Raw genomic sequence first — 230,686 nt, forward strand, 5'->3', positions numbered from 1 at the left:
AGGTCCAACACTTATCGCATTCTCTACTGAACACCCAGGTGCAGCAGCACGTTTGTTCAAAGATTTTGCAAAAGCAAATGATAAGTTTGAAATTAAAGGTGCAGCCTTTGAAGGTAAGATCCAAGATGTTGAATTCTTAGCAACATTACCGACTTACGAAGAAGCAATTGCACGTTTAATGGGTACAATGAAAGAAGCTGCGGCAGGCAAACTTGTTCGCACTCTTGCAGCATTACGCGACAAATTACAAGAAGCAGCTTAATCAAAGCGTTTCTTACCAGGTTTAACTTATTTACTTTAGGAATTGATTGTTATGTCATTAACTAACGAACAAATTATTGAAGCGATTGCTTCTAAATCAGTAACTGAAATCGTAGAATTAATCTCTGCGATGGAAGAAAAATTCGGTGTTTCAGCAGCAGCGGCTGCAGTAGCAGTAGCGGCTGGCGGTGATGCGGGTGCAGCAGAAGAGAAAACTGAATTCGATGTAGTTCTTGCAGCAGCAGGTGCTAACAAAGTAGCAGTTATCAAAGCAGTACGTGGTGCAACTGGCTTAGGCTTAAAAGAAGCTAAAGACTTAGTTGAATCTGCTCCAGCAACCTTAAAAGAAGGTGTAGCTAAAGCTGAAGCTGAAGCACTTAAGAAAGAATTAGAAGAAGCTGGTGCACAAGTAGAAATCAAATAATTTTGATTTTTCTGCGACCAATTCTGGTTCTAAAAACCCCGATAGCGATATCGGGGTTTTTTGTATGTTAAAAATAGTTTTAGAATTATATTGTATTTAATGAAATTAGATGATTTACTATAGATGATATTAGATAAGGGATAGCCCTAGATAATAATCTAAATTACTCTTAACTCATTGTTGCAAAATAGAAATTTGGGGCAATAACTTTCTCTGCTTTTGCGATAAAATAAGGTCGCAGAATTAGGCGATATGTACAGTAAATTTGTTACAGAATATGCAATTACTTCGGGCTCAAAAAATAAATTTTTCTGCATTGATTGCTTAATAAAGAAAACCCATTTTATGACTGACATAGCAACAAGACTATATAGGTAATGATAGAGGGGAAAGTATAATCATCAACATGATATTGGAATACTTTCAAGTGCGGTACTTTTCTCTTGACTTTTTATTTCTCACAGATCTTTGGTTAAATATTCATTCTATGCTAGGCTTATCACGATTTTTATTAATCGTTATAAGGGAAATAATTTACTATGACATCATTACTCATTTCTGCGTTTATCTATCTATTTGCCGCAGTGGTGGCAGTGCCAATTTCCAAGCGATTAGGATTAGGCTCGGTGCTAGGTTATTTGTTGGCAGGGGTGGCGATTGGGCCGATTTTAGGCTTAGTCGGGCAGGAAGCAGAACGCGTGCAACACGTTGCTGAATTTGGCGTAGTGATGATGTTATTTTTAATCGGTTTAGAACTTGATCCTAAAATGCTATGGGCATTGCGCACCAAATTGCTCGGCTTGGGTGGCTTGCAGGTTATTCTATCTATTGGCGCAATAGCTGGAATCGCTCATCTTTTTGATTTTAGTTGGCAAATGAGTATTGCCATTGGCTGTGTGTTGGCGGTGTCGTCCACCGCGATTGTATTGCAAACCTTAGGGGAAAAGCATTTACTTAATAGTCCAGGCGGGCAAAGCAGCTTTTCCGTGCTTTTATTCCAAGATATTGCAATTATTCCGATTTTAGCTTTCTTGCCAATGCTTGCTTCGCCTGAATTGATCGATAGTTTGCATAGTGCAGAGCAACATTCAGGCAATTTATTAGATGGCGTGAATAATTATGTAAAAACACTGATAACTTTTAGCGTTATCGGCTCAATTATTTTTGGAGGCTATTTTCTTGCCCGTCCTATTTTTCGCTATATTGCTGCGTCAAGAATGCGTGAAATTTTCACTGCATTTGCTTTAGCACTGGTGATTGGGATTGCTGCAATGATGTCGGCGATCGGTCTTTCGCCTGCTTTAGGCACATTCTTAGCGGGGGTGGTATTGGCAAATAGCGAATATCGCCACGAGCTAGAAAGTAATCTTGAGCCTTTCAAAGGCTTATTGCTTGGTTTGTTTTTCATCACCGTAGGTGCAGATATTAATTTTAGCTTATTATTCAATGACTTTACGCTGATTTTAGGCATTACGCTATTATTTATTCTCATCAAAGCCATTCTTTTATGGGGATTGGGGTTACTCTTCCGTTTGGATCGCCTTAATCGAAATTTATTCGCCTTAAGCCTTGCTCCTGCGGGGGAGTTTGGCTTTGTGTTACTTTCTTTCAGCCAACAAAACGGTATTTTACCGAGAGAAATCACCGACAAATTATTGCTTGCCGTAGCGATTTCAATGTTGCTCACGCCTTTCTTGTTTATTGCTTATGATAAACTGATTGTACCGCGTGCAAGCCACCAACAACAGCACGAAAACGACACGATTAAAGATCAAAATGACGTACTCATTATCGGTCACGGACGTTACGGGCAAATTATCAGTGGAATGTTAATGAGTTGCGGCTACAAGCCGACAGTTATTGACTATGATGCTACTTTGGTGGAGGGGCTATCACGTTTTGGTTTAAAAACCTATTTTGGTGATGGCTCACGCTCTGACTTGTTGGAAACTGCAGGTATTGCGAAAGCAAAATTATTGGTCATTGCGCTTGATGACAAAGAACAGGCCATACAGATTGCACATTTTGCCCATCATTTTTACCCGAATTTACCGATTATTACCCGCGCTTATGATCGCTTGCATGTTTATGATTTGTACCGTGCTGGTGCAAGAAATATTGTACGAGAAACCTTCGACTCCGCTATTCGCAGTGGTCGTTTAGCCCTAGAGCAGCTTGGAATGGACAAAGAAAAAGCCAAGCACATTGCAGAATTTTATTATCACCGCGATCGCCACGGCTTAGCCGAAATGGCAAGCCTTTACGATCCTGAAATTTCCGTATTTAGCAACGAACGAATGATCGCTCGCGCCAAAGAACTTGAGCAAGAAACCAAGTCGATGATGCTAATCTTGCTTGCTGGCGGTGAAGTGGATTGGAAACCCGGGGAAGAGAATCGAGCGGGGGAGTAACTAAGTGCGGTGCGTTTTCTCATACTTTTACAAGACTTAAGGATAAACAATGGATTTTACAATTGAACCAATGCAATTAAGTCATTACGAATCAGTTTATCAACTGTGGCAAAGTATTGATGGAATGGATCTCAATCCTCTTGATGATAATCCTGATGCAATAGGTGAATTTCTACGTTTTAACCCTGATTTGAATTATGTAGCAGTACATAATAAACAAGTCGTCGGTGTGATTATGTGTGGTTTTGACGGGCGGCGTGCGACAATCTACCATACTGCAGTAGCACAAAATCAGCAAGGTAAAGGAATTGGAAAAGCGTTAGTTCAACATTTAGAACAAGCCCTTGCTAAGAAAAAAATTACAAAAGGGCGTTTGTTAGCTTTTAGCCATAATCAACAAGCCACTCAATTCTGGCAACAACAAGGCTGGGTGCTACAAACGCATTTAAATTATTTTTCTAAAAATTTACTTTGATTGAGTCGTAGCTTCAACCGCCACCACTTCCCCATTATCAAAAAACAGCTTGAACGGGAAAGTTTTGTCTTGTTGGATTGGCTGGGTGAGATCGAAAACCATAATGTGTAAACCACCGCGTTTTAGGCTGATGCTTTGCTTGGCGGGGATTTCAATGCCATTGAGTGCGTGCATTTTGCCGTTGTGTATTCCGTGTAATTCTAGGCGCGCGGGCTGTTGGCTTTCGGCAAAAAGCAGATTAACAGTTTCATTGCCAGTGTTTTGCAGCTGCATAAAGATCGCGCTTGGTTGCCCTGCTTTTTCTGTAGGGAAGATGGTGGCTTGGCTCGCGATAATCTCCGCTTGGGCAATGAGTGGGAAAAGTGCGGTGCAAATTAAGCCGATTTTTTTCATCGTGTTCATTGGATTCTCCTTTTTATTAAAATAGATTGAAATAAAACCGCCAGATTGCAAGGTCTGTGGCTTGTTTAGAATAACTAAACTTTACCATATTCACCTTGTTCTCACAAAAAATAGCCTCCAGCTCAAATACAAAATAAATTATCAACAGACCCTAGCAAGAATTTGTCATTTTGCTTTCATTTCTTGTTTGCCTTTTAAAGCAAGGCGAAAAATGCTATATTGCTCCAGTTTTTGAGAGATTCTCGCCCACATAACAATTTTCATACAACATTCATAGCAAAATGGCAGATTATTACGACATCACCCTTGCTCTTGCTGGTGTATGCCAAGCGGCAACGCTAGTAAAACAATTCGCTCATCATGGCAATGCCGATAGTTCGGCCTTCAACGCCAGCCTACAAAGCTTATTACAAACTTCGCCTGAAAATACTTTGGCGGTTTATGGCGGTGAGGCGGCAAACTTGAAAGTAGGCTTGCAAACCTTGATGGAACAGCTAAATGGCAGAGATGCGGAGTTAACTCGCTACTGGGTGAGCTTGCTGGCGTTGGAAGGCAAGCTGAGTAAATCGCCAAAAGCAAAGACTGAATTGGCGCAACGCATCGCCTATTTGCCTTCACAGCTGAATTTTTATGATTTGCTTGATGAGCAGATGATAAGCAATCTCGCTAGTATTTATGTAGACGTCATAAGCCCGTTAGGTAGCCGTATCCAGGTACTTGGGGCGCCAGATTATTTGCAGCAACAAGGCATTCAACACCGTATTCGCGCAAGTCTATTAGCAGGTATTCGCTCGGCGGTGCTATGGCGTCAAGTGGGCGGCAAAAAATATCAATTTCTTTTTTCCCGTGGCAAAATCGCCACAACGGCACAACAAATTTACTCAACCCTTTAGGAGTTCTTTCTTATGGAATTAAACGCACTTACCGCGATTTCCCCGATTGATGGTCGTTATCAAGACAAAACAACGGCTTTGCGTGCTATTTTTAGCGAATTCGGCTTGCTCAAATTCCGTGTTACGGTAGAAGTTCGTTGGCTACAAAAATTGGCGGCAACTGCACAAATTCAAGAAGTTCCTTCTTTATCACAAAAAGCAAACGATTACCTTGATGAGATTGTGGCGAATTTCAGTTTAGCGGATGCGCAGCGTATCAAAGAAATTGAAAAAACCACTAACCACGATGTGAAAGCGGTGGAATACTTTTTGAAAGAAAAAACCACCGCACTTGAAGAATTAGCTGCGGTGAGCGAGTTTATCCATTTTGCCTGTACCTCTGAAGATATTAACAACCTTTCTCACGCCTTAATGTTGAAAACGGCGCGTGAAGAAGTGATTTTGCCTGAATGGCAAAAATTAATTACTGAAATTGAGCGACTAGCACAAGAATACAAAGCGATCCCGTTACTTTCTCGCACCCACGGTCAACCTGCTTCTCCTTCCACCGTTGGGAAAGAAATGGCGAATGTGGTGTACCGCTTAAAACGTCAGTTTAAACAACTGCAAGAGATTGAAATTCTTGGCAAAATGAACGGCGCAGTAGGGAACTATAATGCCCATTTATCCGCTTATCCTGATGTAGATTGGCATAGATTCAGCGAAGAATTTGTCACTTGTTTAGGTATTAAGTGGAATCCTTACACCACCCAAATTGAACCGCACGATTACATTGCCGAATTGTTTGATAACATTGCGCGTTTCAACACCATTATTATCGATTTTGATCGCGATTTATGGGGCTATATTGCATTAAATCACTTCAAACAACGCACCATTGCTGGGGAAATTGGCTCATCAACAATGCCACACAAAGTGAATCCGATTGATTTTGAAAACTCAGAAGGCAATTTGGGCATTGCGAACGCAGTAATGGGGCATTTAGGGGCAAAATTGCCAATTTCTCGCTGGCAGCGTGATTTAACGGATTCTACCGTGTTGCGTAATCTGGGCGTGGGCTTGGGGTATTGTTTAATTGCTTATGCGGCCACACGAAAAGGCATTAGCAAACTTGAAGTGAACGAGCAGCACTTGCGTGATGAACTCAACCAAAACTGGGAAGTACTGGCTGAGCCAATTCAAACTGTAATGCGCCGTTATGGCATTGAAAAACCTTACGAAAAATTGAAAGAATTAACACGTGGTAAACGTGTTGATGAGCAAGCAATGCGTGATTTTATTGAAAAGTTAGCCATTCCAGCACACGAAAAGCAACGCTTACAACAACTTACCCCAGCCACTTATATTGGCGCTGCGGTGGCGTTAGTGGAAAAACTTTAATTGGGTTTCCCCCAAAGGTGGGGTAATGATTATTACACTACCTTTGGCGTTTAGCAATAATGACATTAATTAGATATTTAAGTTTATTTTATCATCAATAAAGCATTGATTCATTTCGAAAGCAGGTTTAGCATCTTTGTGTTTGCTAATCGTTTTTGAAGGAATACCTGCCACAGTAGTATATTCTGGGACCGGTTGTAATACGACTGAATTTGCTCCTATCTTGGCGTAGCGTCCTATTTCAATATTACCGAGAATCTTGGCTCCAGCACCAATCATTACACCTTCCCGTACTTTGGGGTGGCGATCTCCCGATTCTTTACCTGTTCCGCCTAGTGTAACGCCTTGTAAAATGGAGACATCATTTTCTACTATAGAGGTTTCACCAATGACAATTCCTGTGGCGTGATCGAACATAATTCCACATCCGATTCTTGCCGCAGGGTGTATGTCCACATCAAATGCAACAGAGATCTCGTTTTGTAGATAGATAGCGAGAGCTTGACGGTTTTTCCTCCATAGATAATGCGTAATACGGTAACTTTGTAACGCTTGGAAACCTTTTAAATAGAGTAATGGAGTAGTCCATAATTCGACAGCAGGATCTCGTTGTCGTACTGCTCGAATATCACAAGCCGCACTACTAATAATATCTGGTTCAGCTTGGTAGGCTTCCTCGATAATTTCTCTTAATGCAATAGCAGGCATAATAGGATTGGCCAATTTATTGGCGAGAATATAACTCAAAGCATTGCCGAGATTTTGATGTTTTAGGATAGTAGAATGAAAAAAACTGGCGAGCATGGGTTCACACTCTGTCAGTTCCTTTGCTTCTTGGCGTAATAAATTCCAAACTTCAGCAGCCATTTTATTCTCCTTTACGTGCTCGGCCAAGTAGACTTAATGCTACATCTTGAGCATTTTTACCACAGAATAATACTTGATAGATCTGTTCGGTGATGGGCATTTCAATACCTTGTTGCTGTGCGAGTAGATAAGCTTCTTTAGTATTATAAAAACCTTCTACTACTTGGCCTATTTCAGTTAGCGCTTGATCTGTCGTTTTACCTTGACCTAGCATAACGCCAAAACGACGATTACGAGATTGATTATCGGTGCAGGTTAGCACTAAATCACCTAATCCTGACATCCCCATAAAAGTGTTTGGGTTTGCCCCTAATGACTCGCCTAATCGACTAATTTCGGCTAACCCACGAGTGATTAACGCCGTGCGAGCATTTGCTCCAAAGCCCATCCCATCTGACATTCCAGCACCAATCGCAATAACGTTTTTCAGTGCCCCACCAATTTGGACGCCTATCATATCGTGATTAATGTAAACACGAAAGTGCTTACTACAATGAATACGAGCTTGAAATTCCTCAGCAAAGTCTTGATCGTGTGAAGCAAGGGCAATTGCGGTAGGCAAACCTGCAGCTAATTCTTTGGCAAAAGTAGGGCCTGAAAGCACGGCAAGAGGATATTGCGAGCCAAATTTCTCTTCTACAACCTGTTGTAGCAATCGTCCTGTATCGCGCTCTAATCCTTTTGTTGCCCATACGATCCTGTGATGAGGGTGTAAGTGCGGTTGAATTTTGTCAAGTACGTCACCAAAAACATGACTAGGTACAACGATTAATAAATCGCGTGATTTTTTCACCGCACTAGCTAAATTACCTTCAATTTCAAGCGTGCTAGGGAAAGGTATATTCGGTAAAAAGGCTTGGTTGTTGCGTTCTTCATCTAGACGTTGCATATGTTTTAGATCGTGCCCCCAAAGATAGGTGGGAGAATTGTTACGAGAAAAACTAATTGCCAATGCTGTACCGTAAGATCCTGCGCCGATGACGGTAATAGGTGAATTTGAGATGCTGTCGTACATTAATAAGGCTCCCCATCATCAATATAAAGATGAATAATACTCTAGTGTTTTGCACCTTGAGTTTAACTTAGTTAGATTTGACTGGGAATAACTGTTAATTAAAGAAAGTGGGCATTTTGCCCACTTCATTATTGATTAATTAACCTTTTCAGGTGGTTCACTTTGTGCTTGTTCCGTTTGTTGACGCTCTAAATATTCCATAAAGAGCGCATCAAAGTTTACAGGAGAAAGATTTAATGGTGGGAATGTGCCACGGTTTACAAGGCTTGCAATTAATTCTCGCGCATAAGGGAAAAGCATATTTGGGCATTGTGAGGTTAAGCAATGGGCAAGTTGAACGCCTTCAAGACCACTCACAGTAAATACGCCTGCTTGTTTTACTTCACAAATAAATGCGACATCTCCGCTTTCTTCAAGGGTGGTTTCGGTGGAAATGTTTAAACAAATTTCATAAAGATCTTCACCTAATTCAACCACTTCTGTGTTTAAGTCAAAAGAAAGCTGAGGTTTCCACTCTTGTTGGAAAATATGTGGAAGATTTGGTGCCTCAAAAGACACATCTTTAATATAGATGCGCTGAATTTGTAATACGGCTTCTGTTGCTTGTGCTTCTGTTGCAACTTCTTGATTTTGCTCAGTCATTTTCTATTCCTCTGTGAGTTATTTATCTTTTTTCACTAATGGTAAATTCGCTGAACGCCAACCAGCGATACCTTCTTTTAATATGTACACGTTGTTAAATCCTTGTTTAACTAATAGATCTGCAGATGCTCCTGCAGTCATACCTGTTGCACAAACCAATACCAGAGGTGTTTCTTTATGATGCTCAATTTTACCGATATTTTGGTTTTTAATCTCACTCGGTAATAAATGGACGCTGTGGATAATATGTCCACGATCAAATTCGTCAAGGGTTCGCACATCAATTACGACAGCATCTTGATTATTAATTAGGCTAACTAATTGTGAGTTATCAATAGTTTTTACTTTTGATGTGATGGCTTTGAAATAGGTGTAAATTACCATAACAAATACTGCGATCCAAGCAATAACCATTAATGTATGATGTTTGACAAACTCGGTTGCCATAGGAATAAATTCTTGCATTTTACTCTCTGTTTTTAATTTAAAGGGCCAAATCTAAATTGGAAGCTAAGTATAACCGCACTTTATTCATCTTTCAAAGAAAGTCTGCTAAATTTCTAGTTTGTAATGATGGTATTTATTTTAAATCAATCAATAGATAAAAACAGTTATATCTTATATAGCGATTATTCTAGTTTATTGCTATTATTATTTCCCTATTCAATAAGAGGTTATTTTCTTTTTTTATCATCTATTTTCTTTTTTAAAGAGAAATATAGGTGAGACATACTTTTATAAGAGGTTAGATTATGTTTTTTATCCAATTTGCCATTGTTTTAGTGTGCATTTTGATTGGTGCCCGTATTGGTGGTATCGGTTTAGGGGTAATGGGGGGCGTAGGGCTTGCCATTCTCTCTTTCGGTTTTGGTTTACAACCAGCAGGTTTGCCAATTGATGTAATGTTTATGATTATGGCGGTAGTTTCTGCCGCTGCAGCAATGCAAGCTGCAGGTGGACTAGATTATATGATCAAAATTGCTACCAACATTTTGCGTAAACACCCCAAATATATCACCTTTATTGCACCAGCGGTAACGTGGACATTTACCGTATTAGCAGGCACAGGTCACGTTGCTTACTCTGTATTGCCTGTCATTGCTGAAGTAAGTCGCCACAATGGTGTGCGTCCTGAGCGCCCACTTTCAATGGCAGTAATTGCTTCACAATTTGCAATTGTTGCCAGCCCAATTGCGGCGGCAGTAGTTGCTGTGGTGGCTTTCTTAGAGCCTCAAGGTATTCATCTCGGCGATGTGTTAATGGTAACAATACCATCAACCATCTTAGGCTTAGCTTTTGCTTGTGTATTTGTCAATAAAATGGGTAAAGAATTAAAAGATGACCCAAATTATCAACGCTTATTACAAGATCCAGACTATGTAAAAGAAAATCATACAGACGTAACTCCAGACAATATTCAATTAAAACCAACTGCGAAATTGTCTGTAGGATTATTCCTGTTTGGTGCCTTACTTGTGGTGTTAATGGGGGCGTTCCCAAGCTTACGCCCAGCCTTTGATGGTAAAGCCATGGGAATGGCACACACTATTGAAATCGTAATGCTTACGGTGGGGGCATTAATCATCTTAACTTGTAAGCCAAACGGCAACGCCATTACACAGGGATCAGTATTTCACGCGGGTATGCGTGCGGTAATCGCAATTTTCGGTATTGCATGGTTAGGCGATACCTTAATGCAAGCTCATATAGCTGAAGTAAAGGAAAGTGTAAAAGTTCTTGTCGAAACAGCACCTTGGACGTTTGCAATCGCATTATTTTTACTGTCTGTTTTAGTAAATAGCCAAGGGGCGACCGTTGCAACTTTATTCCCTCTCGGTATTGCATTGGGCATTCCCGCTCCAGTGTTAATCGGGGTATTTGTGGCCGTAAATGGTTACTTCTTCATTCCAAACTACGGTCCAATCATTGCTTCCATTGATTTTGATACTACCGGCACAACACGCATTGGTAAATTTATCTTTAACCACAGCTTTATGTTGCCAGGCTTATTGAGTATGGCGTTCAGCCTTGCCTTTGGCTTATTATTCGCCAATATTCTGCTGTAATTTTTACCGCACTTTATCTCTCAACTGGGGGCATTGCTCCCAGTTTTTTTATGCCTGCATTCTTATATAAAAAGTTAGCTATGGCATTCCTAGCCAAACTTCCGCATAATATTGCTACCGGATAGAACAAAAGGAAAATAACAATGACTATTTCAAAACAACAAATTCTTGATGCTTACCATTTCCGCCACGCGTGCAAACAATATGATCCCAGCAAGAAAATCAGTGATGAAGATTTTCGTTTTATCCTTGAAACCGCCCGTCTTTCACCGAGCTCATTCGGTTTTGAGCCGTGGAAATTCTTAGTCATTGAAAATCAGCATATTAAAGAATTAATTCGTGATAACGCTTGGGGTGCGAAAGATAAGATTATGGATTGTAGCCATTTTGTAGTGATTTTGGTTCGCCAACCACAAACCCTTTTAGCTGATGGCGAATACGTTCCGCATATTATGCGTGATGTGCATCATATCCCTGAAGATGCACTCAAACTGCGTCAAGGTTTCTACCGCAACTTCACCGAAAAAGATTTTGCCCTAACTGAAAACCCTGTGGCGTTTTACAACTGGGCGTGCCGCCAAAGTTATATCGCATTGGGCAATATGCTCACCAGCGCTGCAATGATCGGCATTGACAGCACACCGATTGAAGGCTTCCCACTGGAAAAAATGAATGATTTATTGGTGGCAGAAGGCTTATACAACTCAGACGAATACAAACTCAGCGTAATGGCAGCCTTTGGCTACCGCCTAAACGAACCAAGAGAAAAAACACGTCAAGCCTTTGATAACGTGGTGGAATGGGTGAAGTAAAAATCCCCAAAAATCGCACCGCACTTTAGGTTTCGCAAAGACAAAGTGCAGTGTAAATTTCTCAACTTTTATTTTCTAAAAAATCTCGGAACAATTATGTTAATTTCATTTATCCTTATCGCACTATGCGCCGGTGTTGCCCTTGCCACGCAAGCCGCCATTAACAGCCAACTTGCCGGTTCATTAATGGGGCAACCTGTTGTTGCCGCCTTAATTTCCTTCGCAACAGGAACATTACTGCTCTTTTTCATCTGCTGGTGGAAAGCCGATCTTTTCACGGCTTTGCAACAAGTGCCAAAACAACCGTTATGGAAACTGATTGGTGGGCCTCTTGGTGCATTAGTGGTATTTACTACTATCTTTCTTGCACCGAAAATGGGCGTAACTAATATGCTATTTTTTATTATTGTAGGGCAACTTATCGCCGCTGCAATCATTGACCATTTTGGTTTAATCGGAATGGCTATTCGTCCAATTCAAATCTGGCAACTCATTGGCTTTGTATTTATGGGATTAGGTTTAGTACTGTTTTTCTTTGGTAAGAGATTATTTGGTTAGATTTTAATGCCTTTTTTATGTTAGAAAGAGTAGCTGAACCTTGCTTAAGCTTCTATTTATAGCGGACCTAAGTCCGCTCTAGCGTTATAGCAGAAATATTACAAAATCATCTTCACCAATTTATCCGCGTTAATGCGGGCGAATTTTTTCAGGAGCTTTTGTACAGATTCTGGGTATTGTGAGAGTTCGTCCAGTTCCGTGTAGTGTTTTAGCAGGGTGGTGTGTTGGCGGATACGGCCTAACTCTTGTTGCACTTGCGGTTGCAGTTGTTGGATTGGGTCTTGAATGAGCAAGCCATTTTCTGCATCTAAACGCCAAGCGCGTGGGTTGAGATTGTTGCCTGTTAATAAAATATGGCTATCATCCACCCACACGCCTTTTAGGTGATAGCTGTTATCGCCGTCTTTCCAAGTGCGAATGACAAGCTGACCTTGATTAATTTGGGGTTCAAATTTTTGGCTGAAACGGCGTAAATTACTTTCATATAAATAAGGTAGTGCACCTACCATTTTGAAAGGTTGTGAAGGGGGTATGTAAAAATCGTTGGCGGTTTTGTCGCCCACGATAATTTCAATATGCTTGCCTTTTTGTAATAAACGGCGGATTTTTTGTTGTAATGGACGTGGAAAATTAAAATATGGTGTACAGATCACCAATTTTTCTTGCACGATCTGGAAAAGATCTTCAATTGTACGATTAAGCAGGTTTGCACCACCGCCTAAGCCAAAAAGTGGGGTGATTTTTAAGCGAGAATTTTCTTCGTTCCCAAACTTATATTGCCCATCCGCAGCCAAGCCTTTACGGAAAGCGCGAATATGCTGACGAATTTCTTTTGTTTTTGGGCGATTAGAACTATCTAACGGTAGCACCGCTTGATTGCTCAGTAAATACTGCTGCAGGAAATTCACCATTGAATCCGCAAGGGCTGAATGAGTGATTTTGTGATAACGATCGTAACGGTATTTTTCATTTTGTTGCAAATACACATTATTAATGCTCGCCCCACTGTATAACAAGGTATCATCAAAAATAAAGCCTTTAATATGCAACACGCCAAATACTTCGCGCGTATTTACTGGCACACCGAAAAACAAATGGGCGTGTTCACTATATTGATGAATAGCACGTTGTTCGCAGTACCAATCGGCGTTGGTAGCAGATTTTTCTGCGCCAAGCAAATTACGTTGTGCGCGATGCCAATCGACAAAAATTTTCACCTCAAGCTCAGGATTACGTTTTTTGGCGGCAAAAACTTCATTTAAAATTTCTAGCCCCGCTTCATCATTTTGCCAATAAAGTGCGGTGATATAAATGCGTGTTTTTGCTTCACGAATCAGCTGGATAATTTGTTGCTTAAATTCCGCAGGGTGATGAAGAAAATCAATTTGCGATGGTTGTAGTGCCAAACTCGGTAAAGCTTGCAAATTTTCTTCAGCCCTTTTCGTTTTATTTATCAACATCATTTTTTACTCTAATTTTGATAATCCATTTTTTGAGCCTTGTAGTTTACAATATTTACTTCTTAGCTTGGTAGAAAAAAGATATTTTTTCGCTATAATGCATTCAATTTCTTACAAAGTGCGGTGAAAATTCGCCCACTTTTCCCATTTTTATCACAATTTGGCAATATAAAATGAACGCAAAAAAACCGACTTTCCAGCAAGCAGATTCCACCAAACGTTTCAATGAGCGCTATTCTGGCGAAAAACAAGATAAAAAAGCACCGCACTTTTCCCCTCACTCTTCGCGTGGCAAAAAGGACGACAAACGCACTTTCTCGCGTGAAAGAACGCCTACAAAATCCGCTGAAAAAGTGCAACAACGCACAGAATTAATGATGGGAAATGCGCGTGGTACAGCGAATGTGAAAGTGGTGATAAAAAGCACTGGTGTGAAAGAAAAACAGAAAAAAACAGGGCCACTTTCCCCACGTGCGCCAGAAAAAATTAAGAAAAATCGCGCAGAAGAAATGAAAGTGTATGGCGAAAATACTTGCCTTGCGTTATTTACAGAGCGCCCAGAAAGCATTGTTCGCGTGTGGACAACCGTGGAAATGGCGCACCGTGTGGGCGAGTTATTTAGCTATTTAGCGGCGAATAAAAAAGTCTATCACGTTGTCGATAGCAAAGAGCTTGCACTTGTGAGCGGCACAGAACATCATAACGGCATTTGTATGTTGGTGAAAAAGCCACGTCATTTTACGTTGAACGGTTATTTGGATATTCCGCGTGAAAAAGATGCGTTGATCTTACTTGATAATGTGCATAACGCCCATAATATTGGCGGGATCGTGCGAACTTGTGCAGTTTATGGCGTGAAAGGTTTAGTGTTAAGTGAAGCAGATTTGCTAAATTCTGCCGCAGCAATGCGTGTGGCAGAAGGCGGCGTGGAATATGTGCATACTTTGCTTGCCGACAGCAGTGAGTGGGCGTTAGAAAAATTGCGTGAGAAAGGCTATCAAATCATACATTTAAGCCAAAGCAAGCAAGCCAAGCCTTTCGCTCAGCTGAAATTAAGTGATAAAGTGGTCCTTGTTTTAAGCGAAAGTGCGGGTGAAAATTTGGCAAAAAATCACGATGAAGTAGTGAATTTGTCCCTTGCCAATCCGCTGAAAGCGGGCTTGAATGTTGCGGTGGCAGCGGGCGTGCTATTGGCAAAATGGGTGGAGAAAACCCTTTAAATCGTTATAACTGATCAGAATGATGAATTAACACAAAGCGTTCCCACAATTGAGCTTCGCTTTCTTGATGCTCGGGATCGGGCTTAATGCAGTTGGTGATCGGGCAAACTTTTTGGCAAGTTGGGGTATCGTAATGCCCCACACATTCTGTGCAAAGATTGGGGTCAATCACATAAATGTCATCACCCACGGAAATGGCATCATTCGGGCATTCTGGCAAGCACATATCGCAATTTGTGCATTTATCTGTAATTAAAAGTGCCATAATTTCCCCATAAAATGATTGAAAGGGCGAGATTATAAAGAATCGGCAAGGAAAATTAAATAGGCAAAGCAAAATGAACAAGAATAACACGAAAGGACTTTCTTTTTTAGGCACATTAATCATTGCAGGTATTGCATTGATTTGGAATTATTTTCAACCTGCCGAAAAAACGCATAAACCAGAACCTACAGCGCAATCTCAACAAAATCAAGCAAAAACGCCAACGCAACAAAATACACAAGCACCACTTGGTGAGAATTATGATTACATAATGCGCGATGATGCTATTGGGCAAAATAAAAACGCACCGGTGGATTATTATATGCTGGCATTGTCTTGGTCGCCGGGATTTTGCCAAGCGCAAAAAGAACGTTACAACGGAAACTTGCCGCAATCTTTAATGAGCCAATGTGGCACGCAGCAATATGGCTGGGTGATCCACGGCTTATGGCCACAAAATGCCAATGCCCGTTCGGTCAGTGATCATCCTCGCTTTTGCCAAGGTGATTTGCCGATGGTCGATCCTGCGGTAATTAAGCCTTATCTCGCAGAGAGTCCGAGTGCGAATTTATTGCAAGGAGAATGGGAAAAGCACGGTGCTTGCGCTTTCAAAAGTGCCAGCGCTTATTTTGAAAAACAGCAAAATTTATACCGCACTTTTAATTTGCCTGATCGCAATTTGCCGCGTAAAGCATTGTTTACTTGGTTGAAAAAACATAACCCACAACTGAAAGGTGCGTATTTGGGCGCAAGCCATAATGAATTATTTATTTGCTATGATTTGCAGTGGCAAGTGATGGATTGTCCGCACTAGAGGAATTTGGCTCGATTTAGCGTGTTGAAAGATCTATTATTTTTGAGAATGAAAAAAATCCCGCGGATAATTTGATCTAAACCAGTTACAATCTAGCTTGAACTAGGTATAATGCAAGCAGTTCTATTTATTTTTAAACTATATAAAGAGGGTAAATTATGTCAGTAATTAAAATGACCGACCTAGATTTAGCAGGTAAACGTGTATTTATTCGTGCAGACCTGAATGTACCTGTAAAAGATGGTAAAGTAACGTCTGATGCACGTATTCAAGCAACCATTCCAACCTTAAAACTTGCCCTTGAAAAAGGTGCGAAAGTGATGGTTACCTCTCACTTAGGTCGTCCAACAGAAGGCGAATTTAAACCTGAAGATTCCCTCCAGCCGGTGGTCAATTATTTAAAAGACGCAGGTTTTAACGTGCGTTTAGCGCAGGATTATTTAGATGGCGTAGAAGTCAATGATGGTGAAATCGTTGTGCTTGAAAACGTACGTATCAACAAAGGCGAAAAGAAAAACGATCCAGAATTAGGTAAAAAATACGCCGCACTTTGCGATGTCTTTGTGATGGATGCGTTTGGTACCGCACACCGTGCGCAAGCGTCAACCCATGGCGTGGCAGAATTTGCCCCAATCGCTTGTGCAGGCCCATTATTAGCAGCGGAATTAGATGCCTTAGGCAAAGCATTAAAAGAGCCACAACGTCCAATGTTAGCTATTGTAGGTGGTTCAAAAGTATCAACCAAATTAACTGTGTTAGATTCTCTTTCTAAAGTAGCAGATCAACTGATCGTCGGTGGCGGTATTGCCAACACCTTTATCGCTGCAGAAGGCAAAGATGTGGGTAAATCTTTATACGAAGCAGATTTAATCCCTGAAGCGCAACGCTTAGCGAAAGCAACACAAATCCCAGTGCCAACAGATGTGCGTGTAGGCTTAGAATTCTCTGAAACCGCGCCGGCGGTTGAAAAATCTGTTGATGATATTAAAGCGGATGAGTCTATTTTTGATATTGGTGAAAAATCAGCGGAAGAATTAGCGAAAATCATTAGAAGTGCAAAAACCATTCTTTGGAATGGGCCAGTGGGCGTGTTTGAATTCCCTAACTTCCGTAATGGTACAAAAGTAGTGGCAGATGCCATTGTGGAAGCAACACAAAACGGTGCGTTCTCTATAGCGGGAGGTGGTGATACCCTTGCAGCGATCGATTTATTCGGTATCAAAGATAAAATCTCTTACATTTCAACCGGTGGCGGTGCATTCTTAGAATTCGTAGAAGGCAAAGTGTTACCAGCCGTTGAAATTTTAGAAAAACGTGCGAAAAACTAATTAAATGATGTTGGGCGTGGTTAACTAGTGCGCCCTTTTTATACGGAAAACCTCTTAACATAACAATAGGAAACAGAAAAATGGCAAAATTATTAGACATTGTGAAACCAGGTGTTGTGACTGGTGATGATGTTCAAAAAATCTTTAACTATGCAAAAGAGCACAACTTCGCTCTTCCTGCAGTAAACTGTGTGGGTACAGATTCCGTCAATGCTGTATTAGAAACCGCAGCACGTGTTAAAGCACCAGTAATTATTCAATTCTCTAACGGTGGTGCACAATTCTATGCTGGAAAGGGGATTAAACCGACAACTGGTGCTCGTCCTGATGTATTAGGTGCTGTAGCAGGTGCAAAACATGTACATGAATTAGCTGAAGAATATGGTGTACCAGTTATCCTGCATACTGATCATGCTGCAAAAAAATTGTTACCTTGGATTGACGGTTTATTAGATGCTGGTGAAAAACACTTTGCACAGACGGGTAAACCGCTTTTTTCATCTCATATGATCGATCTCTCTGAAGAGCCAATGGAAGAAAATATGGCTATCTGTCGTGAATACCTTGCGCGTATGAGCAAAATGGGAATGACCCTTGAAATTGAAATCGGTATCACAGGTGGTGAAGAAGACGGCGTAGATAACTCTGATGTTGATGAATCTCGTTTATATACCCAACCTGAAGACGTGCTTTACGTTTACGATCAATTAAACCCAGTAAGTCCACGTTTCACCATTGCTGCGGCATTTGGTAACGTGCACGGTGTTTACAAACCAGGTAACGTGAAATTAAAACCTTCAATTTTAGGTGCTTCGCAAGAATTTGTTTCTAAAGAGCGCGGTCTTCCACCAAAATCATTAGATTTCGTTTTCCACGGCGGTTCAGGTTCATCAACTGAAGAAATCCGTGAAGCAATCAGCTACGGCGCAGTGAAAATGAACATTGATACAGATACACAATGGGCAGCTTGGGAAGGTATCTTAAACTTCTATAAAGCCAACGAAGCTTATCTTCAAGGTCAGCTTGGTAACCCAGAGGGTGAAGACGCACCAAACAAAAAATACTACGATCCACGTGTTTGGTTACGCAAATCTGAAGAATCAATGTCTAAACGCTTAGAAAAATCTTTCCAAGATTTAAACTGCGTTGATGTGTTATAAGAAAATATTATGAGAATACTAACCGCACTTTACAGAATTATAAGTGCGGTTATTTTTTTATGTATTCTAGTGATAAGGCTAGTTATTTTTGGCTACATAAGGCAATAAAGTACAGTTGTTTATTTGGATCATTGAAAACCTTGAACATTTTTTTAAATGTTGGGCGGTTTTCTGCTTTTAACGCATTGCGGATAATTTTCGCTGTACCTAATATGCCTTCGTCATAAATCATTCCCGTTGGCGAGAGCAACGTCATATCCCCTGAATAGGTTTCTACGTTGCGGAATCCAGCATCTAAGAAAACGGATTTCCAACCCTGTTTGCTTAATGGTGTAACGGTAACGTTAATGGCATCGCGTAGCTGTTGGATTACTTCTTCCGCATTGTCTGTGGTGAGCATTACATCGTGAGTGAGCAAAAAACCGTTGGGTTTGAGAACGCGATAATATTCGCGAACTGCTTTGATTTTCGCTTCAACAGGCAACATCGTGAGCATTGCTTCATTAATCACAATATCAAAGCTATTATCGGCAAACGGCAATTTCATTGCATTGGCACGTTGAACGTGAATTTTATCTTGTAGCCCTTTTTCAGCGATATTTTTTCTTGCTTTCTCTAAGGCATTTTCATCAAGATCCACGCCTTCGATATGACAGCCGAATTTGCTGGCTAGATCAATGGCGGTTGTGCCCATATTACACGCCACTTCTAACACTTTTTTATTGGCGTTGAAATCGCCGTTAGCAATCAGCCATTCTGTAGCTTTACGACCACCAGGGCGTAAGCGAGTTTTGCCTAATCGAGCAAGAAAATTATGTCCCATTTCTTCTTTTTTCATTCTGACTCCTTATTTCAATACTTGACTCAATATATCAGCTTTTATGATGAAATAAAATTGCCTTTTATGGCTCTACGGATCGATGTGTCCGCCCGTGTCGATAGCCCAATCGGACGCACGCATAGGAACGCGCCTACATTTGCAAACGTTGAGTGAAAAGTGCGGTGCAAAAATGGTGAATGTTACGCCTGTTCAATTTTTTCTTTGTAATGGCGGCGACATACGGAAACGTAGTGATTATTGCCGCCAATTTGAATTTGTGCGCCGTCTTTGACAACTTTGCCTTGATCATTTAAACGCAGTACGAAATTAGCTTTGCGACCACAATGGCAGATAGTTTTTAATTCTTCCAGCTGATCGGCCCAAGCCAGTAAGTATCGGCTGCCTTCAAATAATTCTGCTTGAAAATCCGTGCGCAGGCCATAACACAGTACAGGAATGTGTAATTTATCCACCACATCACTGAGCTGATAAACTTGCTTTTTGGTGAGAAATTGTGCTTCGTCCACCAAAATACAATGTAGTTTTTCTTGTTCAAGATGCAGCACTATTTCGGCAAAAAGATCCGTTTCTTTATGGAATAATTTCGCTTGCTGGCTAATGCCAATGCGCGAAGTCACTTTGCCCACGCCAAAGCGATCATCAATCGCTGCGGTGTAAACCAGCGTATTCATTTGCCGTTCGCGGTAGTTGTAATCCGACTGCAGCAGAGTGGTAGATTTCCCTGCATTCATCGTAGAATAGTAAAAATAAAGTTTAGCCATAGTAATTAGCCATAGTAAAGTGCGGTTATTTTGTTAGCCATTTCCAAATCAAGTAAAACACAAACCCAGTTAGCGGGGGCAATGTGGCGAGCATTAAAATGCCAACGGTTGTGCCTTGCCCTACCCATTGCCCTGCAAGAGTAAGGTAATCCATCACCTGTACGGTAGGGAGTTTGATCAAGGCGAAGGCGATAAGGAGAAGCATAAGAACGCAGCCGATCCCAGCTGCACGCATTGCGTTAGATTGTTGATTTTGCATAAATGATCCTTGTTCTATTTCACTCAGCTTGTTTAATTTCGCCTAGCTTATTTTATTTCGTTTAGTTCAGTCATTGCCCAGCGTGGTTTCACTTCAATTTCTAAGGGAGAGTGTTCACCGTGTTTCAGACGTAAAAAGCCTGTGTAGGCAATCATTGCACCGTTGTCGGTACAAAATTGCGGTTGTGGATAAAACACTTCGCCATTTAGTTGTGCCATTAATTCGCTCAAGGCTTGGCGCAACTGTTGATTAGCACTTACACCGCCTGCGATCACTAAGCGTTTAAAGCCCGTTTCTTTCAAAGCACGACGACATTTAATCACTAAGGTTTCCACTACTGCTTGTTGGAAAGCATAAGCAATATCCGCTTTGGTTTGTTCAGTAAGCGAGCCTTCTTGTTTAATTGCTTGATTGATGGTGTTTGCCGCGAAGGTTTTTAAACCGGAAAAACTGAAATCTAACCCAGGGCGATCAGTCATTGGACGCGGAAAGCTAAAGCGATTTGGCGTGCCTTTTTCCGCTAAGCGTGCTAAGGCTGCGCCGCCAGGGTAGTCTAAACCGAGCAATTTTGCGGTTTTATCGAAAGCTTCGCCTGCTGCATCATCAATGCTTTCACCTAGCACTTCATATTGCCCTACGCGATCTACGCGTACAAGCTGAGTATGCCCACCTGAAACAAGTAAGGCGACAAAAGGAAAGTGCGGTGCATTTTGTTCTAACATTGGCGCGAGCAAATGTCCTTCCATATGGTGAACACCAATAGCGGGTACATTCCACGCATAGGCAAGGGAACGCGCAATGGTTGAGCCTACCAATAATGCGCCCACTAAGCCCGGCCCGCAAGTATAGGCAATGCCGTCAATGTCTTGCGCTGATAAATTGGCTTCTTGCAATGCCGCTTGGATAAGGGGCGCAGTTTTACGAATGTGATCGCGCGAAGCTAATTCTGGCACAACACCACCATAATCGGCGTGTAACGCAATTTGGGTGTAAAGTTGGTTGGCGATAAGCCCATTATTTTCATCATAAATCGCCACACCAGTTTCATCACAAGATGTTTCAATGCCTAAAATTCGCATTTTTTCTCTCTTTTTTATATGGGAAAAACTCGGGTGATTTTACCCTGTTTATTGTATTTTCACCAGTTGGCGATGATTTTTCCTTTTAGAGAGAGGTACAATTTCAACAAAAATTGGATCTTTTCTTTGCTTTTGCTATTAATTTGAATTAAAATTGCGACCCTTATTAATTTAAATAAGCCGTTTATCAAAACGAAACGGTCTAAATTTTGCAAAATATTAATCCATATTGAGGTGATGGCTTATGCCGGTAATTAAAGTTCGTGAAAATGAATCATTTGACGTAGCATTACGTCGTTTCAAACGCGCTTGTGAAAAAGCGGGAATCTTAGCGGAAGTTCGTAGCCGTGAATTTTACGAAAAACCAACAACAATTCGTAAACGTGAAAACGCAACTCGTGCTAAACGCCACGCAAAACGTGTTGCTCGTGAAAATGCACGTAACGTACGTTTATACTAATTAAAAATTTTTTAATTAAACTCGAGTTAAGCAGGCCGTGAAACCTTTTGGAATCACGGTTTTGTTGTTTTTACCTGCGTCATTTCTTATTATCTTAGGTATGTCTTTCAAAATCTGCATTGATTGAAATGAGGGGAAATTATTGTGGCAGGTCATATTCCACGTTCATTTATTGATGATATTCTCGCCAAAACAGATATTATCGAATTGATTAATTCACGGGTGAAGCTGAAAAAGGCTGGGCGCGAATATCAGGCTTGTTGTCCTTTTCATCACGAGAAAACACCTTCCTTTACTGTCAGTCCGAAAAAACAGTTTTACCATTGCTTTGGCTGCCATGCGCACGGTAATGCTATCAGCTTTTTAATGGAATATGAAAAACTGGAATTTATCGAGGCTGTGGAAGAACTGGCGAATCATTTGGGCTTAGAAATTCCTTACGAAAAATCACCGCACTTTGAGAGTAAGGGCAAGCAGCAAGCCAATTATCGTACCAAGAAAGATCTTTACCAGCTAATGCAAGAGATTGCGGCGTTTTATCATCAGCAGCTTTCGCACAATATTCCTGCACAATCCTATGTGCAAAAACGTGGTTTATCCACTGATGTGATTGAACGTTTTCAAATCGGCTTTTCGCCGAATCAGTTTAATGGCGTGTTAAATCAGTTTGGTCGCAGTCAAGAAGAGCGGCAAAAATTGTTTGATGTGGGAATGTTATCGCGTAATGAAAAGCAAGATGTTTACGATCGTTTTCGCAATCGTCTTATGTTTCCTATTCGTGATCGCCGTGGGCGAACCATTGCTTTTGGTGGACGGGTGCTGGGTGATGAAAAACCGAAATATCTGAATTCACCAGAAAGTATGACCTACCACAAAGGTAATGAGCTTTATGGTTTGTTTGAAGCATTACAAGTAAATGACAGTCCTGAAATGTTACTCGTGGTGGAAGGCTATATGGACGTTGTGGCGCTGGCTCAATTTGGCGTGGATTATGCTGTGGCGTCATTGGGTACAGCCACAACACCGGAGCAAATTCAGCTTGCGTTTCGTTCCACTGAACAACTGATTTGTTGTTACGATGCGGACCGTGCAGGGCGTGATGCAGCGTGGCGTGCGTTGGAAAATGCACTGCCTTTTTTAGAAGATGGGCGACAAATTAAGTTTATTTTTCTGCCAGATGGGGAAGACCCCGATACCTTTATTCGCCAATATGGCAAAGAAGGATTTGAGGACTATATTCGTCAGGCACAGCCATTAAGCGATTTTCTGTTTTCTACCCTAAGTTCGCAGGTGGATTTTTCGAGTAAAGAAGGCAAAGGAAAACTAGCCGCTCTTGCTGTGCCATTGATTAACCGCATTCCGGGCCAATTGCTGCGTTTATCATTGCGTCAGCTTTTAGCACAAAAATTGGGCATTTTTAATGAATCACAGATAGAGCATTTAATCCCTGCACAAAAAGAAAATAGTTCATCATTGCCTAAACAAAATGTGGTGAAACGTACGCCAATGCGGGTATTGATTGCATTGTTGTTACAAAATCCCGAATTGATCCAAATTGTGCCAGAAAATTTAAGCGTTTTATCAGTCCTGAAGGAAGCTGGGCTAGATTTATTTGAAAAAATCACCGCACTTTGTCGTGAGCGTGTGGGCATTACCACCGCACAAATTTTGGAACATTATCGTGATACGGAACATTTTCGCCCCCTTGAAATTCTTGCCGTGTGGGATCATTTAGTCGATGAGGATAAAATCGAAGAAACATTTCGTGAAACCTTACGTTATTTTTATTTGCAGCTGATGGATAAAAATATCGAAACGCTGATTGCAAAAGAGCGCACAGAAGGTCTAAATGAGCAAGAAAGGCAGGTGCTTGCTCAATTATTATTGAAAAAACAGCAAAATAAATAGTTAATCCAACATAAGGGTGATAAAATTGAAGTCATTTTATCTCCCACAATTACACATCGAGGCGGATATATAATATGGATATGGAGCAAAATCCACAATCTCAATTAGAATTGCTAATCGCACAAGGTAAAGAGCAAGGTTATCTCACCTATGCTGAAGTGAATGACCATTTGCCAGAATCTGTGGATGAGGAGCAAATCGACAACATTATTCAAATGATTAATGATATGGGTATCCAAGTGCTAGATGTAGCACCGGATGCTGATGATTTGATGCTGAATGAAAATATCACCGATGAAGATGCGGTAGAAGAAGCTACACAAGTGTTATCTAGCGTAGAGGCTGAATTAGGACGAACCACTGATCCCGTGCGGATGTATATGCGCGAGATGGGTAGTGTAGAGCTTTTAACGCGTGAAGGCGAAATTGACATTGCTAAACGTATTGAAGAAGGTATTAATGAAGTTCAAACAGCAGTGGCAGCTTATCCTGAAGCATTAAATGACTTATTAGCAAAGTATGCCCTTGTGGAAGCTGGAGGGATGCGTTTAGCCGATTTGATTACTGGTTTTGTAGATCCTAATGAAGTCGTCGAAGCGACGACGGAAGAAGATGATGAAGTACATCTTGTAGATGATGAAGACGAAGAAGCGGTTAAATCAGAGATTATCGTAGAAGAGGATGAAGATGAAGAAGATGACGATAGTAGTTCTTCTGATGATAGTGATTCTGATAACAGCATCGATCCGGAAATGGCTCGTGAAAGGTTTGCAGCATTAAAAGCACAGCATAAGAAAACGTTAGATACAATTGCGAAGCATGGACGTCATAAAAAAGTCGCACGTGATCAAATTCAAATTTTAGCAGAAGTGTTTACTCAATTCCGCCTAGTGCCGAAACAATTCGATGAGATTGTCCTGTCTATGCGTAATATGATGAAGCGTGTGCGTCATCAAGAACGTCGAATTCAAAAAATGGCTGTAGATAATGCAAAAATGCCAAAAGGCACTTTTCAGAAAGAATTTATCGGGCATGAGACTAAAGATGTATGGTTGCAAAAGGCACTAAATGCAGGTAAATCTTGGTCAGAAAGATTAGCGCAATATGAAGAGCAAATTCGTCAATCGATTGATAATCTTGTCGTTATTGAGCAAGATACGGGACTGACAATTAGTCAAATTAGAGATATTTGCGATGCGGTTTCACAAGGTGAATTAAAAGCTCGTCGTGCGAAAAAAGAAATGGTTGAAGCGAACTTACGTTTGGTCATCTCTATTGCGAAAAAATATACCAACCGTGGTTTACAATTCTTGGATCTTATTCAAGAAGGCAACATTGGCTTGATGAAAGCGGTAGATAAATTTGAATATCGCCGTGGTTATAAATTTTCTACTTATGCCACTTGGTGGATTCGCCAGGCTATTACGCGCTCCATTGCCGATCAAGCCAGAACCATTCGTATCCCTGTTCATATGATTGAAACGATCAATAAATTGAACCGCATTTCCCGTCAAATGTTGCAAGAAATGGGGCGTGAGGCGTCACCAGAAGAATTAGCAGAAAGAATGGGAATGCCGGAAGATAAAATCCGCAAAGTGCTAAAAATTGCTAAAGAGCCAATCTCGATGGAAACGCCTATTGGTGATGATGATGACTCTCATTTAGGGGATTTTATTGAAGATAGCACGTTAGAGTTGCCATTGGACTCCGCCACTGCACAAAGCCTTAAAGCTGCTACACACGAAGTGCTAGAAGGCTTAACGCCAAGAGAGGCAAAAGTGCTAAGAATGCGTTTTGGCATTGATATGAACACGGACCATACGCTTGAAGAAGTTGGGAAGCAATTTGATGTAACACGTGAGCGTATTCGTCAAATTGAAGCCAAAGCCTTGCGAAAGTTACGCCATCCAAGTCGTTCAGAGACTTTGCGTAGTTTTTTGGATGAATAAGTATCTGTTTAAACTTAAAATAAAAGGGTTGCACAATAAGCAACCCTTTTTATTGAGTGTAAATATTCTATTTTTAAAACAAGTTTAAATTTTTGATTCCTTCTACAATAATTTCAACGCCGAGTGACATCAAAATTAACCCCATAATACGGGTGATAACGTTTGAGCCTGTTTTACCTAATTTCTTAATCAGCGGTTCAGAGTAGCGTAGTAGGATATAACAGCATAGCCCAAAGAGAGCAATGGTCAGAGATGTATAAACATAGTCCATTAGTGTGTTTTGATTTGAACCAAACACGATGGTTGCACTGATTGAGCCAGGACCGGCCATAATCGGCATTGCTAGTGGCACAACGGCGATGTTGTTGTAATCGTCAAAGTTTTCTGCTTTTTCTTCTTTATTGATTTTATGATCACCGATTTTACCGTTAATCATTGTGAGAGCAATCATTGCCACCAAGATCCCTCCCGCAATGCGGAAAGAGTTAATGGAAATGTGAAAGGCTTCTAAAATCATATTGCCAAAGAAGAAACTGACCAACAAAATCACAGTTACAGAAAAGCAAGTAATCAGTCCTGTGCGATTTTGTTGAGTGGGTGTTTGGTCAGTCGTCATTGAATAAAAAATCGGAATAACCCCAATCGGGTTTACCAAGGCAATAAGACTGACAAAAAATTGAATATAAATTGCGAGATCCATAAATAGAATGAAATAGTGGAAATAGGATCGTTATTATAGGATTGATTGAGCAAATCAACAAGGAAAGTGCGGGGGTTTTTGGTTAAGAAAATGCTCAAGCTGAAACCAAAATAACGCCCCTGAATAGTAGGGGCGATCACAGAAAGGAAGAAGCGGATTACCAGCCTTTAACTACACCGTCTTTGAAGTATTTTACTGCTTCTTGATACACTTCATCAGTTTGGTAAGCTTTCACGAAGTTTTTCACGGCATCGCTATCTTTGTTGTCTTCACGTGCAACAATAATGTTTACATAAGGGGAATCTTTATCTTCCACAAATACGCCGTGTTCTTCAGTATTTAAGCCCACTTGACTAGCATAAGTATTGTTCACAACAGCTAGATCCACATCATCTAACGCACGTGCCGCCACTGAAGTATCTACTTCTTTAATTTGCAGATGTTTCGGATTTTCTACGATATCCAAAGATGTTGCGAATAGGTTAGTGTTATCTTTTAATTTAATTAATCCTTGTTTTTCTAATAAAATTAATGCACGCGCAAGGTTACTTGGATCATTTGGTACAGCGATGATCGCACCATCTTTTAACTCGCTAATGTTTTTAATTTTTTTCGAATAACCGGCTAATGGATAAACAAAAGTGTTACCCACAATGACAAGATTTTTATAGCCGTGCTCTTGTGAATCTTTATCAAGATAAGGTTTGTGTTGCATTGCGTTAAGATCTAAATCGCCGTTGCTTACTGCTGGATTTGGTAATGAGTATTCATTAAACTCAACGAATTCTACATCTAAACCATATTTTTCTTTGGCTACTTTCGCTGCAATTTCAGCTACCTGATGTTCAGGGCCTGACATTACGCCAACTTTAATTTTTTGTGTAGTAGGTTGTGCAGCAGCGGTTTCTGTTTTCTTGTCATCTTTACAAGCAGTTAGCGCTAAAACTGATGAAAGTGCTGCGACAGTGAATAATTTTTTGAAGTTCATTTTTACTTTCCTTTTTAGTGAGTTAAGTTGATATTGAGATTAACGATGATCGAAATGATTCGCTAATTTATTACCGTATTTTTCGCATAACATTACGATAAGTACGATGATAATAGTAGACACCCAAAGTACATAAGGCATATTGCGGTGCAATCCAAAAGAAATTGCGGTGTTACCTAAACCACCACCGCCCACAGCACCGGCCATTGCGGAATAACCAATAAGTGTAACTAAGGTGAGCGTCATTGCTTTAATTAGAATTGGCAAGGCTTCAGGTAAATAAAAGCGTGTTACCAACTGCCAAACGTTTGTTCCCATTGCTTTGGCGGTTTCCGTTAAACCAGTTGGAATATCGCCTAAGGCATTGACTGTTAAACGTGCATAAAATGGTAATGCCGCAACACTTAATGGAATAATCGCCGCGGTTGTGCCTAAGGTTGTACCAACTAAGAAACGCGTGATAGGCATTAAATCGAATAATAAAATAATGAATGGAATAGAACGTCCTACGTTAATAATCACTTCTAAAGTGCGGTTCAATTTTTTGTTATTTAGGGTTTGTCCTTCTTTGGTTAAGAAGGTAATAATGCCCAGTGGTAAGCCAAATAGCACGGCAAAAAATGTTGCCACAAGGCTCATATAAACCGTTTCAAATGAGCTATTAGCGATAAGCTGCCAAACTTGTGGAGTAAGCTGGCGTGAAAACTCTGCACTAAATTCAGTCCACATAACCTAATACCTCCACACGAACATTATTTTCCATTAGATAAACCTTAGCTTGCGTAATTGCATCTTCATTACCCGCTACTTCAGCAATAGTAAAACCAAATTTCACGCCACCAGCATAATCGATTTGCGAGGTTAAAATACTTAAATCTACCCCAAAACGTTTAGAGGCTTGAGAAAGCAGCGGGGCATCTACAGAGCGTCCGGTAAATTCAAATTTAATAATAGGCCAAGCGTTTGGATGTTTTGGTGTTGGTGATAATTTTTGCAAATATTCGTCGGGTAAATTAATATGAAAAGTTGAACTAATAAATTGCTGTGCCAATTCCGTTTTAGGATTAGAAAAAATCTCACTCACAGATCCCTGCTCAACTAATTGTCCTTTATCAATGACAGCAACTTGATCACAAATACGTTTTACCACGTCCATTTCGTGCGTAATTAATAAAATAGTAATACCTAAAGTGCGGTTGATTTCTTTTAATAATTTTAAAATCGCTTGCGTAGTGGCGGGATCTAAGGCACTGGTTGCTTCATCACAGAGTAATACTTTCGGATCACTCGCCAGAGCACGGGCAATTGCAACACGTTGTTTTTGTCCACCTGAAAGATTAGCCGGATAGACATCGCGCTTTTCATTTAAGCCAACTAAGGAAAGTAGCGCCTCCACCTTTTGTTTGATGTTGGCTGTGCTTTCACCGGTTAATTCTAATGGCAAAGCAATATTGCCATAGACAGTGCGAGAACTGAGCAAATTGAAATGTTGGAAAATCATACCAATATTACGGCGCTCTTGAATGAGCTGGCTGTCGGATAAATGGGTTAATTCTTTACCATCTACAATTACTGAGCCACTGGTTGGGCGCTCCAACAAGTTTACACAACGGATAAGCGTGCTTTTCCCAGCGCCAGATGCGCCAATCACGCCACAAATTTGCCCTTTAGGAACCTGAAGATTGACATTATCAAGTGCGGTAATTTTTTTATCCGCAATGTCAAAAATTTTACTAAGGTTTTCTAGCTTAATCATATAAGCCCTTTCAAAATGCTTAAATTTAAGTTTTTCCGTATTTTAGACGTCTAGATTGCTATGTCAATATTTATTCATAACATTTTTAGAATGTTAAGCTATTAGTTAGAACAAAATTAAGTCATAATGGCACAAATAAGGATAGAGATAAATAAGGATCAGAATGTGAATAAAGCGATTTTTCTAGATCGAGATGGTACGATCAACATTGATCACGGCTATGTACATCAAATTGATGATTTCCAATTTATCGAGGGTAGCATTGAAGCATTACAGCAATTAAAAGTAATGGGCTATTTATTGGTGCTGGTAACTAATCAGTCAGGTATTGCGCGCGGTTATTTTTCTGAGCAACAATTCCTACAACTCACAGAATGGATGGATTGGTCGCTGGCTGATCGCGGTGTGGATTTTGATGGCATCTATTATTGTCCGCATCACCCAGACGGTAAAGGCGAATATAAAGAAGATTGCGATTGTCGTAAGCCAAAGTCAGGAATGTTATTACAAGCAATTAAAGAATTGAATATTGATCCCGCGCAGTCTTTTATAGTGGGAGATAAAAAAGAAGATATGCAAGCTGGTAAAAGGGCTGGCGTAAAAACCTGTGTCTTGGTGCGAACAGGAAAAACAGTAACCGAAGAAAGTGAGAAATCCGCAGACATTGTGATAAATAGCGTGGCAGACTTGCCAGGACTAATAAAGAAACTTAAGAAATAATAAAGTGCGGTGAAAATTTTGCTAATTTTCCACCGCGCTTAGCCTAATAAATCATCGGTGTGATTTTAAAATAATCAGTTGCAATGATTTTTCGCATTATTTGCAATTTTTTTGCAAAAAAAGGCTTGCAAAGATTTCGTAGATGTCTATAATACGCGGCAGACAACGACGCGACGTTGTAAAAGTAGACTGATACAAATCGCGTCGTTGTTTTTTGCTCTTTAACAATCAATCAGACAATCTGTGTGGGCACTTGTTGATACTGTGTAAATTAAAAGATTTATAAACGATAAGTGCTTAACTGAAATTCATAGTGATTTAATGTAATTGAATCATATAGCTTAGTTAGTGTACGAATTGAGAAGATTAAACTGAAGAGTTTGATCATGGCTCAGATTGAACGCTGGCGGCAGGCTTAACACATGCAAGTCGAACGGTAACGGGTTGAAAGCTTGCTTTCGATGCTGACGAGTGGCGGACGGGTGAGTAATGCTTGGGAATCTGGCTTATGGAGGGGGATAACCATTGGAAACGATGGCTAATACCGCATAGAATCGGAAGATTAAAGGGTGGGACTTTTAGCCACCTGCCATGAGATGAGCCCAAGTGGGATTAGGTAGTTGGTGAGGTAAAGGCTTACCAAGCCGTCGATCTCTAGCTGGTCTGAGAGGATGGCCAGCCACACTGGGACTGAGACACGGCCCAGACTCCTACGGGAGGCAGCAGTGGGGAATATTGCGCAATGGGGGAAACCCTGACGCAGCCATGCCGCGTGAATGAAGAAGGCCTTCGGGTTGTAAAGTTCTTTCGGTGGTGAGGAAGGTTGGTGTGTTAATAGCACGCTGATTTGACGTTAGCCACAGAAGAAGCACCGGCTAACTCCGTGCCAGCAGCCGCGGTAATACGGAGGGTGCGAGCGTTAATCGGAATAACTGGGCGTAAAGGGCACGCAGGCGGTGACTTAAGTGAGATGTGAAAGGCCTGGGCTTAACCTAGGAATTGCATTTCAGACTGGGTCGCTAGAGTACTTTAGGGAGGGGTAGAATTCCACGTGTAGCGGTGAAATGCGTAGAGATGTGGAGGAATACCGAAGGCGAAGGCAGCCCCTTGGGAATGTACTGACGCTCATGTGCGAAAGCGTGGGGAGCAAACAGGATTAGATACCCTGGTAGTCCACGCTGTAAACGCTGTCGATTTGGGGATTGGGCTTTAAGCTTGGTGCCCGTAGCTAACGTGATAAATCGACCGCCTGGGGAGTACGGCCGCAAGGTTAAAACTCAAATGAATTGACGGGGGCCCGCACAAGCGGTGGAGCATGTGGTTTAATTCGATGCAACGCGAAGAACCTTACCTACTCTTGACATCCATAGAAGAGCTCAGAGATGAGTTTGTGCCTTCGGGAGCTATGAGACAGGTGCTGCATGGCTGTCGTCAGCTCGTGTTGTGAAATGTTGGGTTAAGTCCCGCAACGAGCGCAACCCTTATCCTTTGTTGCCAGCACTTCGGGTGGGAACTCAAAGGAGACTGCCAGTGATAAACTGGAGGAAGGTGGGGATGACGTCAAGTCATCATGGCCCTTACGAGTAGGGCTACACACGTGCTACAATGGTGCATACAGAGGGAAGCGAGCCTGCGAGGGTAAGCGAATCTCAGAAAGTGCATCTAAGTCCGGATTGGAGTCTGCAACTCGACTCCATGAAGTCGGAATCGCTAGTAATCGCGAATCAGAATGTCGCGGTGAATACGTTCCCGGGCCTTGTACACACCGCCCGTCACACCATGGGAGTGGGTTGTACCAGAAGTAGATAGCTTAACCGCGAGGGGGGCGTTTACCACGGTATGATTCATGACTGGGGTGAAGTCGTAACAAGGTAACCGTAGGGGAACCTGCGGTTGGATCACCTCCTTAACGAAACAGGGAAGATGAGTGCTCACACAGATTGTGATGATTGATGTTAGACAGAATAGCGAAACTGAATGTTGCGTAGAGATTACCTTTACATGTAGTCCCCTTCGTCTAGAGGCCTAGGACATCGCCCTTTCACGGCGGTAACAGGGGTTCGAATCCCCTAGGGGACGCCATTTAAAGCTAATTTTTTAGCGATTTGCTCTTTAACAATGTAAAAACAAGCTGAAAACTGAAGAGACTTTCAAGCTGATGAGATGATGGGATGAGAAGACCATATCTTATTAAGTTGAAAAAGTCTGAGTAGAAGAAGACTTACTTGAACAAAAGCAAGTAAGCGTTCTCAACGAGAATGGATATAGCTTCGGGGAGAGAATCCTTGAGGTTGTATAGTTAAGTGAGAAAGCGTACAGGGCGGATGCCTTGGCAATCAGAGGCGAAGAAGGACGTGCTAATCTGCGAAAAGCGTGGGTGAGTTGATAAGAAGCGTTTAACCCACGATGTCCGAATGGGGAAACCCGATAGGTGAAGAACCTATCATTGTTTACTGAATAAAATAGGTAAACAAGGCGAACCGGGAGAACTGAAACATCTAAGTACCCCGAGGAAAAGAAATCAACCGAGATTCTGTGAGTAGCGGCGAGCGAAAGCGGAGTAGCCAGTAAGTGATAGTCATTGATTTAGGAGAATGAGCTGGGAAGCTCAATCATAGAGGGTGATAATCCCGTATCTAAAAAATTGGTGATGGTACTAAGCTTACGACAAGTAGGGCGGGACACGAGGAATCCTGTTTGAAGATGGGGGGACCATCCTCCAAGGCTAAATACTCCTGATTGACCGATAGTGAACTAGTACTGTGAAGGAAAGGCGAAAAGAACCCCGGTGAGGGGAGTGAAATAGAACCTGAAACCCTGTACGTACAAGCAGTGGGAGCCTGAAAGGGTGACTGCGTACCTTTTGTATAATGGGTCAGCGACTTATATTTTGTAGCGAGGTTAACTGAATAAGGGAGCCGAAGGGAAACCGAGTCTTAACTGGGCGAAGAGTTGCAAGGTATAGACCCGAAACCCGGTGATCTAGCCATGGGCAGGTTGAAGGTTGGGTAACACTAACTGGAGGACCGAACCGACTAATGTTGAAAAATTAGCGGATGACTTGTGGCTGGGGGTGAAAGGCCAATCAAACCGGGAGATAGCTGGTTCTCCCCGAAATCTATTTAGGTAGAGCCTTGTGTGAATACCTTTGGGGGTAGAGCACTGTTTCGGCTAGGGGCCCATCCCGGGTTACCAAACCGATGCAAACTCCGAATACCAAAGAGTAATGCACAGGAGACACACGGCGGGTGCTAACGTCCGTCGTGGAGAGGGAAACAACCCAGACCGCCAGCTAAGGTCCCAAAATCTATATTAAGTGGGAAACGAAGTGGGAAGGCTTAGACAGCTAGGATGTTGGCTTAGAAGCAGCCACCATTTAAAGAAAGCGTAATAGCTCACTAGTCGAGTCGGCCTGCGCGGAAGATGTAACGGGGCTAAAATATAGTACCGAAGCTGCGGCATCAGTAGTAATACTGTTGGGTAGGGGAGCGTTGTGTAAGCGGAAGAAGGTGGTTCGAGAGGATTGCTGGACGTATCACAAGTGCGAATGCTGACATAAGTAACGATAAAACGGGTGAAAAACCCGTTCGCCGGAAGACCAAGGGTTCCTGTCCAACGTTAATCGGGGCAGGGTGAGTCGGCCCCTAAGGCGAGGCTGAAAAGCGTAGTCGATGGGAAACGGGTTAATATTCCCGTACTTGGATAAACTGCGATGTGGGGACGGAGTAGGTTAGGTTAGCGTACTGTTGGAGATGTACGTTTAAGTTGGTAGGTGGGTGAATTAGGCAAATCCGGTTCACTATAAACACTGAGAGATGATGACGAGGCACTAAGGTGCTGAAGTAATTGATACCACACTTCCAGGAAAAGCCACTAAGCTTCAGGTTTATCTAAACCGTACTGAAAACCGACACAGGTGGTCAGGTAGAGAATACTCAGGCGCTTGAGAGAACTCGGGTGAAGGAACTAGGCAAAATAGCACCGTAACTTCGGGAGAAGGTGCGCTGGCGTAGTGTGAAGTTCTATACGGATGGAGCATGAACCAGTCGAAGATACCAGCTGGCTGCAACTGTTTATTAAAAACACAGCACTCTGCAAACACGAAAGTGGACGTATAGGGTGTGATGCCTGCCCGGTGCTGGAAGGTTAATTGATGGTGTAATCGAAAGAGAAGCTCCTGATCGAAGCCCCAGTAAACGGCGGCCGTAACTATAACGGTCCTAAGGTAGCGAAATTCCTTGTCGGGTAAGTTCCGACCTGCACGAATGGCATAATGATGGCCAGGCTGTCTCCACCCGAGACTCAGTGAAATTGAAATCGCCGTGAAGATGCGGTGTACCCGCGGCTAGACGGAAAGACCCCGTGAACCTTTACTATAGCTTGACACTGAACCTTGAATTTTGATGTGTAGGATAGGTGGGAGACTATGAAGCGGTAACGCCAGTTATCGTGGAGTCGTTGTTGAAATACCACCCTTTAACGTTTGATGTTCTAACGAAGCGCCTGAAACGGGTGTTCGGACAGTGTCTGGTGGGTAGTTTGACTGGGGCGGTCTCCTCCCAAAGAGTAACGGAGGAGCACGAAGGTTTGCTAATGACGGTCGGACATCGTCAGGTTAGTGCAATGGTATAAGCAAGCTTAACTGCGAGACAGACAAGTCGAGCAGGTGCGAAAGCAGGTCATAGTGATCCGGTGGTTCTGAATGGAAGGGCCATCGCTCAACGGATAAAAGGTACTCCGGGGATAACAGGCTGATACCGCCCAAGAGTTCATATCGACGGCGGTGTTTGGCACCTCGATGTCGGCTCATCACATCCTGGGGCTGAAGTAGGTCCCAAGGGTATGGCTGTTCGCCATTTAAAGTGGTACGCGAGCTGGGTTTAGAACGTCGTGAGACAGTTCGGTCCCTATCTGCCGTGGGCGTTGGAGAATTGAGAGGGGCTGCTCCTAGTACGAGAGGACCGGAGTGGACGCATCACTGGTGTACCAGTTGTCTCGCCAGAGGCACTGCTGGGTAGCTAAATGCGGAAGAGATAAGTGCTGAAAGCATCTAAGCACGAAACTTGCCTCAAGATGAGTTCTCCCAGTCTATAAGGCTGTAAGGGTTGTTTGAGACTAAGACGTAGATAGGCTGGGTGTGTAAGCGGTGTGAGCCGTTGAGCTAACCGGTACTAATTGCCCGAGAGGCTTAACTATACAACGCTCAAGGGTTTTGGCTTGTTTTTGATTGAGAAGGAAGAGTAAGAATACTTAGTGAGATAACGAAATAATAGAAGTTATGAACTAAGAGAAAGGACTTAAAGAATAGAAAGAATTATCTTGGCGGCGTTAGTGCAGTGGACCCACCTAAATCCATGCCGAACTTAGAAGTGAAACGCTGTAACGCCGATGGTAGTGTGGGATATTCCCATGTGAGAGTAGGGCACCGCCAGGTATTGAATGAAGAAGAACGCCATTGAGGGAACTCAGTGGCGTTTTTTTTATGTGGTTAAAAAGAAATTGATGTAAGTGAATTTAGTCATTTTGGTATCAATCACAGCACACATTTTGCTGAAAATCATCATCACATTAACGGAATTGAGAATTTTTGGAGTCAAGTAAAACGCCATTTACGCAAGTTTAAGGGGATTCCAAAAGCGCATTTTGAGTTTTATTTAAAGGAATGCAAATGGCATTTTAATTGCAGTGACATAAAAATTCAGATTTCCTACTTAAAACAATTGGCTAAAGGGAATTTGGTTTAGTTATAGACCATTTTTTGAAATATGAACCTAAAAATGCACTTTTTGCTCAAGTTCAAGCATATCAAAAATATGGCAAGAAAAATGGTGTTCAACGCTATACATGTACGCATTGCCATAAGACCTTTTCTCTCACTAAACGATTAAATTCTACTCAACTTTGGTATGAATATACCACCAAGAAACAGACTTATCAGCAACTGGCCTAAGCACACCAATGTTCTATTAGAAGCGTCCAAAGGCACATATTGGTAAAGTGCCAAAATCTAGATTAAGACCAGCATCAAATCAGTACTTAAATTTACTTATTGATACCACTTTTTGGTGGTCGAGATCTTGGTGTAATGGTCTTCTTAGATTCATTATCATGACAGGTTGTTTATCACCAAATTGTACGACAGAAAAAGACAGTTATTACAAAGTTGCAATGAGCAAATTGAGAGAAAAGGGCTATATAATTCAATCAATTACTTGTAACGGCATAGGAGATTTATTAAAGGATTTATTCAATCCCCCCACTCAAATGTATCAATTTCATATGGTCGCAATCGTGATGAAAAAGTTGAGGAAAACGCATTAATCGGAGGCTGGAAAAGCGCTAAAAGTATTAGTAAAAAAGTGATTACAACCGTTTTTATCAGCTATTACATTACTGGTATTTAGTACATAAAACCTTCTTGTAAGAACGTTCAGATACCCCGACAGAGAAAGGCTATTATCCCTATAAACATCGTTATGTTCGAAGTGCTTATACAAGTCTAAAACATTATCAAAATTATCTTTTCATCTATGAAAAACAGGAGGCTTTGTGTATTGAAAAATAACAATCGTCTAGAAGGATTATTTAAAGAATTCAAGCAAAAACTTGCTATTCATAACGGCTTAACAAGAGCTCATAACATTATGTTTATAAAGAGTTTTTAAACAAAAAGAGTGGATAAAACCAACGCTTTTGTCTACTATGCCAAATTTCTTAATAGTGTTTGTTGTTTGTTCAGAGATTATCACAGCTATGATGTGTTAGATGTGAATGAATTTAAACATTTTAGAATTGATCATTATACCTATTTAGCAAGGCTAAACACCATTTATCGATGTTTAACTGTATTCCAAAAGTACATTTGGAATTGTACTTTTGGGAATACGAATGGGGTTTTAATGACAGTAACTTAAAATCTAAAATTTTTTAAAACAATCGATTAAGGGATGTTTAGCCTAGTTACCTAGGATAGTCCCTAAATTATTCTTTAGTTAGACAAGGTTGAATTCGATTTATTATTTCTTTTACTAAACGTGCTGGCGCAGCGATAACATTACCTGATGTTAAATAACTATGTCCACCTTCAAGATCGGTTACTAAACACCCAGCTTCGCGGGCGATAAGATCACCTGCTGCAATATCCCAAGCCTTCACGCCCATTTCAAAATAGCCATCAACACGGTTAGCTGCCACATAACACATATCTAATGCTGCTGAACCTGTACGGCGGAAATCGGCCACTTTACTTTCATTGACAAGATTGGCCATCATAGCAAATTGCGTTGGCATTGCAGACATTTTTTTGAATGGGAAACCAGTGGCTAAGATTGTGCCTTGTAATTCACGTCTGGTATTTTCAGCACGCAGGCGAAGTTCGTTGATTTTGGCGCCTTGTCCACGCACAGCAGTGAAAAGCTCATTACGGATAGGATCATAAACGACACCTACTTCGGTTCTGTTTTTCACACGAACAGCGATAGAAACAGAAAAATGCGGTAATCCTTTGATGAAATTTGTCGTGCCATCTAGTGGATCAATCACCCATTGCACATCGCTTTCTTTACCTTCCAACGCACCACTTTCTTCGGTAATAATGGTATGGTCAGGATAGGCTTTTTGGATTACATCAATAATAGCTGCTTCAGAGGCTTTATCAATATTGGTAACAAAATCATTGGCGCTTTTTGCCACCGTTTGAATGTCATCACGGCGTTCATAACCTTTAGCAATAATATTGCCTGCTTTTCGTGCCGCACGAATAGCGATATTTAACATTGGATTCATATTTCCACCAGATTTTAAAGAACATCATTCAAGAGCGGGAATTATAGTGATTTTTTAAGCAAAAAGCGAGAAAAACCCTGTTGGACATGAAAAATTTTCCTATTTCTGACCGCACTTTGTGGGTATTGTGCTAGAATAACCACAATTTATAGTCAGATAATGCAGGATCAAAATGTTAGAAAATATTCGCATTGTACTAGTAGAAACTTCTCATAGCGGTAATATTGGATCAGCGGCACGTGCAATGAAAACAATGGGATTAAGCCAGCTTTATCTCGTTGCGCCAAAGCAAGGTGTTGATGATCAAGCCATTGCGTTAGCAGCAGGTGCTGATGAGGTGGTGAAGAATGCGGTTATCGTGCCAACCTTTGATCAAGCAGTGGCAGATTGTGAGTTCGTTATTGGTACAAGCGCACGCCTGCGCCATTTACAAAGTACCTTGCTTGAACCCCGTGCTTGTGCGGAAAAAACCATAGCCTTTGCTAAACAGCATAACGTCGCCATCGTGTTTGGACGAGAGCGCATTGGGCTAACCAATGAAGAATTGCTGAAATGTCGTTATCATTTAACTATTCCTGCCAATCCAGATTATTCTTCGCTAAATTTAGCGATGGCAGTGCAATTGATATGCTATGAGTTGCGAATGGTATGGCTAGAAGAAAATCAAAAAGATATGGATTTATCTCTTTCATCAATAGAAAACACCTATCCAACAGCACAGGAATTGGAATTCTTTTTTGCCCATACAGAACGTCTTTATCAACAGCTAGGTTTTATTCAAAATCAAGGTGTTATGCAAAAATTAAGACGTCTATATTTGCGCGCTGAAGTGGAAAAAAATGAATTAAATATTCTACGCGGAATGTTAAGTGCGGTGGAAAAAAAGTTAGAATCTTAATGGGGAATAGTTGACTAATTTAGAAGGTTATGTAAGATAACCGCCTAATTGCAAGAAGGAAGTAGAAGATGAAATTAACGTCAAAAGGTCGTTATGCTGTAACTGCGATTTTAGATATTGCATTAAATACTGAAAATGGCCCCGTTAGCTTGGCTGATATTTCAGAAAGGCAGCATATTTCCCTTTCTTATTTAGAACAATTATTCGCAAAATTACGCCGCCACGGTTTAGTGAAAAGTGTGCGTGGTCCTGGTGGTGGTTATCAGCTTGGCCAGCCGAGCAATAAAATTTCGATTGGTATGATCATTGCGGCGGTGAATGAAAATATCACCGTAACCCGTTGTTTAGGACAAGGGGATTGCAAAGGGGGGCAGCAATGTTTAACCCATTCTTTATGGGATGAACTCAGCCAGCGCATTGAAAATTTTTTAAATGAAATTACCTTGGCTGAATTGGTGGAAAAATATTATCAGGAAAAGCCGAAACACCGTCATCATAAAGATTTTGACAACTTGGTCGTGTTAAATGAAAGCGCTTAGTCTTTCGTAGTAAAAAATAAAGCGCGGTGTGAATATGCAGATTTTTAGGAGTGTAGAATGAAATTACCTATTTATTTAGATTATGCGGCAACTTGTCCTGTGGACGAGCGTGTTGCCCAAAAAATGATGGCGTTTCTAACCATTGAAGGTACGTTTGGGAATCCTGCGTCACGTTCTCATAAATTTGGTTGGCAAGCAGAAGAGGCCGTGGATGTAGCACGTAATCACATTGCGGATTTAATCGGTGCGGATAGTCGTGAAATCGTGTTTACTTCAGGTGCAACAGAAGCAGACAACCTTGCAATTAAAGGCGCTGCGCATTTTTATCAAAGCAAAGGCAAGCACATTATCACTTGCAAAACAGAACACAAAGCGGTGCTAGATACTTGTCGTCAATTAGAGCGTGAGGGCTTTGAAGTCACCTACTTAACACCAAAATCAGACGGTTTAATTGACTTAGACGAATTAAAAAATGCGATGCGTGATGACACCATTTTAGTATCCATTATGCACGTTAATAACGAAATTGGTGTAATCCAAGATATTAAAACTATTGGTGATCTTTGCCGTGAGCGCAAAATTATTTTCCACACCGATGCAACGCAAAGCGTCGGTAAATTGCCGATTAATTTAGCGGAATTAAATGTGGACTTACTGTCTATGTCAAGCCATAAACTTTACGGGCCAAAAGGGATTGGTGCGTTATATGTACGCCGTAAACCGCGTGTTCGTTTAGAAGCGATTATTCACGGTGGCGGCCATGAACGTGGTATGCGTTCAGGTACATTGCCTGTTCATCAAATCGTGGGGATGGGGGAAGCCTATCGCATTTGTAAAGAAGAAATGGCGACCGAAATGCCACGCTTAAAAGCATTGCGTGATCGTTTGTACAATGGCTTAAAAGACATTGAAGAAACTTATCTGAATGGTTCAATGGAACACCGTGTGGATAATAACCTAAATATCAGTTTCAACTATGTGGAAGGTGAAAGCTTAATGATGGCGTTGCGTGATATTGCGGTTTCATCAGGCTCAGCTTGTACTTCAGCCAGCCTTGAGCCATCTTATGTATTGCGTGCGTTGGGGCTAAACGATGAGCTGGCACATAGCTCAATCCGTTTTACTGTGGGACGTTATACCACCGAAGAAGAAATTGACTATACCATCAATCTGGTGAAAGGTGCGGTAGAAAAATTAAGAGAATTATCCCCATTATGGGATATGTTCAAAGAAGGCATTGATCTTAACTCAATTGAGTGGACTCACCATTAATTTACTAAAAGGAACAGAAAAATGGCATATAGCGACAAAGTAATCGATCATTATGAGAACCCGCGTAATGTAGGTTCATTCGATAAAAAAGATCCTAGCGTGGGAAGCGGAATGGTGGGGGCACCTGCTTGTGGTGATGTAATGCAGTTACAAATTAAAGTGAATGATGACGGCATTATTGAAGATGCGAAATTCAAAACTTACGGCTGTGGTTCTGCCATTGCATCAAGCTCACTTATTACTGAATGGGTGAAAGGTAAATCTCTTGATGAAGCACAAGCTATCAAAAATAGCCAAATTGCGGAAGAATTAGAACTTCCACCAGTAAAAGTGCATTGCTCAATTTTGGCAGAAGATGCCATTAAAGCAGCTATTGCAGATTACAAAGCAAAACGCGACGAATAATTTAAGCAAATAAAAGTGCGGTGAAATTTAACTGCACTTTTCATTATTTTGTGGAGAACCTTATGAGCGTAACATTAACCGAAAGTGCAGCAAATCGCGTCAAAACCTTCCTTGCTAATCGTGGCAAAGGCATTGGGTTACGCTTAGGTATTAAAACCTCAGGCTGTTCAGGCTTGGCTTATGTGCTTGAATTTGTGGATACCTTAAACGACGATGATCAAGTCTTTGAAGATCACGGAGTGAAAGTGATCGTGGATACCAAAAGTTTGGTGTATCTCAACGGCACACAACTTGATTTTGTCAAAGAAGGCTTAAACGAAGGGTTCAAATTCACTAATCCTAACGTGAAAGATGAATGTGGCTGCGGTGAAAGTTTTAACGTTTAATAGGAACAGCAATGACCAATCCTTTTGCATTGTTTGATTTGCCGCTGGCATTTTCACTTGATCTTGATCTCTTGAATACCCGTTATTTGGCATTGCAAAAATCCCTACATCCAGATAATTTTGCACATCGTTCAACGCAAGAACAGCGTTTAGCAATGCAAAAATCGGCAGAAGTGAATGATGCCTTGCAAATATTAAAAGATCCTATTTCCCGTGCCGATAGCATTATCGCCTTGCATTTAGGTAGCCAAAATGTGGAAGAAAAAACCAGCCAAGATATGGCATTTTTAATGCAACAAATGCAATGGCGCGAAGCGCTTGAAGACATTGAACAGCAGAAAGACAGCGATGTACTAATGCAGTTTTCAGATCAAATTAGCGTACAACGGCAGGAAATTTTAAGTCAATTAAACAGCGCACTTTCCACACAAGATTGGGTAACTGCACAAATGCTGACGGATCGTTTACGTTTTATCAAAAAACTGTTACTTGAAGTTGAACGCATTGAAGACAACTTAATGGATTTTTAAAGAGAATAACAATGGCTTTATTACAAATTGCGGAACCGGGGCAAAACAGTGCACCGCACCAACATAAATTAGCGGTGGGTATTGATCTTGGTACAACCAATTCCCTTGTTGCGAGCGTGCGCAGTGGAATGGCAGAAATTTTATTGGACGAAAAAGAGCGCGTATTAACGCCTTCAATTGTTAATTTTTCAGCCAACCAGCCCGTGCTTGTGGGGGATGAGGCTGGGGAATTAGCCAGTCTTGATCCGCAAAATACCATTATTTCTGTTAAGCGTTTAATCGGGCGTTCATTGGCGGACGTGCAGAATCGCTACCCGAATTTGCCTTATCGTTTTCAGCAAAGTGAAAATGGTTTGCCTTTATTTGAAACCGCGCAAGGCGTGCGTAGCCCTATTGAAGTTTCAAGCGAAATTCTGAAAAAATTGACCGCACTTGCAGAAAAACGTCTAGGCGGGGAATTACAAGGGGCGGTGATTACTGTGCCAGCTTATTTTGATGACGCACAACGCCAAAGCACCAAAGATGCAGCGAAATTGGCAGGGTTAAACGTATTACGTTTACTCAACGAACCTACGGCTGCGGCGATTGCTTATGGCTTAGATAGCGGACAAGAAGGCGTCATTGCGGTTTATGATTTGGGTGGCGGCACCTTTGATATTTCCATTTTGCGTTTATCCAAAGGCGTGTTTGAAGTGCTGGCTACGGGCGGTGATACGGCATTGGGCGGTGATGATTTCGATCATCTCATCGCCGATTGGATCGTGGAACAATCTGGCATTGCACCGAAAAATGATCAACAAACCCGTGAACTTTGGAATTTAGCGAAGCAGGTGAAAACTCATTTGTCTGATGTGCAAAGCAGCCACATTGAATATCAAAATTGGCAAGGTGAACTTAGCCGCGAAAGTTTTAATCAGCTCATTGAGCCTTTGGTGAAACGCTCATTAATGGCGTGTCGCCGTGCATTAAAAGATGCAGGCATTAGCCCGCAAGATGTACGAGAAGTGGTGATGGTGGGCGGTTCAACTCGTGTGCCATTTGTGCGTGAAAAAGTAGGTGAATTTTTCCAACGTGAACCATTAACGTCTATCGATCCTGATAAAGTTGTGGCGCTTGGGGCGGCTATTCAAGCGGATATTTTAGTGGGTAACAAGCCAGATAGCGAAATGCTGCTACTGGACGTGATCCCGCTTTCCTTAGGAATTGAAACAATGGGTGGCTTAGTGGAAAAAATCATTCCACGCAACACTACCATTCCTGTGGCTAGAGCGCAAGAGTTCACTACCTTTAAAGACGGTCAAACCGCAATGAGCGTGCATATTGTACAAGGTGAGCGTGAAATGGTAGCAGATTGCCGATCCCTTGCACGTTTTACCTTGCGTGGTATCCCGCCAATGGCGGCAGGGGCGGCACATATTCGCGTTACTTACCAAGTGGACGCAGACGGTCTTCTGAGCGTAACCGCAATGGAAAAATCCACTGGTGTGCAATCTTCTATTCAAGTGAAGCCTTCTTACGGGCTAACCGATGAAGAAATTGCCACAATGCTGAAAGCCTCAATGGAAAACGCCAAAGAGGACATTCAAGCACGCTTACTTGCTGAACAACGTGTCGAAGCAACACGGGTGATTGAAAGCGTGCATTCTGCTTTGCAACAAGACGAAAGTTTGCTTAATGATGAAGAATTAAGAGCGGTGAAAAATGCGTTAATTTCACTGCAGACATTAGTACAACAACAAGATAGCCTTGCCATTAAACAAGGAATTAAAGCCTTGGATCGTGCCACGCAAGAATTTGCCGCACGCCGTATGGATAAATCAATCAGGACGGCACTTTCAGGGCACTCTATTGATGACGTTGAGAATTTTAAGGAATAGTGATTATGGCTAAAGTGATTTTTTTACCTCATGAAACTTTTTGTCCAGAAGGAATGGTGGTAGATGCCACCGAAGGAGATAATTTATTAGATGTTGCCTTAGAGGCAGGCATTGAAATTGAGCATGCTTGTGATAAATCCTGTGCTTGTACAACCTGCCATGTAATTATTCGCGAAGGCTTTGATAGCTTAAATGAAAGTAGTGAAGCGGAAGACGATATGCTCGATAAGGCTTGGGGCTTAGAAGTCGATAGCCGTTTAAGCTGCCAATGTCAAATTGGTAATGAAGATCTTGTAGTAGAAATTCCAAAATATAGCTTAAACCATGCAAGAGAAGAACATTAATCATAGCTTAAAGCAAAAAACTAACTTAAGGCGGAGTAAAATCCGCCTATCTATTTTATGGCAAAATACGCAGTAGCTTGTTTAAGATCAAATCGATATAACTCATAAAGATTTAGTTTTTGCCTTTTTAATAATGAGCTTAGATAATAGTCAGCATTGTCCTGACCTTGAATAGAAGGAAAAATATGAAAATCCAACAAACCATTAAGCAAAATCATCTCGGTCTGTTATTCCAACAAGGCTCATTTGGGATTGAAAAAGAAAGTCAGCGTGTACACGCAGATGCGGCTATCGTTACCACTGAACACCCTAAGGTTTTTGGCAATCGCTCATATCATCCTTATATTCAGACAGATTTTGCCGAGAGTCAAATAGAACTTATTACCCCTCCACAAAAAACATTGGAAGATAGCTTACGCTGGCTTTCTACTATTCATGAAGTGGTGTTGCGTTCTTTGCCAGAAAATGAATATTTGTTTCCTTTGAGTATGCCGGCAGGTTTACCACCTGAAGAGCAAATTAAAGTGGCGCAGTTAGATAATGCTGAAGATGTAGCTTACCGCGAACATTTAGTGAAATCTTATGGCAAAAATAAGCAGATGGTAAGTGGCATTCACTATAACTTCCAGCTTGATCCTGAATTGGTGCAGACGCTTTTCAAAGCACAGTCAGAATATCAAAGTGCGGTGCAATTTCAGAATGATTTATATCTCAAAATGGCGAAGAATTTCCTTCGTTATCAATGGGTTTTACTTTATTTGCTGGCTGCAACGCCAACAGTGCAAGACAATTATTTCAAACAAGGTAACCCATTAAAAGCAGGGCAATATGTGCGTAGTCTGCGCTCAAGCCAATATGGTTATGTGAATGACCCTGAAATTAAAGTGTCTTTTGATAGTATTGAAAGCTATGTGGAAAGCCTTGAGCATTGGGTAAAAACAGGCAAGCTTATCGCAGAAAAAGAATTTTATTCTAACGTGCGTTTGCGTGGTGCAAAAAAAGCTCGCGAATTACTCAAGAGTGGTATCCAATATTTAGAATTTAGATTGTTCGATCTTAACCCATTTGAACAATATGGCATTTCCCTTGCTGATGCGAAATTTATCCATTATTTCGTCTTATTAATGATTTGGCTTGATGAAACCGTGGATCAAAATGGCGTGGAATTAGGCAAAGCAAGACTGGCTGAAGTGGCATTAGAAAATCCTCTCTCACCAACGCGATATACAGCAGAAGGCGAACAATTATTAAACCAATTATTAGCAATGTTGCAAGATATTCACGCACCGCAAGAAATCAGTGAAATTGTGCAACAAAAATTACAACAGTTTGCTGATCCTACTTTAACCCTTGGTGGACGTTTAGTTCAAGCTATTGAAAAGGCTGGAGATTATCAACGTCTAGGAGCAACCCTTGCACAGCAATACAAAGCCAATGCCTTTGCGCGTTTTTATGCATTGGAAGCCTTCGATAAGATGGAATTATCCACTCAAGCGTTATTGTTTGATTTGATCCAAAAAGGCATTAAAACAGAAATTTTGGACGAGCAGGATCAGTTCCTATGCTTGCAAGTGGGCGATCATATTGAATATGTGAAAAACGGCAATATGACCTCAAAAGACAGCTACATTTCACCATTAATTATGGAAAACAAAGTGGTAACCAAAAAAGTGTTGCATAAAGCAGGCTTTAACGTGCCACAAAGTTTGGAATTTACCTCCGCCGAACAAGCCATTGCGAATTACGGCTTATTTGAAGGGCGCGCCGTGGTGATTAAGCCAAAATCCACCAATTACGGCTTAGGCATCACCATTTTCCAACAGGGTGTTAGCAACCGCGAAGATTTTGCGAAAGCCATTGAAATTGCCTTCCGTGAAGATAAAGAAGTGATGGTGGAAGATTATCTAAGCGGCACGGAATATCGTTTCTTCGTGCTAGGTGATGAAACCCTTGCCGTGTTATTACGCGTGCCAGCCAATGTGGTGGGCGATGGCAAACACAGCGTGGCAGAATTGGTCGCGGCGAAAAACGATCACCCATTGCGTGGCGATGGCAGTCGTACACCATTGAAAAAAATTGCCCTTGGCGATATTGAAAAACTGCAACTCAAAGAGCAAGGCTTAACGGTGGATAGCATTCCTGAAGCAGGACGCATTGTGCAGTTACGCGCAAATTCCAATATCAGCACAGGCGGTGATAGCATTGATATGACCGATGAAATGCACCCGAGCTATAAAGCGCTCGCCGTTGGCATCACCAAGGCAATGGGCGCTGCAGTTTGTGGCGTGGATCTCATTATTCCTGATCTCCACAAGCCCGCTGAGCCAAGTTTACAATCTTGGGGCGTAATCGAAGCCAATTTTAATCCAATGATGATGATGCATATTTTCCCTTACTCAGGAAAATCCCGCCGTCTTACTTTGGACGTGATAAAAATGTTGTTCCCAGAATTATCGTTATAAAAAATGCTCTATTTGAAAGCCCAAGCAAAAGCGTTGGGCTTATTTTTGTTTCTTTTATGAGCGTATTATTTTGTGATTTTTGTAAACTCTGCAAAAAACGTTGGGAAGGTTTTTGCGGTGCATTTTGGATCAAGAATGGTAACAGGTGTGTTGGAAAGCGCTACAAGGGCGAAACACATTGCCATTCGGTGATCGTTGTAAGTTTCTATTTCAGCAAGTTGGAATTTAGCGAGCTCCAAAGGCTGAATACGAATGTAATCTTCGCCTTCTTCCACTTCTGCACCGATTTTGCGTAGCTCGGAGGCCATTGCACTAAGTCGGTCAGTTTCTTTTACACGCCAGTTATAAATGTTACGGATCACTGTTTCTCCATCGGCAAAAAGCGCAGTTGTGGCAATTGTCATCGCAGCATCGGGAATATGGTTCATATCCATATCAATGCCTTTGAGATTGCCTTTTTCCGCTTGAATGAAATCTTCTCCCCACGTGATTTTTGCGCCCATTTTTTCTAGCACATCGGCAAATAAACGATCCCCTTGAATGGAATTTTTACCAATGCCGGTGACTTTCACTTTTCCTTTAATTGCACCTGCTGCAAGGAAATAAGAGGCGGAAGACGCATCGCCCTCCACTAAATAGTGTTTTGGTGAGATGTAACTCTGGTTGCCTTGTACAAAGAACGTGCGGTAGGCATCGTTACGCACGTTGACGCCAAAATCTTTCATCATTGCAAGGGTGATGTCAATATAAGGCTTGGAAACCAGATCTCCGATAATTTCAATTTCCATATCCCCCTCCGCAAGCGGTGCAGCCATTAAAAGTGCGGTCAAAAATTGCGAAGAAATTGAGCCCTCAATTTGCACTTTTCCGCCTTTTAACCCGCTATTTTGAATGGCGATAGGCGGATAGCCTTCATTTTCTAAATAGCTAATATTTGCGCCAACTTGACGTAATGCGTCCACCAAATGTTTAATCGGACGCTCTTTCATTCTTGGTTCACCCGTCAGTACCACTTCCGCAGGTTGCTCGCCTTTTAAGCATAATGCGGCACTCAAAGGACGCATTGCCGTGCCGGCATTGCCTAAATAAAGGGATAAGCCGCTTTGCCATTGGAATGCGCCACCAACGCCTTCGATTTCGCAGACCGATTTATCTTCGGACAGCTGATATTTCACCCCAAGGGCTTGTAGGGCGTTGAGCATATGACGAATATCATCGCTATCGAGCAAATTTCGCACCTGCGTTGTGCCTTTGGCAAGCGCGGCTAATAACAAGGCACGATTGGATAAACTTTTTGAACCAGGGAGATTTATTTCTCCTTCCACAAATGAAATAGGTTGTAGCGTTAATTTTTCCATATTCCCTTTAGCCCTTATTTAATACATTCAAAAGTGCGGTGAAAAATTTATCATTTTCTTCTGGCAGACCAATACTCACGCGCAAATGATTCGGCATTCCATAACCTGCGATTGGACGCACAATCACGCCCTCTCGCAATAATTGTTCATAAATAGGCTGCGCTGAGCGTTTAAAATTAATGGTGATGAAATTGCCTTTGGACGGAATATATTCCAACTGATGTTGCTGGCAAAATTGTTCATAGCGTTGCATTTCAGTGCGGTTGTTTTCAGCCACTTTTTCTACGAAAGCATCATCTTTCAGCACCGCCGCCGCCGCGGAAAGTGCGAGTACGTTACAGTTAAACGGTTGACGCACACGGTTTAATAAATCTGCAATTTCAGGGTTAGACACCGCATAGCCAATGCGTAATCCCGCTAATCCGTAAGCTTTTGAAAGGGAGCGAGAAATAATGAGATTTGGATATTTTTTCGCAAGGGCAAAAGAGTCAATGCGTTCTTCGGGGCGAGTAAATTCTGTATAGGCCTCATCAAGCACCACAATGATATGGGCTGGCACTTGTGCTAAAAATTGTTCAATTTCTTGTTGGGAAAGGAAATTTCCCGTTGGATTATTTGGGTTCGCAATAAAAATGAGCTTAGTTTTGTCATTGATCGCTTGCAAAAAGCCGTTTAAATCGTGTCCCCAGTTCTTGGCGGGAATTTCTCTTGCCACCGCATTAATGGCTTTGGTTACCAATGGATAAACAATGAACGCATATTGCGAATAAATAATTTCATCTTTTTCACTGGCGAAAGTGTGGGCGAATAATTCCAACAAATCGTTTGAGCCATTGCCAAGGGTGATTTGTTCAGACTTCACGCCAAATTTTTCGGCGATTACCGCTTTTAATTCAAAACCATTGGCGTCAGGATAGCGCGTCAAATGGGGTAACTGCGCTTGAATTGCATCAATCGCACTTTGTGGAAAGCCGAAAGGGTTTTCGTTAGAGGCTAATTTCACAATATTTTGCACGCCAAGTTCACGTTCTAATTCTTCAATGGGTTTGCCTGCTTGATAAGGGGAGAGGGATTTCACCCCTTCATTTGCAACATCAATAAATTGCATTTTTATTCCTTGTTTTTACTTGTTGATAAAAAATAAAATTAACGATTTTCGGCGGCAAATTTTTCCATAAACGAAATTAAGGCTTTCACCCCTTCAATTGACATTGCGTTATAAATGGAGGCGCGCATTCCGCCAATGACTTTATGGCCTTTTAAGGCTTGCAAGCCCGCCTCTGCGGCTTCGCTCACAAATTTCATATTAAGTTCATCATTACCTGTGCTAAAGGTCACATTCATTAAAGAGCGGTTGTTTTTTGCCACAGAATTATGATAGAAGTCGCTTTGATCTAAATAATCATAAAGTAATTTGGCTTTTTCTTGATTACGTTTTTCTACCGCCTTTACACCACCACGTTCCAACAAATGTTTGAACACCAAAGAGCACAAATACCACGCAAACGTTGGGGGGGTGTTGATCATCGAATCACTATTGGCTTGCACTTCATAATTCCAAATAGAAGGCGTGGCTTTGCGCGCTTTGCCGATTAAATCTTCACGCACGATCACAATGGTGATCCCAGCAGGCCCAAGATTTTTCTGTGCACCCGCATAAATAATGCCAAACTGGTTAATATCCACTTCGCGCGAAAGAATATTGGAAGACATATCTGCCACTAATACCGCATTGCCCACCTTTGGCACATCAAAAATTTCCACACCACTAATGGTTTCATTCGGGCAATAATGCACATAGTCATATTGATCGGCAATATCGCTGAAATCAAGGCGATTGACTTCTAATTCTGCGCCTTCTGATAAAATATTGATCTCATCAACCTCGCAGAATAAACGGGCTTCTTTGGCTGCTGTCGCCGACCAATGCCCACTGGTTAAATATAACGCCTTGCCTTTCTCGCCAATTAAATTCATCGGCACAGCAGCAAATTGTCCGCGCGCCCCACCTTGTAAAAAGAGAATTTTGTAATTATCAGGAATATGATAAAGCGTGCGAAAATCTTTTTCTGCTTGGATAATCAGTTCCATAAACAGCTTGCCGCGGTGGCTCACTTCCATAACTGAAGTGTGCTGACCTTGCCAGTTTAATAATTCCGCTTGCGCTTGTTCTAACACTTCGCGCGGCATCATCGCAGGGCCTGCGCTAAAATTAAATACCTGTGTCATTTTTCGTTCCTAATTATGATGGTTGTGTAAAAAGAATTTGTTAGTTTTATCACCTCAAGGGAGTCGGATCAACCGCTTTTATTTAATTCAGAAAAATTTTTGATTTTCCCCACAAAAAATGGCGGAATACTTTGACGAAAAAAGCAAAAAAGACTACATTAACCTAGACAACAGGATTCACTCGCTTGAATTTATTTTAATCTAACCAGAGAGTTTAAATTTATGGAAACTGTGAATAAACAATCTTTCCAAGATGTCTTGGAGTATGTGCGTATGTATCGTTTAAAAAATAAACTATTGCGTGATATTGATGACAATAACCGCAAAATCCGTGATAACCAAAAACGTGTACTTTTATTAGAAAATTTAAACCAATATATTCGCGATGATATGAGCGTGGAAGATATTCGTGTTATTATCGAAAATATGCGTGATGACTATGACAGTCGTGTGGACGAATACCGTATCCGTAACGCTGAACTCGCCACCCAACGTCGTGAAATCAGTGCAAAAATGAAAGAGCAGAAAAAAGCCCACGCTGAACAACGTGCGAAAAAATAACCTGCCCTGAACAAATCACATTAGACAAAAAAAAGTGGGCACTAATGCCCACTTTGTGTGACGATTTTTATAAAAATTGGTTAATTTTACCCGCACTTTACACGTTCAACCAAAACGTAACCGGTCCATCATTAGTTAAGCTCACTTGCATATCGGCTGCAAATTTGCCGGTGGCGGTGGTAATGCGTTGTTGACTTTTTTGTACGAAGTAGTCGTAAAGTTGTTCGGCTTTTTGTGGTGCTGCACCATTTGAGAAGCTGGGACGTAGGCCTTTTTGAGTGTCAGCGGCAAGGGTGAATTGGGAAACCACGAGTAATTCACCATTCACTTGTTGTACGTTTAAATTCATTTTACCTTGTTCATCGCTGAATACTCGGTAGTTCAGCACTTTTTCTAGTAAACGATCTGCTTTGCTTTCATTATCTTCTTTTTGCACGCCAAGCAACACTAACAAACCTTGTTGAATTTGCCCCGTGATGTCGCCATTGACTTCCACTTTGGCTTGGCTAACTCGTTGAATTAATGCGATCATTATTGTTCCTCAATTTGTTGTAGCTCAATTTCACCATTTTTTAATAAACGCATATCACCGAGCACTGCAGCCAGTTGCGCACCGAGCAAAATAGCAATCCAGCTGAGCTGAATCCACAGTAGCATAATTGGCAGGGTTGCCATTGCGCCATAAATAAGTTGATAAGAAGGGAAATTGGTGATGTACCAAGCAAAAGCTTGTTTGCCTAAAGTAAAGAAAACGGCCGCGACTAACGCGCCAGCAGCAGAATGTTTAAGCCTGACCGATTTATTGGGTACAAGATTATAAATTAGAGTGAAAATAAACCAAGTCAGTATAAATGGGATAAAACTAAGTAATTTCAAACCAAAAGGTAAGCTTAAATCAGATTGTAGTAAATCAGTAGCAAGTTTGGTCACATAGGTGCTAACTCCAATACTTGTGGCAATGATTATTGGCCCTAGTGTTAAGATTAGCCAATAAATAGCGAAAGAAAATACGGTTGGACGAACACTACTATCTTGCCAAATTCCATTAAGAGTGCGATCAATAGAATTGATTAACAGGAGTGCTACTACAATTAAACTGATAATACCCACAGCACTCATTTGTTTAGAGTTTGAGACAAATTGATCAATATATGCGCCAACGGTATCACTTGCAGAGGGGGCAAAGTTGGTAAAAATAAACTGTTTGAGCTGATCTGTGACTTCATTAAATACAGGAAACGCTGAGAAAATTGAAAAAATAACCATAATCAATGGAACGAGTGCTAGCATCGTACTGTAAGTAAGATAACCTGCTGCCTGATTAAGCTTATTTTGATTAAATCGCAACCAAAAAACTTTGAAAAAAAGGTTTAATTTTTGCCATAAAACTGACATAGCATTACTCCACAACAATGTTTAAATTTTTTCCCTGAGCCACAGATACAAGGTTGCTTCATCGTAGGTAATGGAACCGTCGGATCAGCAAAGTACCAGTGTTTTCCTACTTTTACGAATAAGGATTTTTCGTGATGAATTTGCTCCCTATCGGCGTTGGCAAATTTGGCGTTAAATTCCACCGCACTATGGATTTTATCTAATGTAGGACTGTGCTTTACCACTTCTAAACCAAGCCACTGGGTTTGTGCCGCCCATTGTTTTAAAGCCTGATAGTCCAGCAGAGCTTGTTGGCTTGGTACGGTTGTTTCTACAATATAATCAATATGTTGCAACACAAAAGCAGAATAACGCGAACGCATTAGTTGTTCAGCCGTTTCTGCTATTTTGCTTTGTTGATGTAATGGTTGACAACAATCTTGATAGATTTTACCTGATTGGCAAGGACAAAGTGAGGTGCATTTTTCGTTCATTTCCAACAATTATCTTTCAATTTGCTTGTTAAATTAGCATAAGGATATCACATCAACTCAGTGATTTCATTTGCTAATGTTACAGTGAAAGTACGGATTACACAGAATTTGTGATAGTTTTTGACCGCGCTTTATTTTTTTCTTATTATGCAACTGTATTTTGATTGATTTTAGAGGCTTATATGCAATATTCATTAGCTCAGACAGAACAAGGCGCTGTTTTAGGTATTACTGCCAAAATGGCAAACCGCCACGGTTTAATTGCAGGGGCAACAGGAACAGGTAAAACGGTTACCTTACGCAAAATGGCGGAGGCGTTCAGCGATGATGGTGTCCCCGTGTTTTTGGTGGACGTGAAAGGGGATTTGTCAGGCTTGGTAAAAGCCGGTGAATTCCAAGGCAAGGTGGCAGAGCGCATCGAACAATTTCATCTAGGTGGTGAAAGCTATTTGCAAGGTTATCCTGTTTCTTTCTGGGACGTGTTCGGGGAAACGGGTATTCCATTACGCACCACCATTTCTGAAATGGGGCCATTGTTACTTTCTCGTTTATTAAATCTCAATGCCACGCAAGAAGGTTTGCTCAATTTGGTATTTCGCGTGGCGGACGATAAAGGTTTATTGCTTATCGATCTGAAAGATTTGCGTGCAATGCTCAAATATGTGGCAGAAAATGCCAAAACGTTCCAATTGGAATATGGCAATGTGTCCGCCGCTAGTGTGGGGGCAATTCAGCGTGCGTTACTTGCCTTAGAAAACGAAGGGGCTAGCAAATTGTTTGGCGAACCCGCTTTAAACCTTGATGATTGGCTACAAACCCGTGATGGACGTGGCGTAATCAACGTATTAAATTCAGAAAAATTAATTAATTCCCCAAAAATGTATAGTGCATTTTTGCTATGGTTAATGGCGGAATTATTTGAACAATTGCCTGAAGTGGGCGATCCGGATAAACCAAAATTTGTGATGTTTTTTGATGAAGCTCACTTATTATTTGACGGCGCGCCAGCTGCGTTGGTGGATAAAGTGGAACAAGTGGTTCGTTTGATTCGTTCTAAAGGCGTTGGGATTTATTTTGTTACGCAAAATCCATTAGATTTGCCAGATACTGTGCTAGGTCAGTTGGGGAATCGTGTGCAACACGCCCTACGAGCGTTTACACCGCGTGATCAAAAAGCGGTGAAATCTGCTGCAGAAACTTTCCGCACCAATCCAACGGTAAATGTGGTAGAAACTATTTCAACCTTGGGCGTGGGGCAGGCTTTGGTGTCTTTTCTTGATGAAAAAGGAATGCCAACACCAGTGGAAATTGCTTATATTTGTCCACCGAAAAGTCAACTTAAACCAATTTCTGTTGAACAGCGTAATCAATGGGTGAAAGATGATGATCTTTATCCTTATTACAATAATTATGTGGACAATATTTCTGCCTTTGAAATGTTGCAAGAACAGGCAGATTTGGCTGCCGTCGCCCAAAAGCAAGCGGCACAAGCCCAAGAGGAAGAAGAAAACGGCTTTATGGGAAGTCTCAGCCGAATGTTGTTTGGTAAGAAAAAACGTGGCGAACAGCTTAGCGTTACAGAGCAAGTAGTGAGTGGTGTTGCTAAATCAGTGGGACGCAATATTCGCAACCAAATCACTAAGCAAATTATGCGTGGGATTTTAGGGGCGTTGAAGAAATAAAAATTAAAACCGATAAAATACAAGAGCTTAGCTTTTCGCTAAGCTCTTTTTTTTATCATTTTCCACAATAATAGATTTACCGCACGTAATAGAACTAGTAAAAAACACAATAAATACAAGGGGATATCCCCTAACTTGGAATAAGGTGTGTTGCCGATTGTTGGTGCAATACGTGTGGTTAAAGTTGTTTCCACAAACTGTGGTGCTTGGGCAATGATTTTACCTTTGGCATCAATAAAGGCTGTGATTCCTGTGTTAGTGGCGCGAATTTCAGGTTTGCCTAATTCTAATGCACGCATTCTTGCCATTTGCAAATGCTGCCAAGGGCCGATGCTGTTGCCAAACCACGCATCATTGGAAAGGGTCAGTAAGAAATCCGTTTCTGTGCGCAGATTTTTCTGCACTTGCGCACCAAAAATAATTTCATAACAAATTGCAGGGGTGAATTTGCGCTGTTTGGCTAAAAATGGTTTTTGAATTTCTTCCCCTGATTGAAATGCTGACATCGGTAAATTAAACACCGAACCTAGGGGACGTAGTAAACTTTCCAACGGTACATATTCACCAAATGGCACGAGATGATGTTTGTTATAGCGGTTGCTGGTTTGCTCACGATAAGGTAAATTAGGATCGCCTAAATTAATGATGGAATTAAATAATTTTCCCTTTTCCCAATCTTGATAAATTGTGCCAATCATCACTTCTGTCCCTGTTTCCTGTGCCATTTGCTGCAAAGAAGAGAAAAATGGCTGAATGCGATTTTCTAAGGTCGGTAATGCTGCTTCCGGTAAAATAATAAGATCAGTTTTACCTAAATGTTGGGCAATAAGACGGCTGTAAATTTCTAAAGTGGCGTTAAGATAGGTAGGATCCCATTTTAAATTTTGTTCAATATTGCCTTGCACAAGGGTGATAGTTAAGGCTTTTTCTGGCTTTTCTTGCGTATAATTGGCGGACGATGACCAGATCGCCAAACCGCTTACAATTAAACACAACGCCGATTGTGAAGTGATCACCAACCATTTCTTATCTTTTTGTAATAGGTGAGAAATCAGCGAAAAAAGCACCGCACTTACCCACATTACAAAGAAAGTTAGTCCTTGCACACCAAAGATTGGTGCTAACCCTGAAAATGGACTGTCGATTTGTGTGTAGCCAAATTGCAACCATGGAAATCCCGTAAATAACCAACCGCGTAAAAATTCGGTGAATGTCCAAAGTACGGGATACATCGCAAGATTATTAATCTTAAAGCGTTGTATTAAATAGGCAAATAGCGTTGGGAATAGGGCGAGATAAGCCGCTAGTAGTAACACTAAAATATAGCTGAGCCACAGGGGGGAACCACCAAATTGGTGAATACTAACATGTAGCCAATTTACTCCAAAAGTAAAAAAGCCTAAGCCCCACAAAAATGCGCCGCAAAGTGCGGTGCTTTTTTTCCCTGTTTTTGCGACCCATAATAATCCCAATAGGGAAACATAGGCCGCGCCCCAAAAGTCAAAAGGAGAAAAGGCAAGCACACCTAATCCCCCTGACAATAAAGCAATAAGATAAATTAATGGTGATTTCATTGCGTGTTATCGTTATTTTCTTCGAGAGTTTCCATTTCTTCCAAACATTCATCAGGCACCGTAACGCGCAACTGAATAATGCGGCGACTGTCTGCGGAAGTGACTTTGAAGTGCAGGTTTTCAAGGGTGATTTCTTCCCCCCGTTTCGGCAAATGACCAAAGGCTTGCATTACTACACCGCCCACGGTATCCACTTCTTCATCGGTAAAATCTGTATGGAATTGTTGGTTAAAATCTTCAATATCCGTTAATGCACGCACGGCATAAGTATGACGAGAAAGCTGACGAATATCCGCCACATCTTCTTCATCAAATTCATCTTCAATATCACCAACGATTTGTTCCAAAATATCTTCAATGGTGACTAAGCCCGACACTGCACCAAACTCGTCTACCACAATCGCCATATGAAAACGTTCAGAGCGGAAATCTTTTAACATTCTGTCTACGCGCTTACTTTCCGGCACGATCACTACTGGGCGAAGCAGGGAAAGTAAATCAAATTCTTCTGCATTAGAACGCAAAAATTTGAGCAATTCTTTGGCGTGTAAAATCCCTGCGATGTTGTCTTTTTCATCCGTGATCACAGGAAAACGTGAGTGAGCGCTTTCAATAATAGTTTCCAAGCAAGAATCCAGATGCTGATCGGCTTCAATAAACACAATTTGTGAACGTGGGATCATAATATCACGCACGCGTAATTCGGCGATTTCCATTACCCCTTCGATCATCTCACGGGTATCTTGATCGATTAATTCATTTTGTTCGGAATCACGGATTACCTCCACTAATTCGTCACGGTTTTTTAGCTCGCCTTGGAAAAAACGCCCAAATAGGGAGTGCAAAAAACTTTTTTTATTTGTGGTTTCTAAGCCAGTATTTTGGCTATCATCGGCCATTTTGTTATCTCTTACCTTTATTTATGAAAATGTATAAAATATATTAGGCTATCATATCAAAACTTAACCACTGAGCAAGGGGAAGGGGAAATTTTTCGAGAAATTTCAGAGGAATATTTATGGCGCAGAGAGAAATCTCTCCCCCTTAACTCATCGTTAATCATAAGGGAGAGATTTATTATTCGAGGATGAGTTGATTAATCCTCATCTTTTTCCCATTCTAATGCACGTTTCACAGCCTTTTTCCAGCCTTTGTAACGTTTCGTGCGTTTGGCTTCATCGTCATCAGGTAGGAAAGTGCGTTCAACATCGGCTTTATCACGCAATTCATCTAAATCTTTCCAGAATCCGGTGGCAAGTCCGGCGAGATAAGCTGCGCCTAGGGCGGTAACTTCTTTCACTACAGGGCGTTCAACTGGGGTATTGAGAATATCCGCTTGGAATTGCATTAGGAAATTATTGGCTGTTGCGCCACCGTCCACGCGTAAGGATTTGAGTTTTTCCCCAGAATCGGATTGCATTGCTTCTAACACATCACGAGTTTGATAGGCGATAGATTCAAGGGTAGCGCGCACAATGTGGTTGCGGTTTGCGCCACGGGATAGGCCTAAAATTGCACCACGGGCGTAAGGATCCCAATAAGGCGCGCCTAAACCAGTAAAGGCTGGAACCACATAAACACCGTTACAATCAGACACTTTCTGTGCGAAATATTCGCTGTCGAAACTATCGTGAACAATTTTGAGTTCATCACGTAACCATTGAATTGATGCACCGCCCATAAAAATTGAACCTTCTAAGGCATATTCAGGTTCGCCTTTGGCATTACAAGCAATGGTGGTGAGCAAGCCATTTTGCGATTGTACGGCTTTATCGCCTGTGTGCATTAACATAAAGCAGCCTGTGCCATAGGTATTTTTGGCTTGTCCTGCGTGAACGCAAAGATGTCCATAAAGGGCGACTTGCTGGTCTCCTGCAATACCCGCCACTGGAATACGCACCCCGCCTTTTCCGCCGATATTGGTTTGTCCGTAGATTTCCGAAGAATTACGCACTTCGGGTAGCATTGATTTTGGAATGTCCAAAATTTCGAGCATTTTGTCATCCCATTGTTTGGTATGAATGTTAAATAACATGGTACGAGACGCATTGGTGTAATCCGTAACGTGTACACGCCCTTGGGTGAGCTTCCACACGAGCCAAGTATCGACCGTACCAAAAAGCAATTCGCCACGTTCAGCTTTTTCTCTGGCGCCTTCGACATTATCCAAAATCCATTTCACTTTAGTGCCAGAAAAGTAAGGATCTACCACCAATCCTGTGGTTTTACGAATATAATCTTCGTGGCCGTCAGCTTTGAGTTTATCGGTAATGTCGGCGGTGCGGCGGCATTGCCACACAATGGCATTGTAAACCGGTTTGCCACTTTCTTTTTCCCATACGATGGTGGTTTCACGCTGATTCGTGATCCCTATTGCGGCAATACTATCAGAAGAAATGCCTGCTTTTGCCACCACTTCGTTTAAGGTGGAACTTTGTGTTGCCCAAATTTCCATTGGATTATGCTCTACCCAGCCTGCTTGTGGGTAAATTTGAGTAAATTCACGTTGTGCAATTTCAACAACATTAGCATTATGATCGAGCAATACTGCTCTGGAACTGGTTGTGCCTTGATCTAAAGCGATAATATATTTTTTCTCTGCCATAATCGATCCTCTTTATTGTTTATTAGAGTAGGTAAAATGTTGCACCTTTTTACTTACTAGAACCTTTTTTTTGAGCTAAAACGAAATAATTTTTAGAAAAATAATCGAAAACACTCAAATTTAAAATGGGGAATATTCAAATTTTTGATCTACTTCACAAAATATTTTCGTCTATCCCTATTATCAGCTAGGTACTAGATTATCAATAATAATCAATATATTAAAATGTGATCAAGCTAACAAATTGAAGAAAAAGTAAATGAATACTTATAAAAAGTATTGCTTTAAATACTTTTTTATTAATAATGAAATACGCACCGATAATATTCAAAAGAACACTTTTTGGATCTAAACGAAAGAAAATTACAGATCTAATAAAATGTATTAAAAGGAGTACATTATGAATGCTTATCTAGCTGAATTTATTGGTACGGCATTATTGATTTTAATCGGTAACGGCGTAGTTGCAAATGTCTGCTTAAATAAAACCAAAGGACAAGGTTCAGGGTGGATTGTGATCACCACGGCTTGGGCGTTTGCGGTTTATGTGGCTGTGGTGGTAACTGGGCCTTATAGTGGGGCACATCTTAATCCTGCGGTAACCCTTGGCTTGGCGGTTATTGGTAGCTTCGCGCCTTCAATGATTTTAGGCTATATTATCGCACAGGTCGCAGGGGGAGTGTTCGGCGCACTACTTGTGTATATTTTCTATAAAGATCATTTTGCAGCCACTGAAGAACAAGGCGCAAAGCGCGCGTGTTTTTGTACTGAACCAGCCATTCGTCACTATGCGAGCAATTTTATTAGTGAGGTGATTGGTACCTTTGTTTTATTATTCGTGATTTTCTATATTACGGGGGCAAGTGTGGATTTTCCTGAAGGGGCCACCACACCAATAGGTTTAGGTTCGCTTGGAGCATTACCGGTGGCAATCTTAGTATGGGCTATTGGTTTGAGCTTAGGCGGTACAACAGGTTATGCCATCAATCCTGCCCGTGATCTCGGTCCTCGTCTAACCCTTGGCTTATTAGGTAAAACCTTAAACACGACTGCGGATTGGCAATACAGTTGGGTGCCAGTATTAGGCCCAGTTACAGGGGCCGTGTTGGCAGGTTTACTATACAACGCCTTAATGTAAGAACGAATAGGAAAAAGCAAAGCGTTCAAATTGGGGATATTTGAACGCTTTTTATGTAGGCTAGCCTTATTCTTCTGCAATCTCAATTACTTCCACCCACTCACCATTTTTCACCCACCAGCGAATATTGAAATCATACAATCGCATTCCATAAATGCGATCAGCGTTGCTACTTTGGTGATAAGCGGGGCGGGGATCTTGTTGTAGCACTTCAGTGATAAAACGCTGAAAATTTGGATATTTTGCACCGCACTTTATTAATTGCACTTGAGCTTGTGGAGTAAAACGTACCTGTAATTTTGCTTCGGGTGGTTGTTGGGCAAAGCCTGAATTGGCATTGGGTTCGCTGTCGGCATAGGCAATATAGGGTTTGATGTCAAAAATAGGGGTGCCGTCCACCAGATCAACCGAGCCTAAATGCAACAAGACTTCACCTTGATTGCTTTCAATGCGTTTCAGTTCTACTTTGGAAAGTCCTAAAGGATTGGGGCGATGTGTGGCGCGTGAGGCAAATACGCCAATGCGTTGATTGCCACCAAGACGTGGTGGGCGAACAGTGGGCTGCCATTTGCCTGTAGGGATTTTATCAAACTGGAAAATAAGCCATAAGTGAGAAAACTGTTCTAAACCACGCACGGCTTCAGGTTGGTTATAAGGTGCGAGCAAGCGGATTGTGCCAACACCGTCTTGCACTAAATTAGGCTGGCGTGGCACGGAAAATTTCTCTTTATAAGGCGTATGAATAATCCCGATAGGAGAAAGGGTTAAATTAAGTTGCGACATATTTTCCTTAAACAGTTAAAATGGCGAAAATAAATGAGTACAATAGCCCATTCTTTGGGATATTTTACGCCAAAATCAGGATTTAGAAAGATAAGTGAAAAATATGGATAAACAAGTTGTTAAAATGTGGGTAGAAACCGCAAGACCAAAAACCCTGCCTTTAGCCGCCGCTTCGATTGTTATGGGAGCAGCGCTTGCCTATTGGGATCATCAATTTAGCTGGAAAATCAGTCTGTTGTGTTTAATTACTACCTTGTTGCTACAAATTCTTTCTAACTTTGCCAATGATTATGGTGATCATCAAAAAGGCAGTGATACCGCAGAGCGTATCGGACCGTTGCGTGGCATTCAGCATGGCGTAATTAGTGCGCAGCAGCTGAAAAAAGGGCTAACTGTGGTGATCTTAGCGAGTTTATTTTTTGGTTTTCTGTTAATTGGTATTGCGTATCAAAGTTATGCGGATCTCTTGGCATTTTCTCTTTTAGGTGGGCTTGCCATTATTGCCGCGATTACTTATACCGTAGGCGCAAAGCCCTATGGTTATATGGGGTTGGGCGATATTTCAGTGCTACTATTTTTTGGTATTTTGGGCGTATGCGGTACGTATTATTTGCAAACTCACCAATTAAATTTAATGATTTTTTTACCCGCACTTGCAACCGGGCTTCTTGCCACCGCGGTATTAAATATCAATAATTTACGCGATATTGAGCAAGATAAAAAAGCAGGCAAGAACACCCTTGCCGTTCGTCTTGGAGCAAAAAATGGACGAATTTATCACTGCACTTTATTAGCCGTAGGGGCATTGTGTTATGTGATTTTTGCCTTAGCGAATTTCCACCATTTATTGAGCTTTATTTTTCTTTTGGCGTATCCTTTATTGGTGAAGCACGCCTTGTATGTGTATCGTAGCCAAGATCCCCTGTTATTGCGTCCAATGCTCGGGCAAATGTCAATGTTAGCGCTTTTAACCAACTTACTTTTTAGTTTCGGCTTGCTAGTGGGCTAGCAATAGGCATATACTAGGATAATCATTTTCAGTGTAAAAAGGTGAACTTATGTGTATTGATACTTCCACATTGTGCGATGTTTATTTCGATCAAGTTGATGTTGTTGAACCGATTTTTTCTAATTTTGGCGGATTAACCTCATTTTACGGTAAGGTGACCACGGTAAAATGCTTTGAACGTAATGGTTTAATTGCTGAAATTTTGGAAGAAAACGGTGAGGGTCGGGTATTATTAGTTGATGGTGGTGGTGCGGTTCGCCAAGCTTTAATTGATGCTGATCTTGCTCAGCTTGCCCTCGATAACGGCTGGGAAGGGATTATTGTTTACGGTGCCGTTCGCCAAATTCAGCAGTTAGAAAATTTAGATATTGGTATTCAAGCACTTGCGCCAATTCCAGTGGGTGCAAGTGATGATACACAAGGGGAGGTCGATGTGCCAGTGAATTTTGGTGGCGTCACTTTCTACCCTGAAGACTATGTGTATGCAGATTTAACTGGCATTATTCTTTCCCAAGAACCGTTAGAGCTAGAAGATTCCGAAGAAGAATAATTTGATTAAGGATTAAGATAATGGCAAGTTTTTCTTGCCACTATTTTTTATTGTTTTTTCTTTTCTTATTCTGTTTGTTACGATTTACCTCATTATTTTTCTGACCTGCCTCACAAAACCACAAATTTTTTATTGCTTTTTATTAACAAGTTGATAACGTTAGCTTGTCTTTATGGCTAACCCCAAAAAAGTTAGCACAAATAACAACCATAAAGAGGAGTTATTATGAATGCAACATCAATTCAAACCACCTCACATCGCAATGGGATTATTCTTATTGCCGATATGGTGCTTTTCTTTGTTTTATTGAATTTTCTTCCTTTCGATCCCAAAGCGAACAAAGGCTTAGCAATGCTGGCATTTATCGCCGTATTATGGCTCACTGAAGCTTTACACGTTACCATTACTGCACTTTTAGTGCCACTGTTGGCCATTGTGTTGGATTTGGTTACTACCAAACAGGCGTTGGTTGCCTTTGCTGATCCAAATATCTTCCTATTCTTTGGGGGATTTGCGCTTGCCACAGCTTTACACCAACAAAATATCGACCGTATGATTGCCAACAAAATTATGGCATTAGCCGGTGGGCGTTTATTGGTAGCGGTGCTTTATCTCTTTACCATTACCGCATTTTTATCAATGTGGATGAGTAACACCGCAACCGCTGCAATGATGCTACCGTTGGCAATGGGGATTTTAAGCCAAATGGATAAAGAGCGTGAGCATAATACCTATGTTTTCGTGTTATTAGGGATTGCTTATAGTGCTAGTATCGGTGGTATGGGAACACTCGTAGGTAGCCCACCAAATAACATTGTGGCAACTCAACTTAAACTCACTTTCTCCGATTGGTTAAGTTATGGTTTACCGGTGATGATTCTATTAATGCCGATTATGATTGGTACGTTGTATATGGTATTCCGTCCGAAATTAAACCTACATTTCAAACAAGATTTTGAAAAAATTGAGTTTAATTCCAAACGTATTATCACCCTTGCGATCTTTGTTTTAATTGCATTATGTTGGGTGTTCAGTAGTAAAATCAACCCGATGCTTTCTTCCTTATTAGGGCTTGAGAAAAAAATTGCCAGCTTTGATAGTGTGATTGCGCTATTCGCTGCCGTGGTGATTTGTGCCACAGGTGTTGCTTCTTGGAAACAGTTACAAAACAACACGGACTGGGGCGTGTTAATGCTGTTCGGTGGTGGTTTAACCCTAAGTTCCGTATTGCGTGATTCTGGTGCAAGCCGCATTTTGGCTGATGGTATCGTATTCTTAATTGAAGGTGGACATTTCTATCTCATTGGCTTGTTGGTGGCAGCCTTTATCATCTTCTTAACGGAATTTACTTCTAACACCGCAAGTGCGGCGTTATTAGTGCCGATTTTTATCTCCATTGCACAATCTTTAGGAATGCCAGAGCTTGGTCTTGCATTAATCATCGGTTTAGGGGCATCTTGTGCCTTTATGTTACCGGTTGCTACACCGCCGAACGCCATTGTGTTTGGTACTGGTGAAGTGAAACAACGTGAAATGATTCGTGCAGGTATCTTGCTCAATCTGATCAGTGTATTTGTGATTGGTTCTGTAGCATATTTGATGTGGTTTAACTAAGAAATCGGATAAATTGGTTTAATGCCTAGCTCTTTTTTAGATTTCTATGAATAAGAAAGTGCGGTGTAAATTTTCCATTGTTTTACACCGCACTTTTTTATTTATTTTTGCCTTTCTATTATGATAGTTCTTCCGAGACTAATGCCACAATACGGCAATTGGTTGGTATGCTATCTTCATCATTAATAATCGTAATAAAACCTTTATCATCGATAGTATATAGTGGAACAAATTGTTTATTTGTGGCTTTATAATCTTGATAGGTATAGTTATCGGTAAGATTAGTTACTTTAATGCGCGCATTTTTAGCGAGCATACTTGCCAATTTAGCATAAGTAACATTTTTACCAAATAACCAGTTAGAACGATAATTGTCTTGAATATCATAACGTTCCGTTGGATTACTCTCATCACTAAAGCGAATACGATAAATGTTCTCTTTATCAAATTCGTGGCGATAATGTATTTCTGATAAGGTGTTGAGCTCTTTGTCGGTGCTAATCGCAAACATATTGCCCAATCCAATAAGGTCTAAATGTCCGTCCGCGTGCGTAGAAACAGGATTACCGTAATAAGTTTTAAGACCTAACATTCTGGCTTTTGCTACTTCGTTATAATGACGACTGGCTACTAATACCTCTACATTTTGTTCTTTCAGAGATTTTGCAATGGCTAATGCAACAGGGTTTGAGCCAATAATCAACACGCCTTTGTATACTGATTCTTGTACATTGAGCAATTTTGCGATGGCTTTTGCCCCTAAACCTTGAATTAATACTGTACCGATAATAATGGTGAATACCAAGGGAACCAGTAATTCAACACCTTGAAGTAAGGTTTCTTGTAATTTTATGGCAAATAACGAAGAAATTGCGGCTGCTACGATACCTCTAGGTCCTATCCAGCTGATCATCAGCTTTTCATTTAAGGTTAAACTTGAACCTATTGAGGAAAGCCAAATAGCAAGAGGGCGAGCAATAAACATTGCTATGAACAGCAGTAAAATTCCTGCCATTCCCACGTTTACGAGGTGTTGTAAATTTACTCGTGCAGCTAAAATAATAAATAACGTAGAAATCAGTAACACAGTGAGAGACTCTTTAAATTCTAAGATATGATCTTTAGGAAAGCCTTTCCAGTTTGCCAATGATACGCCCAATACAGTTACGGTTAATAACCCAGATTCGTGAGCAAAATGGTTCGATATGGTAAATAATAGCAAAATGTAGGCTAGTACGAACACATTACGTAAATATTCTGGGATCATATGACGTTTAATTAAATTAGCCAGTAACCACGCGCCTGTCATACCAATCACGCCTGCTATGCCAATAATTTTAGCGAATGTTCCGATTTCACTAGATTGCCCACCTGAAATGATATATTCATACACCAACACTACGGCGATAGCACCGATCGGGTCAATGATTATACCTTCCCATTTTAGAATGTTGGCAATATTGCTGTTAGGGCGAACACTGCGTAATAGTGGCACAATGACTGTTGGCCCTGTTACGCAGACTAGCGTACCAAATAACAAGGCAATTCGCCAATCTATATCAAAAAGAAAATAGGTGGCAATGGAAATGACGCTGACGGTGATTAACATTCCTAGTGAAACCAAAAGCTGTACGACCTTGCCATGCTGTTTGATTTCATCAAATTCGAGTGTAAGAGCCCCCTCAAATAAGATCACTGCGACGCCAAGTGAGATAAATGGGAAGAGTAAATCTCCCAAGATCACATCGGGATTGAATAGATTGAGTACCGGGCCAACAATAATTCCGATCAATAATAAAAATAGAATTGATGGTTGTTTTAAATACCAAGCTAGCCACTGAGCCACGATTCCTAAGCCAACAATGGCAGATAATATAAATGCGATGTCCATAACTTCTCCATAAATAGCTAAAATAGAGTGATTTCTGATAGTAAAAGTGCGGTCTTAAATTCTATCATTTTTTGACCGCACTGTATCTTTTATCAAAATTTATCAAAAAGATGAAAAATTATTCAGCAAGTTCAGTTTGTTCATGTGACATCAGTTCTTGCCCAACATCTTCTAATAGACTGATATAGCGTTCATATTGGCGTAGAATATCAGCAATAAGCTCATCTCTGTCCATATATTGTACATCATAACCAGTACGACCATCGGCAAAATAAGTCATTGGTTGATAAGTAGTAGAATGTTGGATATGTGGTAGATTTTCATCATCCACCAACTGTGAGGATATTTCATGGCTTACTGATTTTACACCATAGATAAAATCTCGCATGGATTCTTTTTTGATGATGAGTTCTACATTTGGTTCTTCTCCATCAAGTGATTGGACAACTTGAACATTGAGGTTGTAAACTTCAACTAACTCTTGACGCAATTCACGCATTGCAGGTAAGGCAATACGCTTGAGGAATTTCACAATATCCTTTTCTTGAGTTTGGTTAAGCATTTGGCTCAAACGTTCTTTCCATTTATCACCAGTCCATAATAAGCTAGTAGGCGTAACCTTTGCCGAGAAATATTTTTGATCTGCATTTAGACCTTTCCATAAACTGATGCACATCACTAACATTAGCATTGCAAAAGGTAAGGCTACAAGTAGTGTCATTGTTTGTAGCGTTCCCAATCCCCCTTCACGCATTAATACAATAGCAAGCACCATCATCACCAATCCCCACATAACGGCTTGCCAGCGTGGGGCTGAAAGGCTTTTATCACGGGAAGCCATATTATTTAGTACATAAATACCAGAATCCGCAGAAGTAATAAAAAACAGAGAAATGATGATTAATGCCAATGTACCAGTAAAGGCTGGGAGCGGTAAATAATCTAAGAATTTAAATAATAGTTGTTCTGGCGCTGAAGTGAACTCATGTAATGCACCATCAGCGACATTCAATTCTAACCAAATGGCACTGTCACCGAAAACAGTAAACCAAAGGATACTGAATAAGCTTGGCACAGCCAGTACGCCAAAAATAAATTCACGGATAGTTCGACCCCGTGAAATACGAGCAATAAACAAGCCCACGAAAGGCGCCCAGGAACACCACCATGCCCAGTAAAGTACTGTCCATCCAGTAAACCAAGCCGTATTTTCTGTTTCGTAAGCGTAAGTTTTGAAGCTTAGTCGTACTAAGCTACTTAAGTAAATACCGATGTTATCGCTAAACGTCGTTAATAAGTAAAGTGTTGGTCCTGTAACTAAAATAAATAGCATCAAGGTTAACGCTAAACCCAGATTGATTTCACTCAGTAGTTTTACGCCTTTTCCTACACCTGAAATAGCAGAAAATACGGCAATAGACATCACGGCGATGATAATGATTGTTTGCAACCCAAAACTATTTTCTTCTACTAGATTAAGTTCGGTAAGACCTGCACCCAGTTGGGCGGCACCAAAGCCTAATGTGGTGATAATACCGAATACAGTAGCCACTAAAGCCATAATATCGATCATATCACCTAACTTACCATTAATACGATCCTTTAATAAAGGATAAAAGCAAGAGCGTAATGCAAGCGGTAGCTTATATCGGAAACCGAAGTAGGCTAATGCTAAAGCAATGATGCCATACACTGCCCAAGCGTGGATCCCCCAATGGAAAAAGGTATGTAATAATGCTTCTTGTTGTTTATGCTCAGGAGAGCCTGTCGTAATCGAGGAAAAATAGTGGGTAAGTGGCTCAGCAACCCCGAAGAACATTAAACCGACCCCCATTCCTGCCGCAAATAGCATAGCAAGCCAAGAAATAAAGGAGAACTCAGGTTCTTCTTCATTTGTTCCAAGTTTTATATTACCTAAACTACTTACCGATAATATAAATAAAAAGCAAAGAAAAATAGAAAAGGCGAGAATATAAAACCAACTAAAATTAGCAAAGATGCCCGCCTTCGCTGCATTTAACAGTGCGGTAGTTTTTTCTGGAAAAATTAACGTTGCGATAAGTAATAAAATGACCAACAATAATGTTGTTCCTATTACAAAAGGGTTAAACGATGATCTTTTATGAATAAAAGTAGAAAAAGACACAACAATTATTCTCCTCTCAGTTTGTGTTTTTATTAATATAAAATCACCGTATTTATTGCGAAAAAACGATGATATGAATTTAAATAAAATTGCATTTGTCTTGAAATTTTATTTAGCATTTTATGATGGTGTACATTGCAGTACAAATAGTAGGAAAACTCATAGTTTTATGATATGAAATCCTTAAAGACCAACATATCATAGCATAAAATATTGATTTTTAGAAGGTTGAGAATAATACTCTTAAAAATCAATAGGATGTGAGAAATCAAAAGGAAGAGATAGACGTTATCTGAAAAGAAAAAGGAATAATCATTTTTCTGATTATTCCTTACGACAAGACAATGTTTATAATATGATCATATCATCACGATGAACTGCAACCGAACCATATTCATAGCCCAGAATTTGCTCGATCTCTTGCGATTTTTTACCTTTAATTAAATTTAACGCATCGCTGTTATAACGAGGAATACCAAGGGCGATTACTTTACCGTTGCGTTGTTGGATTTTTACTACTTCGCCACGAGAGAAACACCCTTCGATTTGGACAATTCCAGCAGGGAGCAAGGATTTATGTTGAATTAACACCGCACTTGCAGCACCTTCATCAATGAGGAGCGAGCCTGCTGATGGGGCGGCGAAAAGCCATTGTTTACGGCTTTCAAGGCGATCTGTTTGTACCATAAACTTTGTGCCGATATTTGCACCATAGGCTAGATCGATAATGACGTTTTTCTGATTGCCTGGTGCAATAATGGTTTCTACTCCAGAGCGAGTGGCGACATCGGCCGCCATCACTTTGGTGGACATTCCTCCGGTACCGAGCTCAGTACCACTACCTCCCGCAATTTGTCGAATATCTTCTGTAATCTTTTCGACAACAGAAAGTAATATGGCGTCGGGGTTTTTTCTTGGATCACTATCAAATAAGCCTTGTTGATCCGTTAACAGATAGAGTTGTTCTGCTTGTGCCAAAATTGCAACTAATGCAGATAAATTATCGTTATCACCCACTTTAATTTCTGCCGTTGCTACGGCATCATTTTCATTGATGACAGGAATGATTCTGTTATCTAACAACGCGTTAAGGGTATCCCGTGCATTAAGAAAACGTTCGCGATCTTCAATATCCGCACGACTTAATAAAATCTGTCCGATATGGATATCGTAAATAGAAAAAAGCTGTTCCCAAGTTTGAATTAACTGACTTTGTCCGACAGCAGCCAATAATTGTTTTGAGGCAATCGTTGGGGGAAGTTGTGGGTGGTTGAGATAATCACGTCCTGCAGCCATTGCTCCAGAAGTGACAATAATAACCCGAAAACCAGATTTGTGGAGTTGGGTAATTTGTCGTACAATTTCCATCATATGTGGACGGTGAAGCTTTGTGGTACCTTGTGTTAACGTGCTTGTACCAAACTTTAATACGATAGTTTTTTTCTGTTCCATAAGGGATTTTCCTGCTCATTTTAATAAATAAACCCTAACATTAAATAGGATAAATTTCATTAAATTTTGACCGCGCTTTCTATGATTTAAAACAAATTTAATTATTTTACGAACGGCTATAATATCATTATTTTTATTCTATTTTGATTTATTCAAGGAACCTAACATGTTAGATAAAGCGCATATGGAACGTCAACGTGAAGTGACGCGGTTATGTGTAAAAGTCGCATTAATGCTACTTCAATATGGTGCTGAGAGTGCTGTTGTCGTGCAGATGTCTCATAGATTAGGCCGAGCATTAGGGATGGACAGTGTAGAGTGTGCTTTAACGCCTAATGCAGTGATTGTTACTACACTCTATCGCAATCATTGTATTACTACCGCAAGAAAGAATGTCGACCAAGGGATTAATATGCATATTGTTACTGAAGTTCAGCGTGTAGTAATTACTGCAGAGCATCATATTTATGATATTCATCAAGTACGTAAACGCTTAGAGCAAATTAAGCCTTTTAAATATAACCGCTATGTTGTGGTTTTGATGATAGGCTTATCTTGTGCTTGTTTTGCGCATTTGTCAGGAGGCGATAAAGTGATATCCCTGATCACTTTCCTTGCTTCAGCAATAGCGATGTTCATTCGTCAATCTCTTGCGCACCGGCATTATAACCCTATAATTGTATTTTCAATTACCGCGTTTGTTGCATCAATTATTTCAGGAATGGCATTGAAATATCATCTTGGTAATGATCCACAAATCGCCCTTGCATCAAGTGTGTTACTTCTTGTACCTGGATTTCCATTGATAAACTCTCTGGCGGATATTTTGAAAGGGCATGTTAACATGGGATTGGGGCGTTGGACGATTGCAACCATTCTCACTTTTGGTGCATGTCTAGGGATTGTGTTTGCTCTGGCAGTGTTAAATATTCCATATTGGGGAAACTAGAATGTTGTTACTGCTTAATTTATTAGATGATATGATTTTTGCGTCTATTCCTGCAGTTGGCTTTGCATTGGTATTTAATGTACCGCCTAAAGCTTTAAAATATTGTGCTATATTAGGGGCATTAGGCCACGCCGTTCGAACTTTATTAGTCCATTTCGATGTGCCGTTAGTATTTGCAACCTTTGCAGGCGCAAGTCTCATTGGTTTTATTGGCGTTCATTTATCTCACCGCTATCTTGCCCATCCTAAAGTCTTTACTGTTGCTGCGATAATCCCGATGATTCCAGGTGTTTATGCCTATAAAGCAATGATTGCCATTGTACAAATTCATCATTATGGTTTCTCTGATACCCTATTTGCTCAAATGATCGATTATTTTATTAAAACGGGTTTTATTTTAGGGGCATTAGTTTTTGGCTTAGCTTTGCCGGGCTTTTTATTCTATCGTCAGAAACCTGTGATATAATAAACAATTATCATATACAGCAAAACAAATAGAGAGCAGAATGACACTTAGTTTGATTGTAGCAATGACCAAAAATAATGTCATCGGCAGAGATAATCAAATGCCGTGGCATTTGCCAGCCGATCTTGCTTGGTTTCGTCAACACACTCAAGGTAAGCCAATTATTATGGGGCGTAAAACCTTTGAAAGTATTGGGCGACCATTGCCTAAACGTACTAATATTGTGCTTTCTCGCTCACCTTTTTTACACGAAGATGTAATTTGGTCAAACAATTTTCAAAGTGCGGTAGATATTGTTAAAGATTTTCCTGAAATTATGTTAATTGGTGGAGGACAGCTATTTGAACAATATTTGCCACTTGCGGATAAACTGTATCTTACTGAAATTCAAGCGGAAATTGATGGAGATACCTTCTTTCCAAAAATTAACCAATCTCAATGGAAAATTGAATTTGAGCAATATCGTCCGGCAGATGAAAATAACCCTTATGATTGTCGATTTTTGATTTTACAACGACGAGATGATTAGGTGAATAGTGCTAAGTCATTGTTAGAATGATATTTACGCAGATATTGCATAATTTAATAGTCCAAAAGCGATCATCCACATAATGCTTCCCGTGGTTAAATCTAATAAACGCCAGGTATAGGTTTTTTGGAATAAAGGAATCAATAGCCTTGCGCCATATCCTATGCTGAAAAACCAAAGCCCTGAAGCGGAAATCGTGCCAAGTAGAAAAGCGGTTTTATGTTCTGAGCTTAATGTACCAGCAATGCCACCGACGATGACGATGGTATCTAAATAGACGTGGGGATTGAGAAAAGTTAGAGCTAATGCGATCATTAGCGTTCTTTTAAGTGATACTGTAATGCCTTGTTCTAAGCATAACGCAGTGTTATTCCGATAAGCTGAAAGAAAAGCACGGCCGCCATAAACCAGCAAAAATAATCCCCCCACTAACGCTAATACTACACTGGCGATTTTTTCTTGGCTAATGAAATGCCCTAAGCCAAACACACCAAGGGAAAACAACAAGCAATCGCATAGGAAAAATAGCACACAAAGCACGAAAACGTGCTGTTTGAGCAAGCCTTGTTTGAGTAGAAATGTATTTTGTGCGCCAATGGTAGCGATAAGTCCAAAGCACATTAAAAAGCCTTGTAGATAAAATTCCATCGCTTTTCTCCAGTTATCCCTTAGTTATTCAAAATCGCGATTATACAAGCCTCAGATGAAAATAATCAATCACAAAGGGCAAATTTCCTTAAACTTTGCTTCATTAAGTAGTACACTATCGACACCTGTTTTCAGCATATTTAGAGGGATAAAATGAAACCTTTTTTAATTGCCCCATCCATTTTATCAGCGGATTTGGCACGCTTGGGCGAAGACGTGGAAAACGTGCTAAAGTGCGGTGCAGATTTAATTCATTTTGATGTAATGGATAACCACTATGTGCCGAATTTAACGTTTGGCCCAGCGGTGTGCAAGGCTTTGCGTGATTACGGCATTACCGCACCCATTGATGTGCATTTAATGGTAAAACCGGTAGATCGTTTAATCCCTGATTTTGCCAAAGCAGGGGCGAATTACATCACGTTTCACCCTGAAGCCACAGAGCATATTGATCGCTCGTTGCAACTTATTCGTGATAATGGTTGCAAAGCAGGCTTAGTGTTTAATCCCGCTACGCCATTAAGCTATTTGGATTATGTGATGGATAAAGTGGATATGATCTTGCTGATGTCGGTAAACCCTGGATTTGGCGGTCAGTCTTTCATTCCTGCTACCCTTGAAAAATTAAAGCAAGCACGCCAACGCATTGATGAAAGCGGTTTGGATATTCGTTTAGAAGTCGATGGCGGTGTGAAAGTGAATAATATTGCCGAAATTGCGCGAGCAGGGGCTGATACTTTTGTGGCTGGATCGGCAATTTTCGATCAACCAGATTATAAAAAAGTGATTGACGAAATGCGTCAAGAATTAAGTAAGGTAAGCAAATAATGACATCACAATTTAAACTTATTGGTTTCGATTTAGATGGTACGCTAGTAAACAGCCTGCCTGATTTAGCGCTTTCCGTGAATTCTGCGTTAAATGAAGTGGATTTGCCACCAGCGCCTGAAGAATTGGTGTTAACTTGGATCGGCAATGGCGCGGGCGTATTGATTGGACGCGCATTGGAATGGGCAGCCGCACAAACAGGAAAAACATTAAGTGCGGTGGAAATTGAGCAAGTAAAAACGCGCTTTAATTTTTATTATGGCGAAAACCTGTGTAATCTCAGCCGTTTATATCCTAATGTGAAAGAAACGCTCACGGCATTAAAAGCGCGCGGCTTTATTTTAGCCGTGGTAACTAATAAACCAACGCAACACGTTCTCCCTGTGTTAAAAGCCTTTGGCATTGATCATTTATTTAGCGAAACCTTGGGGGGACAATCCTTACCGCAAATCAAACCGCACCCTGCGCCATTGTATTACTTATGCGGTAAATTCGGCTTATACCCAAAACAAATTTTATTTGTGGGGGATTCAAGAAATGACATCATTGCAGCCACTTCCGCAGGCTGTCCAGTGGTGGGATTAACTTACGGCTACAATTACAATATTCCTATTGCAGAAGCGCACCCTGATTGGGTTTTTGATGATTTCGCACAAATTCTGCAAATTGTTTAATATGAATTAAAAAGGATATAACAATGACCAAACCTATCGTATTTAGTGGCGTTCAGCCTTCTGGTGAATTGACTATTGGTAACTACCTTGGCGCACTACGCCAATGGGTGAAAATGCAAGATGATTATGAATGCCTGTTTTGTATCGTGGATCAACACGCCATCACAGTGCGTCAAGATCCGCAAAAATTACATTCTGCTACCCTTGATGTGTTAGCGTTGTATTTAGCCTGTGGCATTGATCCTGAAAAAAGCACGATTTTTATTCAATCACACGTTCCAGAACACGCTCAGCTTGCGTGGGTGCTAAATTGCTACACGTATTTTGGTGAAATGGGGCGTATGACTCAATTTAAGGATAAATCCGCACGCCACGCTGAAAATGTAAATGTTGGGTTATTTACCTATCCTGTTTTAATGGCGGCAGATATTTTGCTTTACCAAACCAATCAAGTGCCAGTGGGGGAAGATCAAAAACAACATTTAGAAATCACCCGTGATATTGCACAGCGCTTCAACGCGCTTTATGGCGAACATTTTGCCATTCCAGAAGTATTTATTCCGAAAGCAGGCGCGCGTGTGATGTCGTTACTTGAGCCTGAGAAAAAAATGTCTAAATCAGACGAAAATCGCAACAACGTGATTGGACTGTTAGAAGATCCTAAAGCCGTGGTGAAAAAAATTAAGCGTGCGGTAACGGATTCTGATGAGCCGCCTGTGATTCGTTATGACGTAAAAAATAAAGCGGGCGTGTCTAACTTGTTAGATATTTTGGCAGGTATTACAGGCAAAAGCATTGCTGAATTAGAAGTGGAATTTGAAGGCAAAATGTACGGTCATTTAAAAACCGCCGTTGCCGATGAAGTGTCAGCAATGCTTACCCAGTTGCAAGAACGCTATCACCATTTCCGTAATGATGAAGCGTTATTGCATAAAATCGCCGCCGAGGGAGCGAAAAAAGCACAAGCACGCGCGAAAGCCACATTAGATGCGGTGTACAAAGCTATCGGTTTTGTTGCGCCTTAATGTTCAGTGTGATTTCATTTTAATCATAAATTAGGCGAAAAATTCGCCTAATTTTCACCGCACTTTCTTTTGCAATGAACTATTGTTCCGCAATGCAATCTAAATAAACACTTCATTTAATTAGTATTAGAAGGAATTTTAATGAAACTATTCAAAGTGCTTTTGCTTAGCTTGTTTGCGTTGCCTAATGCGTGGGCAAATTTAGATACCAATATCAAATACAGCTCAAATTACTTAATGCCTGCTTATGTGCATTTTAGCGCCAACGGATCGCAATATCGCGTTGATGCTAAGATCAATATTCCACTGTATAACATTGAATTCAAATCCGTTGGGACGCAAAGCAAAACGGATTTTAAAATGACCAATTACCAAGATGTGCGTAACGGTAAACCTTATGCCAAAACGATCATCAAAGGCAATGACATTGCTTATGGTAAAGTGAAAAATGGTTTAAAAAGCGAGCCACTTAGAATGCCAACCTTTGATTTATTCACGGTAGCGTTCCAGCTTAGCTATTACGATAAATTGCCACAAAATTTCCAAATTACTAACGGCAAAAAATTGTATCCAATGAAAAATATATTGGTGAAAAAGAGCGAACGAAAAGTAACGCGAGATAATCAATCGCACACTGAAATCACCTATCAATTCCGCACCGGTGCAAAATCTTTTGTGGTAAAAAAATACGCAGGCGAACAATTCCCGCGTTATATTTCCTATGACAAAGATGGCGATCATTATGAATTAACCTTTAGCGAGTTTGTGAAATAAGGATTTAATTATATTCAAAAATAAAATAGCCCATGAGAGGCTATTTTATTTCCATATAATAAAACATTTCAGTTCCCATCTATTTGAGTTTCTATACATTCTTTATATTTGGCAGTCCTATCAGATAGACTGCATTAAATTGATTTCCCTAGCACGCGATCAAGTTCAGCTAAATCTGTGATATTTTGCTGTACTTTTTGTAAGCCACTTTCTTTGAGAGTGGTAAAATCAAGGTGATAAGAAAATTGTTGATTTTCAAACTGCGGTTGTAAAAATTGGTAAATTCCACAACGTCCAGCATAGCCTTGATGGCAATCGCAAGGATCTTGATGCGTGCATTTTTTACGAATTAAACGTTGTGCAACTACTAATAATAAACTGTTTTCAATTTCATATTGTGCGATGCCGAGTTGCCTTAAGCGGGCAATGGCTGATTGTGCATCATTGGTGTGAAGTGTTGAAAGTACTAGATGTCCTGTCTGAGCTGCTCTTAGTGCAATGGAAGCACTTTCCGCATCGCGGATTTCACCGAGCATAATAATATCTGGGTCTTGACGCAAAAAAGTTCGTAATAAACGATTAAAATCTAACCCAATTTGTGGGTTGATTTGTGTTTGAATAATACCGGGAACCGTGATTTCAATGGGATCTTCTGCCGTAAGAATATGCTTATCAATGCCATTGAGCCAATTAAGTGCGGAGTAAAGTGTGATACTTTTTCCGCTTCCTGTTGGTCCCGTCACTAAGATAAGTCCTTGTGGTTGTTGTAAGGCTTGTTGTAAAGTGAATCGCTGTGTTTCTGTCATACCAAGTTGGATAAAGTCCAATGAAATGGGTTTGTTTTTTTGTAATCGTAGTACTGCTTTTTCACCATAAGATGTAGGTAGTGTAGAAAGACGAAAATCCAACATATCGGCAAAATGCGTTTTGAACTGAAATCGCCCATCTTGTGGTAAGCGGGTTTCGCTAATATCCAGTCGAGCAAGCAGTTTTAAGCGAGAAAGAATTCGTTGTGTAAGGCCTTGATTGAGTGGTGGTTGGCATTGTAGCACACCATCAATTCGAAAACGAAGTCGTAGCATTTCAGCCAGTGGTTCAATATGAATGTCAGAAGCATTTTTTTGTAGTGCTTGCTCAAAAATTTGATTAAGTAGCTGAATAACAGGCTCATCTTGATTTTCGTTTTCCTGCTCTGAAACGAGAGTATCATTTTCTGGCATATAAAAATTCAGTACAGGAAAATGCTCAGTCTTCTGAGGAGATAAATCCTTGAGTAACTGTTTTAATTTATTACTATCAAACAAAATCGGTTCAATAACTTTGCCCGTCATAAAAGCAAACGTTTCGCAAGCTGAGAGGTTTTTAAAGTCATCAATGGCTAGCCATAAACAGTGATCGTCTTCTTTAATTGGCAGTGCAAAATAACGTAAAAGAAGATCTTTTTGCTGCTGATTTTTCTCCCATAAATGCGGTGGAATTGTCATTTTTTTTCCATCCGCACTTTCTACAATACGGCTTTTTTCAAAGGCGTATGAATTCATTTTTTTTTCCTTTTAATTACAAAATCCAGCAGGGAAAAGTTCGCTAGAGTCACCGCAATTAGCTGACCAACTGATTCCACTTGTGGCATTCCCTGAAGGTGTTAAGGTATAGCTAATGTTTTCAAGTGAGCCTTGACCTGTTACGCTAATTGCACCTGCCTGCACGGTAATAGATGAAATTTTGCCACGATTACTTATGGCGGACTGAATACCATTTGTGCCTGCGTTACAGTTTTGTGCATTGCCTGTATTATAAATACATAATTCGACTTCAGAACGATAAGGGGTAGCGCCTTGCAATAATTCGGAAATTGCCGCTTTTCTGGTGTAATTTTGATAAGAGGGTATGGCAATGGTAGCAAGAATCGCAACAATGGCGATAACAATCATTAGTTCAATAAGTGTGAATCCTTTTTTATAAAAGGAACGATAAGAAAAAGACATTTTGGCTCCTTAATAGCTTTTGATAAAATTTTTAACTACAATTTGGCAATAAGATTGCGGTAATGATTTTTACGAAAAGAAATAATAAAGGCAAAAATCATCGTGCTTTTTTTCGAGCTAGATCGCAAAAACAGCAATAAATAAGGTAGGGTATGAGCCAACGTTACACAATTACATCTCTTGGGTGGTTATTGGGTGAAAGGCAATGTTTTTCTCCGCATCAAGATCAACGCCCAGATCCTCAGGATATTTCTTTATTGGTGATTCATTATATTAGTTTGCCACCAGAAAATTTTGGCGGCCACTATATTGATGATTTTTTTCAAGGCAAATTGGATATAAGCCAAGATCCTTATTTTGAAGAAATTAAAGCACTGAAAGTTTCTGCACATTGTTTGATTAACCGCAAAGGTGAAATCACGCAATATGTAAGCTTTAATGATCGAGCTTGGCACGCGGGCGTTTCGCAATTTCAGGATCGCGAGAAATGTAATGATTTTGCGATTGGTATTGAGTTAGAGGGGAGCAACAATTACCCTTTTACGGAGCAGCAATACAAAACATTAGCCAGCTTGACTAAAGCCATTATGGAATCTTATCCAAAGATTACCAAAGATCGTATTGTAGGACATAGTGATATCGCCCCAGAAAGAAAGATTGATCCAGGACGCTATTTTGATTGGCAGCATTATTTTACGTTATTAGATTAATGTTTTGATTAAAATAAAATGTGCTTATGCCAGAGATAAGCACATTTTATCGAGTTTAAAAGAACTAATCTTTATAAATAATACCTTCGTTTGCTTTGAAGTCTTCAATTTTGATTGGGGAATTTTCTTCAAAATAGTTTTTCAGGCTGTCGGCATCCACAAAGCCAGTGTTTACATAGCTCGCAAGATTGCTAACTACTGGGTAACCATCGCCACCAGCGGCACAATAACTTGGTAATGATACGCGGTAGATTTTATTTGGAGCAATGGCTTTACCACCGATTTTTACATCAGAAATCGTTTGTGCTTTGCGATCAACAACCATTGTAATGCCATAAAATTGCGGATAAGCGCCAGAATCAACAGATTTCAATGCAACGACTTTAAGGTAGTCAAGTAAGTGTTTGCCATTCATTTCAAAAGAGCTGATGATATTACCAAATGGTTGAACGGTTAAAATATCTTTATAGGTAACATCGCCAGCTTCAATAGAAGCGCGGATACCGCCTGAATTCATAATTCCTACATCAGCTTTGGCACGTTCTGCCTGTGAACGGGCAATAAGTTGGCCTAGATTTGTTTGGTGGAATCGGATTACGTTGCGATCCCCTTCTAACTTACCGTCTACTTTACCGACAATTTTACCAAGAAGTTTATCTCCTTTTTCTTGGTAAGTTTTGAGATGAGCGAGTAAGGCCGCGTCTGCCGGAATTTCTTTTTGATAAAGCACATATTCACTTGATCCATCTTCTTTTTTTACTTTCTTTTTCAAATTTACGGGAATCAGTTCATAATGTTCAAGCGTGAGTTTTCCATTTCTAAAACTAAAATCAGCACGGCCAACATATTTCCCCCATTCACCAGCTTGCATAATCCAAGTATTTTTTTCTAATGCTGGTTTACAGCTATCGCCAGCTTTAAATTTATCATTAAAGCTACCGTCATCATTAATACAAACTGTATCGTGGGTATGTCCACCGATTACTAAATCAAACGCACCTTGTGGTAATTCTCGCACCATTGATACATCGCCCGGTGCATTGGAACCAAATTTTGCATCATGGTAATAGCCCATATGAGTTAAGGCAATTTTTACATCGGGCTGCTCTTTGTCAGCTAACTCAGCAAGGACTTTTTTCGCACTATCGGCAGGGCGTTCAAATTTTACCGCAGACATAAATTCTGGATTACCTAATTTTTCTGTATCTTCAGTAGTCAAACCCACAACTGCTATTTTTAAGCCTTGTTTTTGTAAAATCGTGTAAGGCTTTACCAATAAATCGCCGGTTTTCTTGTTGTAAACATTCGCAGCTAAGAATGGGAAGTTTGCCCATTTTTCTTGCATATCTAATAATTGAAGTGGATTATCAAATTCGTGATTACCTAAGGTAAGCGCCTCATAACCCATCATATTTAAGGCTTCAATATCTGGTTTAGCATTTTGTAAATCGGATTCAGGCACTCCAGTATTAAAATCCCCTGCATTGAGTAAAATAACGTCACCACCTTTTTCCTTAACCTCTTTTCGGATACGATCGATTAATGTTTTTTGTGCGGCAAGACCATATTCGCCATTTTTATTTTGCCAATAATGACCGTGTAAGTCATTGGTATGTAAAAGGGTAAATTGGTAGGTTTTATCTTGCTCATAGGCATAGCTAACATTGCATAAAGTGAATAACGAGGCTGACACCGAGAAAGTAAATAAGGTTGTGCGTTTCATTTTTGCTCCTGATTATGATGAAATAACTTTGGTTTAAAAGACAACCGCAAAAAGTGCGGTTGTTTTTTCAAAAATTAATGATTTTTTTGTTTATGTTCCGCAAATGCGGCCTTGACAAAGCCTTCAAATAAGGGATGCCCATCGCGTGGGGTTGAGGTAAATTCAGGGTGGAACTGACAAGCTACAAACCAAGGGTGTTCAGGCACTTCAATAATTTCCACCAGTTTTTTATCCGCAGATAATCCAGTTACTTTTAAACCCGCTTTTTCAATTTGTGGCAGCAGGGTATTGTTTACTTCGTAACGATGACGATGACGCTCTTCAATGGTTTCCGCGCCATAGAGTTCTCGCGCACGGCTACCTTCGGCGAGGTGACATTGTTGCGCGCCTAAACGCATTGTACCACCAAGATCAGATTGAGCATTACGAGTTTCAATATTGCCTTCCGCATCTTGCCATTCGGTAATCAAACCAACCACAGGCTGTTTGCAGTCTTTATCAAACTCTGTGGAGTTAGCTTCGGTTAATCCCGCTTTATGGCGTGCGTATTCAATTAACGCCACTTGCATTCCTAAACAAATGCCTAAGTAAGGAATGTTGTTTTCACGGGCATATTGTGCGGTGCGAATTTTGCCTTCTACGCCACGATAGCCAAAGCCACCCGGTACTAAAATACCGTCTAAGCCTTTCAACACATCGGTACCTTTGGTTTCTACATCTTCGGAATCAATGTATTTGATATTTACGTTCAAACGGTTTTTCAAGCCACCGTGTTTTAATGCTTCGTTCACCGATTTATAGGCATCAGGCAATTCCGTATATTTGCCCACCATACCAATGGTGACTTCGCCAGTTGGGTTGGCTTGTTGATAAAGCACTTGTTCCCATTCGCTTAAATCCGCTTCAGGGCAATCTAAATGGAAACGCTGACAAATAAACTCATCTAAGTATTGCGATTTCAATAAGGCTGGAATTTGATAAATGGAATTCACGTCTTTTAACGAAATGACTGCACGCTCTGGCACATTACAGAACAAGGCGATTTTTGCGCGCTCATTCGGTGGAACCATACGATCAGAGCGACAAATTAACACATCAGGCTGAATACCAATAGATAGCAATTCTTTCACCGAGTGCTGCGTTGGCTTGGTTTTTACTTCCCCTGCCGTTGGAATGTAAGGCACAAGGGTTAAGTGCATAAAGATCGTGCGTTCACGCCCCACTTGCACCGCAAGCTGACGCAAGGCTTCTAAGAAAGGTAAGGATTCAATATCCCCCACCGTGCCGCCCACTTCGACAATCGCAACATCGTGGCCAGCAGCACCATCAATCACCCGAGCTTTAATTTCATTGGTGATATGTGGGATTACTTGAATGGTCGCGCCTAGATAATCACCACGGCGCTCTTTGCGTAATACTTCAGAATAAATTTTACCCGTTGTGAAATTGTTGCGTTTGGTCATTTTGGTACGAATAAAACGCTCATAATGCCCTAAGTCAAGATCGGTTTCTGCACCGTCTTGGGTAACAAACACTTCGCCGTGTTGCGTTGGACTCATTGTGCCAGGATCCACATTAATATAAGGATCCAGCTTCATAATGGTTACATTCAAACCACGGGCTTCTAAAATTGCCGCTAAAGATGCTGCAGCAATACCTTTTCCGAGGGAAGAAACAACACCGCCCGTTACAAAAATATAATTGGTAGCCATAATCGAACCTAATGTATTGAGATGAAAGTTGATAATCGTTGTAATAAGACGGGATGTTAGTGTACAGCAAAGGCGCGTTAAACTCAATCATTAGGGAGGGATTTTTGTAGCTTAAAGCATGGTGGAAAAGGTAAAAGTTTTTGCATATTTTTTAATTTATTTATTGCGTTAAAATAAAAAATCATTAAAATGAACGAACGTTCATTCAGTCAATTTTTTTACTGTTTGTACTCCTTTTCCTCAATTTTTTAAGGTTATTTCAATGCGTCAATCTGAAAATGAGATGACCGAGCAAATCTTTTTGGCCACAGAACGGCTTATGGCAGAAGGTGGGTTGCACAATTTGTCGATGCACAAAATTGCCAAAGAAGCCAATATTTCTGCGGGAACAATTTATATTTACTTCAAAAGTAAAGAGGAATTGCTGAAGGAATTTGCTCGCAGAGTGTTTACCCTTTTTTCTAAGGAATTAGAAAAAAAATACGATGAAAACCAACCGCACTTTGAACAATATCGTCAAATGTGGTGGAACATTTGGCATCATTTACAAAACAATCCAATGATTGTGGTGAATATGAGCCAATATCAGTCCTTACCTGATTTTTATGAAGTCGGTACGGAGCTGGAAACAGAGAGCCTTTGGTATGTCTTTTGTGAAAAGGCGAAGAAAGCTGAGGTGCTATGTGATTTACCGCATAAGGTCTTGTTTTCATTAAGTTTAAAAAGTGCGATTAATCTTGCCTTAGATCAAGCCTTTTTTAAAACTGAAATGAAAGACGATATGTTAGAAGAAGTCATCGCAAGAACTTGGCGTTCAATTCAAAAATAGTTTAGTGATTTTGTTTTATGGAGTTTTTTTATGAGTCTTAATACTCAATCAGCTCAACCTAAAGCACAAAAGCGTTCGCACGTTTTTTGGGTAAAGTTGAGCCTAATCGTGGTGGCATTAATTTTTATTGGAATGATTGCTGCCAATATTTTCAAAGGAATGGCGATTGGTAAATATTTAGCGTCAATGCCTGAACCTGCAAATCCTGTAACGGCAATGCGTGTTGAGGCAAAAGAATGGACACCGGTGATTGAAACCACGGGATTGGTTCGCCCAAATCAAGGGACAATGTTAAGTACGCAAACCGCTGGTATGGTGTCGAAAGTGTTGGTGCAATCAGGTCAAGCAGTGAAAAAAGGTGATGTGTTAGTGCAGTTAGACAGCTCAGTGGAACAGGCTAATTTATCTGCTTCGCAAGCACAGCTTTCTTCCGTGAAACAAACCTACCAGCGTTATCTTAATCTTTATAAAACGAGAAGCGTGTCGCAACAGGAATTGGATAATGCTAAAGCCAGTTATGATGCCTTGGTTGCGAATATTGATGCATTAAAAGCGACCATTGAACGCCGTCAAATTGTTGCACCTTTTGATGGGGTAGCGGGGATTGTGAAAGTTAACGTGGGGCAATACGTTACCTTAGGTACGGCGATTGTACGAGTGGAAGATCGAAGCCAAATGAAAGTGGATTTCTCAGTAGCACAAAATGCCTTAGAGCAATTACATTTGGATCAAAAAGTTACTGCAACAGCGGATGCCCTTTTAGGGGAAACCTTTGGTGCAAAAATTACAGCCATTGAGCCGGCAATTAATGGTTCAACAGGCTTAATTGATGTGCAAGCGACCTTTGATCAGCCAGCGGGGGAAAAATTATTATCAGGAATGTTCACTCGTTTACGCATTGCCTTACCTACAGAACGCAACCAAGTTGTCGTGCCACAAGTGGCGGTGAGCTACAATATGTACGGAGAAATCGCCTACGTTTTAACCGCACTTTCTGATGATGATAAACAGAAGTTACTCGATAACGATAAATTCCCGCATAAAGACGATATTGATAAAGTGTATAGAGCGAAACAAATCACCGTCTTCACCAAAGATCGCCAAGGCATTTATGCCCAATTAAAAGGTGATGATGTGAAAGTGGGGGATTTAATCATCACAGGTGGTCAGCAACGCATTGGTAACGGCAGCTTAGTGTTTGTTACTGATAAAGCCGGTGTGGGAACAAGCGAACCGGTGAAGAAAACCAATCTCTAATTAGGAAATAGCGAATGAAATTTACAGATATATTTATTCGTCGCCCCATTTTAGCGGTTTCGATTAGCTTGCTGATTGTGATTTTAGGTTTGCAAGCTATTTCGAAATTGACGGTGCGTGAATATCCTAAAATGACTACCACGGTAATTAATGTTACCACCACTTACCCGGGGGCAGATGCTAATCTGATCCAAGCGTTTATTACGTCAAAATTAGAAGAAGCGGTGGCGCAGGCGGATAATATTGATTATATGTCGTCTGAGAGCCGTCCAAATGTGTCTTCTATTACGGTGAAAATGAAGCTGAACACCGATCCAAATGCCGCACTAGCTGATGTGTTAGCGAAGGTGAATTCGGTGCGTTCAGCTTTGCCAAGTGGTATTGATGACCCTGCGATCACCTCTTCTACAGGGGGATCGGGGGTTATGTACATCAGTTTCCGTTCCAACAAATTAGATGCAAGCCAAGTCACCGACTATATTGAACGTGTGGTGAAACCGCAGTTCTTTACCGTGGAAGGGGTGGCAAAAGTGTCAATTTTTGGGGCATCACAATATGCAATGCGTATTTGGTTAGATCCGCAAAAAATGGCATCGCAAAACCTTTCGGCGCCAGAAGTAATGGCGGCGTTATCAGCAAACAACGTGCAAACGGCGGCGGGGAATGATAACGGCTATTTCACGGTATATAAAAACAAAGTGGAAACCACCACCAAGACCGTAGAGCAGTTGCAAAATTTGATCGTGTATTCAAAAGGCGATAATCTCGTGCGTTTGCGTGATATTGCGGACGTCGAATTAAACAAAGAAAGTGATGACAGCCGCGCAGTGGCGAATGGTTCGGATTCCGTGGTGCTAGCTATTGATCCTGCATCAACGGCAAACCCATTAACAGTGGCAGGAAATATTCGTCCGTTATATGAAAGCATTAAACGCAATTTGCCAGATAGTATGGAAACGGACATTCTTTACGATCGCACGATTGCGATTAATAGCTCCATTGACGAAGTGGTAAAAACCATTTTAGAAGCAACCATTATCGTATTGGTGGTGATCACGCTATTTATCGGTTCATTGCGTGCTATTTTGATCCCAGTTATTACTATTCCGATTTCCTTAATCGGGGTAATAATGATGTTGCAAGCCTTTGATTTTTCCATCAATTTGATGACCTTGCTGGCCTTAATTTTGGCTATCGGCTTGGTGGTGGACGATGCGATTGTGGTGCTAGAAAACGTGGATCGCCATATTAAGCTCGGTGAATCCCCTTTCCGTGCTGCGATTATCGGTACAAGAGAAATTGCAACACCGGTTATTTCAATGACTATCGCCTTGATTGCGGTGTATTCCCCAATGGCATTAATGAATGGGATTACCGGTTCATTGTTTAAAGAGTTTGCGCTCACCCTTGCTGGAGCGGTGTTTATTTCAGGGATTGTGGCATTAACGCTTTCTCCAATGATGAGTAGTAAATTGCTCAAACCGCATACTGAGCCATCAAAACTTGAGCAACGTATTGAAAATACCTTAGGAAAATTGACCCGCACTTATGTATATTTGCTTGGCATTGTAATGAATAGCCGCAAATTTGTGCTGACCTTTGCCGTGGTGATTTTTGCTACCTTACCAATGCTGTTTAATTCCCTTTCTAGTGAATTAACCCCAGCAGAAGACAAAGGTGCATTTCTTGCCTTAGGGACTGCACCTGCGAATGTGAACGTGGATTATGTACAAGGGGCAATGAAAGGGTATGAAGATATCTTGAAAAACACCGAAGAAGTGGGCTTTTCAATGGTTATTTCTGGTGCGCCAGCGTCTAACCAATCGCTCAACGTGGTTACCTTAAAAGACTGGAAAGAACGTAGCCGCAAACAAAGCGAGGTGTTAGCAGAGCTAAACAAAAAAGCGCAAGCGATTCCAGAAATTTCGGTGAGTGGTTTCGCCTTCCCCGAAATTGAAACAGGGGAACAAGGCCCTCCAGTGAGCTTTGTGATTAGCACCGCGAAAGATTACAAAGAGTTGGCAGACGTTGCTGGGGCTTTCCTCGATAAAATGAAAAACTCTGGACAGTTTGTGTACACCTCTTTAGCGTTGAAATTTGATACCGCACAGATGAAAGTAACCATTGATAAAGAGAAAGCGGGAACTTACGGCGTATCAATGCAACAAATTAGCCAGACTTTAGGCAGCTACCTTTCTGCCGCCACCATCACCCGTGTGGACATTGATGGCCGTGCGTACAAAGTGATCTCGCAAGTCAAACGCAAAGATCGCCTTGCGCCAGAAAGTATGGATAATTACTTTGTTAGAGCAAGCAATGGTGAATCTGTGCCGTTAAGCAGTTTCTTAACTGTAACACTTGAATCACAGCCAAGTTCATTACCACGCTTTAGTCAGTTAAATTCCGCGATTATCGGTGCAGTGCCTTCACCAACCACCAGTATTGGTGATGTGGTGAAATGGTTGCAAGACACTGCGAGTCAGGATTTACCACAAGGCTATAACTACGACTTCAAAGGCGAAGCCCGTCAGTTAGTGCAAGAAGGGAATGCTTTAGCGGTAACCTTTGCCCTTGCGGTGATTATCATTTTCTTAGTGTTAGCGATTCAATTTGAATCTATCCGCGATCCACTGGTGATTATGATTTCCGTACCGCTTGCGGTGAGTGGGGCATTATTCGCCTTGAATTTATTCAGCTTGCTTGGCGTGGCAGGAGCAACCTTGAACATTTATTCGCAAGTGGGATTAATTACTCTTGTGGGCCTAATCACCAAGCACGGTATTTTAATGTGTGAAGTGGCAAAAGAAGAGCAGCTTTATCACCATAAAAACCGTCGCGAAGCGATTATGGCAGCCGCTACGGTGCGTTTACGTCCAATTTTGATGACCACCGCAGCAATGATCGCAGGCTTAATCCCATTGCTCTACGCCACAGGCGCAGGCGCGGTTTCTCGCTTTAGTATCGGGATTGTGATCGTAGCAGGGCTGGCAATCGGCACGCTATTTACCTTGTTCATCTTGCCAGTCATTTATACTTACATCGCAAGTGAACACAAACCCTTGCCAGAGTTTGATGAAAGCATCAAACCGATCGAAGCCAATGGCCAGCATTAATTAATGCATTAAAAATCAAAAGCTACCTTCGGGTAGCTTTTTTTATTGGATAAACACAAGAGTAAGTGCGGTAAGATTTTATCGCGTTTGGCAAAAAAAGGAGAAAAAAGTACCGCACTTCAGTGTAGGAAAATCAAAGAAAGATCAGATTTTTTCTATTAGAACCCCATTTTGTACACTAAAAGTGCGGTGTTTTTCAGGTTGCATTTCTTTTAGCTGATTGTGAGTGATTGCGCTCACGAATACTTGCGAACCGCTTTGTTGTAAGCGTTCAGCGAGTAAGGATCGTTTTGTTTTATCTAATTCAGAAGCAAAATCGTCAATTAAGAAAATGCAATGGCGATCTTTTTGTTGGGTTAAGTGTTCCCCTTGAGCCAAGCGCAAGGCACACATTAGCAGTTTTAATTGTCCGCGCGAAAGCACATCTTCTACGGGTAAACCGTTGGCTTTAAAGCGAAAATCAGCCTTTTGCGGGCCAGATACGGTGTAGCCAATGGCACGATCACGCTCAAAATTTTGGCGTAATAATTCGGCGTAATCGCTATTTTTGTCCCAACCTTGGTGGAAACTCACACTGATTTCTAATTCAGGCAGAAATAGCTGGCAAGTTCGTTCAATTTCAGGGCGTAAGGCTTCGGCATAATCGGCACGCCATTCGCTGATTTGGTTGGCAAGATTGACCAGCTCTTTATCCCAAATATGAATATGTTCGTAGCGAAAGGCTTGTTGCAAAGCGGCGTTGCGTTGCTTTAATAAGCGGTTAAGCTGGCTCCATACAGGGTGAAATTGGTTGTGATGGTGAAACAATCCCCAATCCAAAAAAGCACGGCGATAGCTTGGACCGCCATTGAGTAAGGTCAGTCCTTCTGGGGTGATCATTTGCATCGGCAATAAATGGGCAAGATCGGCGATTTTTTTCGCTTCTTCACCGTTAATTTTGACCTGTGTATTACCTTGACGATGTTTTTGCAAACCCACTGACCATTGATGCTGTTGCTCTTGAATTTTGCCGTACAGAGTGAAGTGGGACTGTTCGTAAGAAATGATCCGATTTGCCACCGCACTTTTAAAAGAGCGTCCGTGAGCAAGATAAAAAATAGCTTCAAGCAAGCTCGTTTTGCCACTGCCATTATTGCCCACTAAAAAGTTAAAGCCGTGGTCAAATTCCAGATCCACGGCGGTTAAATTGCGAAAGTTTTCAACAGTTAAGCGTGAAATCGCCATATCAATTATAAACTATAAACGCATTGGCATAATCACATATTCTGCGCTGTTATCGTCCACATCTTCAATTAAACAGCTTGATGAGGCATCAGTTAAGCGCATACGCACTTGTTTACATTTTAGCGCATTGAGTACATCGAGCAGATAGCTTACATTAAACCCTACTTCTAATGCCTCCCCTTCGTATTGAATATCGATTACTTCTTCCGCTTGCTCTTGTTCTGAGTTACTTGCGGTAATAGTCAATTGATGATCCGCAAGTTGTAAACGTACTGTTCTGACTTTGTCATTCGATAAAATAGCTGCTCGAGCAAAAGCTTGTTTTAAGCCTTCCCAATCCCCCACCATAATACGTTGGGCATTGCGTGGCAATACTCGACGGTAATCTGGGAATGGTCCATCGATCAGTTTAGAGGTAAAGATAATCTGTCCTAAATCAATACGTAAATTGTTAGTGCCAATTTGCACTTGTGCGGAAGAATCATTGGCTTCGAGCAAACGAGCCAATTCAAGTACTCCTTTGCGTGGTAAAATCACAGAATGAATTTGTAAATCTTGTTCCAAAGGAATCGTGCAGACTGCAAGACGATGACCGTCAGTTGCTACGGTACGGATTAAATTACCCTCGGTTTCAAATTTCATTCCGTTAAGAAAATAGCGTACATCTTGATTGGCCATTGAAAATTGAGTTGCATCGATTAAACGGCGTAGGGTTGCTTGTGTTGTAGTGAAATCTACTTCAGCTTGCCAATCGATGAGATTTGGGTATTCATCTGCAGGTAAGGTTGTTAAATTAAATTTACTGCGTCCACAATAGACTAAGGCTCTTTCTTCTTCAAAATTAACTGCAATATCTGAACCATCTGGAAAGCTACGGCAGATATCAAGGAATTTTTTGGCTGGAATAGTGAATCGTCCGTCTTGTGTCGCACTATTTAACTGGGTTTGAGTGGAAAGCTCCACTTCCATATCCGTGCCTGTCATTGTTAACGTCAGCCCATTGATGTCAAGCAATACATTACTTAATACTGGTAATGTTGGGCGGCTACTTAATACACCACAAACTTGTTGTAAAGGTTTTAACAGATTTTCTCTTAATACAGTAAATTGCATATTTTCGTCCTTAAACTGATAAGGTTCGGATTAAATTAGACCAATCTTCTTGAATACTTGGGTCTTGTTGTTTGAGTTTATCTACACTTCGACAAGCGTGCAACACAGTGGTGTGATCGCGATCACCAAAACTGCTGCCAATTTCAGGGAAACTACGATTGGTAAGCTCACGTGAAAGCGCCATCGCAATTTGGCGTGGACGTGCCACGGATCGGGCGCGGCTTTTTGATTTAAGATCCGCCACTTTGATGCGGTAATATTCCGCCACCACTTTTTGGATATTTTCCACTGTTACCAATTTTTCTTGCAACGCCAGCATATCTTTGAGGGTTTCGCGCACAAAGTCAATAGTAATCGGCTTGCCAGTAAATTCTGCATTAGCGTGTACGCGGTTAAGCGCGCCTTCTAACTCACGCACATTGGTACGTAATTTTTCGCCGATAAACAGTGCCACTTCTTCAGGTAAGCACATATTTTTTTCTTCCGCTTTCTTTAATAAAATAGCGACACGGGTTTCAAGCTCTGGTGGCTCAATGGCGACACTTAATCCCCAACCAAAACGTGATTTTAGGCGATCCTCGATTTTTTCGATCTCTTTTGGATAGCGGTCTGACGTTAAGATAATTTGCCGACTGCTTTCAAATAATGAGTTGAAAATATGGAAAAATTCTTCTTGTGTACCGTCTTTACCCGCGAAGAATTGAATATCATCAATCAGTAAGGCATCTAAAGTGCGGTAGAATTTTTTGAAGTTTTCCATTTTATCTTCTTGCAAGGCTTTTACATACTCTTGCATAAAACGCTCCGCGTGGATATAAATCACGCGCGCCTCAGGCTTGGTAGCTAAAATACCATTGCCTACGGCGTGTAATAAGTGGGTTTTGCCAAGCCCTGTGCCACCGTACAGAAATAGCGGGTTAGCGCTTTGTTCACCAGGGTTGATCGCCACTTTTTGCGCCACGGCTCGGGCCAATTGGTTGGATTTCCCCTCCACAAAGTTTTCAAAAATGTGCTTGGTATTTAAGTTAGAACGATAGCTAGTTTTTGGCTCGCTTGGCTGCGCTGATGCCTTATTTTGGTGGGCGGTAGGGGATGGCGTGGTTTTACGCATCGCAGGTTTTGAGCCTTCTTGCACCTTCACACTAAAATCCGCATTGCCAGAAAATTGTTGGGCTAAACGGCTGATTAATTCAAGATAATGGGTTTCGACCCAATTTTTAACAAAAACGTTGGAGGCATATAACACCATATTGTTATCACCCATAATATCAGCTTGCAATGGGCGTAACCAAGTGCTGAAATCCGTTGGTGAAACTTGATCTTGCAGTTGTGAAAGGCAATCCTGCCAAAGTGATGCGAGCGTGGTTTTCATTGTTATTATGTCTAGTTTATCTGTTAAACGTTTGAATAGTCCGCAGAAAAGTGCGGTGAGAATTCAGTTAATTTTACAATAAAGTTGAGAAAAGATCTTTATAAAAGGATCAAAAAAATCGAAAAAGGCGGCTTGAGATTTTTGTCCAAAAAAGTATAATTCATCCCGCTTTTATGCTTTCAAATAAGAAAAATGCAGATTATGTTGCGATTTTTCTTATTCTTATTTGACGAACGGCTCATTTGTGATTACAATTCCGTTCCTTATTTTAGTAACCCTTGTTTCAATTCGTTTTTGGCTATCTAAATGTCAAAGGCAATGGTTAAACAATGTTGATTTAGGTAGATTATAGTTATGAAACGTACATTTCAACCATCTGTATTAAAACGTAGCCGCACTCACGGTTTCCGTGCGCGTATGGCAACTAAAAACGGCCGTCAAGTTTTAGCTCGTCGTCGTGCTAAAGGTCGTAAAAGTTTATCTGCATAATCCAGCCCTTCGCGGTGATTAAGCTAGACTTTTCTAGGGAGTTACGTCTGTTAACTCCCGCTCAATTCAAATATGTTTTCCAAGATCCGCAACGTGCGAGTTCCCCCGAAATTACCATTTTAGCCCGTCCTAATCAGGAAGCTGTTCCACGTTTAGGTTTAGCGGTGGCCAAAAAGCATCTAAAACGTGCCCACGATCGTAATCGCATTAAGCGTTTGTGCCGTGAATGTTTCCGTTTGTTGCAACATCAGTTACCGCATTATGATTTTGTTATTGTGGTAAAACAAGGGATTGGGCGTTTAGACAATCAGCAAATATTCAATTCATTGGATAAATTATGGCAACGCCACATTCGCTTGGCTCGAAAGTCTTAATTGCGCTTATTCGCTTTTATCAACTGGTTATTAGTCCTTTAATTGGCCCACGTTGTCGATTCACGCCAACTTGTTCTTGCTACGGCATTGAAGCATTAAAAACGCACGGTGCGTTAAAAGGTGGTTGGCTTACGTTAAAACGTATATTAAAATGTCATCCTTTACACGCTGGTGGATACGATCCTGTTCCGCCGAAGATCAATAACAACAAAGAGAACAAATAATGGATTCAAGACGTAGCCTGTTAGTGCTAGCACTACTCTTTATTTCTTTTCTTGTTTATCAGCAATGGCAAGTGGATTACCATTCACCAAAGCCTGTTGCCACTGAACAAGCGCAAACTTCTAATTCTCAAGGTGAATTCACAGCAAATTCAGACCTTGCTAACCTTGCTCAAGGTAAACTGATTACCTTAGAAAATGACGTATTCCGTCTAAAAGTGAATACATTAGGTGGGGACATAGTGCGTTCTGAATTATTAAAATATAATGCAGAATTAGATTCCCATACACCATTTGTTTTATTGAACGATACACCCGAGCATATTTATATTGCACAAAGTGGTTTAGTTGGCAAAAACGGGATTGACACCAAAGCAGGTCGTGCAAATTACCAAGTAGAAGGGGAAACGTTTAAACTGGCTGATGGACAAAATGAGCTTGTTGTGCCATTAGTATTTGAAAAAGATGGCGTAACTTACCGCAAAATTTTCGTATTAAAACGCGGTGAATACGATGTGGCTGTGAATTATCAAATTGATAACCAAAGTACACAATCAATTCAAGTGGAACCTTATGCTAAATTAACTCACACTTTAATTGAAAGTTCAGGTAGTATGACAATGCCTACTTATACTGGTGGTGCTTATTCTTCCTCTGAAACGAATTATAAAAAATACAGCTTTCAAGATATGGAAGAAAAAGATCTTTCTATTCAAACGAAAGCAGGTTGGGCAGCAGTGTTACAACATTATTTCGTATCTGCGTGGATTCCAAATCAAGACAATACACATCTTTTATATACTTCTACAGACAAAGCGCGTAATTTAGGGGCTATTGGTTATCGTGGGCCAGTGGTGGATATTCCAGCTGGCGCAACAGAAAGCATCACTAGCAAATTATGGACAGGGCCAAAATTACAAAATGAAATGGCAAAAGTGGCAAACCACTTAGATTTAACCGTGGATTACGGTTGGGCGTGGTTTATTGCGAAACCATTATTCTGGTTACTTACTCACATTCACGATTTAGTGAAAAACTGGGGACTTGCGATTATTGGTGTAACCCTTGTGGTGAAAGGCTTGCTTTACCCATTAACTAAAGCACAATACACCTCAATGGCGAAAATGCGTATGTTGCAACCGAAAATCCAAGAAATGCGTGAGCGTTATGGTGAAGATCGTCAGCGTATGAGCCAAGAAATGATGAAATTGTATAAAGAAGAAAAAGTGAACCCACTGGGTGGCTGTTTACCAATTCTCTTACAAATGCCAATTTTCATCGCCTTATACTGGACATTTATGGAAGCCGTTGAACTACGTCACGCACCATTCTTTGGTTGGATTCAAGATTTATCGGCACAAGATCCGTATTTCATCTTGCCAATTTTAATGGGCGGCTCAATGTTCTTATTACAAAAAATGTCACCAACACCAGTTGCTGATCCAATGCAACAAAAAATTATGACATTTATGCCATTGATCTTTATGGTATTCTTCCTATTCTTCCCAGCAGGTTTGGTACTCTACTGGTTAGTTTCCAACCTTATTACCATTGCTCAACAACAATGGATTTACCGTGGGTTAGAGAAAAAAGGATTACATTCCCGTAAAAAATAACTAGCTAGAGTAGATACTTTATTTATGGGCGAACCTAAGTGTTCGCCCATTTTAGATCAAAAAATCCCTTTAATTGCTTGATTTTGTTATATAGTTAGCTGTTTGAAAAGAAAGTTAGTGATTGCTTTTAATCTGTAATACAATTATCTCCCTACAGGAGCGAACCTATGTGTTGGTCCAATTTACTGAATTTTAAAATGAGTTCATACCTTTTACCGGAGATTACAATGAAATATAACCTAAATCAAAAATGCTTTACCGCAGTAGTAAATAGTGAAAATGGGGAGGTAAATCCTTCCACTCACTTTCATTATTTTCAACAAGACGAAATGATTTGGGCAGAATATGCAGGCGGTGAAATTAAAAAAGGTTTTCTAATTGGAAAATTTATTGCAGATGATGAAATGAGTTTTACCTATCAACATCTTAACCAGCAAGGTGAAAATCGCCTAGGTAAATGTTTGAGCAGAATTGAAACCTTGCCTTCAGGCAAATTACGCTTGAATGAACAATGGCAATGGTTGGACGGTGAGCAGGAAACTGGTTCATCAGTTGTCGAAGAAATTTAATGAAATAAATGTCATCCACCGCACCGTTTATTGCTCGAGATAATATTTGAGCGTTTCTAAAAGTGCGGTCGTTTTTCTAGGAAAAATTATGTCAAAAGAAACCATAGTCGCCCAAGCCACCCCGATTGGACGTGGGGGGGTCGGTATTTTGCGAGTATCAGGGCCACTTGCTCAGCAAGTGGCAGAAGCGGTGCTAGGCAAAAGTCTTAAGCCACGCGTAGCGAACTATTTACCGTTTAAAGATAGCGATGGCACGGTGTTAGACCAAGGGATCGCGCTATTTTTCAAAGCCCCAAATTCTTTCACGGGGGAAGATGTACTAGAGCTACAAGGTCACGGCGGACAGATTATTTTAGATCTCTTACTCAAACGCATTTTGCAAGTCAAAGGTGTGCGTTTGGCGCGCCCAGGGGAATTTTCTGAACAGGCGTTTTTGAATGATAAATTGGATCTCGCTCAAGCGGAAGCCATTGCCGATCTCATTGATGCGAGCTCCGAACAAGCGGCACGTTCTGCATTGAAATCCTTACAAGGGGAATTTTCTAATAAAATTAATCACCTTGTCGATGATGTGATTTATCTACGCACCTATGTAGAAGCGGCGATTGATTTCCCTGATGAAGAAATTGATTTCTTGGCGGACGGTAAAATTGAAGCCAAATTGCGTGAAATTATTGCTCAACTTGCTGCCGTGCGCGCGGAAGCTAAGCAAGGGGCGATTTTGCGTGAAGGAATGAAAGTAGTGATCGCAGGGCGACCAAATGCAGGAAAATCCAGCCTACTCAATGCCCTCGCAGGACGTGAAGCGGCGATTGTAACTGATATTGCAGGCACAACTCGAGATGTGCTGCGTGAGCATATCCACATTGACGGAATGCCGTTGCATATTATTGATACCGCAGGTTTGCGTGATGCTACCGATGAAGTAGAGCGCATAGGGATTCGCCGTGCGTGGGACGAAATTGAGCAAGCAGATCGCATTATTCTGATGTTAGACAGCACCGATAGCGAAGAAAATCTTGCGCAAGTGCGGTCAGAATTTTTGGCAAAATTGCCGAACAATATCCCTTTAACCATTGTGCGTAATAAAGCGGATTTAAGTGGTGAAGCAGAAACCATTAGCGAGAAAAATGGACAAACCATCATCAGTCTTTCGGCGAAAACACAAGTTGGCGTGGACTTACTGCGTGAGCATCTGAAACAATCAATGGGTTATAACACCAGTGTAGAAGGGGGATTCCTTGCACGCCGCCGCCATTTAGAAGCCTTAGAACAAGCGGATACCCACTTACAAGCAGGGCTTATTCAGCTCACAGAATTTTACGCAGGTGAACTGCTCGCCGAAGAATTGCGAATGGTGCAGAATCACCTGAGCGAAATCACTGGACAATTTACCTCTGATGATCTGCTTGGCAATATATTCAGCTCGTTTTGTATTGGTAAGTAGATTAATATAAAGGTTAGAATAAATATTGGTATCAGATTTGGGAGAAAATAAATTAATGGCTATATTAGATAGCCCTTAATTAGTGAATATTTAGTTTATATAGTCATTTAGTTTTTCTTTGATATCTTTTACGAGTGCTTCCATCTTTGCGTATGAGTTAATACCTGAAGAATTGGTGAAAAATGGGCAGACACAAATTAAAGTTTCTTTAAACTTAGCATAAGCTATTTTTATCTCAGCGTTATTTGAATAAGTAAAATTGTCTTTTCCAGTGAAACAACGGACGAAATTATTTACTTCACTGATCCCCGTACAAACAATTAATTTAGGTCTATATTTTTCTAATAGAGCACGGAAGTATTTGCCTCGATATTCTATGCACCAATTTTTGTACTCGGAAAATGAGGAAAACCCTGTTGCTTTTTGATAATTCTCTTCCCAATTTATTGAACTACGATTTTTGAAGGGTAATGGGTACATATTGAGTTTAAAACCTATGCCATTAGCTTGCTCTGAATAGAGAATATGATGACGTTTAACTAAAGCTTCCATATTTTCATTATGATACAATTCTAAATGATAAAAATACCGTAAAAACCAACAAATTTTTCGATTATATACATATTTCCAATCACCAACACAATCAGGATGATCCCAAGAGTAAATGGGTGATTTATCGTGTGGTAATTGTAAAAACTCATCTAATTTTTCAGATAAGTCATAACCATGTTCTAAACCACAAAACCAAATTTCAGAAGCGGGATTACCGCCATCACAACCTGCTAGTGAAAGTGCAGTGCGTTTGAATTGTTCGGAGACCATTATTTGAGCTCCTTAGTTCTTATTTCTGTGAATAGATGCCCACAGTTTTTGCAACGATAGTAATCTTCAAATTTTATTTTAGTACATGGTACTTGTCTTGTTTTGGTTCTTCCTGATGCTAAAGTTTCTGTTACTTCTTTATATACGGTGTAACGATCAATCTGTTTGGAGCCTAGTTCGTCAATATCTTCCGAATCACATTTGGGACAATGCGTTGTTAGTGCATGGCAAATCCCTTTTAGTATTCCTAATATACAAAGGAAGGGAAAACTAATTATAGTTGATGCGATATGAAATATTTTTTTCCAAATAGAATTCTCGGATTTATTGAGATCAGCAGAGATTTCTTGCATAATTTTTTTCTCTTCTTCTGCTGATAATTGAGATTGAAGGATATTACCGATAGGGGGAGTATTCTCTTTTTTAGGAACAAAATATCTGAAGATGGTTTTAATTACTTTAAAAAGAAGTTTGAAAATATAGTACCATACCACTAATGTAATGATTATTTGAAAAATAGGAATTATAATTTCTTTAACATTTTCCATAATTGATTCTCCAAAAGTTTGAAATTGTTAGTGATTATACATTTTTGATAATTGATGCTACAATCAACCAAAAGTAAAACAAGCATACCCAAATAATAGATCAACCTATACCAAAAATAGCTATGTATGAAAACGAATGAAAAAATCCGCCATTTGAGAGAAAGTCATCAATGGACTCAAGAAGATATGGCTAACAGACTATCCATGTCTACCCAAGGTTATGCGAAAATTGAACGTGGAGATACACGTCTAAATTTAGATCGATTGGGGCAGATTACGGAAGCTTTTGGCATTGATATAATGGAATTGCTTTCTTATGGCGAAGAATCGCCAATTCAATTCAATAATATTTCAAATAACGAATCTGTGTCACATACATTTTTTTCTACTGGGCAAGTTTCTGATAATGAATTACAAAAATTGCACTTAATCATTTCTCATCAAACAGAAACAATCGAAAGTTTAAAGCGAGAAAATAAATTACTGATGGAAATGAATGAGTTACTAAAACAGAAAAGGGAACCTTTAACTGATTAAATTCGTTAGTATCCTCATACTCAGAACCTTTTTGAACCACAATTAAAGATAGTTGGAATATCTTTAATCGTCTTTGCTAAGCCAAGATGATTGGTCTTTTTTCAAAAAAGCATACTTACATTTATATCATCACTATATGATAGTGAGTGATGCTCTTACCTTGATAGTTCTTGTTGATTGGCATAGAAAATTGAGATATAAGATGAGGTTATTTTCCTGCTATCATAACATTTTTTTACTAACGGAATTTTTAATGCAATTAATTCAAGGGTTAAAACAACTGCCCGCCATTTTGCAAAAACAAGGCTCTGCCTTAACCATTGGGAATTTTGATGGCGTGCATTTAGGTCATCAAGCAGTGTTGCGCCATTTGCGTGAAAAAGCAAGTGTGCTTTCTTTGCCAATGGTTGTGATGCTTTTTGAACCCCAGCCTAGCGAATATTTTATGGTGGACAACGCACCGCCGCGTTTAATGCGGTTGCGCGATAAATTAAGTGCGCTGGCGGATTTGGGTGTGGATTATGTGATTCGTATTAAATTTGACCGCACTTTTGCTCAGCTTTCGGCACAGCAATTTATTGAACAATGTTTGGTGCAGAAACTCAACGTAAAATTTTTAAGTATTGGTGATGATTTCCGTTTTGGCGCAGGGCGTACAGGGGATTTTGCGCTGTTACAACAAGCGGGGGAAAAATATGGTTTTGTGGTGGAAGATAATTGCAGTTTTCGTTTAAATCAACAACGCATTAGCAGTACGGCGATCCGTCAAGCTCTTGCTGATGATAATTTAGCCCTTGCCAAGCAGCTTTTGGGCAAGCCTTATTGTATTTATGGGCGCGTGGTGCAAGGCAATAAATTAGGGCGAACCATCGGCTTTCCAACGGCAAATATTCGCCTGCAACGCCAAGTGAATCCAGTGAAAGGCGTGTATGCCGTGCGCGCTAAATTGCCTGATGGCACGCAATATGAAGGTGTAGCAAATATTGGTCGCCGCCCGACTATCAATGGTGTTAAACAATTGTTAGAAGCCCATCTATTTGATTTTAAAGGCGATATTTACGGGCAACCCCTTCAGGTTGAGCTATGCCATAAAATTCGTGATGAAGTAAAATTCCCCTCTTTTGACGATCTCAAAGCACAAATTGCGAAAGATGTGGACGTGGCGAAGGATTATTTTAGCCAAGCTAAAAGAACCAGATAAATAGCTTAAAGTGCGCTAAAAAATGTGCAAAAAAATCACCGCACTTTAGGAGCCATTGATAATTCAGGATTGAGTAACAATTCCCACGCCACCATTCTTTAACATTGGGTCATTTATGCGTATAATGCCAAAGTTATTGTGCATTCAATGCAAGATTTTATTTTTATACAACGTGGAAAAAACAAATGTCGAATGAAAATGTAGATTACAAAAACACGCTTAACCTGCCTGCGACAGGGTTTCCAATGCGTGGCGATCTGGCGAAACGTGAGCCAGTAATGCTTAAAAATTGGTATGAGAAAAAACTTTACGAAAAAATCAGACAGTCTGCACAAGGGAAAAAGTCCTTTATTCTGCACGATGGTCCTCCTTATGCCAACGGTTCAATTCATATCGGACACGCTGTAAATAAAATTCTGAAAGACATTATTGTGAAATCCAAAACTGCGGCAGGTTTTGACAGCCCTTATATCCCAGGGTGGGATTGCCACGGTTTGCCGATTGAATTGAAAGTAGAAGGCTTGGTTGGGAAACCGGGAGATAAAATTTCTGCGGCACAATTCCGTCAAGAATGTCGTAACTATGCGCGCGAGCAAGTGGAAGGGCAAAAGAAAGATTTTATTCGCTTAGGTGTGTTAGGGGATTGGGATAATCCTTATTTAACAATGAATTACGACACCGAGGCGAACATCATTCGCACGCTGGCTAAAGTGGTGGAAAATGGGCATCTTTACAAAGGTTATAAACCGGTGCACTGGTGTTTAGATTGTTCGTCGTCTTTAGCAGAAGCGGAAGTGGAATATGAAGATAAAACTTCACCGTCTATCTATGTGAAATTCCCAGCCACCGATGAAAGTGCGGTGCTAAATAAATTTAATTTAAGCGAAACAGGCAGTGGTGAAGTAGCCGCGGTGATCTGGACAACTACTCCTTGGACATTGCCGTCAAACCGTGCGATTGCTGTGAATGCGGATCTTGTTTACCAATTATTACAATTTGGTGATAAGCGTTTGATCCTAGCGAAAGATTTGGTGGAAAGCGTACAAAAAGCCTTAGGCGAAGAGAACGTGAAAATGCTAGGCGAAGCAAAAGGGGCTGATTTAGAACTTCTTCGCTTTAACCACCCATTCTATGATTACAGCGTGCCAGTGATTTTAGGTGATCACGTTACCACTGATGGCGGTACAGGCTTGGTTCACACCGCGCCAGATCACGGTCAAGACGACTATTTGGTGGGCTTAAAATATGGCTTAGAAATGGCAGCATTAATTAATGATGCAGGCGTATTTAAGGCTGAAACGCCATTTTTTGCCGGCAAAGGCGTGTTTGAAAGCAATGATTTAGTCATCGAAAAACTCAAAGAAACAGCTAACTTATTGAAATTAGAAAAAATTCGTCATAGTTACCCACATTGCTGGCGACATAAAACGCCAATTATTTTCCGTGCTACCCCGCAATGGTTCATTGGAATGGAAACAAATGGCTTACGTCCGCAAGCCTTAAGCGAAATCAAAAAAGTGCGCTGGATTCCAGATTGGGGTCAAGCGCGTATTGAAGCAATGGTGGAAAATCGCCCAGATTGGTGTATCTCCCGTCAGCGTACTTGGGGCGTGCCAATGGCGTTATTTATCCATAAAACCACCGAAGAATTACATCCGCGCACCCTTGAACTTATTGAGCAAGTGGTACAGCTGGTAGAACAATCAGGTATTCAAGCGTGGTGGGATCTTGATCCAAAAGATCTGCTTGGTGATGATGCAGAAAATTATAAAAAAGTGCCAGATACCCTTGATGTATGGTTTGATTCAGGATCGACTTATTCTTCTGTGGTGAAAGCGCGCCCAGAGTTTAACGGCTTGAACGCTGATATGTATCTTGAAGGTTCAGATCAGCACCGCGGTTGGTTTATGTCATCGCTAATGCTTTCTACTGCAACGGATAACCACGCGCCTTATAAGCAAGTGCTAACTCACGGCTTTACCGTAGATGGTAAAGGGCGCAAAATGTCAAAATCCATCGGAAATATTGTGACTCCGCAAGAAGTGATGGACAAATTCGGTGGCGATATTTTACGTTTATGGGTGGCTTCAACGGATTACACGGGTGAGATGTCTGTTTCAGACGAAATCTTAAAACGTGCCGCCGATAGCTATCGCCGTATTCGTAACACGGCGCGTTTCCTTTTGGCGAACCTAAATGGCTTTGATCCAAAACGCGATTTAGTCAAACCAGAAGAGATGATCGTACTCGATCGCTGGGCGGTGGATTGTGCTTTGAATGCACAAAAAGAGATCCAAGACGCTTATGATAATTATCAATTTCACGCCGTTGTTCAGCGTTTGATGAAATTCTGTTCAATTGAAATGGGATCATTCTACTTAGATATTATCAAAGACCGCCAATACACCACCAAAGCGGACAGCCTTGCGCGCCGTAGTTGCCAAACCGCTTTATGGCATATTGCAGAAGCCTTGGTACGTTGGATTGCACCGATTTTATCTTTTACCGCTGATGAAATTTGGCAATACATCCCAGGTGAACGTGCGGAATTTGTGTTTACCGAAGAGTTTTATGACGGCTTATTCCCATTAAACACACAAGAAACTATGAACGATGCTTATTGGCAGCAAGTGCTGAGATTGCGTGATGAAGTCAACCGTGTGTTAGAGCAAGCTCGTGCGGATAAAACCATTGGCGCAGCATTGGAAGCAGAAGTTACCCTTTATGCGAACGATGAATACGCGAAGATTTTATCGCAACTGGAAAATGAACTACGCTTTGTGCTGATTACGTCAAAAGCACAAGTTAAGCCATTATCCGAAGCAGATGTTGATGCGGGCGAAGTGGAAGGCTTTAAAGTGAAAGTGGTTCGTTCCGCCAATGAAAAATGTCCGCGTTGCTGGCATTATTCTGACACCATCGGCACCAATTCAGCGCACCCAACCCTATGTTCACGCTGTGTGGAAAATGTGGACGGCGAAGGTGAAGTAAGACGCTTTGCGTAAAATATGAAAAAATTCCACCGCACTTTGATTTAGTTAAATGACAAAGTGCGGTGCTTTTTTCATGAATTTTTGTTTGGCGTAATTGAATGTATAGGATCGATCAATGTGTCCGTCCGAATCCCAATCCTAATCGGGCACACACATCGGTGCGTCGCTACATTTGGAAACAACCTACATTTTGGAACAAATAGATGTCAAAATCTAAATCAGGTTTATCATTTCTCTGGCTAAGTGCGGTGGCATTTGGCTTAGATTTGTTTACCAAATATTTAGTGGTAAACCATTTTGAGCTGTACGAAAGTCTCCGAATTTTGCCTATTTTTAATCTCACTTATGTGCGAAATTATGGTGCAGCATTTAGTTTTCTAGCGGATCATTCAGGCTGGCAGAAAAGCTTTTTTATCTTGCTTGCCCTTGGGATTTCCACAATGCTCACGATTTTCTTAGCAAAAAATAAGGCGGGCCAACGGCTGCAAAACACCGCCTATGCCCTAATTATTGGGGGGGCACTGGCGAATATGGCCGATCGTGCGTACCACGGTTTTGTGGTGGATTTTTTCGATTTCTACTGGCAACAATGGCATTACCCAGTCTTTAATGTGGCGGACATTGCTATTTGTATTGGTGCCGCGTTGCTTGCCATTGATGCGATTAAAAATAATGACAAAAAAACGGAGAAGGCCCAGTGAAAATTATTTTAGCCAACCCGCGTGGCTTTTGTGCAGGGGTAGATCGTGCCATTAGTATTGTCGAATTAGCCTTAGAAATTCACGGTGCGCCGATTTATGTACGCCACGAGGTGGTGCATAACCGTTTTGTGGTGAATGGATTGCGTGAACGTGGCGCGGTGTTTGTGGAAGAATTAGATGAAGTGCCAGACGGGGCTATCGTGATATTTTCCGCTCACGGCGTTTCTCAAGCCGTTCGCCAAGAAGCCAAAAGACGCGAGCTGAAAGTGTTTGATGCCACTTGTCCGTTAGTAACTAAAGTGCATATGCAAGTCGCGCGTGCCAGCCGCAAAGGCACAAAAGCCGTGCTAATCGGACACGAAGGCCACCCCGAAGTAGAAGGCACAATGGGGCAATATGATAATGCACAAGGCGGTATTTATTTAGTGGAAGATGTGGAAGACATCGCCAAACTTGCGCTGACGAAAGAAGATGACATCACGTTTATGACGCAAACCACTCTTTCCATTGATGATACCAGTGAAGTGATTGCAGCGTTAAAAGAAAAATATCCAGCCATTCAAGGCCCACGCAAAAACGATATTTGTTATGCCACCACGAACCGCCAGCAAGCGGTGAGAGAATTAGCCAAGATTGCTGATTTAGTGATTGTTGTTGGCTCAAAAAATTCTTCCAATTCCAACCGATTAGCCGAACTTGCAACCAGAATGGGCGTAACTGCGAAACTGATTGATGATGCTAATGATATTGACATTGCGTGGCTCAAAGACGTTTCCACTATTGGCATTACCGCTGGCGCTTCAGCCCCTGAAGTATTGGTGCAATCGGTGGTCAATCGCTTAAAAGAACTTGGTGTAACCCAAGTGGAAGAGCTACAAGGCTGCGAAGAAAACACCGTGTTTGAAGTACCGAAAGAGTTGCGGATTAAAGCAGTGAATTAATTATTAAGTGATATAAACTCACGAAAGCCACTTTTGCAAAAGTGGCTTTTTTCTCGCCTAAAATTGACCACACTTTGGACAAAATATTTTTAGATCTCTGTCACACTTTTTTATTTTGCTCTTTGCTTTCTTTATTTTTTAGGCGTAAAAAGAAAATACATAAAAAAGGTTATCAAGGAGCGTGTTATGCCAAATATTGTGTTAAATCGAATTGATGAACGTTTGATCCACGGTCAAGTTGGCGTGCAATGGGTCGGCTTTGCCGGGGCAAATCTCGTGTTAGTTGCCAATGACGAAGTGGCTGAAGATCCAATGCAGCAAAACTTAATGGAAATGGTGCTAGCGGAAGGGATTGATGTGCGTTTTTGGCCATTACAAAAGGTGATTGACAATATCCATCGCGCGGCAGATAGACAAAAAATCTTGCTCGTTTGCAAAACACCGAGCGATTTTTTAACCTTAGTACAAGGTGGCGTGCCAATTGACAAAATTAATGTAGGCAATATGCATTATGAGGAGGGCAAAACACAGATCCATAAAACCGTATCCGTAAATGATAAAGACCGTGCCGCATTTGAACAGCTACGCCAGCTTGGTGTGCAATGCTTTATTCAAGGGGTACCAACTGAAGATGTAATAGATTTATTTAAATTATTATAAAAAGAGAGGAAACTATGGAAATTGGACTTTTACAGGCACTCTTATTGGGTGTAGTTGCCTTCTTTGCAGGTCTTGATCTCTATAATGGTTTAACGCATTTTCATAGACCAGTTGTATTAGGGCCTATTGTGGGAGCGATTTTAGGGGATTTACAAACAGGGATTTTAGTTGGCGGTACCCTTGAATTAGTCTGGATGGGGCTTGCACCATTAGCCGGCGCGCAACCACCGAATGTGATAATTGGCACAATCGTGGGAACGGCATTTGCCATCACGACCAAAACCGATCCAAAAGTGGCCGTTGGGGTTGCCGTGCCGTTTGCCATTGCGGTGCAAATGGGGATCACTTTCTTATTCTCTGTAATGTCAGCCGTAATGTCGCGTTGTGATCAAATGGCGGAAGAAGCGAATCTCAAAGGCATTGATTATGTGAACTATCTTGGTTTGTTAATTCTTGGCTCGTTCTATTTTTTCTGTGCTTTCCTACCAACTTTTTTTGGCGCAGAATATGCGGGTAAAATCATTGCAATGTTGCCAAAAGAAGTGATTGATGGCTTAGGTGTGGCTGGCGGTATTATGCCAGCTATCGGGTTTGCGGTATTAATGAAAATTATGATGAAAAATGCCTATATCCCTTATTTTATCCTAGGTTTTGTCGGGGCTGCTTGGCTTAACCTACCAGTATTAGCGATTGCTGCTGCAGCGGTTGCAATGGCGCTCATTGACTATATGCGTAAAGGCAATACTGAAACCAAAGCAACGCAAAAAGAGGAGTTTCAAGATGGAATCTAAAGCACGTCAAACCGTACAAAATGACAATGTGTACGAAGATCAAACAATGGGTACAGAGCTTACTAAATCTGATATTAATACGATGGCGTGGCGTTCTTTATTGCTACAAGCCTCTTTCAACTATGAGCGTATGCAAGCGGCAGGTTGGTTATATGGAATTAGCCCCGCATTGAAAAAAATTCACACCAACAAAGCGGACTTAAGTAAGTCAATGAAAGGGCATTTGGGCTTTTTTAATACCCATCCGTTCCTTGTTACCTTTGTAATGGGTATTGTGCTGGCAATGGAGCGTTCTAAACAAGAAGTGAACGCCATTCAAAGTACAAAAATCGCCGTGGGTGCACCGTTAGGTGGTATTGGTGATGCCTTATTCTGGTTTACCTTATTGCCAATTTGTGGTGGTATTGGGGCAAGTTTAGCTTTACAAGGCTCGATCCTTGGTGCAATTTTCTTCTTTGTAGTATTCAATATCGTGCATTTTGGTTTACGTTTTGGTTTAGCCCATTATGCCTACAAAATGGGGGTAGCGGCGATTCCAACCATTAAGGCTAACACGAAAAAAGTTTCACACGCTGCATCAATGATCGGTATGACTGTGATTGGCGCATTAGTTGCTACTTACATTCGTTTCCAAACTACCGCAGAAATCACGGCAGGTGATGCAGTGGTGAAAATACAAGCCGATGTACTAGATAAACTGATGCCAGCCTTTTTACCGCTTGTGTATACCTTATTGATGTACTATTTAATCAAGCGCAACTGGTCTCCATTACGCTTAATCATTCTCACCGTAGTGATTGGTATCGGTGGACGTTTTGCGGGTATCCTATAAATTTAGTTGTTATAAACGCCGAGTGTTTGCTCGGCATTTTTTATTTATTTTGGAGCAATAAGGAGAAAAAGATGACAACCTTGATCGTGAGCGGACACGGACATTTCGCCACAGGGCTACAAAGTGCGTTGGAGCAAATTATTGGGCAATATCCAAAGGTGGCCTTTTTTGATTTTGATGATAAGCAAATCACGCCAGAACAGTTACGCCAAAACATCGAGCAATATCTCAATGCGGAACAGGAAAGTGCGGTGCTTTTTTGTTGCGATATTTTAGGTGGCACACCATTTCGTCAATGTGCAATGATTGCACAACAGTTTGAGCACGCAGAAGTGATTGTTGGCACCAATTTACAGATGTTGATTGAAACCATAATGGCCAAAGATGAGCTTGAGTTTCTTGAGCTGGTAACACAAGCCCTAGCTAGTGCCAATCAAGGCATCACCACACTTTCAGCGCAACAAAAAACAAAAAGAACGGCGCGTGCAGAAGATGATGGTATTTGAGATTAAAGTTATGTCTTAAAGGGCGCAAAATTCCGCCCTTCCTTATGAGGGAGATTAAGTCTTAAGAATAAGGTTAGGTCGCATTTTTGCCTTGCCCCGCGCCTCTCTCTAGAGGTAAATCGGCTTGTTCCCAGCCCATAAAACCGCCTTGCATACTATAGACATTATCGTATCCTTGTTCGATAAGAAATGCACCTACATTGCGACTGCTGATACCGTGATAACAGCTCACGATAATGGGATCATCATAATCCACTTTCTGCTGAAATTCGGCATAGCTTTGGTTGGTCAAGTGAAATGCCCCTTTTGGATGGCTATGGGTAAAACGAGGAAAATCGCGAATATCCACCAGCGTGGCGTTTTCTTCATTCATCATTTTCCAAGCTTGTTGTGGGGTGATTTCTTTAAGTGCGGTCATTTTTTTCCTTATTTTTAGCGATGAATAAAATAATGCGCTATCTTATTGACATAGATCAATTTGTTCAAGACCTTTGCGATTTTTTCAAGTAAAATAACCGCACTTTTGATTTAGCTGATTTAGGACTATGCCAAAATTTTCGGAAAAACTCAGTGCTTACGCACAATTGATGCGTTTTGACAAACCGATTGGTACATTATTATTATTGTGGCCAACACTTTGGGCATTGTTTTTGGCAGAGAAAAATTTTCCGTCTGTTTTGGTGCTAATGGTATTTGTGCTTGGCGTGATCATTATGCGTGCCGCAGGTTGTGTAATTAATGATTATGCGGATCGCCATATTGACGGCAAAGTAAAGCGCACTTCGCAACGCCCTTTAGCGACAGGAAAAGTGAGCGGAAAAGAAGCCAAATGGCTTTTTGCAGGGCTGATATTCTGTGCTTTTATTCTGGTGCTATTTCTGAATTATTACGCCATTGGCTTGTCTTTTATTGCGGTACTGTTAGCCTTTATTTATCCCTTTATGAAGCGCTATACCCACCTTCCGCAATTTTTCTTAGGGGCAGCCTTTGGCTGGTCTATTCCGATGTCCTATGGGGCGTTGATCGAACAACTGCCCTTAGAATGTTGGCTGCTGTTTGTGGCGAATTTAGCCTGGACGGTGGCTTATGACACGCAATATGCAATGGTGGATCGTGATGATGATTTGCGCATTGGGGTAAAATCCACCGCCATTTTGTTTGCACAATATGACAATAAAATCATCGCTTTATTGCAATTTATTGCTTTAGGAACGCTTGTTCTCATCGGCTACCAATCTCATTTGCATTACAGTTATTTTATTTTACTTGCGTTCACGGCATTGCTTTTCATTTATCAATGTAAACTCACCCGCCACCGCCGTCGTGAGGACTGTTTCAAAGCCTTTTTAAATAATAATTATGTGGGAATGGGCGTGTTTATCGCTTTTCTTGCAGGCATCTTTTTTGCATAATTTGGCTTCAAATTAAGCCATTGAAGACGATTTTTCTTTTGCTTTACGCTAAATGATGTACTCAGTTAGTTTATCAAAAATAATCTAACGATTTGTACTTGAAATATATCTTTTTTATCCTCATATCACGGATAGATTTTTATCTAGCATAAAATGAAAAGGAATGTTTATGACAACGATCGTAAGTGTGCGCCGTAATGGCAAAGTGGTTGTAGGAGGAGATGGTCAGGTTTCTCTTGGTAATACGGTAATGAAAGGTAATGCACGTAAAGTTCGCCGCCTATATAACAATAAAGTTTTAGCAGGCTTTGCAGGTGGCACCGCAGATGCGTTCACCCTGTTTGAATTATTTGAACGTAAGCTGGAAATGCACCAAGGGCATCTGCTCAAAAGTGCAGTGGAATTAGCTAAAGATTGGCGTACTGACCGTGCTTTGCGTAAACTGGAAGCAATGTTGATTGTGGCAGATGAGAAAGAAAGCTTGATCATTACAGGGATTGGTGATGTGGTACAGCCTGAAGAAGATCAAATTTTAGCCATTGGTTCGGGTGGTAATTATGCGATGTCTGCCGCACGAGCTTTAGTGCAAAATACGGAGCTTTCTGCCCGTGAAATCGTAGAAAAATCATTGAAGATTGCAGGGGATATCTGCGTTTATACCAATACCAATTTTACTATTGAAGAATTGCCATAATGGCGTGGATTTATTTGATTTGTGCAGGTTTACTTGAGATTGGCTGGCCAATAGGATTAAAAATTGCCTCACAGCCGAATAAGATTGTGCAGGGATCGTTGCTTGCCATATTGTTTATAGTTGGTAGCGGGACATTACTCTATCTTGCTCAGCGAACTATACCAATGGGGACAGCCTATGCCGTATGGACAGGAATTGGTGCTGCTGGTGCTTTTATTGTAGGGGTGTTGTTTTACGGTGATACACTTACATTCTGGCGCGCATTAGGGGCAGTGATGATTGTAGGTGGTGTTATTGTGTTGAAATTAACATCACATTAATCCCATTTATTTTGTATAAATGGTTTAGAAAAAAGGATTACATTATGTCTGAAATGACACCTCGTGAAATTGTATCTGAATTAGATCAACATATTATCGGTCAAGCTGATGCGAAAAGAGCAGTGGCAATTGCCTTGCGTAATCGCTGGCGTAGAATGCAATTAGAAGAGCCATTACGCCACGAAGTTACCCCTAAAAATATTTTAATGATCGGGCCAACAGGGGTGGGTAAAACAGAAATTGCACGCCGTTTAGCAAAATTAGCTAATGCACCTTTCATTAAAGTGGAAGCGACTAAATTTACCGAAGTGGGCTATGTAGGGAAAGAAGTGGATTCTATTATCCGCGATCTTACCGACAGTGCGATGAAATTAGTGCGTCAAACAGAAATCGAAAAAAATCGTTTCCGTGCAGAAGAAGCAGCAGAAGAACGCATTTTAGATGCCTTATTACCGCCTGCTAAAAATCAATGGGGTGAAGTGGAAAATCACGATACCAATAGCAGCACGCGGCAAGTGTTCCGCAAAAAATTGCGTGAAGGGCAGCTTGATGATCGTGAAATTGATATTGATGTTGCCACCCCATCAATGGGCGTCGAAATTATGGCACCGCCGGGAATGGAAGAAATGACGAGCCAGTTGCAGTCAATGTTCCAAAATCTTTCGAGTGGAAAAACCAAAACCCGTAAAATGAAAATTAAGGATGCTTTCAAAGTTCTTGTTGATGATGAAGCAGCGAAACTAATTAATCCTGAAGATCTTAAACAAAAAGCGATCGAAGCAGTAGAACAAAACGGTATAGTATTTATTGATGAGATTGACAAAATCTGTAAAAAAGGTGAATACAGCGGTGCGGATGTTTCGCGTGAAGGTGTTCAGCGAGATTTATTGCCATTAGTGGAAGGTTCAACGGTTAGCACGAAGCACGGAATGGTGAAAACCGATCATATTTTATTTATAGCGTCTGGTGCATTCCAAGTGGCTCGCCCTTCTGATTTAATCCCTGAATTGCAAGGTCGTTTACCAATTCGTGTGGAACTTTCAGCCTTAAGTGCGGAAGATTTTGAGCGAATTTTGACTGAACCAAATGCCTCTTTAACAGAGCAGTATAAAGCTTTAATGGCAACGGAAGGCGTGAATATCACGTTCACCCAAGATGCGATCAAGAAAATTGCCGAAGCCGCTTTCCGTGTCAACGAGAAAACGGAAAACATCGGTGCACGCCGTTTGCATACTGTAATGGAACGCTTAATGGATAAAATTTCCTTCAACGCCAGCGATATGAACGGTGAACAAGTTACCATTGATGGTGCTTATGTTGCAGATGTCCTAGGCGAAGTGGTAGAAAACGAAGATTTAAGTCGTTTTATTCTTTAATGTATTGATTTTATAAATAAAAAGAGCGGTGAAAAATTTGATTATTTTCACCGCTCTTTTTTATTTGGATAATAAATTAAAGGATATTATCAAACTCTTCCATTACTGATTTTGGCCATACACTTGATTGCACTTCACCAATGTGTTTTTTATGTAATAGTAACATTGCTAAACGAGATTGACCGATACCACCACCGATAGACAGTGGTAAACGACCATTTATCAAATCTTGGTGCCATTCAAATTTTAAGCGATCTTCATCACCTGTAATGGCAAGCTGTTTGCGTAACGCAGTTTCATCGACTCGGATACCCATTGAAGAAAGTTCAAAAGCGCGTGCTAGAGTTGGATTCCAAACTAAAATATCGCCATTTAACCCTTTGTATTCTCCTTCAGAAACGGTTGTCCAGTCATCATAGTCTGGTGCACGCTTATCGTGCGGTTTACCATCTGATAATTCACCGCCAATACCAATTAAGAACACAGCGCCATATTCCTTACAAATAGCATTCTCACGCTCTTTATCGTTCAGGTCGGGGTAGCGTTTCACTAAATCTTCACTGTGGATGAAGGTGATTTCTTGCGGTAAGAATCGTGCTAAATCGAATTTTTCACTTACTGCTTCTTCGGTTTCTAAAATTGCTTGATAAATCGAACGCACGGTTTCTTTTAAGTAGGCCAGATTGCGGCGGCCTGCAGGGATCACTTTTTCCCAATCCCATTGATCAACATATACAGAGTGGGTTTGATCGAGGCTATCTTCATCTGGGCGTAAGGCTTTCATATGCACAAATAAGCCTTCCCCTTCTGCAAAACCAAAACGAGCAAGGGTGTGGCGTTTCCATTTGGCTAAAGAGTGAACTACTTCAAAGGTAGCATCTGTGATCTGCTTCACATTTACTTGAACTGCTTTCTCTGTTCCTGAAAGATTATCTTGAATACCATTGCCAACTTGGCTTAGGATAGGACCTTGAACTTCTACAATACCTAAATGTTGCAAAAGTTTTTGGGTAAATGTGTTCTTAGCAAAGCTAATTTCTTGTTGTTGTAAAATAAATGATTTTTTCATTATATGAACCTTTTTATTATGAATTTTGATTTTCGTTGCGTATTATTTAACAAGACAAGGGTAAGATTCAATACCTGTTGATAAAAAATGGATTGATGGTGTTTTTTTTATAAAAAAAAGTGTATTATTTTAAATAAAATTTAATTTTGGAAAAAGAGAATGTACAATATTGATAACTTAGATAGACAAATTTTGCGTGTGTTGCTTAAGGATGCACGTACGCCTTATGCTGAAATGGCGAAGAATTTTGGTGTAAGTCCTGGGACAATTCATGTTCGTGTAGAAAAAATGCGCCAAGCAGGCATTATTCAAGGGACAAAGATCCGTATTGATCAACGTAAATTAGGTTATGATGTATGTTGTTTCATTGGTATCATTCTCAAAAGTGCGAAAGATTATGATAAGGTTATTGAAAAATTAGAGAAATTTGAAGAAGTGGTGGAGGCTTATTATACCACGGGGAATTATTCCATTTTCATTAAGGTGATGACCCACACCATTGCAGAACTTCATTCTGTATTAGCAACCAAAATTCAGTTGATTGATGAAATTCAATCTACCGAAACCTTGATTTCAATGCAAAATCCGATTTTGCGTGATATTACTCCATAGCTCATTCATCTATAAATAAAATAGGAGTCATTATGTCTGATGTTTTTCACTTAGGCTTAACTAAAGCAATGTTAGACGGCGCGCAACTTGCCATTGTTCCTGGCGCGCCAGAACGTGTTGAGCGTATTGCTCGTTTATTGGAAAATCCAAAATTTTTAGCCTCGACCAGGGAATTTACTTCCTGGCTTGGCTATCTTAATGGCAAAGCCGTGGTGGTCTGTTCCACAGGGATTGGTGGGCCTTCCGTTTCTATCGCGGTAGAAGAGTTAGCGCAATTAGGTGTGCGTACTTTTCTACGCATTGGCACAACAGGTGCGATTCAACCGCATATTAATGTGGGTGATATTTTGATCACCACTGGGGCGGTACGTTTAGATGGAGCAAGCCGCCATTTCGCGCCATTAGAATATCCAGCGGTAGCGGATTTTACTTGCACTTCAATGCTCCACAAAGCGGCATTAGAAAATGATAAAGCGAAAGTGCATATTGGTATCACCGCGTCATCAGATACCTTCTACCCAGGGCAAGAACGCTACGACACTTACACCGGCAAAATTTATCGCCACTATCAAGGTTCATTAAAGCAATGGCAAGAGTTAAATGTAATGAACTATGAAATGGAAAGTGCCACTTTATTTACAATGTGTTCAGCCCTAGGCTTGCGTGCAGGTATGGTGGCTGGTGCAATCGTAAACCGCACACAGCAAGAAATCCCAAATGAGGAAACTATCCATCAAACCGAGCAGAATGCTATTGATATTGTGGTTAAAGCAGCTGGTTATTTGGTTGGATAATGTATTGGGGCTATGACATAAAACCTTCCCATTACGATAAATATAACTACCGACAAAACATTCATAATTGTCATGGCATGGACGCCATGACAATTATCTATTTTCTATTAGAATGATATAAATATCATATTATTGCTATGCCAACGTATAGATAAAGATAATTATTATCTATAAGATAAGGCTTAACTTAATAGGGGATAGGGTGTCTCAGATTATATTTTTGTTATATTTTTTGTTATATATTTTTAAAGAGACAAATCAGATTAGTCTAACTATAAAACCTTTGAATAATAAGCGATAGAAGAACCAACTCCCAGTATATTTGTTGTTTATTCGTTCAAATAAAACAAAAATAAAAAATTTTTATTGATTATTAAAATAAAAACAGTATTATAAGCCTCCGTTACTTAATGATAGTCATTAGGGTCGTTAGCTCAGTCGGTAGAGCAGCGGACTTTTAATCCGTTGGTCGAAGGTTCGAATCCTTCACGACCCACCAATCAAACGTAACAGCCTAAATATATTTAGGGTCGTTAGCTCAGTCGGTAGAGCAGCGGACTTTTAATCCGTTGGTCGAAGGTTCGAATCCTTCACGACCCACCAACTCAAAGCAATTAAATATACTTAGGGTCGTTAGCTCAGTCGGTAGAGCAGCGGACTTTTAATCCGTTGGTCGAAGGTTCGAATCCTTCACGACCCACCATCATCAATTTATCCACTAGATTTCATAACAATCTATTTTCCATCTTATTATTTTTGCTGTATTGCATTCTTACGTTTTATTCTTGTTTTCTCATTATTTTCGCGATCTTGATTCCAAAACTTTCTTCATTTCCTTCTAAAAAAGCACCGCACTTGTTAGGCTTGTGTATAGAAATTACAGACAGAAAAAGGCAAAGTGCGGTTGAAAAATCCGCGTTTTTATTATGGCTACAATGAAAGGCTTCACGCTATTAGAGTTTCTTATCGTGCTATTGATTTCCAGTATGCTATTGGTTACAGCCTTGCCTGTATGGCAACAGAATCAGGAACAATGGATGTTAGGCAAAGAGCAACAGCGCTTATATTTATTTTTCCGTACCATTCAACGGCGCGTTGAAAATTCTAATCAAGTATGGTTTTTAGTGGCAAATCGCGATCTGACAAGTCAAAAATGGTGCATTGCCGCTCAAGTCAAAAATGAAAAAATATGCAACTGTTTACAACCGCACTTATGCGCAGACGAGTTAATGGCGAATATTTATCAACCCTTGTTTCCAAAGCAAACGATGATTAGCAGTAAACATTATTTTCCGCAAGAAATGGCTAGATTCAGCGGTATCCGCAACACCATTCAAGCGGATTGTTTTTTGTTACAAGCAGGGCAAGCGAAAACCTTATTTTCTTTTTTTAATGTGGGTAGCCTAAAACTAAAACAGGGAAATTCACTTAGTGCCTGTGGAGAGCCTTAGATGAACGGCTATTTGAAAGGGCAAAGTTTGCTAGGATTGATGATTGCCTTGGCTGTATCCAGCTTATTATTAATTGGCATAGTAAAATTTTATCAACATAGCCAATGGCAAATTCAGCAAATGAATGCACGGCTGTTTTTACAAGCTGAAATAGAAAGAACTCTGCAATTAATCGGCAAAGATTTACGCCGTACGGGGTTTCGAGCAGCCGTAGGAAAACGTAAAGTGGATAACTTCGCCTTGTTTGAACAAGACAGCCAAGGCACAAGTCTTGTTGTTAGCCAAGCTATGGGAGAAAAGCCGAATAGCTGCGTGTTATTTTTCTATGATTTGGATAATTCAGGTTGCATTGGTTCTACCTATACCAAAGGACTATGCGTTGAAAATGGTAAAAATCGAGCAAAGGAAATCGAACGTGAATTGTTTGGTTATCGCCTAAAGCAAAAAATGCTAGAAACGCGTTTAACTTATAAAAACACCGTTAAGCAAAAATGCACAAAAGAAGAATGTCAAACTTACATTCAGCAACCTGCTTGTGAGAAAGGTGGCTGGGTGGATCTGCTTGATGATCGTGAAATTGCGATCACCCATTTTTCTTTGCAGTGGTTAAAAGAACCTTTGTTACTTGTCGCACAGTTAAAAGGGCAACTTATCAAACAACCGCATATTCAATATGAAAGCGAAATTGTTATTCCCTTGCTCAATCAAGGCGGTGCAGAATGAAGGCACAAAAAGGCATTGTTACCCTAACCTTATTGTTGTTGCTTAGTTCATTATTGATGATCGCAATGTTGTTTAATCAAGAAGAACTGCATTTTTATCGAGCAATGAATGCGCAGCAAAAATATTATGTGGAAAATGATGTAGCGCTCTTGCCAATAAGCAGCCAAAATCTGCAGCAAGAATGTGGAAAATTACCCTTAGATTATGCGGATTCTGTCTATCGTCTTGAGCTTAAAAATCCAACAAAAAACCACCGCACTTTTGATGAGGCCGCACATTTTGCTTGGTGCGAGCGAATAAGCCTATTTCAGAAAACGCCAAGTCGTGGCATAAGTGCGGGGCAATTTTCGCAATATTTTGATCCTGAGATCACGCCTTTGTTTGCCAAACTTTTACAGCAAGAAAATATCAGCAAATATCCCCTTTATTGGTTTTCTGAACGCGAGAAACATTGGGAAATCAACGGCAATATTTATGCGGTGATTGTGGCGGAGGGTGATTTAACTTTATCTGGCAAAGGGGAAATTCGTGGTGCTGTGATTACGCAAGGGCAATTACATCAAGGGGAAAATGTGAAATTGGTTTACAATAAGAAAACGCTACAAGAAGTGGTTCAGGCTTATCGCTTTTGGCGGCTAGCAACAAGGAGCTGGTATGATTTCGAGCCTTTATAGACCGCTAAAATACAAAGGAATGAATTTATTTTCTTTGCTAATGACTTTAACCCTATTTAGTGGTATTTTTTTGTCCATTAATCAATGGCTGACGCACCAGCGGCAAAGTGCGGTGAAAATTTATCAAGATTTACAAGCCATTTCTATTGCGCATAATCAGCAGCAACGCCTGTTTACGGGGTTGAGTTGTCAAACTCAAATTGAACAAAATCAGCTTATTTTTCATCTTCATTGTCATAAAAATAAAGTTACTGTGCGTTATCCCACAGGGGAAACCAGCTTATAAAAGGAAATTCTGTGCTAACCGTTTATTATTCCAATTTGCTTGAAACACAAAAAGAGATCCTACTGCATTTAATGAAAACAATGCCGTTGGACGATCCGTTGCAGTCGGAAATTATTTTGGTACAAAGCCCCGGAATGGCGCAGTGGTTGCAATGGCAAATTGCGGAAAAGCAAGGAATTTCAGCGAATCTACAATTTCCTATGCCAGCGACTTTTATTTGGCAACTTTATTGCGATAATTTATTTAATGTAACGCAGCAGAATCAATTTGCCAAAGCACAGATTGTATGGCGCTTAATGCGATTGATCCCACAATATTTATCACAACCTGCCTTTGCACCATTGCGTGATTATCTCAATTCTGCACCACAATCGGCACAGCAAAGACTGTATCAATTAGCGGAAAAAGTGGCAGATTTATTTGACCAATATCTGGTGTATCGCCCAGATTGGATCAGTGAGTGGGAAAAAAATGCAGACAGCCGAATCGCACAACAAATTGTGGCACAGAAAAGCGAAGATAAACAACAGTTAGCCGATCAAATTGTACGCCATATTGAATGGCAAGGCATTTTGTGGCGTGCGTTAGTGGCTGAAATTCAACAGCAAAATGGCAGCGAAGAAGTTTGGCACAGGGCGCATTTACACCAACAATTTCTTCAGTTACTAGGGGAAAAAGCACCATTAAAACTGCCGAAACGGATATTTATTTTGGGTATTTCAGCCCTGCCAAAAGTGTATTTGGAAATTCTCAACGGTATCAGCGAATTTTGTGATGTGCATTTATTTTTTACCAATCCTTGCCGTGAGTATTGGGGAGATATTGTCGATAAGCAATATTGGCAAAAATTGCAACAGCGTTCCCGCACCGATCAACAAAGCCAACAAGCTAACCCATTATTTTCTCATCAGCAAATTGCACTGTTAGAGCAAGAGCAGTACGAACGCACCGCCGAGCAAGAAATGTTGCAAGTGGGCAACCCATTACTTTCTTCTTGGGGCAAACAAGGGCGCGATTTCCTTTATCTGCTCACCGATCTGCAAAGTAATGAAATCAATGCCTATGTAGAATTGGCAGAAGACAGCTTATTACATCAAATTCAGCAACGGATTTTAACGCTCACGCCAACAGGTATTGAGCCGTTGCATTTTGCACCGCAGGATCCTTCTTTTTCCATTCACGCCTGTTATAGCGCAATGCGAGAAGTGGAAGCCTTGCAGGATTATTTACTGCATTTGTTTAATCAAGATCCGAGCCTAACGCCAAAAGATGTGGTGGTAATGGTGGCCGATATTGATAAATATACCCCTTATATTCGCGCGGTTTTTGAGCAAGGTAAGCCTTATATTCCATTTTCCATTTCGGATAATAAATTGTCGGAAAATGATGTGATTGTATCGGCTTTCATCAAATTATTAAACCTGAAAGAAAGCCTGTTTAGCGCGCAAGATGTGTTGGATTTTCTTGATATTCCAAGTATTCGCACTCGTTTTCATATTGGGCTTGAAGATCTGCCTTATATTCATCATTGGGTGCAACATTCAGGCATTCGCTTTGGCTTGGAAAAATATCAGGGCGTGGCGCAAGAAAATTATAACGCGTGGAAAGCAGGGCTGGAGCGAATGTTGCTCGGCTATGCAATGCGTGAAGAAAATGGTATTTGGCAAGACAGCCTTGGTTTTGATAATAGTTACGGCTTAAAAGGGCAATTAGCAGGCTATTTAGCGGAATTTATTGAACAACTTTATCAATGGTATCAAACACTTTGCGGCGAGCATTCTGTTGAGCAATGGCAGCAAGCCTTATTCCAATTGGTGGAAACCTTTTTCCAATTTGATGAAACGAGCCAAGAAACACAATGGTATCTCAATGATTGCATTGAAACCTTTGCTGAGCCTTTGGTCAATGTGCAATTTGAACAACCGCTTGGCGCAGAAGTGGTGGCGGAAGTGATGAGTGGCTATTTGCAAGAAAATCCGCATAACTTACGTTTTTTGGCGGGGAAAGTGAATTTTTGCACCTTATTGCCAATGCGATCAATCCCATTCCGTGTGGTGTGTTTGCTGGGAATGAATGAAGGGGAGTACCCACGCCAAAGCACGCCAAATAGCTTTGATCTTATGCAATATCATAAACAAAAAGGGGATCGCTTCAAACGAGATGATGATCGTTATCTCTTCCTTGAAGCGCTCGTTTCTGCGCAAGATTATTTCTATCTCAGTTATGTCGGGCATTCAATCATTGACGATGAGCCGAAAGAACCTTCCGTGCTGGTAAATCAATTATTGGATTATGTGGCAGAAAACTTGCCATTACCTGAGAATGATGGGAACGAAAATCCAAATGAATATTGGCGTAAAAAATTGGTGATACATCACCCAATGACCGCCTTTAGCGAGAAAAATTTCAGCCAAAAACACCGCACTTTTGCGCGTAACTGGTTGCCATTAGTGAATAAAACCACCCAACAAGAACAGGGTTTTATTCAGCCATTGAATAATGATCATCGGGTGCAAACAGTGGCGTTAAGCCAGCTTATCGCCTTTGTGCAGCATCCGATCCGATTTTTCCTAGAGCAGATTTTAGGCATTCACCTGCGAAATGAAGAAAGTGCCTTAAGGGATACAGAAAATTTTGATTTCGATAACTTGGAACGCTATGCCATTAACCAGCAACTGCTTTATCTCAACGATGATGAATTTAGCCAATTTTTCCGCCAGTTACAAATCAAAGGCGTAATGCCAAGGGGCGCTTTTGCTGAAGTGCAAGGGCAAAAACTTAGCCAAGATATTTGCGATCTGAAAAAAGAGGTGGCAGACTATTTCACGCAAGAAAGCCAAAGCTTGGCAGTGGAGCTGGATTTCACACTTCCAACCCAAACCTTGTGCTTGACGGGCGTAATCAATCAGCTTTATCCTTTGTCTGACGGCGCATCAAAGGGGAAAATGGAGAGAGTAACTTGGCGTGTAGGAGGAAAAATTCGCGATAAAGATCTGATTGAAAACTGGATCTATTACTTAGTGCAATGTGCCACGCAAGAAAATGTCGCCCCAGCCCATAGTTACGCCAAAGGCGAACAAGTGCGGTTTAAAATTCTGCAAAAAAACACCGCACTTGCGCAATTACAATGTTATCTGGAAGCCTATGTTCAAGCCCTGCAATCCCCTTGCTTAGTGCTAACAACTAATCTGCGCGCTTATTTCAGCGCGCTCAAAAATGAAAAAGGCAAAGATGATGAAGCCATAATCCAACAAAAATGCTTTGCCATCTTACACGAAAGCATTTATGGCAACGATTATGGCTTTAAACAAGAAGATAAATATTGGCAACGCGTGCTAAGCGAACAAGAATTAGCGCAACTCGACTTAAACGCAATGACCAGCATAATGCAGGATTGGTTTGGGTTAATGTTGGATAGCTTGGAATAGTTAAATCAGGAACACACAATGAAATTTACCAAAACACTTTTAACAACCGTACTTTTTTCTTTTTCTGTACTAGGCTTAGCGCAAGTGGCTTATGCTTACACAGATGAGCAAGAAATGCAATTCGAACAAGCCTTAGACGCAGTCTATAACAAGGATTTTGAAACGGCATTTAAATTATTCCAATCATTGGAAAAGCAGGGGGTTTTAGAAGCCCAATTTAATTTAGGTTTAATGTATCAAAATGGACAAGGTATAAAACGAGATGATGCTGAGGCCGTGAAATGGTTTCGCAAAGCCGCAGAACGGGGAGAAGTAATGGCGCAAGTTAATTTGGGCTTGATATATTTGGAAGGGAGAGGAGAAAAACAAGATGATACTGAAGCCGTAAAATGGTTTCGCAAAGCCGCAGAGCAGGGATATAGCGTAGCGCAAGTTAATTTGGGCATGATATATTTGGAAGGGAGAGGGGAAAAACGAGATGATGCTGAAGCCATAAAATGGTTTCGTAAAGCCGCAGAGCAGGGGAATCCAAATGCGCAATTTCTTTTAGGTGAGATGTATCATGAAGGACTGGGTGTGGCACAAAATGATGTTGAGGCGGTGAAATGGTTTCGTAAGGGGGCTGAGCTGGGATCTCCAGATGCGCAATATAATTTAGGTGTGATGTATCGTGATGGACTACTGGGTGTGGCACAAAATGATATTGAAGCAGTGAAATGGTTTCGGAAGGGGGCAGAGCTGGGATTTCCAGATGCGCAATATAATTTAGGTGTGATGTATCGTGATGGAAAAGGTATAAAACAAGATGATGCTGAAGCCGTAAAATGGTTTCGTAAAGCTGCTGAACAGGGACATAGCGCAGCGCAAGGTAATTTAGCAGTAATGTATGCTGAGGGGCAAGGTGTAAAGCAGGATAATACTGAATCGATAAAATGGCTTCGCAAAGCCGCAGATCAGGGAAATGCTAGAGCGCAAGTGAATTTAGGCTTGAATTATCATAAAGGCGTGGGCGTTAAACAAGATTATGCTAAGGCGCAAGAATGGTTTGAGAAAGCTGCAAAACAAGGTGATTGGCAAGCATTATTATTACTCGCAGATGCTTATCTTAAAGGCTACGGGGTAAAACAAGATCCCTTAAAAGCCAGAGAATATTTTGGACACGCTTGCTTCGCAGGTGTTCAGAATGCGTGTGATATGTACTTTCAATTAAATGAAGCGCAATAACGACAATAAGCCTGCCAAAAGTGCGGGCTTATTTTTGATAGTTTTCTAGGGATTTGTGTTGAATGAATACATTTTCCCCTTTGGCTTGGAAATATTCACCAATTTGTTGGGCGATGTAAACAGAACGGTGTTTGCCGCCGGTGCAACCAATGGCAATGGTGAGATAGCTGCGGTTATTGTGTTTTAACATTGGTAGCCAAGTTTCAATATAATTGCGGGTGAGATAAATAAAATTGTTGACGTCATTATGCTTGTTCAGAAAATCTATTACAGGTTGTTCTAGCCCAGTCATTGGACGGAGCTCTGGATTCCAATGGGGATTAGGCAGAAAACGCACATCAAAAACATAGTCTGCATCTAGCGGAATGCCATATTTAAAGCCAAAAGATTCGACAATAATTTTTAATTCTTTTTGTTTATGCCCGAGTAAAAATTCACGTAGGTGTTCTGCTAGTTCGTGAGTAGAAAGATGAGTCGTATCAATAATTAAATTGGCTGCATCAATCAGTGGGGTAAGATATTGTTGTTCAGCATCAATAGCACCTTCAAGAGAAAGGGCTTCAATGGAAAGAGGGTGTAGACGGCGTGAATCGCTATAACGCTTAATTAGGGCATTGCGTTCACTATCAAGGAAAATAATTTTTACTTGATGATTTTGTTGCAGTTGCTCGAGGCTTTGTTCTAGCTCTGCTTTTGAAGAAGGAAGATTGCGAATATCAATGCTAATTGCCACAGAAGATTGCTTTTTCGCCAGAATCGTTGCCAGCTCAGGAAGCAGGGTAACGGGGAGATTATCCACACAGTAGTAGCCAATGTCTTCTAAGGCACGCAAGGCAACGGATTTGCCTGCACCAGAACGTCCACTAATAATGATGATCTCCATCTGATTTCTCCCTTTGAATGATTGTTACTATTCCGTTCCTATCTTTTGCTTATCATTCTGCACATTTTCTTATTCGGCTTTTAGCACGCCTTCTTGATCGCGTTTTTGTTCGGCGTCTTGTTCGTCATCAGAGTGATTATCGGCATATTCAAAAATTTGCCAAATTTCTTCTGCACTTTGTGCCGCTCTTAACTGCTTGCAGAGGGATTTATCTAACAATTTTTCCGCGAATTCAGGTAATACGGATTGGGAAAATTCGCCACAAGCTTCGGAAGGAATGAGCAAGGCAAAAATTAAATCCACATCACGGTGATCGGTGGCTTCATAATCAATAGGCGTGGCCAGTTGCAAAAATACGGCAATCGGTTTATCGCCTGTATGCAAACGTCCTTTTGGCATTGCTACACCATTGCCTAAGCCTGAATTACCAAGCTTTTCACGGTTAAATAAGCAATCAAAACTGCTGTGTTCGGGATCTTCTTCCCCCTGTATTTGATCAGCAACAATGCGACTAATCGTCTCAAAAATACGCTTTTTACTTGAGCAAACAAGTCCTTGACGAATGTTTTCAGGATGTAGTAGTTGTGTAAATTTAGTCATAAGTTATAGTTTAAATTCTTCACCGAGATAAACCCGTTTCACCTGTTCGTTATTCATCACTTCTTCAGGTGTGCCTGTGGCGATCATTTTCCCTGCACTGACAATGTAAGCACGTTCGCACACATCAAGGGTTTCGCGCACGTTGTGGTCGGTAATTAGCACACCTAAACCACGATCACGCAGATCCATAATAATCTTTTTAATGTCAATCACAGAAATGGGATCGACCCCAGCAAAAGGTTCATCTAATAAAATAAATTTAGGATTAGCGGCTAATGCGCGGGCAATTTCCACACGGCGGCGTTCCCCACCTGAAAGGGATTGCCCTAGGTTATCGCGAATATGGCCAATGTTAAATTCTTCGATTAATTCTTCCGCTCTTTCGCGGCGTTGTTGTGCATTGAGATCTTTACGAATTTCCAGCACTGCCATTAGGTTGGCGTACACGCTTAAACGGCGGAAAATAGAAGCCTCTTGCGGTAAATAGCCAACACCTTTTCTTGCACGATCGTGCATAGGCAACAAGCTAATGTCTTCATCATCAATGCGAATTTTGCCTTCATCTTGTTGCACCAAGCCAACAACCATATAGAATGTAGTCGTTTTGCCTGCCCCATTAGGGCCAAGTAACCCCACAATCTCATTTGATTTCACGTTTAGACTGACATCAGAAACCACTTTTCGACTCTTGTAGCTTTTAGCTAAATGTTCTGCATAAAGCGTTGGCATAAGACTTATCCTATTTCTTTTTACTGTTTAATTGTGCAGGAATCAAAACAGTTCTTACACGAGATTTGCTTGAGCCTGAGGCTTTTAATTGCTGTTTTTTTACATCATAGGTGATTAAGTGCCCTGTGATTTTGCTGTCTAACTGTTTTAATTCTGCATTGCCTGTTAAGGTTAAAAATTCTGTACCAAGATCGTAATGCACTTTATTGGCTTTGCCGTCCACAGGCTTGCCGTCATCTAATACTTGATGAAAGGTAACAGGACGTCCATAAGCATCTACGGTTTCTTTTTTGTTGGAATTTTCAGGCGGACGAGTAATGACAACTTTATCTGCTTTAATCAAAATAGAACCTTGGGTGATCACTACATTGTCGGTAAAGGTTACGGTTTGGTTTTCCATATCCAAAGATTGGTTGTTGGATTCAATATTAATCGGTTGATTGGTATCATTTTTTAAAGCAAAAGCTGACATTGAAGCCATCAGTACGGTAAAAAATAAAAGAGATTTATTTGCTAATTTCATAGTGGGTTTTCACCTGTTCTGCTAAGGTTGCAATTTGTTGTTTTAAGTTACCAGTTAATTTGGCGCCACGAGAAGTAAAATTCAAGCCCGTAATGATTGCCATTGTATCAGAGTGAATATCTTGCGTCTTTAAATTTACCGTAGCTCGTTCGGTATCCACCCGTTGTAAACGCGAATTGGGCAAAAGGCTTTGTACTGATACATTTCCTTCTAAATATAAGTGTTCATCTTTAGTTAATTGCGCTTTGTCTGCACTGATTTTCCAGCTTTGTGTACCTAAGTTTTGATCTTGTACATCATATAAATAAACCAAGGGTTGCTGAAAATCAGTGTTCCCAGTAGCGTCATAATGTTCCACTTTATCAGCCAGTGCAAAATATTGTTTTTCGCCTGTAGGAGAAAAAACGGTGGTTTGCATTTTATTGCCAATGTATTCGGGGCTATCTTCGGATTTGATTAAATCCTCTCTAGCTGGAACGCTTGTTTGTAGGCTATATAGCCAAGTCAACAGACCTAAGGCAATCACTGATAAGATAATATTCCAACGAATATTCATAATTAAATAATATTCCTGACTAATACGAAGCTAGATCATAGCATAATTTGACAAAAGCAAGAACAATGTCTTGCAAAAGTGCGGGGGTTTTTTGTCGAATTTTTTTGCACACATTACCTTTTGTGTACCATTGTAAATGTAAAGAATGTAAAGATCGAAATGCCGTTTGACTTTCTTGGCATATCTAATATGATCTGCCTTTCAATTAAAAATCAAAACAAGGCAAGTATTCGATTAATGAATCATTCTTTTGTAGAAGTAAAAAATCTTACTTTTAAGCGTGGTGAGCGTGTTATTTATGATCGCCTGAATTTACGCGTTGAACAGGGAAAAATTACCGCCATAATGGGGCCGTCAGGGATTGGAAAAACCACCTTGTTGCGTCTTATTGGTGGGCAACTTTCACCTGATAGCGGAGAAATTTTGGTCGATGGTAAGGATATTTGTCAAATGTCCCGTGCGGAGCTTTATAAATTGCGTCAGCGCATTGGAATGCTCTTTCAATCAGGCGCATTGTTTACCGATATGTCCACCTTTGATAACGTGGCGTTCCCTATTCGTGAGCATACCAATCTGCCAGAACAGTTAATCCGTGAAATGGTATTGATGAAATTGCAAGCGGTGGGATTACGCGGTGCGGCGGATTTAATGCCCTCTGAATTATCAGGCGGTATGGCAAGACGCGCAGCCTTGGCGCGAACCATTGCCCTTGACCCTGAATTAATTATGTATGATGAACCTTTCACGGGGCAAGATCCGATTAGTATGGGCGTGATTGTGAGCCTGATTAAACGCTTAAATCAAGCCTTGCAGCTCACTTCTATTGTGGTTTCCCACGATGTGAAAGAAGTGTTAAGCATTGCTGATTATGCCTACATTATTGCCGATAAAAAAGTGATTGCCGAAGGAACGCCTGCCGAATTGTTAGCTAGCCAAGATCCGCAAGTGCAACAGTTTATTAAAGGTGAAGCAGACGGTCCTGTACGTTTCCATTACCCTGCAGGTGATTATGTTCAGGAGTTATTTGATGATAAGTGATATGATTTCCGCCTTGGGGCGCCGTGCCATTAATTTTTGCAAAGGCATTGGGCGTTCAGGTTTTATGCTGTGGGGCGCATTAGTAGGACAGCCACAAATTAGAAAGCATTTTCCGTTGTTGATTAAACAGCTTTATGTGTTGGGCGTGCAATCTTTACTGATTATTATGCTTTCAGGCTTGTTTATTGGTATGGTGCTTGGGCTACAGGGCTATGTGGTGCTAGTGGATTTTTCTGCCGAAACCAGCCTTGGGCAACTGGTTGCCCTTTCCTTATTACGCGAGCTAGGCCCTGTGGTTACCGCATTATTATTTGCAGGTCGCGCAGGTTCTGCGCTAACCGCAGAAATTGGTTTGATGAAAGCCACCGAACAGCTTTCTAGCCTTGAAATGATGGCGGTTGATCCGCTACGCCGTGTGATTTCGCCACGCTTTTGGGCGGGCGTGATTGCAATGCCAATTTTATCTATTATTTTTATCGCCATTGGCATTTGGGGCGGCTCATTGGTGGGCGTAGATTGGAAAGGCGTGGATGCAGGCAGTTTTTGGTCTGTAATGCAAAACTCAGTGAGCTGGAAAACGGATATTCTCAATGGATTAATTAAGAGTCTATTTTTCGCCATTGCCGTTGTATGGATTGCCCTGTTTAATGGTTATGACAGCGTGCCAACTTCTGAAGGCATCAGCAAAGCCACCACTAAAACCGTGGTAAATGCTTCCCTTGTGGTGCTTGGGCTAGATTTCGTTTTAACCGCGATAATGTTTGGTGGGAGTTAATCAGGCTGATTAACTAAGAAGTTTCATTTCATTAAAAAACAGCACAAAATAAAGTGCGGTGTAAATTTAAGGTGTTTTTATGCGACAAACAGCAAAGTATGAATTTGGGGTAGGGTTATTTTTATTGCTTGCGATTGGTGCTTTTGTCTTTTTAGGATTAAAAGTGGCAAATGTGCAAGGATTTAGTCAAGCAAAATCTTACCAAGTGAGTGCAACTTTTGACAATATTGGTGGACTAAAAGTGCGTGCGCCATTAAAAGTTGGCGGTGTGGTAATTGGGCGAGTGAGTGATATTGAGCTTGATCCACAAACTTATTTGCCGATGGTGAAGATTGCGATTAATCAAGAATATAACCAAATTCCTGACAACAGCTCGCTTTCAATTAAAACTTCTGGCTTATTAGGTGAACAATATATTGCGTTGAGCATTGGTTTTGATGATGGCGAAACCACCAAAATGCTCAAAGACGGTAGCAAAATTGTGGATACCAAATCTGCAATGGTATTAGAGGATTTAGTCGGCCAATTCCTTTATGGGGATAAGAGTAAATCTGATGATAGCAAACCTGAAACGCAACAATAATTTCTTTTTACGGAGGAATCAATGTTAAAACAAACAATGACAAACTGGTTAAGCAAAACATTAGTAATTTTCACCGCACTTTTTGCAGTGCAAGCAATGGCGGATGATAGCCCTTATGACTTAATGCAAAAGGCATCAGACAAGTTGTTTAGCGATATTGCTAACAGCCAAAGCCAAATTAAACAAAACCCAAATTATTTAAGAACCATTGTGCGTAACGATTTAATGCCTTATGTACACGTTAATTATGCGGGATCATTAGTATTAGGACAGTATTTTAAAAGCACAACGCCAGAGCAGCGTACAAAATTTTTCGCCGCTTTTGATCAATTTGTTGAGCAATCTTATGCACAAGTGTTAACACTGTATAAAAATCAAAAGGTTGATATTGAAAAGCCGAAAAACGTTTCAGATAACCAAATGAGCGTTCGTGTGAAGGTGGGGAAAAGTAATAATGCACAGCCGATTAATTTAACCTTTTTCTGGCGTAAAAATAGTAGAACGGGAGAGTGGCAAGTGTATGATATGGCAGCTGAAGGTGTGAGTATGGTAAATACCAAAAAACAAGAATGGAGTGCAACCTTACGCAAAGGAGGTATCGAAGTGCTGACCCAACAAGTGCAAAAAGCGGCAAATGTGCCTGTTACATTGGGTAAATAATCGATGCACAACACATCAGGTTTAACCTCAAGTTTAACTTGGGCATTTGAACAAAATGATGATAAGATAACGCTCCGCTTGACTGGGGCGTTATCCAGAAAAACGTTGTTGCCATTGTGGGAACAACGTTATTCTTTTTTATCCACGGATAAAATTGCGCACCAGCAACTTATTTGGGAACTTGCCGATTTAACGCGAATTGATAGTGCAGGCTTTGCCTTATTGAGTGATCTTATCCATCATTGTCAAAAGCAAGCACATACACAAATCATTCAAAATCCTCCAGAGCAATTCCTCACATTGGCTGATCTTTTTGGGTTATCAAAATGGATTAACCCGTTTTTACAACATAGTGGAAAGAATTAATGGAAACGCAAGAAATTGAACGAATTTTAAAAGACGCACTTGGGCTTGAAGAAGTTTATGTACAAGGTGAAAATGCGCATTTTGGCGTGATTGTGATTGATGATGAAATTGCCGGGCTTTCAAGATTAAAACAGCAACAAACCATTTATGCACCGCTAATGCAATACTTTTCTTCAGGTGAAATCCACGCCTTAAGTATCAAAACCTTTACCCAAGAAAAGTGGAAACGCGAGCGTTTACTTAATCCCATTAATTAATTTTTAGGACGTTGATATGCAAAAATTTCGTGTTTATGGGCAATCTCGTTTAAGTGGAGATGTCAAAATCTCAGGGGCAAAAAATGCCGCATTGCCTATTTTATTTGCTGCAATCTTAGCTGAAGAACCTGTTACCTTAACCAATGTACCTGAGTTAAAAGATATTGAAACCACACTAAAAATTTTGCGTCAGCTTGGTATGCAAGTTGAGCAAAAAGACGGTGGCGTGGTGTATTTAGATGGCTCAAAAATCAATCATTTTATTGCACCTTACGAATTAGTAAAAACAATGCGAGCTTCAATTTGGGCATTGGCCCCACTTGTGGCGCGTTTTCATCAAGGACAGGTTTCGCTCCCTGGTGGGTGTGCCATTGGGGCTCGTCCAGTAGATTTACATATCAGCGGTTTAGAACGCTTAGGCGCAGAAATTGTACTTGAAGACGGTTATGTCAAAGCACATACCAGTGGACGTTTGGTCGGCACACGAATTGTAATGGAAAAAGTGAGCGTGGGTGCAACCCTTTCTATTATGACGGCAGCGACTCTCGCACAAGGCACAACCATTATTGAAAATGCTGCACGTGAACCTGAAATTGTCGATACCGCCATATTCTTAAATAAAATGGGCGCGAAAATTAGCGAGGCTGGCACAGATACCATTACTATTGAAGGCGTGGAACGCCTTACAGGCTGCGAACACGCAGTGGTTGCAGATCGTATTGAAACTGGTACATTCCTTGTTGCAGGGGCGATTTCAGGTGGGCGTATTGTCTGCCATAACACGAAAGCGGATACGCTGGATGCGGTGATTGATAAATTACGTGAAGCGGGTGCAGAAATTGAGATCACCGAAGATACCATCACACTAGATATGAAAGGCAAACGTCCGAAAGCCGTGAATATTCGCACCATGCCACACCCAGGATTTCCAACAGATATGCAAGCGCAGTTCACCCTATTAAATATGGTGGCGGAAGGCACAAGTAAAATTACCGAAACTATTTTTGAAAACCGCTTTATGCACATTCCAGAATTAATTCGTATGGGCGGAAAAGCCGAAATTGAAGGCAATACCGCGATTTGCCATGGTGTAGAAAGTCTTTCAGGTGCGGAAGTAATGGCAACGGATTTACGTGCTTCAATCAGTTTGGTGCTAGCAGGTTGTATCGCAAGTGGTGAAACCATTGTAGATCGTATTTATCATATTGATCGTGGCTATGAGCATATTGAAGATAAATTGCGTGGTTTGGGAGCCAAAATTGAACGATTCAATGATTCAAGTGAACGTTATTAAAAAACGTTAGATAAGAATGAATTGGGCTGCTCTTTGTTTTTTATAGCGAGCTAAAGTTTGCCTATTTTAATATCAATTGCAGCTTTGATTTTTTGAAGCTGTAATTAGATTTGTTAAGTTGAAGATTTTTTGAACCAAGTAAAACGCCATTCATATAGATTTAATAACATACTTCAAGTATATGTGGAATGTTATTTCAACGAATACGGATGGCATTTTTATTGCAATAATATAAATTTTCGAATTTTTTCAATTAAGCAAGTTCACTTACTGAGTGTTGCTATAATTTAATTCCGCCTGTATTAAATGCTTCAAGGTGAATATGCTCTGCAGGTACACCTAAATCTACTAACGATTTGTACTGCGCTTGCATAAATGCCATTGGGCCACACAGGTAGTAATCTGCGTCTTTGGGTAAAAGTGCGGTTGGAATTTGGCTTAAATCTAAACGTCCAGTTGCGTCTGCTTGCTGATCTTCCGCTTCATATACGGTAAAGGTGCTAACATTTGGATATTGTGCTTTTACCGCATCAACATGCGCTTTCATTGCGTGTACATCGGCATTACGGCAAGCGTGGATAAAGCTCACAGGGGAAGGCACATTTTGCTCTACGAGCTGATTCAGCATTGCAATCATAGGGGTTAAGCCCACACCACCACTGATAAAGACATTTGGTTTCTTGTTATCAATTAAGAAGAAGTTACCTGTTGGTGCCGTTGCTTCAATCTCATCACCTTCATTTAATCCGTGTAATGTTGTGGAAACCCAGCCACCTGCTAGCTCGCCTTTTGGATCTTCACGTTTTACTGAAATACGTAAATAGTCTGATTTTGGATTATCCGAAAGGGTGTATTGACGAGGTTGTTTTAAGCCTAATTCTGGAACGAAAACACGCACCGAGATATATTGTCCTGCTTTGTAAGTTGGCAAATCGCCGCCATCAACAGGCTGCAAATAGAAAGACGTGATTTCACTGCTTTCTTCCACTTTCTTGGCGATTTTAAACTTACGCCAGCCTAACCAACTGCCTTTAGTTTGCTGATGTTCATCATAAATGGCTTTTTCTGTACTGATCAAAATATCTGCTAATTGATTGTAGGCGGCAGTCCAGGCCTCAATTAATGGATCGTCCATTGAAATTTGCAAAACTTCACTAATAGAATGAAGTAAGTTATTGCCCACAATGGCATAATCCGGTGCTTGAATATCAAGACTGACGTGTTTATGTGCCATTAATTCAACCGCTGGCAATAACACGGCTGGATTTTCAATATTTTCCGCATAAGCTAATACCGCATTAGCTAAAGAACGTGCTTGTGCACCGCTACGTTGGTGTCCAAGGTTAAACACTTGTTTTAACTCAGGGTGATTGGTAAGCATTCTGTTATAAAAATAAGAGGTGAGTGCAACCCCGTTTTCGCGTAGTACAGGCACAGTGGCTTTCACTAATTCAATTTGATTTGCTGTTAATGACATAGAAAGTCCTTTTGGTTTATTAAAGATGTATTTAAAATACATTTTTAATGCTAGGCTGGCAAGTGATTATTTATGAATAAGCGCTAATCTAGCGCAAAGTGGTGAAATAGACTACAATGCACCACTTAAGGAGTGGCAATGCAGATTAATAAATTTACTGATTATGCTTTTCGTGTGCTGATCTATCTTGCGCGTCAACAGGGACATTCGCACACAATTGCCAGCCTTGCCAAGCAACTTCACCTTTCACAAAATCATCTGGTTAAAATCGTGCATTTTATGGCGAAACAAAAATGGCTTGTCACCAGTCGTGGTAAAGGTGGCGGTATTCGCCTGGCAGAAGGCGTGCTAGGTTTGCCTTTAGGTGAGATGCTACGCACACTACAAGGCAACGTACAAATTGTGAATTGCCTTTCACCACACTGTACTTTACATCCCGAATGTCAATTGAAGCATTTGCTAGAAAATGCGTTGGGTCAATTTTATCAAGCTTTAAACCAATATAATTTAGCAATGGTAGTTAATCGTGACAATTTGAATGATAGCCTAATAATTGCGGTCAAAATGCTTTCTTAATTATAGTACTGTATCTGACTATAAAAGAGCGGTAGATTTTAGGCTAAAATTTAGAAAAATTTCTTTGTTTTATGCACCAGATCTAGACTTATTCCTGATAATTCGTTAAGGTAGGTCTAAACTTTTTATTCAACATTAGGAGCTAAAAATGGGTTTATTTGATTTTGTTGGCGATATTGGGCGAAAACTTTTCTCTAAAAAAGAAGATGCTTCTGAAGCAGTGGAAAAGCACATTGCAGAAGATAACCCGGGGGTGGAAAATCTTTCTGTAAAAGTGGAAGAGGGCGTCGCGAAAATTGAAGGTAATGCGGCCTCTGCTGAAGCATTGGAAAAGGCGATTTTAATGGCTGGTAACGTGGTAGGCATTAATTCGGTGAATGTCGATGGCGTTGCGATTAAAAGCGGTGAAAGTTTAGCAACCGATGAAGAATTTTATGTGATCCAAAAAGGCGATACCCTTTGGAAAATTGCAGAAAAAAACTATGGTAATGGCGCAAAATATACCGCGATCGTTGAGGCAAACAAAGAGGTGATCAAAGATGCGGATAAGATCTTCCCAGGTCAGAAAATCCGTTTACCAAAATCACTTTAATCAATAGCATAGCAAAAGCCTTATTTCGTAAGGCTTTTCTTTTTTAGAGTAAAAAATAGCCAATTGTGGTTTTTTATTTCTCAATATCTCGACTGGCGAGCGTTGTATCGCTATAATTTGGTGTCTTTTTAACTTTTATTTACTAACGTGTTCGGTGTTAGTGTTCGCCGAGTGCAAATTCATTTTGAGGTAACATAATGTCATTTAATATTGAAACAACTCAAGGTCTTGAGCGTCGTGTAACTATCACCGTTCCAGCTGAAACCGTAGATCAAGCAGTGCGTGAAGAATTAAAACGTGTCGCAAAAAATGCTCGTGTAGATGGCTTCCGTAAAGGTAAAGTGCCACCACATATTATTGAAAAACGTTTTGGCGCATCTGTGCGTCAAGATGTATTAGGTGATTTATTACAAAAACACTTCTTCAACGTGCTTGTAGATAGCAAAGTGAATCTTGCTGGTCGTCCAAGTTTCAATGTTGAACAGTTTGAAGCGGGTAAAGAGCTTGTTTTCACTGCAACTTTTGAAGTGTATCCAGAAGTAGAATTAAAAGGGTTAGATCAAATTAACGTAGAAAAACCTGTCGTTGAAATCAATGACGCAGACATTGATAAAATGGTTGATGTGTTACGCAAACAACAAGCAACTTGGGAAGAAACCCAAGAGCCAGCAAAAGCCGATGATCGTGTAACGATTGATTTTGTTGGTACCGTTGATGGCGAAGAATTTGAAGGCGGAAAAGCAACAGACTTCGTATTAGCAATGGGTCAAGGCAGAATGATCCCTGGCTTTGAAGATGGTATTGTTGGTCATAAAGCAGGCGATCAATTTGATATTGATGTCACTTTCCCAGAAGAATATCACGCAGAAAACTTAAAAGGCAAAGCGGCGAAATTTGCCATTACCTTGAAAAAAGTAGAAGTGATGGTGTTGCCTGAATTAACAGATGAATTCATTGCGAAATTTGGTCCAAACAGTAAAACTGTAGCAGATTTACGCGCAGAAATCGCAAAAAATATGCAACGTGAATTGAAAAATGCGTTAACTGCTCGTGTTAAAAATCAAGTTATCGAAGGATTAATTGAACAAAATCCAATTGATGTACCAGCCGCAGCGGTTGAGCAAGAAATTGACGTGCTACGCCAACAAGCGGCCCAACGTTTTGGTGGCAACCAACAACAAGCAGCACAATTGCCACGTGAGTTATTTGAAGAACAAGCAAAACGTCGCGTTCAAGTCGGTTTATTGCTTTCTGAAGTCATCGCATCAAATGAATTAAAAGTGGATGAAGAACGCACTGAGACAATGATTCAAGATATTGCTTCTGCTTATGAACAACCAACAGAAGTAGTAGAGTACTATAAAAACAACAAAGAATTAATGAACAATATTCGTAACGTTGTTTTAGAAGAACAAGCGATTGATGCAGTCTTAGCTAAAGCTCAGGTAACTGAGAAATCTGCATCATTTGATGAAGTAATGAATCCACAAGCATAATTTGCTGTAACTCATTAATTTCAAAGTGCGGTCGTTTTTTTACAAAAATGACCGCACTTTTGTTATATAATTTATTTTTCAAGTCGATTGAACTTAACTCAGTGTGTCACAATGACTTAAATTCAATTTACTATAATTTTTATAACCCTTTAATAAAAAGGAAAACAAATGGAGAATACGATGGCTTTAATTCCTATGGTGGTTGAGCAAACCGCGCGTGGTGAACGTTCTTATGATATTTATTCACGTTTATTAAAAGAGCGTATTATTTTTCTAAGCGGTCAAGTTGAGGACAATATGGCGAATTTAATCGTGGCTCAACTGCTATTTTTGGAATCAGAAAACCCAGATAAAGATATTAGCCTTTATATTAACTCACCAGGTGGGGTGGTTACCGCAGGAATGGCAATTTATGACACAATGCAATTTATTAAACCTGATGTGCGTACCCTATGTGTTGGACAAGCTTGTTCAATGGGAGCATTTTTGTTAGCAGGTGGTGCGGCAGGTAAACGTGCCGCATTACCAAGTGCACGCGTGATGATTCACCAACCTTTAGGAGGGTTCCGCGGACAAGCCTCGGATATCCAAATTCACGCACAAGAGATCTTAAAAATTAAGCGTACATTGAATGAAAGATTGGCCTTCCACACTGGGCAGCCTTTTGAAAAAGTGGAACAAGATACGGATCGTGATAATTTTATGTCAGCAGAACAGGCAAAATTATACGGTTTAATTGATGAAGTATTAGTGAAAAGAGAAACGGAATAAGTTATGACAACAGAACAACAGCTCCATTGCTCAATGTGTGGCAAAGAACGTGGTGAAGTGGAAAAATTAATAGCGGGAGAAGATGGAGCAATTTGCAACGAATGTATTGAGCTTTGTCATAATTTGCTAGTTGATGCGCAAAAACAAGAGCAAATTGAAGCAGATACAACCGTAAAATTGCCAACGCCACACGAAATTCGTGCCCATTTAGATGATTATGTGATCGGGCAAGATTACGCCAAAAAAGTGTTAGCGGTAGCGGTATATAATCACTATAAACGCCAGCAAGTAGGGTATAAATCAGATGAGGTCGAATTAGGAAAAAGTAATATTTTGCTAATTGGTCCAACCGGAAGTGGAAAAACCTTGCTCGCTGAAACCTTAGCCAGAACCTTAAATGTGCCTTTCGCAATAGCAGATGCCACCACGTTAACTGAAGCAGGTTATGTGGGGGAAGATGTCGAAAACGTGTTGCAAAAATTATTGCAAAATTGTGATTATGACATCGAAAAAGCAGAAAAAGGCATTATTTACATTGATGAGATTGATAAAATCACGCGTAAATCTGAAAATGCGTCAATTACCCGTGATGTATCAGGGGAAGGCGTGCAACAAGCCTTGCTGAAATTAATTGAAGGCACAATTTCTTCCATTCCACCACAAGGCGGACGCAAACATCCACAGCAAGAAATGTTACGTCTTGATACATCTAAGATCTTGTTTATTTGTGGCGGTGCGTTTGCAGGATTAGAAAAAATCGTGGAAAAACGTGTTCACGTTGGCAGTGGTATTGGTTTTGGTGCGGAAGTAAAAGGGCAGGATGATAAAGCCACGCTGACTGAATTATTCACCCAAGTTGAACCAGATGATTTAATGAAATTTGGCTTAATTCCAGAGTTTATCGGGCGTTTACCCGTCATTGCACCGCTTGCGGAATTAGATGAGGAGGCCTTGATTCAAATTCTCACCGAGCCGAAAAATGCACTCACCAAGCAATATCAAGCGTTGTTTGGTTTGGAGAATGTAACTCTTGAATTTTCTCGTGAAGCCTTAGTTTCAATGGCCAAAAAAGCTATTGAGCGTAAAACAGGTGCGCGTGGTTTACGTTCTATAGTAGAAGGGTTGCTACTTGATACAATGTATGATTTACCATCAATCGAAAATCTTGAAAAAGTGATTATTGATGAAAATACCGTTGTAGATAACGAACCACCGAAAATGATATTTGGATCTTAGTTCTTTTCTACTATATATAAAAAGTGCGGTAATTTTTACCGCACTTTTGTTATCTGCTGATTTTATTTTTTCGATTTTTTGATAAATTTCATCAAACGTTTACGCTTGCGCAACTGATTTGGTGTGAGTTTATTACGTTTACCAGAAAATGGATTGCTGCCCTCTTGGAAGATTAAACGAATAGGTGAGCCAATAATTTTCAGGCTTCTGCGATAATAGTTTGATAAATAACGTTTATAGCTATCTGGCAAGCGATCAATTTGGTTGCCGTGTACCACAATAATTGGCGGATTATAGCCACCGGGGTGAGCGTATTTCAATTTAATACGGCGACCGCTAACCATTGGCGGTTGATGTTCATCTGTTGCCATTTGTAGTATACGGGTGAGCATTGAGGTAGTCATTTTTTGCGTGGCACAAGCATAGGCTTCTTTAATGGAATCAAACAGATTGCCCACACCGCTGCCATGCAAGGCAGAAATAAAATGTACCCGAGCAAAATCAATGAAGTCTAAGCGGCGATCTAATTCTGATTTCACGCGATCTTTTACTTCTTGATCTAAGCCGTCCCACTTGTTCACCACGATCACTAAAGAACGCCCTGCATTTAGAATAAAGCCGAGTAAAGAAAGATCTTGATCGGAAATGCCTTCACGCGCATCAATGGTAAGTAGCACCACATTAGCTTCTTGAATGGCTTGTAAGGTTTTGATGACAGAGAATTTTTCTACCGTCAAATGCACCTTACCACGTTTCCGCACGCCCGCGGTGTCGATAATGGTGTAATGCTGACCATCGCGTTCCATTGGAATGGAAATACTATCGCGCGTTGTGCCGGGAAGATCGTAAACCACTACACGTTCTTCGCCTAAAATACGGTTGGTTAGGGTGGATTTCCCTACGTTAGGACGCCCTACAATTGCGATTTTGATGTTTTGCTCTTGTTCGCTTTCTTCTTCCGCAAGGGCTTCATCTAATAGCTGACCATCTTCTTCGTTATTGAAATCAAATTCGTGATCCCATTCATCTTCTTGATTTTCTTCGTTATTTTGCACCGCACTTTGGTTTTTCTCAGCCTCTTTTTCAGCATTCTGTTCAGCAAACGGCGCAAGCACTTGTTCCATTAAAGCATTCACACCACGGCCTTGTGACGCGGCGATTTGCACCACTTCACCTAAGCCAAGCTGATAAAATTCCGCACAATGGGAATCTGCATCAATACCGTCCGTTTTATTGGCAACTAGCACGGTGGTTTTATTTTGGCGTTGGCGTAAATATTGGGCGATGCCAATATCGGCGGAAGTGAGCCCTGCGCGCGCATCTACTAGAAATAACACGATGTCTGCTTCTTCAATGGCAAGCAAGGATTGCTCTGCCATTTTTTCTTCTACACCTTCTTCTGTGCCATCAATACCGCCTGTATCGATCACGATAAAATCATAGCCAACAATATTGGCTTGGCCATATTTGCGATCGCGGGTTAAGCCGGGGAAGTCGGCAACAAGCGCATCACGCGTACGTGTTAGGCGATTAAATAAAGTGGATTTTCCTACATTTGGGCGACCCACAAGAGCAACTACGGGAGTTGTCATAAAAACCTCTATATTTGTTAGGCAAATTTTCACGGCAAAAACAAAGTGCGGTGAAAAAATAATGAGTTTTTTGCAAAATCAGTTGATTATAGCGGATTTTATCCTTAATGAGAAATGACTTATCCGACGAGCTAAATACTAGCCTGAAAGACGTGTTCTTGCTGAATTGTTAAAATTTTTTGTGATCATTGTCATAATTTCTTAACAAATGTTTTACTAAATGGATTAAATCAGCATAGAATGTCGACCTTAATTTAAGTCATAAAGTTTTATTATAGTTATGGAGTAGTTTGTATGGCTCTTTTTCTTAGTATTTTTCCCATTGTTTTATTAATTTATTTAATGGTAAAACGCAATGCGTTGCCATCTTACGTTGCGTTGCCGTGGATTGCGGTTGTTGTATTAATTATTCAATTTATTTTCTTTGGTACAGATATTTCTATCGTGAGTGCCAATGTAACTGCAGCATTGGTGGCGGTTCAAACACCAATTACGGTAATTTTCGGCGCGATTTTATTTAATCGTTTTTCAGAAGTATCAGGCGCAACCAATACCTTGCGTAAATGGTTAGGTAATATTAATCCAAATCCAGTTGCTCAAATTATGATTATCGGTTGGGCATTTGCCTTTATGATTGAAGGGGCAAGTGGTTTCGGGACACCAGCGGCGATCGCTGCGCCGATCTTAGTGGGGTTAGGCTTCCCACCATTAAAAGTGGCAATGCTTGCCTTAATTATGAACTCCGTACCGGTTTCTTTCGGAGCGGTAGGAACGCCAACTTGGTTTGGTTTTGGTCCGTTAAATTTAACCGATGGCCAAATTCTTGAAATTGGTTCAATGTCAGCGCTTATTCACGCATTTGCGGCATTAATTATTCCATTAATGGCGTTACGTTTAATCGTAGGCTGGAGCGAAATTCGTAAAAACCTTGTGTTTATTTATATCAGTATTTTTGCTTGTGTGGTGCCTTATTTCTTATTAGCACAAGTGAACTATGAGTTCCCGTCATTAGTGGGTGGGGCAACAGGTTTATTGGTATCTGTCTTCGTGGCGAATAAAGGCATTGGTTTAGCTAAAGTTGAAAATACCCTTGACGATAACGCTGTAAGCACAGGGCAGGTAGTGAAAGCCTTATTGCCAACAGGGTTATTAATCGCAATTTTAATTGTGACACGTTTACAACAATTGCCATTCAAAGCAATGATGAACGATGCGACCACTTGGTTTAGTGTACAATTAGGCTCATTAGGTTTATTTGAAATTAGCCACGGTTTAATTTTCAGCTTAAAACAAATTTTTGGTACATCAGTAAATGCAAGCTATAAATTGCTTTATGTGCCAGCATTAATTCCATTCGTGGTAACCGTATTAATTTCGATCCCATTATTCGCATTATCAGCAAGCAAAACGAAAGATATTTTTATGGGTAGCTTAAGACAAACTCGCAACCCATTTTTAGCCCTTGTTGGTGCGTTAATTATGGTGAACTTAATGCTTGTAGGCGGTGATAATTCAATGGTGAAAATTATCGGTAGAAGTTTTGCTGAAGCCACAGGGGAATACTGGACATTATTTGCCTCTTACTTAGGTGCAGTGGGTGCATTCTTCTCTGGTTCCAACACTGTTTCTAACTTAACCTTTGGTAGTGTTCAACTTTCCACTGCGGAAATTACTGGTCTTTCTGCTACCCTTGTTCTTGCCTTGCAGTCTGTCGGCGGTGCAATGGGAAATATGGTGTGTATCAACAACATCGTTGCGGTAAGCTCAGTATTAAATATTGATAAACAAGAAGGCACAATTATTAAGAAAACCATCGTTCCAATGATCGTTTATGGTATTATTGCCGCACTTGTTGCACTCTTTATTATTCCACTTTTCTTTAACGTTTAGTGTGAATTATTACAAATCAGGCAGAGGCAACTTTGCCTGATTTCTCATTTCTATTTGATTATGTTGGAGTAATTTATGAACGTAAATTTTTACGTTACTTGTATCGCTGATGTGGTAAAAGCAGGCGTTGCAAAAAACACCGTATTATTACTAGAAAAGCTCGGCTGCAATATTGTTTTCCTTGAAAAACAAGGTTGCTGCGGTCAGCCTTCCCTTAACAGTGGTTATACCAAACAAGCCCTAGCGGGAATGAAAAACTTGGTAGAAACCTTTGAAGTCAATGATTATCCTATCGTTGCCCCTGCGGGTTCTTGTGTTTATGCCATTAAGACCTATCCTGAATATTTTAACCGTTTTAATGAGCCAAAATGGGCAGAACGCGCGCAGAAAGTGGCAGATCGTTTTTATGATTTAACCGATTTTATCGTCAATAAATTAGGTGTAACCAATGTGGGCGCGACTTTAACAGGAAAAGCGGTATATCACCCTTCTTGTAGCTTAAGCCGTAAATTAGGCATTGTGAACGAACCTTTAACCTTATTACAAAATGTGAAAGGGCTAGAATTATTGCCAATTCACAATCAAAGCACTTGTTGCGGTTTTGGTGGAACATTCTCGGTGAAAATGGCGGAAATTTCTGGCGAAATGGTGACAGAAAAAGTGGAACATATCACAGAAGTTCACCCTGATTATTTAATCGGGGCTGATGTCAGTTGTTTACTCAATATTGGCGGACGTTTAAGTCGTGAAGGCAAAAAAGTGAAAGTGATGCACATTGCCGAAGTATTAATGCAGGAGGGAAAATAAGATGTCATTAAAAACCAGCAATCTTGCATTTAAAAAACGCGTGGATAATGAAATTCACAATGACATTATGCGTAAAGCTATTGTAATGGCACAAGAACGCATCGGCACAAATCGCCAAAAAATGGTGGACGAGCTTGGTCATTGGGAAGAATGGCGTGATGAAGCAAAACATATTCGTAACCACGTTTTAGCCAATCTTGATGCCTATTTATATCAATTAAGCGAAAAAGTGACTGAAAATGGCGGAAAAGTTTATTTTGCTGAAACCGCAGAAGATGCCACTAATTATATTCGCCAAGTTGCTCTTGAGAAAAATGCCAAAAAAATTGTGAAATCCAAATCAATGGTCACCGAAGAAATTGGTATGAATGAAGTGCTGGAAGCCGAAGGTATCAAGGTGATTGAAACGGATTTAGGGGAATATATCCTACAAATTGCAGGGGATCGCCCTTCTCATATCGTTGTGCCAGCAATTCACAAAGATCGCCACCAAATTCGTAAAGATTTGCACGAAAAATTAGGCTATGACGGTCCAGAAACGCCAGAAGCAATGACCTTGTTCATTCGTGAAAAAATCCGTCAAGATTTCTTGGAAGCAGACATCGGCGTGAGTGGGTGTAACTTTGCCGTGCCAGAAACAGGTAGCCTTTGCTTGGTCACCAACGAAGGAAACTTACGTCTTGCTACCACCGTGCCAAAAACGCACATTGCAGTAATGGGAATGGAGCGTATTGCACCAACTTTTGAAGAAGTGGACGTGTTAATCACAATGCTTGCCAGAAGTGCTGTAGGAGCAAAATTAACCGGTTATAACACTTGGCTCACAGGTCCACGTCTTGCAGGCGAAACGGACGGTCCTGAAGAATTCCATTTGGTTATCGTGGATAACGGACGTTCTAAAATTCTTGAAAGCGAATTTAAAGAAGTATTGCGTTGTATCCGTTGTGGCGCGTGCTTAAATACTTGTCCAGCCTATCGTCAAATTGGTGGACACGGTTATGGCTCAATTTATCCCGGCCCAATCGGATCGGTGATTTCACCATTATTAGGCGGTTATGAAGACTTCAAAGAATTGCCGTATGCCTGCTCGTTATGTACTGCTTGTAACTCCGTTTGCCCAGTGAAAATTCCATTGGCACAGCTCATCTTAAAACACCGTGAGCATATTGCCCAAAGTGGTATGACACCAACCGGAGAGCGTTTATCTATCTTTGGTTTCAACTTTGCCAACTCTCACCCAACCTTATGGAAAGTGGGCGTGAATGTGGGGGCGAAAGTGGCAAGCAAATTCATTAAAAATGGTAAAGCACCACTTGAATTTGGCGCATTGGCCGAATGGACAAAAGCGCGCGATCTACCAAGTGCTGATGGCGAAAGTTTCCGTGAATGGTTTAATAAAAGAGAGGCAAAATAATGGACGCACAAAATAGAGAAAACTTCCTAAACAAACTTGCGGAAAGAATGGGGCGTCCACGCCAGCTTGTGCCAGAGCCAATGCCAGCGCCGCTAAATGATTACGCCACAACGCGTTTAACCGATCTTGATCCGCAAGCCTTATGCCAAACCTTTATTGAATCGGCAAAAGCGATGATGGTTGATGTGATTGAAACCAACGAAGCGGAAGCCAAAAGTGCGGTGCTTTCTGCCTGCGAAAAATATGGCGGTGGACAAATTATTCTCACTGGCGATGAACGCTTAGCGCAACTTGGCATTACGCAAGATGTACAAGCCAATTATGATGCGGATATTTGGTTGTCGCAAAATGGCGAAGAAAACTTAAAACACGCTGAGCAAGCCAATATCGGCATTAACTATGCAGAATATGGCTTGGCAGAATCAGGCGGTGTCGTATTGTTTTCTGGCAAAGACAAAGGCCGTTCAGTGAGCTTATTGCCAGAAAAATCCATTGTTGTAGTACGCAAAAGCCTTGTTTTACCGCGTGTGGCACAACTTGCCAAAATTCTGCACGACAAAGCCGTGTTAGGGGAAAGAATGCCATCTTGCGTAAATATCATCTCAGGTCCAAGCTCCACCGCAGATATTGAGCTAGTTAAAGTGGTGGGCGTACACGGCCCGACAACCAAAGTGTATGTGGTGATTGACGATCTTGGCTAAAATGTAAGCTGATCTTATAGTTAAAGTTTAGTGGTCACATAGCTGGGATCTTAGTCCTTTTCACTTATTTATTGTTCTATGTAAGAGATGCACAGATGTCTGTAAATTTGTATGTTTCTAAGTATGCATTATTAGACTTTTGAAGCAAATTAAAATGAATTAAAGTGCGGTGGTTTTTTGTTAAATTTTAACAAATTTTCCACCGCACTTTTTTTTGTAATCGGCTGTTTGTAAGCCGTAGTGACTAGACAGGCTATTCTTTTTTCAGTAAGAACACGCCATAATCAGCAAAATGTACATAAGCCTGTTTGATAGCAGGATCAAAACTATCAGGTTGGCAGTTGATGAGTAGCGGTTTACCGCCCCATTGCGCCACAATTTCCCAGTGATTGCCCATATATACCGCACTTTGAATTTCACAGCGTTGAGCTGTATCGCCTTGCGGTGAAAGGCGTACTGATTCAGGGCGAATGCCGACTAAACATTCTCCGTCAGGCAAGCCAAAAGATTGCACATTTGGCAAGGTGAACGCATACTGATTAACCGTTATAGTGTCATTTTTAAGTTTACCGTCAAAGATGCTACTTTCGCCCATAAAGTTCGCTAAAAACAAAGAGTTAGGGTGTTGATAAAGCACTTTCGCCGAAGCCTTTTGCATAATTTTGCCCTTGTGCATTACGATCACTTCATCAGACACGGCGAATGCTTCGCTTTGATCGTGGGTAACATAAAGGGAAGTGATGCCAAGACGTTGTTGCAGTTCGCGGATTTTTTCACGCATACTACGGCGTAAATTGGCGTCAAGGTTGCTCAGCGGCTCGTCAAACAATAACACTTTTGGCTTTAGCACCAGCGCGCGCGCCAAAGCAACACGCTGTTGCTGACCACCTGAGATTTGATCCACATAGCGTTCTTCAAAGCCCGCCAGATCCACCAATTCTAAGGCTTCTTTAACCCGTTGTTTACGCTCTGCTGATCCTACGCCCTGCATACGCAAACCGTAGCCTACATTGTCCCCAATAGACATATGCGGAAACAGCGCATAAGACTGAAACACGATACAAATATCACGGTTTTGAATGGAGGATTTCGTTACGTCTTCTCCGTCAATAAAAATCTGCCCAGAAGTCGGGCTCTCTAGCCCAGCCACAAGGCGTAGCACGGTGGTTTTTCCGCAACCAGAAGGCCCGAGCAGGGTAACCATTGAGCCTTGTTTAATAGAAAGATTGAGATCATCGATGACCACCGCTTTACCAAAGGATTTGGTTACATTTTTTAACACTAAAAAATCATTATTCTTCATTTTTACAACCTATTAATTCATTTTTTTCGCTTTAGAACGCGCAATTCGCGTGTCGCCCACCAACCAGTCAAATAGCAAAATAATTGCCATCATTACCACGATTAAAATTGAGCCATAAGCAATAGCAACGCCGTATTCGCCGTCTTCCACGCGGTTTAGAATATAAGAAGTGGCAACCCTTGTATCCGCGGTAACTAAGAAGACAATGGCGCTGACCGTGGTCATTGCGCGCACAAAACTGGTTACCAAAGCGGAAAGCAACGCAGGCTTAAGCAGTGGGAATACAATATACCAAATAGTTTTTAACGAGCTGCCTTTGAGTGAAAGCGAGGCCTCATCAAGGGATTTATCAAGCTGCCCTAACCCCGCCACAGCGGCACGCATTCCCACTGGCATATTACGCATTACCATTGAAAGCACGATGATGATGCTTGTGCCAGTGATATAAATTGGCGCATTATTAAAGGCAAGAATATAGGAAACCCCTGCCACCGTTCCGGGTACGGCAAAGCAAAGTAAGGTTAAAAATTCAAGAGTTTTCTTGCCTTTAAAATCACGGCGCACGGTGATGTAGGCTATCAATAAGCCAAAAATTGCTGTAATCGGGGCAGCGGTGGCGGCAAAAATCACCGTATGAATAAGCGATGGCCAAGCGCCGTCACTAAAGCCTTGTCCGAATAAGGTAAGATAATGTTTAAAGGTGAAGGTGTAATCCACGCCCCAGTTCATCGTGAAGCTGCCGTAGAAAATACTGCCGTATAGCACCGCATTAAACAGCACCCAGAAACCAAGAGTAAAAATAATGAAAAATTTCATCGCACTTGGCAAATCTTGCACATCACCGCGATAGGATTTGCCTGAAACGGTAACATAAGAACGATTGCCGATCCATAAATATTGGATCACAAAAATCGCCAAAGAGAAAATCAGTAAAATGCTGCCTAAGGTGCTGGCAGAAGCGTAATCTAACTGCGAGCCGGCAATGTAGAAATAAATTTGCGAAGAAATCACATCAAAGCTACCGCCGAGTACAAGTGGGGTACTAAAATCGGCTAAAGATTGGATTGCCACTACTAAAAAGGCATTGGCAAGTGCCGGTTTGAGTAGGGGAAAAATGATATTGAAAAAAGCTTGATAACGGTTTGATCGTAGCGTATATGCTGCTTCTTCAATAGACGGGTGAATGGATTTTAACGCGCCTTCTAAAATCATAAAGGCCATTGGTGTCAGCGCAAGTGTGTGGGCGATGATAATCCCAGTAAAACCATATAACCAGTTGCTGCTAAAGCCAAAATATTCCACCAAAAATTCGGTGACATAACCTGAACGCCCAAGCATTAAGGTTACTCCTAACCCCACCACAAAAGGTGGAGTAACAATCGGCAAAATGGAGAAAATCTTTCCGATTACGGCAGTGCGTTTGGCAATGCGTGTGGTGTAAAGGGCAAAAATCAAACCAAATAATGTGGCTAAAGTGCCGACCGTAATTGCCACACTAAGTGAGTTACCGATAATCCGAATAATGTAAGGTTTTTCTACAATGCTGATCACCTGGCTTGGCACAAATTCCCCATTGTCATAAAACATCGAGATAAAAATCGCCAAGGTGGGATAAACAATAAAAAAGAAAATCAACAAGACAATGCTGATGAGCGAGGCAATGATGAATTTATCCCCTTGCATTATCTTCATCCTTGCCAAGCCTTGAGTGGCAAGGGCTATCAGGCTCAGCATTAGGACGAAAACGGAATAGCCGAGATTGAATTTTTCTATCGTGGCAGAAATAAACACAAATAGGAAAATCGCTAGCACAGCGATAAATTCAGCCATACCTTGCTGCCGCTCCTCTTTCCCTTTGCAAGTGGCCGACAGAATTGGCACAAAGACTAATGCAGCAAACCAAAACCAACTTAAATTAAAGCTTGCCCAGCCCATTGCTTCATAAATTTCATCAGTGGTAGATTCCGCTAAACCATAATCCAGCGCCATAGAAGGCAAGCAGATAAAGCCCAATAACGCGAGCAAGATCCAAAATAGGCTACTATTAAACATCTGTGCCAATTTATTCATAATCTTTCCGTAATAGATGATTGATTGAGTTTCTTGTTATAACAAAAACCTTAAAGAGAATAAAGGCGGTTGCCCGCCTTACTTATTTACTGTGCCAATTTGACTTGATTAACCCATTTATTAATCAAGCGTTTGCGTTCTTCTGATGCACCGTATTTCTCAAAATCATAATTGATGAGATTAAGTTTGGTTGGATCAAACGCAGTAGGTGATTGTTCAGCAGTGGTGTTGGTAAGCGTTTGGAAAGCGCGGCCTTTTTTCCACGCTAATTCTTGGCCTTCTTTTGATAATGCCCAATCGACAAATAATTTGGCGTTATCTAAATTACGCGCGCCTTTTAAGATACTCACGCCGCCAAGTTCATAGCCTGTGCCTTCGCAAGGCACGACTAATTCAATTGGCGCACCCTGTTGTTTTTCAAGAGCGTAATCGTGTAGGAAGCCAATCCCTACAGTGGTTTCACCTCTAGCGGTGTTGCGTGAAGGGGTGATACCTGATTTTGTATATTGAGAAATGTTCGGGTGAAGTTGTTTGAAAAAATCAAAGGTTTGATCTTCGCCCCATAATTGCACAAAGGTAGCAATAGCAGTGTAAGCAGTGCCTGAGCTTTGTGGATCAGCGACTTGAACCTCACCTTTTAAGCGTGGATCGGTTAAGTCTTTCCAGCATTTTGGCACTTCTGTGATGCCTAATTTTTTCAATCGCTCTGTATTCACACCAAAGCCTAAAATCCCCATATAAATGGCGGACGTGTAGTTGCCTTTGACTTTGGCGGGATCTTGGAATTTCGGCATAATTTGATCCACATTTGATGAGCGGTAAGCTTCTAATAAACCAAGTTCTCCCGCTTGGGATTGCGGATCTAGCGTACCACCATACCAAACGTCAGCTTGGGGATTTTTCTTTTCCGCTTCAATTTTCGCAAAGGTACTACCTGAGCCATTACGGATAAAAGAAGTTTTCACATCATATTTTTTGCCAAAAGCTTGGGTTTCAGCCTCACACATTTCATTTGTGGCACTGCAATATACCACCAAGCGTCCTTTGGCCTGTGTTTGCATACTGAAAATTAACGCTGAAGTAGCAAGTGCGGTGGAAATTGCGAGAGAAATTGCTTTATATTTCATTATGGTACTCCTTATGGTTTGGCGGAAAATTGCCTAGATCATTGATTAATCTCAATTAAATTAGCCTAATCCTATCCGAATGGCATAAAAAATGCTGTGAACCACTTCACAAAATGAAAGATTCTTTTCCTTTTATTTCATTAAAAGGGTGAAACTATTATTAAAAAACAAAATTTTTCTTTATAATCTTACAATCACTGTAACTCGTCTAGTTGAGCCATATTATGTCAGATCAAGATTGCATTATTATCGCTATTGCAGGGGCTTCCGCCTCAGGAAAAAGCCTTATTGCCTCCACCATTCATAAAGAACTTCGTGATGAGCTAAGTTGCGAAGACATTGGCATTATTTCTGAAGATAGCTACTACAAAGATCAAACCCACCTTGCTTTTGAAGAGCGTATTAAAACCAATTATGACCACCCAAATTCAATGGATCGTGAGTTGTTGTTACAACATTTGCGCGCCTTAAAAGCAGGTCAAGCGGTAGATATTCCCGTTTATAGTTATGTGGAACATACGCGCACAGGCGAAACCACTCATTTCAAACCGAAAAAAGTGATTATTTTAGAAGGCATTTTGCTGCTCACAGACGAAAGGATTCGCCAAGAAGCGAGTATTTCAGTATTCGTGGATACGCCGTTGGACATTTGTTTTATCCGCCGTTTAAAACGTGATATGGAAGAACGTGGACGTTCTTTGCAATCGGTGGTGGATCAATATCGAGCTACTGTCCGTCCAATGTTCTTACAATTTATCGAACCGTCTAAACAATATGCCGATATTGTTTTCCCACGAGGTGGGAAAAACCGTATTGCAATCAATATGTTAAAAGCACAAATTAGACACCTGCTGAAAAGCAAATAGGGGAACAAAATGAGATTGTGTGATACCGACATTGAGCGTTATTTAGATGAAGGCATTATCAGCTTAACGCCACGCCCAGATAACGACAAAATCAATGGCGCCACCGTTGATGTGCGTTTGGGCAATTCTTTCCGCGTGTTTCGTGAGCATACTGCGCCTTACATTGATTTAAGCGGCAAAAAAGAAGACGTTTCCGCTCAGCTTGAAGCGGTGATGAGCGATGAAATTCTTATTGACGATGGTGAAGCCTTTTTCCTGCACCCCGGTGAACTGGCGCTTGCCACCACCTTTGAAGCGGTATCCTTGCCCGCCAACATTATCGGTTGGCTAGATGGTCGCTCTTCCCTTGCCCGCCTAGGATTAATGGTACACGTTACGGCACACCGTATCGATCCAGGTTGGAATGGGCGTATTGTGCTAGAATTTTACAATTCAGGCAAACTGCCTTTGGCGCTGCGTCCGAAAATGGTGATTGGTGCATTGAGTTTTGAAGTGCTAAGTGGCGAGGCGGCACGTCCTTATAATCGCCGTCAAGATGCTAAATATAAAGATCAGCAAAATGCGGTGGCCAGCCGTATTGATAAGGATAAATAGACAATGAAAAAGAAAGCAATATGGCTAATCGCACTGTTGTGCGTTGGGTTGTGCTTTCTTTTTTGGCAAAAATCCCGTTTAACCGCACTGCTTTCTGAACGCCTTGCGCAACAGCATATCCAAGTGGCGCAAGTGGAAAGCCAGCTTTTCCCCGCCCAATTATCTTTATATAACGTCAAGTTTCAACAAAAAGCGCGGTGGTTTTTTTTCGAAAAAATCGTGCTTGAACTCAATCCCATCGCGTTGTTTGGCGGTGAGCTTAAGTTGAATGAAATTCAACTACATAACGGCAATATTAGCAACTCTCAATGGCAAGGGCTAAATTTTAGCCTAAAACCCACCGCACTTTCTTGGCAGGATGTAGTCTATTTACTCAATGCCTTACCACAAAATGCGCCGCTGAATTTGCAGAAACCTGTGCAAATGGCGTTCAGTGCGCAGGCAACACGAGCAGCAAGCCAGATCCAGTTACAAGGCAATGTGCAGCTTTCTCATAATGGTTTAGCATTTGAACAACTTGCAGGGCAATGGCAGTTTGACCATCCCCTTTATGGTGATGTGGATACAATGGCGTTGCAGTTAAAACAAGGGTATTTACGCAGTGAAATGCAAGACGAAACAAGCCATTATCAGCTTGATTTCACAGATTTGAGTATTAATCAAATTCCCTTTTCTCAAGGCAAAATTCAGCTTGAATTTCAACCGCACTTTATCAATGGAAAACTTGCTTTAGCACCGCAAGGGGAGATTGATTTTCAATTTTATCAACAATCCGATCGCGTTCAGTTTTCCGCGCAAAATATCGCCATAGAACAATGGCTTGCCTTGTTTAAGCTGCCAGTGCTAGCAACGGGGCGGGCGCAATTAAAAGGGCAAGTGGCACTTGTTAAACAGCAGATTGAGCAAGGGCAGGCCAGCTTACAAATCATCAATGGTAAGGTGAAAAACGTGAATTTGTTAGCCATCGTGGCACAACGTTTACCGATTAATTATGATTCAGCACGTTTGCAACATATGGATTCACCCTTTGAACGACTTACTACCCAACTAATTTGGGATCAGCAAAAAATGCAATGGCAGAATTTGCAATTACGTGATCCTTATTTTCAGCTCGTGGGGGAAGGTACGGTGGATCACGTGAGCCAAAAATGTGATTTTTTAGTTAATATCAATTTGCGTGAGAAAAAATATCAAAACTTCCGTTTGCCATTACATTTTTTCGGTGATTGCCATTCGCCGCAATATAAAATTGAGTCTACCCAAGGGCTAAAAAAACAGCTCAACGATTTATTCAAACAACGCCTTTCTCGTTGAGTAAAATCTAGACTTCTGTGCTAGAATAGTCTTTCCTTCTTTTGCTAACCATATTGATAGATGTTATCTCCCAAAATTGTTCGCCGAGTGAAATTATGGCGTGTTATTTGTATGGCGTTTTCCGCCTTTATTTTCAACACTACCGAGTTTATCCCAGTGGCGCTGTTGTCGGATATTGCTCAAAGTTTCCAAATGCCTGTCAGCCAAACTGGGCTGATGATCACTATCTATGCGTGGATTGTTTCTTTGCTTTCCTTGCCTTTTATGCTGCTTACCGCCAAGTTAGAACGGCGTAGTTTGCTGATTAAGCTTTTTATTCTCTTTATTGTGAGTCATATTTTGTCTTGCGTGGCGTGGAATTTCCAAGTGCTGCTGATTTCTCGCATTGGCATTGCTATTTCTCATTCTGTATTTTGGGCGATCACCGCTTCACTCACCGTTCGCCTTGCGCCAAAAGATAAAAAAGCACAAGCGCTCGGCTTGTTAGCAATGGGCAGCGCCTTGGCAATGGTGTTAGGCTTGCCGTTAGGGCGTATTATCGGCCAATGGCTCGGCTGGCGTACCACCTTTGGTTTGATTGGCATGGTGGCGTTTATCGTGTTGATTTTTTTATATAAATTATTACCGCACTTAGTGAGCAAAAACGCCGGCACATTAAAAAGCGTTCCGCTATTATTTAAACGCCCGCTGTTGGTGGGGTTATTTGTTCTTACCGCCATTGTGATTTCCGCTCATTTCACCGCATACAGCTATGTTGAACCTTTTATGATTCAAGAAGTGAGCATCGCTCCAACGGAAACCACCTTGATTTTATTGCTGTTTGGCTGCGCAGGAATGATCGCCAGTATGCTATTTAGCCGCTTTCACCGCTTTGGGCCAGCAAAATTTCTGCTGATTGCAATGAGCAGCCTTGCTCTTTCACTCTTTGCCTTAGTGCTATTAAAAGACCATTCCACCTTGACTTATCCTTTGGTGTTATTGTGGGGCATTGGCATTGCAGGGATTGGCTTGAGCTTGCAAATCCGCATTTTACAACTCGCGCCAGATGCTACGGACGTGGCAATGGCGATTTTCTCAGGCATTTATAATATCGGCATTGGCGGCGGCGCATTGCTCGGCAACCAAGTAATGCAACATTTGGGGTTGTCTTATATTGGAATGGTTGGCGGTATTTTTGCCTTGGTTAGCATTATGCTATTTTTAGCGATTCATTTTAAATACCGCTATTTGCCTATTTCACCGTAACCTATTGGTAGGAAATAGGCTTTTTATCTATTGAAAAGAGCGGTGAAAAAATTACAGATTTTTATCTGCAAACTGCTCTTTTAACACCTGTGCGATCCCTGCTTCATCATTACTTGTGATGGTGATCTTAGCTTGGTGTTTTACGTCATCTTCCGCGTTACCCATAGCGACTCCCAGACCTACTGCGGTGAGCATACTAATGTCATTGTGATTATCACCAAAAGCGAGCACCTGTTGCGGTGCAATCTGCCATTGATTTAATACTTCTAACAATCTTGCCCCTTTGGTGTTGCCAGCGTTGGCAATATCCACACGATCCACCCAAGACCATTCGCAGCTAAACTGCTCAATCGGCAACTCTGCCACCACCTGGTTCATAATGTCTTTGTTTTGTGCGCTAATCACGCATTTCCAGATTGGCTTGTCGTGATCGATTACATCTTGAATACTTTCTACTTTTCGCACTAAAGGACGGATATTCTCAGGACAACTGGCTACCCATTTCAAAAATTTCTCCATATGCGGATTTAGCTCAGCATAATTCATCGCATTGCGAGAATACATTAATAAATGGCAATGATGTTTGGTCGCGGTATCATAAATTTGCTGCGCTTGTTGTTGCGAAAGGGGATTAGCAGCTAGCACGTTGTCATTTTGTACATCATAAACATAGGTGCCATTGCAACAAATAATCGGCGTAGTTAAACCCAGTTCCACATAATAAGGAACCACCGCCGTATGATGCCGCCCCGTTACCAATAGCACTTTAACGCCTTGCTGCTGTAACTTGGTTATTGCCTGTTTATTTTCCGCAAGAATCTGCCCTTGCGAATTCAGCAATGTGCCATCTAAATCAAAAGCGACTGCTTGGTAGTTCATATTTTATTCCTTGTATTAGATTTATTATTGTCCATAATACGCATTCTTACCGTGTTTGCGTAGGTAATGCTTATCCAATAATTCTTGTTGCATTGACGTTAAATTCGGATTGAGTTGGTGGCTGAATAAATTCATATAACCAATTTCTTCTAACACCACCGCATTATGTACGGCATTATCTGCATCAGTTCCCCAAGCAAAAGGACCGTGGGAATGAACTAATACAGCAGGCACATCTTTCGCCTCAATTTTGCGATTACGGAAGGTTTCAACAATCACCTTACCAGTTTCTAATTCATACTCACCTGCAATTTCTTCTGGCGTCATTTTTCTTGTACAAGGAATACTGCCATAGAAATAATCGGCATGTGTGGTGCCAGCGGCAATTAAATCTAACCCTGCTTGAGCCCAAATGGTGGCGTGGCGCGAATGGGTATGCACAATGCCACCAATTTCAGGGAATTGACGGTATAATTCCAAATGCGTTGCGGTATCAGAGGACGGTTTTTTCGTTCCCCACACGCGTTCACCTGTATTCACATCCACAATGACAATATCATCGGCAGTCATAGTTTCATAATCTACGCCCGAAGGTTTAATCGCCACCAATCCAGAAGTGCGGTCAATTTCACTGACATTTCCCCAAGTGAAGGTGACTAAGCGGTGTTTTGGTAAAGCCAAATTGGCTTGTAAGACTTTTTCGCGTAATTCCGCTAGCATGGGAAGCCTCCTTCTTGCATTTTTTGTTCAATAAAACGGCGTGCTTTGATGATTTCTTCAATCGACTCTTGGGCTTTTTCTGTCCACATTTCAATCAAGAACGCGCCTCGGTAATTGAGTTTAGCAAGGGTCTTAAAGCAAGTCACAAAATCCACACAGCCTTCACCAAATGGCACATCACGGAATTGCCCTGCGCAGGTTTCTGTGACTTTATAAGTATCTTTCAAATGAATCGCAGAAATCTTGTCGATGCCCAATTTCAATTCCTCTACCACATTGTCATTCCAAGCAGACAGGTTGCCGAGGTCTGGATACACGGTAAACCAAGGGGAGCGAATAATGTCATCCCATTTTTTCCAACGCGTAATGGAGCTCATAAATTGCGTATCCATAATTTCCATAGAGAGGGTCACTTGATTACTTGCTGCTAACTCAACCGCCCATTCCATCCCTTGCTGAAAACGCTCAAGCGTACCTTCATCTTGCCCTTCGTAATACACATCATAGCCTGCCAGTTGAATGGTGCGAATACCAACATCTACCGCCAGCTGAATGGCTTTCTCCATGATTTCATAGGCTTTTTTCCGTGTGGCTTCATCGTGGCTGCCAAAGGGAAAGCGACGATGTCCAGAAAGGCACATGGAGGGAATAGTCACGCCGGTATTGATGATAGCTTGTATCAGTTCAAGGCGCTGTGCTTTTGTCCAATCTAAGCGGCTGAGGCGTTCATTGCTTTCATCAATGGAGATTTCCACGAAATCAAAGCCACAGGCTTTGGCGATGGAAAGTCTATCTTGCCAGCTGATATGTTTAGGTAAGGCCTTTTCATAAATGCCTAGTTTATGTTTTCTCATTTTGTCTTCCTAATAAAATTAGTGAAATTTTGACCGCACTTTGGTTTATAATAAAGATTGTAATGCGGAGACAAACTGCTGATAACGCTGATACTTTTTCTGATATATAACAAAGTTTTGTGTATTTGGTATAACGAATTGTTGTTTCGCAGTGAATGGCATTGCACGCCCTTGAGTACCCTCCATTGCCATCATTGCTGCACCAAGGCACCCTGTTTCTTCAATTGCTGGAACTTCAATTTTCATCCCCGTAAGATCAGCAAGCATTTGCATCCATACTCGCGACTTGGCTGGCCCACCGGTAATGCGTAACACTTGCGTATTTGGAAAACGTTGCAACATTCGATCAAGGTGGTACTTCATACTGAATAGCACCCCTTCATAGATGGCTTGAAACAGATGCATTTTGTTATGATGAGATTGGATTCCATAGAATCCTGATTTCATTCCTAGCCCTGCATTTGAGCCATATAAAAATGGCACAAAAAGCACCGCACTTTCGGTTATAGGTAATTCATCAATACCATCATTGATCGCCTGATAGCTGAGATTTCCCCACTCTTTTACAAACCATTCAAGATTACCCGCCGATGTTGGGCTAGCTTCGTGGATAATAAATTTTCCTTCTTGCGCATAGCGTCCATAGACAAATGGAAGGCTTTGATTGTGATCAATATGATCCGTTACCCCACTCACTACAGACCAAGTTCCCAGCACCACATTTAATTTCGTTTCATCATCTAAACCTGCACAAAGTGCCGTAGAAACCACATCAAACAGCCCGCCCACTACGGGGGTGCCTTGTGCTAATCCGGTTAGTTGTGCAGCTTGTTCATTAACATAACCAGCAATTTGATTTGCTTTGACGATCGGCGGAAATTTTTCCGTCATCCCCGGCAAGCCAAGTAATTCGGCTAATTCAGGATCGTATTGCTGGGTATTGATATTGTATAAATTGGATTCTGAAATATTGGTTTCTTCGCAAAATAGCTCTCCAGTTAGGCAGAAACGCAAATAGTCGTGTGACATCAACACGGCACCGATATTGGCATAACGTTCAGGCTCATTTTCCTTAAGCCAACGTAAAATCGAAACGGGGTGTCCAGTCCATAAAGTTTGGTGTGTTATTGGATAAAGCTGTTCTGGGATACCCGCCTGTTGCCACTGTTTGACAATCTCTAACGAACGTTGATCTGAGGAAAGAATTCCACGACCAAGGGGTTGATTTTGCTTATCTAACAAGAATGCCCCTTTGCCTTGCGCAGAAATTCCGACACCTTTAATTTCTGTGGCAGATACCCCACTTTGTTCAATGGTTTTCTTGATTACCTTGGCACAAATTTGCCATAACTGCGGCATATCACGCTCAGCATACCCTGCTTGTTCACTGATGAGTGGTACGTTTTCTCGCACACAAGCCGACATCGTGCCGAATTCATCAAATAATGCGGCTTTAATAAAAGTGCCACCACAATCGATGCCTAAATAGTAAGTCATTTATGCTCTCCCAAAGATAAAAAGCGGTCAAAAAATCTTGAAAAATTCGACCGCACTTTGATTATTGTGCTAACGCATCAATTTCTTTCACGAGTTTATCACCGTGTTTATCGATAAATGATTTACGCACATCCGCTTCAATAATGGCTTTGAACGGTGCGGTATCGACCTTTTCAATCACTTCAACACCTGCTTTCCGTAAATTAGCTACGATTTCTTGCTCATTTTTGACATTAAGGTCGCGTTGATATTGCCCTGCTTCTTTTGCGGCATCTAAGATAGCTTGTTGCAACTCAGCGCTAAGCCCATCAAATTTTGCTTTATTCATTACAACGATTAATGGGGTGTAGCCGTGATTGGTTTGGCTCAAATATTTTTGTACTTCATAAAGTTTAGCAGACCAGAAAATGCCAATTGGGTGTTCTTGCGCATCTACCGCGCGAGTTTCAAGAGCGGTATAAAGCTCTGAAAGTGGCATTGGTACTGGGTTTGCTCCTAGCAGTGTAAAGGCCTGAATATACATCGGATTTTGGTTAGTACGCACTTTTAATCCTTTAATGTCTTCAGGTTTCGTTACAGGATGTTTTGAGTTTGAGAAAGCACGAAAACCCACGTCCCAGAACGCCAAACCTTTTAGCCCCTGTGCTTCAAGGTTTTTTAATAACCCCTGTCCAATTTCACCATCAAGCACTTTGTAAACGTGTTCGCGATCTTTAAAGATGAATGGAATATCAATCACGTTTAATTTTGGTTCTAGCCCAGTAAAGTTTGGTGAGCCAGACATTTCAATATCAATGGTGCCACCACGCACTGCACTAATCATTGTTTGTGCATTACCTAAGGTGCTGTCAGGAAATAGGCTTAATTTCAATTCGCCTTTTGTTTTCTCTTTTAATAGCTCATTAAATTTTTTCGCAGCAATATGTTGAGTATCACTACGCGGTGCTTCATAACCAAAACGCAATGTGGTTGCAGCATTAACTGCAGTTGAAGTCAACATCACTGCGCTAGTCACTAATGCGGCTAAGGTTTTTAAATTAAATAGTTTCATAATAATCTCCTTGGATTTTGATTAAGGTTGCATCCACGAAAGTGGTGTCAAAATAAGTGATGGAACAAAAATAAAGGCAAATAATAAGACAATCATCATAAGCATATAAGGCAAGATACCTTTGGCAGCCTCGTCAAAAGGAAGTTTTGACACACCAGTAATTACATTCAATACATTGCCCACAGGCGGTGTAATTAAGCCAATAGAGGTATTTAAGATAAACAATACGCCAAAATACACGGGATCAATGCCTGCTTCTTCAATAAGAGGCATTAGCACTGGGGTTAAGATCAGGACAGTTGGCGTAAGATCCATTACCATTCCCACAACAAAAACCACAAGCATAATGACAATAAGTAGTAACGTTGGGGATTCAATTAACGGCTCTAGTAATTCCGTAATCATTTGTGGTAATTCTGCGATGGTGATTAGCCAACCTGTAACATTTGCCGCTGCAACTAATAGCATTACTACTGCTGTGGTTTTACCTGCTGAAAGTAGCACTTTGTACAATGTACTAATTTTCAATTCTCGATAAATAAAGATTGCTACAAATAAAGCATAAAATGCCGCAACAGCTCCCGCTTCCGTTGGGGTAAAAATACCAAGACGGAAACCACCAATGATAATAACGGGTAATAGCAACGCCCATATACTATTTTTAAAGGAAATACAGAGTTCTTGCTTGGTCGCTTTAGAGAATGTCATCAGGTTTAAGCGTTTAGCTTGCCACCACCAAAGTGCCGCTAAACAACTCCCCATTAACACGCCTGGGAAAATACCTGCTAAAAAGAGCTTGGTGATGGAAACACCGCTCGCTACACCAAACACAATGAACGGAATTGATGGCGGGATAATTGGCGCAATGATACCAGCGGTGCCAATTAAACCAGCGGAACGCCCTAAGGGATAGCCGGTTGTCTTCATCATTGGCAAGAGCATTGCTGCAACGGCAGCGGTATCAGCCACGGCAGAACCTGATAAGCTCGCCATAATCATCGCCGCTAAAATCGCCACAAAACCTAGACCGCCGCGTTTATGCCCAACCAATTTCATTGGCAAATCAATAATTCGTTTTGATAATCCCCCTTCATTCATAATTTCACCAGCAAGAATAAAGAATGGGATCGCCATTAGTGAAAAGCTATCTGCACCACTCACAATTTGTTGTGCCAAAATTTGCGCATCAAATAGATCTAAATGAATCATCAACGCAATGCCACAAATTAATAAGGAGAAAGCAACAGGAATGCCTAAAATGATGGCACCAAGTAACACAGAAAGGAAGATAATAACGGTCATTGAATTTCTCCTTTCACTAACAAACTCGCATTCGCACAAATACGCGTGATAAGTAACAACCCAATAAACACTCCCGCTACAACGCTGGCGAGATAGGTGATCCCTTGTGGCAATCCTGAAATCGGTGCGAAATTACTTAGATTAAGCTGAAATTGTGTCCAACCACCTACAATTATCAAATAGCAACAGAACAACATCGCACCGTCAGTAACTAGACTTAAACAGTGGCGTTTATATGCTGAAAGTTTGCTGGTTAGAATAGTAACGCTGACGTGTTGATTGTCATTAAACGCAAGGATTGCGCCTAGAAATGTGAGCCACACGAATAAATAACGGGAAACTTCTTCTGTAATATTAATGCTACTGTTGAAACCATAGCGTAATACCACATTGAGGAAAACCAAGCCCGACATAGTAGCAAGGATAGCCACAACCGTAATGCTGAGTATTTTAGCTATAACATTAACGAGAGATTTCATTTTTCACCTCAAATCTCGCTCAACGCGATTTTCACAACCACTTTGCGAATATGACACGATTGTTCATCAATACAAGCAGGACGGTGAACATCCTCAGGGAAGAAAATCGCAAAATTGCCTTTTCTCATCACCAATTCACTCTCATTTTCTACTGATTGATAAAAAAGAATATCGCGTTCTGGATTATATTCCTGAGCAATAGGATTGCCGCCCAGATCTGGAGCTACACCAATCCGCTCTTGCCCGCAGTGTAAATATTGCACATCAAGATAATGGCGATGTACTTCGGGCAAGATTTCTGCTTTGGGTTTAGTTTCCAAATCCAAAATCTGTGCAAAAATCAACCGCTCTTTAATTGGATATTGCCCTGCCGGCAGTTGATCAAAATCAGTATTTTTCAAATACGCCAATGCAATCTGAATGGTCTCTGGAAAAGCCTTTGCATTGAAATGATTAATATGCCCAAAGTACATTGCTCACTCCTTTTATTCACTCATCACACTATAATGCTTTCAACTTCGCCCATACGGTATCATCAACAGGAATACCCTTTGCTTTATTTTCCGCTAAAATAGTTGTGAATTCGTGTCCGGGTAGGCGAACTGCAACATCAGGATCAGCACGTTCCGCAGTTCTCACATATTCCATAATGCGGTTAACTTTTTCATCCTTCGTTTTCCCATCAATTAAGCGATCAACCTCAATGGCAATAAAGACTTGAGAGACGCAATATTCGTCATCTTTATCTTCCGTAACGGCAACGGTGGATAAGCCATTAGAAAGTAAAGTGGCAATCATATCTAACACGATTGAAAGTCCAGATCCTTTCCAAAAGCCCATTGGCAATAAACGACGATTTTTCTCAACCGTAGCAGGATCACGGGTCAAATTGCCATTATCATCAAATCCTGCATCAACAAAGGTTTGGCGACCTGCTAGGCGATGAACTTCTAACATTCCATAGGAATACATAGAACAAGACATATCGACCATCGTAATTGGGTTCGTTGGCACGGCAATAATCAGTGGGTTTGTACCAATACGGCATTCTTTTGCCCCCCAAGGTGGCATAACCGCTAACGCATTTGTCCAACAAATACCGATATAGCCTTTCTCTGCGGCTTGCCAGCCATAACTTCCGCCACGCATCCAGTGGTTTGCATTACGCAATGCAACGACCCCAATACCATATTGATCAGCAATTTCCATTGCTCGATCCATCATTTTTTTCGCCGTTAAATTACCGATGGCTTGATGAGCGTCCCATTGCTCAATCGCGCCTAACGACAACACTTTTGTAGGCACAGCTTCTGGCACAATATCACCATTTTCTAACTGCTGGATAAAACGTGGGAAGCGGTTCACACCGTGAGAATACGCGCCAGCCTGTGTGGTATCAGCAAACACTGTGGCACATTCTTCTGCAATTTCTTCACGTACATTGCGTGCAAGTAAAACACGTTTAAATTCAGCTTTTAAAACTTCATAGGAAATTAACATAAGGACCTCTTATTTCATATTGTGAAATTATGTTCCATAAATTACATTATTAAACTAAATAATGTCAATCTACGACAAAAAATAAAAACCATTTAAAATCAATTGGTTAAAATATTTTTTATTGATTTGTGATCAAACTCTCATTTATTTGAAATTTTATTCCACAATATGAAATGAAATAGACATAGGGAATTTGTTATACTAAATACTAAAAAATAGCTTGGAGAATGACTATGTCAGAAGATAAAACTGGCGGCAATCAAAGCCTAATCCGTGGACTTCGTTTAATTGATATTTTGAGTGACTTTCCAAATGGATGCCCACTTGCAAAATTGGCTGAAATTTCACAACTTAATAAAAGTACCGTACATCGTTTATTACAAGGGTTGCAAAGTGAAGGCTATGTTCAGCCATCGGGTATTGCCGGAAATTATCGCTTAACAATAAAATGCTTAGGAATAGGGCAAAAAATACTCGCTTCATTAAATATTATTCACGTTGCAGCACCTTATTTAGAAGAACTTAATCTTAGCCTCGGTGAAACCATCAATTTCTCTAAAAGAGAAGATGATCACGCCATTATGATTTATAAACTTGAGCCCACTACTGGCATGCTACGAACACAAGCCTATATCGGGCAACGCTTACAACTTTACTGTTCAGCAATGGGCAAACTTTACCTTGCGTACGAAAAAAATGAAGATTATCTCGCTAATTATTGGCAAGAACAAAAACACAATATCAAACAGCTTACCAGTAACACCGTCACGAATATTCATTTAATGGAAAAAGAGTTAAACGATATTCGACAAGAGCAATTCGCAATGGATAGAGAAGAGAACGAAATCGGTGTGGTTTGTTTAGCTTGTCCAATTTTTAACTTTCAAGGTTCGGTTGATTATGCTGTGTCTGTATCACTGTCTTCTTATAAATTAAGGACACTAGGCAAAGAAGTTATTCTCAAACAAATTAGAAATACAGCATTAGCAATTTCTAAAGAACTAGGATACAACGCATAAATTACAGAATATGATTGAAGAATAAGTCTCGAACCTACTTTACCAACACTTTTTTATGTTATGCCAAATAAAAAAGCTATTGTGGACTCAGTACGATAAACTTGAAATAAATTATGCGCTATAATTCAATATGACTTATTATATTCGTTGAGCTGAATTGCTCTTTGACTAGCGTTTAGTTGCCTAGATTCCCTCTAAAAGAGATATAACATGTTTACAAACCTGAGATGTAAACTAGGTAGCTAGCAATCCTACGCTCAAAGCAGAGATCGCATCCATTCTCAGTGCTAGTAGATTCGTTCCATTATCACTTTAGAACAAGGCTATCAAAAGTGGGGAATATTCTCAAACAAGCACAACGCTTTTACTAGCCGAAACCTAATAGTAATATTTACACCGATTTTATCGAAGCTATGGTATACTTAATGCAAGTGAATTTAATCGTTTTCACCCCAATCAAGACCTCACTGAGCAGACAAAAAAAACATATTAACGAAAAACAAGCTAAATGTAATTTACTCAAGTTTAATGGTATTTCAAAAGCCCCCCTTGAGTGGCACTTTAAGGAATGCCAAATAACTTTTCATTGCGGTAACTGAAAAGCTCAAATTTCCATTTTGAAATAATTAGTTAAGGCTAGGTTAAGTGAGTTATGTGAGACAGTCGACAAAATTATTAATTTGGTATGTATTAAATAGATACAGTTTAGTTGAATAAAAGGAGCGAAATATTTCGCTCCTTTTATTGTTTCTTAGCTATATAGCTGGCTTAATTAACGTAATCCTAATTCAAAAATTAAGGATTCTGCTTGGCAGCTGAAGGTGAAATCAGCGCTGAGTAAAAATCCACCTTCAACAGGACTGATTGCTGTTTGAATTTGGCAAGGTTCGCTTTCTGCGGCTCGCGCTTTTTGGGTGAATTCTTGCAAGGCAAGCTCAGCTTCTACTTCTGTGGCATAAACACGCTCAACGTGGCTGGTGCAATTGCTGTTGTCGATGATAGTGCCAACGTCAAAGGTATTGCAGCCTACGCATTCTACCGGATTTTCTTTTTTCATTTTTATGACTCCTATTTGTTATTAATTGGAAAAGTGCAAGATTTTACACCGCACTTTATTTTATGCAAAAAGAGCGATAGGAGTGCCTATCGCTCATAAGGTTAGTTATACATCATAAGTAGTTGATGCAGTGTTACCGCCGCGTCCTGTCCAGTTAGTGTGGAAGAAATCACCACGTGCTTTGTCTTTGCGTTCATAAGTGTGCGCACCGAAATAATCACGCTGTGCCTGCAACAAGTTAGCTGGTAAGTTAGCTGAAGTGTAGCCATCTAAGAAGGTGATCGCTGACGCCATACAAGGCATTGGAATACCTACCTCAATAGATTTTGCGACCACTTTACGCCAGTCACCTAAGGCGTTTTCCAAGATATTTTTGAAGTATGGATCTGAACCTAAGAAAATCAGATCTGGGTTTGCTTCATAAGCATCTCGGATATTACCTAAGAAACGGCTACGAATGATACAGCCTTCACGCCACAATAAGGCGGTTGCACCGTAGTTAATATTCCAGCCAAAGTTTTCTGATGCTTCACGGATCAACATAAAGCCTTGTGCGTATGAGATAATTTTTGAGGCAAGTAGCGCCTTGCGTAACGCTTCAATCCAAACTTGTTTATCCCCTTCCACTGGTAAAATTGTTTTGTTGAATAATTGAGCGGCACTAACACGCTGATCTTTAAATGAAGACACGCAACGAGCAAACACAGATTCAGTGATTAAGGTTAATGGAATACCGAAATCAAGGGCGTTAATCCCCGTCCATTTCCCTGTTCCTTTCTGCCCTGCTGTGTCTAAGATTTTTTCTACTAATGGTTCGCCATCGGCATCTTTATAACCAAGAATATCGGTGGTAATGTCGATTAAATAGCTATCCAGCTCAGTTTTTTTCCATTCTGCAAAGATTTTTTGCATTTCCTCATAGCTTAAACCTAAGCCATCTTTTAAGAATTGATAGGCTTCACAGATTAATTGCATATCACCATATTCGATACCATTATGTACCATTTTCACGAAATGGCCCGCACCTTCTTGTCCCACCCAATCACAGCAAGGTTCACCTTTATCAGTTTTGGCAGAAATGGCTTGCAGAATTGGTTTTACATAAGGCCACGCTTCCGCATTACCACCTGGCATAATCGAAGGTCCGTGACGTGCGCCTTCTTCACCGCCAGATACGCCGGCACCCACAAATCGAATGCCTTTTTCTGCTAATTCTTTCACGCGGCGGTTAGTGTCTGGATAGTTTGAGTTTCCGCCATCAATAATGATATCGCCTGCTTCTAGATGCGGTAACAATGCGTTGATAAACTGATCAACCACTTCACCAGCACGCACCATTAGCATCACCTTGCGAGGTTTTTCTAATTTGTTTGCCAGATCTTCTAAGGAATAAGCACCGATAATATTTGTGCCTTTCGCCGCTCCCTCTAAAAACTCATCCACTTTAGAGGTAGTACGGTTATATGCCACCACTTTAAAGCCGTGGTCGTTCATATTTAAAATTAAGTTTTGTCCCATTACCGCTAAACCGATAACGCCGATATCGCCTTTTTGACTCATAACTTTACTTTCTCCTGTTTCGTTATAATCTTGTTGTTTTATCTTTTTTCAACATTCATCTTAGTGAAATCTATCGCTGAATAACCACAGATTTCTGCAAAATAATCTGCTGAAATTTTGTTGATGTGGTTGCCCAATCCACGATATCCACTTGCCAAGGTAAATCACTTTCTGAAAACGCATTTTCGACTTCACAGAGCGTTTTTTAAAGAAAGAGGCTGCGTTGTCATCACCTCCCAATCAAGATCTGAAAAGGGGCGAACCGTTCCTTTTACCTTTGAGCCAAATGCACGCACTTCATAACCACTCAAATAAGTGCTGAATATTTTTTCCACCATTTCAAGATGTTGGGGTTGAATATCAATCATCATTATTACGCTGTTGTAATTGGCTGAGCAAATTTTTGGCAGAAGCTAAAAAACCGCTCATTTGTTCATAAACTTGCTGAGCCTTATTTTGATCGTAAGTGTGCAAGGTGATATTTCGCATTTTACGATAGAGTAGCCAATCTTCCACTTGCTCAATTAAGCCTGCTTTGGCACTCAAACGCAAAATATCGCGAAAATCTGCACTGTCAATTTCATTGGGCGTTTCGGCAATCAGCTTTAACTGGCGTTTCATCATCTTGATACTAAGTTCATAAACAAATTCAAATTTTTGAATACAACCTGCAATAAGGGGGTCTTGCACAATGTTTTCTTGTGCAGCGAACCATTGTTTATCCGCCAGTTTAGCTAAGGTCATTTCAAGTGAGTTAAACGCTTTTTCTAATGCTGAGAGATCCAGTTGCTCCATTTATTTTCCCAATAAAAATTTCCTAAAAAATCACCGCACTTTACATAACATTACAACAACTTTGCCGCATCTTTATCCAAATACCATTCCGTTACGCCATTTTTTGCCTTAATTTTCGCCGCGGGGTAAGGCAGGTTTTCCGCAGGTGTGCTTTGGATTTCTTTTAAAATTTCCGCTTTTGCTGCGCCTGTTACCAAATAGGTAATGCGTTTGGCTTGTTCAAGCAGTTTGGCCGTTTTAGAAATTCGCACTTGCCCTGTTTCTGGGTGTTTGGCAATAACCGCTAAATTCTCGTCATCAAAATTGGTTTGATATGGGAATAATGAGGCGGTATGCCCGTCTGCGCCCATTCCTAAAATAATCCAATCAAACTGGCCGTTCGGCACAACTTCAGCCAGTTCATTTTGGAAGCGCGCGAGTTCCTGCTCCACTGGCGCTTCACCACGAATGCGGTGAATATTTTCTGCTGGAATATCAATATGATCGAACAATAATTTTTGTACTTCGCCATAATTGCTTTCAGGATCAGAAGGGGCAACCATACGATCATCGCCCCACCAAAAATGCAAGTTTTTCCATTGGATAGCTTGGTTGTACGGTGCTGCTGCCAAGGTTTTAAACAAAAGTTTTGGCGTACTGCCGCCTGAAAGCGAAATATGCACAGGGTGACCTTCAAGGCTGTATTGCTTAAGTTCTTCAGCGATTTTTTCCACCGCACTTTGTGCATTTTCAAAAATAACGTTGTTCATTGTGTTCTCCAAAGATCCCCTAGCTCTATAAGAGCGGGGGGATTGAGTTAGACTTTTTTCTTCATTAAACCACTTGGTTTACGCCAAACTCGACCAGTACGAGCAATCAGTTTATCAGCTTCCGTTGGCCCCCAAGTGCCAGCTTCGTAATCGTAAATACGACCACGCGCCGCTTTGTACTCCAAAATCGGCTGCACAAATTTCCAGCAGGCGTGTACGGCATCAGTACGCGCAAATAGAGTGGCATCACCTTTCATTGCATCGAGCAATAAACGGTCGTAAGCACTTAATAAACTTGGCTGAGCCAAATCCGCATAGCGGAAATCCATAGATACTTCTTTGGCTTCAAATCCTGCGCCCGGTTTTTTCAAGCCAAAACGCATTGAAATGCCTTCATCAGGTTGAATGCGAATAATCAATTTGTTTTCTGGTGCGTTTTGGCTGAATACGGGGTGTGGTGTGGTTTTAAAATGAATAACGACTTCCGTTACGCGCGCAGGTAAGCGTTTTCCTGTACGCACATAAAATGGCACGCCCGCCCAACGCCAGTTGTCAATTTCACAGCGCAATGCCATATAGGTTTCTGTGTTGGAATCTGGAGGCACGCCTTTTTCTTCTAAGTACCCTTTTACCTCTTTACCATTAATTGTACCTCGAGTGTATTGTCCTAATACCAAGTTGTTTTTTAAATCTTCTTCGTTAAGTGGATGTAGGCAATACAATACTTTCGCAACTTCATCACGCATTGAATCAGCGTTAATAATGGCAGGTGGCTCCATAGCAATCATGGCAAGCATTTGCAATAAATGGTTTTGAAACATATCACGCATCGCCCCCGAACCATCATAATAACCTCCACGTTCTTCAACACCAAGTTGTTCTGCCCCTGTAATTTCCACATAATCAATAAAATTACGGTTCCATAATGGTTCAAATAACCCGTTTGAAAAACGCAATACCAGCAGATTTTGCACGGTTTCTTTACCGAGATAATGGTCGATACGGTAGATTTGATGTTCTTCAAAGAAACGGTGAATTTGAATATCTAAGGTTTTGGCAGTTTTTATGTCATAGCCAAAGGGTTTTTCTACGATCAAACGTTTCCAGCCAAATTCTTCAGTATTTAATCCGTGCGCTGCGAGGCATTCGGGAATTACGCCATAAAGGCTTGGCGGCGTAGACATATAATAAAGTGTATTACCAGCAGTTTGATATTTATCGTGTAGTTCATCTAAACGGGGGACAAGTTTTGCGTAATCTTTCGCATCAGAAGTGTTGAGGGTTTGGTAGTAAAGATGAGCACAAAAATCATCAAGCATTTGTCCTTCAGCTTTTTCATTTTTAATTAGTGTTTGACGCATTTTTTGACGAAAATCTTCATCATTCATCTCAGTCCTTGCTACACCAAGCACAGAGAAATGGTCTGTTAAGCGGCCAATCTTGTATAAATTATAAAGTGCAGGAATCAATTTACGGTGGGTCAAATCACCTGATGCTCCAAAAATCACGATACAATTATTTTCTGCGTTGAGGTTAGTCATATTGTTCCTATCCATTTTTAAAAGAGTGGTAATAATATGCCCAAATTTGGCAAATTACCAATAGTTCTCATTAATTAAATTGAAAGATGTTGTGCCAGTTTAACTGTGCGTCTGCCACCATTACAAAATCAGGGTTGACGAAGGTCTCACGCTGATTATAAGTAAGTGGCTGGAAATACGGATCAAAAATCTTGCCGCCCATTTCCGCTAAAATAATTTCTGCTGCTGCGGTATCCCATTCACCAGTTTCCCCTAAGCGAACATAACAATCCGCGGCCCCTTCTGCAACCAAGGCACTTTTAATCCCACTTGAACCAATAATCTGAAATTGATAAGTAAAATTGGGGTTTAAAATCGACCGCACTCTGTTTTTTGCGGAGTGTGAGCCAACGGTAATGCGAATAGGGCGATTAAGATTAACAGGTTGTTTTTCTAGTGCAGTGGTTTTTTGCGGCGTTTTTTTGTATGCCCCAGCACCTTGCAGCGCATAATAAGTATTTTGTGATTGCGGAGAGTGAATCACCCCAAGCACAGGGCGATTTTGATGCACCAAGGCAATCAAAACAGAAAAATTCCCCGTGCGATTAATAAATTGTTGCGTGCCATCTAAGGGATCAATCAGCCAATATGTCTGCCACTTCTGCCGCTCACCAAAGGGAATTTTGCAATTTTCTTCCGACAAAACAGGAATATCAGGGGTTAAGGCGGTGAGTTTTTCAATTAAAAATTGACTGACGAAAAGATCCGCTTCAGTAACTGGCGTGTTGTCTGCTTTGAGTCGAGGGTGCAAATTTTTACAATAAAAATAATTAAGATGCTCACCTGCTTGTTCGGCAAGAGCTAATACCAATTGTAATAAAGAAGAATTGAATAACAAAGTGACCGCCCAAGAGATGAAACAATGATACAAAGTATAGCAAAGGGGATAGTAAAGGCAAGGGTGAAAAATCGAAAAGAAAAAGGGGCGATTGCCCCTTTATTATTTATAAAATAATGATATACCAAAGTGCGGTATAATTTTTACCCTTTTTTCACACGCAATACGCGGAAAACGTAAATCACTACACCAGTAATAAATACTGTTAAGCCTAGCCATTCCGCGGTGCTACCCCAATTTTCTAATGGCAGTGCAAGCGGTGCATCTGAACCGCCAGAGGTTACGGAAGCGGCGATGATAAAGGCTAGAATTACGCCAATCAGACTTTCTCCAACGATCAAACCTGCTGCGAATAAGGTGCCGTAGCGTTCCGCTTTTTTCTTCACTTCATCGATATTTTTGCCGTTGCGTTGTGCATAAGCCGTTAAGTGTCGATTGATCAACCAAGCAATAATGGCACCGATGACAATAGGCATATTCACTACTGGCGGTAAATAAATCCCCATACCCACCGCAAGGGCTGGTAAGGCAAAACGATTTTTGCTCGATTTTCTTAAGAGCATATCAATAATGATTAAGCCTAGTCCTAACCCGATGCCCATAAAGATATAACGCCATTCTAAATGGCTAGAGAAAATCCCTGTGGCAATAGTTGTCATCAAAGTAGCTTGTGGCGCTGAAAGAGCTTGGCTTGGATCCATATCGGCACGTGGCAATGCTCCTGTGAAACCGTACGCGTGATAAAGAATTTCTAGTACTGGAGCGATAACTAACGCACCTACAACACAACCTACAATCAATGCTATTTGTTGACGCCAAGGCGTAGCTTGCACAAGTAACCCTGTTTTTAAATCTTGCAAATTATCATTGGAAATAGCAGCAGTGGTAACCACAATCGAACCTGAGAAAATGGTGAGTGCGGTTAAAAATTTCATTCCTTCTGCGCTGTCAATTAAACCAGTTGTTTTGCCTAACAACATTAACGTTAAGGAAATCAGCACCACAGAAATAATCCCAATGCCTGAGATTGGGCTAGATGATGAACCAACAAGCCCTGCCATATAACCACAGGCTGCTGCAACGAAAAAGCCGATAAAGACGGCTAAGAAGGTGCACACAATCACAAATAATAAGGCATATTCTGTGGCAATTGGGGCTTGTGCGATGAAGTGGTGGAGTGCCACCATAATTAATCCAATTGCTGCAATTGTAATATAAATCATTGATTTAGGAGATAAATCAAGCTGCGTGCGATCATTGGTTTGCACAGAAGGATCTTTTAACGCACGGAAAGATTGGGTCATTCCTTGGATCATTGGTTTCATTAATACCAGTAATGTCCAAATTGCGGCAATGCCGATCGTTCCCACACCAATAAAGCGCACTTTGCTTTTCCAAATGCTCATCGCATAGCTTATCATATCGCTATCTACCGGCATGGATGAGGTACTGGTGAAATAAGGCACGGCAACACCCCAAGTAAGGAAAATCCCTACTAAAATAGCGATGCCTCCCATGATCCCCACTAAATAGCCCGCCCCTAATAAGGCGAGAGAGAACCCCATAGGCACTTGGAAGACGGCATTTCCCCCTTTAAACCACAGACTTGCACCATCAGCTATAATACGCAACCCATTTGTCGCAAAGCTCACTATTGCAGCAAGAATGCCTCCAGTGGCAATTTCTTTGATGCCTGTATCATTTTTACCCTCTTGGTGATTTCCTGCTTTAAGAATTTCAGCTGCGGCGACACCCTCGGGGTAAGGTAAATCGCTTTTAGCGACCATGACTTGCCGCAATGGTATGGTGAAGATCACGCCTAAAATTCCTCCAGCCATACAAATTAAAAGCGTTTGCCAAAATGGAAAATCTTGCCAATATCCCATCATTAGTAGCCCTGGAATAACAAAAATAACAGCAGATAGTGTGCCAGCTGCAGAAGCTTGGGTTTGAACCATGTTATTTTCTAGAATATTTGAGCCTGAAAACATTTTCAGTACTGCCATTGAAATCACGGCTGCGGGAATAGAAGAGGCAAAAGTCAAGCCGACTTTTAGCCCAAGATAAACATTAGATGCGGTAAAGATCACCGTAATTAATGCCCCTAAGAACATTCCTCGAAAGGTTAATTCTTTTAAACTGGGAGATGAATAAACAGATGTTTGCATATTTTTCCTCAATTAAAGTATAAAGATAAGTCATTCTATACGAATTTTTTCAATTTGGAGCAAAATTTTGTCTAAATCTTGGGTTATGGCATAAAATAAGGTAAAAAATGACCGCACTTTAAAATAAGAGGAAAATGTAAAATGGCAAAAAATTCTGTAAAACAGCAGGATAATAAAGAAAAAGATAATGAAGCTCGCCTAGATAAATGGCTATGGGCTGCACGTTTTTATAAAACACGAACGATTGCCAAAGAGATGATTGACGGTGGTAAGGTACATTATAACAATCAGCGTACCAAGCCGAATAAAATGGTGGAAGTGGGAGCTCTGATTAAATTACGTCAAGGTAATGAGGAAAAAGAAGTGCAAGTGCTTGCTCTTTCCACTCAACGCCGTGGCGCACCAGAGGCGCAGCTGTTATATCAAGAAACGGCACAAAGTGTGGAAAAACGGGAAAAATGGGCGATTGCGCGTAAAAATAATGCCCTTTCTATGCCAAATCCTGAACGCCGTCCAAATAAAAAAGAGCGGCGAGATTTGCTTAAGTTTAAATATCAGGACTAGGGGCTGTTGATAACTCAAATGTAAAATGAATGATCAATAGACCCAAACCTTGTGATCGCTAAAATCATCCCAATATTAAGCCTATTGCCAAGCTGAGTGTAGGCATCGTGAGGAAACATATTCCTCAGGCGAAATTTATTCTTTTCTTAATTCACTCAGCAAATGGCGTAACCGAAAGATTTACTGAGGACAAAATGACATATCAAGCAGACAACGACAAGCTCTATCGTTATTTATTTAAAAATCGTGCCGTACGTGGCGAATGGGTACGGTTAAACCAAAGTTTTAAAGATACCTTAAATACCCATCATTATCCAAAAGTGGTGCAAAATTTGCTGGGTGAAATGATGGTCGCAACCAGTTTATTAACTGCTACGTTAAAATTTAACGGCAGCATTACTGTACAAATTCAAGGAGATGGCCCACTTTCATTAGCCTTAGTGAATGGTTCTGATGATCAAAAAATGCGCGCGCTAGCCCGTTTGCAAGGGGAAGTGCGTGATGATATGACCCTAAACGAAATGATTGGCAAAGGGGTGTTAGTGATCACCATCACACCAAATGAAGGCGAGCGTTATCAAGGTGTAATTGGCTTAGACAAGCCGACTATTACTGAATGTTTAGAGGATTATTTCGTGCGTTCTGAGCAGTTACAAACCCAGTTAATTATTCGTACAGGTGAATTTAATGGTGAGCCTGTGGCGGCAGGTATGTTGCTGCAAGTGATGCCAGATGGCGTGGGCGAAGAAGGGGATTTTGAACATCTCGCTACGCTTACGGCAACGGTAAAAGATGAAGAAATCTTTGGCCTAAGTGCAGAAGAAATGCTTTACCGTTTATATCACGAAGAAACTGTGGAAATTTATCCCGCACAAAATGTGGACTTTTTCTGTGGTTGCACTCAAGAGCGCTCAGGGGGGGCATTGCTCTTATTACCAGAAAATGAGATTGACGAAATTCTCGCTGAACACAATGGTAGCATAGATATACAATGCGAATGTTGTGGCACACATTACTTCTTTAATAAAGAAGCCATTGAAAAATTGCGAGATTCCGCACGATAAGTTAACTAGCACGAACATTGATTCGTGCTTTTTTATTCACGATACTTTTAATTTTCTTTGATTCATATCATAAAACTTAACTATTTTGAGTAATGGAACGGTTTTTTTCTGATTTTGAGATCTACCTAACATTTTTTTTTTGGTTCGTCACATAAAATATCGACATATTTTTTAATATTAACTTTATTGAGGTATATCTTATGGCTGATGCAAAAAACTTAGTAACGGAATTGGGTAAGTTAGGTATTTATGATGTAAAAGAGGTAGTCTATAACCCAAGTTATGAACAACTTTTCACAGAGGAAACCAAGGAAGGTTTAGAAGGTTTTGAGAAAGGAACGGTTACTCAATCCGGTGCTGTTGCGGTGGATACAGGGATTTTTACTGGTCGTTCACCAAAAGATAAATACATCGTTTTAGATGAAAAAACTAAAGACACAGTATGGTGGACAAGTGATGCGGCAAAAAATGATAACAAGCCGATGAACCAAGCCACTTGGCAAAGTTTAAAAGAATTAGTGACCAAACAGCTTTCTGGCAAACGCTTGTTTGTGGTGGACGCATTCTGTGGTGCAAACCCTGATACTCGCTTAGCTGTGCGTATTATTACAGAAGTAGCGTGGCAAGCTCACTTTGTAACTAATATGTTTATCCGTCCGTCAGCAGCAGAATTAGAAAATTTCAAACCTGATTTTGTGGTAATGAATGGTTCAAAAGTCACGAATCCAAATTGGAAAGAGCAAGGCTTAAATTCTGAAAACTTTGTAGCATTTAACATTACAGAAGGGCTTCAATTAATTGGCGGTACCTGGTATGGCGGTGAAATGAAGAAAGGAATGTTTTCAATGATGAACTATTTCCTACCGCTCAAAGGAATTGCCTCAATGCATTGTTCTGCTAACGTAGGTAAAGACGGTGATGTAGCGATTTTCTTTGGGTTATCAGGCACCGGAAAAACAACGCTCTCGACAGATCCAAAACGTCAATTAATTGGTGATGATGAACACGGTTGGGACGATGACGGCGTATTCAACTACGAAGGGGGGTGCTATGCGAAAACCATCAAACTTTCTGAAGAAAGCGAGCCAGATATTTATCGTGCGATTAAACGTGATGCTTTGTTAGAAAACGTGGTGGTGCGCGCAGATGGTTCAGTGGATTATGATGACGGTTCAAAAACAGAAAATACTCGTGTTTCTTACCCAATCTATCACATTGAAAACATTGTAAAACCCGTTTCTAAAGCAGGCCACGCGAAAAAAGTGATCTTCTTAACTGCAGATGCATTCGGGGTGTTACCACCAGTGTCAAAATTGACTCCAGAACAAACGAAATACTATTTCTTATCCGGTTTCACCGCAAAATTAGCGGGGACAGAACGTGGTATCACTGAACCAACCCCAACTTTCTCAGCTTGTTTTGGTGCGGCATTCTTATCACTTCATCCAACCCAATATGCAGAAGTGTTAGTGAAACGTATGGAAGCCGCTGGTGCAGAAGCCTACCTTGTGAACACAGGTTGGAATGGCACAGGCAAACGTATCTCCATTAAAGATACTCGTGGAATTATTGATGCAATCTTAGATGGCTCAATTGATAAAGCCGAAATGTCTGAGTTACCAATCTTCAACTTAGCGATTCCAAAAGCGTTGCCGGGGGTTGATCCTGCTATTTTAGATCCACGTGATACTTATGCCGATAAAGCACAATGGCAATCTAAGGCAGAAGATCTCGCAAGCCGTTTTGTGAAAAACTTTGAAAAATATGCAACTAATGCAGATGGTCAGGCGCTAATCTCAGCGGGTCCAAAAGCGTAATATAGATAAAAAATAAAAAACTACCGCTCTTTTTAGTGCGGTAGTTTTTTTATAAAGATTCACTAGAAAATAACCTTATTTTCTTCTTGTACGTGATTTAAAACTATCTTCGTTAAAAGAGCGGTGATTTTTTTCTTTAAATCTACGTTCATTTTTTCCTCGTGTAGGGCGATCATCTGAACGACGTTTCTCTTTTCCAGCAAAGCCTTTACCTTTATTTTCAGCACCTGTAGCAGCGCCGAGCAAAGACATTTGCATTTGTTTATTCATTACACGCGTTTTAGTAAAATGGTTTAACAATTCTTTTGGCATTCCTTGTGGTAACTCTATCGTTGAATAGCTATCATAAAGTTTGATATGGCCAATGTAACGACTATTGAGATCACCTTCATTAGCAATTGCCCCAACAATATGACGCACTTCTACCCCATCTAAGCGGCCAACTTCAATACGGTATAAATCCATTGCTTTTGGAGCTCCATAACCTCGGCGTTCAGCCGAACGAGGATTTTCTCTACGACTATTACGCTCACGGCTTGCACGTTTATCTACTAATGGATCTGGTGGTAGGATTAATTTTTGTTTACCTTGCAATAGCATTAACATAGCCGCAGCAATATCCTCTTGATCTTGATCCGCGGTGAATAGATCCTCCAATAAGCTACGATATTGCTCTAGATCCCGATGTTCAAGTTGTTTGGTAATTTTTGCTACAAATTTTTTACGTCGACAAAGCTCTAATGTCTCAGGGTTCGGAATTTGTACTTCTTCAATTGGTTTTTTGGTCAGCCGTTCAATATTTCTTAGTAAACGATTTTCTCTTGGTTCAACAAAGAGTAAAGCACGTCCAGCACGTCCTGCACGCCCAGTTCGACCGATACGGTGAACATAGCTTTCTGCATCAAGTGGAATATCGTAATTCACAACAAGACTGATACGTTCTACATCAAGTCCACGGGCTGCAACATCGGTGGCCACTAAAATATCTAGGCTGCCATTACGCAGGCGATCCAAGGTTTGTTCTCGCAGTTGTTGCGTCATATCACCATTGAGTGCGGCCGCACGGAAACCGTGTTTTTCTAGCAACTCGGTAATATCAAGGGTGGCAGTTTTGGTGCGTGCAAAAATGATTGCTGCATCAAAATCTTCCACTTCAAGGAAGCGTAATAAGGCTTCGTTTTTACGAAATCCGTGTACATACCAACAGCTTTGAGTAATATCTGGCGCTGTGCGTTGTGTAGATTGGATTTTCACCTCTTTAGGATCGTGCATAAAACGCTTTGTAATACGGCGAATCGGTTCTGGCATTGTGGCAGAGAAAAGCGCGGTTTGGTGCTGTTCTGGTAGCGCCGCCATTACAGTTTCAACATCTTCAATAAAGCCCATACGCAGCATTTCATCTGCTTCATCTAACACGATGGCTTTTAATTCAGAAAGATCAAGGGTGTTACGTCTAAGATGATCTAAAATACGCCCCGGTGTTCCTACTACTACTTGTGCCCCTTGCTTTAAGGCTCGCAATTGAATGTCATAACGTTGTCCACCATAAAGGGTCACAATATTAATGCCTTTGGCATATTTCATAAATTGTTCGCAAGCATCAGCCACTTGAATAGCAAGTTCCCGAGTTGGCGCCATTACTAACATCTGTGGGATTTTTCTACTTGGTTCAATTTGTGCTAAAAAAGGGAGAGAAAACGCAGCAGTTTTTCCACTTCCTGTTTGCGCCATTCCAAGCACATCATCACCCGCGAGAAGGTGGGGAATACAAGCCTGTTGGATTGGTGAAGGGGATTCAAATCCCATATCTGTTACAGCATTAAGGATAAATTCAGGCAAGCCTAAATCATTAAAGGTGATTTTTGTTTCAGTCATTAAAATACTCGAATATAAAAAAGAAAGCTCAATTACTTTCAGTTTCACAAAGCCTAGGTGTGGCGAAAAATCGCCGCTTTGTGGATAACATTGTTGAAAAGTTTTACGTTTTACAACACCAAATCTAGGCAGATGCCTAGTTTATTGTGCTTGTGTGCGTTTTAATTTCGCCAGTTCAAGCACTGCAAAACGATACTCAACAAAGTTATACACCTGATTCGCTATGGCCAATTTAAACAGGGTTTCTGCTTTTTCCCTTTGACCCAAATTGAGTTGTTGTTTTGCTAGATAAAAGTAGGTTTCGGTCAATACTTCGGCATAAGGCATTTTTTGCTTTTCCGCAAATTCTACCCCTTGCTGTTGTAGCTCAGTGAGCGACAACTGACCTAAATAATATTGCACAATATAATTGCCCCATTGCTTTTGCGAGAGCGCTGGTGCCTGTTGTGCTAACTGCAGTTTAGCCTTTTTAGGATTGATTTCTAGTTCATTGAGATATAACCATAATGCACGGTAAGCATCAGTTTTATCTTGTTGATAAAACTGCGCGAAATCTTTCTGTGCAAGTGAGTAACGTTCTATATAATAAAAACCTAATCCACGATTAAATAGGCTATATTCATCGTTTGGATTTAATTCCAATGCCGCATTAAATGCGTCTAACGCCTCATCATAATCTTCATTGATAAGCTGATAGACACCCAAATAATTATAAAGTGCGGCGTTTTTTGGCTGAAAAATTAAAGACTGCAAAAAGTCATAACGTGCAAGCTCCCAAAGCCCAAGGGCGTCATACAACACCCCTCGTTCAAAATGAAAGGCTGCACGCTCTCTTTTATCAATCTCACCAAGTTGCAATACTTGGTTGATACGAGCAAGCATTATTTCTTGCTCGATGTGGCTATTCGGTGTTTGTTCCGCAATAATCAATTTATTTTCTATCATAAATGGTTGCGAATTGACACAGCCTACAAGTAATAATAAAAAACTCCAGATTGACAACAGCCTGAGAGATTTTCTACATCCATTACATTGCATCATTTTTTAGCCTTAAAAGCTAGCTTAAGTATAATTTACTGACAGATACAAGCTAGCTTTCCTATTAAGATAATTTACGTCCTAACAAATAGGAGGTAATATTCTCTTATTCTTGCTCACAGACATCTGCCACAACGTCTTCTGCTGGGATAGCATCTTGTTTCGGAGCAATATCTTTCATTGTTAAGCGGATACGGCCTTGACGATCAATTTCAACTACTTTCACGCTAACTTCTTGACCAACGCTTAAGTAATCACTGACTTTTTCTACGCGCTCATCAGCGATTTGTGAAATATGAACTAAGCCTTCTTTATTGCCTACTAATGAAACAAATGCACCAAAATCGGCAAGACGAGTGACTTTACCTTGATAGATTGCACCAGCTTCTACTTCCGCCGTGATGTCTTCAATGCGAGCCATTACTTCTTTCACGGCATTGTTATCTACAGCAGCAATTTTCACTGTACCATCATCATCAATATCAATAGATGTACCAGTTTCTTCGGTTAATGAGCGAATAACAGCCCCGCCTTTACCGATCACATCTTTAATTTTCTTCGGATCGATTTTCATTGTGTGAATACGCGGTGCAAAGTCAGAAATTTCCGCACGCGGTGCAGGAATAGCTTGTTCCATTACACCAAGAATGTGCATTCTCGCACCTTTTGCTTGGTTAAGGGCGATTTGCATAATTTCAGGGGTAATCCCTTCAATTTTGATGTCCATTTGTAATGCGGTAACCCCTTCCCGTGTTCCCGCTACTTTGAAGTCCATATCACCTAAGTGATCTTCATCACCTAAAATGTCCGAAAGCACGACAAATTTTTCATCTTCTTTTACTAAGCCCATTGCGATACCCGCAACAGCGGCTTTAATTGGCACCCCTGCGTCCATTAAGGCTAATGATGCACCACATACCGATGCCATTGATGATGAACCGTTAGATTCTGTGATCTCAGACACCACACGCACCACATAGGGGAATTCGCTCAAGCTTGGCATTACTGCGGCGACACCACGTTTTGCTAAACGACCGTGGCCGATTTCGCGACGTTTTGGCGAGCCAATCATACCTGTTTCACCCACAGAATATGGTGGGAAGTTGTAGTGGAACAAGAAGTGATCGGTTTTTTCACCGGTTAATTCGTCAATGATTTGTGCATCACGTTCTGTCCCTAAGGTTGCCACCGCTAAGGCCTGTGTTTCACCACGGGTGAAAATCGCAGAACCGTGTGTGCGCGGTAACACGCCTGTACAAATGTCTAATGCGCGCACGGTATCTACGGTACGGCCATCAATACGTGGTTCACCGTTTAGAATGCGTGAACGCACGATTTCACTTTCAAGTGCGGTAAGAATATCAAGAATTTTTCCTTCGCTAAGCGTTTCATCTTCAGCGGTTAATTGACTTACCACGTCTGCTTTAATCGCATCAATTTGCTCATAACGGGCTTGTTTTTCGGTGATACGATAAGCGTCGCCTAAACGGCTTTCAGCAAGGGCTTTGACTTTATCAATTAGTGCTGTATCTGGTGCTGGTGGCTGCCAATTCCAACGCGGCTTGCCTGCTTCTTGGGCAAATTCTTTAATGGCTTCAATTACCACTTGTTGTTGCTGATGACCAAATACCACTGCAGCCAACATCTGTTCTTCGGTTAAAATGTCCGCTTCCGATTCCACCATTAGTACGGCTTTATCTGTCCCAGCCACGACTAAGTCTAAACGGCTTTGTTTTTGTTCGTTAGTGGTTGGATTTAATACGAATTGACCATCAATAAAGCCAACACGTGCTGCACCGATAGGGCCGTTAAATGGCACGCCTGAAAGGGTAAGTGCTGCTGAAGCACCGATCATCGCCACTAAATCTGGACTAATTTGTGGGTTTACCGAAACCACGGTTGCCACGATTTGAATTTCGTTGAAAAAGCCTTCAGGGAATAATGGACGGATTGGACGGTCAATTAAACGCGCAACTAAGGTTTCCCCTTCAGAAGGGCGCCCTTCACGTTTAAAGAACCCACCAGGGATACGTCCTGCCGCGTAAGTACGCTCTTGATAGTTTACGGTTAATGGGAAGAAATCTTGCCCTTCTTTTACGTCTTTTTTCGCTACCACTGTTACGAACACGCTAGTGTCGTCCATACTCGCCATTACTGCCGCTGTAGCTTGACGGGCGATTGCACCGGTTTCTAAGGTTACCGTGTGTTGACCATATTTAAATTGTTTAACAATTGGATTCACAATATTTTCCTTCAAATGAAATGGAATGATTTACGGAGGATTCCGCACTGAATGCTTTTAGGCGAAAATAACAGCTCAACTGTTTGATTTCACCTTGCTTTCCCAATTGCGACTAGCAAAAATTCTCTCACAAAACACCGCACTTTACTGGATTGTGCAAGAGTATTTTTGATAGCCACACGCCAATGGAAAATAAAAGCCCTGCTATTATACAGGGCTTTTGTGTTTATTGATACTGCTAAATACAGTGGATTTTAGGTTTGTTCACTTTACCAACTATTCTGCCTTTTCTGCTGGTAAAAAACCAGATTTAATATCTTTCATATTTGGCAAGTGGTGAGCAATACCTTTGTGGCAATCTATACAGGTTTTTCCTTCTTTAATTGCCAGCGTGTGCATTTTTTCTGCCACTGTTTTTTGTTGGGTGAAATCCATTGCTTCAAAATTATGACAATTACGGCACTCCTGTGAATTGTTAGCTTTCATTCTTGCCCATTCACGCTCTGCCATTTCTAGGCGAGCAGCCTCAAATTTTTCTTTGGTGTCTACTTTACCTGTGATGTGCGCATAAACCTCCGTTGCTGCTTTGATTTTACGCACCCATTTAGGAATAAACTCGTGTGGTAAATGGCAATCCGCACAAATGGCTTTTACCCCAGTACGATTTGCATAATGCACCGATTGACGATATTCAGGCACCACATCGTTCATATGGCAGCTAGAACAAAATTCTTCCGTATTGGTATGTTCCAATGCGGTGTTAAATCCGCCCCAGAAAATAATGCCTGCAATAAAAGAAAGGGTGATTAACACGCCCACGGCAATACGACTTGGCGAACGAAACCAATGCCAAAACTTTTTGATTAATTTCAACATTTTTATTCTCCGTAACCTTTCATCGGTTTGAATTCATTTGGCACGATTGGCTCAACATCAGATTGTGAAACGTGGCATTGTAAGCAGAAATAGCGGCGTGGTGAGGTTTCACCACCTACGATATTGCCATCACGATCCATAAAGTGCGTTGGGCTAATACGTGTTGCACCTGTAATGCGAGAGGCTTCCACACTGTGGCAGTTTAAGCACTGATTGACATTTTTTGTTACTTGATAATTTTTCACGCTATGTGGAATAGTTGGTGGCTGATTCACATAGTTAAGTGGTGGTAGCTCACTTTGTTTTGGTACATTGTGAAAAGCAGGCTTCACATCTTCTGCAGCCCCTTGCAGATAATTGTCGATTTTGTCTTCTGCCGCCATCACTGTGGTCGCAAAAAGAGCGGTCAAAATTAAGAAGGTTTTTTTAATCATTTTATTCCCCCGAATGATTAAATCTAGTGGTAAAAGTAAATACATTTTCAGCACAAACATCAATGCAACGTCCGCAACTGATACAATCTTTGGAAAGTACGAGCAAGCTTTCGTTTTTCTTGCCGTGTAATGGGCTACGTAACACTTGAGGTTCAGGGCAAATGTTGTAGCAATCCATACAATTATCACAGCGTGCGCGATCAATCACTTTAATGCGCGCAATACTTTTTGCGCCAATTAAGCCATAGGTCGCACCGATAGGACATAAATGCCCGCACCAGCCGTGCTCTGCAATCAATAAATCAAATAAAAATATCGCTAAAATTAACCAAGTGGTTGCACCGAAACCATAAATTAAGGCGCGTCCAAATGCGCTCACAGGATTGATCCATTCCCACAACATAATCCCGCTTAACGCACTGCCGATGAGAATCATCAGCAAAATGCCGTAGCGTAAGCCTCGCGGGATTTTAGCATTTTGGCGAATGCCTAATTTACGTCTTAGCCAAGCGGCACAATCGGTAACCAGATTTAACGGACAAACCCAGCCGCAAAATACTTTGCTTCCCAATAAAGCATAAAGGGCGATCACAATGCCTGCACCAAGTAAGGTGGTGAAGTTAGGCAAATGACCAGTTGCAAGGCTTTCTGCCGTGATGAGTGGATCGCTCATTGGGATCAAATCTAAAAATAAGCTACCACTATAATTGCCACGCAGAATCCATACATCTAGCCAAGGACCACTCAGAAACATTGCAATAATACTTAACTGAGTTAAACGTCGCCAAAATAAAAAGCGGTTTGCACGCCACAATCCTAGCTTTTCTCTGGCTTCTCTGCCTGCATCTTTCGGTGAATTTGCCATTAAAATCCCTCCGGTTTGCGTACAGGTAAGGAAATAATGTCATCAGGTGCCAGTGAATGCCCTGCTTTCTCCTTTTCTTCCCAACCTAAGCGATAATGCTTACCCAACATTCCTTTTGCTAAGGCGAGAGGGAGTACTTTAATTGCTGCCTCATCAAGTACGCAGGCTTCTTCACATTTTCCGCAACCAGTGCAAGCTTCTGAATGCACTGTTGGAATAAACATCGCATGCTTACCCGTGCGATCATTGCGTTGCATTTCTAAGGTGATAGCTTTGTCGATAAGCGGACAAACGCGATAACACACGTCACAACGCAAGCCTTGCCAGTTTAGGCAGGTTTCGTGATCCAACAGCACCGATAAGCCCATTCTGGAATCGTTAATATTATCCTGTGTAGAATCTAACGCTCCACTCGGACAAGCTTTTGCACAAGGAATGTCTTCACACATTTCGCAGGGTTTATCCCGTGCGATGAAATAAGGTGTACCAGCTTCCATTGGCGAAAGCAGGGAAGCAAGGTGCAACATTTCATAAGGGCAGGCTTGCACACATTGTCCGCAACGAATACAGGCTGCGGCAAATTTTTTCTCATCTTCAATAGCAAATGGGGGGCGTAATGCCACGCCTTGACGAGCAAGGCTTTGCTCTTGTTGAAGACCGAGTAAAATGCCAAGGCCTGCTAATCCGCCCGCGGTGCGAGCCGTGTCCTTAAAAAATTTGCGACGTTCCGGTGTTTGGGTTAATTTTTTCATTTTATTTTTCACCGCACTTACTATAAATCTGGTGCATTTAATGATAGAAAGTGCGGTGTATTCCAGCCTGCTTTTTAGGCTTTTTCCACTTTAACGGCACATTTTTTGAAGTCCGTTTCTTTTGAAATTGGGTCAGTTGCATCTAAGGTTAACTTATTTGCTAATTGACCAGCATCAAAGAAGGTGGTGAAAACTAAACCTTCAGGACATTTATTACGCCCGCGTGTGTCGACATAGGAAATAATCTCCCCACGGCGTGAAGAAACTTTAATTTTATCACCATGGCGTAAACCACGCTTTTTCGCATCGTTCGGATGCATCCAAACTACATTGTTTGGGAATGAACGGTGTAATTCAGGAACACGGCGCGTCATTGTACCTGTATGCCAGTGTTCTAACACACGACCTGTGGATAACCATAAATCATATTCATCATCTGGCATTTCCGCAGGTGGCTCATAAGGCACAGCTAAAATTACAGCGCGCTTATCCGGCTGCCCATAGAAAGATACCTCTTCACCTGATTTTACATATGGGTCGTAGCCTTCACGGTAACGCCATAATGTTTCTTTGCCGTCCACCACAGGCCAACGTAAACCTCGAGCTTTATGGTAAAGATCGTATGGTGCTAAATCGTGGCCATGCCCACGACCAAATGATGCATATTCTTCAAATAAACCTTTTTGAATGTAGAAACCGAAGTCGTAAGCTTCATCGTTAAGGCGGTTATCCAACTCAGCATTAGAATATTTATCTACATTACCGTTGCGGTATAACACGTCATATAACGTTTTACCTTTAAATTCTGGGTTCGCATCTAAAATTTCAGTTGGCCAGACTTCATCGGTAGTGAAGTATTTTGAAAATTCCACTAATTGCCATAAGTCAGATTTTGCTTCACCCGGAGCTTTCACTTGTTGGCGCCATACTTGCGTGCGACGTTCTGCATTACCGTAAGCACCTTCTTTTTCTACCCACATGGCTGTTGGTAACATTAAATCAGCTGCTAAAGCAGATACCGTTGGATACGGATCGGAAACCACAATAAAGTTTTCAGGATTACGCCAGCCTGGGAAAGTTTCTTCATTGATGTTTGGGCCACCTTGCATATTGTTAGTACACATTTGCCATAATACACGCATTTTGCCATCTTTTAATGCGCGGCTTTGTGCTACCGCATGGTAACCTAATTTATCTGTAATTACTCCAGCTGGAATTCTCCACGTTTTTTCAGCGATAGCACGATGCTCTGGCTTAGTAACCACCATATCGGCAGGTAAACGATGGATAAAAGTTCCCACTTCACGGGCTGTACCACAAGCAGATGGTTGACCGGTTAAGGAGAATGGGCCACATCCTGGAGTAGAAATTTTACCCGTTAATAAGTGAATGTTGTAAATCAAGTGGTTTGCCCACACACCACGAGTGTGTTGGTTAAAGCCCATTGTCCAGAAAGAGACGACTTTGCGTTTCGGATCAGCATAAAGCTGTGCCAAACTTTCTAGTTGATCTTTTGGTACTCCTGACATTTCGTGGGCTTTATCGAGGGTATATTCAGACACAAGTGCTTTGAGTTCTTCAAAGTTACTGTCATACATTTTACCACTATTTGCATTTTTGGCTGCTTTTTGACGCGGATCGCTATCACGCAAACCATAACCAATATCCGTTTCACCGCGTTTGAATTTAGTATGTTTATTGACGAAATCCCAGTTGATCGCATTATTTTGGATAAGGTAATTGATGATATAGTTAAGGATCACCAAGTCAGTTTGCGGTGTAAAAATCATTCCATTATCCGCAAGCTCAAAACTACGATGTTCGAAAGTAGAAAGTACAGCAACTTTTACATCTGGGTTAGATAAACGGCGATCAGAAATACGCGACCATAAAATAGGGTGCATTTCCGCCATATTAGAACCCCATAAAACGAAAGCTTCTGCTTGCTCAATATCATTATAACAGCCCATTGGCTCATCAATACCAAAGGTACGCAAGAATGCTACCGCTGCAGACGCCATACAATGGCGTGCATTTGGATCGATATTGTTAGAGCGGAAACCGGCTTTCCAGAGTTTTGCTTTGGCATAACCCTCAAAAATGGTACTTTGTCCAGAAGTGAACATTCCCACACCATTTGGGCCACGTTCTTTCATTGCGTTTAAGAATTTCTCTTTCATTGTTTTGAAAGCGGTATCCCAAGTAACTGGCGTAAATTCCCCATTTTTATCATACTTACCGTCTTTCATACGCAACATTGGTTGAGTTAAACGGTCTTTTCCGTACATAATTTTCGGCAAGAAGTAACCTTTAATACAGTTCAAACCACGGTTTACTTCGGCATCTGGATCACCTTGTGATGCTACAACACGGCCATTTTGTGTTCCTACTAATACACCACAACCAGTACCACAGAAACGACAAACGGCTTTATCCCATTTGATGCTGTTATCTTGTGCAGCTTCCACGTTTTTCACTGGAATGCTTAATCCAGCAACAGCCGCAGCCGCAGCGGCTGCATTGGCTTTCATAAAGTCTCGGCGACTTAAATTCATCTCATTTCCCCCACGAGTATGATTAATTATTCATCATTGTCATCATCTTGTTGATGATAAATCAAAGATACGGTAATCACGCCATCAATATTGCGTGCTTGCTCCATTTGCTCGAGCAAAATATGTTGATCGTGAGATTGCATCACCACCACCAACTTGCCTTTTTCTACATCTTCGGCAGGCACTTCAGTATAAGGTACCGCTAAAAGTGCGGTTTTTATTTTTTCGATTTTTTGCGGATTACATTGAACAATCACGCCACAAACGTGCCATTCCTCCGCTTTATCCATTGGGATAATTTCTTGTTCTGACATAGTTATTCCTGTGGATAATTAAGTTTAATCGCAGAAACTGGGCAGGCACTGATGCACGCACCACAACCATTACAATCCACCAAGTTTAAGTTTGGTTGTGCCACTTTCCCAAATTGTGGCACAAAACGAATCGCACGCATTTCACAATTGTCTTGACAGGTACGGCACTCCACCTGTTTTTGTGTTAAACATTCATTTTTAATGTCAATTTTATGTCGCCAAGCCACTTCACTGACTGGGTGAAATATAGGTTGCTGGCACACTTCTACACATTTTTGACAAAAGGTACATTCGCCTTTATCAAATTGCACTTCAGGAAATCCGCCTTGCCCTTGCACCAAAATCTGTGTTTCGCAGGTCTTCACACAATCCCCACAAGCGGTGCAATATTGAATAAAAAGCGCTTCACTTACCGCCCAAGGTGGACGCACGCCCTGAAAGCCTTGCACTTTTATTGTTTCACTTTGTAATGAATGTAGAAAATTACCACGCAAAAAATGGCGACGAGGCAATGTTGTTTCTGACATTTTTCACAATCCAAAGTTACTTTTTACTAGGCTCGCTATTTTCTAAAGCTAAAGCAAGGTTTTTAATAACCCAAATTAGGTATTTAGATAAAAAAATACGTTTTTGTTGCGTTAGATCAAACTTATTTTGCGGTATTCATTTTCTTCATTAAAAAGATGGGGCTGTATTAAATTAACAGTTAGTTAGCCAATAAAAAGTTAGGGCTAAGCTAATGTAGCCCTCTATTTACTTATACTAGCATTAACTTTAGTTAAATAAAAAAAGCACTCGGTTGGAAGAGTTTTTCTACTTCAGGGATATGCTTTTTATCGCTCACATAAACAACAACATGATCATCGTTCTCAATAATTAAATTTTTTCTTGCAATCATTACTTGATCACCACGTAATACTGCACCAATAATCACGCCTGCAGGCAATTTTACTTCAGATACTTTTCGCCCAATTACATGAGAAGATTCGGGATTACCGTGAACGATAATTTCTAATGCTTCTGCAAGACCATGATGTAAAGATACCACATTACCAATATCTCCTTTACGGATATGTTCAAGTAACGCAGAAATAGTCGATTGTTGTGGAGATACGACAATATCTAAGGTTCCCCCTTGCAATAAATTAATGTATGCCATTCGCTGAATTAATACCATTGCTTTTTTGGCGCCTAATCGTTTTGCAAGTAGAGCAGACATAATATTTGCCTCATCATCACTTGTGAGAGAAAGAAAAACATCTATATTTTCAATATGTTCTTCAAATAACAAGGATTGATCAGAAGCATCACCACAAAATACAAGTGTTTTCGATAAATGTTCTGCCAATATTGTGGCTCGCTCAGGGTTACGCTCAATTAGTTTCACCGAATATTGTTCTTCTAAACGTTTAGCTACACTGCTCCCAATGTTTCCTCCACCAATTATCATTATACGCTTATATGTTTTTTCCAAGCGCTGTAATTCACTCATTATCGCTTTAATATGGATAGCATCACAAATAAACGTCACCTCATCACCCGCTTCAATAATCGTTGAACCTTGGGGGCGAATAACCTTATCTTGTCGCAAGATAGAAACGATTCTACAATCAATGTAAGGTAAATGTTCTTTTAATGCAGACAATGCATAACCGACCAACGGGCCACCATAATAAGCTTTAACAACGACAATACTAATTCGTCCATTCGCTAAATGAGAAACTTGTAATGCGCCTGGATAAGCAATTAAGCGAACAATTTCATCGGTAACCAATTTTTCGGGTGAAATAATATGATCAATCGGGATAACATCAGTCTGGAATAGCTTATTTTTTTCACGTAAATAATCAGCACCACGGATACGTGCAATTTTAGTTGGCGTATTAAATAAGGTATAAGCAACTTGGCAAGCGATCATATTGGTTTCGTCTGAATTCGTAACTGCCACCACTAAATCTGCATCTGCTGCGCCGGCCTCACGCAAAACCTTTGGTGAAGACGCTACCCCATGAACAACCCGTAAATCGTGCTTATCCTGCAAAGCAAGCAATCGCTCGGCTTGATTATCCACGAGGGTAATATCATTATCCTCACTCACCAAATTGGCTGCCAAAGTTGTTCCAACCTGACCTGCGCCTAAAATTATAATCTTCATTTACTCTGTTCTCTCAATATGAAGAGGTAAAACCCCTGTTTCTGGATAATTAAGGCAATCTTTCAACTGCATCATTCTTCGACAAATACTCGCTGTGATCTGATTGGCTTCATTTAGCTTTTCTTCCGTTACGCTCTCATCGTGTTGATTAAATAAAATGGCATTAAGTAAACGCTGCGCATGCATCCCATCATGGCAATAGTGCAAAACACCAGCCTCATTAAACAGCGTACCAACTAGACAAAGTTTTGTTGTTGCCAACCCAAATGCGCCATCCTCACCACCTAATTGTCTAAACAATGGATCTTGCGGGAATCCTCCACAGGCAAGAAAAAAAGAACGCTTGATAACTAAATTTCCTGCGCCTGTCATCTCCATATATTGCCAAGCCTTGCCGAAGGCTGGATGCGTGGTATAACGTTCTGGTAAATTTACAGGTTTGAGAGACAACCGCAGTACATTTATTTCTGCTTTAAAAGCAAAAACTGCTGCCGCATTTTCTAAGGCTCTCTCTTCATAAGCATCATCAGCATCAAGAAAAGCAATAATATCCGCGTTACTTTGCAACGCTCCCCAATTTCTCGTTTTAGCTACGCCACTGTTTTTAGGCATTTGTTCAATACAAATTTTCCCTGGATACTTCTGATATAGCCGTTTGGCTAGCTCATAACTTTCATCTGTAGAAACATCATCAATCAACCATAATTTACCTAAATATGGCTGTTCTATAACAGAGTAAACGGCCCTAGCTAAAGTCTGACTACAATTATAACAGGGCATAATTACATCAATCGTTGGAAACTTCACCCTTATCATCCTCTCGCTTGAGCAATTTTGCGTAATAAAATCCATCGCCACTATTTTCTTGTGGGAAGAATTGATGGCCAACCTGTGTTTGTTTGGGGAAAGGCAGGGGCATTAATTCTGCCTCAGGGTGTTGTTGTAAAAATTCGCTGATTTGTTGGCTATTTTCTTCTGGTAATAATGAGCAAGTGGCGTACAGCAACACGCCATTTGGTTTTAAGCATTGCCATAAAGCCGTTAAAATGGCTTTTTGTAAGGCCACTAAAGAGGCAATGTCGCTTTCTTTGCGCAACCATTTTATATCGGGATGGCGACGGATCACGCCAGTGGCTGAACAAGGAGCATCAAGCAAAATTCGATCAAATTGCACCGCACTTTCGCCAAATTGCTGTTGAATTTGTTCAAGCCATTGATTTGGCTGGCTGGCATCACCACAAATCACAAAGGCGTTTTGCCCTATTCGTGCGAGATTTTCTTGCACGCGTTTCAATCGATGTTGTTCAATGTCTAATGCCACTACCTTGGCTTGCGGCGCAAGTTCTAAAATATGCGTGGTTTTCCCGCCGGGTGCAGCACAAGCATCTAAAATCAATTCGCCATTTTGCGGCTCAAGCAATAAACCCGACCATTGTGCGTGCAAGTCTTGCACGGTGAGCCAACCTTCGGCGAAATGCGGTAATTGCGCGACATTTTTCGCCTGTTCCAAGCGGATTGCCTGTGGATGATCCGCGCTTACTGCTTCAATTTCTGCATTTTGCAACAAGGTTAAATACCCGTTCACATTGCTATGTTGCGGGTTCATGCGCAACCACATTGGTGGCCGTTGGTTATTCGCTTCCACAATCTCACGCCAATTTGGATAGGCTTTCTTCAGCTTATTCACGAGCCACTCAGGGTGCAAGGTTTGCCAATGCTTATCCACTTTTGCCAAAATGCGCGCTTGCTCGCGTAAGAAACGGCGTAGCACGCCATTTACCAAGCCTTTGAAACTGTCTAATTTTAGGCTTTGTGCGGCTTTTACCATTTCATCTACCACCGCGTGATCGGGCGTGCGTAAATATAATAATTGATACAAACCCACCAACAATAAACAATGCACAAGACGCGTTTTACCTTTCAGTGGCTTATCTACCAAGTGCTGGATAATCTGCTCTAAACGTGGCAACACGCGGCAAACACCGAAACAAATTTCTTGTAATAAAGGGAGATCTTGCTCTTTCAGCGCAGGATTTTTTTCCGCCAACAACGTGGAAAGCGATTGCCCATTATCCAGCACTTGTAAGAGATATTGTGCTGCCAGTGCGCGCGCAGAAAGTGCGGTGCTTTTTTTGCTGATTTTTTGTTTCATTATGCCAACACCTTACCCACGCGGAACCAATCTGCTCTGCCATTAAGTAAATCCTGCACCGACATCGGCTTCTTACCCGCAGGCTGAAGTTTGGTGAGATTTAACACGCCATCTGCTGTGGCAATTTGAATGCCATTTTTGTCCGCTTGTAAAATCGTGCCAACTGGCTGATTTTGATGTGGCAGCACCGTGGCTTGATACACTTTCAAGGTCTGTTCGTTGCCCTCTTTATCCGTAGTAACAAAATAGCTAATCGGCCAAGGATTAAACGCACGAATACAACGATCAAGCTGTGCTGCTGAAAGTTGCCAATCCAATTTCGCCTCTTGTTTAGAAAGTTTATCGGCATAGTTAGCAAGGGCATCATCTTGTACTTTGGGTGGAAATTGTCCAGTTTCCAAGCCATTTAACACCTCAAGCAACGCATTTGGCGCAATCTGTTCCAACTTATGATAAAGGCTTAGAGAGGTGTCTTCTTGGCTGATGTCGCAATACACTTTATGCAGCATATCGCCCGTATCCAAGCCTTCATTCATTTGCATAATAGTCACGCCAGTTTGCGTATCGCCCGCCCAAATTGCACGCTGAATCGGTGCTGCCCCACGCCAACGGGGCAAAATCGAACCGTGAACGTTTAAACACCCTAATCTTGGTGCGTCCAACACCGCTTTCGGTAAAATTAAGCCATAGGCCACCACTACCATCACATCGGCATTCAGTGCTGCCAGTGCTTGCTGCGCATCCACTTTACGTAGGGATTTTGGTTGATAGACAGGAATCTGATGCTGCTCCGCTAATTGTTTCACCGCACTCGCTTGCAGTTTCTTACCTCGTCCAGCCGGTTTGTCTGGCTGGGTATAAACCGCAATTACATTATGTTCTGAATTCAACAATACAGCTAAGTGCTGCGCAGCAAATTCTGGTGTACCCGCAAAAACAATATTTAAAGATTTGGTCATTGAATTTCTCTATTGCAGAAAATCATTATATTGGTTAAGTATAATGTATTTTTACCTTAGGTGAAAAGAATACTAAACAGAAACAACGTCATATTTTATACAAAATCGAGATACATTTAACGAGAGTGGGAATATGGCAGAATAGCATACCATTCTGATAAAAACGCAAAAAATCATTATTCCTATACGGTATATTTTGCTAGAATTTAGCTATTAATGATTATAAAACAATACCTATCTACTCTATGGCAAAAACTGAACTTTTGACTTCACCAAGTCTGCAACTTTTAGAAAAACATATTCACCACCACAATTATGAACAAGCATGTAATGAATTATTAGCAATTCTCTATAAACTAGATGCTGATTTTGGCACGGTAGACCAAATAGCATTTGATTATCCTATTCAGCTTAACAACTTAGAACAAGATAGATATATATTTTTTTGTACGCGCATGGCTGATGCAATTACGCGTTTGTTTACGCAACCTGATTTAACGATCACCCAAACTGGGTTTGCAAATTTTATCGTAGCTCAACGTTGGATTGCCTTAATTTTTGCAAGTTCTCCTTATATTAATGCAGATCATATCCTAGAAACTTATAACCAACAGTCTGCTGAGAATCAAAACCCATCGAATATTGTTTATTTGAATAATTCATTCTCCAGTTTGGCCAAATTTTGCATACTCTATTTGCCGGAATCTAATGTTTATCTAGATTTAGAAATAATATGGCAGATTAACCAATATGTATGTACATCATTGTGTTTTGCTTTGCAGTCACCTCGATTTATTGGCACAAAAACTGCTTTTGATAAACGTGCAAAAATTCTGCAGTGGTTACCAGAAAAGCTCATACAGTTAGAAAATCTCGATAAGATTCCTAGTAAAATTATTCATGATGTCTATATGCATTGCAGTTATGATATTGCCACTAACAAGCATCAAATTAAACATTCCGTTAACCAAGTGATTCGTTCACACTTATTGCAATTAGGCTGGCAAGATCGCGACATATCTCAAATTGGTGAGCATAATGGTAAGCCCGTAATGATCGTACTCCTAGAGCATTTTAATGCGGTGCATTCTATTTATCGCACTCACTCAACCTCCCTTATTGCTGCAAAAGCACATTTTTACTTAATAGGATTAGGTAATTCAAAGGTAGACAAAATAGGAAGAGATGTATTTGATGAATTTCATGAAATTACGAATGATAAAGATATATTAGGCAAACTTTTGCTTATTAAAGATATTTGCGAACAATTTAAAGCTTCTGTGCTATATATGCCAAGTATCGGTATGGATTTATTAACAATCTTTGCGAGTAATACACGCCTAGCGCCGATTCAAGCTATCGCACTAGGGCATCCAGCGACAACGCACTCTGATTATATTGACTATGTAATCGTAGAAGATGATTATGTAGGTAGTGAAGACTGCTTTAGTGAAGTCCTATTACGCTTACCTAAAGATGCATTACCCTATGTACCATCAGCGCTAGCCCCCACCCAAGTACACTATAATTTACGACAAAAACCAGAAGTCGTACAAATTGGTATCGCATCTACTACAATGAAATTAAACCCTTATTTTCTAGAGGCCTGCCAAATTATACGTGATCGCGCTAATGTAAAAATTCATTTTCATTTTGCATTAGGCCTCTCTTTAGGCATCACTCACCCCTATGTTGAGCGCTTTATCAAATCTTATTTAGGTAAAGATGCAACTGTTTATACCCATCAGCCCTATAACGCATATTTAAGCGTGCTTCATCAATGTGATATGATGATTAATCCATTTCCATTTGGTAATACGAATGGAATTATTGATATGGTTACCTTGGGACTCGTTGGGGTCTGCAAAACGGGAGATGAAGTGCATGAGCATATTGATGAAGGTTTGTTTAAAAGATTAGGGTTACCAGAATGGCTAATCACGCACTCTATAGATGAATATATTGCTTGTGCTATTCGCTTAGCTGAGAACCATGATGAGCGCTTAGCATTACGTCATGATATTATTAGCAATAATCGCCTAGCTAGTTTATTCCAAGGCAATCCAGAGCCTATGGGACAAATTTTACTAGCAAAAGTCAATAAGCTAAAAAATAATTAATTGAATACATGCCAGGCTGCTTGAAATCGAGCAGCCTGGCATAACGATAGCATAACCAATTTATTCGACTCGTTCACCATGAATATTTACGTCTAAGCCTTCCCTTTCAACATCATATTCCACTCTCAGACCACCACCAAATTTACTAATAATGAATAATAAAATTGCACTTATTACTGCACTATATAGTAGCGTAATAATTACATCTTTTAACTGAATCAAAACTTGACTGCTAATCTGTGCCTGACCACCAAAAATAGTATTATCAAATACAATCCCAGTCAAAATAGCCCCAATAATACCACCAAATCCATGAATACCAAACGCATCTAAAGAATCATCATAACCAAATTTACGCTTTAAAAAAACAACTGAAAAATAACAAGATAATGCTGTCAATATACCAATGAGCAATGCGCCTTTAGGATCGGTGAAACCTGCTGCTGGTGTAATACCAACCAACCCTGCGACAGCTCCTGAAGCTAATCCTAATGCAGATGCTTTATGCGCAATCAATCTTTCGCATAGTATCCATGTTAAAGCTCCCGCAGCTGCTGAAATTTGGGTTACTGCCATCGCCATACCCGCGGAAGCATTAGCTGCGAATGCAGAACCAGCATTAAAGCCAAACCACCCCATCCATAACATTGCAGCACCTATTAATGTAAACGCCATATTATGTGGTGGCATAGCTTCTTTCGCATATCCCACTCGTTTACCTAAAATTATGGCTGCTACTAGCCCAGCTGTACCTGCACTAATATGTACTACTGTCCCTCCAGCATAATCCATCACACCTCCATCTCCCATGAATCCGCCGCCCCAAACCCAATGGCAAACAGGTACATAAACCAACATCATCCATAGCCCACTAAAGCACATAGCGGAAGAAAATTTCATACGCTCAGCAAATGAACCACTAATAATTGCCGTAGAAATTATCGCAAACGTCATTTGGAAAAACATAAATACTGATTCAGGTATACTAGTAGCACTAGGTACAATTGTTGTCATACCAAGTGCAGGATCAACCCCTAAACCACGCAAAAATAAACGATCACTACCGCCAATAAACGCATTTCCAGGTGTAAACGCCAAGGAATAGCCTGCTATCATCCATAAAACACTAACCAATGCAGCTGCCCCAAAACTATACATCATAGTTGAAAGCAGATTTTTTTTACGAACCATACCACCATAAAATAGAGCTAAACCAGGAATAGTCATAAATAATACAAACACTGCTGATACCATAACCCATGCAGTGTCTCCCGAGCTAATTTCGGACACCGGTCTCCACCAATCAAGGGGGGTAGCCCAGAGAGGAGAAGTAAAAAAGTATGAGATCAGGGGGAATATCACTCTTTTCATCATATTATCCATTTTCAATAATTATTTCATCAAACATTACACAGCATCCTTGCCAGATTCATCCGTAGGCATACCAATCACTTCAGCTACCGATTCTACAAAAATTTTACCAGCTCAAACCATTATCCTAACAGTTTTCACTAGCTGACTTTGAAGATTATTAGATACTACAATTGCTCGCTTAACTTTAAATAAACAATCTTAGCCTTAAGATAAATTTCACTATCATCATGTAAATAGCTAAAATCTTTTACTTCAGTTATAGCAATATCGTAAACATCTATCTCAGTTAACGTCTCTTGCATATTCTTCAGTTTAAATAGCTTAATGGTCGCTGTAATTTTCTTTACAATGAGCTGCAAGCTTTATCATCTAGCCACAAAATATGAAGCCTATAAAGTAATTTCTACTAAAACAAGTTTATACGACAAGGTTAATTAAATCATTTTCAATAAAAAAACAGTAATAATAAATATTTTCTAAACAATTCAACAATTAATTATAGATGACTATACAAAAAGGAATGCAAAATGTGGGTAAAAATATCACAGCCTTGATACAACAAATTTGAAATCATAAATAATTCAATTCCAAGTTTTTCCATCAAAAAAGTGTGTCTAATTTGAAAAAAAAGAAGCCTTCTACGAGGCTTCTTACATAAATTAAATTAATAGCTATAATATGTCGTATTTAGAATGGGATATTGTCATCATCAAAACTATCATCCACTGTAGGTGCTTCTAGTTTTGTGTTTTGAATCGGGGGATTTTGAGTGGTTCGAGAATAGTCTTTTCCTCCTTGTGGTGGCGTATAGCCACCTTGCACACGTTCTGCGCGGCTGTCTAACATTTGTAGCACATCGCCTTGGATTTCTGTGGTGTAGCGATCTTGACCATTTTGATCTTGCCATTTGCGAGTTCTTAAACGCCCTTCAACATAAACTTTTGAGCCTTTGCGTAAATATTCACCAGCCACTTCAGCTTGACGACGATAAAACACTATACGATGCCATTCGGTGATTTCTCGACGTTCACCCGTGTTTTTATCCATCCAGCTTTCACTGGTTGCTACGCTAATATTCGCTACAGCTTCGCCATTTGGCATTGTACGAATTTCAGGATCGTTTCCTAGGTTTCCTACGATAATAACTTTGTTTACTCCAGCCATAAATTCCTCTGTCTGATGTTAAGTGCGGTAAAATTTTCGTTATTTTGCCCTAAAAAAAGAGAAAAAGCTATTAATTCCAGACAAATTAACTGGATATTTGCACAGTTATTTCAGATTATGCGATAATGATCGCAAAATAACCTTAAATTGCTTGAACAGACGAAAAGATTATGGAAAAAATAGAAGTGCGTGGGGCGAGAACCCATAATTTAAAAAATATTAATCTGACGATTCCGCGTGATAAATTGATTGTGATTACAGGGCTTTCTGGCTCGGGGAAATCTTCACTGGCCTTTGATACCCTTTATGCCGAAGGGCAACGCCGCTATGTGGAATCCCTTTCTGCGTATGCGCGCCAGTTTTTATCGTTAATGGAAAAGCCAGATGTGGATCATATTGAAGGGCTATCCCCTGCGATTTCCATTGAGCAAAAATCCACCTCGCACAATCCACGCTCTACGGTAGGGACAATCACGGAAATCCACGACTATTTACGTTTGTTATTTGCCCGTGTGGGCGAACCACGCTGCCCAAATCATCACATCCCTTTGACAGCGCAAACTATTAGTCAGATGGTGGATAAGGTGCTGGCATTGCCAGAAGAAAGCAGAATGATGTTGCTCGCCCCAGTGGTGAAAGATCGCAAAGGGGAACATATTAAAATTTTAGAACATATTGCTGCACAAGGTTATATCCGCGCCAGAATTGATGGGGAAATTTGCGATCTTTCTGATCCACCAAAATTAGAATTACAGAAAAAACACACCATCGAAGTGGTGGTGGATCGCTTTAAAGTCCGCCCAGATTTGGCAACCCGTTTAGCGGAATCCTTTGAAACTGCGTTAGAACTTTCTGGCGGCACGGCAGTGGTGGCAAATATGGACGCTCCGAAAGCAGATGAATTGCTGTTTTCTGCAAATTTTGCTTGTCCACATTGTGGTTATTCCGTGCCTGAACTCGAGCCACGCTTGTTTTCCTTTAATAACCCTGCGGGGGCCTGCCCGACTTGTGATGGCTTGGGGGTTCAGCAATATTTTGATGAAAAACGCGTGGTGCAAAATCCAAGCATTTCCTTAGCAGGCGGAGCAATTAAAGGTTGGGATCGGCGTAATTTCTATTATTACCAAATGCTGACTTCTCTCGCCAAACATTATGGTTTTGACGTGGAAAGCCCCTTTGAAGATTTGCCGAAAAAAATTCAGCACATTATTTTGCACGGTTCAGGCAAAGAAGAAATTGAATTCCAGTATATGAATGATCGTGGCGATGTGGTGTTACGCCGCCATAGTTTTGAAGGCATTCTCAATAATATGGCGCGCCGTTATAAAGAAACAGAATCAATGTCCGTGCGTGAAGAATTGGCGAAAAATATCAGCACACGTCCTTGTAAGGATTGTGGTGGTTCGCGTTTACGCCCTGAAGCACGCAATGTCTTTATTGGCGAAACAAATCTGCCAGAGGTTTCCGAAAAGAGCATTGGTGAAGCCTTTAATTTTGTGGATAACCTCACGCTAAGCGGACAGCGTGCGCAAATTGCCGATAAAATTCTCAAAGAAATCAAAGAGCGATTACAATTTTTGGTCAATGTGGGACTGAACTATCTTTCCCTCTCTCGTTCTGCCGAAACCCTTTCTGGTGGTGAAGCACAACGTATTCGTCTAGCTAGCCAAATTGGAGCGGGCTTAGTTGGTGTGATGTATGTGCTTGACGAACCTTCCATTGGCTTGCATCAACGAGATAATGAACGCTTACTTAACACTTTGATTCACCTAAGAAATTTAGGTAATACGGTGATTGTGGTGGAACACGATGAAGATGCCATTTTGAGCGCGGATCATATTATTGATATTGGTCCTGGTGCTGGTGTGCACGGTGGTAGCGTAGTGGCGCAAGGTACGGCACAAGAAATTATGCAAAACCCAGACTCGCTAACAGGTAAATTCTTATCAGGGAAAGAAAAAATAGAAATTCCCAAAAAACGCACCGCACTTGATAAAGAAAAAATCTTAAAACTCAAAGGCGCTTCGGGCAATAATCTGAAAAATGTCAATTTAGAAATCCCTGTGGGCTTGTTTACTTGTGTTACAGGGGTTTCAGGGTCAGGCAAATCTACGCTGATTAACGATACCCTATTTCCACTGGCGCAAAGTGCGTTAAACCGTGCAGAAAATGCGCAAGCCGCACCGTATAAATCCATTCAAGGATTAGAATTTTTTGACAAAGTGATCGATATTGATCAAAGCCCAATTGGACGCACACCACGCTCCAATCCAGCTACTTACACAGGATTATTTACGCCAATTCGCGAATTATTCGCAGGCGTGCCAGAATCCCGTGCACGTGGCTATAATCCCGGACGCTTTAGTTTCAACGTGCGTGGCGGACGTTGCGAAGCCTGCCAAGGGGACGGAGTGATCAAAGTAGAAATGCACTTCTTACCTGATGTATATGTGCCTTGTGACCAGTGTAAAGGCAAACGCTACAATCGTGAAACCTTGGAAATTCGCTACAAAGGCAAAACCATTAACCAAGTGTTGGATATGACGGTGGAAGAAGCGCGTGAATTTTTCGATGCCATTCCACAAATTGCGCGCAAATTGCAAACCTTGATGGACGTGGGGCTATCCTATATTCGCCTAGGGCAATCTTCCACCACTTTATCAGGCGGTGAAGCGCAACGGGTGAAATTGGCGACTGAGTTGTCAAAACGTGATACGGGAAAAACCTTGTATATTCTTGATGAACCAACAACAGGCTTGCATTTTGCTGATATTAAACAGCTCCTTGAAGTGCTGCATCGCTTGCGTGATCAGGGCAATACCATTGTGGTGATTGAGCATAATTTAGATGTGATTAAAACCGCTGATTGGATTGTGGATCTTGGCCCTGAAGGGGGAAGTGGCGGTGGTGAAATTATTGCCACAGGAACGCCAGAGCAAGTGGCGAAAGTGAAAGGTTCGCACACCGCACGGTTTTTAAAACAAATTCTTGCAAAGTAAAAAGGATAAAATAAAAGTGCGGTAATTTTTTCAGCATATTTGATAAAAAATATCTGTCATCAATGCTGATTTTTTGATACATTTAGCGCAATTTTTCTCACATTTACACGTGAGTGTTTTTATACAGTTACTTTAACGGAATTCTTATGTTATTTAAAAAAATTCGTGGTTTATTCTCAAACGATCTTTCTATTGATTTAGGTACAGCAAACACATTAATTTATGTCAAAGGGCAAGGTATCGTGCTAAATGAACCTTCTGTTGTGGCAATTCGTCAAGGTCGTGCAGGATCGATGAAAAGCATTGCAGCAGTGGGGAAGGAGGCAAAATTAATGCTCGGTCGTACACCGAAAAGTATTTTAGCCATTCGTCCAATGAAAGATGGCGTTATTGCAGATTTCTCGGTAACCGAAAAAATGTTGCAATACTTCATTAAACAAGTACATAGTGGCAACTTTATGCGCCCAAGTCCACGGGTTTTGGTCTGCGTACCAGCAGGGGCAACCCAAGTGGAACGCCGTGCGATTAAAGAATCGGCCTTAGGTGCTGGTGCACGCGAAGTGTACTTAATTGAAGAACCAATGGCCGCGGCAATCGGAGCTAAATTGCCTGTTTCCACCGCAACAGGATCAATGGTAATTGATATTGGTGGTGGTACAACCGAAGTGGCGGTGATTTCTTTAAACGGCATTGTTTATTCTTCTTCTGTGCGCATTGGTGGTGACCGTTTTGATGAAGCCATTATCGCCTATGTGCGCCGTACTTTTGGTTCTATTATTGGCGAACCAACTGCAGAACGCATCAAAGAAGAAATTGGTACAGCCTATATTCAAGAAGGTGATGAAATTAAAGAACTAGAAGTTCACGGACACAACCTTGCAGAAGGGGCGCCAAGAACCTTTACCTTAAACTCACGTGATGTTTTAGAAGCCATTCAGCAACCATTGAATGGTATTGTTGCAGCAGTACGTACCGCACTTGAAGAATGTCAACCAGAACACGCTGCGGATATTTTTGAGCGCGGTATCGTACTGACTGGTGGTGGTGCATTATTACGCAATATTGATATATTATTATCAAAAGAAACTGGTGTCCCAGTTATCGTTGCAGAAGATCCGCTCACTTGTGTTGCTCGTGGTGGCGGTGAGGCGTTGGATATGCACGGGGCAGATATCTTTAGTGATGATTTCTAATATTCATTACGATAAAAGTGCGGTCATAAAAATCAATATTTTTGGCTGCACTTCTTGCTAAGCGATATTCCGAGCAATATTAATGAAACCAATCTTTGGAAAAGCCCCTTACCTTGGCATTCGACTTTCTTTCGTATTGATTGCCTCGATCGCATTAATTTTATCTGACGGGCGAACCAATACGATGATCAAAGTACGCAGCGTGATGGAAACCGCCATCGGTAGCGTTTATTATCTCGCCAACACGCCAAGAACCGTATTGGACGGCGTATCTTACAATCTTGTTGATACCAACAAATTGCAAATCGAAAACAAAGTCCTCAGAGAACAATTACGCGAAAAAAACGCAGACTTGTTGTTATTGGACCAACTGAAAGTAGAAAATCAACGCTTACGTTTATTGCTGAACTCGCCATTACGTACAGATGAATACAAAAAAATCGCTGAAGTTTTAACTGCAGAAACTGATGTTTATCGCCAGCAAGTGGTTATTAACCAAGGAGAAAACGATGGCGCTTATGTGGGACAACCAGTTATTGATGAAAAAGGTGTAGTTGGGCAGATTATTTCTGTAGGAAGTAACACTAGTCGAGTGTTGCTGTTAACGGACGTTACACATTCCATTCCAGTGCAAGTCTTGCGTAATGATGTGCGTGTGATAGCAAGTGGTACGGGGCATAGTGATGAGCTTACTCTAGACAATGTACCACGCTCAGTAGATATTGTGAAAGGTGATTTATTGGTTACATCAGGGCTAGGTGGACGCTTCCTTGAAGGCTACCCTGTTGCCATTGTGGAAAATGTATCACGTGATGGAAAAAATTATTTTGCCACCATTACGGCAAAACCACTCGCCTCAATAGAACGTTTACGCTATGTTTTATTACTTTGGCCAAACAGTGAAGATATTAGAAAAGGCACAATCAGTCCCGAAGATGTCCGGAATACCGTTCGCCAACGTTTAGCTACACAGACACAGGGAAATCTACCGAAAACACCTGTAACGGAAGAAAATGATACCGAGCAACCATCAAAAGATGCGCAAGAGTCACATATTGATCAACCTTTAGAACTACCATCTGAGCCGGTTGATCCTGAATTACAACCCTATCGTGAGGAAGACTAATGCAAGGCAGATTAATTCTACAGATTTTCTCCGTGCTACTGATTTGCTTAATTGCAATGGTTTTAGAAATAACTCCATGGCCTGCGAGCCTATATAACTTCAAGCCAGCTTGGATTATTCTGGTCCTCACCTACTGGGTGCTTGCCTTACCGTCCAAAGTCAATGTTGGCACCGCTTTCGTTCTTGGCATTGCGTGGGATTTAGTCCTCGGCTCAGTACTCGGTGTTCACCCATTAGTGCTTTCCATCTATGCTTACTTACTGGCTAAAAATCACATAATGATTCGTAATTTATCCCTGTGGATGCAAGGTATTGTGGTTATTCTCTCTGTCATCGCTATCCGTATCGGTATTTTTATTATCGAATTATTCCTACATAGTGCAGATTTTAATTGGCAAGAAGTATTTGGCGCTATCATCAGTGGAATATTATGGCCATGGATGTTTTTATTATTACGTAGAATTACACGACGATTGGATATTGTTTAGATTTGAAGTATAAACAAGCGGTGTTTAACGTCTTATTTTTTCTCATACCAAATTTTGTTAATATACAACGTTATCCAGCCTGAAGGGGTGTTTACTTTAACTTCGTCCTCAACTTCTTTGCCGATTAAGGCACGAGCGACGGGGCTATCGATGGAAATCCAGCTTTTGGCGGGATCGAATTCATCACAGCCTACAATGCGGTATTGATGTGCTTCGCCTTGCTCATTTTCTAGCTCTACCCAAGCACCAAAAAAGACTTTGCCTTCTTGTCTTGGATGATAATCAACAATTTGCAGCACTTCTAAACGCTTGCTTAAGAAGCGAATACGGCGGTCTATTTCACGTAAACGGCGTTTACCATAAATATACTCAGCATTCTCACTACGATCACCTAATGCTGCCGCATCAGAAACAGCTTGAGTTACTTTTGGACGCTCTTCTTTCCATAAAAACTTCAACTCTTTGTCAAGAGTGTTCCAACCATCTCGGGTAATGTAATGTGATTTCATCATTGGCTAATCTTTATTGAAAAAGAATATTATAGCAGGTGAAGAGTAAGGGGCAAAAATTAAAAATTGTGAGTTGCAATTAGAAAAAATAGGGCCAGTTACCTAGCCCTATTTCTGATTAAAAACTTACCGCACTTTTAAGTTTCTTCAATGCGTTAGTTTCAAGTTGGCGAACACGCTCAGCAGAAATATTATATTTTGCCGCTAAATCTTGCAAGGTGGCTTTGTTTTCATCTAACCAACGTGCTTTGATAATGTCTTGGCTACGTTCATCTAAGCCTTCAAGCGCGGTGGCAACTTGTTCTGCCGCTTGAGTTTCATAATTTTCACTTTCAAGTTCTGCAGCAAAGTTTGAGCTTTTATCCTCAAGGTAAAGCGCTGGTGCAAAGCTTTCGTCATCATCTTCATTCGGAAGATCAAAGCCAACATCAGCCCCTGTCATCCGGCTTTCCATTTCAATCACATCTTGTTTAGACACGCCAAGCTCTTTTGCCACTATACCTACTTCATGATCATTGAACCAACCTAAACGCTGTTTAGTTTTACGTAGATTAAAGAATAGTTTACGCTGTGCTTTAGTGGTTGCCACTTTCACAATACGCCAATTACGTAACACATATTCGTGGATTTCCGCTTTGATCCAATGCACAGCAAAAGAAACAAGGCGAACGCCCACTTCAGGGTTAAAACGTTTCACGGCTTTCATTAAGCCGATGTTACCTTCTTGGATTAAATCTGCTTGCGGCAAGCCATAACCAGAATACCCACGTGCAACGTGGATCACAAAGCGAAGATGAGACAAAATCAATTTTTTTGCCGCCTCAAGATCTTCTTTATAATACAAACGTTCTGCCAATTCCTTTTCTTCCTCTGCACTCAACATAGGATATTGATTTGCAGCACGCATATAGCCTTCTAAGCTGCCTTGAGGAACCAACATTAGGGTTTGTGTATCTTTGTTCATCATATTCCTTCTTATTTGACGCCCAATTCTAGGGCTATTTATAACATAATCTGTAATAAGGTCAATCGTTTTCATCGATTAATCTATCCTTTTGTTATGGGATTAGACTATTATCAAATAAAAAAGTTCGTATATTCTGATTAAGTTTTTAAGCAATAAAATAAAGCTATTTTAGCCTATTGAAAAGCTACGGAATTTGCTTAGTAATGATTAACCTAAAAGTCGCCACAATGAAAAATCCAATGCAAAAACTAGCAAATATAAACATAGTTAAACCTAAATATTGCAAAGCAAGGCTAAGGTTTTCGCTTTGGTCGTAAAGGCGAATCCCCACACTAGCCATTGAGGCTAAGCCAAATGAAAATGCCCAATACGCAAGGCTAAATTGTTTACCGATCCAAGGTAGTAGGCGAATTAAAAATAATAATTGTAGCAAGCCATATCCGATTAGACCTAGCACAATCCAATCAATATTGCCGCCATTTAAAGTAAGATAAGCGGAACAGCACACAAAAGCAGGCGCGAGCTGGATACCAATCGTGGCTCGAATGGGATTTGGCAGTTCGGTTAAATTTCGTAAACGTTGTTGCACTGCTGGTTCAAGAATCATCCACGCAATCACACCAGCGCCAAAAAATAACAGTCCGATTTCTTGGTAACCTAATAAGCCTAATGCTGTTGCACTAACAAAATTGGCGGCTACAGTGGGTAAATATAGCACAGGTGTAGTAGCATCTGGCGGATGAGTACCGCGCCATAAACCACCGTATCGATAGGCAGAAAATGCCAGTTGTACAACAATGCCAAACACAACTAAAAGCACAGTTAATCCGTTGATGTAAGGCCTTATTCCTATGGCAAGTAATAATAGCGTAATGGGGATAAGACTGACAAAACAGCCTAAAATTGGATGGTTTAGTTCTGCTTTCGCTTGCGTTGGATAACACTTCCATTTGTATATATAAATGGAAAATAGTAATAACCAAAGCAATGTTGCAAGTGCAATCAGACTCTCACCGATAATAGTAGGCATAATAAAGATCGTTGCCGCATAACGCCACGCAATACCTAAAGCAGAAATACCTAATACGATGCTGAAATAATTCACCCCAATAGGAAAAGGTTTGGCTTGTGACATTATTTTCCCTCTATCATTTCAGGTACGAGGCGATAGGTTTTGCCTTCTGAGATTACCCTAAACAACAAATCAATATTTGGGTGTTTTCCCGGAAATTGTTTAGCCTCTTGCGTATATTCTGCAAAAAGTTGCAAGCCTTTTTCGGCACAAGTGCGGTCTAATTTTCCGTTAAATTCTTGTGCAAGAGCATTGTACACGCACAATGAGCCAAGTTTGCCGGCAATAGCTGGAATGTGATGAATTTGGGTTTCACCATCAAGTACACTTAAGCCTGCAAGGTGATCAATAGAAGGTAAAGTCTCTAAAATTGTTTTAAACTCCATTTTGCTTCCTTTCTGAAAATAATGATTAATGTTTTGATGAAATAAATTGCTCACTATCGATTTCACCTTTCGCACCGATAAAACGGACTTCAGGCTGTAAATACACGCCAAATTTTTCTGCCACAGTTTGGCGAATATGATGGGCAAGATTAGCCACATCTTTACCGCTCGCGTAGGCTTTATTAATTAGCACTAAGGCTTGGTTTTGATGCACCGCCGCGCCACCAAATTGATAGCCTTTTAAGCCACATTGGTCAATCAGCCAACCTGCAGCGAGTTTCACCGTGCCATCTTGTTGCGGATAACTTGGTATTTCTGGATATTGGCTTTTTAATTGTTCAAAAAGTGCGGTGGAAATGACGGGGTTTTTAAAAAAGCTCCCAGCGTTGCCTAATTCTTGTGGATTCGGCAATTTTGCACGGCGCACGGCACAAACTTCTGCAAAAATTTCTTCCGCCGTTACCGTGGCAGGATCAAAGCGTGAAAGCGTGCCATAACTTAGCACAGGTTGCCAATCTTTGGTGAGTTTCAGTCCCACGGCAATAATCATATAACCGTCTTTATATTGATGTTTAAACCGGCTTTCACGGTAACCAAATTGACATTCAGCCTTAGTTAAACGAAAAATCTCCCCGGTATTCAGATTCAACACGTCCACATAATCGCATACATCTTTAAATTCTACACCATAAGCACCAATATTTTGGATTGGCGCAGATCCAACACAGCCGGGGATTAAGGCTAAATTTTCCAAACCATAAATGCCTTGTGTTAAGCTCCATTGCACTAGTTCGTGCCAATTTTCGCCGCCTTGAACGTGAAGATAATGAAAGTGATCATCTTGACGATGTTCGATACCTTTTAGCGCATTTACCAGCACAATCCCGTCAAAATCTTCCACAAACAACACATTACTTCCCTGCCCCAGCAAAAGCACGGGAAAATGCTGTAGTTGGGCTTGCTGCCAAAGGGGCAGAATTTGTTCAAGTGCGGTGATTTTTTTCACCATTTTTGCTTGTACATTTGTTCCAAATGTATGAAATGGTTGAAGATTTTCCATTGTATTCCTTCATCTCTATAATTTATTCGGTAGCGTGATTTTCACTTCTGTGCCACCTTCAGGACGATTATTGATGCTTAGTATAGCATTGAGTTGGGTGCTGCGTTCATTCATTATATTCAAACCATAATGCCCTGCTGGCTCATCAAGGCTTCGAATGCCCACACCGTTATCTCGCACCAGTAGCTCATACTCACCGTCATCATTGGTGTGTGCAATCACTTCGATTTCTGTGCCTTGAGAATGTTTAATCGCATTTAGCGCTGCTTCACGAACAATTTGTAAGGCATGAACTAGCTGTTGGGCATTAAAAGTCTGGGACGGTAAGCGACATTCTAATCGCATTTTCATTTCAGTTTGATTGCGTAAAGAATCAATGACTTGCTCAAGTGCTAACTGCAAATTTGCCTCTTGCACAGTTAAACGGAAAGTGGCAAGTAATTCACGCAACTGGGCATAACCACCATTCAATGCCTGTTCAAAATCGTGGATGATGGTCAGACTTTTTTCTTTATTTTGTTTTTCTTCTTTGTTTAAATTATATTTCAACAAAGTGAGCTGAATTTGCAGATATGTCAATACTTGCGCTAATGAATCATGTAACTCCCTAGCAATAATTGACCGCTCTTCCATTAATAGAAGTTGTTGATGTTGACGCTGTGTGTTATGGAAATACAAGGAACGGCTTAGCATTTGTGACACATTGTGCATTGTACGCAAATCAGGACCAGGTAAATCGGCTTGCCAATAAAGCGTACCAAGTTTCTCTCCCTCCACACAAAGATCCATTTTCTGTAAAGATATATTTAAATCGTTTTCACCTAAATAAATATGCCAATGTTCAGCTCCATAAACACTGAGTTCGATATAACCTAAATCCTCATTTACTTTAATTTGATTAAGGACTTGTTTTAACACAATAGGATCAATATTGTTGGTGGTAACTAATTGAGAGCATTGATAAAGCATTGATAAAGAACGGTTAGCTTGGCGGAGTTTATGGGTTTTCTCATTCACTTTTTCCTCAAGCTCTGTATAAAGTTTTTGCAAATCATTTGCCATTTGTGTGAAAACAGAGGAAAGTCGACCAATCTCATTATCATTATTCACCTCAAGAGGAATATGATTAAATAGACCAGTTTGTACCTGTGTACTTGCTAAGGCTAATTTTTCTAGTGGGTAAACCATTTGTTTTTTGGTAAACCACACCACATAAGAAACCATCACTATGATGGATAACATGGTAAAAAGAATAAAAAGGGCAGCAAAATCGTGTTTTCTCTCTGAAAATTGTTGCAAGTTATACACAAATTCATCTACTTGCTCAACATAGTTATTCACCTCTTTTTGATAAGCTTGATAATCTAGTTTTTGAGCATAAAACTCTATACGAGACCAACATTCGATCAAATTTTTATATGCCTGTTTAACATTAGAAGGAATAAAAAACTCATCATTTATTTCCAATAAAGTATTGGAATATAGCGTAGCACGATATTGTTCCAAATTTTCTGCAACAGATTGAGGATTATGCTGAATGTCATAGAGAATACGATAGCTTTGCATACGTAATGAGCCAGAGACATTAATCAATTCCGCATCTGATTTGTTACTTTGCATCACAATCAGACTTAATAAGCTAATAAAGCTAGCAAAGACAATAATGAGCAACAAATAATTTGCAATTTTTGTGGCTACCGAATGTTTTCTCTTTTTCACTGGAATTTCACGCTCAACCAAGCCGGCAATTTATAATGGAAAGTATTCTAGCAAAAAATAAGATTCCTGTTTTAGACTTATGAAAAGAAATTTTCATCAAATGTCTCTCATTCGTTATTTATCTTTTGGGGACTGTATTAGATAAGTCCTAAATTCCCCTGAAATGCAATGTTTTTAGTAAACCAATTGAAATGTAAGCTGCGAGGATTACTTTTCAATGTTAAATCTACCAACTTTTAAAAAGCCAGTTACTTTTAAAAAAATTTTGCTTTCAGTTTTTAAAAAGATTTCATAAAATGAAGTTTCCTCATTACTTCACTTCATAAGGGAAATAAAATGACCAAATTTATCCATACAGAACAAGCTCCAGCCGCAATTGGGCCTTATGTACAAGCAGTAGATCTCGGTAATTTGATACTAACATCTGGGCAAATTCCGGTTGATCCTGTGACTGGAGAGGTGCCTAAAGATATTGTTGTGCAAGCACGTCAATCTTTAGAAAATATTAAAGCTATTATTGAGCATGCAGGTCTGCATGTAGCTGATATTGTAAAAACGACAGTTTTTGTCAAAGATTTGAATGATTTTGCTGCGGTAAATGCAGAATATGAACGTTTCTTTAAAGAAAATAATCACCCTAACTTCCCTGCTAGATCTTGCGTAGAGGTAGCTCGTTTACCAAAAGATGTAGGATTAGAGATTGAAGCTATCGCAGTGAGAAAATAATAATCTATTTCAATATAATACACCAAATAGAGGACGAGTAATCGCCCTTTATTTGTATGGTCATATTATTCTAGTTTTACAACTTTAGTATGATAATGTAATTTATCAATGGTTCTGATAAGCATTGCATCACTCACTTTCTCGTCTGCCACCACATTCACCAAACGTGAATTAAAATTCGCTTTGGTCGATTGCACACCATCAATGTTGCGTAATTCTTTATTGACTAAATAAACGCAAAGCTGGCAATTCATTTCTTCAATATGCAACGTAACCTTGCGTTCTGCGGCAAGGCTTGGCAATGAAAAGCTAAGTGCGGTCAAAAAAAGTAAGATTTTTTTCATTCTAAATAATCCAAAACATAAGGTAAAACATAGGGATAAGTTAAGAAAAAGAGAATAATCAGCGCTATTAGCCAATATAAAATTTGCAATGTACGGCGTGAGAGATATTGGCTACAAATGACTTTTCCTGAGAAATTCAGCAGCCAAAAACCATAACCAAATGCGATGAGAGAAATCACGAGCATTGGAATTTGCAAAAATGCCAGCTGATTTAAGCTCACTAGCCAAGTGCTAGAAATGCCAAATAACAGATACAACAATGGCGCAATACAGCAAAGTGTCGATGCCACCGCAGCAGTCACTGCGGTGGTACATATCGCCCAAAATTTGGCATTTTCGCCTTTCGGATTAGCGTTGCTGCGAGATAAATTCATAACCAAATTCTTTTGCATCAAAGGAATTTAATGGATCGCCGCCCACTTCTGCATAAGGATAACCAAAATTATTGATTGGCGCGAGTTCAGGCGTTGGGTAAAGGGTGAAATCGCGTGCGTGATTAAAGCCAATCCAGTTGCCTTCCCAATTTCCGAATAAATAATCTGAAACCGCTTGGGTATGGCTATCTCCCACCGCTTTCTTCTCTGTTAGACGATATTTTGCCACGTCCGCGGAATCCACAGGAACCCAGCCAAAACCTGCTAGATAAAATTCCGCACGACAATGCTGTCCGCCATTTTCATTAGCGATTTTGTTTTTGGCGCTACCAAACGCGGATTTAGAATATTTGCCCATTTTCACCGCTTCCCCTAAACGAATGCCGAACACTTCGCGAGCTGGAATACCTGAAGCACGCGCTAAGGCAACAAACACAGAATTAATATCCGTGCATTTTCCTTTTAAAACACCTGTTGTGAGAATTTTTTCCACATCACCATCACCGCAGCCTAATGCGGAATTATCACGCTCCATATTTGCCACAATCCATTGATGAATACGTTCTGCTTTTTTGAGCGGATTTGTTTCATTTCCTACAATTTTATCGGCATATTCTTTCACGATCCCGTCAATTTTAATATGTTTTGTTGGCTGTAAATAAGATTGCACATCAACGCCATATTCTATTTTTTCTGGCGCTTGATAATCTTTCAATAAGCCTTGTTTCTTCGGTTCGCGATCTTGGGTTTCCACAACCAGCGTAACCGTTAAATTGCGTTTTTGTGCTTCTGGTGTCCAAGTGGCAAATAATGTACTGGCACTATATTGATTATTTTCTGTAATGTAAGCCTGTTGATAATTGCCGTCAAATGTGATGGATTTCACCGTTTGATAGTCGTTACTAAAAGGCAATGGCACCCACAAATTTGTTGTCCCTGATGAGCCTTTTGGCACTTGTAAATCATAGGTTTGCGTAAATTCGTAAGTGTGCGTAGTGGTGTTAGGATTTACCAACGTTTGTGCATTGGCTAACGTTGCCGCAGCGAAAAGTGAGCTGGTAAAAAGTGCGGTGGTAAAAATCGTTTTTTTCATAGAAAACTCCTGTTTACAAAAGGGATTGCAAGGTTATGCCATTCAGTTAAAAATGGGCTACCTTATAGGAATCAGGCGAGAGAAAACGCGTTGCGTCAAATAATTGCCAAATTTCTAACCTTCCTTAAATCCTTAAGAGAAATTGAAAACGGCAAGAATGGTATAACGATGAAAACCAGAATTGAAAACAGTTTGATCATTTCCTATACACAATACTTGCGATATAGCTGTTCAACGAACAAAGGGATTTTACGATCTATAACTCAAATTGCAACATTTTATTACAAAAAAATCCCGCACTTTATAGGCGGGAAATGACTTAAATGATTCTAGAGAACTGTTGGCGTCTGGCTTGTTGTCGTGAGTAGGTGTCAAAACATAAGCAAATATTGCGAATCAGCAAATGCCCAACAGGGGAAACCTGTAATCCTTTTTCGCCGATTTCAATTAGGCCGTCTTCGGCAAGGGGCGCGAGCAATTCTAAATCTTCAGCAAAATGTGTTTTGAAATCAATCCTATATTGCTGTTCAAATGGGGAATAATCCAGTTTGAAATTGCAAATCAGCTGTTTGATGACATCACGGCGCAAGCAATCTTCTTGGCTCATTACAAAGCCTTTGTGAAGTGCGGTGCCTTTTTGCTCAATATCTGCGTAATAATGTTTTAGCTCTTTTTGATTTTGTGCGTAAGTATCGCCTAACAAGCTGATTGCGGAAACACCAAGACCGAGCAAATCCGCATCTTCTTGCGTGGTGTAGCCTTGGAAATTACGGTGTAGCACGCCATTTTGTTGTGCAATGGCTAGCTCATCATCAGGTTTTGCGAAGTGATCCATTCCAATGAAGCGGTAGCCTGCATCACTTAAGGTTTCAATGGTTTTTTGCAAAATGGTGAGCTTAGTTTCAGGTGCGGGCAACTGATCTTCTTTAATTTTCGCCTGCCCCGCAAAACGGCTTGGCAAATGGGCATAGTTAAACACGCTCAAACGATCAGGGTTTAATTCAATCACTTTTTGCAGGGTGAACATAAAGCTTTCCACATTCTGCAATGGCAAACCATAAATCAAATCCAAATTGGTGGATTGAAACCCTAAAGCGCGTGCACGTTCTAGCAAGGCTTGAATGAAGTCTTCATCTTGCTCACGGTTTACCGCTTTTTGCACCGCTTTATTGAAATCCTGCACCCCCATACTAATGCGGTTAAAGCCGATTTTACGCAGATGATCGAGAGTTTCCAGCTCAATTTTACGCGGATCCATTTCGATACTAATTTCGGCGTTATCGGCAAAATGAAAATGCTCACGCAACATTGCCATTAAACGGCTGGATTGTTGCTCAGTGAGATAGGTCGGTGTGCCGCCGCCCCAATGCACTTGGGTTACCTTGCGATTGCGAAAAAGTGCGGCGCGATTTTTGATTTCTTTTTCCAAATAATCAAGATAAATATCCGCTTTGTGCTGATGACGCGTAATGATTTTGTTACAGGCGCAGAAATAGCACAATTTATGGCAAAACGGGATATGCACATAAAGAGAAAGCGGACGTTCAGGATAACGCGCTGCCGCCGCTTGGAAGTCTTGTTCAGTATAATTTTCGTTAAATTCTAACGCCGTTGGGTAAGAGGTGTAACGCGGCCCTGAATAGTTATATTTTTGAATTAACGTGGAATCCCACATAGTTCCAGACATTAATTTCCCCCTAAATTTTTTCAATATCCAACAATAATTGATTTAATTCCAACAAAATTTTGCTCTCAAGATCGGCTTCGGCGCTTTCACGGGTGAGATCTAAACGCATACGTTCGTTCTTTTTTAATTCCTTGCGCGCTTGGTGCGTTGGCATTTCTTTCACGACATCATAAAGCTCAGCCAGCGCTGGATAAGTGGTGATTTTTAAGCCTAAGGGATCGAGCAACATTTTTAGCCGAATTGCCCCTTCAGACAAATTGCAATCACCATTTTGCATTGCTCGCGCAATAATCTCAATACTCTCTTTTAGGCGTTTTACACGCGCCAAACGTGCATTTTCTAACGCCTGCTTTTGGTTTTTCAACGCACGCAATAATTTCACCGCATAAGCGGCCATTCCCACAATAATCAAAAGCCCGAGGGCAATTAAAAGATAAATCCACATAAATTATTTAAACTGATTAATATCAATGGTTTCAAAAGTGCGGTATAAATCTTCCGCATTTTCGTCCTCATCACGAATGCCCAGTTCGTCCATTAGCTGCGCGATACGATCTAAACATTCGTCCACAAAAGCTTGATCTTTGGCATTTAAGGTTTTGCCTGCTTCAAGCTGATCTAATAAATCATTCAAACATTCATTATTTTCAAGCTGTTCAAGTTCCACCATTGGATCAAGGGCTTTTGGTTTTTCCACAGCCACAGGCGGAATAGTCATTCCTTTTTCAGGCTTATTAACAAACTCCACCACTAATGGAATTTTTTTGCGGCTGCCCACACGGGGATCTAACTTGGTATCTTGCTCAAGGGCTTTATTTTCTTCTTGGCGACTATGGCGAGAACCAGCTGCAAGGCCTTTGTGTTTTTTCTTTCTTTTTTCTTCACGTGCTTTGGCATCTAATTCATAACGTGTCAATTTACGCCCACGCCCAGCTGGGGCGCTTTGCGCGGGTTTATCCGCCTTGCGTGTTGGCATAATATCCGTAATACGGCGTGTTTTCTTTTGACGGGACATAATTTCTCTAATAACTAATAAAAATAAATATGGAAGAATTGTAGCATTAAATCGCCAATTCTTGGCATTATTTCTGTGATTGGTTAGGTTGTATTGATAATTTATTTTTACATTTAAATTATCAACAAACCCTAGAACGAATTAAAACGGTACATCTGCTGTGAAATTCATTATTCCACCCGTTAAAGGGTGGCGAATTTGTAAGGATTGTGCGTGTAAACACAAACGTGGCGACATCGCTTTCGCTTGTGGGTGAGCATAAAACTTATCGCCTAAAATAGGGTGGCCAAGGGCAAGCATATGTAGCCTTAATTGGTGCGAACGCCCTGTAATTGGGGTGAGCTTTACCCTTGTACTGTTATTCGGTAGGCGTTCTAAAATTTCAAAATTTGTTACCGCACTTTTACCCAGTTCAAAACAAATTTTCTGTCTAGGCCGATTTTCCCAATCGCAAATCAGCGGCAAATTCACCGTGCCGCTATCTTGCGCTAAATGCCCCCAAACGAGCGCTTGATAAGATTTTTTCGGCTCACGCTCGCGAAACTGGCGCTTGAGTTCTTTATCCGCCAGCTTGCTCATCGCAAACAGCAAAATCCCACTGGTTGCCATATCAAGACGGTGCGCCGGCTCACAAAAGCCATATTTTTCTTTTACGCGCGACATTGCGCTGTCATAATATTGCGGTTGGTTACCTGGCACCGAAAGCAAACCGCTCGGCTTATTTACCAATAAAATATGGTTGTCGTGATAAATAACGTCCAACCAAGGTTCGCGTGGGGGATTGTAGTCAATTAATGCCATTATTTACTCTTATTGCTGATAATCACACGCAGGCTATCCAAGCGCCAAGTGGCTTTGTGCAAGTGTTGTAAAATCTGCTCGCGCTCGGCACTGAGTGCGTCAATTTCATTTTGGCGAATAGTTTTATTCACTTGTTTTAACGCCTGCAAGCGGGTTAATTCGCTATCCAAACGCTGTACAGCTTGCTGCTCTGATTGTTCAATTAATCTCTGTGCTTGTTCGCCAATTTGACGTTCGCCTGCTTGTAATAATTGTTCAATATTAGCGCGCAACATTTTAATCACCTTGCTCGCCATTTGTTTTGCCATTGGTTTAAGCTGTTTTTGTAGCAGTTCAAAGCCCACTTTATCCGATAAATTATGACCTTTGCCATCAATTAATAATCGCACTGGCGTTGGTGGTAAAAAGCGAGTGAGCTGCAAACCGCGTGGCGCTTGGGCTTCCACAATGTAAATGAGTTCCAACCACAGCGATCCCACAGGCAGTTCATTATTAATCAACAATGATACGGCAGTTTTGCCAATCTCGCCATCAGTAATCAAATCAATGCCGTTGCGGATCATCGGGTGATCCCAAGTGAGAAACTCAACGTCTTCGCGCGCCACGGCTAAATTACGATCAAAGGTTACTGTTAAGCCTTCTTCTTTTAAGCCTGGGAAATCTGGCACCAGCATTGTGCCTGTGGGGTGAATAACAATGCTCTTTTCGCCGAGCTCTTCTTGTTCCACGCCAATAATATCGAACAAATTCAAGGTGAAATTAATTAATTCGCTTGAACCATCTTGCTCGCCAATGGCTTCGGCCAAAGCTTGGGCTTGTTCGCCACCGTTAGAATTAATTTCTAATAGACGATCCCTGCCTTGATCAAGCTGCACTTTTAAGGCATCACGCTCGCTTCGGGTCTGAGCGACAAATTCATCAAAGGCCGCATTCTGTTCATTATGCTGTAAAAAATCTTGTAATTTTGCACCGCACTTTTCAAACAAGGTTGCCCCCATCGGGCAAGTTTCTTCAAATGCGTTTAGCCCTTGATGATACCATTTTGCCAACAGAACTTGCGGACTATCCGCAAAACAAGGGGCGTAAATTTCAATGTCTTGCGTTTGCCCAATACGATCTAGGCGTCCTATGCACTGTTCCAATAAATCAGGATTATCAGGCAAGTTAAACAGCACCAAATGATGCGCAAACTGGAAATTTCGCCCTTCTGAACCAATGCTGGACGTGAGCAACACCTGCGCACCCTCTTCCTGTTGAGCAAAGTAAGCCGCGGCTTTATCCCGTTCCACAATGGACATATTTTGATGGAACACAGCGCTGCGAATGGCTTCTTTTTCGCGTAAGGCTTTCTCTAGCTGAATGGCGGTTTTGGCTTGATGACAAATCACCAACACTTTTTCTTCACGGTAAGATTGTAAGAAATCAATCAACCATTCCACACGCGGATCAAAATCCCACCAAGCGGCATCAGGATTCATTTTCTGGAAGATCTGCTCGGGGTAAAATAAATCGCTGGTTTTCACTTCACCAAGCATTTTCAGCACACCAATAGCATTGCGATATTGCTTTGGCATTGGCAAGGTGATTTCGTGATAATGACGCAGCGGGAAGCCTTTCACGCCTTGGCGGGTATTACGAAATAACACACGACTGGTGCCGTGGCGATCAAGCAGATTTTCCACTAAGGTTTCACGTGCTTGCGCTTTTTTCTCGCTATGATGAAGATCCGCTAATAATTCGTTAATATCTTGATCAGACAGCAATTCCGCTAAATGTTTTTCTTCTTGCGTGCTTAATGGCTGTTCGCTCAGCAATCCATTCACGGCTTCAGCCACTGGTTGATAATGCTGCTGTTCTTGCACAAAAGCATTGTAATCATAAAAGCGATCGGGATCGAGCAATTTTAAGCGCGCGAAATGGCTTTCTTGCCCTAATTGTTCAGGGGTTGCCGTCAGCAATAACACGGCTGGAATATGGATCGCCAACTGCTCGACAATTTGATAAGCCAAACTTGGCGCTTGTTCCGACCATTCAAGATGATGCGCTTCATCGACAATCAATAAATCAAATTCCGCACTAATCAGCTGTTCCGCGCGATTAGGCTTTTGCACCAACCAATCTAGGGCGCAAATAATTAAGGATTCCGTTTTAAACGGATTGGCTACTACACCACCCTCAAGACCATCAAAATCAGTGCAACGTTCTTCATCAAAAAGGGAGAAATGTAAATTAAAACGGCGCAGCATTTCCACAAGCCATTGATGTTGCAAGGTTTCTGGCACGATAATTAGCACACGATCGACCTTTTCAGCAAACAACTGTTGCTGCAAGATCATTCCTGCTTCAATGGTTTTGCCTAACCCCACTTCATCGGCTAACAACACTCGCGGCGCAATACGTTGCCCCACTTCTTTAGCAATATGCAATTGGTGGGCAATTAACCCACCGCGAATACCGCGTAAGCCACGCAATGGTGATTGATACTGGGCTTGGCGTTGTTGCAAAGCTCGATAACGCAGCAAAAATTGGCTTGCACGATCAATCTGCCCTGCGAATAAACGTTCTTGCGGCTTACTAAAGGCAATTTGCGCACTGAGATCAGCTTCTTGTAATAGGGTTTCTTGCCCATCTGCTTTTTGTACTAAATAGAATGCCAGCCCGTTATGATCTAACACTTCAAGCACCTTGCCCTGCCAGCCGTCTTTGTGACGAATCTCATCACCCACTTGAAAAATCACGCGTACTAAAGGAGCATTATCTAAAGCATAAATACGAATTTCTTCGGCGGCAGGAAAATTTAGCGTCACCGTACGGTGATTAACTTCTGCAACCACACCCAAGCCAAGATCATTTTCACTTTCACTAATCCAACGCTGACCAACGATAAAGGACATAAAATTTACTCTTATTTTATTGTTATAGCTAAATGGCAAATTCTTATAATAGACCATTTAGAAAAGATTTTATTACCAAAAAAGCGGCTATTTTAACGATCTTGCTGTAAAAAACAAATGAAAATATATACAACAAAACACCCTAAAAACCCTAAAAACAGAAAGAAAAATGTAGCCTATACTTGACTTTTAAAAAGTGCGGTGCAAAAATCGTAATGTTTTTTATTTCACTTAGTAAGGATAATACAATGCGTTTTTCTCAAACTCTCAAAAATGAATTGTTCGGTGGCTGGAGACCTTTTGAAGTGGTCTGGCTTTTCTTGTTTATTGCAGCACAGCTTTACGCCTATGTACAATCGCCTGTGTCTTGGTTGGAAGCACTCGCAGGGATTTCGGGAATCTTATGCGTCGTGTTTGTGGGCAAAGGGAAAATCAGTAACTATTTCTTCGGTTTGATTTTTGCTTATAGCTATTTCTATGTGTCTTTAGACAACAAGTTTTATGGTGAAATGACCACAACCCTTTATGTTTATATTCCTGCCCAATTTATCGGTTATTTCTTATGGAAAGAAAATATGCGCAACAGCACAGAACAAAGCGAAACGGTCATCGCCAAATTTCTTACCTTAAAAGGTTGGGTAACCCTAATTAGCCTTGTGGCACTAGGGTCTATTGCCTTTATCAGCATTTTAAAAACCACAGATGGCAATTCTATTGGCTTAGATGGCGTAACCACCGTATTTGTTATTGCTGCACAATTATTGATGATTTTACGCTATAGCGAACAATGGATTCTATGGATTATCATCAATATTCTTTCAATCATACTCTGGGCAGACACCCCTGCGATGTATTTAATGTACGGGGCTTACTTGCTCAACTCGTTATATGGCTACTATAACTGGTCGAAATTAGCAAAAAACTCATAGTAAAATGACCACGCTTTATTTTAGGGGATGTATTAGATTAGACCTAAATTTTGCACCAAAATGGCTCTTTTTTATCCGTGTTTAGTGGATTAAAATTGAACCGAAACTGACATTTTGTAAAAATAACGGAAAAGATTTCTTATCAATTCCGTTATTCTTTCTTAGCGGTCAATTAGGCTGATTTCAAAAATTTTCTATTTTATTAATATGATTTTTTACTTATACAAAATGAGTTGAATAATTCATCCTGAAATACTTAAACACGCTTAACATCAAGCACATCATAACGATGGTAATAGCCGTTTCAGGCAGCTTTTACTTTTAATAACAGGGAGTAAGGTATAAATGTTAGTGTGTTCAAAGACAATCGCATAGACTTTTTATTCTCATTTCAGCATTCCCAAACGGCAGCTTCCCCAATTAGCTAACACACCTTTTTCCCCTCTATTCTCTCATCTAGCTAATTTTCATCTAGTTCTATCTCACCTGTAAAAATTTGATTGGCATCCCGGACAAAATAATGCTCCCTTATTTTTCGAAATAGGGTTAATTTCTAGTAAATTTACTACAGGCTACAGATAGGCTATGATTTCAAAGTACAAAAAACACTAGTCATTTTTTCTATATGAATTCTTATTCTACAAGGAGTCATCTTGATTTTCATAGGGCCAATATAACCCTTATTCTAATACGCCTCGCAATTTTTAGCTATCTAGAAGTCTTAATGTCTAGATTGTTATTTCAGCAATTTTTGATTAGAATAGGTTTAGTTTTGTCTAGATTTAAGGTGTAAATTATGGCTAATTGGGATGGTAAATATATTAGTCCTTATGCAGAACACGGTAAGAAGAGTCAGCAAGTAAAGAAAATTACGGTATCTATTCCAATTAAGGTGCTAGAAATTTTAACAAATGAGCGGACAAGACGTCAGCTAAAAAATTTACGCCATGCGACAAATAGTGAGTTGTTATGTGAGGCATTTTTGCACGCATTTACAGGGCAGCCATTGCCTACCGATGAGGATTTGTTAAAAGATCGTTATAACGAAATACCTGAACAGGCGAAGAAAATTATGCGTGAATTAGATATTGATCCTGAAGCATGGGAATATTAAATTTTAGATTCCATTTTGAAATTAGTTGCAATCCTTGTTTTAGTTAAGTATAATCCACAAGCTTTCAATACAAAGCCCTTTAGTGTAATCATTTATTAAAGGTGTATTACAGATTTTGTAATATATAAAATGTTCTCGATTTGGGAACTATAATATTAGGTTACTGCACTTCCCTTTCAATTAGCTTTATGAAAGGTGATGGTGTCAGTTTTATTTTAGCTAAAAATTATTGGAGCTCTGGTCTAATGCAGAACCAAAGAATCCGTATCCGTTTAAAAGCATTTGATCATCGTTTGATTGATCAATCTACAGCGGAGATCGTAGAAACAGCTAAACGTACTGGTGCACAAGTTCGTGGTCCAATTCCTTTACCAACGCGTAAAGAACGCTTTACCGTGTTGATTTCTCCACACGTTAATAAAGACGCTCGTGACCAATACGAAATTCGTACGCACAAACGTTTAGTAGATATAGTAGAACCAACAGAAAAAACTGTTGATGCATTAATGCGTTTAGATTTGGCTGCCGGCGTTGACGTGCAGATCAGCCTAGGTTAATTAAGAGGTTATGACAATGATTGGTTTAGTCGGTCGTAAAGTTGGTATGACTCGTATCTTCAATGAAGATGGTGTGTCTATACCTGTTACAGTTATCGAAATCCAAGCAAACCGTGTAACTCAAGTTAAAACTCTTGAAAACGATGGCTATACTGCAATTCAAGTTACTACTGGTTCTAAAAAAGCGAATCGTGTAACTAAGCCTGAAGCAGGCCATTTCGTGAAAGCCGGTGTTGAAGCTGGTCGCGGTTTATGGGAATTTCGTACAACTGAAGGTGAAGAATTCACTTTAGGTCAAGAAATTAATGTTGACATCTTTGCAGATGTTAAAAAAGTGGATGTTACTGGCACATCTAAAGGTAAGGGTTTCCAAGGTGGTGTTAAACGTTGGAATTTCCGTACTCAAGATGCAAGCCACGGTAACTCTTTATCACATCGTGTACTTGGTTCTATTGGTCAAAACCAAACTCCAGGTCGTGTGTTTAAAGGTAAAAAAATGGCTGGACACTTAGGTGCTGAGCGTGTAACCGTTCAATCACTTGAAGTTGTTCGTGTTGATGCTGAGCGTAATTTATTATTAGTTAAAGGTTCTGTACCTGGTGCAACTAATAGTGATGTTATCGTTAAACCAGCAGTTAAAGCATAAGTCTAGGAGATAGAGATGGAATTACAAGTTGTAGGTGCAAACGCACTAACTGTTTCTGAAACTACCTTCGGACGTGAGTTTAATGAAGCGTTAATCCACCAAGTAGTTGTTGCTTATGCAGCAGGTGCTCGTCAAGGTTCTCGTGCCCAAAAAACTCGTGCTGAAGTGTCTGGTTCAGGTAAAAAGCCTTGGCGTCAAAAAGGTACTGGTCGTGCTCGCGCAGGTGATGTGAAATCACCAATTTGGCGTTCAGGTGGTGTAACTTTCGCAGCGAAACCACAAGATCACAGCCAAAAAGTGAACAAAAAAATGTACCGTGGTGCAATCAAAAGCATTCTATCTGAGCTTGTTCGTCAAGATCGTTTAGTTGTTGTTGAAAAATTCGAAATCGATGCACCAAAAACTAAAGCCTTAGTTCAAAAATTAAAAGATATGGCGTTAACTGACGCTCTTATCATCACTGCAAACTTAGATGAGAATTTATTCTTGGCTGCACGTAACTTATACAAAGTAGATGTTCGTGATGTCCAAGGTATCGATCCAGTGAGTTTAATCGCTTTTGATAAAGTGGTTTTAACTGTTGATGCAGTGAAACAAATTGAGGAGATGTTAGCATGATTCAACAAGAACGTTTGCTAAAAGTGTTAAAAGCACCTCACGTCTCTGAGAAAGCAACAAATAACGCTGAGAAGTCAAACACCATCGTTTTCAAAGTCGCTTTAGATGCCAACAAAGCAGAGATTGCAAAAGCTGTTGCAGAATTATTTGAAGTGAAAGTAGATTCTGTTCGTACTGTTGTAGTTAAAGGTAAAACTAAACGCCGTGGTACGAAGATGGGACATCGCAGTGACTGGAAAAAAGCTTATGTAACTCTTCAAGAAGGTCAATCACTTGACTTTGTTGAAGGTGCAGAGTAATTACGGAGGAGAAAGAAATAAATGGCTATCGTAAAATGTAAGCCGACCTCCGCTGGTCGTCGTCACGTTGTTAAAATCGTAAACCCTGAATTACATAAAGGGAAACCTTACGCACCATTATTAGATAGTAAATCTAAAACTGGTGGTCGTAATAATTTAGGACGTATTACTACTCGCCATATCGGTGGTGGTCATAAGCAACATTACCGTTTAATCGATTTCAAACGTAACAAGTTAGATATCCCAGCGGTTGTTGAGCGTCTTGAATATGATCCAAATCGCAGCGCAAATATTGCTTTAGTGCTTTATAAAGATGGTGAACGCCGTTATATCTTAGCACCTAAAGGTTTAAGCGCGGGTGATCAAATCCAAGCAGGCGTAAACGCACCTATTAAAGTTGGTAACTCATTACCAATGCGTAATATCCCTGTTGGTTCAACTGTACATAATGTTGAATTAAAACCAGGTAAAGGCGGACAACTTGCACGTTCTGCTGGTGCTTATGTACAAATTATTGCTCGTGAAGGTAACTATGTAACTTTACGTCTTCGCTCAGGTGAAATGCGTAAAGTGTTAGCTGAATGTTCTGCAACCATTGGTGAAGTGGGTAATTCAGAGCATATGCTTCGCGTTCTTGGTAAAGCTGGTGCTAACCGCTGGAGAGGCGTACGCCCGACAGTTCGTGGTACAGCGATGAACCCTGTTGATCACCCTCACGGTGGTGGTGAAGGTCGTAACTTTGGTAAACACCCAGTTACTCCTTGGGGCGTTCAAACCAAAGGTAAGAAAACTCGCCATAACAAACGTACTGATAAATACATCGTACGTCGTCGTGGTAAATAATTTTTTAATCAATTAAGAGGATAAGCCATGCCACGTTCTCTCAAGAAGGGTCCTTTCCTTGACCTACACTTGTTGAAGAAGGTAGAGAAGGCGGTGGAAAGCGGGGATAAAAAACCAATTAAAACTTGGTCCCGTCGTTCAATGATCATTCCTTCAATGATCGGATTGACCATCGCAGTCCATAATGGTCGTCAGCACGTTCCAGTTTATGTATCGGACGAAATGATTGGTCATAAACTCGGTGAATTTGCACCGACTCGTACTTACCGCGGACACGCTGCGGATAAGAAAGCTAAGAAGTAAGGGGTAAAAGATGGAGACTATAGCTAAACATCGTTACGCTCGCACTTCAGCGCAAAAAGCTCGCTTAGTAGCGGATTTAATCCGCGGTAAAAAAGTAGATCAAGCGTTAGAAATTTTAACTTTCACTAACAAAAAAGCGGCATCGCTAGTTAAGAAAGTGCTTGAGTCTGCTATCGCTAATGCTGAGCATAATGATGGTGCAGATATCGATGATCTTAAAGTGACTAAGATTTTCGTAGATGAAGGTCCTAGTATGAAACGTGTTATGCCACGTGCTAAAGGCCGTGCAGATCGTATTTTAAAACGTACAAGCCACATCACTGTGGTTGTGTCAGATCGTTAATTTAGTAGAGGAATAGCAATGGGTCAAAAAGTCCATCCAAATGGTATTCGCCTAGGTATTGTTAAGCCTTGGAGCTCTACTTGGTTTGCGAATACACAAGATTTCGCATCTAACTTAGATGGCGATTTCAAAGTGCGTCAATTCTTAAATAAAGAATTAGCGAATGCTTCCGTTTCACGCATCACTATTGAGCGTCCAGCGAAAAGTATTCGTGTAACAATTCACACAGCTCGTCCAGGTATCGTAATCGGTAAAAAAGGCGAAGATGTTGAAAAATTACGTAACGCTGTTGCGGCTATCGCCGGTGTTCCAGCACAAATCAACATCGCTGAAGTGAAAAAACCTGAATTAGATGCAAAATTAGTTGCTGATAGCATCGCTTCACAACTTGAACGCCGTGTAATGTTCCGCCGTGCAATGAAACGTGCAGTACAAAACGCAATGCGTTTAGGTGCTAAAGGTATCAAAGTTGAAGTAAGCGGTCGTTTAGGTGGTGCAGAAATTGCTCGTTCAGAATGGTATCGTGAAGGTCGTGTACCATTACATACACTGCGTGCGGACATCGATTATAACACTGCAGAAGCTCACACAACATACGGCGTAATCGGCGTTAAAGTGTGGATCTTCAAAGGTGAGATTCTTGGTGGAATGGCTGCAATTGAACAACAACCGGAACAACAACCTACCACGCCTAAAAAGCCACGTGGTAAAGGTCGTAAGTAAGGAGAATTGCTAAATGTTGCAACCAAAACGTACAAAATTCCGTAAAGTCCAAAAAGGTCGTAACCGTGGAATTGCAGGTGGTACAGAAGTTAGCTTCGGTACCTTCGGTTTGAAAGCAGTTGGTCGTGGTCGTTTAACCGCTCGCCAAATTGAGGCAGCACGTCGTGCGATGACTCGTGCGATTAAACGTCAAGGTAAAATCTGGATCCGTGTGTTCCCAGATAAACCAATTACTGAAAAACCATTAGAAGTCCGTATGGGTAAAGGTAAAGGTAACGTTGAATACTGGGTAGCTTTAATCCAGCCGGGTAAAGTACTTTATGAAATGGATGGCGTGTCTGAAGAATTGGCAAGAAACGCATTTGCACTTGCGGCAGCGAAATTGCCAATTAAGACAACATTCGTAACTAAAACGGTGATGTAATGAAAGCTCAAGAACTACGTACAAAAACTGTTGAAGAGCTGAATGCTGAATTGGTTAACTTGTTAGGTGAGCAATTCAAATTGCGTATGCAAGCAGCCACCGGTCAGCTTCAACAAACCCATCAGTTAAAACAAGTGCGTCGCAGTATTGCACAAGTGAAAACTGTATTAACCGAAAAGGCGGGTGAGTAATGACTGATAATATTCGTAGCGTACAAGGTAAAGTTGTTAGTGACAAAATGGATAAATCTTTTGTTGTTGCTATCGAACGTAAGGTGAAACACCCGTTATACGGTAAATTTATCCGTCGTACAACAAAATTACACGTACACGATGAAAACAACGAAGCAAAATTAGGTGATGTAGTAGAAGTTCGCGAATGTCGCCCAATTTCAAAAACTAAGTCCTGGACTTTAGTTCGCGTTGTGGAAAAAGCAGTAATCTAATTTATTAGTTATCGCTTTAAATAAAATAAAAGCCAATGGTGAGTGCCATTGGCTTTTTTACTATCTAAAGCTACAAAATTTTTGTCTGCTCTTTATTTTTAGAGATTAACTTGGTTAGCAGCTTCAATAGCTTCTCTATTTTCAGATAACTTTCTTAAATAGGATATTTCAATCACTGCTGGGATAGTGATGCGATAGGCTGGTCCAGCTATATCAACTGCTGTCCATAAACCTGTAATTACCCAACCTATTGGGCCAGCTAAAATAGAGGCTACTCTAGTAAGCGTTGCATTTGCTGTAGCAGTAAGTCCTCGTCCTATTAATGTTTTTAATACAGCGTTTACAATAATTACAGTTAGTTGGTAAGATTTAAATCCTCCAGCCTTAAATATAGCAAGAAATGTTGCAGTTAATCCCTGAGAAGTTAATACTGCTGGTACACCAAGTTCATTTGCTAGTTTTTCTCTCTCTTCTGGCGTCATTTTTTCAAGTGCTTCTTTTAAAATTTTCATCAATAAATTTTCTTCAATTTGTTGTACGGAAGAGTACTTATTGTAATTAACTTTCATTTTATCGCATACATCACAAAGTACTTCTTTATAAGGTACACCGCGTCCACCACGAAATAAATTTACAAGAGTATTCCCACCAAAGAGTTGAATTTCTGCAGCAATATTTTGCCAATATTTTGAGTGTTCCGGGTAATAACGTTTGTAATCATCACTGCTGGTAAGTTCCTCTGTTAGACGTGAATTTCCATCTTTATCGTGAGTTAATAGATAAACGAGTTGATCTAATTCATCAGATGAACAGTTAGCCAAAAATTCTAAATCTGGATCGTGACGATATGCCATAATAAATTTCCTCATAGTTGGTTAAAAAACATTTATAGTCTAATTTTATGCGTTATACTTAACCAGCGACGAAAAGTTACACTTGACTATCCAAAATCATCTGTTACCTACCGAAAAGAGGCGATATGAAACCAAAAGATATAGTTAGACAGAAAATTCGTGATATACGAGAAGATAAAAAAATCACTCAAGCAGCAATGGCGGAACTTTTGCATATGTCAGAAGGAGGCTATGCCAAGATTGAAAGAGGTGAAACAGAAATCAAGATTGATCGCCTTGCAAATATTGCCCAAATCCTTGGGGTAGAAATGGTGGATTTAATTCCTTTTGGGGAAAGTACAATTATTTTTAATAATTCCAATGATAATTTTAGTAATTCCAGCAATTTTAACCTCGCCTTAGGTGAACCTGCATCTCAAAGCGAAATTATTCGTTTGAATGATGTTATTCAAGCAAAAAATGAAATTTTAGATAGTCGTGATCGTGAAATTGAGAGCTTAAAACAGCAAATTGCAACACTAGAGAAACTTATCGTTGCGTTAGAAACGAATTCTAACTAAAGTGCGGTATTTTTTATACGTTTTGTTAGAATAATTTTTGATTATATGAAAAAACTTCTCGTTCTCCACACAGGTGGAACAATTTCAATGCATGCGGATAGTCATGGTAAAGTGGCGCCAAATGCCAGTAATCCAATGACCAAAGTCGGGTTCGATTTGCATAATGTTAAAGTGGAATCGGTCGATTTTCTTAATCTTCCTAGCCCACATATTCGCCTTGAGCATATGCTTGCGTTGAGCCAAAAAATTAAACAAGCAGCGGTTAACTATGATGGCGTGGTGATTACACACGGTACAGATACGCTAGAAGAAACCGCCTATTTTCTTGATACAATGCAGCTGCCAAATATACCTATCGTGATTACGGGTGCAATGCGCTCAAATAATGAATTAGGCAGCGATGGCATTTATAATTACCTTTCCGCTTTACGTGTGGCAAGTTTTCAAAAAAGTGTGGGCAAAGGCGTGTTAGTGGTAATGAATGATGAGATTCATGCAGCTAAATATGTCACCAAAACTCATACCACTAACGTTTCCACTTTCCAAACACCTACCCATGGACCTTTGGGCGTAATAATGAAAAAGGATATTCTCTTTTTCAAAACCGCTGAACCGCGTGTACGCTTTGATTTAGAAAAGGTGAGTGGGAATATACAAATCATCAAGACTTACGCAGGAATGGATAGCTGGTTATTTGAACAATTAGATGTTCAAAAGTTAGATGGTTTAGTTATAGAAGCATTAGGTGCGGGAAATATTCCACCGCAAGCAACAAAAGGATTACAGCGGTTGATTGCAAATAATATTCCTGTTGTATTAGTTTCTCGTTGTTTTAATGGTATCGCTGAACCTGTTTATAATTATGAAGGGGGCGGTGCAAGTTTACAAGAAAAAGGCGTAATGTTTGTGAAAGAGCTCAATGCACAGAAAGCACGCTTAAAATTACTGATCGCACTTAATGCAGGGTTACAAGGCGAAGCACTTAAAGACTATATGGAAGGCTAATTTTCTTGTTTTTATGTGAGAATCCTGCTTGAACCTTAAGCAAATTTTTTGTATAATCGACTGCTGTTACGAGCAAATTTTGCTCGTATTTTTATGTAATCGCACTGTTAGGTAATTTTACTATTAAGGTGCTTTCAATCACGGGGAGCTGAAAAGCGTTATCACCCATAACGAGGAAATTAAAATGGCAAAGAAAGTTCAAGCCTATATTAAGTTGCAAGTTGCAGCAGGTATGGCTAACCCTTCACCACCAGTTGGTCCTGCATTAGGTCAACAAGGTGTGAACATTATGGAATTCTGTAAAGCATTCAACGCACGTACCGAAAGCTTAGAAAAAGGTTTACCGATTCCAGTAGTGATCACTGTATATGCAGACCGTTCATTCACTTTTGTTACTAAAACTCCACCAGCAGCGGTATTATTGAAAAAAGCAGCTGGCATTAAATCTGGTTCTGGTAAACCGAACAAAGATAAAGTAGGTAAAGTAACTCAAGCGCAAATCCGTGAAATCGCAGAAACTAAAGCAGCGGATATGACTGGCGCAACAATCGAAACTAAGATGAAATCTATTGAAGGTACTGCACGTTCAATGGGTTTGGTAGTGGAGGACTAATCAATGGCTAAACTAACCAAACGTATGAAAGCAATCAAAGCAGGTGTTGATTCAACCAAAGCTTATGAAATCAATGATGCGATCGCAGTATTAAAACAATTTACTAGCGCCAAATTCGTAGAAAGCGTTGATGTAGCTGTAAATTTAGGTATTGATGCTCGTAAATCTGACCAAAACGTTCGTGGTGCGACTGTATTACCAAATGGTACTGGTCGTAACGTTCGCGTTGCTGTGTTCACTCAAGGTGCTAACGCAGAAGCAGCGAAAGAAGCGGGTGCAGATTTAGTGGGTATGGAAGATTTAGCAGAGCAAATCAAGAAAGGCGAAATGGACTTCGATGTTGTTATCGCTTCTCCTGATGCAATGCGTGTTGTAGGTCAGTTAGGTCAAATCTTAGGACCGCGTGGCTTAATGCCAAACCCAAAAGTAGGTACTGTAACACCAAACGTTGCTGAAGCAGTGAAAAATGCGAAATCTGGTCAGGTTCGTTACCGTAATGATAAAAACGGTATTATCCACACCACAATTGGTAAAGCAGACTTCACACCTGAGCAATTAAAAGAAAACTTACAAGCTTTATTGAATGCCTTAACAAAAGCAAAACCAGCTTCTGCAAAGGGTGTATTCATTAAGAAAGTAAGTCTTTCTACTACTCAAGGTGCTGGCGTTTCAATAGATCAAACTAGCCTATAGTATCATTTTATGAAAAAGGACACTATCAAGTGTCCTTTTTATTGCCTGCTCATCAATTATCTATCTAGAAATTATTTTTTACACTCAGAGAACAAGTAATAAGATTTCCATTAACACCGCTAGTGTGCAATTCTTGATTTATTTGCTCTTATATCTCCCCCCCCCACATCACTACCGATTACTTTGTTTCTGATACTCTCATTGATAGTCTTTGATTCTCATGTTTACTACAGTTCTAAGTAAAGTCAAAATTAGTGACCTAGGTAAAAGATGATAACTTTTATACTTAACCTTTTAGATTAAGAGCGGTTTTATCTTTTTAGCAACTCCATATGTGACATATTATCTTATAAGCAGTCCTAAATATCAGGAACTTGTTCTATTTTCACGATCTGGATCGCAAAAAAGTGCGGTGGTAATTTTCTTTTTTTTAGTTTTTTCTATATTCGTTCTTAACATCAAGCAAGATGAAGGATGATAAATGTCGTTAGCCATTGTTTATAGCCGTGCTTCAATGGGGGTGCAAGCCCCTTTAGTAACTATTGAAGTACATTTGAGTAACGGAAAACCGGGGTTTACCCTTGTTGGCTTACCTGAAAAAACGGTCAAAGAAGCACAAGATCGGGTACGAAGTGCCTTGCTTAATGCCAATTTTAAATATCCCGCCAAGCGAATTACGGTAAACCTTGCGCCTGCGGATTTACCTAAAGACGGTGGGCGTTTTGATCTTCCTATTGCAATTGGAATTTTAGCCGCTTCTGAGCAAGTTAATCCTGAACGTTTAAAGCAATTTGAGCTACTGGGTGAACTGGCTTTAACGGGGAAATTGCGTGGGGTTCACGGCATTATTCCTGCGATTTTAGCCGCTAAAAAAGTGCGCCGGTGCCCGATTATTGCTAGACAAAATGCCAATGAAGCCGCTTTAGTTGCAGATCAAAAAAGTTATTTCGCACAAAATTTATTAGAAGTGGTGGAGTTTATTAATGAGCAAGCAATACTGCCCCTTGCCACGGATTTAACCACACAAAGTGGGGGGGATTTTTCTTTTAAAAATCAAGCAGATTTAACAGATATTATTGGTCAGCAACACGCTAAGCGAGCCTTAACCATTGCCGCCGCTGGGCAACATAATTTATTGCTTTTAGGGCCACCGGGTACGGGCAAAACAATGCTTGCCAGCCGTTTAACTGGATTATTGCCAGAAATGACTGAGCAAGAAGCCATAGAAACGGCTTCCGTTACCAGCCTTGTACAAAATGAGCTAAATTTTCAAAACTGGAAACAACGCCCATTTCGTGCTCCCCACCACAGTGCATCTTTACCTGCCTTAGTGGGTGGGGGCACGATCCCAAGACCCGGTGAAATATCTCTTTCACATAATGGCGTGCTGTTTTTAGATGAGCTGCCAGAGTTTGATCGCCGTGTGCTAGATGCGTTACGTCAGCCACTGGAAAGTGGTGAAATCATTATTTCGCGTGCCAATGCAAAAATCTGTTTTCCCGCCAAATTTCAATTGATTGCAGCAATGAATCCTAGCCCCACAGGGCATTACACAGGCGTACATAATCGTACTTCACCACAGCAAGTAATGCGATATTTAAACCGTCTTTCTGGACCATTTTTAGACCGCTTTGATTTATCGATTGAAGTCCCACTTCTGCCTAAAGGAGCATTACAACATATTGAAAATAAAGGTGAAACCAGTGAGCAAGTGCGGTCAAAAATTATTAAAGTTCGTGAAATTCAATTTTCCCGTGCAGGAAAAATCAATGCACTCTTAAGCAGTAAAGAAATTGAGCGAGATTGCAAAATTAGCTCGGAAGACAGCATTTTCCTTGAAAATACGCTAACTCAATTAGGACTTTCTGTACGTGCCTATCACCGTATTTTAAAAGTAGCCCGTACTATTGCGGATCTTAATAATGAGCTACAAATTCAACGTCCTCATTTAGCTGAGGCACTTTCTTATCGTGCAATGGATAGGTTGTTACAGAAATTAGCAAAAAATATAGGATAGGGCCTATTCAAACCAAATCAACGATGCCATTCTCCCTGTCTGTTTATCTCGGCGGTAAGAGAAAAACGCGTTTTTTTCAAGATAAGTGCAATGTTCACCTCCGCTAATCTGCGAAATACCGAGTTTTCCCAGCCGTAATCGAGCAATATGATAGAGATCAGCAAGGTATTTGCCTTGCTCACTAGGATCTCGCACAAAAGCTTGTGCGGCACTGGGATCTTGCGCGATAAATTGTTGGCGAACGTCTTCTCCTACCTGGAAAGAACGCGGACCAATGGCAGGCCCAAGCCACGCTATGATCTGCTGCGGTTCAGCTTGGAATTGTTGTACCGTTTGTTCTAACACGCCATCACATAACCCACGCCAGCCTGCGTGTGCGGCGGCGACTTCATTACCTTGTTGATTAGTAAACAAGACAGGCAGACAATCTGCGGTCATTACAAGACAAACTTGGTTCGGTTGGTTGGTGTAAACCGCATCGGCATCTAAATTATTGCCGTCATAAGGCAAGCGTATTACCCTAGTGCTGTGAGTTTGATTTAGGAAAAGCGGAAACTGTGGTAAATGAAATTGTTCCACTAACAAAGTGCGGTTGGTTTTTACCACATTTTTATCATCGCCAACGTGATCGCCCAGATTCAAGCTATCATAAGGCGCTTGGCTGACGCCACCTTGACGGAGGGTGGTAAAAGCGTGAATATTGGCAGGTGCTATCCAGTTAGGGTTGAGTGCGTCCATTTTAGTAATCCAATTCATCTTTATGGGCAAGGTAGTCGGCTTTTAAGGCATTCACTAAGCCAACGAAATCTTCTGGTAATGGCGCATACCATTCCATTAATTCCCCTGTGATTGGGTGTTCTAAGCGTAACATTATCGCGTGCAGAGCTTGGCGTTTGAAATCACGCAAGGTTGTGAGCAACTGTTCACTGGCGTTTTTTGGGGGGCGAGGGCGTCCGCCATAAGTTTGATCGCCTAATAATGGGTGGGCAATATGTGCCATATGCACGCGAATTTGGTGAGTTCGACCGGTTTCAAGCCGCAGACGCAGACGCGTGTAATTACGGAAACGCTCCATAATGCGATAATGCGTTACCGCAGGCTTACCCATTGGGTGAACTGCCATATGGGTACGCTTGGTTGGGTGGCGCGCCATTGGTTCGTCCACCGTGCCACCCTGGGTCATAATGCCGTAAGCGATGGCTTCATATTCACGGGTGATTTTGCGTTTTTGCAGATCTCGCACCAATTTGGTTTGTGCAGGAATCGTTTTTGCCACCACCATTAAGCCTGTGGTGTCTTTATCTAAACGGTGAACAATGCCCGCTCTTGGCACTTCCGCAATCGACGGATAATGATAAAGCAAGGCATTGAGTACTGTACCATTCGGGTTGCCAGCGCCGGGGTGAACCACCATATCTTTTGGCTTATTAATGACTAAAATATCATCATCTTCATAGACAGTATTGAGCGGAATATTTTCTGGCTCAAAGCGGGTTTCATCTTCCACTTCAACATTAATGCTTATCTGTTCTCCACCATAAACCTTACTGCGTGGCACATTCACCACTTCACCGTTTACTTTCACTAGATCGCTTTCGATCCAGGTTTTTAAACGTGAACGAGAATAATCAGGGAACATTTCCGCTAAACTTTGGTCTAAACGTTGTCCCATTTGGCTTGGCAGAACTTCTGCCGATAACGTAAGATATGCCATAAATAAATCCGTGAATAATTTGCTTATTTAGCAATGTGCTATAAAATAGGGTGCATTGTAACTTATTTATCATTGCTCGTAAAAAAGGAATCATCAATGCGTAAATTAAAATCTCTCGTCCTGATTGCGCTTAGCGCTTTTGTTATCACTGCGTGTTCAAATACTTCGCGTGAAATTGAGCAAGCCTCACCACAGGATCTTTACACTAAAGGGCAGGCCTATTTACAAGATGGCGATTATTCTGAGGCAATTCGCTATTTAGATGCGTTAAAGACTCGTTATCCAACGAATAACTATGCAATCCAAAATCAGCTTGATTTAATTTATGCCTACTATAAGGCTAAAGATTATACGAAAACATTAATGACGGCAGAACGCTTTTTACAGCAATATCCAAATAGCTCACAGTTAGATTATGTGGTGTATATGGCTGGTTTAACAAACTTTGCAATGGGTGAAAATGCTTTCCAAGACTTTTTTGGTATTGATCGTTCAACTAGAGAATCTACTGCTATGAAGCGTGCGTTCGCCAATTTCCAAACATTGATTGACCATTTTCCAAATAGTCCATATGCCCAAGATGCCTTGTTACGTATGGCATATATCAAAGCTAGCTTAGCTCGCCATGAATTAGCGATTGCAAAATTCTATATGAAACGTAATGCTTACGTAGCGGTGGCTAACCGTGTAGTAGGTATGTTACAACAATATCCAGATACTAAAGCTACGCTCGAGGCTTTGCCTTTAATGAGAGAGGCGTATGAGAAAATGAATTTGAAAAAGTTGTCAGATAAAACTCAAATATTAATCGACGCCAATAAAAACAAACAATTTGCAGATATTAAAAAACCTGCAGAGCCAGAATTCTCGAGACCAAATGCTCAATAATTCTCTAATCTAATTTTTATATAATGATGGTAAGCATTTGCTTACCATTTTTTCTTATTTGCTCCGTTTCTTTTGTAAAAACTACAACTTGTTAAGGCTGTATTAGATTAACTCTCAATTTCCCCACAAATATGCACGGCGGTGTTACTTCCTTCTAGTAGTTGAATAATGCTCTCTGACGGTGAGGTATCAGTAAACAAATGGCTAAGCTCGGTTAATGATCCCAAGCAGACCATTGCACGACGGTTAAATTTAGAGTGATCTGTTGCCAAAATGATGCTACGTGAGCTTTCCATAATTGCACGTTTTACCTGCACTTCGTGATAATCATAGTCCAACAATGTGCCATCGCTATCAATTGCACTAATACCGAGAATACCGAAATCTAAACGGAATTGTTTGATAAATGTCACAGTGGCTTCACCGATAATGCCGCCATCTTGACGTAGCGATCCACCTGCCATTGTGATGTCAAAACTTTTATTTTGCATCAAAATGTAAGCAGCGTTCAGATTGTTAGTCACAATGCGTAAATTTTTGTGATTTAATAAGGCATTCGCAACCGCTTCAGGGGTTGTGCCGATGTCCATAAATAACGATGAACCATTAGGAATAATTTTCGCCACTTCTTCTGCAATGCGTCTTTTTTCCATCGAAAAGAAATGCTTACGTTCCACATAATCAGAGTTTTCTGACGTGGAAGGAGACGCCGCCCCACCGTGATGACGGCTGATTAAATTATTTTCAGCCAATTCATTCAAATCACGGCGAATAGTCTGCGGGCTAACCCCAAGCAGGCTGACTAAATCTTCCGTGCTTAAATAACCATTTTGTTTCACCAAGGAAATGATTTTTTTATGACGAAGGGATTGTTTCATTGCTTCTTCCTGATGTTGTGTTTATTTTTAAATTGTTTTTTGTGGCTTGGTAAACAAGATTTTTACCCCTGCTAATACAATGCCCGAGAGTAAGCCTGTTATGTGTGCGGTGTTTCCCATAGAAACCCCAATCAATGGGCTAACAAAACCAAAGGCGATACCAACAAGGAGCATTGTAAAAAAGCCTTGCGGTAAATGAAAGGGGTGCAGGCGACTAAATTTATCAAATACGAGAACATAACCTAACACCGCATACACCACGCCAGATAAGCCGAAAAATGCAGGCCCCGATGCTATATTTTGCGCAAAACCACTGATAAATGCAGAAAGCAGATACAACAACACTAGCGTTGCAGTGCCAAATTTCTGTTCAATTTTCCCGGCGAAAATCCACCACCACACTAAATTAAAGGTGATGTGCCAAGGGGACAGATGGACAAGACTATGCGTAAAATAACGCCAAAGTTCGGATTGTTCTATATAGCCTTCTGGATAATGGGTGGCTAGCAAAATTTCTTGATTAAAACCAAGTAACTGAAAAAGGTAAATAATCAGGCAAAGTGCGGTTAAAAAAACGGTAAATTTTTGTTGTTTCCACTGTGAAAATTGAGGAAATTTCCACCGCACTTTATTTTCATCCGTTTGTTCAATTTTGCCCGTTTCCCAGCTGGCTTGTTGGTACATTGCATCAAAAGGACGCTTTAGAAATTCATCACGTTCTTGCTCTATTTGGCTTAATAATGGGCAGTCCTCTGCCACATACACGGCAAGCATAATGCCATATTTTGTTTGTTCTTCTTTAACCTCAAGCGGAACTTGATATTTCTGTGCAATATAATCACGAAAGTAAAAAGCAAAATTACTGATTTCGCTACCAAATAGACGCTGCATTTGTTATATTCCTTTCTTCTGAAAAATTGAATAAATGATTGATATGAACAAACAAAAAATGCCCACTGGCTTTAGTCCTTTCACTTGGGCGCTAGCCATTTTTTGCCTGCCTATTTTGCTTTGGCCTTTGGCGCTACTTATCTCGCCCAATTTACTGAAAAACCCCAGTTTAAGTGATTTGCAAACCACGTTGATGTCGATTTTTTTATGGGTTTATCCTTTTATTTTAGGTATTAGTGCAAGAATACTTTACCTCATTCATCAACGCAATACCAAACAAGGAAAAGCCTTGCTTATGCTAAGTGCGGTGATTTTTTATTGTATTTTAGGCTACGTGGCAATGGTAGGGTTTCGGGTTGCATAGTCGTTAATCGTCTACGCATTTTCTCTGCTGCTTCATTTTTGTTTCCGTGGAACCATTCTGCGTATTCTAAAATTCACACGCATTTTCCACCGCACTTATTCTTTAATTGATAAGAAAGGCGAACTCTGTTCGCCTGTTAGTCATAAAATAATTTCTAACTCGTTATAAGCACGTTGCACTTTTTGTAAGGCGTCTTCCATACTTTCATCGCGAGCTAGCAGCACCCCCATTCGGCGATGGCCTTGCACTTCCCCCTTACCAAATAAGCGAATATCCGTATTGGGTTCAGCCAACACTTTTTCTAAACCTGCAAATTGTACTTGGTTAGAATGCCCTTCTACCACAATGGCTTTAGAGGCTGCCGGGCTAATAAGATTAATTTGTGGGATTGGCAAACCTAAAATCGCACGGGCGTGTAAGGCAAATTCAGAGAGTTCTTGCGAGATAAGGGTAACCATTCCCGTATCGTGCGGACGTGGCGATACTTCATTGAAAATCACATCATTCCCCGACACAAACATTTCCACGCCAAAAATCCCGCGTCCACCAAGTGCAGTGGTAATTTTCTCCGCAATTTGCTGTGCTTTAGCTAATGCTGCCGCTGACATTGCTTGTGGCTGCCAAGATTCACGATAATCACCGTTTTCTTGACGATGACCAATCGGCGCAAGGAAAGAGGTACCACCAATATGGCGAACAGTGAGCAAGGTGATTTCATAATCAAATTTTATAAAACCTTCCACAATCACACGTCCAGCCCCAGCACGTCCACCTTGTTGGGCATAATCCCACGCGGCTTGTAGTTGATCGAGCGATTTCACGATACTTTGTCCGTGTCCTGAAGAAGACATAATCGGCTTCACTACACAAGGAACACCAATTTTTTCTACCGCACGTTGAAAATCGGCAAAATTATCCACAAATTGATAAGGCGAAGTGGGCAGTCCTAATTCTTCCGCCGCCAAACGGCGAATGCCTTCGCGGTTCATTGTTAAGCGTGTGGCTTTCGCCGTAGGCACAACATTAAAGCCAGCTTGCTCTAACTCCACCAAAGTTTCTGTCGCAATCGCTTCCACTTCAGGCACAATATAATCAGGCTGTTCTTTTTCAACCAAGGCTTTCAACGCCTCGCCATCAAGCATTGAAATGGTATAAGCACGGTGTGCTACTTGCTGCGCTGGTGCATTTTCATAACGATCCACCGCAACCACTTCCACTCCCAAGCGTTGCAATTCAATCACCACCTCTTTACCAAGCTCACCAGAACCTAACATCATCACTTTTGTCGCGCTTGGCGTCAGTGCAGTTCCTAATGTTGTCATTGTGTGCCCCTTCTTTTTAAAACGATTTTACTCAATCAAATAAATTAATTGTTATGATATCTAATTAGTTTTCTTTTAGCGTCTTAGATACAAAAAAATCTGTATTCAGATACGAATACAGATTTTTTATTTGAATAAAGTTAATTTATTTTCTCCACTTGACCAAATTCTAATTCTACAGGAGTGGCTCGGCCAAATATGGAAACAGAAACTTTTAAACGACCTTTATCATAGTCAACTTCTTCTACCGTTCCATTAAAATCAGCAAATGGACCTTCTTTAACACGAACTTCTTCACCTGGTTGAAAAACCGTTCTTGGTTTTGGTTTATCCGAGTTTTGTTCAAGACGGTTAAGAATAATATCTGCTTCACGATTGCTAATTGGTGCGGGTTTATCTGGTGTTCCACCAAT

226 protein-coding genes, 4 tRNA genes, 3 rRNA genes and 1 pseudogene (2 of these 234 cut by a window edge) are annotated in these 230,686 nt (G+C 40.8%); 129 read left to right on the top strand and 105 right to left on the bottom strand.

All coding sequences use genetic code 11. From position 1 onward, the window contains the following. The 4 genes from rplJ to L5B71_RS09425 all read left to right on the top strand — a co-directional run. Positions 1 to 262 carry the 3' portion of a 50S ribosomal protein L10 gene (rplJ, locus tag L5B71_RS09410; RefSeq protein ID WP_103854415.1) on the top strand. Its footprint begins 230 nt before the window's first position, so only the last 262 of its 492 coding nucleotides appear in the window; its start codon lies off the left edge, out of view; its stop codon occupies positions 260 to 262. Between the two features lie 51 nt (positions 263 to 313). Beyond that, positions 314 to 685 (top strand): 50S ribosomal protein L7/L12, encoded by a 372-nt coding sequence (rplL, locus tag L5B71_RS09415; protein WP_103854416.1) that lies wholly within the window; start codon positions 314 to 316, stop codon positions 683 to 685. A gap of 539 nt (positions 686 to 1,224) precedes the next feature. Next, the gene (locus tag L5B71_RS09420) at positions 1,225 to 3,096 is read left to right on the top strand and encodes a monovalent cation:proton antiporter-2 (CPA2) family protein (protein ID WP_265758117.1); all 1,872 of its coding nucleotides are present in this window, start codon (positions 1,225 to 1,227) and stop codon (positions 3,094 to 3,096) included. A 49-nt stretch (positions 3,097 to 3,145) separates the two neighbouring features. Continuing rightward, positions 3,146 to 3,571 carry a GNAT family N-acetyltransferase gene (locus L5B71_RS09425; RefSeq protein ID WP_265758118.1) on the top strand — a complete coding sequence of 142 codons (426 nt, stop codon included), beginning with the start codon at positions 3,146 to 3,148 and terminating at the stop codon, positions 3,569 to 3,571. Here the strand turns inward: L5B71_RS09425 and L5B71_RS09430 are convergent. Further along, positions 3,563 to 3,973, bottom strand: coding sequence for a copper chaperone PCu(A)C (locus L5B71_RS09430; RefSeq protein WP_265758119.1), 411 nt, complete (start codon positions 3,971 to 3,973; stop codon positions 3,563 to 3,565). The genes L5B71_RS09425 and L5B71_RS09430 overlap by 9 nt on opposite strands. Positions 3,974 to 4,254: 281 nt before the next feature. On the opposite strand from L5B71_RS09430, the gene hflD reads away from it, so the two are divergent. Beyond that, the gene (hflD, locus tag L5B71_RS09435) at positions 4,255 to 4,866 is read left to right on the top strand and encodes a high frequency lysogenization protein HflD (protein ID WP_265758120.1); all 612 of its coding nucleotides are present in this window, start codon (positions 4,255 to 4,257) and stop codon (positions 4,864 to 4,866) included. A 12-nt stretch (positions 4,867 to 4,878) separates the two neighbouring features. Further along, positions 4,879 to 6,246: an adenylosuccinate lyase gene (gene purB, locus L5B71_RS09440; protein ID WP_265758121.1), complete on the top strand. Its 1,368-nt coding sequence runs from the start codon at positions 4,879 to 4,881 to the stop codon at positions 6,244 to 6,246. 69 nt (positions 6,247 to 6,315) lie between these two features. Here purB and cysE read toward each other — a convergent pair whose 3' ends face one another. From cysE to L5B71_RS09460, 4 genes are all read right to left on the bottom strand, one after another. Next, the gene (cysE, locus tag L5B71_RS09445) at positions 6,316 to 7,113 is read right to left on the bottom strand and encodes a serine O-acetyltransferase (protein ID WP_265758122.1); all 798 of its coding nucleotides are present in this window, start codon (positions 7,111 to 7,113) and stop codon (positions 6,316 to 6,318) included. 1 nt (position 7,114) lies between these two features. Further along, positions 7,115 to 8,128, bottom strand: a complete 1,014-nt coding sequence (gene gpsA / locus L5B71_RS09450; protein ID WP_265758123.1) for an NAD(P)H-dependent glycerol-3-phosphate dehydrogenase — start codon at positions 8,126 to 8,128, stop codon at positions 7,115 to 7,117. A 135-nt stretch (positions 8,129 to 8,263) separates the two neighbouring features. After that, the gene (gene secB, locus L5B71_RS09455; RefSeq protein ID WP_265758124.1) at positions 8,264 to 8,770 is read right to left on the bottom strand and encodes a protein-export chaperone SecB; all 507 of its coding nucleotides are present in this window, start codon (positions 8,768 to 8,770) and stop codon (positions 8,264 to 8,266) included. Positions 8,771 to 8,788: 18 nt separating this feature from the next. Next, complete coding sequence (locus L5B71_RS09460; protein WP_265758125.1) at positions 8,789 to 9,235, bottom strand: rhodanese-like domain-containing protein; 447 nt, start codon at positions 9,233 to 9,235, stop codon at positions 8,789 to 8,791. 287 nt (positions 9,236 to 9,522) lie between these two features. Between L5B71_RS09460 and L5B71_RS09465 the strand changes: the two genes are divergently transcribed. The 3 genes from L5B71_RS09465 (at position 9,523) to L5B71_RS09475 (ending at position 12,206) form a co-directional block, all read left to right on the top strand. Continuing rightward, on the top strand, positions 9,523 to 10,836 hold the full coding sequence (locus tag L5B71_RS09465; RefSeq protein ID WP_265758126.1) for an anaerobic C4-dicarboxylate transporter: 1,314 nt from the start codon (positions 9,523 to 9,525) through the stop codon (positions 10,834 to 10,836). Between the two features lie 143 nt (positions 10,837 to 10,979). Next, on the top strand, positions 10,980 to 11,648 hold the full coding sequence (locus tag L5B71_RS09470; RefSeq protein WP_265758127.1) for an NAD(P)H-dependent oxidoreductase: 669 nt from the start codon (positions 10,980 to 10,982) through the stop codon (positions 11,646 to 11,648). Between the two features lie 96 nt (positions 11,649 to 11,744). Continuing rightward, on the top strand, positions 11,745 to 12,206 hold the full coding sequence (locus tag L5B71_RS09475) for a DMT family transporter (RefSeq protein ID WP_265758128.1): 462 nt from the start codon (positions 11,745 to 11,747) through the stop codon (positions 12,204 to 12,206). 98 nt (positions 12,207 to 12,304) lie between these two features. Here L5B71_RS09475 and pssA read toward each other — a convergent pair whose 3' ends face one another. After that, positions 12,305 to 13,666 (bottom strand): CDP-diacylglycerol--serine O-phosphatidyltransferase, encoded by a 1,362-nt coding sequence (pssA, locus tag L5B71_RS09480; protein ID WP_265758357.1) that lies wholly within the window; start codon positions 13,664 to 13,666, stop codon positions 12,305 to 12,307. Between the two features lie 173 nt (positions 13,667 to 13,839). On the opposite strand from pssA, the gene L5B71_RS09485 reads away from it, so the two are divergent. After that, entirely contained in the window at positions 13,840 to 14,886 is a 1,047-nt protein-coding gene (locus L5B71_RS09485; RefSeq protein ID WP_265758129.1) for a TrmH family RNA methyltransferase, read from the top strand. Between the two features lie 4 nt (positions 14,887 to 14,890). Here L5B71_RS09485 and L5B71_RS09490 read toward each other — a convergent pair whose 3' ends face one another. After that, positions 14,891 to 15,151: a YfhL family 4Fe-4S dicluster ferredoxin gene (locus tag L5B71_RS09490; RefSeq protein ID WP_017806339.1), complete on the bottom strand. Its 261-nt coding sequence runs from the start codon at positions 15,149 to 15,151 to the stop codon at positions 14,891 to 14,893. A 73-nt stretch (positions 15,152 to 15,224) separates the two neighbouring features. Between L5B71_RS09490 and L5B71_RS09495 the strand changes: the two genes are divergently transcribed. The 3 genes from L5B71_RS09495 to fbaA all read left to right on the top strand — a co-directional run bounded on the left by L5B71_RS09495 (position 15,225) and on the right by fbaA (position 18,453). Further along, complete coding sequence (locus tag L5B71_RS09495; RefSeq protein ID WP_265758130.1) at positions 15,225 to 15,965, top strand: ribonuclease T2 family protein; 741 nt, start codon at positions 15,225 to 15,227, stop codon at positions 15,963 to 15,965. A 158-nt stretch (positions 15,966 to 16,123) separates the two neighbouring features. Beyond that, positions 16,124 to 17,293, top strand: a complete 1,170-nt coding sequence (locus L5B71_RS09500; protein WP_265758131.1) for a phosphoglycerate kinase — start codon at positions 16,124 to 16,126, stop codon at positions 17,291 to 17,293. A gap of 80 nt (positions 17,294 to 17,373) precedes the next feature. Next, entirely contained in the window at positions 17,374 to 18,453 is a 1,080-nt protein-coding gene (gene fbaA, locus L5B71_RS09505) for a class II fructose-bisphosphate aldolase (RefSeq protein WP_265758132.1), read from the top strand. Positions 18,454 to 18,535: 82 nt separating this feature from the next. Here fbaA and L5B71_RS09510 read toward each other — a convergent pair whose 3' ends face one another. From L5B71_RS09510 to tsaD, 4 genes are all read right to left on the bottom strand, one after another. Then, positions 18,536 to 19,291, bottom strand: coding sequence for a class I SAM-dependent methyltransferase (locus tag L5B71_RS09510; RefSeq protein WP_265758133.1), 756 nt, complete (start codon positions 19,289 to 19,291; stop codon positions 18,536 to 18,538). 182 nt (positions 19,292 to 19,473) lie between these two features. After that, the gene (locus L5B71_RS09515) at positions 19,474 to 20,055 is read right to left on the bottom strand and encodes a thymidine kinase (protein ID WP_265758134.1); all 582 of its coding nucleotides are present in this window, start codon (positions 20,053 to 20,055) and stop codon (positions 19,474 to 19,476) included. 25 nt (positions 20,056 to 20,080) lie between these two features. Beyond that, the gene (locus L5B71_RS09520) at positions 20,081 to 20,314 is read right to left on the bottom strand and encodes a hypothetical protein (protein WP_265758135.1); all 234 of its coding nucleotides are present in this window, start codon (positions 20,312 to 20,314) and stop codon (positions 20,081 to 20,083) included. A 47-nt stretch (positions 20,315 to 20,361) separates the two neighbouring features. After that, positions 20,362 to 21,393, bottom strand: a complete 1,032-nt coding sequence (gene tsaD, locus L5B71_RS09525; RefSeq protein ID WP_265758136.1) for a tRNA (adenosine(37)-N6)-threonylcarbamoyltransferase complex transferase subunit TsaD — start codon at positions 21,391 to 21,393, stop codon at positions 20,362 to 20,364. A 244-nt stretch (positions 21,394 to 21,637) separates the two neighbouring features. Between tsaD and rpsU the strand changes: the two genes are divergently transcribed. The 3 genes from rpsU to rpoD all read left to right on the top strand — a co-directional run bounded on the left by rpsU (position 21,638) and on the right by rpoD (position 25,710). Further along, on the top strand, positions 21,638 to 21,853 hold the full coding sequence (gene rpsU, locus L5B71_RS09530; RefSeq protein WP_103853581.1) for a 30S ribosomal protein S21: 216 nt from the start codon (positions 21,638 to 21,640) through the stop codon (positions 21,851 to 21,853). 144 nt (positions 21,854 to 21,997) lie between these two features. After that, positions 21,998 to 23,761, top strand: coding sequence for a DNA primase (gene dnaG / locus L5B71_RS09535; RefSeq protein WP_265758137.1), 1,764 nt, complete (start codon positions 21,998 to 22,000; stop codon positions 23,759 to 23,761). An 80-nt stretch (positions 23,762 to 23,841) separates the two neighbouring features. Then, positions 23,842 to 25,710, top strand: a complete 1,869-nt coding sequence (gene rpoD / locus L5B71_RS09540) for an RNA polymerase sigma factor RpoD (RefSeq protein WP_442780753.1) — start codon at positions 23,842 to 23,844, stop codon at positions 25,708 to 25,710. Positions 25,711 to 25,783: 73 nt separating this feature from the next. Here rpoD and L5B71_RS09545 read toward each other — a convergent pair whose 3' ends face one another. From L5B71_RS09545 to metN, 4 genes are all read right to left on the bottom strand, one after another. After that, positions 25,784 to 26,410: a YchE family NAAT transporter gene (locus tag L5B71_RS09545; protein WP_265758139.1), complete on the bottom strand. Its 627-nt coding sequence runs from the start codon at positions 26,408 to 26,410 to the stop codon at positions 25,784 to 25,786. Between the two features lie 157 nt (positions 26,411 to 26,567). Next, complete coding sequence (locus L5B71_RS09550; protein WP_265758140.1) at positions 26,568 to 27,398, bottom strand: MetQ/NlpA family lipoprotein; 831 nt, start codon at positions 27,396 to 27,398, stop codon at positions 26,568 to 26,570. 39 nt (positions 27,399 to 27,437) lie between these two features. Next, a complete protein-coding gene (locus tag L5B71_RS09555; protein ID WP_265758141.1) occupies positions 27,438 to 28,127 on the bottom strand; it encodes a methionine ABC transporter permease in 690 nt (229 codons plus the stop codon). After that, complete coding sequence (gene metN, locus L5B71_RS09560; protein WP_265758142.1) at positions 28,117 to 29,154, bottom strand: methionine ABC transporter ATP-binding protein MetN; 1,038 nt, start codon at positions 29,152 to 29,154, stop codon at positions 28,117 to 28,119. The genes L5B71_RS09555 and metN overlap by 11 nt, the downstream gene beginning before the upstream one ends. 165 nt (positions 29,155 to 29,319) lie before the next feature. Between metN and gmhB the strand changes: the two genes are divergently transcribed. The 7 genes and pseudogenes from gmhB (at position 29,320) to L5B71_RS10625 (ending at position 35,824) form a co-directional block, all read left to right on the top strand. Then, positions 29,320 to 29,874 carry a D-glycero-beta-D-manno-heptose 1,7-bisphosphate 7-phosphatase gene (gene gmhB, locus L5B71_RS09565; protein ID WP_265758143.1) on the top strand — a complete coding sequence of 185 codons (555 nt, stop codon included), beginning with the start codon at positions 29,320 to 29,322 and terminating at the stop codon, positions 29,872 to 29,874. Positions 29,875 to 30,242: 368 nt separating this feature from the next. After that, positions 30,243 to 31,783 (top strand): 16S ribosomal RNA (locus tag L5B71_RS09570). A 97-nt stretch (positions 31,784 to 31,880) separates the two neighbouring features. Beyond that, positions 31,881 to 31,956, top strand: a tRNA-Glu gene (locus tag L5B71_RS09575). A 215-nt stretch (positions 31,957 to 32,171) separates the two neighbouring features. After that, positions 32,172 to 35,070 (top strand): 23S ribosomal RNA (locus L5B71_RS09580). A gap of 122 nt (positions 35,071 to 35,192) precedes the next feature. Beyond that, positions 35,193 to 35,308 (top strand): 5S ribosomal RNA (rrf, locus tag L5B71_RS09585). Together the 16S, 23S and 5S rRNA genes with 1 tRNA gene alongside form the textbook arrangement of a ribosomal RNA operon. Positions 35,309 to 35,372: 64 nt before the next feature. Next, positions 35,373 to 35,618: pseudogene (locus L5B71_RS09590) on the top strand (transposase); the annotation flags it as partial. A gap of 14 nt (positions 35,619 to 35,632) precedes the next feature. Next, positions 35,633 to 35,824: an IS1/IS1595 family N-terminal zinc-binding domain-containing protein gene (locus L5B71_RS10625; protein ID WP_442780750.1), complete on the top strand. Its 192-nt coding sequence runs from the start codon at positions 35,633 to 35,635 to the stop codon at positions 35,822 to 35,824. Positions 35,825 to 36,855: 1,031 nt separating this feature from the next. On the opposite strand, the gene suhB is transcribed toward L5B71_RS10625, so the two are convergent. Then, the gene (suhB, locus tag L5B71_RS09605; RefSeq protein ID WP_265758144.1) at positions 36,856 to 37,659 is read right to left on the bottom strand and encodes an inositol-1-monophosphatase; all 804 of its coding nucleotides are present in this window, start codon (positions 37,657 to 37,659) and stop codon (positions 36,856 to 36,858) included. 172 nt (positions 37,660 to 37,831) lie between these two features. Here suhB and trmJ point away from each other — a divergent pair, with 172 nt between their 5' ends. The 9 genes from trmJ (at position 37,832) to gshAB (ending at position 46,372) form a co-directional block, all read left to right on the top strand. Further along, entirely contained in the window at positions 37,832 to 38,557 is a 726-nt protein-coding gene (gene trmJ / locus L5B71_RS09610; protein ID WP_265758145.1) for a tRNA (cytosine(32)/uridine(32)-2'-O)-methyltransferase TrmJ, read from the top strand. A gap of 68 nt (positions 38,558 to 38,625) precedes the next feature. Next, positions 38,626 to 39,096 carry a Fe-S cluster assembly transcriptional regulator IscR gene (gene iscR / locus L5B71_RS09615; protein ID WP_265758146.1) on the top strand — a complete coding sequence of 157 codons (471 nt, stop codon included), beginning with the start codon at positions 38,626 to 38,628 and terminating at the stop codon, positions 39,094 to 39,096. A 57-nt stretch (positions 39,097 to 39,153) separates the two neighbouring features. Continuing rightward, a complete protein-coding gene (locus L5B71_RS09620) occupies positions 39,154 to 40,368 on the top strand; it encodes an IscS subfamily cysteine desulfurase (RefSeq protein ID WP_265758147.1) in 1,215 nt (404 codons plus the stop codon). A gap of 21 nt (positions 40,369 to 40,389) precedes the next feature. Continuing rightward, positions 40,390 to 40,773 (top strand): Fe-S cluster assembly scaffold IscU, encoded by a 384-nt coding sequence (gene iscU, locus L5B71_RS09625; RefSeq protein ID WP_265758148.1) that lies wholly within the window; start codon positions 40,390 to 40,392, stop codon positions 40,771 to 40,773. A 62-nt stretch (positions 40,774 to 40,835) separates the two neighbouring features. After that, positions 40,836 to 41,159 carry an iron-sulfur cluster assembly protein IscA gene (gene iscA, locus L5B71_RS09630; RefSeq protein WP_265758149.1) on the top strand — a complete coding sequence of 108 codons (324 nt, stop codon included), beginning with the start codon at positions 40,836 to 40,838 and terminating at the stop codon, positions 41,157 to 41,159. A gap of 11 nt (positions 41,160 to 41,170) precedes the next feature. Next, positions 41,171 to 41,689: a Fe-S protein assembly co-chaperone HscB gene (hscB, locus tag L5B71_RS09635; RefSeq protein WP_265758150.1), complete on the top strand. Its 519-nt coding sequence runs from the start codon at positions 41,171 to 41,173 to the stop codon at positions 41,687 to 41,689. Positions 41,690 to 41,700: 11 nt separating this feature from the next. Continuing rightward, positions 41,701 to 43,566 (top strand): Fe-S protein assembly chaperone HscA, encoded by a 1,866-nt coding sequence (hscA, locus tag L5B71_RS09640; protein ID WP_265758151.1) that lies wholly within the window; start codon positions 41,701 to 41,703, stop codon positions 43,564 to 43,566. Positions 43,567 to 43,571: 5 nt separating this feature from the next. Then, positions 43,572 to 43,910: an ISC system 2Fe-2S type ferredoxin gene (gene fdx / locus L5B71_RS09645; RefSeq protein WP_265758152.1), complete on the top strand. Its 339-nt coding sequence runs from the start codon at positions 43,572 to 43,574 to the stop codon at positions 43,908 to 43,910. A 185-nt stretch (positions 43,911 to 44,095) separates the two neighbouring features. After that, positions 44,096 to 46,372: a bifunctional glutamate--cysteine ligase GshA/glutathione synthetase GshB gene (gene gshAB / locus L5B71_RS09650; protein ID WP_265758153.1), complete on the top strand. Its 2,277-nt coding sequence runs from the start codon at positions 44,096 to 44,098 to the stop codon at positions 46,370 to 46,372. Between the two features lie 65 nt (positions 46,373 to 46,437). Here the strand turns inward: gshAB and aroA are convergent, their stop codons facing one another. Genes aroA through serC form a run of 3 tightly spaced genes read right to left on the bottom strand, consistent with a single transcriptional unit; the run spans position 46,438 to position 49,959 of the window. After that, complete coding sequence (aroA, locus tag L5B71_RS09655; protein WP_265758154.1) at positions 46,438 to 47,730, bottom strand: 3-phosphoshikimate 1-carboxyvinyltransferase; 1,293 nt, start codon at positions 47,728 to 47,730, stop codon at positions 46,438 to 46,440. A gap of 7 nt (positions 47,731 to 47,737) precedes the next feature. Then, positions 47,738 to 48,838: a histidinol-phosphate transaminase gene (gene hisC, locus L5B71_RS09660; RefSeq protein ID WP_265758155.1), complete on the bottom strand. Its 1,101-nt coding sequence runs from the start codon at positions 48,836 to 48,838 to the stop codon at positions 47,738 to 47,740. Positions 48,839 to 48,876: 38 nt separating this feature from the next. Then, the gene (serC, locus tag L5B71_RS09665; RefSeq protein ID WP_265758156.1) at positions 48,877 to 49,959 is read right to left on the bottom strand and encodes a 3-phosphoserine/phosphohydroxythreonine transaminase; all 1,083 of its coding nucleotides are present in this window, start codon (positions 49,957 to 49,959) and stop codon (positions 48,877 to 48,879) included. Positions 49,960 to 50,181: 222 nt separating this feature from the next. Between serC and L5B71_RS09670 the strand changes: the two genes are divergently transcribed. After that, positions 50,182 to 50,520, top strand: a complete 339-nt coding sequence (locus tag L5B71_RS09670) for a DUF496 family protein (protein WP_265758157.1) — start codon at positions 50,182 to 50,184, stop codon at positions 50,518 to 50,520. Positions 50,521 to 50,617: 97 nt separating this feature from the next. Here L5B71_RS09670 and dtd read toward each other — a convergent pair whose 3' ends face one another. From dtd to L5B71_RS09685, 3 genes are read right to left on the bottom strand one after another with little or no spacing between them, the layout of a single operon-like run. Further along, the gene (dtd, locus tag L5B71_RS09675) at positions 50,618 to 51,052 is read right to left on the bottom strand and encodes a D-aminoacyl-tRNA deacylase (protein ID WP_265758158.1); all 435 of its coding nucleotides are present in this window, start codon (positions 51,050 to 51,052) and stop codon (positions 50,618 to 50,620) included. Beyond that, on the bottom strand, positions 51,052 to 51,915 hold the full coding sequence (locus L5B71_RS09680; RefSeq protein WP_265758159.1) for a virulence factor BrkB family protein: 864 nt from the start codon (positions 51,913 to 51,915) through the stop codon (positions 51,052 to 51,054). Before L5B71_RS09680 ends, dtd begins: the two co-directional genes overlap by 1 nt. Next, on the bottom strand, positions 51,891 to 52,388 hold the full coding sequence (locus L5B71_RS09685) for a YchJ family protein (RefSeq protein ID WP_265758160.1): 498 nt from the start codon (positions 52,386 to 52,388) through the stop codon (positions 51,891 to 51,893). The genes L5B71_RS09680 and L5B71_RS09685 overlap by 25 nt, the downstream gene beginning before the upstream one ends. A 182-nt stretch (positions 52,389 to 52,570) precedes the next feature. Here L5B71_RS09685 and L5B71_RS09690 point away from each other — a divergent pair, with 182 nt between their 5' ends. After that, complete coding sequence (locus tag L5B71_RS09690) at positions 52,571 to 54,070, top strand: helicase HerA-like C-terminal domain-containing protein (protein WP_265758161.1); 1,500 nt, start codon at positions 52,571 to 52,573, stop codon at positions 54,068 to 54,070. Between the two features lie 38 nt (positions 54,071 to 54,108). Here L5B71_RS09690 and lnt read toward each other — a convergent pair whose 3' ends face one another. From lnt to glpK, 3 genes are all read right to left on the bottom strand, one after another. Then, entirely contained in the window at positions 54,109 to 55,644 is a 1,536-nt protein-coding gene (lnt, locus tag L5B71_RS09695; protein ID WP_265758162.1) for an apolipoprotein N-acyltransferase, read from the bottom strand. Beyond that, on the bottom strand, positions 55,641 to 56,543 hold the full coding sequence (gene corC, locus L5B71_RS09700; protein ID WP_265758163.1) for a CNNM family magnesium/cobalt transport protein CorC: 903 nt from the start codon (positions 56,541 to 56,543) through the stop codon (positions 55,641 to 55,643). Before corC ends, lnt begins: the two co-directional genes overlap by 4 nt. A 197-nt stretch (positions 56,544 to 56,740) precedes the next feature. Then, positions 56,741 to 58,249, bottom strand: coding sequence for a glycerol kinase GlpK (gene glpK / locus L5B71_RS09705; RefSeq protein WP_265758164.1), 1,509 nt, complete (start codon positions 58,247 to 58,249; stop codon positions 56,741 to 56,743). 400 nt (positions 58,250 to 58,649) lie between these two features. On the opposite strand from glpK, the gene L5B71_RS09710 reads away from it, so the two are divergent. Continuing rightward, complete coding sequence (locus L5B71_RS09710; protein WP_265758166.1) at positions 58,650 to 59,387, top strand: MIP/aquaporin family protein; 738 nt, start codon at positions 58,650 to 58,652, stop codon at positions 59,385 to 59,387. A 66-nt stretch (positions 59,388 to 59,453) separates the two neighbouring features. Here the strand turns inward: L5B71_RS09710 and tsaA are convergent, their stop codons facing one another. Beyond that, on the bottom strand, positions 59,454 to 60,170 hold the full coding sequence (gene tsaA / locus L5B71_RS09715; protein WP_265758168.1) for a tRNA (N6-threonylcarbamoyladenosine(37)-N6)-methyltransferase TrmO: 717 nt from the start codon (positions 60,168 to 60,170) through the stop codon (positions 59,454 to 59,456). A 103-nt stretch (positions 60,171 to 60,273) separates the two neighbouring features. Between tsaA and L5B71_RS09720 the strand changes: the two genes are divergently transcribed. The 3 genes from L5B71_RS09720 to L5B71_RS09730 all read left to right on the top strand — a co-directional run bounded on the left by L5B71_RS09720 (position 60,274) and on the right by L5B71_RS09730 (position 63,343). Then, positions 60,274 to 61,179, top strand: a complete 906-nt coding sequence (locus tag L5B71_RS09720) for a 1,4-dihydroxy-2-naphthoate polyprenyltransferase (RefSeq protein ID WP_265758169.1) — start codon at positions 60,274 to 60,276, stop codon at positions 61,177 to 61,179. Between the two features lie 49 nt (positions 61,180 to 61,228). Then, a complete protein-coding gene (rraA, locus tag L5B71_RS09725; protein WP_265758171.1) occupies positions 61,229 to 61,729 on the top strand; it encodes a ribonuclease E activity regulator RraA in 501 nt (166 codons plus the stop codon). Positions 61,730 to 61,954: 225 nt separating this feature from the next. Next, positions 61,955 to 63,343, top strand: a complete 1,389-nt coding sequence (locus L5B71_RS09730) for a DASS family sodium-coupled anion symporter (protein ID WP_265758172.1) — start codon at positions 61,955 to 61,957, stop codon at positions 63,341 to 63,343. Positions 63,344 to 63,461: 118 nt separating this feature from the next. On the opposite strand, the gene L5B71_RS09735 is transcribed toward L5B71_RS09730, so the two are convergent. The 3 genes from L5B71_RS09735 to proB all read right to left on the bottom strand — a co-directional run bounded on the left by L5B71_RS09735 (position 63,462) and on the right by proB (position 68,832). Further along, positions 63,462 to 65,234 carry a cation:proton antiporter gene (locus tag L5B71_RS09735; protein WP_265758173.1) on the bottom strand — a complete coding sequence of 591 codons (1,773 nt, stop codon included), beginning with the start codon at positions 65,232 to 65,234 and terminating at the stop codon, positions 63,462 to 63,464. A 118-nt stretch (positions 65,235 to 65,352) separates the two neighbouring features. Further along, the gene (locus L5B71_RS09740) at positions 65,353 to 67,380 is read right to left on the bottom strand and encodes a BCCT family transporter (RefSeq protein WP_265758175.1); all 2,028 of its coding nucleotides are present in this window, start codon (positions 67,378 to 67,380) and stop codon (positions 65,353 to 65,355) included. A gap of 348 nt (positions 67,381 to 67,728) precedes the next feature. Next, positions 67,729 to 68,832, bottom strand: coding sequence for a glutamate 5-kinase (gene proB, locus L5B71_RS09745; protein ID WP_265758176.1), 1,104 nt, complete (start codon positions 68,830 to 68,832; stop codon positions 67,729 to 67,731). A gap of 166 nt (positions 68,833 to 68,998) precedes the next feature. Here proB and L5B71_RS09750 point away from each other — a divergent pair, with 166 nt between their 5' ends. Genes L5B71_RS09750 through folA form a run of 3 tightly spaced genes read left to right on the top strand, consistent with a single transcriptional unit; the run spans position 68,999 to position 70,776 of the window. Further along, positions 68,999 to 69,781, top strand: coding sequence for a threonine/serine ThrE exporter family protein (locus L5B71_RS09750; protein WP_265758177.1), 783 nt, complete (start codon positions 68,999 to 69,001; stop codon positions 69,779 to 69,781). A gap of 1 nt (position 69,782) precedes the next feature. Continuing rightward, positions 69,783 to 70,247: a threonine/serine exporter family protein gene (locus L5B71_RS09755; protein ID WP_265758179.1), complete on the top strand. Its 465-nt coding sequence runs from the start codon at positions 69,783 to 69,785 to the stop codon at positions 70,245 to 70,247. A 40-nt stretch (positions 70,248 to 70,287) separates the two neighbouring features. Continuing rightward, entirely contained in the window at positions 70,288 to 70,776 is a 489-nt protein-coding gene (folA, locus tag L5B71_RS09760; RefSeq protein WP_265758181.1) for a type 3 dihydrofolate reductase, read from the top strand. A gap of 33 nt (positions 70,777 to 70,809) precedes the next feature. Here the strand turns inward: folA and L5B71_RS09765 are convergent, their stop codons facing one another. After that, positions 70,810 to 71,424, bottom strand: coding sequence for a LysE/ArgO family amino acid transporter (locus L5B71_RS09765; RefSeq protein WP_265758182.1), 615 nt, complete (start codon positions 71,422 to 71,424; stop codon positions 70,810 to 70,812). 153 nt (positions 71,425 to 71,577) lie between these two features. On the opposite strand from L5B71_RS09765, the gene rpe reads away from it, so the two are divergent. From rpe to L5B71_RS09785, 4 genes are all read left to right on the top strand, one after another. Then, positions 71,578 to 72,252 carry a ribulose-phosphate 3-epimerase gene (gene rpe, locus L5B71_RS09770; RefSeq protein ID WP_265758184.1) on the top strand — a complete coding sequence of 225 codons (675 nt, stop codon included), beginning with the start codon at positions 71,578 to 71,580 and terminating at the stop codon, positions 72,250 to 72,252. Then, complete coding sequence (locus L5B71_RS09775) at positions 72,252 to 72,926, top strand: phosphoglycolate phosphatase (RefSeq protein ID WP_265758185.1); 675 nt, start codon at positions 72,252 to 72,254, stop codon at positions 72,924 to 72,926. The genes rpe and L5B71_RS09775 overlap by 1 nt, the downstream gene beginning before the upstream one ends. A gap of 23 nt (positions 72,927 to 72,949) precedes the next feature. Next, positions 72,950 to 73,951 (top strand): tryptophan--tRNA ligase, encoded by a 1,002-nt coding sequence (gene trpS / locus L5B71_RS09780; protein ID WP_265758186.1) that lies wholly within the window; start codon positions 72,950 to 72,952, stop codon positions 73,949 to 73,951. Positions 73,952 to 74,092: 141 nt separating this feature from the next. Next, positions 74,093 to 74,725 (top strand): hypothetical protein, encoded by a 633-nt coding sequence (locus L5B71_RS09785; RefSeq protein WP_265758187.1) that lies wholly within the window; start codon positions 74,093 to 74,095, stop codon positions 74,723 to 74,725. A 134-nt stretch (positions 74,726 to 74,859) separates the two neighbouring features. On the opposite strand, the gene L5B71_RS09790 is transcribed toward L5B71_RS09785, so the two are convergent. Together L5B71_RS09790 and ppdD are read right to left on the bottom strand one after the other, a co-directional pair. Further along, positions 74,860 to 76,266: a GspE/PulE family protein gene (locus L5B71_RS09790; RefSeq protein ID WP_265758188.1), complete on the bottom strand. Its 1,407-nt coding sequence runs from the start codon at positions 76,264 to 76,266 to the stop codon at positions 74,860 to 74,862. 12 nt (positions 76,267 to 76,278) lie between these two features. Continuing rightward, the gene (gene ppdD, locus L5B71_RS09795) at positions 76,279 to 76,710 is read right to left on the bottom strand and encodes a prepilin peptidase-dependent pilin (protein ID WP_265758189.1); all 432 of its coding nucleotides are present in this window, start codon (positions 76,708 to 76,710) and stop codon (positions 76,279 to 76,281) included. Positions 76,711 to 76,862: 152 nt separating this feature from the next. On the opposite strand from ppdD, the gene ampD reads away from it, so the two are divergent. Beyond that, a complete protein-coding gene (ampD, locus tag L5B71_RS09800; RefSeq protein WP_265758190.1) occupies positions 76,863 to 77,420 on the top strand; it encodes a 1,6-anhydro-N-acetylmuramyl-L-alanine amidase AmpD in 558 nt (185 codons plus the stop codon). A 64-nt stretch (positions 77,421 to 77,484) separates the two neighbouring features. Here the strand turns inward: ampD and ushA are convergent, their stop codons facing one another. After that, positions 77,485 to 79,143 carry a bifunctional UDP-sugar hydrolase/5'-nucleotidase UshA gene (gene ushA / locus L5B71_RS09805; protein ID WP_265758191.1) on the bottom strand — a complete coding sequence of 553 codons (1,659 nt, stop codon included), beginning with the start codon at positions 79,141 to 79,143 and terminating at the stop codon, positions 77,485 to 77,487. Between the two features lie 74 nt (positions 79,144 to 79,217). Next, positions 79,218 to 80,855: a glutamine hydrolyzing CTP synthase gene (gene pyrG, locus L5B71_RS09810; protein WP_265758192.1), complete on the bottom strand. Its 1,638-nt coding sequence runs from the start codon at positions 80,853 to 80,855 to the stop codon at positions 79,218 to 79,220. A 262-nt stretch (positions 80,856 to 81,117) separates the two neighbouring features. On the opposite strand from pyrG, the gene L5B71_RS09815 reads away from it, so the two are divergent. Genes L5B71_RS09815 through acrB form a run of 3 tightly spaced genes read left to right on the top strand, consistent with a single transcriptional unit; the run spans position 81,118 to position 86,054 of the window. Next, on the top strand, positions 81,118 to 81,684 hold the full coding sequence (locus tag L5B71_RS09815; RefSeq protein WP_265758193.1) for a TetR/AcrR family transcriptional regulator: 567 nt from the start codon (positions 81,118 to 81,120) through the stop codon (positions 81,682 to 81,684). Positions 81,685 to 81,714: 30 nt separating this feature from the next. Next, complete coding sequence (gene acrA, locus L5B71_RS09820) at positions 81,715 to 82,941, top strand: multidrug efflux RND transporter periplasmic adaptor subunit AcrA (RefSeq protein ID WP_265758194.1); 1,227 nt, start codon at positions 81,715 to 81,717, stop codon at positions 82,939 to 82,941. A gap of 14 nt (positions 82,942 to 82,955) precedes the next feature. Next, positions 82,956 to 86,054 (top strand): multidrug efflux RND transporter permease subunit AcrB, encoded by a 3,099-nt coding sequence (gene acrB, locus L5B71_RS09825; RefSeq protein WP_265758196.1) that lies wholly within the window; start codon positions 82,956 to 82,958, stop codon positions 86,052 to 86,054. Between the two features lie 144 nt (positions 86,055 to 86,198). Here acrB and recF read toward each other — a convergent pair whose 3' ends face one another. Genes recF through dnaA form a run of 3 tightly spaced genes read right to left on the bottom strand, consistent with a single transcriptional unit; the run spans position 86,199 to position 89,763 of the window. Beyond that, positions 86,199 to 87,278: a DNA replication/repair protein RecF gene (gene recF, locus L5B71_RS09830; protein WP_265758197.1), complete on the bottom strand. Its 1,080-nt coding sequence runs from the start codon at positions 87,276 to 87,278 to the stop codon at positions 86,199 to 86,201. Between the two features lie 12 nt (positions 87,279 to 87,290). Next, entirely contained in the window at positions 87,291 to 88,391 is a 1,101-nt protein-coding gene (gene dnaN / locus L5B71_RS09835; protein WP_265758198.1) for a DNA polymerase III subunit beta, read from the bottom strand. Between the two features lie 10 nt (positions 88,392 to 88,401). Then, positions 88,402 to 89,763 (bottom strand): chromosomal replication initiator protein DnaA, encoded by a 1,362-nt coding sequence (gene dnaA / locus L5B71_RS09840; RefSeq protein WP_265758199.1) that lies wholly within the window; start codon positions 89,761 to 89,763, stop codon positions 88,402 to 88,404. A 354-nt stretch (positions 89,764 to 90,117) separates the two neighbouring features. Between dnaA and rpmH the strand changes: the two genes are divergently transcribed. The 6 genes from rpmH (at position 90,118) to mnmE (ending at position 94,479) form a co-directional block, all read left to right on the top strand. Continuing rightward, positions 90,118 to 90,252, top strand: coding sequence for a 50S ribosomal protein L34 (rpmH, locus tag L5B71_RS09845; protein ID WP_005539760.1), 135 nt, complete (start codon positions 90,118 to 90,120; stop codon positions 90,250 to 90,252). A gap of 14 nt (positions 90,253 to 90,266) precedes the next feature. Beyond that, positions 90,267 to 90,626 (top strand): ribonuclease P protein component, encoded by a 360-nt coding sequence (gene rnpA, locus L5B71_RS09850; protein WP_265758200.1) that lies wholly within the window; start codon positions 90,267 to 90,269, stop codon positions 90,624 to 90,626. Beyond that, a complete protein-coding gene (gene yidD, locus L5B71_RS09855) occupies positions 90,590 to 90,850 on the top strand; it encodes a membrane protein insertion efficiency factor YidD (RefSeq protein WP_265754328.1) in 261 nt (86 codons plus the stop codon). Before rnpA ends, yidD begins: the two co-directional genes overlap by 37 nt. Beyond that, positions 90,850 to 92,463 (top strand): membrane protein insertase YidC, encoded by a 1,614-nt coding sequence (yidC, locus tag L5B71_RS09860; protein WP_265758201.1) that lies wholly within the window; start codon positions 90,850 to 90,852, stop codon positions 92,461 to 92,463. The genes yidD and yidC overlap by 1 nt, the downstream gene beginning before the upstream one ends. Before the next feature lie 227 nt (positions 92,464 to 92,690). Then, complete coding sequence (locus L5B71_RS09865; RefSeq protein WP_115250123.1) at positions 92,691 to 93,032, top strand: n-acetylglutamate synthase; 342 nt, start codon at positions 92,691 to 92,693, stop codon at positions 93,030 to 93,032. 88 nt (positions 93,033 to 93,120) lie between these two features. Continuing rightward, positions 93,121 to 94,479 carry a tRNA uridine-5-carboxymethylaminomethyl(34) synthesis GTPase MnmE gene (mnmE, locus tag L5B71_RS09870; protein ID WP_265758202.1) on the top strand — a complete coding sequence of 453 codons (1,359 nt, stop codon included), beginning with the start codon at positions 93,121 to 93,123 and terminating at the stop codon, positions 94,477 to 94,479. 90 nt (positions 94,480 to 94,569) lie between these two features. Here mnmE and L5B71_RS09875 read toward each other — a convergent pair whose 3' ends face one another. Together L5B71_RS09875 and L5B71_RS09880 are read right to left on the bottom strand one after the other, a co-directional pair. Then, on the bottom strand, positions 94,570 to 95,301 hold the full coding sequence (locus tag L5B71_RS09875; RefSeq protein ID WP_265758203.1) for a hypothetical protein: 732 nt from the start codon (positions 95,299 to 95,301) through the stop codon (positions 94,570 to 94,572). Next, the gene (locus L5B71_RS09880; protein WP_265758204.1) at positions 95,301 to 95,849 is read right to left on the bottom strand and encodes a hypothetical protein; all 549 of its coding nucleotides are present in this window, start codon (positions 95,847 to 95,849) and stop codon (positions 95,301 to 95,303) included. Before L5B71_RS09880 ends, L5B71_RS09875 begins: the two co-directional genes overlap by 1 nt. Positions 95,850 to 95,975: 126 nt before the next feature. Here L5B71_RS09880 and L5B71_RS09885 point away from each other — a divergent pair, with 126 nt between their 5' ends. The 9 genes from L5B71_RS09885 (at position 95,976) to agaF (ending at position 105,011) form a co-directional block, all read left to right on the top strand. After that, complete coding sequence (locus L5B71_RS09885) at positions 95,976 to 96,386, top strand: helix-turn-helix domain-containing protein (protein ID WP_265758205.1); 411 nt, start codon at positions 95,976 to 95,978, stop codon at positions 96,384 to 96,386. Positions 96,387 to 96,639: 253 nt separating this feature from the next. Then, complete coding sequence (gene ribF, locus L5B71_RS09890; protein ID WP_265758206.1) at positions 96,640 to 97,587, top strand: bifunctional riboflavin kinase/FAD synthetase; 948 nt, start codon at positions 96,640 to 96,642, stop codon at positions 97,585 to 97,587. Between the two features lie 185 nt (positions 97,588 to 97,772). Continuing rightward, a complete protein-coding gene (ileS, locus tag L5B71_RS09895) occupies positions 97,773 to 100,592 on the top strand; it encodes an isoleucine--tRNA ligase (RefSeq protein ID WP_265758207.1) in 2,820 nt (939 codons plus the stop codon). A gap of 191 nt (positions 100,593 to 100,783) precedes the next feature. Beyond that, positions 100,784 to 101,281 carry a signal peptidase II gene (gene lspA / locus L5B71_RS09900; protein WP_265758208.1) on the top strand — a complete coding sequence of 166 codons (498 nt, stop codon included), beginning with the start codon at positions 100,784 to 100,786 and terminating at the stop codon, positions 101,279 to 101,281. Next, entirely contained in the window at positions 101,278 to 102,222 is a 945-nt protein-coding gene (gene ispH, locus L5B71_RS09905) for a 4-hydroxy-3-methylbut-2-enyl diphosphate reductase (RefSeq protein ID WP_265758209.1), read from the top strand. The genes lspA and ispH overlap by 4 nt, the downstream gene beginning before the upstream one ends. 186 nt (positions 102,223 to 102,408) lie before the next feature. After that, entirely contained in the window at positions 102,409 to 102,882 is a 474-nt protein-coding gene (gene agaV, locus L5B71_RS09910) for a PTS N-acetylgalactosamine transporter subunit IIB (protein WP_265758210.1), read from the top strand. A gap of 14 nt (positions 102,883 to 102,896) precedes the next feature. Further along, a complete protein-coding gene (gene agaW / locus L5B71_RS09915) occupies positions 102,897 to 103,673 on the top strand; it encodes a PTS N-acetylgalactosamine transporter subunit IIC (RefSeq protein WP_265758211.1) in 777 nt (258 codons plus the stop codon). After that, a complete protein-coding gene (gene agaE, locus L5B71_RS09920; protein ID WP_265758212.1) occupies positions 103,663 to 104,505 on the top strand; it encodes a PTS N-acetylgalactosamine transporter subunit IID in 843 nt (280 codons plus the stop codon). The genes agaW and agaE overlap by 11 nt, the downstream gene beginning before the upstream one ends. 71 nt (positions 104,506 to 104,576) lie before the next feature. Then, positions 104,577 to 105,011 carry a PTS galactosamine/N-acetylgalactosamine transporter subunit IIA gene (agaF, locus tag L5B71_RS09925; RefSeq protein WP_265758213.1) on the top strand — a complete coding sequence of 145 codons (435 nt, stop codon included), beginning with the start codon at positions 104,577 to 104,579 and terminating at the stop codon, positions 105,009 to 105,011. 73 nt (positions 105,012 to 105,084) lie between these two features. Here agaF and glpE read toward each other — a convergent pair whose 3' ends face one another. Continuing rightward, positions 105,085 to 105,429: a thiosulfate sulfurtransferase GlpE gene (gene glpE, locus L5B71_RS09930; protein ID WP_265758214.1), complete on the bottom strand. Its 345-nt coding sequence runs from the start codon at positions 105,427 to 105,429 to the stop codon at positions 105,085 to 105,087. Positions 105,430 to 105,556: 127 nt separating this feature from the next. On the opposite strand from glpE, the gene ubiA reads away from it, so the two are divergent. From ubiA to hslU, 4 genes are all read left to right on the top strand, one after another. Further along, positions 105,557 to 106,423 carry a 4-hydroxybenzoate octaprenyltransferase gene (gene ubiA, locus L5B71_RS09935; protein ID WP_265758215.1) on the top strand — a complete coding sequence of 289 codons (867 nt, stop codon included), beginning with the start codon at positions 105,557 to 105,559 and terminating at the stop codon, positions 106,421 to 106,423. 169 nt (positions 106,424 to 106,592) lie between these two features. After that, positions 106,593 to 107,117: an ATP-dependent protease subunit HslV gene (hslV, locus tag L5B71_RS09940; RefSeq protein ID WP_265758216.1), complete on the top strand. Its 525-nt coding sequence runs from the start codon at positions 106,593 to 106,595 to the stop codon at positions 107,115 to 107,117. Then, the gene (locus L5B71_RS09945; protein ID WP_265758217.1) at positions 107,117 to 107,437 is read left to right on the top strand and encodes a DMT family transporter; all 321 of its coding nucleotides are present in this window, start codon (positions 107,117 to 107,119) and stop codon (positions 107,435 to 107,437) included. Before hslV ends, L5B71_RS09945 begins: the two co-directional genes overlap by 1 nt. Positions 107,438 to 107,481: 44 nt before the next feature. After that, positions 107,482 to 108,813, top strand: coding sequence for an HslU--HslV peptidase ATPase subunit (gene hslU / locus L5B71_RS09950; protein WP_265758218.1), 1,332 nt, complete (start codon positions 107,482 to 107,484; stop codon positions 108,811 to 108,813). 76 nt (positions 108,814 to 108,889) lie between these two features. Here the strand turns inward: hslU and asnA are convergent, their stop codons facing one another. Next, positions 108,890 to 109,882 (bottom strand): aspartate--ammonia ligase, encoded by a 993-nt coding sequence (gene asnA / locus L5B71_RS09955; RefSeq protein WP_265758219.1) that lies wholly within the window; start codon positions 109,880 to 109,882, stop codon positions 108,890 to 108,892. Between the two features lie 159 nt (positions 109,883 to 110,041). Between asnA and asnC the strand changes: the two genes are divergently transcribed. The 11 genes from asnC to L5B71_RS10010 all read left to right on the top strand — a co-directional run bounded on the left by asnC (position 110,042) and on the right by L5B71_RS10010 (position 119,074). Next, positions 110,042 to 110,494 (top strand): transcriptional regulator AsnC, encoded by a 453-nt coding sequence (gene asnC / locus L5B71_RS09960; protein WP_265758220.1) that lies wholly within the window; start codon positions 110,042 to 110,044, stop codon positions 110,492 to 110,494. Between the two features lie 32 nt (positions 110,495 to 110,526). Beyond that, complete coding sequence (gene udp / locus L5B71_RS09965) at positions 110,527 to 111,288, top strand: uridine phosphorylase (protein WP_265758221.1); 762 nt, start codon at positions 110,527 to 110,529, stop codon at positions 111,286 to 111,288. Between the two features lie 423 nt (positions 111,289 to 111,711). After that, positions 111,712 to 111,787, top strand: a tRNA-Lys gene (locus L5B71_RS09970). A gap of 28 nt (positions 111,788 to 111,815) precedes the next feature. Then, a tRNA-Lys gene (locus tag L5B71_RS09975) sits at positions 111,816 to 111,891 on the top strand. Between the two features lie 24 nt (positions 111,892 to 111,915). Continuing rightward, positions 111,916 to 111,991, top strand: a tRNA-Lys gene (locus L5B71_RS09980). Positions 111,992 to 112,214: 223 nt separating this feature from the next. Then, positions 112,215 to 112,739, top strand: a complete 525-nt coding sequence (locus L5B71_RS09985; protein WP_265758222.1) for a type II secretion system protein — start codon at positions 112,215 to 112,217, stop codon at positions 112,737 to 112,739. Continuing rightward, positions 112,740 to 113,462 (top strand): PulJ/GspJ family protein, encoded by a 723-nt coding sequence (locus L5B71_RS09990; protein WP_265758223.1) that lies wholly within the window; start codon positions 112,740 to 112,742, stop codon positions 113,460 to 113,462. Beyond that, positions 113,459 to 114,136: a DUF2572 family protein gene (locus tag L5B71_RS09995; RefSeq protein WP_265758224.1), complete on the top strand. Its 678-nt coding sequence runs from the start codon at positions 113,459 to 113,461 to the stop codon at positions 114,134 to 114,136. Before L5B71_RS09990 ends, L5B71_RS09995 begins: the two co-directional genes overlap by 4 nt. Next, positions 114,117 to 114,422: a DUF5374 domain-containing protein gene (locus L5B71_RS10000; protein ID WP_265758226.1), complete on the top strand. Its 306-nt coding sequence runs from the start codon at positions 114,117 to 114,119 to the stop codon at positions 114,420 to 114,422. Before L5B71_RS09995 ends, L5B71_RS10000 begins: the two co-directional genes overlap by 20 nt. A gap of 11 nt (positions 114,423 to 114,433) precedes the next feature. Then, a complete protein-coding gene (gene recC, locus L5B71_RS10005; RefSeq protein ID WP_265758227.1) occupies positions 114,434 to 117,850 on the top strand; it encodes an exodeoxyribonuclease V subunit gamma in 3,417 nt (1,138 codons plus the stop codon). An 18-nt stretch (positions 117,851 to 117,868) separates the two neighbouring features. Continuing rightward, complete coding sequence (locus L5B71_RS10010; protein WP_265758229.1) at positions 117,869 to 119,074, top strand: SEL1-like repeat protein; 1,206 nt, start codon at positions 117,869 to 117,871, stop codon at positions 119,072 to 119,074. A gap of 28 nt (positions 119,075 to 119,102) precedes the next feature. Here L5B71_RS10010 and rapZ read toward each other — a convergent pair whose 3' ends face one another. The 5 genes from rapZ to lptC form a co-directional block, all read right to left on the bottom strand. After that, complete coding sequence (rapZ, locus tag L5B71_RS10015) at positions 119,103 to 119,957, bottom strand: RNase adapter RapZ (RefSeq protein ID WP_265758230.1); 855 nt, start codon at positions 119,955 to 119,957, stop codon at positions 119,103 to 119,105. A 69-nt stretch (positions 119,958 to 120,026) separates the two neighbouring features. Continuing rightward, the gene (gene ptsN, locus L5B71_RS10020) at positions 120,027 to 120,557 is read right to left on the bottom strand and encodes a PTS IIA-like nitrogen regulatory protein PtsN (RefSeq protein WP_265758231.1); all 531 of its coding nucleotides are present in this window, start codon (positions 120,555 to 120,557) and stop codon (positions 120,027 to 120,029) included. 3 nt (positions 120,558 to 120,560) lie between these two features. Then, entirely contained in the window at positions 120,561 to 121,286 is a 726-nt protein-coding gene (gene lptB / locus L5B71_RS10025; RefSeq protein ID WP_265758232.1) for an LPS export ABC transporter ATP-binding protein, read from the bottom strand. A gap of 10 nt (positions 121,287 to 121,296) precedes the next feature. Then, a complete protein-coding gene (gene lptA / locus L5B71_RS10030) occupies positions 121,297 to 121,809 on the bottom strand; it encodes a lipopolysaccharide transport periplasmic protein LptA (RefSeq protein WP_265758233.1) in 513 nt (170 codons plus the stop codon). Beyond that, positions 121,793 to 122,365, bottom strand: coding sequence for an LPS export ABC transporter periplasmic protein LptC (lptC, locus tag L5B71_RS10035; RefSeq protein ID WP_265758234.1), 573 nt, complete (start codon positions 122,363 to 122,365; stop codon positions 121,793 to 121,795). The genes lptA and lptC overlap by 17 nt, the downstream gene beginning before the upstream one ends. Before the next feature lie 237 nt (positions 122,366 to 122,602). Here lptC and mlaF point away from each other — a divergent pair, with 237 nt between their 5' ends. From mlaF to murA, 7 genes are all read left to right on the top strand, one after another. After that, positions 122,603 to 123,403 (top strand): phospholipid ABC transporter ATP-binding protein MlaF, encoded by an 801-nt coding sequence (gene mlaF, locus L5B71_RS10040; RefSeq protein WP_265758235.1) that lies wholly within the window; start codon positions 122,603 to 122,605, stop codon positions 123,401 to 123,403. Next, a complete protein-coding gene (mlaE, locus tag L5B71_RS10045) occupies positions 123,393 to 124,178 on the top strand; it encodes a lipid asymmetry maintenance ABC transporter permease subunit MlaE (RefSeq protein WP_265758236.1) in 786 nt (261 codons plus the stop codon). Before mlaF ends, mlaE begins: the two co-directional genes overlap by 11 nt. Positions 124,179 to 124,257: 79 nt before the next feature. Further along, positions 124,258 to 124,761 (top strand): outer membrane lipid asymmetry maintenance protein MlaD, encoded by a 504-nt coding sequence (gene mlaD, locus L5B71_RS10050; RefSeq protein WP_265758237.1) that lies wholly within the window; start codon positions 124,258 to 124,260, stop codon positions 124,759 to 124,761. Between the two features lie 21 nt (positions 124,762 to 124,782). Continuing rightward, positions 124,783 to 125,421, top strand: coding sequence for a phospholipid-binding protein MlaC (mlaC, locus tag L5B71_RS10055; protein ID WP_265758238.1), 639 nt, complete (start codon positions 124,783 to 124,785; stop codon positions 125,419 to 125,421). A gap of 3 nt (positions 125,422 to 125,424) precedes the next feature. After that, positions 125,425 to 125,787: an STAS domain-containing protein gene (locus L5B71_RS10060; RefSeq protein ID WP_265758239.1), complete on the top strand. Its 363-nt coding sequence runs from the start codon at positions 125,425 to 125,427 to the stop codon at positions 125,785 to 125,787. Beyond that, positions 125,787 to 126,044 (top strand): BolA family protein, encoded by a 258-nt coding sequence (locus L5B71_RS10065; protein ID WP_265758240.1) that lies wholly within the window; start codon positions 125,787 to 125,789, stop codon positions 126,042 to 126,044. The genes L5B71_RS10060 and L5B71_RS10065 overlap by 1 nt, the downstream gene beginning before the upstream one ends. Positions 126,045 to 126,060: 16 nt before the next feature. Beyond that, positions 126,061 to 127,338 carry a UDP-N-acetylglucosamine 1-carboxyvinyltransferase gene (gene murA / locus L5B71_RS10070; RefSeq protein WP_265758241.1) on the top strand — a complete coding sequence of 426 codons (1,278 nt, stop codon included), beginning with the start codon at positions 126,061 to 126,063 and terminating at the stop codon, positions 127,336 to 127,338. A gap of 280 nt (positions 127,339 to 127,618) precedes the next feature. Here the strand turns inward: murA and hmpA are convergent, their stop codons facing one another. After that, entirely contained in the window at positions 127,619 to 128,815 is a 1,197-nt protein-coding gene (gene hmpA / locus L5B71_RS10075) for an NO-inducible flavohemoprotein (RefSeq protein WP_265758242.1), read from the bottom strand. 138 nt (positions 128,816 to 128,953) lie between these two features. Here hmpA and L5B71_RS10080 point away from each other — a divergent pair, with 138 nt between their 5' ends. The 5 genes from L5B71_RS10080 to clpX all read left to right on the top strand — a co-directional run bounded on the left by L5B71_RS10080 (position 128,954) and on the right by clpX (position 133,486). Then, positions 128,954 to 129,391: an RrF2 family transcriptional regulator gene (locus L5B71_RS10080; RefSeq protein ID WP_265758243.1), complete on the top strand. Its 438-nt coding sequence runs from the start codon at positions 128,954 to 128,956 to the stop codon at positions 129,389 to 129,391. Positions 129,392 to 129,539: 148 nt separating this feature from the next. After that, positions 129,540 to 129,983: a peptidoglycan-binding protein LysM gene (gene lysM, locus L5B71_RS10085; RefSeq protein ID WP_265758244.1), complete on the top strand. Its 444-nt coding sequence runs from the start codon at positions 129,540 to 129,542 to the stop codon at positions 129,981 to 129,983. A 197-nt stretch (positions 129,984 to 130,180) separates the two neighbouring features. Beyond that, positions 130,181 to 131,479 carry a trigger factor gene (tig, locus tag L5B71_RS10090; RefSeq protein ID WP_265758245.1) on the top strand — a complete coding sequence of 433 codons (1,299 nt, stop codon included), beginning with the start codon at positions 130,181 to 130,183 and terminating at the stop codon, positions 131,477 to 131,479. A 168-nt stretch (positions 131,480 to 131,647) separates the two neighbouring features. Continuing rightward, positions 131,648 to 132,250, top strand: coding sequence for an ATP-dependent Clp endopeptidase proteolytic subunit ClpP (gene clpP / locus L5B71_RS10095; protein WP_265758246.1), 603 nt, complete (start codon positions 131,648 to 131,650; stop codon positions 132,248 to 132,250). 3 nt (positions 132,251 to 132,253) lie between these two features. After that, positions 132,254 to 133,486 carry an ATP-dependent protease ATP-binding subunit ClpX gene (gene clpX / locus L5B71_RS10100; protein ID WP_265758247.1) on the top strand — a complete coding sequence of 411 codons (1,233 nt, stop codon included), beginning with the start codon at positions 132,254 to 132,256 and terminating at the stop codon, positions 133,484 to 133,486. 62 nt (positions 133,487 to 133,548) lie between these two features. Here the strand turns inward: clpX and der are convergent, their stop codons facing one another. Beyond that, positions 133,549 to 135,078, bottom strand: coding sequence for a ribosome biogenesis GTPase Der (der, locus tag L5B71_RS10105; RefSeq protein ID WP_265758248.1), 1,530 nt, complete (start codon positions 135,076 to 135,078; stop codon positions 133,549 to 133,551). Between the two features lie 294 nt (positions 135,079 to 135,372). Between der and L5B71_RS10110 the strand changes: the two genes are divergently transcribed. From L5B71_RS10110 to L5B71_RS10125, 4 genes are all read left to right on the top strand, one after another. Beyond that, positions 135,373 to 136,968 carry an L-lactate permease gene (locus tag L5B71_RS10110; RefSeq protein ID WP_265758249.1) on the top strand — a complete coding sequence of 532 codons (1,596 nt, stop codon included), beginning with the start codon at positions 135,373 to 135,375 and terminating at the stop codon, positions 136,966 to 136,968. Between the two features lie 75 nt (positions 136,969 to 137,043). Further along, positions 137,044 to 137,775 carry a (Fe-S)-binding protein gene (locus L5B71_RS10115; protein WP_265758250.1) on the top strand — a complete coding sequence of 244 codons (732 nt, stop codon included), beginning with the start codon at positions 137,044 to 137,046 and terminating at the stop codon, positions 137,773 to 137,775. Between the two features lies 1 nt (position 137,776). Further along, on the top strand, positions 137,777 to 139,189 hold the full coding sequence (locus L5B71_RS10120; protein ID WP_265758251.1) for a LutB/LldF family L-lactate oxidation iron-sulfur protein: 1,413 nt from the start codon (positions 137,777 to 137,779) through the stop codon (positions 139,187 to 139,189). Next, the gene (locus L5B71_RS10125) at positions 139,189 to 139,890 is read left to right on the top strand and encodes a LutC/YkgG family protein (RefSeq protein WP_265758253.1); all 702 of its coding nucleotides are present in this window, start codon (positions 139,189 to 139,191) and stop codon (positions 139,888 to 139,890) included. Before L5B71_RS10120 ends, L5B71_RS10125 begins: the two co-directional genes overlap by 1 nt. 253 nt (positions 139,891 to 140,143) lie before the next feature. Here L5B71_RS10125 and fbpC read toward each other — a convergent pair whose 3' ends face one another. From fbpC to L5B71_RS10140, 3 genes are all read right to left on the bottom strand, one after another. Further along, complete coding sequence (gene fbpC / locus L5B71_RS10130; protein WP_265758254.1) at positions 140,144 to 141,193, bottom strand: ferric ABC transporter ATP-binding protein; 1,050 nt, start codon at positions 141,191 to 141,193, stop codon at positions 140,144 to 140,146. 12 nt (positions 141,194 to 141,205) lie between these two features. Continuing rightward, complete coding sequence (locus L5B71_RS10135) at positions 141,206 to 143,263, bottom strand: ABC transporter permease (protein WP_265758255.1); 2,058 nt, start codon at positions 143,261 to 143,263, stop codon at positions 141,206 to 141,208. An 86-nt stretch (positions 143,264 to 143,349) separates the two neighbouring features. Then, a complete protein-coding gene (locus L5B71_RS10140; protein WP_265758256.1) occupies positions 143,350 to 144,390 on the bottom strand; it encodes an ABC transporter substrate-binding protein in 1,041 nt (346 codons plus the stop codon). Positions 144,391 to 144,614: 224 nt separating this feature from the next. Between L5B71_RS10140 and udk the strand changes: the two genes are divergently transcribed. Genes udk through L5B71_RS10160 form a run of 4 tightly spaced genes read left to right on the top strand, consistent with a single transcriptional unit; the run spans position 144,615 to position 148,409 of the window. Further along, positions 144,615 to 145,256: a uridine kinase gene (udk, locus tag L5B71_RS10145; RefSeq protein ID WP_265758257.1), complete on the top strand. Its 642-nt coding sequence runs from the start codon at positions 144,615 to 144,617 to the stop codon at positions 145,254 to 145,256. 9 nt (positions 145,257 to 145,265) lie between these two features. Next, a complete protein-coding gene (gene dcd, locus L5B71_RS10150) occupies positions 145,266 to 145,850 on the top strand; it encodes a dCTP deaminase (RefSeq protein ID WP_265758258.1) in 585 nt (194 codons plus the stop codon). A 3-nt stretch (positions 145,851 to 145,853) separates the two neighbouring features. Beyond that, on the top strand, positions 145,854 to 147,164 hold the full coding sequence (locus L5B71_RS10155) for a hypothetical protein (RefSeq protein ID WP_265758259.1): 1,311 nt from the start codon (positions 145,854 to 145,856) through the stop codon (positions 147,162 to 147,164). A 60-nt stretch (positions 147,165 to 147,224) separates the two neighbouring features. Beyond that, entirely contained in the window at positions 147,225 to 148,409 is a 1,185-nt protein-coding gene (locus L5B71_RS10160; RefSeq protein ID WP_265758260.1) for a sugar transporter, read from the top strand. Positions 148,410 to 148,460: 51 nt separating this feature from the next. On the opposite strand, the gene L5B71_RS10165 is transcribed toward L5B71_RS10160, so the two are convergent. From L5B71_RS10165 to yiaK, 9 genes are all read right to left on the bottom strand, one after another. Further along, positions 148,461 to 149,288: a pyridoxal phosphatase gene (locus L5B71_RS10165; protein WP_265758262.1), complete on the bottom strand. Its 828-nt coding sequence runs from the start codon at positions 149,286 to 149,288 to the stop codon at positions 148,461 to 148,463. Between the two features lie 24 nt (positions 149,289 to 149,312). Then, positions 149,313 to 150,008: an L-ribulose-5-phosphate 4-epimerase gene (araD, locus tag L5B71_RS10170; protein WP_265758263.1), complete on the bottom strand. Its 696-nt coding sequence runs from the start codon at positions 150,006 to 150,008 to the stop codon at positions 149,313 to 149,315. After that, positions 150,002 to 150,862, bottom strand: a complete 861-nt coding sequence (locus L5B71_RS10175) for an L-ribulose-5-phosphate 3-epimerase (RefSeq protein WP_265758264.1) — start codon at positions 150,860 to 150,862, stop codon at positions 150,002 to 150,004. Before L5B71_RS10175 ends, araD begins: the two co-directional genes overlap by 7 nt. 45 nt (positions 150,863 to 150,907) lie before the next feature. After that, positions 150,908 to 152,359, bottom strand: a complete 1,452-nt coding sequence (locus tag L5B71_RS10180) for an FGGY-family carbohydrate kinase (RefSeq protein WP_265758266.1) — start codon at positions 152,357 to 152,359, stop codon at positions 150,908 to 150,910. A 61-nt stretch (positions 152,360 to 152,420) separates the two neighbouring features. After that, positions 152,421 to 153,410, bottom strand: coding sequence for a TRAP transporter substrate-binding protein (locus tag L5B71_RS10185; RefSeq protein WP_265758267.1), 990 nt, complete (start codon positions 153,408 to 153,410; stop codon positions 152,421 to 152,423). A 21-nt stretch (positions 153,411 to 153,431) separates the two neighbouring features. Beyond that, a complete protein-coding gene (locus tag L5B71_RS10190; RefSeq protein ID WP_265758269.1) occupies positions 153,432 to 154,712 on the bottom strand; it encodes a TRAP transporter large permease subunit in 1,281 nt (426 codons plus the stop codon). Continuing rightward, complete coding sequence (locus tag L5B71_RS10195) at positions 154,709 to 155,191, bottom strand: TRAP transporter small permease (RefSeq protein WP_265758270.1); 483 nt, start codon at positions 155,189 to 155,191, stop codon at positions 154,709 to 154,711. The genes L5B71_RS10190 and L5B71_RS10195 overlap by 4 nt, the downstream gene beginning before the upstream one ends. A gap of 8 nt (positions 155,192 to 155,199) precedes the next feature. Further along, positions 155,200 to 155,664 (bottom strand): YhcH/YjgK/YiaL family protein, encoded by a 465-nt coding sequence (locus L5B71_RS10200; protein ID WP_265758271.1) that lies wholly within the window; start codon positions 155,662 to 155,664, stop codon positions 155,200 to 155,202. A gap of 28 nt (positions 155,665 to 155,692) precedes the next feature. Further along, complete coding sequence (gene yiaK / locus L5B71_RS10205; protein WP_265758273.1) at positions 155,693 to 156,691, bottom strand: 3-dehydro-L-gulonate 2-dehydrogenase; 999 nt, start codon at positions 156,689 to 156,691, stop codon at positions 155,693 to 155,695. A gap of 233 nt (positions 156,692 to 156,924) precedes the next feature. Between yiaK and L5B71_RS10210 the strand changes: the two genes are divergently transcribed. Then, complete coding sequence (locus L5B71_RS10210; protein ID WP_265758274.1) at positions 156,925 to 157,710, top strand: IclR family transcriptional regulator; 786 nt, start codon at positions 156,925 to 156,927, stop codon at positions 157,708 to 157,710. A gap of 772 nt (positions 157,711 to 158,482) precedes the next feature. Here the strand turns inward: L5B71_RS10210 and L5B71_RS10215 are convergent. The 8 genes from L5B71_RS10215 to L5B71_RS10250 all read right to left on the bottom strand — a co-directional run bounded on the left by L5B71_RS10215 (position 158,483) and on the right by L5B71_RS10250 (position 166,457). Continuing rightward, complete coding sequence (locus L5B71_RS10215) at positions 158,483 to 158,767, bottom strand: YfcZ/YiiS family protein (protein ID WP_265758275.1); 285 nt, start codon at positions 158,765 to 158,767, stop codon at positions 158,483 to 158,485. Positions 158,768 to 158,872: 105 nt separating this feature from the next. After that, positions 158,873 to 160,327, bottom strand: coding sequence for a decarboxylating NADP(+)-dependent phosphogluconate dehydrogenase (gnd, locus tag L5B71_RS10220; protein ID WP_265758276.1), 1,455 nt, complete (start codon positions 160,325 to 160,327; stop codon positions 158,873 to 158,875). A gap of 191 nt (positions 160,328 to 160,518) precedes the next feature. Beyond that, on the bottom strand, positions 160,519 to 160,698 hold the full coding sequence (locus L5B71_RS10605; protein ID WP_326938252.1) for a nucleotidyltransferase domain-containing protein: 180 nt from the start codon (positions 160,696 to 160,698) through the stop codon (positions 160,519 to 160,521). Beyond that, positions 160,688 to 161,122 (bottom strand): nucleotidyltransferase substrate binding protein, encoded by a 435-nt coding sequence (locus tag L5B71_RS10230; RefSeq protein WP_265758277.1) that lies wholly within the window; start codon positions 161,120 to 161,122, stop codon positions 160,688 to 160,690. Before L5B71_RS10230 ends, L5B71_RS10605 begins: the two co-directional genes overlap by 11 nt. 50 nt (positions 161,123 to 161,172) lie before the next feature. Beyond that, entirely contained in the window at positions 161,173 to 161,871 is a 699-nt protein-coding gene (pgl, locus tag L5B71_RS10235; RefSeq protein WP_265758278.1) for a 6-phosphogluconolactonase, read from the bottom strand. A gap of 47 nt (positions 161,872 to 161,918) precedes the next feature. Further along, the gene (zwf, locus tag L5B71_RS10240) at positions 161,919 to 163,412 is read right to left on the bottom strand and encodes a glucose-6-phosphate dehydrogenase (RefSeq protein WP_265758280.1); all 1,494 of its coding nucleotides are present in this window, start codon (positions 163,410 to 163,412) and stop codon (positions 161,919 to 161,921) included. A gap of 70 nt (positions 163,413 to 163,482) precedes the next feature. Beyond that, positions 163,483 to 164,289 carry a 3'(2'),5'-bisphosphate nucleotidase CysQ gene (cysQ, locus tag L5B71_RS10245; RefSeq protein ID WP_265758281.1) on the bottom strand — a complete coding sequence of 269 codons (807 nt, stop codon included), beginning with the start codon at positions 164,287 to 164,289 and terminating at the stop codon, positions 163,483 to 163,485. Positions 164,290 to 164,432: 143 nt separating this feature from the next. Next, a complete protein-coding gene (locus tag L5B71_RS10250) occupies positions 164,433 to 166,457 on the bottom strand; it encodes an OPT family oligopeptide transporter (RefSeq protein WP_265758282.1) in 2,025 nt (674 codons plus the stop codon). 141 nt (positions 166,458 to 166,598) lie between these two features. Here L5B71_RS10250 and hslR point away from each other — a divergent pair, with 141 nt between their 5' ends. From hslR to pckA, 3 genes are all read left to right on the top strand, one after another. Continuing rightward, positions 166,599 to 167,021 (top strand): ribosome-associated heat shock protein Hsp15, encoded by a 423-nt coding sequence (gene hslR, locus L5B71_RS10255; protein WP_265758283.1) that lies wholly within the window; start codon positions 166,599 to 166,601, stop codon positions 167,019 to 167,021. Positions 167,022 to 167,215: 194 nt separating this feature from the next. After that, a complete protein-coding gene (hslO, locus tag L5B71_RS10260) occupies positions 167,216 to 168,085 on the top strand; it encodes an Hsp33 family molecular chaperone HslO (RefSeq protein ID WP_265758284.1) in 870 nt (289 codons plus the stop codon). A gap of 200 nt (positions 168,086 to 168,285) precedes the next feature. After that, the gene (gene pckA / locus L5B71_RS10265; protein ID WP_265758286.1) at positions 168,286 to 169,902 is read left to right on the top strand and encodes a phosphoenolpyruvate carboxykinase (ATP); all 1,617 of its coding nucleotides are present in this window, start codon (positions 168,286 to 168,288) and stop codon (positions 169,900 to 169,902) included. Positions 169,903 to 169,977: 75 nt separating this feature from the next. Here pckA and L5B71_RS10270 read toward each other — a convergent pair whose 3' ends face one another. From L5B71_RS10270 to fmt, 14 genes are all read right to left on the bottom strand, one after another. Next, positions 169,978 to 171,777, bottom strand: coding sequence for a DEAD/DEAH box helicase (locus tag L5B71_RS10270; protein WP_265758287.1), 1,800 nt, complete (start codon positions 171,775 to 171,777; stop codon positions 169,978 to 169,980). A gap of 141 nt (positions 171,778 to 171,918) precedes the next feature. Beyond that, positions 171,919 to 172,815, bottom strand: coding sequence for a lipoprotein NlpI (gene nlpI / locus L5B71_RS10275; RefSeq protein WP_265758358.1), 897 nt, complete (start codon positions 172,813 to 172,815; stop codon positions 171,919 to 171,921). Between the two features lie 106 nt (positions 172,816 to 172,921). Continuing rightward, positions 172,922 to 175,057 (bottom strand): polyribonucleotide nucleotidyltransferase, encoded by a 2,136-nt coding sequence (gene pnp / locus L5B71_RS10280; protein ID WP_265758288.1) that lies wholly within the window; start codon positions 175,055 to 175,057, stop codon positions 172,922 to 172,924. Positions 175,058 to 175,333: 276 nt separating this feature from the next. Further along, positions 175,334 to 175,933: a cytochrome c3 family protein gene (locus L5B71_RS10285; protein ID WP_265758289.1), complete on the bottom strand. Its 600-nt coding sequence runs from the start codon at positions 175,931 to 175,933 to the stop codon at positions 175,334 to 175,336. A gap of 2 nt (positions 175,934 to 175,935) precedes the next feature. Next, positions 175,936 to 176,367 carry a nitrate reductase cytochrome c-type subunit gene (locus tag L5B71_RS10290; RefSeq protein ID WP_265758290.1) on the bottom strand — a complete coding sequence of 144 codons (432 nt, stop codon included), beginning with the start codon at positions 176,365 to 176,367 and terminating at the stop codon, positions 175,936 to 175,938. A gap of 1 nt (position 176,368) precedes the next feature. Beyond that, on the bottom strand, positions 176,369 to 177,232 hold the full coding sequence (gene napH, locus L5B71_RS10295; protein ID WP_265758291.1) for a quinol dehydrogenase ferredoxin subunit NapH: 864 nt from the start codon (positions 177,230 to 177,232) through the stop codon (positions 176,369 to 176,371). Next, entirely contained in the window at positions 177,232 to 177,984 is a 753-nt protein-coding gene (gene napG, locus L5B71_RS10300; RefSeq protein ID WP_265758292.1) for a ferredoxin-type protein NapG, read from the bottom strand. Before napG ends, napH begins: the two co-directional genes overlap by 1 nt. A 74-nt stretch (positions 177,985 to 178,058) precedes the next feature. Continuing rightward, complete coding sequence (napA, locus tag L5B71_RS10305; RefSeq protein ID WP_265758293.1) at positions 178,059 to 180,539, bottom strand: nitrate reductase catalytic subunit NapA; 2,481 nt, start codon at positions 180,537 to 180,539, stop codon at positions 178,059 to 178,061. Between the two features lie 26 nt (positions 180,540 to 180,565). Further along, on the bottom strand, positions 180,566 to 180,853 hold the full coding sequence (locus L5B71_RS10310; RefSeq protein WP_265758294.1) for a chaperone NapD: 288 nt from the start codon (positions 180,851 to 180,853) through the stop codon (positions 180,566 to 180,568). Positions 180,854 to 180,855: 2 nt separating this feature from the next. Further along, positions 180,856 to 181,380 (bottom strand): ferredoxin-type protein NapF, encoded by a 525-nt coding sequence (napF, locus tag L5B71_RS10315; protein WP_265758295.1) that lies wholly within the window; start codon positions 181,378 to 181,380, stop codon positions 180,856 to 180,858. A 251-nt stretch (positions 181,381 to 181,631) separates the two neighbouring features. Continuing rightward, complete coding sequence (gene trkA / locus L5B71_RS10320; protein ID WP_265758296.1) at positions 181,632 to 183,008, bottom strand: Trk system potassium transporter TrkA; 1,377 nt, start codon at positions 183,006 to 183,008, stop codon at positions 181,632 to 181,634. Beyond that, positions 183,009 to 183,824, bottom strand: coding sequence for a glycosyltransferase family 2 protein (locus L5B71_RS10325; protein WP_265758359.1), 816 nt, complete (start codon positions 183,822 to 183,824; stop codon positions 183,009 to 183,011). Next, positions 183,796 to 185,160 (bottom strand): 16S rRNA (cytosine(967)-C(5))-methyltransferase RsmB, encoded by a 1,365-nt coding sequence (gene rsmB / locus L5B71_RS10330; protein ID WP_265758298.1) that lies wholly within the window; start codon positions 185,158 to 185,160, stop codon positions 183,796 to 183,798. The genes L5B71_RS10325 and rsmB overlap by 29 nt, the downstream gene beginning before the upstream one ends. Next, positions 185,160 to 186,119 carry a methionyl-tRNA formyltransferase gene (fmt, locus tag L5B71_RS10335; protein ID WP_265758299.1) on the bottom strand — a complete coding sequence of 320 codons (960 nt, stop codon included), beginning with the start codon at positions 186,117 to 186,119 and terminating at the stop codon, positions 185,160 to 185,162. The genes rsmB and fmt overlap by 1 nt, the downstream gene beginning before the upstream one ends. A gap of 245 nt (positions 186,120 to 186,364) precedes the next feature. Here fmt and L5B71_RS10340 point away from each other — a divergent pair, with 245 nt between their 5' ends. Beyond that, on the top strand, positions 186,365 to 188,239 hold the full coding sequence (locus L5B71_RS10340; RefSeq protein WP_265758300.1) for a UDP-glucose:protein N-beta-glucosyltransferase: 1,875 nt from the start codon (positions 186,365 to 186,367) through the stop codon (positions 188,237 to 188,239). A 60-nt stretch (positions 188,240 to 188,299) separates the two neighbouring features. Here the strand turns inward: L5B71_RS10340 and L5B71_RS10345 are convergent, their stop codons facing one another. After that, positions 188,300 to 189,622, bottom strand: coding sequence for an ammonium transporter (locus L5B71_RS10345; RefSeq protein ID WP_326938253.1), 1,323 nt, complete (start codon positions 189,620 to 189,622; stop codon positions 188,300 to 188,302). Between the two features lie 678 nt (positions 189,623 to 190,300). Beyond that, entirely contained in the window at positions 190,301 to 190,777 is a 477-nt protein-coding gene (locus L5B71_RS10350; protein WP_265758301.1) for a single-stranded DNA-binding protein, read from the bottom strand. A 170-nt stretch (positions 190,778 to 190,947) separates the two neighbouring features. Here L5B71_RS10350 and uvrA point away from each other — a divergent pair, with 170 nt between their 5' ends. From uvrA to mreD, 4 genes are all read left to right on the top strand, one after another. Further along, complete coding sequence (gene uvrA / locus L5B71_RS10355; RefSeq protein WP_265758302.1) at positions 190,948 to 193,776, top strand: excinuclease ABC subunit UvrA; 2,829 nt, start codon at positions 190,948 to 190,950, stop codon at positions 193,774 to 193,776. A 146-nt stretch (positions 193,777 to 193,922) separates the two neighbouring features. After that, entirely contained in the window at positions 193,923 to 194,969 is a 1,047-nt protein-coding gene (locus tag L5B71_RS10360; protein WP_265758303.1) for a rod shape-determining protein, read from the top strand. A gap of 82 nt (positions 194,970 to 195,051) precedes the next feature. Beyond that, positions 195,052 to 196,095 (top strand): rod shape-determining protein MreC, encoded by a 1,044-nt coding sequence (mreC, locus tag L5B71_RS10365; protein ID WP_265758304.1) that lies wholly within the window; start codon positions 195,052 to 195,054, stop codon positions 196,093 to 196,095. Beyond that, a complete protein-coding gene (gene mreD / locus L5B71_RS10370; protein WP_265758305.1) occupies positions 196,095 to 196,583 on the top strand; it encodes a rod shape-determining protein MreD in 489 nt (162 codons plus the stop codon). The genes mreC and mreD overlap by 1 nt, the downstream gene beginning before the upstream one ends. A 32-nt stretch (positions 196,584 to 196,615) precedes the next feature. Here mreD and greB read toward each other — a convergent pair whose 3' ends face one another. The 6 genes from greB to narQ all read right to left on the bottom strand — a co-directional run bounded on the left by greB (position 196,616) and on the right by narQ (position 202,296). Continuing rightward, positions 196,616 to 197,095, bottom strand: coding sequence for a transcription elongation factor GreB (greB, locus tag L5B71_RS10375; RefSeq protein WP_265758306.1), 480 nt, complete (start codon positions 197,093 to 197,095; stop codon positions 196,616 to 196,618). A 115-nt stretch (positions 197,096 to 197,210) separates the two neighbouring features. After that, positions 197,211 to 198,056 carry an RNA polymerase sigma factor RpoH gene (rpoH, locus tag L5B71_RS10380; RefSeq protein ID WP_265758307.1) on the bottom strand — a complete coding sequence of 282 codons (846 nt, stop codon included), beginning with the start codon at positions 198,054 to 198,056 and terminating at the stop codon, positions 197,211 to 197,213. Between the two features lie 187 nt (positions 198,057 to 198,243). Then, on the bottom strand, positions 198,244 to 199,194 hold the full coding sequence (gene tehA, locus L5B71_RS10385; RefSeq protein ID WP_265758308.1) for a dicarboxylate transporter/tellurite-resistance protein TehA: 951 nt from the start codon (positions 199,192 to 199,194) through the stop codon (positions 198,244 to 198,246). After that, the gene (locus L5B71_RS10390) at positions 199,194 to 199,517 is read right to left on the bottom strand and encodes a DUF2322 family protein (protein WP_265758309.1); all 324 of its coding nucleotides are present in this window, start codon (positions 199,515 to 199,517) and stop codon (positions 199,194 to 199,196) included. The genes tehA and L5B71_RS10390 overlap by 1 nt, the downstream gene beginning before the upstream one ends. Positions 199,518 to 199,542: 25 nt before the next feature. After that, entirely contained in the window at positions 199,543 to 200,577 is a 1,035-nt protein-coding gene (gene murB, locus L5B71_RS10395; RefSeq protein WP_265758310.1) for a UDP-N-acetylmuramate dehydrogenase, read from the bottom strand. Positions 200,578 to 200,592: 15 nt separating this feature from the next. Further along, entirely contained in the window at positions 200,593 to 202,296 is a 1,704-nt protein-coding gene (gene narQ, locus L5B71_RS10400; RefSeq protein WP_265758311.1) for a nitrate/nitrite two-component system sensor histidine kinase NarQ, read from the bottom strand. A gap of 336 nt (positions 202,297 to 202,632) precedes the next feature. On the opposite strand from narQ, the gene L5B71_RS10405 reads away from it, so the two are divergent. After that, a complete protein-coding gene (locus L5B71_RS10405) occupies positions 202,633 to 203,022 on the top strand; it encodes a RidA family protein (protein WP_265758312.1) in 390 nt (129 codons plus the stop codon). A gap of 65 nt (positions 203,023 to 203,087) precedes the next feature. On the opposite strand, the gene L5B71_RS10410 is transcribed toward L5B71_RS10405, so the two are convergent. From L5B71_RS10410 to rapA, 8 genes are all read right to left on the bottom strand, one after another. Beyond that, positions 203,088 to 203,366: a heavy-metal-associated domain-containing protein gene (locus tag L5B71_RS10410; RefSeq protein ID WP_265758313.1), complete on the bottom strand. Its 279-nt coding sequence runs from the start codon at positions 203,364 to 203,366 to the stop codon at positions 203,088 to 203,090. Next, positions 203,363 to 203,740, bottom strand: a complete 378-nt coding sequence (locus L5B71_RS10415; RefSeq protein WP_265758314.1) for a mercuric transporter MerT family protein — start codon at positions 203,738 to 203,740, stop codon at positions 203,363 to 203,365. The genes L5B71_RS10410 and L5B71_RS10415 overlap by 4 nt, the downstream gene beginning before the upstream one ends. Next, on the bottom strand, positions 203,715 to 204,833 hold the full coding sequence (locus tag L5B71_RS10420; RefSeq protein ID WP_265758315.1) for a transglutaminase-like domain-containing protein: 1,119 nt from the start codon (positions 204,831 to 204,833) through the stop codon (positions 203,715 to 203,717). Before L5B71_RS10420 ends, L5B71_RS10415 begins: the two co-directional genes overlap by 26 nt. 319 nt (positions 204,834 to 205,152) lie before the next feature. Next, positions 205,153 to 206,520 (bottom strand): oxygen-independent coproporphyrinogen III oxidase, encoded by a 1,368-nt coding sequence (hemN, locus tag L5B71_RS10425; RefSeq protein WP_265758316.1) that lies wholly within the window; start codon positions 206,518 to 206,520, stop codon positions 205,153 to 205,155. 10 nt (positions 206,521 to 206,530) lie between these two features. Then, positions 206,531 to 206,965: a DUF2489 domain-containing protein gene (locus L5B71_RS10430; RefSeq protein ID WP_265758317.1), complete on the bottom strand. Its 435-nt coding sequence runs from the start codon at positions 206,963 to 206,965 to the stop codon at positions 206,531 to 206,533. Positions 206,966 to 206,968: 3 nt separating this feature from the next. Further along, positions 206,969 to 207,535 carry a Der GTPase-activating protein YihI gene (gene yihI, locus L5B71_RS10435; protein ID WP_265758318.1) on the bottom strand — a complete coding sequence of 189 codons (567 nt, stop codon included), beginning with the start codon at positions 207,533 to 207,535 and terminating at the stop codon, positions 206,969 to 206,971. 141 nt (positions 207,536 to 207,676) lie between these two features. Further along, a complete protein-coding gene (gene rluA, locus L5B71_RS10440) occupies positions 207,677 to 208,336 on the bottom strand; it encodes a bifunctional tRNA pseudouridine(32) synthase/23S rRNA pseudouridine(746) synthase RluA (protein ID WP_265758319.1) in 660 nt (219 codons plus the stop codon). Next, positions 208,336 to 211,230, bottom strand: a complete 2,895-nt coding sequence (rapA, locus tag L5B71_RS10445; RefSeq protein ID WP_265758320.1) for an RNA polymerase-associated protein RapA — start codon at positions 211,228 to 211,230, stop codon at positions 208,336 to 208,338. Before rapA ends, rluA begins: the two co-directional genes overlap by 1 nt. Before the next feature lie 248 nt (positions 211,231 to 211,478). Here rapA and pnuC point away from each other — a divergent pair, with 248 nt between their 5' ends. From pnuC to rpsQ, 13 genes are all read left to right on the top strand, one after another. Further along, entirely contained in the window at positions 211,479 to 212,159 is a 681-nt protein-coding gene (gene pnuC / locus L5B71_RS10450; protein ID WP_265758321.1) for a nicotinamide riboside transporter PnuC, read from the top strand. Between the two features lie 796 nt (positions 212,160 to 212,955). Next, entirely contained in the window at positions 212,956 to 213,273 is a 318-nt protein-coding gene (metJ, locus tag L5B71_RS10455; RefSeq protein ID WP_265758323.1) for a met regulon transcriptional regulator MetJ, read from the top strand. 245 nt (positions 213,274 to 213,518) lie between these two features. After that, positions 213,519 to 213,830, top strand: a complete 312-nt coding sequence (gene rpsJ / locus L5B71_RS10460) for a 30S ribosomal protein S10 (RefSeq protein WP_001181005.1) — start codon at positions 213,519 to 213,521, stop codon at positions 213,828 to 213,830. Between the two features lie 16 nt (positions 213,831 to 213,846). After that, positions 213,847 to 214,476 (top strand): 50S ribosomal protein L3, encoded by a 630-nt coding sequence (rplC, locus tag L5B71_RS10465; RefSeq protein ID WP_265758361.1) that lies wholly within the window; start codon positions 213,847 to 213,849, stop codon positions 214,474 to 214,476. Positions 214,477 to 214,491: 15 nt separating this feature from the next. Next, on the top strand, positions 214,492 to 215,094 hold the full coding sequence (rplD, locus tag L5B71_RS10470; RefSeq protein WP_103853555.1) for a 50S ribosomal protein L4: 603 nt from the start codon (positions 214,492 to 214,494) through the stop codon (positions 215,092 to 215,094). Next, the gene (gene rplW, locus L5B71_RS10475; protein ID WP_035687397.1) at positions 215,091 to 215,393 is read left to right on the top strand and encodes a 50S ribosomal protein L23; all 303 of its coding nucleotides are present in this window, start codon (positions 215,091 to 215,093) and stop codon (positions 215,391 to 215,393) included. Before rplD ends, rplW begins: the two co-directional genes overlap by 4 nt. A gap of 21 nt (positions 215,394 to 215,414) precedes the next feature. Beyond that, a complete protein-coding gene (rplB, locus tag L5B71_RS10480) occupies positions 215,415 to 216,236 on the top strand; it encodes a 50S ribosomal protein L2 (protein WP_103853556.1) in 822 nt (273 codons plus the stop codon). A 27-nt stretch (positions 216,237 to 216,263) separates the two neighbouring features. Then, positions 216,264 to 216,539 (top strand): 30S ribosomal protein S19, encoded by a 276-nt coding sequence (gene rpsS / locus L5B71_RS10485; RefSeq protein WP_005539416.1) that lies wholly within the window; start codon positions 216,264 to 216,266, stop codon positions 216,537 to 216,539. Between the two features lie 10 nt (positions 216,540 to 216,549). Then, on the top strand, positions 216,550 to 216,882 hold the full coding sequence (gene rplV, locus L5B71_RS10490; RefSeq protein WP_017805227.1) for a 50S ribosomal protein L22: 333 nt from the start codon (positions 216,550 to 216,552) through the stop codon (positions 216,880 to 216,882). Positions 216,883 to 216,900: 18 nt separating this feature from the next. Then, complete coding sequence (gene rpsC / locus L5B71_RS10495) at positions 216,901 to 217,605, top strand: 30S ribosomal protein S3 (protein WP_103853557.1); 705 nt, start codon at positions 216,901 to 216,903, stop codon at positions 217,603 to 217,605. Positions 217,606 to 217,618: 13 nt separating this feature from the next. Continuing rightward, positions 217,619 to 218,029, top strand: coding sequence for a 50S ribosomal protein L16 (rplP, locus tag L5B71_RS10500; protein WP_103853558.1), 411 nt, complete (start codon positions 217,619 to 217,621; stop codon positions 218,027 to 218,029). After that, positions 218,029 to 218,220 carry a 50S ribosomal protein L29 gene (gene rpmC, locus L5B71_RS10505; protein ID WP_017805230.1) on the top strand — a complete coding sequence of 64 codons (192 nt, stop codon included), beginning with the start codon at positions 218,029 to 218,031 and terminating at the stop codon, positions 218,218 to 218,220. Before rplP ends, rpmC begins: the two co-directional genes overlap by 1 nt. Further along, the gene (gene rpsQ / locus L5B71_RS10510) at positions 218,220 to 218,474 is read left to right on the top strand and encodes a 30S ribosomal protein S17 (protein ID WP_017805231.1); all 255 of its coding nucleotides are present in this window, start codon (positions 218,220 to 218,222) and stop codon (positions 218,472 to 218,474) included. The genes rpmC and rpsQ overlap by 1 nt, the downstream gene beginning before the upstream one ends. 98 nt (positions 218,475 to 218,572) lie before the next feature. Here the strand turns inward: rpsQ and L5B71_RS10515 are convergent, their stop codons facing one another. Beyond that, positions 218,573 to 219,328: a DUF3944 domain-containing protein gene (locus L5B71_RS10515; RefSeq protein ID WP_265758325.1), complete on the bottom strand. Its 756-nt coding sequence runs from the start codon at positions 219,326 to 219,328 to the stop codon at positions 218,573 to 218,575. Between the two features lie 125 nt (positions 219,329 to 219,453). On the opposite strand from L5B71_RS10515, the gene L5B71_RS10520 reads away from it, so the two are divergent. The 5 genes from L5B71_RS10520 (at position 219,454) to L5B71_RS10540 (ending at position 224,216) form a co-directional block, all read left to right on the top strand. Next, entirely contained in the window at positions 219,454 to 219,888 is a 435-nt protein-coding gene (locus L5B71_RS10520; RefSeq protein WP_265758326.1) for a helix-turn-helix domain-containing protein, read from the top strand. A gap of 45 nt (positions 219,889 to 219,933) precedes the next feature. Next, positions 219,934 to 220,893, top strand: a complete 960-nt coding sequence (locus L5B71_RS10525; RefSeq protein WP_265758327.1) for an asparaginase — start codon at positions 219,934 to 219,936, stop codon at positions 220,891 to 220,893. Between the two features lie 184 nt (positions 220,894 to 221,077). Beyond that, positions 221,078 to 221,506 (top strand): 50S ribosomal protein L11, encoded by a 429-nt coding sequence (gene rplK, locus L5B71_RS10530; RefSeq protein WP_103854413.1) that lies wholly within the window; start codon positions 221,078 to 221,080, stop codon positions 221,504 to 221,506. Positions 221,507 to 221,509: 3 nt separating this feature from the next. Beyond that, entirely contained in the window at positions 221,510 to 222,199 is a 690-nt protein-coding gene (gene rplA / locus L5B71_RS10535; RefSeq protein ID WP_265758328.1) for a 50S ribosomal protein L1, read from the top strand. A 481-nt stretch (positions 222,200 to 222,680) separates the two neighbouring features. After that, positions 222,681 to 224,216: a YifB family Mg chelatase-like AAA ATPase gene (locus L5B71_RS10540; RefSeq protein ID WP_265758330.1), complete on the top strand. Its 1,536-nt coding sequence runs from the start codon at positions 222,681 to 222,683 to the stop codon at positions 224,214 to 224,216. A 3-nt stretch (positions 224,217 to 224,219) separates the two neighbouring features. On the opposite strand, the gene pgeF is transcribed toward L5B71_RS10540, so the two are convergent. Both pgeF and rluD read right to left on the bottom strand, forming a co-directional pair. Further along, positions 224,220 to 224,954, bottom strand: a complete 735-nt coding sequence (pgeF, locus tag L5B71_RS10545; protein WP_265758331.1) for a peptidoglycan editing factor PgeF — start codon at positions 224,952 to 224,954, stop codon at positions 224,220 to 224,222. Between the two features lies 1 nt (position 224,955). Then, entirely contained in the window at positions 224,956 to 225,930 is a 975-nt protein-coding gene (gene rluD, locus L5B71_RS10550) for a 23S rRNA pseudouridine(1911/1915/1917) synthase RluD (RefSeq protein WP_265758332.1), read from the bottom strand. Positions 225,931 to 226,026: 96 nt separating this feature from the next. Between rluD and L5B71_RS10555 the strand changes: the two genes are divergently transcribed. Then, positions 226,027 to 226,818 carry an outer membrane protein assembly factor BamD gene (locus L5B71_RS10555; protein WP_265758334.1) on the top strand — a complete coding sequence of 264 codons (792 nt, stop codon included), beginning with the start codon at positions 226,027 to 226,029 and terminating at the stop codon, positions 226,816 to 226,818. Between the two features lie 107 nt (positions 226,819 to 226,925). Here L5B71_RS10555 and L5B71_RS10560 read toward each other — a convergent pair whose 3' ends face one another. Both L5B71_RS10560 and L5B71_RS10565 read right to left on the bottom strand, forming a co-directional pair. Beyond that, positions 226,926 to 227,696, bottom strand: a complete 771-nt coding sequence (locus L5B71_RS10560; RefSeq protein WP_265758335.1) for a DeoR/GlpR family transcriptional regulator — start codon at positions 227,694 to 227,696, stop codon at positions 226,926 to 226,928. 27 nt (positions 227,697 to 227,723) lie between these two features. Next, positions 227,724 to 228,587: a rhomboid family intramembrane serine protease gene (locus L5B71_RS10565; protein ID WP_265758336.1), complete on the bottom strand. Its 864-nt coding sequence runs from the start codon at positions 228,585 to 228,587 to the stop codon at positions 227,724 to 227,726. 43 nt (positions 228,588 to 228,630) lie between these two features. Between L5B71_RS10565 and L5B71_RS10570 the strand changes: the two genes are divergently transcribed. After that, the gene (locus tag L5B71_RS10570) at positions 228,631 to 228,951 is read left to right on the top strand and encodes a DUF5389 domain-containing protein (RefSeq protein ID WP_265758337.1); all 321 of its coding nucleotides are present in this window, start codon (positions 228,631 to 228,633) and stop codon (positions 228,949 to 228,951) included. A gap of 140 nt (positions 228,952 to 229,091) precedes the next feature. Here the strand turns inward: L5B71_RS10570 and purT are convergent, their stop codons facing one another. Then, complete coding sequence (gene purT, locus L5B71_RS10575) at positions 229,092 to 230,273, bottom strand: formate-dependent phosphoribosylglycinamide formyltransferase (RefSeq protein ID WP_265758338.1); 1,182 nt, start codon at positions 230,271 to 230,273, stop codon at positions 229,092 to 229,094. Positions 230,274 to 230,413: 140 nt separating this feature from the next. Beyond that, positions 230,414 to 230,686, bottom strand: partial view of a transcription termination/antitermination protein NusG gene (gene nusG / locus L5B71_RS10580; RefSeq protein WP_265758339.1) — the final stretch only. The gene runs 279 nt beyond the window's last position; only the last 273 of its 552 coding nucleotides appear in the window; its start codon lies beyond the right edge, outside the window; its stop codon occupies positions 230,414 to 230,416.

It is taken from the genome of Avibacterium sp. 21-586, assembly GCF_026226775.1.
In the GTDB taxonomy this organism is placed as follows: Bacteria; Pseudomonadota; Gammaproteobacteria; order Enterobacterales; family Pasteurellaceae; genus Avibacterium.

What these genes read in the sequence shown, in the direction of transcription:
- L5B71_RS10175 (WP_265758264.1), bottom strand. Translation starts at nt 150,862, where the DNA reads ATGAGAAAACATAAACTAGGCATTTATGAAAAGGCCTTACCTAAACAT.
- L5B71_RS09430 (WP_265758119.1), bottom strand. Translation starts at nt 3,973, where the DNA reads ATGAACACGATGAAAAAAATCGGCTTAATTTGCACCGCACTTTTCCCA.
- hmpA (WP_265758242.1), bottom strand. Translation starts at nt 128,815, where the DNA reads ATGTCATTAACAGCAAATCAAATTGAATTAGTGAAAGCCACTGTGCCT.
- L5B71_RS10195 (WP_265758270.1), bottom strand. Translation starts at nt 155,191, where the DNA reads ATGAAATCTCTCGTTAATGTTATAGCTAAAATACTCAGCATTACGGTT.
- L5B71_RS10525 (WP_265758327.1), top strand. Translation starts at nt 219,934, where the DNA reads ATGAAAAAACTTCTCGTTCTCCACACAGGTGGAACAATTTCAATGCAT.
- L5B71_RS10410 (WP_265758313.1), bottom strand. Translation starts at nt 203,366, where the DNA reads ATGAAAAAAATCTTACTTTTTTTGACCGCACTTAGCTTTTCATTGCCA.
- gnd (WP_265758276.1), bottom strand. Translation starts at nt 160,327, where the DNA reads ATGAGTCAAAAAGGCGATATCGGCGTTATCGGTTTAGCGGTAATGGGA.
- rplV (WP_017805227.1), top strand. Translation starts at nt 216,550, where the DNA reads ATGGAGACTATAGCTAAACATCGTTACGCTCGCACTTCAGCGCAAAAA.
- dcd (WP_265758258.1), top strand. Translation starts at nt 145,266, where the DNA reads ATGAGATTGTGTGATACCGACATTGAGCGTTATTTAGATGAAGGCATT.
- rplL (WP_103854416.1), top strand. Translation starts at nt 314, where the DNA reads ATGTCATTAACTAACGAACAAATTATTGAAGCGATTGCTTCTAAATCA.
- mreC (WP_265758304.1), top strand. Translation starts at nt 195,052, where the DNA reads ATGAAACCAATCTTTGGAAAAGCCCCTTACCTTGGCATTCGACTTTCT.
- rapZ (WP_265758230.1), bottom strand. Translation starts at nt 119,957, where the DNA reads ATGGAGATCATCATTATTAGTGGACGTTCTGGTGCAGGCAAATCCGTT.
- L5B71_RS10110 (WP_265758249.1), top strand. Translation starts at nt 135,373, where the DNA reads ATGGCTCTTTTTCTTAGTATTTTTCCCATTGTTTTATTAATTTATTTA.
- asnA (WP_265758219.1), bottom strand. Translation starts at nt 109,882, where the DNA reads ATGAAAAAATCATTTATTTTACAACAACAAGAAATTAGCTTTGCTAAG.
- ileS (WP_265758207.1), top strand. Translation starts at nt 97,773, where the DNA reads ATGTCGAATGAAAATGTAGATTACAAAAACACGCTTAACCTGCCTGCG.
- L5B71_RS10230 (WP_265758277.1), bottom strand. Translation starts at nt 161,122, where the DNA reads ATGGAGCAACTGGATCTCTCAGCATTAGAAAAAGCGTTTAACTCACTT.
- yidC (WP_265758201.1), top strand. Translation starts at nt 90,850, where the DNA reads ATGGATTCAAGACGTAGCCTGTTAGTGCTAGCACTACTCTTTATTTCT.
- L5B71_RS10285 (WP_265758289.1), bottom strand. Translation starts at nt 175,933, where the DNA reads ATGTTGAAATTAATCAAAAAGTTTTGGCATTGGTTTCGTTCGCCAAGT.
- mlaD (WP_265758237.1), top strand. Translation starts at nt 124,258, where the DNA reads ATGCGACAAACAGCAAAGTATGAATTTGGGGTAGGGTTATTTTTATTG.
- ptsN (WP_265758231.1), bottom strand. Translation starts at nt 120,557, where the DNA reads ATGACTAAATTTACACAACTACTACATCCTGAAAACATTCGTCAAGGA.
- L5B71_RS09545 (WP_265758139.1), bottom strand. Translation starts at nt 26,410, where the DNA reads ATGGATCTCGCAATTTATATTCAATTTTTTGTCAGTCTTATTGCCTTG.
- corC (WP_265758163.1), bottom strand. Translation starts at nt 56,543, where the DNA reads ATGGCCGATGATAGCCAAAATACTGGCTTAGAAACCACAAATAAAAAA.
- rraA (WP_265758171.1), top strand. Translation starts at nt 61,229, where the DNA reads ATGTGTATTGATACTTCCACATTGTGCGATGTTTATTTCGATCAAGTT.
- L5B71_RS09520 (WP_265758135.1), bottom strand. Translation starts at nt 20,314, where the DNA reads ATGCAAAATCAACAATCTAACGCAATGCGTGCAGCTGGGATCGGCTGC.
- L5B71_RS10000 (WP_265758226.1), top strand. Translation starts at nt 114,117, where the DNA reads ATGATTTCGAGCCTTTATAGACCGCTAAAATACAAAGGAATGAATTTA.
- iscR (WP_265758146.1), top strand. Translation starts at nt 38,626, where the DNA reads ATGAAATTAACGTCAAAAGGTCGTTATGCTGTAACTGCGATTTTAGAT.
- L5B71_RS09620 (WP_265758147.1), top strand. Translation starts at nt 39,154, where the DNA reads ATGAAATTACCTATTTATTTAGATTATGCGGCAACTTGTCCTGTGGAC.
- rpsU (WP_103853581.1), top strand. Translation starts at nt 21,638, where the DNA reads ATGCCGGTAATTAAAGTTCGTGAAAATGAATCATTTGACGTAGCATTA.
- L5B71_RS10415 (WP_265758314.1), bottom strand. Translation starts at nt 203,740, where the DNA reads ATGAATTTATCTCGCAGCAACGCTAATCCGAAAGGCGAAAATGCCAAA.
- hslU (WP_265758218.1), top strand. Translation starts at nt 107,482, where the DNA reads ATGTCTGAAATGACACCTCGTGAAATTGTATCTGAATTAGATCAACAT.
- aroA (WP_265758154.1), bottom strand. Translation starts at nt 47,730, where the DNA reads ATGGAAAAATTAACGCTACAACCTATTTCATTTGTGGAAGGAGAAATA.
- tsaA (WP_265758168.1), bottom strand. Translation starts at nt 60,170, where the DNA reads ATGTCGCAACTTAATTTAACCCTTTCTCCTATCGGGATTATTCATACG.
- pckA (WP_265758286.1), top strand. Translation starts at nt 168,286, where the DNA reads ATGGCTGATGCAAAAAACTTAGTAACGGAATTGGGTAAGTTAGGTATT.
- hscB (WP_265758150.1), top strand. Translation starts at nt 41,171, where the DNA reads ATGACCAATCCTTTTGCATTGTTTGATTTGCCGCTGGCATTTTCACTT.
- L5B71_RS09690 (WP_265758161.1), top strand. Translation starts at nt 52,571, where the DNA reads ATGCAATATTCATTAGCTCAGACAGAACAAGGCGCTGTTTTAGGTATT.
- L5B71_RS10270 (WP_265758287.1), bottom strand. Translation starts at nt 171,777, where the DNA reads ATGACTGAAACAAAAATCACCTTTAATGATTTAGGCTTGCCTGAATTT.
- rpmC (WP_017805230.1), top strand. Translation starts at nt 218,029, where the DNA reads ATGAAAGCTCAAGAACTACGTACAAAAACTGTTGAAGAGCTGAATGCT.
- L5B71_RS09765 (WP_265758182.1), bottom strand. Translation starts at nt 71,424, where the DNA reads ATGGAATTTTATCTACAAGGCTTTTTAATGTGCTTTGGACTTATCGCT.
- L5B71_RS09460 (WP_265758125.1), bottom strand. Translation starts at nt 9,235, where the DNA reads ATGCAAGAATTTATTCCTATGGCAACCGAGTTTGTCAAACATCATACA.
- L5B71_RS10360 (WP_265758303.1), top strand. Translation starts at nt 193,923, where the DNA reads ATGTTATTTAAAAAAATTCGTGGTTTATTCTCAAACGATCTTTCTATT.
- rpmH (WP_005539760.1), top strand. Translation starts at nt 90,118, where the DNA reads ATGAAACGTACATTTCAACCATCTGTATTAAAACGTAGCCGCACTCAC.
- L5B71_RS10215 (WP_265758275.1), bottom strand. Translation starts at nt 158,767, where the DNA reads ATGAAAAAAGAAAATCCGGTAGAATGCGTAGGCTGCAATACCTTTGAC.
- lptC (WP_265758234.1), bottom strand. Translation starts at nt 122,365, where the DNA reads ATGAATATTCGTTGGAATATTATCTTATCAGTGATTGCCTTAGGTCTG.
- L5B71_RS09755 (WP_265758179.1), top strand. Translation starts at nt 69,783, where the DNA reads ATGTTGTTACTGCTTAATTTATTAGATGATATGATTTTTGCGTCTATT.
- L5B71_RS10115 (WP_265758250.1), top strand. Translation starts at nt 137,044, where the DNA reads ATGAACGTAAATTTTTACGTTACTTGTATCGCTGATGTGGTAAAAGCA.
- ubiA (WP_265758215.1), top strand. Translation starts at nt 105,557, where the DNA reads ATGCCAAAATTTTCGGAAAAACTCAGTGCTTACGCACAATTGATGCGT.
- L5B71_RS09670 (WP_265758157.1), top strand. Translation starts at nt 50,182, where the DNA reads ATGGAAACTGTGAATAAACAATCTTTCCAAGATGTCTTGGAGTATGTG.
- pgeF (WP_265758331.1), bottom strand. Translation starts at nt 224,954, where the DNA reads ATGGACGCACTCAACCCTAACTGGATAGCACCTGCCAATATTCACGCT.
- folA (WP_265758181.1), top strand. Translation starts at nt 70,288, where the DNA reads ATGACACTTAGTTTGATTGTAGCAATGACCAAAAATAATGTCATCGGC.
- der (WP_265758248.1), bottom strand. Translation starts at nt 135,078, where the DNA reads ATGACAACTCCCGTAGTTGCTCTTGTGGGTCGCCCAAATGTAGGAAAA.
- pgl (WP_265758278.1), bottom strand. Translation starts at nt 161,871, where the DNA reads ATGAACAACGTTATTTTTGAAAATGCACAAAGTGCGGTGGAAAAAATC.
- L5B71_RS09945 (WP_265758217.1), top strand. Translation starts at nt 107,117, where the DNA reads ATGGCGTGGATTTATTTGATTTGTGCAGGTTTACTTGAGATTGGCTGG.
- L5B71_RS10155 (WP_265758259.1), top strand. Translation starts at nt 145,854, where the DNA reads ATGAAAAAGAAAGCAATATGGCTAATCGCACTGTTGTGCGTTGGGTTG.
- L5B71_RS09720 (WP_265758169.1), top strand. Translation starts at nt 60,274, where the DNA reads ATGGATAAACAAGTTGTTAAAATGTGGGTAGAAACCGCAAGACCAAAA.
- L5B71_RS10605 (WP_326938252.1), bottom strand. Translation starts at nt 160,698, where the DNA reads ATGATGATTGATATTCAACCCCAACATCTTGAAATGGTGGAAAAAATA.
- L5B71_RS09735 (WP_265758173.1), bottom strand. Translation starts at nt 65,234, where the DNA reads ATGGACATCGCATTTATATTATCTGCCATTGTTGGCTTAGGAATCGTG.
- rpsQ (WP_017805231.1), top strand. Translation starts at nt 218,220, where the DNA reads ATGACTGATAATATTCGTAGCGTACAAGGTAAAGTTGTTAGTGACAAA.
- L5B71_RS10310 (WP_265758294.1), bottom strand. Translation starts at nt 180,853, where the DNA reads ATGTCAGAACAAGAAATTATCCCAATGGATAAAGCGGAGGAATGGCAC.
- L5B71_RS10180 (WP_265758266.1), bottom strand. Translation starts at nt 152,359, where the DNA reads ATGACTTACTATTTAGGCATCGATTGTGGTGGCACTTTTATTAAAGCC.
- metN (WP_265758142.1), bottom strand. Translation starts at nt 29,154, where the DNA reads ATGATTAAGCTAGAAAACCTTAGTAAAATTTTTGACATTGCGGATAAA.
- L5B71_RS10120 (WP_265758251.1), top strand. Translation starts at nt 137,777, where the DNA reads ATGTCATTAAAAACCAGCAATCTTGCATTTAAAAAACGCGTGGATAAT.
- lptB (WP_265758232.1), bottom strand. Translation starts at nt 121,286, where the DNA reads ATGCCAACGCTTTATGCAGAACATTTAGCTAAAAGCTACAAGAGTCGA.
- purT (WP_265758338.1), bottom strand. Translation starts at nt 230,273, where the DNA reads ATGACAACATTAGGAACTGCACTGACGCCAAGCGCGACAAAAGTGATG.
- L5B71_RS09470 (WP_265758127.1), top strand. Translation starts at nt 10,980, where the DNA reads ATGACTATTTCAAAACAACAAATTCTTGATGCTTACCATTTCCGCCAC.
- L5B71_RS10515 (WP_265758325.1), bottom strand. Translation starts at nt 219,328, where the DNA reads ATGGCATATCGTCACGATCCAGATTTAGAATTTTTGGCTAACTGTTCA.
- L5B71_RS10390 (WP_265758309.1), bottom strand. Translation starts at nt 199,517, where the DNA reads ATGGAGTTTAAAACAATTTTAGAGACTTTACCTTCTATTGATCACCTT.
- L5B71_RS09485 (WP_265758129.1), top strand. Translation starts at nt 13,840, where the DNA reads ATGAACGCAAAAAAACCGACTTTCCAGCAAGCAGATTCCACCAAACGT.
- murB (WP_265758310.1), bottom strand. Translation starts at nt 200,577, where the DNA reads ATGGAAAATCTTCAACCATTTCATACATTTGGAACAAATGTACAAGCA.
- hslV (WP_265758216.1), top strand. Translation starts at nt 106,593, where the DNA reads ATGACAACGATCGTAAGTGTGCGCCGTAATGGCAAAGTGGTTGTAGGA.
- uvrA (WP_265758302.1), top strand. Translation starts at nt 190,948, where the DNA reads ATGGAAAAAATAGAAGTGCGTGGGGCGAGAACCCATAATTTAAAAAAT.
- dnaN (WP_265758198.1), bottom strand. Translation starts at nt 88,391, where the DNA reads ATGCAATTTACTGTATTAAGAGAAAATCTGTTAAAACCTTTACAACAA.
- mlaE (WP_265758236.1), top strand. Translation starts at nt 123,393, where the DNA reads ATGATAAGTGATATGATTTCCGCCTTGGGGCGCCGTGCCATTAATTTT.
- L5B71_RS10290 (WP_265758290.1), bottom strand. Translation starts at nt 176,367, where the DNA reads ATGATTAAAAAAACCTTCTTAATTTTGACCGCTCTTTTTGCGACCACA.
- iscA (WP_265758149.1), top strand. Translation starts at nt 40,836, where the DNA reads ATGAGCGTAACATTAACCGAAAGTGCAGCAAATCGCGTCAAAACCTTC.
- yiaK (WP_265758273.1), bottom strand. Translation starts at nt 156,691, where the DNA reads ATGTTAATTTCCTATGAAGTTTTAAAAGCTGAATTTAAACGTGTTTTA.
- hslR (WP_265758283.1), top strand. Translation starts at nt 166,599, where the DNA reads ATGGCAAAAAATTCTGTAAAACAGCAGGATAATAAAGAAAAAGATAAT.
- tsaD (WP_265758136.1), bottom strand. Translation starts at nt 21,393, where the DNA reads ATGCGAATTTTAGGCATTGAAACATCTTGTGATGAAACTGGTGTGGCG.
- L5B71_RS09710 (WP_265758166.1), top strand. Translation starts at nt 58,650, where the DNA reads ATGAATGCTTATCTAGCTGAATTTATTGGTACGGCATTATTGATTTTA.
- L5B71_RS09990 (WP_265758223.1), top strand. Translation starts at nt 112,740, where the DNA reads ATGAACGGCTATTTGAAAGGGCAAAGTTTGCTAGGATTGATGATTGCC.
- L5B71_RS10135 (WP_265758255.1), bottom strand. Translation starts at nt 143,263, where the DNA reads ATGAATAAATTGGCACAGATGTTTAATAGTAGCCTATTTTGGATCTTG.
- murA (WP_265758241.1), top strand. Translation starts at nt 126,061, where the DNA reads ATGCAAAAATTTCGTGTTTATGGGCAATCTCGTTTAAGTGGAGATGTC.
- rpoH (WP_265758307.1), bottom strand. Translation starts at nt 198,056, where the DNA reads ATGAACAAAGATACACAAACCCTAATGTTGGTTCCTCAAGGCAGCTTA.
- mlaC (WP_265758238.1), top strand. Translation starts at nt 124,783, where the DNA reads ATGTTAAAACAAACAATGACAAACTGGTTAAGCAAAACATTAGTAATT.
- L5B71_RS10565 (WP_265758336.1), bottom strand. Translation starts at nt 228,587, where the DNA reads ATGCAGCGTCTATTTGGTAGCGAAATCAGTAATTTTGCTTTTTACTTT.
- L5B71_RS10125 (WP_265758253.1), top strand. Translation starts at nt 139,189, where the DNA reads ATGGACGCACAAAATAGAGAAAACTTCCTAAACAAACTTGCGGAAAGA.
- L5B71_RS09885 (WP_265758205.1), top strand. Translation starts at nt 95,976, where the DNA reads ATGAAAACGAATGAAAAAATCCGCCATTTGAGAGAAAGTCATCAATGG.
- rpoD (WP_442780753.1), top strand. Translation starts at nt 23,842, where the DNA reads ATGGAGCAAAATCCACAATCTCAATTAGAATTGCTAATCGCACAAGGT.
- L5B71_RS10250 (WP_265758282.1), bottom strand. Translation starts at nt 166,457, where the DNA reads ATGCAAACATCTGTTTATTCATCTCCCAGTTTAAAAGAATTAACCTTT.
- nlpI (WP_265758358.1), bottom strand. Translation starts at nt 172,815, where the DNA reads ATGCAATGTAATGGATGTAGAAAATCTCTCAGGCTGTTGTCAATCTGG.
- asnC (WP_265758220.1), top strand. Translation starts at nt 110,042, where the DNA reads ATGTACAATATTGATAACTTAGATAGACAAATTTTGCGTGTGTTGCTT.
- L5B71_RS09685 (WP_265758160.1), bottom strand. Translation starts at nt 52,388, where the DNA reads ATGAACGAAAAATGCACCTCACTTTGTCCTTGCCAATCAGGTAAAATC.
- rluA (WP_265758319.1), bottom strand. Translation starts at nt 208,336, where the DNA reads ATGGCATTAATTGACTACAATCCCCCACGCGAACCTTGGTTGGACGTT.
- hflD (WP_265758120.1), top strand. Translation starts at nt 4,255, where the DNA reads ATGGCAGATTATTACGACATCACCCTTGCTCTTGCTGGTGTATGCCAA.
- L5B71_RS10555 (WP_265758334.1), top strand. Translation starts at nt 226,027, where the DNA reads ATGCGTAAATTAAAATCTCTCGTCCTGATTGCGCTTAGCGCTTTTGTT.
- tehA (WP_265758308.1), bottom strand. Translation starts at nt 199,194, where the DNA reads ATGTCACAAGCCAAACCTTTTCCTATTGGGGTGAATTATTTCAGCATC.
- L5B71_RS09420 (WP_265758117.1), top strand. Translation starts at nt 1,225, where the DNA reads ATGACATCATTACTCATTTCTGCGTTTATCTATCTATTTGCCGCAGTG.
- L5B71_RS09680 (WP_265758159.1), bottom strand. Translation starts at nt 51,915, where the DNA reads ATGTCAGTTTTATGGCAAAAATTAAACCTTTTTTTCAAAGTTTTTTGG.
- greB (WP_265758306.1), bottom strand. Translation starts at nt 197,095, where the DNA reads ATGATGAAATCACATTACATTACCCGAGATGGTTGGAACACTCTTGAC.
- L5B71_RS09555 (WP_265758141.1), bottom strand. Translation starts at nt 28,127, where the DNA reads ATGTGGACTGAATTTAGTGCAGAGTTTTCACGCCAGCTTACTCCACAA.
- trmJ (WP_265758145.1), top strand. Translation starts at nt 37,832, where the DNA reads ATGTTAGAAAATATTCGCATTGTACTAGTAGAAACTTCTCATAGCGGT.
- acrB (WP_265758196.1), top strand. Translation starts at nt 82,956, where the DNA reads ATGAAATTTACAGATATATTTATTCGTCGCCCCATTTTAGCGGTTTCG.
- napG (WP_265758292.1), bottom strand. Translation starts at nt 177,984, where the DNA reads ATGAAAAAATTAACCCAAACACCGGAACGTCGCAAATTTTTTAAGGAC.
- L5B71_RS10325 (WP_265758359.1), bottom strand. Translation starts at nt 183,824, where the DNA reads ATGATAAGGGTGAAGTTTCCAACGATTGATGTAATTATGCCCTGTTAT.
- pssA (WP_265758357.1), bottom strand. Translation starts at nt 13,666, where the DNA reads ATGTTGATAAATAAAACGAAAAGGGCTGAAGAAAATTTGCAAGCTTTA.
- suhB (WP_265758144.1), bottom strand. Translation starts at nt 37,659, where the DNA reads ATGAATCCAATGTTAAATATCGCTATTCGTGCGGCACGAAAAGCAGGC.
- L5B71_RS10210 (WP_265758274.1), top strand. Translation starts at nt 156,925, where the DNA reads ATGTCAGAAGATAAAACTGGCGGCAATCAAAGCCTAATCCGTGGACTT.
- lptA (WP_265758233.1), bottom strand. Translation starts at nt 121,809, where the DNA reads ATGAAATTAGCAAATAAATCTCTTTTATTTTTTACCGTACTGATGGCT.
- L5B71_RS10430 (WP_265758317.1), bottom strand. Translation starts at nt 206,965, where the DNA reads ATGTGGATTTATCTTTTAATTGCCCTCGGGCTTTTGATTATTGTGGGA.
- rplP (WP_103853558.1), top strand. Translation starts at nt 217,619, where the DNA reads ATGTTGCAACCAAAACGTACAAAATTCCGTAAAGTCCAAAAAGGTCGT.
- L5B71_RS10345 (WP_326938253.1), bottom strand. Translation starts at nt 189,622, where the DNA reads ATGGATAATATGATGAAAAGAGTGATATTCCCCCTGATCTCATACTTT.
- L5B71_RS09500 (WP_265758131.1), top strand. Translation starts at nt 16,124, where the DNA reads ATGTCAGTAATTAAAATGACCGACCTAGATTTAGCAGGTAAACGTGTA.
- rplC (WP_265758361.1), top strand. Translation starts at nt 213,847, where the DNA reads ATGATTGGTTTAGTCGGTCGTAAAGTTGGTATGACTCGTATCTTCAAT.
- rpsC (WP_103853557.1), top strand. Translation starts at nt 216,901, where the DNA reads ATGGGTCAAAAAGTCCATCCAAATGGTATTCGCCTAGGTATTGTTAAG.
- L5B71_RS09465 (WP_265758126.1), top strand. Translation starts at nt 9,523, where the DNA reads ATGTTTTTTATCCAATTTGCCATTGTTTTAGTGTGCATTTTGATTGGT.
- L5B71_RS09425 (WP_265758118.1), top strand. Translation starts at nt 3,146, where the DNA reads ATGGATTTTACAATTGAACCAATGCAATTAAGTCATTACGAATCAGTT.
- secB (WP_265758124.1), bottom strand. Translation starts at nt 8,770, where the DNA reads ATGACTGAGCAAAATCAAGAAGTTGCAACAGAAGCACAAGCAACAGAA.
- agaE (WP_265758212.1), top strand. Translation starts at nt 103,663, where the DNA reads ATGGAATCTAAAGCACGTCAAACCGTACAAAATGACAATGTGTACGAA.
- recF (WP_265758197.1), bottom strand. Translation starts at nt 87,278, where the DNA reads ATGGCGATTTCACGCTTAACTGTTGAAAACTTTCGCAATTTAACCGCC.
- clpX (WP_265758247.1), top strand. Translation starts at nt 132,254, where the DNA reads ATGACAACAGAACAACAGCTCCATTGCTCAATGTGTGGCAAAGAACGT.
- L5B71_RS09750 (WP_265758177.1), top strand. Translation starts at nt 68,999, where the DNA reads ATGTTAGATAAAGCGCATATGGAACGTCAACGTGAAGTGACGCGGTTA.
- rsmB (WP_265758298.1), bottom strand. Translation starts at nt 185,160, where the DNA reads ATGAAACAAAAAATCAGCAAAAAAAGCACCGCACTTTCTGCGCGCGCA.
- purB (WP_265758121.1), top strand. Translation starts at nt 4,879, where the DNA reads ATGGAATTAAACGCACTTACCGCGATTTCCCCGATTGATGGTCGTTAT.
- rplB (WP_103853556.1), top strand. Translation starts at nt 215,415, where the DNA reads ATGGCTATCGTAAAATGTAAGCCGACCTCCGCTGGTCGTCGTCACGTT.
- iscU (WP_265758148.1), top strand. Translation starts at nt 40,390, where the DNA reads ATGGCATATAGCGACAAAGTAATCGATCATTATGAGAACCCGCGTAAT.
- rluD (WP_265758332.1), bottom strand. Translation starts at nt 225,930, where the DNA reads ATGGCATATCTTACGTTATCGGCAGAAGTTCTGCCAAGCCAAATGGGA.
- fbpC (WP_265758254.1), bottom strand. Translation starts at nt 141,193, where the DNA reads ATGAAGAATAATGATTTTTTAGTGTTAAAAAATGTAACCAAATCCTTT.
- glpK (WP_265758164.1), bottom strand. Translation starts at nt 58,249, where the DNA reads ATGGCAGAGAAAAAATATATTATCGCTTTAGATCAAGGCACAACCAGT.
- serC (WP_265758156.1), bottom strand. Translation starts at nt 49,959, where the DNA reads ATGACACAGGTATTTAATTTTAGCGCAGGCCCTGCGATGATGCCGCGC.
- L5B71_RS09730 (WP_265758172.1), top strand. Translation starts at nt 61,955, where the DNA reads ATGAATGCAACATCAATTCAAACCACCTCACATCGCAATGGGATTATT.
- agaF (WP_265758213.1), top strand. Translation starts at nt 104,577, where the DNA reads ATGACAACCTTGATCGTGAGCGGACACGGACATTTCGCCACAGGGCTA.
- L5B71_RS09495 (WP_265758130.1), top strand. Translation starts at nt 15,225, where the DNA reads ATGAACAAGAATAACACGAAAGGACTTTCTTTTTTAGGCACATTAATC.
- udp (WP_265758221.1), top strand. Translation starts at nt 110,527, where the DNA reads ATGTCTGATGTTTTTCACTTAGGCTTAACTAAAGCAATGTTAGACGGC.
- mlaF (WP_265758235.1), top strand. Translation starts at nt 122,603, where the DNA reads ATGAATCATTCTTTTGTAGAAGTAAAAAATCTTACTTTTAAGCGTGGT.
- L5B71_RS09550 (WP_265758140.1), bottom strand. Translation starts at nt 27,398, where the DNA reads ATGAACTTCAAAAAATTATTCACTGTCGCAGCACTTTCATCAGTTTTA.
- L5B71_RS09875 (WP_265758203.1), bottom strand. Translation starts at nt 95,301, where the DNA reads ATGGTCTCCGAACAATTCAAACGCACTGCACTTTCACTAGCAGGTTGT.
- L5B71_RS09880 (WP_265758204.1), bottom strand. Translation starts at nt 95,849, where the DNA reads ATGGAAAATGTTAAAGAAATTATAATTCCTATTTTTCAAATAATCATT.
- trpS (WP_265758186.1), top strand. Translation starts at nt 72,950, where the DNA reads ATGACCAAACCTATCGTATTTAGTGGCGTTCAGCCTTCTGGTGAATTG.
- gshAB (WP_265758153.1), top strand. Translation starts at nt 44,096, where the DNA reads ATGAAAATCCAACAAACCATTAAGCAAAATCATCTCGGTCTGTTATTC.
- udk (WP_265758257.1), top strand. Translation starts at nt 144,615, where the DNA reads ATGTCAGATCAAGATTGCATTATTATCGCTATTGCAGGGGCTTCCGCC.
- trkA (WP_265758296.1), bottom strand. Translation starts at nt 183,008, where the DNA reads ATGAAGATTATAATTTTAGGCGCAGGTCAGGTTGGAACAACTTTGGCA.
- agaW (WP_265758211.1), top strand. Translation starts at nt 102,897, where the DNA reads ATGGAAATTGGACTTTTACAGGCACTCTTATTGGGTGTAGTTGCCTTC.
- L5B71_RS10200 (WP_265758271.1), bottom strand. Translation starts at nt 155,664, where the DNA reads ATGTACTTTGGGCATATTAATCATTTCAATGCAAAGGCTTTTCCAGAG.
- L5B71_RS10420 (WP_265758315.1), bottom strand. Translation starts at nt 204,833, where the DNA reads ATGAAAAAAACGATTTTTACCACCGCACTTTTTACCAGCTCACTTTTC.
- gpsA (WP_265758123.1), bottom strand. Translation starts at nt 8,128, where the DNA reads ATGTACGACAGCATCTCAAATTCACCTATTACCGTCATCGGCGCAGGA.
- rpsJ (WP_001181005.1), top strand. Translation starts at nt 213,519, where the DNA reads ATGCAGAACCAAAGAATCCGTATCCGTTTAAAAGCATTTGATCATCGT.
- pnuC (WP_265758321.1), top strand. Translation starts at nt 211,479, where the DNA reads ATGCGTTTTTCTCAAACTCTCAAAAATGAATTGTTCGGTGGCTGGAGA.
- L5B71_RS09490 (WP_017806339.1), bottom strand. Translation starts at nt 15,151, where the DNA reads ATGGCACTTTTAATTACAGATAAATGCACAAATTGCGATATGTGCTTG.
- fmt (WP_265758299.1), bottom strand. Translation starts at nt 186,119, where the DNA reads ATGACCAAATCTTTAAATATTGTTTTTGCGGGTACACCAGAATTTGCT.
- rplK (WP_103854413.1), top strand. Translation starts at nt 221,078, where the DNA reads ATGGCAAAGAAAGTTCAAGCCTATATTAAGTTGCAAGTTGCAGCAGGT.
- ribF (WP_265758206.1), top strand. Translation starts at nt 96,640, where the DNA reads ATGCAATTAATTCAAGGGTTAAAACAACTGCCCGCCATTTTGCAAAAA.
- rapA (WP_265758320.1), bottom strand. Translation starts at nt 211,230, where the DNA reads ATGTCCTTTATCGTTGGTCAGCGTTGGATTAGTGAAAGTGAAAATGAT.
- rplD (WP_103853555.1), top strand. Translation starts at nt 214,492, where the DNA reads ATGGAATTACAAGTTGTAGGTGCAAACGCACTAACTGTTTCTGAAACT.
- L5B71_RS09475 (WP_265758128.1), top strand. Translation starts at nt 11,745, where the DNA reads ATGTTAATTTCATTTATCCTTATCGCACTATGCGCCGGTGTTGCCCTT.
- mnmE (WP_265758202.1), top strand. Translation starts at nt 93,121, where the DNA reads ATGTCAAAAGAAACCATAGTCGCCCAAGCCACCCCGATTGGACGTGGG.
- lnt (WP_265758162.1), bottom strand. Translation starts at nt 55,644, where the DNA reads ATGAAATCACCATTAATTTATCTTATTGCTTTATTGTCAGGGGGATTA.
- ampD (WP_265758190.1), top strand. Translation starts at nt 76,863, where the DNA reads ATGAGCCAACGTTACACAATTACATCTCTTGGGTGGTTATTGGGTGAA.
- dtd (WP_265758158.1), bottom strand. Translation starts at nt 51,052, where the DNA reads ATGATCGCATTAATTCAACGAGTTAGCCAAGCCAAAGTGGAAGTCAAT.
- L5B71_RS10065 (WP_265758240.1), top strand. Translation starts at nt 125,787, where the DNA reads ATGGAAACGCAAGAAATTGAACGAATTTTAAAAGACGCACTTGGGCTT.
- rpsS (WP_005539416.1), top strand. Translation starts at nt 216,264, where the DNA reads ATGCCACGTTCTCTCAAGAAGGGTCCTTTCCTTGACCTACACTTGTTG.
- L5B71_RS09510 (WP_265758133.1), bottom strand. Translation starts at nt 19,291, where the DNA reads ATGAAAAAAGAAGAAATGGGACATAATTTTCTTGCTCGATTAGGCAAA.
- L5B71_RS10570 (WP_265758337.1), top strand. Translation starts at nt 228,631, where the DNA reads ATGAACAAACAAAAAATGCCCACTGGCTTTAGTCCTTTCACTTGGGCG.
- L5B71_RS10520 (WP_265758326.1), top strand. Translation starts at nt 219,454, where the DNA reads ATGAAACCAAAAGATATAGTTAGACAGAAAATTCGTGATATACGAGAA.
- L5B71_RS09985 (WP_265758222.1), top strand. Translation starts at nt 112,215, where the DNA reads ATGGCTACAATGAAAGGCTTCACGCTATTAGAGTTTCTTATCGTGCTA.
- lspA (WP_265758208.1), top strand. Translation starts at nt 100,784, where the DNA reads ATGTCAAAATCTAAATCAGGTTTATCATTTCTCTGGCTAAGTGCGGTG.
- cysE (WP_265758122.1), bottom strand. Translation starts at nt 7,113, where the DNA reads ATGGCTGCTGAAGTTTGGAATTTATTACGCCAAGAAGCAAAGGAACTG.
- yidD (WP_265754328.1), top strand. Translation starts at nt 90,590, where the DNA reads ATGGCAACGCCACATTCGCTTGGCTCGAAAGTCTTAATTGCGCTTATT.
- L5B71_RS09790 (WP_265758188.1), bottom strand. Translation starts at nt 76,266, where the DNA reads ATGAATTCATACGCCTTTGAAAAAAGCCGTATTGTAGAAAGTGCGGAT.
- rplW (WP_035687397.1), top strand. Translation starts at nt 215,091, where the DNA reads ATGATTCAACAAGAACGTTTGCTAAAAGTGTTAAAAGCACCTCACGTC.
- L5B71_RS09995 (WP_265758224.1), top strand. Translation starts at nt 113,459, where the DNA reads ATGAAGGCACAAAAAGGCATTGTTACCCTAACCTTATTGTTGTTGCTT.
- fbaA (WP_265758132.1), top strand. Translation starts at nt 17,374, where the DNA reads ATGGCAAAATTATTAGACATTGTGAAACCAGGTGTTGTGACTGGTGAT.
- napF (WP_265758295.1), bottom strand. Translation starts at nt 181,380, where the DNA reads ATGTCAGAAACAACATTGCCTCGTCGCCATTTTTTGCGTGGTAATTTT.
- proB (WP_265758176.1), bottom strand. Translation starts at nt 68,832, where the DNA reads ATGGAACAGAAAAAAACTATCGTATTAAAGTTTGGTACAAGCACGTTA.
- hscA (WP_265758151.1), top strand. Translation starts at nt 41,701, where the DNA reads ATGGCTTTATTACAAATTGCGGAACCGGGGCAAAACAGTGCACCGCAC.
- L5B71_RS10010 (WP_265758229.1), top strand. Translation starts at nt 117,869, where the DNA reads ATGAAATTTACCAAAACACTTTTAACAACCGTACTTTTTTCTTTTTCT.
- L5B71_RS10340 (WP_265758300.1), top strand. Translation starts at nt 186,365, where the DNA reads ATGGCAAAAACTGAACTTTTGACTTCACCAAGTCTGCAACTTTTAGAA.
- rplA (WP_265758328.1), top strand. Translation starts at nt 221,510, where the DNA reads ATGGCTAAACTAACCAAACGTATGAAAGCAATCAAAGCAGGTGTTGAT.
- araD (WP_265758263.1), bottom strand. Translation starts at nt 150,008, where the DNA reads ATGCTAGCGGAATTACGCGAAAAAGTCTTACAAGCCAATTTGGCTTTA.
- hemN (WP_265758316.1), bottom strand. Translation starts at nt 206,520, where the DNA reads ATGTCTGGAACTATGTGGGATTCCACGTTAATTCAAAAATATAACTAT.
- L5B71_RS10080 (WP_265758243.1), top strand. Translation starts at nt 128,954, where the DNA reads ATGCAGATTAATAAATTTACTGATTATGCTTTTCGTGTGCTGATCTAT.
- hisC (WP_265758155.1), bottom strand. Translation starts at nt 48,838, where the DNA reads ATGCAATTTATTGATGTTGCAAATGAAGGGGTGAAATCCCTCTCCCCT.
- L5B71_RS09865 (WP_115250123.1), top strand. Translation starts at nt 92,691, where the DNA reads ATGAAATATAACCTAAATCAAAAATGCTTTACCGCAGTAGTAAATAGT.
- ppdD (WP_265758189.1), bottom strand. Translation starts at nt 76,710, where the DNA reads ATGTCTTTTTCTTATCGTTCCTTTTATAAAAAAGGATTCACACTTATT.
- napH (WP_265758291.1), bottom strand. Translation starts at nt 177,232, where the DNA reads ATGGCAAATTCACCGAAAGATGCAGGCAGAGAAGCCAGAGAAAAGCTA.
- L5B71_RS10405 (WP_265758312.1), top strand. Translation starts at nt 202,633, where the DNA reads ATGACCAAATTTATCCATACAGAACAAGCTCCAGCCGCAATTGGGCCT.
- acrA (WP_265758194.1), top strand. Translation starts at nt 81,715, where the DNA reads ATGAGTCTTAATACTCAATCAGCTCAACCTAAAGCACAAAAGCGTTCG.
- L5B71_RS10185 (WP_265758267.1), bottom strand. Translation starts at nt 153,410, where the DNA reads ATGAAACTATTTAATTTAAAAACCTTAGCCGCATTAGTGACTAGCGCA.
- lysM (WP_265758244.1), top strand. Translation starts at nt 129,540, where the DNA reads ATGGGTTTATTTGATTTTGTTGGCGATATTGGGCGAAAACTTTTCTCT.
- L5B71_RS10060 (WP_265758239.1), top strand. Translation starts at nt 125,425, where the DNA reads ATGCACAACACATCAGGTTTAACCTCAAGTTTAACTTGGGCATTTGAA.
- metJ (WP_265758323.1), top strand. Translation starts at nt 212,956, where the DNA reads ATGGCTAATTGGGATGGTAAATATATTAGTCCTTATGCAGAACACGGT.
- pyrG (WP_265758192.1), bottom strand. Translation starts at nt 80,855, where the DNA reads ATGGCTACCAATTATATTTTTGTAACGGGCGGTGTTGTTTCTTCCCTC.
- napA (WP_265758293.1), bottom strand. Translation starts at nt 180,539, where the DNA reads ATGAATTTAAGTCGCCGAGACTTTATGAAAGCCAATGCAGCCGCTGCG.
- L5B71_RS09775 (WP_265758185.1), top strand. Translation starts at nt 72,252, where the DNA reads ATGACATCACAATTTAAACTTATTGGTTTCGATTTAGATGGTACGCTA.
- mreD (WP_265758305.1), top strand. Translation starts at nt 196,095, where the DNA reads ATGCAAGGCAGATTAATTCTACAGATTTTCTCCGTGCTACTGATTTGC.
- L5B71_RS10540 (WP_265758330.1), top strand. Translation starts at nt 222,681, where the DNA reads ATGTCGTTAGCCATTGTTTATAGCCGTGCTTCAATGGGGGTGCAAGCC.
- L5B71_RS09785 (WP_265758187.1), top strand. Translation starts at nt 74,093, where the DNA reads ATGAAACTATTCAAAGTGCTTTTGCTTAGCTTGTTTGCGTTGCCTAAT.
- rpe (WP_265758184.1), top strand. Translation starts at nt 71,578, where the DNA reads ATGAAACCTTTTTTAATTGCCCCATCCATTTTATCAGCGGATTTGGCA.
- L5B71_RS10350 (WP_265758301.1), bottom strand. Translation starts at nt 190,777, where the DNA reads ATGGCTGGAGTAAACAAAGTTATTATCGTAGGAAACCTAGGAAACGAT.
- L5B71_RS10160 (WP_265758260.1), top strand. Translation starts at nt 147,225, where the DNA reads ATGTTATCTCCCAAAATTGTTCGCCGAGTGAAATTATGGCGTGTTATT.
- L5B71_RS10140 (WP_265758256.1), bottom strand. Translation starts at nt 144,390, where the DNA reads ATGAAATATAAAGCAATTTCTCTCGCAATTTCCACCGCACTTGCTACT.
- glpE (WP_265758214.1), bottom strand. Translation starts at nt 105,429, where the DNA reads ATGACCGCACTTAAAGAAATCACCCCACAACAAGCTTGGAAAATGATG.
- L5B71_RS10165 (WP_265758262.1), bottom strand. Translation starts at nt 149,288, where the DNA reads ATGAACTACCAAGCAGTCGCTTTTGATTTAGATGGCACATTGCTGAAT.
- L5B71_RS10190 (WP_265758269.1), bottom strand. Translation starts at nt 154,712, where the DNA reads ATGACCGTTATTATCTTCCTTTCTGTGTTACTTGGTGCCATCATTTTA.
- dnaA (WP_265758199.1), bottom strand. Translation starts at nt 89,763, where the DNA reads ATGAAAACCACGCTCGCATCACTTTGGCAGGATTGCCTTTCACAACTG.
- agaV (WP_265758210.1), top strand. Translation starts at nt 102,409, where the DNA reads ATGCCAAATATTGTGTTAAATCGAATTGATGAACGTTTGATCCACGGT.
- fdx (WP_265758152.1), top strand. Translation starts at nt 43,572, where the DNA reads ATGGCTAAAGTGATTTTTTTACCTCATGAAACTTTTTGTCCAGAAGGA.
- L5B71_RS09815 (WP_265758193.1), top strand. Translation starts at nt 81,118, where the DNA reads ATGCGTCAATCTGAAAATGAGATGACCGAGCAAATCTTTTTGGCCACA.
- L5B71_RS10560 (WP_265758335.1), bottom strand. Translation starts at nt 227,696, where the DNA reads ATGAAACAATCCCTTCGTCATAAAAAAATCATTTCCTTGGTGAAACAA.
- tig (WP_265758245.1), top strand. Translation starts at nt 130,181, where the DNA reads ATGTCATTTAATATTGAAACAACTCAAGGTCTTGAGCGTCGTGTAACT.
- yihI (WP_265758318.1), bottom strand. Translation starts at nt 207,535, where the DNA reads ATGTCCCGTCAAAAGAAAACACGCCGTATTACGGATATTATGCCAACA.
- hslO (WP_265758284.1), top strand. Translation starts at nt 167,216, where the DNA reads ATGACATATCAAGCAGACAACGACAAGCTCTATCGTTATTTATTTAAA.
- clpP (WP_265758246.1), top strand. Translation starts at nt 131,648, where the DNA reads ATGGAGAATACGATGGCTTTAATTCCTATGGTGGTTGAGCAAACCGCG.
- ushA (WP_265758191.1), bottom strand. Translation starts at nt 79,143, where the DNA reads ATGAAACGCACAACCTTATTTACTTTCTCGGTGTCAGCCTCGTTATTC.
- L5B71_RS09515 (WP_265758134.1), bottom strand. Translation starts at nt 20,055, where the DNA reads ATGGCTAAACTTTATTTTTACTATTCTACGATGAATGCAGGGAAATCT.
- zwf (WP_265758280.1), bottom strand. Translation starts at nt 163,412, where the DNA reads ATGACTAACCTCAACGCAGAAAATAATTGTATCGTGATTTTTGGAGCA.